We start from the raw sequence: 230,686 nt of genomic DNA on the forward strand, positions 1-230,686 counted from the left end.
TTCTCAGTGACAATCAACACCGTGTGCTTCCGGAATGGTCCTTGAACGAAGCGACGGTCCTTTGGCTGGTCTATCCCCGCTCCAATGTTTTGACTCCCAAAACAAGGATATTCATTGATTTCCTGATCAAACGGTTGGGAAACCGATCTGGCTGGTCGATGTGATACCAAGGCCCTTGGAGGCATGGCTCCAATGTTCAAACTCGCAGGTGTTTCGGTGAAATTGCAGTTCCGGTGTGTTGGGTATTCAGAGCACATTTCGAGGGCAATACGTCCTATTCGTCACTGCAATAAATATCGCGTATTTACTCGGAATAGGGGAAGTTTCATGTGACGATGTAGCGTGACCTTAAAGCTTCAACTTAATTCTCAGATAACGGTTGCGTTCTGGTGGTAGCGCCAATGCGCTGGCCGATCCCACGGAGGGTGCTCAAAGGCTTCTGCGACAAATTGGCTGTTTCTGATGCAGGCATTGCCCTCGCGATACACTCAAAGCCCTTGGTACTCACAGTCGCAGCGAATGCCTCTTTTGAATGCCCGCACCGCAGCATATGTATTGCGTGTTGAGAGTCCGGTTTGGGCCGGTTTGCGACACAATACCATCTCGCAGTGAAATCAAGATAGCTCCCTTTCACCCGTTATAATTCAAACGGAGGCCTGGTGACTTCCATCTCGCATGATAAAGACATCCGGTTCCTGAAGCCGTAATCCATGCATCGCTCATGTCCTCCCCGCCAAAGCAAATGTTTGTGGTATAGGGGTCCCCCTCCACCTCGACGAACTCGACTTCGCCGCTTTCGGGGCACACTATGCTGATACCGCCGCGCATCAGCGTTGCGACGCATATCTTACCATCCGCCTGAACAGCCAAGCTATCGAGCAGTTGGTAGTCAGGCAGCGTTGCAACCAGTCTACCGGGCATGTCGAATGATAGCGGTCCAATTTCTCCTGGCGCGACAAGGTCAAAGCTCCATATTCGACTGGTCCTCGTTTCAGCGACGTAAACCGTGCTGTTGTCTGGGGAAAGCCCAATTCCATTAGGTGTGATCATCGGAGAATGAACCCGAGCTATATGCCTGCCATCAGTCTTGGCATAGTAAAATGCACCGTGGTGCACATAGGTCGATGTCGACTTGCCAAGATCCGTGAAGTAGAAGCCTCCATTCGTATCGAAGACGATATCATTTGGCCCTCTGAGCGGCTGACCTTCACAGCTTTCATAAATCGTTTCGACAGAGCCGTTACTAGGATCCACTCGTTGGATTGACCCTCCTTTATAGTCATCTGGAGTTCCAATCGGACGCCTGATGCCATCTGTCTCGGTCCAAACAAAGCCGCCGTTATTGCAGACATATATCATACCGTCAGGACCGACGGCAGCACCGTTTGGCCCTCCCCCGAGCTTTGCGATAACATCGATCTTACCCTCGGGGTCTACGCGAGATAGTGTCTGACCACGGATTTCGACTAAAATGACCGTGCCGTCAGCCATAGCTATTGGTCCTTCGGGAAAGTCTAGACCCTCGCAAACTTTAGTAAGCTTCATATTAAATCGACCTTTTTACAAGTTTTTGCATTTAATAACAGGTAATAAACTCAGACAATTAACGGGTATGCGAGTACTACGCTGTTATCTTCATAGAGAAACTCCACACGCCGTTTATTAATATGCCAGGCACGACCCCCAGTAATCCCGAGACGGAAAACCGATCAAACTGTGCGGCATTAAACCCTAAATCATTTTCGCATATCACTTCTTTGCTTCACGACCTCAATTCACGTTGCCAAGGCCTTCCGTCAGTCGATACCAACTTCTCAGACGTATTGTGTGTAAGGATTCGATCTATCATACTTAGGAAGTTCTGTTGCTCATCACTGGCCAACGGCGAGAGCATATTCTGAATAGCATCTTCAATAAGGGGCGCGGCGTCCGTGATAGCTGCTTTGCCGGACGAAGTTATAAACGCTACACGAGATCGTTTATCTCTGATCCCAACTTCTCTTTTGATCATACCGTGCTTTACTAGCCGCTTCACTACGTCGGCGACAGTCGAGGCATCTAATCCAGCTCGCGATGCAATGCTCGTTTGCTCAACTCCGGGCTCCATATCGATTATCACAAGGATCGTATATTGGATTGGCGTCAAGTTAACGTGCTGCAAGCAATCCAGAAAAACGGCGACTGATAACTGGTGTAAACGCCGAATTTGGTACCCCGGCGTTCGAATTCTTTCCCACGATTTTTTGTCCATCAAACTTTCGATTCAGCTTAAACTCGTTATCTTCTGAGCTGGTTTCCACCATACTTGTCGAAACGTAGAAACGTATGGGCGTTAGGCCGATAAAAATTTTACCGGCCTAACCTCTAATTCAACCATGAGACCGGTATCAATACCAACTCTGGGAAGGCGACAAGTATGCTGCCGATGACCAAGTCAATCATTAGAAACCACAGAATTCCCTGAAAAATACCACCTAGAGATACTTTGTCGCCAACAACCCCTTTGATGACAAAGACATTCATTCCCATTGGAGGCGAAATCATTCCGATCTCAAGAAGTTTGGTTAGGAAGACGCCAAACCAAATGAGGTCAAATCCAGCCGTCTCAACAATAGGTAGCACGATTGGAAGTGTTAGCAGCATTGCGCCGATGGGTTCGAGAAACATACCCAAAACAAGGTATATTACTGCGATCCCGAGGATCAGGAATATCGGATCCGAACCAAAACCGATAACTAGATTTGTTATGAATTCTCCTGAACCGCTGAGCGCGAGGAAACGTATAAGTAAAGCTGCGCCACAACCGATTATAAAAAGGCCAGACGTGGTGGTTAAGGTTTCGACCGCTGCTTCCCAGAGGTCTTCGAAGCTTAAAGAACGAGACGCAATCGAAATAAGTATCGAGAGCACCGACCCCACCGCTCCCGCCTCTGTGGGCGTAAAGTAGCCCGCGAGAAGACCTCCGAACACCCCCAGGACCAATACTAAGATCGGTATTGTCTCCCTTAGCGCCCTGAAACGCATTCCCCAAGTGATCTCTTCGTTTACCGCCGGCGCAAGTTCAGGCTTCAACTTCACCCGCACAATAATCAATCCGATGTACCCAAGCGCTGTGATCAGACCGACAGATATCCCACCCACAAAAAGTGACGCAATTGGGACCTGCGCTATAATACCATATAGGATCATCAGGATTGACGGGGGAATAAGCGCCCCAAGCGTCCCGGCCACGGCGAGCGTGCCAGCCGCAAGCTTTGGATCATAGTTATATTTGACCATTTCTGGGAAAGCGATCCTACCCATCGCGGCCGAGCATGCGATGGAGGAGCCTGCCACAGCTGCGAAACCAGCGGCCCCAAATACAGAAGCTACCGCCAAGCCTCCCGGCAACGCCGATAGCCATAGACGAGCGCACTTGAACAGACCGCGCGTTAGCCCCGCCCGGTAGCTGACATAGCCCATCATAAGAAACATCGGAATCGAGCTCAGTGTCCATGTGGCTGCAAATGTCTGCGGCACTAGACTGATGGTTCCCCAAGCGGCTCTTGGTCCACTGATCCAGTAAATTCCTACAAAGGACACGCCAATAAGAGCAAATCCAATCGGGACCCTATTCGCCACCAAAAAAACAAGGACACCTATGCAAATCAGGCCTATTTCAAGGTTGCTCATAGTTGACTATCTCCGCGTAGCTGTTCGCTATCGGGCATTCTACCAATTAAAAACTGCAAAAAGCGCATGGCTACGAATAGGCACAAAACACCGCACCCTACCGGCAATAGCCAGTAGGACGGCCATACATACAAACGCAGGCCGGATTCCATGTCGAAGGCTCCGAGTTTATATTTTTTTAACGCTGTTAACCAAGCGCTGTAGGTAAGCAAGCTGAACACGACCAGCGTAACCAAATGTCCGCAAGCAACTTGAAACTGTCCCCATCGCCGAGGCAACAGTCCAGAAATTGCATCCATGGATATGTGATGTCCCAGTCGCTCGGTATACGCCAAAGGTAAAAATGCGCAGGCAACCATATAGTATTCAGATACGATTACGATTGTCCCAGGAAGAGACCGACCGAGAATCAAGCGGCTGATAACGTCAGCCGTCACATGTGACATCATAAGCAGGACAGCGATTACAGCAGCCACCATGAGTAGATCGACAATCTTGTCGACCGCCGCCCAAGGTCTAATTGACCCTGAGCGAAGATTGTTTTTGATCATGATTGGAACCCCATTATCCAACAGCCTAATTCAGGCCGTAGGTTTCAAGGTTCAACTTCGAATGTATCTCGGTCCAGTACAGCTCGGTTAAAGCTTCAGTGTCAGTCGGATCAAGTGGGTCGGTCAAAGCTTTCCATTTTTCCAATAAGCCTATGAAAGTTTCGACTTTTTCATCAACGTTTTCCAAGCCGAAATCATCGCGATAGATCGCTTTGATTGTCTCAATATCATCCTTGATGAATGCTTTAGTTGCAGATTGAAGACCGGGATCAGCCTCAACTATCGCAATTCCTTGGTCCCGGGCGGTTTGAAGGTCTAGCACTTCTTGCTTCATGTATCCGGTTACCATGAAAGCGGTGGCTTTAGACATACCACGCGCCACTGCCTTGCGATCCTCGAGCGAAAGGCTCAGCCAAAAATCTAGGTTCAATTGCCCGATACCCGAACCGCCAAATGTCCCGCCTGGCATGCCCGGAGTAATTCCACCGACAACATCAAAAAGGCTTAGGTTACTCATTTCGCCCACTGCGTTGATAGTGCAGTCGACAAGGCCCTGATTTAGACCATCGAAAACTTCATTCGCAGAAATCGTTATTGGCGAGGCCCCCATGGTTTCAGCCCAACGTCGAAACACACTCACTGGACCACGTATCGCACGGCCCCTGACGTCAGCGACCGATGATATGGGCTCCTTGCACAGCAACGAGAATTGAGAACCTGGTGCGAAGGCTAGCCCAATCTGGTTTTGAGCCAAATTCTGCCCTACGCACTCTGGGCATTGCATTGTGACATATTCCATCAACGCCCCCCCCACCGTCGCACCGATGCTGGTTGGCCGTTCTCCCAAATTGGCAACCATTGTCAGATCTGCGACGAAATTCTGTTCAGAAAACTCGCTTGGAAAATAGGCGGTTAACAGCATAGTAGAATCCGCCACGCCAGATGTTAACCCTGGTGAAGCTTGCTTGAGATCCAGCACCGTTAGCGCGAAAACTTCGGTATCAAGATCAGTATTTTCTTCGACATGTTGCGCGAGCGTTTTAAAGGTATCATCTACAATTGATTGAGCCGGGAACCCGTGGGCGATCCGCATTGTATCGGCTTGAGCAACCCCAGCGGCTGACATTAAACTCAGCGCAGCTGCCACCTTTAATAGACTATTTTTCTGCATCACTTTCCTCCTCCTAGCTTTAGCTGCTTGGGCTAAAGCACTCCCCTCGCCAGACTCAGATATCTGACAAAAAAATGATGCACTGGGACGGATCATTTATCAAGTATACTCATTATATCGTTAAAACTTCTTTATTATCATATATTTGAATAACCCCTCTCTCTCGAAAGATACCAAACCTAGGACAAGATGTGGAACTAACATCATTGTCCGAGGGCCGAAATTTTAGGTAATTCCGAAAAGTGTTTGATGATTCTGTATTTTACAGCCACTTTCAAAAGTGGATAAACTTTCCCCCCTTGGAGTAGCTCCAAAATTCAAGTCGTCGGCACCGGCGTTCGCTGAGCAGCGACGTGGTTTTCGAGTACGATGCGGACCTTACTACTCAAAGTTAGCCATCAAAGTTTGTTCTAACACCACATTGCGAATTCCATGGCGCTATTGCTAGTTGGTATAGGAATGGAAAAAAAGGGTGCCCGGAAGGCACCCTAAGTTTCGCATAGCCAAGCTCATCGTTTACCGCTCGTTTGTTTTATGCCTGCGGCTTGGCCGTCGTTAGGGGCTAGCGCACCGGCCCCCTGTTCGATGAAATGAGAAAAGAAACTATCTCCTTTCTCATTCCGAAACTGCTAGCAATTTGACAACGTAATGAGATGTAACGTCATGCCTTTTGGTAGCTCACGTCCGATAGTTGCCTCGTTTCTTCTCCGTTATTGCCGAACTAGACCATCAAACTCCATAAAGGATCTGCCCCCAGCCCGCGTCAATAAAATCAACAACTTGCGCGAACTGGGCGTTTGTATTAGCTGCAGCCCGACGTTCCGCCGCAGGTATTGCACTTCATGCAGGTGCCGTTGCGGACCAGCGTGTAGTTGCCGCATTCCCCGCAGGCTTCGCCCTCGTAGCCCTGCATCTTTGCCTTGGTACGGGCGTCCATGCTGACCGCGCCGCTGGACACCGCTGTGGTCGACCCCATGCTGGCCGCGACCGAGGCTTGCCCTGCCTGTGGCATCACACGGTCAAGCGTCTGCGTGTCGCCGTGCCCCTGCCCGCCTTGCAGCAGCACCAGGTCCTGCGGCAGACGGTTGCGCAGATACCCGGTGGAGCTGATCTGCTTGAGCACCTCGAGCGAGCGGTTGGCGGCGGTTTCGGAGATTTCCGCCACATTGGCGACGCTTTCCTGATCGCCGCGGCCGAGGCTGTCAAAGCTGGCCCCTTCGGGTTGCACATGCGCCAGATCGGTACGGTCCAGATAGGACACGGCGAGCTCGCGGAACACATAGTCAAGGATCGACGTCGCGTTCTTGATGCTGTCGTTGCCCTGCACCATACCAGCGGGTTCGAACTTGGTGAAGGTGAAGGCGTCGACGAATTCCTCAAGCGGGACGCCGTATTGCAGACCCACGGACACGGCGATGGCAAAATTGTTCATCATCGCACGGAAGCCCGCGCCTTCCTTGTGCATGTCGATAAAGATCTCGCCCAAGGAGCCGTCTTCGTATTCACCGGTGCGCAAATAGACCTTGTGCCCGCCTACATTGGCCTTTTGGGTATACCCCTTGCGGCGCTGAGGCATCTTTTCGCGGTGCGATTTGATGATCTCTTTGACGATGACCTTCTCGACAATCTTTTCGGCCAACACGGTGGCTTTCTCGTGGGTGGTGCCACTTTCCAGCGTTTCGGCGGCCTCGTCATCATCCTCGACCAGCGCAGAAGCCAGAGGCTGCGACAGTTTTGATCCGTCGCGGTACAGCGCGTTGGCTTTGACGCCAAGCGACCACGACAGCTCGTATGCGTTCTGGCAATCCTCGATGGTGGCGTCATTCGGCATGTTGATCGTCTTCGAGATCGCGCCAGAAATGAAGCTTTGCGCCGCCGCCATCATGTAGATGTGGCTGTTGACGGACAGGTAGCGCTTGCCCTTCTTGCCGCAGGGGTTGGCGCAGTCGAAGATGCCGTAGTGTTCGGGCTTGAGGTGCGGCGCGCCTTCCAGCGTCATCGTACCGCAAACATGGTCGTTGGCCGCTTCGATGTCTTTCTTGGAAAAGCCTAGGGATTTCAGCAGGTCAAACGTCGGGTCGTTCAGCTTTTCGGCAGGGATGCCAAGGACTTGCGTGCAGAACTCCTCGCCCAATGTCCATTGGTTGAAGACAAAGCGGATGTCGAAGGCCTGTGCCAGCGCCGCGTCGATCTTGGCCAGCTCGTTGGGGCCAAAACCGTGTCCGACCAGCGTGGTGTGGTTGATCGCAGGCGCGTTGCCGATGGTGCCGTGACCGACAGCATAGCCGACGATCTCTTCGATCTGGGCGGAGCCGTAGCCAAGCTTTTCAAGCGCTGCGGGCACCGACTGGTTGATGATCTTGAAATAGCCACCCCCCGCGAGCTTCTTGAATTTCACCAGCGCAAAGTCAGGCTCGATCCCGGTGGTGTCGCAATCCATCACCAGACCGATGGTGCCCGTCGGCGCAATCACAGAGGTTTGCGCGTTGCGGTACCCGTGCTTTTCACCAAGCCGCAGGGCTTCGTCCCAGGTTGCGGTGGCGATGTCGATCAGGTTGGCTTGCGGGCAGTTTGCGTGATCCAGTGGCACGGGCTTGACCGAGAGCGCCTCGTAGCCATCGGTTTTGCCGTGGGCCGCATTGCGGTGGTTGCGGATGACGCGCAGCATGTGGTCGGCGTTCTTGGCGTGACCGGGGAAGGCCCCCAGCTCGCCCGCCATCTCGGCGGAGGTGGCATAGGAAACGCCTGTCATGATCGCGGTCAGCGCCCCGCAAAGCGCACGGCCCTCGTCGCTGTCGTAGCTAAAGCCCATGTTCATCAGCAGACCGCCGATGTTGGCATAGCCCAGACCCAGCGTGCGGAAATCATAGGACCGCTGCGCGATTTCCTTGGACGGGAACTGCGCCATCATCACCGAGATTTCGAGCGTAACGGTCCACAGACGCGAGGCGTGCATATAGTCTTCGACCATGAACTCCCCGTCTTGCAGGAAGGTCAGCAGGTTCATCGACGCGAGGTTACAGGCCGTGTCGTCGAGGAACATATATTCGGAGCACGGGTTCGACCCGCGGATCGCGCCGTCTTCGGGGCATGTGTGCCAGTCGTTTACCGTGTCGTGATACTGGATACCGGGATCGGCGCAGGCCCATGCGGCGTGGCCGACTTGCTCCCACAGGTCACGGGCGCGGATGGTTTTCGACACGCGCCCCGTGGTGCGGTCCAGCAGCTCCCAATCGGCGTCTTTTTCGACGGCGTGCAGGAAGGCGTTGGTCACCCGGATCGAGTTGTTGGAGTTCTGGCCCGAGACGGAGGAATAGGCTTCGGAATCCCAGTCGGTGTCATAGGTCGGGAATTCGATCGAGGTATGACCCTGCTTGGCATAATCCAGCACGCGCTTGACGTATGTCTCTGGGATCGCGCATTTTTTCGCGCCGCGGATCGCGGCCTTCAGCTGGTCGTTCTTGGCGGGGTCATAGGCGTCGGCCTCTGCGCCGTCCCATGCTTTGATCGCGGCAAACAGCTTGTTCAGCTCGCGTTCATGCATCTTCGAGCCAGCGACGATGCTCGCCACCTTTTGCTCTTCGATGACCTTCCAGTTGATGAAATCCTCGATATCGGGGTGGTCTGCATCAACGATCACCATCTTGGCCGCGCGCCGTGTGGTGCCACCTGATTTGATCGCGCCTGCCGCACGGTCACCGATTTTCAAAAAGCCCATCAAGCCAGAGGATTTCCCCCCGCCCGACAGTTTCTCGCCCGCCGCCCGCAGGCTCGAGAAGTTGGTGCCGGTGCCGGAACCGTATTTGAACAGGCGCGCCTCGCGGACCCACAGGTCCATAATGCCGCCGTCGCCTACCAGATCGTCAGCGACAGACTGGATGAAACAAGCGTGGGGCTGCGGATGCTCGTAAGACGATGTCGACCGCGTCAGCTTGCCGGATTTATAATCGACATAGTAATGCCCCTGCGCGGGACCATCGATGCCGTAGGCCCAATGCAGACCGGTGTTGAACCATTGCGGGCTGTTGGGTGCGCCACGTTGGCTGGCTAGGATGTGGCGCATCTCGTCATAATAGGCTTGGGCGTCTTCTTCGGTGGTGAAATAGCCACCTTTCCAACCCCAATAGGCCCAAGCGCCTGCCAGACGGTCGAACACTTGCTTCGACGACGTCTCGCCGCCCATGGTCGCGTCATCGGTCGGCACCGAGCGCCAGAGAAATTCTGGCACGCCCTTTTCCTTGACCTTCTTGGTCTCGGACGGGACGCCTGCCTTGCGGAAATATTTCTGGGCGATCACATCAGAGGCGACCTGGCTCCAGCTGGAGGGCACTTCGACGTTATCGAGGCGAAAGACCACCGACCCGTCAGGATTGCGGATTTCGGAGGCTGTGCTCACAAAGTCCAGTTCTGCGTAGGCATCCTGACCGGATCGCGTGAATTTTCTCTCGATTTTCATAAGTGCTGCCCCAAATTTTCAAACTCTCAACCAGCGGCATGATCGGGCCGCCAAACCTATCGCCGGTGTGCATCGTCCCCCGCACCCGCATCAGGTTGGTCTTGGATCAAGCCGTTTAACCGGCGCAAATGTGCGAAACCCAATTTCACCCGATCAGCAGGCCACCCCGATCAATCACCAGATGTAGTGGCCCGCCCGTCGATTTACACAAACTGGCGTATGCAGCCCTATTGGGTCAACGGCTTTATTATCGAAATAAGGGAAGTTGCGTCTTGACCGGATCGGCATTTTTTGAAGCTTCGGTCGGCGCGGTGATTCAGCGAAATGATATGCACAGACAGCGGATCACGAGGGGGCTTTTTCACACCGCGGATAAAGTTAATAAACGCTAAGGTTTAGCGTGGCTGGCTCATGTATCGCTTGAGTTATCCACAAAATCCCCGACAGCGGGCTGGGGATAAACATGGCGGAACTGTGGATGATAAAAATTTATGCAGCCACCAGATATAGGTTCGCAAACCCGGCTATCTCACCAGATTTAGAGCGTGCTTCTGTGGCAAAAAAGAACGACTGCACACAAATACAGCGTTCTGATCTGCATAAAGCAGATCAGGAACACTATATGTGGTGGTTCTTAAAGTGGTCGGGGCGAGAAGATTCGAACTTCCGACCCCCTGTACCCAAAACAGGTGCGCTACCAGGCTGCGCCACGCCCCGACTGCGGCCTACTTAGCCCCAAGCAATCGGATTGAAAAGCCCTAAGTTCACAGAAAATGATAGTTTCTGACGAACTAACAGGGCCATGCCGGATTGCGCCCTGCAAACGCGGGATGGCGCAGCTCTGTCCCCGGTGTGATGCCCATCCGCGCGCTTAATCCGCCGTTGATTTCCAACACCGCCAGCAGCGCATTACTGCCCCCCTCAAGCGGAGATTCGTCGAGCGGAACCGCATTATGGTGGATGTGCTGCACCACACCGTGGGAATCGATGAACAATAGGTCGAGGGGAATCAATGTGTTACGCATCCAAAAGCTGAGAGGCTGCGGTTCTTCATAGATAAAGAGCATACCCGCGCTGCCCGCCAGCGAGGTGCGGTGCATCAATCCTTGGGTACGTTCACCGGCGTCATCGGCAATCTCGACGCTAAAGCGCGCCTGCCCCCAGTCGCCGCGCAACGTCACGCTGGTGTCACTGCATTTGGCAGCGGCTGCCCCCGCCATCGCCAGAGTGGCAAAGGCCAAAAGACCCGCGCGGATCAGCTTTGCGCGGTGCCAGATGAATCGAGTCGTACCGTTTCCCATGCATGTACCTCTGCCGCCATCTGGCCGCGTTCCCCGTTAATGACCCGCAGCGCCAATGCCTCGCCCGGTTGCAAATCCGACAGGCCCGACTGGCGCAACACTTCTATATGTAGAAAGATGTCATCGCTTTTGCCAAACACATTCGCGAAACCGAAGCCTTTGGATTTATCGAACCATTTGACACGCGCGGGTTCCAGCGGTGCGGCGGCCACCAGCGCGGGATCAATGCCCACAATATCCGACAACGCCATCGCCTGAGCAGCAGCGGGCGGGTGTACCGCATGGACCTGGGTCGCCTGCACCCCGCGTTCGGTCTTTTGCACCGTCAGATCAATGCGCGCACCGTCCGCGACAGAGCTTTGACCGTAATTACGTAACACATTGACGTGCAACAGGATATCAGGCCCGCCAGCGTCTGAGACAACGAAACCGAACCCCTTTGCGGGGTCAAACCATTTCACCACGCCGGAAATGGCAGAGCTATTGCTGGATACTTCTGACACAAATGTCCTTTGGTCTTCTCTAGGTCAGGCAACAGCGTGCCCGCGTACAAAATATCAGCGGCAAAAGCCGCCTTATGGGTTCAATCTCGTTACGCTCCAATCACCGTTTTGGTCGGCACGTCGCCAGACAAAACGGTCATGCAATCTATACTCTCCGTCGGCCCAGAACTCGATTTCGACCGGGGTGATCCGGTAGCCCCCCCAAAAAGGTGGACGGTCTGGGTTTGGCCCCTTTTTGGCGGTGACTTTTGCCACTTCGGCGACCAATGACGCACGGCTGGCTAAAGGGGACGATTGGTCAGAGGCCCAAGCCCCCAACCGGCTTTTGAGCGAACGCGACTTGTAATATGCGTCCGCCTGCGGGCCTTCTTCTTTGGAAACCACGCCGCGCACCCGTATCTGGCGGCGCAGGGATTTCCAATGCATCACGAAAGCAGCCTTGCCCGCGTGATCCAGCTCTTGCGCCTTGGCGCTGGTGTAGTTTGTGTAAAAGACGAATGCCGCGTCTTCGATTTCTTTTAGCAACACCATGCGCGCATTGGGCAAACCGTCGGCATCCACGGTCGATAGCGCGATGGCATTTGGGTCGTTGACCTCTGTCTGCGTTGCCTCATCCAGCCAGCGGCGCGCAATCACAAAGGGATCGTCACCGGCAAAAATGCCTTTGCGCACTTCCATGATCATGATCCCCTTCCTTGCGCATCGACGCAATCTTGCGACAATGCCTTACATCAAATGACATACTAGAACAACTAAACACACTGTCGCGCCTAAAAACCGCCAGGGCGGTCTATCTCGGCGTCCTCTCAAGTGCCGCGATCACCGTGCAGCCTTGATGCCAAACTATCAATAGCATAAACCGGATAAAAGTTCAGTGACATAGTCGAAGGAAGTACAATGGCAAATGACCTGATGGCAGGCAAACGTGGGCTTATCATGGGCCTCGCCAATGACAAGTCGATTGCCTGGGGCATCGCACGCACCCTCGCGGATGCCGGTGCAGAGCTGGCATTCTCGTATCAAGGCGACGCGCTGAAAAAGCGGGTCGATCCGCTGGCAGCACAACTGGGCAGCGATCTGGTCCTGCCCTGCGATGTGGGGTCGGAAGAGTCGATTGACGCGCTGTTTACCGCTTTGGGCGAACGCTGGGACGGGATCGACTTTATCGTCCACGCGATCGGGTTCTCTGACAAGAACGAATTGCGCGGGCGTTATGTCGACACCAGCCGCGCCAATTTCGCGATGTCGATGGATATCTCTGTCTACTCCTTCACCGCTGTGATGCAGCGCGCGGAAAAGATGATGAAGTCCGGCGGCAGCGCGGTCACGCTCACCTATTACGGTGCCGAAAAAGTGATGCCGCATTATAATGTGATGGGCGTCGCCAAGGCCGCTCTGGAAGCATCAGTCAAATATCTGGCCGAGGATCTGGGCAAGGACGGCATCCGCGTTAACGCGATCAGCGCCGGCCCGATCAAAACATTGGCCGCATCCGGCATCGGCGACTTCCGCTATATCATGAAGTGGAACGAGTATAACTCGCCCCTGCGTCGCAACGTGACCATCGACGATGTGGGTAAATCCGCGCTGTTCCTGCTGAGCGATCTTGGCTCGGGCACGACGGGCGAGAACCTGCATGTGGATGCGGGCTATCACGTGGTGGGCATGAAAGCCGTCGACGCCCCAGACATGGCAAAGGAATAACGACATGAGCAAGGATGCCTCGCGCCTGCCCCATGAAAAAGGGTTTCACATCAGCTGGGACCAGATCCACCGTGACAGCCGTGCGCTGGCGTGGCGTCTGGACGGCATGGGCCCCGATGACGGCGGCTGGCGTGCTGTGGTTGCGATCACCCGTGGCGGGATGGCCCCCGCGATGATCGCCGCCCGCGAGCTGGATATCCGCACCGTCGACACGATTTCGATCAAGTCCTATGACCATCAGGATCAATCGGACGCGGTCGTGCTCAAGGCCCCCGACGCAGAGCTGATGGGCGACGGCACCGGTATCCTGATCATCGACGATCTGGTGGATTCCGGTAAGACCCTTGAAGTCGTGCGCCAGCTTTACCCCAATGCGCATCTGGCCACCGTCTATGCCAAGCCCAAGGGCCGCCCGCAGGTGGATACCTTCATTACCGAAGTCAGCCAGGATACCTGGATTTTCTTCCCCTGGGATATGGCGCTGCAATATGTAGAGCCCTACCGCGGCAAAGACTAAGCGGCACCCCCGCAGATACCTGCCTTCGGCGAGGATTTAGGACCATTTGGAAGCAGCGGCCCCGCGCCGTGTCAGACTTTGCGCTGGTCCGCTTGCCGAAGCGCCCCCTCCCTCGCCCAGTCAGGAGCATTGACCATGACCCCGCGTACCGCCGCGACTTTCTCTCCTCCGGTGATGGAGGCGCGCCGCTGGTTGACGGGCGTCCACTTTGACGCCGACCGGCCCCTGATCAACGTGAGCCAAGCCGCCCCTGTCGATCCGCCCCCGCAGGCGATGCGTCAGGCCATGGCTGATGTCGCGCTGAACAACGATGATGCGCATCTTTACGGGCCGGTGCTGGGTCTGCCCGAATTGCGCGACGAACTGGCCGCGCAGGTCAGCGCCCATTACGCTGGCGCGGTAGAGCCCGCGCAAGCGGCGATTACATCGGGCTGCAACCAGGCCTTTGCCGCTGCGATTGCCACGCTCTGTGCCGAGGGGGACGAGGTGATCCTGCCGGTGCCGTGGTACTTTAACCACAAGATGTGGCTGGATATGTCGGGTGTCGCCGCCGTGCCGCTGCCGGTGGGCGATACGCTCTTGCCCGACCCGGAACAGGCTGCCGCCCTGATCACCGACCGCACCCGTGCCATCGCCTTGGTCACGCCCAACAACCCCGGCGGCGTTGAATACCCCGAAGAGCTGGTGCAGGCGTTTTTCGATCTGGCCCGTGCGCGCGGTATCGCCCTGATCCTGGACGAGACCTATCGCGACTTTGACAGTCGGTCCGGCCCGCCGCACCGTCTGTTTCAGGACCCCGACTGGCACGATACGTTGATCCATTTATATTCTTTTTCAAAGGCCTACCGTCTGACTGGTCACCGAGTGGGCGCGATTGTCGCCTCCCAGACGCGTCTTGCCGAGGTTGAGAAGTTCCTGGATACCGTCGCCATTTGCCCCGGCCAGATCGGCCAGCATGCCGCCCTTTGGGGGATGCAGAACCTTGACACATGGCTAGCCGGCGAGCGGCGCGAGATCCTGGCGCGGCGACAGGCGATTGCCGACAGTATGCATCGTTTGGACGCGAAAGGCTGGAAGCTTTTGGGGCTTGGCGGATATTTCGCCTATCTCTCGCATCCCTTTGACGAAAGCTCTGCCACATTGGCCCCGAGGCTGGTGCGCGAGGCGGCCGTGCTGACCTTGCCCGGCACCATGTTCCATCCGGCAGAGGATATCACCGGCGGGCGGCATCTGCGCCTCGCTTTTGCCAATCTGGATGTCGCAGGCATCGAGGTGCTGTTTGACCGTCTGACACAGGTCTAACGCGGCTCTTGCCCCCCTGCCGCGCACCGCATAGACAGGGCAAAACGTGCGTTTAAGGGATGACACCATGAAAGCCAAAGGCAACAGCTTTACGAAAACCGCAGTATGGGGGCTGATGGGTCTTTTGATCCTGGGTCTGGGCGGTTTTGGCGCGGTCAATCTGAACGGCAGCGCACGCACTGTCGGCGAAGTGGGCGACAAGTCAATCTCGGTTGACGATTACGCCCGCGAGCTGCAGCAGCAGATCCGCGCCATCGAAAGCCAGTCCGGCGAACAGCTTAGCTTTCAAGAAGCCCAAGCCATCGGGCTGGACCGTGCCGTGCTGCAACGTCTGGTCCGTTTGCGCGCGCTCGACAATGAGGCCGACGAGATGGGCCTGTCCATCGGCGACGCGAACCTGCGTGAACGCGTTGTGGAAATCCCGTCGTTTCAAGGCGTTGACGGGAATTTTGACCGCGAGGGCTATCGCTTTGCCCTACAGCAGGCCGGTCTGAACGAGAATGAATTCGAACAGTCCCTGCGCGAGGAAGCGGGCCGCACCCTATTGCAGGAAGCGATCACCGGCGGGGTTGCGATGCCCGACGCCTATGCCGACACGCTTGTCTCCTATGTGGGCGAGCAGCGCAGCTTTACCTGGGCCAAACTGACGCAAGATGATCTGGACGCGCCCCTGCCCGACGCCACCGATGCGCAGCTGCAGGCCTATTACGACGAGAACGCCGATCAGTTCATTCTGCCCGCCAGCAAGACCATCAGCTATATCACCATGGGCCCGCAGGATCTGCTGGACGAGGTAGAGCTGACCGACGAAGAGCTGCAGGCCGCCTATGACGACCGCGCGGATGAATACATCCAGCCCGAACGCCGCTTGGTCGAACGTCTGGTCTTCCGCGATCAGGAGGCCGCCGATCAAGCTGCCGCCGCGCTCGAGGTGGATGGCAACACATTTGAGGGGCTGGTCGCGGACCGTGGGCTTTCCCTGTCGGATGTGGATCTTGGCGATCTGAGCCAGCAACAGCTTGGTGCCGCAGGGGACGCCGTGTTTGCTGCCGAAGTGGGTGATATTGTCGGCCCGCTGCCCAGCAACCTCGGGCCTGCATTGTTCCGTGTGAACGGTGTGCTGCCGTCGCTGAATACCACCTTCGAAGAAGCCCGTCCGACGCTGGTGCAAGACCTTGCCGCGGACCGCGCGGCCCGTCTGGTAGAGGTCCGCGCCCAGGATCTGGACGACCAATTGGCCGGTGGTGCCACGCTGGAACAGATCGCAGAGGAAAGCAAAATGACCCTCAGCACCATCGAATGGACGCAGGACAGCAGCGAAGGCATCGCCGCCTATGCCGGTTTCCGCGAGGCTGCGACACGTCTGACCGAAGGCGACTTCCCCCAGATCCAACAGCTGGATGACGGTAGCGTTTTTGCCATGCGTCTTGATGGCACCAAAGAGGAACGCCCCAACCCGTTTGACGCCGCCCGTGCAGACGTGGCCGAGGCGTGGCAGAACGAACAATTGATCACCGCCCTGCGTGCCAAGGCCGAGACCCTGCAGGCCGAGCTTGCCGATGGCGCTGATTTTGCCGAGCTGGGGCTGGAGCCCAAGACCGGGACCGACCAGACCCGCGACGCCGTGGTCAGCGCCGCACCGCAGGGGTTCATCGCCGCTGTGTTTGACGCAGCCCCCGGCGAGGTGGAACTGCTGGAAGGTGCCGATGAGGTCGCGCTAGTCCGTCTTGATAGCATCAAGGACGCGGGCGAAAATGACCGGATGACGCAGGTCAAAACCCAGATCGCGACCCAGCTGGACGACCAGCTGTCGCAAGCGCTTTTCGCCGCTTTCTCTGACGACGTGATCCGCCGCACGGCACCGCGTGTCGATCAGCAGGCGATCAACGCCGTCCACGTGAACTTCCCCTAAGGTAGGTCTCCCATGTCGTTGACACCCGATTATGACAGCTTTGCCGCAGGCTATGCGGCGGGCAAGAACCAGATCGTTTACACCCGTCTGGCTGCCGATCTGGACACGCCTGTTTCGCTGATGCTCAAGCTCACCGGTGCGGCACAGAACGCCTTTGTGCTGGAATCTGTGACCGGCGGCGAGGTCCGCGGGCGCTATTCGATTATCGGGATGAAGCCCGATCTGATCTGGCGCTGTCAGGGCACCACGTCGGCCATCAACCGTTCGGCACGCTATGACGTGGATGCCTTCGACGATGTCGCGGGGGATCCGCTGGATACTTTGCGAGCGGTGATCGCGGAGTCGAAGATCGACCTGCCCGATGACCTGCCGCAAGCCGCCGCCGGGCTGTTCGGCTATCTGGGGTATGACATGATACGGCTGGTGGAGCATCTGCCGAATGTGAACCCCGATCCCATGGGGCTGCCCGATGCGATGATGGTGCGCCCCTCGGTGATTGCCGTGCTTGACGGGGTCAAGGGCGAGGTCACGATCGTGTCGCCAGCTTGGGTGTCTGACGGGCAATCGGCCAAGGCCGCTTATGCCCAAGCCGCCGAACGCGTGATGGATGCGGTGCGTGATCTGGAACGGTCGATGCCCGGCACCAGCCGTGATCTGGGCGACGCCCACGAAGAATCCGCCCCCGTCAGCAATTTCACCCGCGAAGGCTATAAATCCGCCGTTGAAAAAGCGCGGGAATATATCGTGGCGGGCGACATCTTTCAGGTGGTGCCGTCGCAACGGTGGGCGCAGGGCTTCTCTCAGCCGCCCTTTGCGCTGTATCGCAGTTTGCGCCGGACCAACCCGTCGCCCTTCATGTTCTATTTCAACTTCGGTGATTTCCACGTCGTCGGGGCCTCGCCCGAGATCCTTGTGCGCGTCTTCGGCAACGAGATCACGATCCGCCCCGTTGCAGGTACCCGTCGTCGCGGGGCCACGCCGGAAGAAGACCGCGCGCTGGAGGCTGATCTGCTGGCCGACCAGAAAGAGCTGGCTGAACATCTGATGCTGCTTGATCTGGGCCGCAATGACGTGGGCCGGGTCGCCAAGATCGGCACCGTGCGCCCGACCGAGGAATTCATCGTCGAACGCTACAGCCACGTGATGCACATCGTGTCCAATGTCGTGGGCGAGCTGCGCGAAGACCGCGATGCGCTGGATGCCTTCTTTGCGGGGATGCCTGCGGGCACAGTGTCAGGTGCACCCAAGGTCCGCGCGATGGAAATTATCGACGAGTTGGAGCCCGAGAAACGCGGGCTCTACGGCGGCGGTGTTGGCTACTTTAGCGCGGGCGGCGACATGGACATGTGCATCGCCCTGCGCACGGCCGTCATCAAGGACAAGACCCTGTATATTCAGGCCGGTGGCGGTGTCGTCTATGACAGCGACGCAGAGGCAGAGTATATGGAGACGGTGCATAAATCCGACGCGATCCGCCGTGCGGCGGCCGATGCAGCACGCTTCGCAGGTCAAGGGAACAGCTGAGGATGCCGACCCAAGCCCCGTTCGAGATTGCGGGTCACAAAGTGGCACCCGGCTCTCGGGCACAGATCGACTTGCCGATCTCGATCCTGCCGGACCACACGCCTGTCGGGCTCTCGCTTGAAGTGATCCACGGAAAGCGCCCTGGCCCCACTATGTTTGTCAGCGCCGCTGTTCACGGGGACGAGCTGATCGGGGTCGAGATCGTGCGCCGTCTGCTTCGCGCACCGCAGTTGAAATCCCTGCGGGGGACACTGCTGGTGATTCCGGTGGTGAACTCTTTCGGTTTCCTGAACCGGTCACGCTATCTGCCGGACCGGCGCGATCTGAACCGCTGTTTTCCGGGGCACCCGTCTGGGTCTTTGGGGTCACGGCTGGCGCATATCTTTCTGAACGACGTGGTGCTGCGCTGTGATTTCGGAATCGATCTACATTCGGCCGCGATCCACCGGACCAACCTGCCGCAGGTGCGTATCTCTCCTTCAGATGCGGTGACGCGGCGCATGGCCGCCAGCTTTGCCGCACCGGTGGTGCTGACCTCGCCCCTGCGCGACGGATCGCTGCGCGCGGTCGCCGCCGCCAAGGGCACGCCGGTGCTGCTGTATGAGGCGGGCGAAGGGCTGCGCTTTGACGAAATGGCGGTGCGCGCGGGCGTTGCGGGTATCTTGCGGGTCATGCATGCCGAAGACATGCTGCCGGCCAAGGGCATCGCCCCCTCGCGCAGGCAGTCCCATGTCTGCTCAAGCTCGACCTGGCTGCGCGCGCCCGTGGGTGGGCTGCTGCGTACCTTCAGGGCCGAGGGGGAGACCGTGAAACAGGGCGACGCGCTGGCGACAGTCTCTGACCCGTTCGGCAAGACCGAAGAGGATATTATCGCCCCCCATGACGGTATCCTGATCGGCCGCGCGATCCTGCCCGTGGTGAACGAGGGCGACGCTGTCTTCCACTTGGCAAAGCTGCTGCCCAAGGCCGTGGCAGACACGGTCGAGGATATGATCACGCAGCTCGAAAGCGACCCACTGTTCGACGAAGACGAGATTATCTAGGCAGATCACATCCAAGCACGTCGAAGCCCGCGCAACGCGCAGGTTTCGATGGCTTTACCGGTAGATCATTCAGGCGTCGCGTTTTTCAGCACGGCTGAGACAGGGGCAAGTGCGACTTGGCTGGCACGGTCCTGCAACCCCCAGACCAACAGCGCCGAGATCGTCTCGGGCCGCATCCGCCCCATCATGATCACCGACCCTTCGATCCCCGCCTTGAACGCGGCCTGATCAAGGAACCGTCGGATCACGGTGGGCGTCTGCCCCTTGCTATCAAAGTCGCGGAACACGGGTGCTGCGGGCACGCCCTCTTTCACTGCAAGCTTGGGCATCGTGTTCAGCCCCTTGTCCTGAGTCACAAGGCCATAGCCCCCCTGCCCAAGGATCGCAGTCACCTGATCTGCTGTCGCGCGGTCGGGTTGCAGCCCGGCACCCTGCCCTTCAAGCACGCCGATCACTTCGGGCATGCGCGAGAAGGCAACCGCCAGCGTGGTCTCTGCATCGCTTGGCTGCGCGCCTTGGGGCAGGTCGACCATCGCCAGCACCTCGAACCCTTCGTTGCGGTAGGTCTGCATGCGCTCTGCCGCGTCGGGCAGGCTGACGTCGACGGCAAAGCTCAGCGGATAGGGAAAGCTGCGCAGCGCGGCGATACCGACCTCGCCCCCTTGCAGATCACTGCCCACGTCCATCAACAGGACGCTCATCAGCGGTTTGTCATCAGGATTCGCGAAAGGCTGGCCATACCGGGTGATGGCGGGGCTTTGTGCGGTGGCTTGCGCCTCGGGGGCGGTCTGTTCGCCCGATTGGGCGGTCGGCAGGCGGTTGATCGTCACGCCCGTATCCCGCTCAGAGGTGATCGCCGCAGGGGTGCCGATTGTGGGCCGCCCGTCTGTGCGCTGCTCGGGCGCGCCAAAAACAACATCGGCAGGGGCTTCTTCGGGTTGCGCGTCGGGCGCGCTTGGCGCGGTGGCGACATCGGTGTCCGGCGTGGGCGACACGGGGGCGTCGACGCTTTCATCGGCGGTGACGGGCGGTGCTGTCCGGGTCTCGATGCCAAGCGCATCCGGCTCGGTCGGTTCCATCGGTGCGAGCGCCATCGGATTGGGCAAGACAGGATCATCAAGCGTGATCTTCGGTGCAGCCGCATCGGGCACGGTCACGGGAGCTGTCGCGTCGATATCCTGCGCGATCTGCGGCGCGGGTTGCGGCGTTGGGGCGACCTCTGGCTCGGGCTGTGGTTCAGGCTCTACCGTCTCAGGCGCTGCCGCGACGTCCGGCGCGTCCTCTGAAGGAATGTCTTGCACAGCCTCTTGCGTGACCGGTGCTTCTACTTCTGGTGTGACCTCGGCTCGCGGCACAGTCTCGGGCTCTGGTTCAACGACAGGCTCCTCGACGACAGGCTCTTCGACAACTGGCTCCGGCTCTGGCGTGATCACATCCTCGTTAGTGTCCTCAGCCGCCGTCAGGGGCGTTTCATCAGCCGCTACCACCGGGGGTTCCGCCATTTCGGGCGCGTTGGTCGCGCGCTCGTCGTCAGGCGCGTCACTTGGCACAGGCGTGTCTTGCAAGGGCGCGGGCCCCATAGGCACCATGAAGGACGCGACACCGGCGACGCCGACACTGAATACCGCACCAATAAGGATGCCGCCAATAAACCCGCGTGACATAGATGATCGCTCCTGTTTTTGTTCCGGTTCGCGCGGCTCTCCGGCCTGCTGCCCTTGACGATAGGTCTTAACCCTGAACATGTATCAGCGGACATTATACCGTGGTTTTGCGCGGTTCCTCTAGCCCTAAACCCTGCCCCAATACAAAGAATTGCCGCATGCTGCTCTTGATAGATAACTACGATAGCTTCACCTACAACCTCGTACACTATCTGGGTGACCTCGGGGCCGAAGTCGAAATCCGCCGCAACGACCAGATCGACGTGCAGGCCGCGATGGCGATGAACCCCGCGGGGATCATCCTGTCGCCCGGCCCCTGCGACCCGGATCAAGCGGGCATCTGCCTTGCGCTGACCGCAGCCGCCGCCGAGACAAGCACGCCGCTGTTGGGTGTGTGCCTTGGCCATCAGACGCTGGGTCAGGCGTTCGGCGGCAAGGTCGTGCGCGCGGGCGAGATCGTGCACGGCAAGATGGGCATGATGCACCACAAGGGTCAGGGCGTCTTTGCGGGGCTGCCATCGCCCTTTGCCGCGACACGCTATCATTCGCTGATCGTTGACCGCGCCACCCTGCCCGACTGTCTTGAGATCACGGCAGAGCTTGAGGACGGCACGATCATGGGCCTGCAGCACCGTGACCTGCCGCTGCATGGCGTGCAGTTCCACCCGGAATCGATCCGTTCGGATCACGGTCACCAGATGCTGCAAAACTTCCTGAACAACGTAAAGGTGCCCGCATGAGCGATGCTCTGAAACCTCTGATCGATGCGGCCGCCAATGGCCCGCTGACCCGGGATCAGGCCGAGACCGCGTTCCAGATCCTGTTTGAGGGCGAAGCGACCCCCAGCCAGATCGGTGGTTTCCTGATGGCCCTGCGCACCCGTGGCGAGACGGTGGATGAATATGCCGCCGCCGCCCATGTCATGCGCGCCAAATGCAACCCCGTCACCGCCCCCGAGGGCGCGATGGACATCGTGGGCACCGGCGGTGATGGCAAGGGCACGCTGAATATCTCTACCGCGACGGCCTTTGTCGTGGCCGGCGCGGGCGTCGTGGTGGCGAAACATGGCAACCGCAACCTGTCGTCCAAATCCGGCGCGGCGGATGCGCTGACGCAGATGGGGCTCAAGGTGATGGTCGGACCAAAGGTGGTCGAGGCCGCCCTGCGCGATGCGGGCATCGGCTTTATGATGGCCCCGATGCACCATCCCGCGATTGCCCATGTCATGCCCACACGGTCCGAACTGGGCACGCGCACGATCTTCAACATCCTCGGCCCGCTGACAAACCCTGCGGGCGTCAAACGGCAGTTGACCGGGGCCTATCGCCGCGATCTCATCCGCCCGATGGCCGAAACACTTGGCGCGCTTGGCTCTGAAAAAGCGTGGCTTGTGCATGGCTCCGACGGGACGGACGAGCTGACGATCACCGGCACCAGCTGGATCGCCGCGCTGAACCCTGATGGCACCATTTCCGAATTCGAGATCACGCCCGAAGACGCGGGCCTGCCGGTCCATCCGTTCGAGGATATTGTCGGCGGCACACCCGAAGAAAACGCGCGTGATTTCAACGCGCTGCTGGACGGAACCCCATCGGCCTACCGCGATGCGGTCTTGCTCAATTCGGCGGCGGCGCTGGTCGTGGCCGATGCCGCGCCCGATCTGAAAGCGGGGGTAGAGATGGCGCGCCACAGCATCGACAGCGGTGCGGCCCGTGACAAGATCACCCAAGTCGCGCGGATCACCCAGACCGCATGAGCCGTTTTGACCTGTCGCGCCTCGGGGCCTGGCGCGACCTTGCGTTCTTTGACGATACCCTGCCCGGCATCGCCGCCGCGCTGGCTGCGGAACCGCGCGAGACGCTGCCGCCCCGACCGCAGGTTTTCGCCGCGCTGGAACATACCCAGCCCGACGCGGTGCGCGTGGTGATCCTGGGGCAAGATCCCTATCCCACCCCCGGCCATGCCCACGGCTTTGCCTTTTCCGCGCGCGCCGATACCAAACCGCTGCCCCGTTCTCTGTCCAATATCTATAAGGAAATGGTGGATGACATCGGCACCTGCCCACCGGATGCCGATCTGCGGTTCTGGGCGGATCAGGGCGTGCTGTTGTTAAATACCACATTGACCGTGCCTGCGGGGGACGCAGGCGGCCATGGGAAACTGGGCTGGCAGCAGCTGACCACGCAAATTCTTGGCCGCTTGGCCGACCGTCCCCGCGCCTATTTGCTGTGGGGTGCGCATGCCCAGAAAGTCGCGCGGGATGTGGACGGGGGACCGAACTTCAAACTCGAAACCGCGCACCCGTCGCCCCTGTCCGCGCGGCGTGGGTTTTTCGGGTCACGCCCCTTCTCGCGCTGCAATGACTGGTTGCACGCCCAAGGCCAAGCGGCCATAAACTGGGTAACACCGGAGACATCATGACCGATACCAACACTGGCACCATCCTAGACAAGATCAAAGCCTACAAGCTGGAAGAGATCGCCGCCGACAAGGCCGCCAAACCGCTCGAGGCCGTAGAGGCAGAGGCGCGCGCCGCCTCGCCCGTGCGCCCCTTTGCCGACGCATTGTTCGACGCCTCGCGCGAGGGGTACGGGCTGATTGCCGAGGTCAAGAAGGCAAGCCCGTCAAAAGGGTTGATCCGCGCCGATTTTGACCCCGCCAAACTGGCCGCTGCCTATGCCGCCGGTGGCGCGACCTGTCTGTCGGTGCTGACAGACACGCCCAGCTTTCAGGGGGCCAAGGAATATCTTGTCGCGGCCCGCGAGGCCTGCACCCTGCCCGTGCTGCGCAAGGATTTCATGTACGACCCCTATCAGGTCGCCGAAGCCCGCGCGCTTGGGGCCGATTGTATCCTGATCATCATGGCCTCTGTCAGCGATGCCCAAGCGATCGAGCTTGAGGACGCCGCCGCCCAATGGGGCATGGACGCGCTGATCGAGGTGCATGACAAGGAAGAGCTGGACCGCGCCGCCGTGCTGAAAAGCCGCATGATGGGGATCAACAACCGCAACCTAAAAACCTTCGAGACGACGCTTGATACCACGCGCCGCCTGTCGAAACATGTGGATGTGGAAAAGATGATCGTGTCTGAAAGCGGGCTGAACACGCCCGAAGATCTGGCCGATATGGCGAAATACGGATCACGCGTGTTCCTGATCGGGGAAAGCCTGATGCGTCAGGACGATGTAGAGGTCGCAACCCGCAACTTGCTAGCCACACCGCTGCGGCCGGGGGGCATGTAATGGCGCTGACGCATTTTGACGGTAAGGGTGACGCGCATATGGTCGACGTGTCGGACAAACCCGTGACGTCGCGGGTGGCCGTTGCTGAAACCCACATCAAAATGTTGCGCGAAACCTTTGATATCATTACCGAAGGACGCGCCAAAAAGGGTGACGTCATGGGTGTGGCCCGTCTGGCGGGGATCATGGCTGCAAAACGCACCGCCGATCTCATTCCGCTGTGCCACCCTCTGCCGATCACCAAAGTGTCAGTTGAACTGACACCCGATGCCGACCTGCCCGGCCTGCGCATCGCCGCGACCGTTAAGACCACCGGACAGACCGGCGTCGAGATGGAGGCGCTGACCGCCGCCTCTGTCACCGCGCTGACCGTCTATGACATGGCCAAGGCCGTGGACAAAGGCATGGAGATCGGCGGCCTGCGGGTCGTGCTGAAAGACGGCGGCAAATCGGGCCGATACGAGGCAGAATGATCTCTGTCAGCGACGCCCTGTCGCATCTTTTCGATCTCGTCACCGCCACCGAAGTGGAAGCGGTCCCGCTGCGTCAGGCCGCGGGCCGTGTGCTGGCGCGCGATGTTGTTGCCACCCGCACCCAGCCGCCTTTCGCGGCCTCCTCTATGGATGGCTATGCCCTGCGCCAGACAGAGGTCGAGCCCGACGCGATGTTCAAGGTCATTGGCGAAGCGGCGGCGGGCCATCGGTTTGACGGTGTGGTAAAAGCCGGTCAGGCCGTGCGCATCTTTACCGGTGCCCCTGTCCCCGAAGGTGCAGATTTCGTTGTGATCCAAGAGGATACGACCCGTCGCGGCGATCTGATCATGCTGGGCCATGACATCGGCCCCAAGACCAATATCCGCCCCGCCGGTGGGGATTTCCATGCAGGCGACACGATGGATGCGCCGCGTCTGCTGCGCCCTGCCGATATCGCGCTGCTGGCGTCAATGAATGTGGCGACGGTGCCGGTCTATGCCAAACCACGCGTCGCAATCATCGCCACCGGGGACGAGCTGGTGCAACCCGGCGAGGTGCCGAACCCCGACCAGATCATCGCCTCCAATACCTATGGTCTGGCCGCCCTGCTCGAACAGCATGGCGCGCAGTGCCGCATGATCCCGATTGCCCGCGACACGGTGCCCTCGCTGACCCAAGCCTTCACCATGGCGCAGGATGCCGATCTGATTATCACCATCGGCGGTGCCTCTGTCGGAGACCACGATCTGGTCGCCCCCGTCGCCGCCCAAATGGGGATGGAGCAGTCTTTCTACAAAGTCGCGATGCGCCCCGGGAAACCTCTTATGGCGGGGCGGCTGCGTGATGTCCCGATGATCGGCCTGCCCGGCAATCCGGTGTCGGCCATGGTCTGCGGGACGGTCTTTGTCGTGCCGGTACTGCGCAAGATGCTGGACCTGCCCGCCGCGCCCGCCGCACGGATCGATCTGCCGCTTGGCGTCGATCTGCCCGCCAATGGGCCACGCGAACATTATATGCGTGCGATGGTCCGTGACGGTGCCGTCCTGCCCGAAGACAATCAGGACAGTTCGCTGCTGGGTATCCTGTCGCGCGCCGATGTCCTGATGGTCCGCCCGCCCCACGATGGGGCCCGCGCAGCCGGAGAGATCATAGGCTGTATTCCCCTCTGACGGTTGACACAAAACAGGAACATCCCTAGAACAAACCCCAAATAGAAACGGGGAATGTCCGGATGCTGACCAAGAAACAACTCGATCTGCTGGCCTTTATTCACAAACGTGTGCAGCGCGACGGCGTGCCGCCCAGCTTTGACGAGATGAAAGAAGCGCTTGATCTGCGGTCCAAATCCGGCATCCACCGTCTGATCACAGCGCTTGAGGAACGCGGATTCATCCGCCGCCTGGCGCATCGCGCCCGCGCGATAGAGGTGGTGAAACTGCCCGATAGCTTGGGCAGCCTGTCCGGTGCGGGCTTTACCCCGCGCGTGATTGACGGCGACCGCCCCGATGGGCCGCCCCCTTCTGCCGCGCAGCCGGTCAGCGCGTCGTCCTTTGATGTGCCGATGATGGGCCGGATCGCCGCCGGTGTCCCGATCGAGGCGATCAGCACCATGACCCAATCCGTCGCCGTCCCCGGCGGGATGATCAGTGGCAGCGGCGAACATTACGCGCTTGAGGTGCAAGGTGATTCCATGATCGACGCTGGGATCAATGATGGCGACGTGGTGATCATCCGCGAAACCTCTGTCGCGGATGATGGGGATATCGTGGTTGCGCTGGTCGAAGACCACGAGGCGACGCTCAAGAAATTCCGCCGTCACGGCAGCTCTATCGCACTGGAAGCCGCTAACCCCGCCTATGAAACGCGGGTGCTGCCGTCGGATAAGGTCAAGGTACAGGGACGTCTGGTCGGGTTGATCCGCACCTACTGATGCTTGCTACCGCGGCGGCCTTTCCTTGGGCCATGCTGTCCACAACCGCGTGCCCGCCTTTTGGCGGGCCGTTTGCATTGTGACCCGCCCCTTGTCGAGGGTGAGCGCGACTGCCCCCGAGGATCGCAACCGGTCGGGGTCAAACACCTCGCAGCTGCCCGTCAGCGGCGGTTCAGGCACAACTGACAGCACGATGATCTGATCCGCACGGCACGCCCCGAACGCCGCGCGCGCGCGTTTGCCGGACAGGTGGATCACCTCTCGCCCCACGATCTTTGACCTTGTGGGCCAACGCGCTGCGGCTTGGGCCTGATCGGCGCCGTCGCCGTCATTCTCCAGCCAGTTGAGCGCGACAAAGCCTGCGCCTTTTGCCTTGCTCAGCGCACGGCCCGTGGGGGTCATCACCCCGACCAGACTGCCGGTGTCCGAGATCAGTACCGTCGGACGCTCTGCCCCGTACCACAATACCCCCGCCGCAATCACGGCCCCCAGACCGGCAAACCGCAACCAACCCTGCCACAGCAACAGCCACAAAAACCCGAGCGCCAGCAGCGGCAGCACCCAAAGGCCGGGGGCGGCCACATGGCCCTGCGCCCCGTCGATCTCTGCCACGCCTTGCGCGACCAGCAAGATCCAGCGCAACCCTGCGCCCATGACCTGCAGGGGGATCCACTCTAGCCCCAGCGGAGCCATGACCAAGGCCGCCACCGCAGCCGGCATCACCAAGACCCCCATCAGCGGGACCGAGAGCAGGTTCGCGACCAAGCCATATTGCGCGATTGTGTTGAAATGGGCCGCCCCGATGGGCGCGGTAAAGCCCCCCGCCACAGCCGAGGAGATCACCGTCGCCACAGCTGGCGCCAGCCACTTCGGCCCAAGCGAGACCTCGGCGTTGCGCAACCAGCCAAAGATCGCAACCAACCCCGTGGTGGCCGCAAAGGACATCTGGAACCCCGGGCCCGTCATTGCCTCTGGCCGCAGAACCAATACGATCGTGGCCGCAATCGCCACGGCCCGCAGGGTCAGCGCCCGCCGCCCGATGATCAACGCGCCAAGGGCAACGGCGACCATGATGAACGCGCGTTCGGTTGCGACATTACCCCCCGACAACAGCAGATAGCCACTGGCCGCCACCAGCGCCCCTGCCGCTGCGATACTGCGCGTGGGCCAGCGCAGCGCGATCCACGGCACCAACGTCAGCACGATCCGCAACGCGCCAAAGACCACCGCGCTCAGCAACCCCATGTGCAAACCCGAGATCGCCAGTAGATGCGCAAGGTTGCTGGCGCGCAGATCCTGCAGCGCGTCCTGGCTGATGGCGCTGCGGTCGCCGGTGGTGATCGCCGTGGCAAACCCGCCGATATCACCCGGCAAGATCCGCTGAATCCGGGCCGAGGCCGCCATGCGCGCCCGAAAGACCGCCAGCCCGCTATGCCCCGCCTCAGCCGGTGTCGCCGCCAGTAAGGGGGTGCGACTGTACCCCACAGCGCCCAGGCCTGCGAACCATGCATGCCGTTGGAAATCAAACCCCTCAGGCTCTACCGGGCCGCTTGGCGGCGACAGATGCCCCGTGGTCATCACCCCCAACCCCGGCGTGATATCCGCGTCAAAGCGTCTGTCGCCGTGCAAGGACACGCGCACATGCAACGGCGTCCGAGGCGCAGACACCCGTTCCAGCACGACCCGATCCAGCGTCAGCCGCAAGGCGTCGGACTGGCTACGATCCACCGCCACGACGCGCCCCGCGATCGGGCCGTAATAGCGCCACCCCAGCACCGGCCCGCCGACAGCATGGGCACGCCACGCCGCCAGATCAAAACCGACCAACACCAAGGCCGCGCCCAACAAAACGGGCCCCGCGACCTCGCCCGCCAGAAAGGCCGCAGCCCCCAGCAGCGCCGCCCCGCCCGCGACCCAAAGCAGGACAGTCAGCGAAGGCTCGGCCCGCAGCCCAAAATAGCTGCCGATCCCCACGGCCAGACACACCGGCACCCAGCCGATCAGATGCCCCCGCTGTGCGCGCATGCTGTGCGCCATATAGGACAACAGCCCCATACTTGCCCCCGTTCTCTGCACTGGGTAGATAGTCGGGGACGCTATCTCCAAAGGAGTTAGCAAATGATAAACGGCACCCCGAACGGGCGTTTTCCGTGAACTTCTGCTGCAAAGGATCCTCCGCTCATGACAACGCCTGTCGTTACCCGTTTCGCCCCGTCTCCTACCGGTTATCTGCATATCGGTGGCGCGCGGACGGCGCTGTTCAGCTGGCTTTATGCACGCGGTCGGGGCGGTAAATTCCTGCTGCGCATCGAAGACACCGACCGCCAGCGCCACACCCCCGAGGCAACCGAAGCGATTCTGCAGGGCATGGCGTGGCTGGGACTGGATCACGACGGTGACGTGGTCAGCCAGTTCGAAAACGCCCCCCGCCACGCCGAGGTGGCGCTGCAACTTCTTGCCGAAGGAAAGGCCTATAAGTGCTTTGCCTCGCAAGAAGAAATCGCCGCGTTCCGGGATCAGGCCAAGGCCGAGGGGCGCAGCACCCTGTACCAATCACCTTGGCGTGACGCCGCGCCTGAAACGCACCCCGACGCCCCCTATGTCGTCCGGATCAAGGCACCGTTGACGGGCGAAACCGTCATCCTCGACGCGGTGCAGGGCGACGTGGTGATCGGGAACGACCAGCTTGATGACATGGTGCTGTTACGTTCCGATGGTACGCCCGTCTATATGCTGGCCGTTGTTGTTGATGACCATGACATGGGCGTGACCCATGTGATCCGCGGGGATGATCACCTCAACAATGCCGCGCGCCAGATGATGATTTACAACGCCATGGGCTGGGACGTACCGGTCTGGGCGCATATCCCGCTGATCCACGGCGCGGATGGCAAGAAACTGTCGAAACGTCACGGCGCTTTGGGCGCGCAGGAATATCAGGCCATGGGCTTTCCCGCGGCCGGTATGCGCAACTACCTCGCCCGTCTGGGGTGGAGCCATGGGGACGACGAATTCTTCACCGACGCCCAAGCGCAAGAATGGTTCGATCTGGACGGTATCCGCAAAAGCCCCGCGCAATTCGACCTCAAGAAGCTGGAAAACATCTGCGGGCAGCACATCGCCGCCGCGGATGATGCTGCATTGCGGCACGAGATCGAGGCCTATTTGACCGCTGCCGGTCTGCCCGCGCTCACAAATGCGCAAGCTGACGGGTTGGAGCGGGCGATGTATTGCTTAAAGGATCGCGCGAAGAAATTCCCTGATCTTCTTGAAAAAGCTGAATTTATCCTCGCCGAACGCCCCATCCAACCGGACGAGAAGGCAGACAAGCACTTGGACAATGTATCCCGTGGTATGCTGACTGAATTGACGCCGCAGTTGCAGAATGTTACTTGGGACAGAGAAACGCTGGAGGAGGCGCTGAACGGCTTTGCCGCCGCTCGGGACACCAAATTCGGCAAACTGGCGGGGCCGCTGCGCGCAGCACTCGCCGGGCGGGCAGCAACCCCATCAGTTTTCGATATGATGCTGGTACTTGGGCGTGACGAAAGCCTTGCCCGTTTAAACGATGCGGCTATCTAAGATATGCAAAAGCATATTCCTGATATGCACAACAATAACTGAGGGGCGGACCGTTTCGGTATCTCCCCAGTCGACGGCATAACGCACGTCGATAAAACGATAGGAAGGGACTTCATGGCCGAAAGTACAAAATCCGCAACGTTGACCATCGACGGGAACAGCTTTGAACTGCCGATCTATTCCCCGTCGGCGGGCCCGGATGTCATGGACATCCGCAAGCTGTTCTCTCAGGCGAATGTGTTCACATATGACCCTGGCTTCACCTCGACAGCGGCCTGTGACAGCACGATCACCTTCATTGACGGTGACGAAGGCGTGTTGCTTCACCGTGGGTATCCGATCGACCAACTGGCCAGCGAATCCCACTACCTCGAAGTGTGCTACCTGCTGCTGTATGGCGAACTGCCCTCTGCCGCGCAGTTGGAAGAGTTCGAAAATCTGGTGACCAACCACACCATGATCCACGAGCAGATGATCAACTTCTTCCGTGGTTTCCGCCGTGATGCACACCCGATGGCGATCATGGTCGGCGTTGTGGGCGCGATGTCTGCCTTCTACCACGACAGCACCGACATCAACGACGCGCACCAGCGCGAAGTGGCAACGATCCGTCTGATCGCCAAGATGCCGACGATTGCCGCGATGGCCTATAAGTACACCATCGGTCAGCCGTTCATCTATCCGCGCAACGACGTAGACTATGCCGGTAACTTCCTGCGCATGTGTTTCGCCGTCCCTGCCGAGGATTACGTCGTCGACCCCATCCTCGCCCGCGCGATGGACCGCATCTTTACCCTGCACGCGGACCACGAACAGAACGCATCGACATCGACCGTGCGTCTGGCGTCCTCTTCGGGGGCGAACCCCTTTGCCTGTATCGCTGCTGGCATCGCCTGCCTTTGGGGGCCGGCGCATGGTGGGGCGAACCAGGCATGTCTTGAAATGCTGAAACAGATCGGCACACCGGACCGCATCCCTGAATTCATCGCCCGCGCCAAGGACAAGAACGACCCGTTCCGCCTGATGGGCTTTGGTCACCGCGTCTACAAGAACCACGACCCACGCGCGACCGTGATGAAAGAAAGCGCGGACGAAGTGCTTGAGCTGCTGGGTGTCGAAAACAACCCGATCCTGCAGGTCGCGAAAGAGCTTGAAAAACAGGCGCTGGAAGATCCGTATTTCGCAGAGAAGAAGCTGTTCCCGAACGTCGATTTCTACTCGGGCATCATTCTCGAAGCGATGGGTTTCCCCACGTCGATGTTCACGCCGATCTTTGCGCTGGCACGGACCGTTGGCTGGATCTCGCAGTGGAAAGAGCAGATCAGCGATCCTCAGCTGAAAATCGGGCGTCCCCGTCAGCTGTATCTTGGCGAAACACCACGCGACTATGTGGACATCGAAAAGCGCTGAATGTCAGTACATTAGTCAAAATGCCCCGCCCTCACGGCGGGGCGTTTTGCGTTTCAGGGCGGGCTGCTGCTGCCTGAAACCCAGGACAAAGAGAATCACCTGAAAGCTCGCCAGAAAGCGTCCCGTGATCAAAGCGCCTCTTTCCAGCCCACTGTTTCAACTCACTTTTCCCCATTTCGAAACCATAGGGTCCGAAATATGGCAGTTTTGTGTTGTTGTTTCCAAGCTGGGCATAATGGTCAAAATTGATTGACCAACTGCCCCGATCATCCCAGATTCATCGTCAATTCAGCGCAGGTTTACCCTGTGCGATGCACAGCAGACCCCAATACGCCCGCTGCCCCGCGCGGAAAGGATGACCGGATGAACGACCCTCGGCCTCGCCTGCAATGGGATAACGCGACCAGCCTAAGCTGCAAGACCGCACGGCATCACCCCGCGCCGCAGGGATCGTTCGTGCATGATATCGAACAGAAATGTGACCAGATCGCGGTGGTCTATGACAAGGGCCAGACGCCGCCGCGGATCACGGTCAAGCAAGTGTCAGGCAGCGTGCACACGGTGCTCGCCGACGGGATAGCGGTGGCCGTGGTTGCCAGCGCCTCGCGTCCGACCCTCAACCCCGATGATGTGTTGCTGGTCGAACGCTCGGTCTAGCGGAATTAGCGGCCCTCGAAGCTCGCGGGGCGTTTCTGCATAAAGGCCATCACGCCCTCTTTGAAATCACGTGATTGCCCGCATTTGCCTTGTTCCTGCGCCTCTAGCGACAGCTGATCCTCCAGCGTATTGTCCCAGCTTGCGCGAATGGCGTTCTTGGCAGCGGCATAGGCTGCGGTCGGACCTTGCGCGAGATGCGCCGCCTTGGCACGCCAATGGGCATCAAACGCGGCATCGGCCACCGCTTCCCAGATCATTCCCCAATCATCCGCCTGACGGGCAGAGATTTTATCCGCGAACAAGGCCGCGCCCATAGCCTTGGCCGTGCCCATCTGGCGGGGCAACGTATAGGTGCCGCCCGCATCGGGCATCAGACCAATGCGCGTAAATGCTTGCAGGAAATAAGAAGATTCCGTCGCAAAGACCACATCCGCAGCCAGTGCAAGGTTCGCCCCTGCCCCTGCCGCAGGACCATTGACCGCGGCGATCGTTGGCACAGGGCAGTTGGTGATCGCCCGCAGCATGGGGCCATATTCCTCGCGCAGGGTGCGTTCCAGATCCAGCGAGCCCTTGCTGCTGCTGTCGCTCAGATCCTGACCGGTGCAAAACGCACGCCCGGCACCGGTGATGACCACACAACGCGCATCTTTGCCCGCTTGGGTAAACGCGTGCTCGATCTCTGCCCGCATTTGCGTGGTCAATGCGTTCATCTTGTCGGGGCGGTTCATGGTGACCACGGCCAGCCCGTCGGTCAGTTCATAGGTCAGGGTTTGATAGTCCATGGCGCGGGTTCCTCATCTAGATTTCCCCCGCACCTTACCCATACGACAGGCCACCGCCAGTGAAACCCCGCGTTATCCTTTCAGAATGTCGTCCAGCCGCGCCTGTTCTTGTGCGCTGAGCGGGGCCTGTTCCGCGGACGGTGCTTTCGCACGACCGCGCAGGTAGCCAAACCCGACCCCCGCCGCGATCAATAGCATGAGGGGCCCTGCCGCCCATAACACCCAGGTCGATCCCCGCGCAGGCGGGTTCAGCAGGACATATTCACCATAGCGGTCGACGATATAAGCGACCGCCTCTTCGTCGCTATCGCCGGCCACCAGACGTTCGCGCAGCAGGATACGCAGGTCGCGCGCAAGGCTGGCGTTGCTTTCGTCGATGCTTTCGTTGCGGCACACAAGGCAACGTAACCCTTTCGACAAGCTGCGCGCGCGTTGCTCAAGCGCAGGATCCGAGAGCACCTCGTCCGGCTGCACGGCCCAGGTCGGCGCAACCGACAGCACAGGTGCTACAAGCAACATCAGGGCGAGTATCAGCGCCCTCATTCCGCAGGCACCGGTTTTGATTTCGCCGCCCCTGCCGCAACGCGGTAGCGCCGGTCTGAAAGGCTTAGCACGCCACCAAGGGCCATCAGCGCGCAGCCGATCCAAATCCAGTTGGTCAGCGGTTTGACATAAGTGCGCACCACCCAGCCGCCATTTGCCTGTTCATCCCCGATCACGACATAGACATCGCGCAGCAGATTATAGTCGATCGCCGCTTCGGTCGTGGGCATCTGCGCCACAGGATAGAAGCGTTTCTCCGGTCGCAACTGCGCAATCTCTTCCCCGTCGTGGAACAATGTCACGCTGCCGGTCGTCGCCGTATAGTTCGGACCCTGGCCCTGGGTGACATCGTCCAGCTGCACGGTATAGCGCCCCACATCGTAGGATTCCCCCAGCGGAACGGCGCGGATGTCATCAATCGACCACGCCGTCAGGCCAGCCACCCCCGCCATGGTCACCCCAAGGCCGGCGTGGGCTACCATCTTGCCCCAATCCGCGCGCGGCAACCGCCCAAGCCGGCGTAGCCGGTTACTACCGCGCCCCGTGCGCCCCCACAGGTCAACCATGGTGCCCATCACGATCCACGCCCCCAAGAACAACCCGAGCGGACCCAACAGGCTACGCCCCGACTGCATCGCGTAGGCCAGCCCCCCAATCGCAATCGCCAATACGAAGGCGTAGCGTAGCGGTTTTAGCGCCCGCGAAATCACCGCACGCTTCCAAGGCATCGCCGACCCGATCGGTAGGATCAGCCCCAGCATAATCATGAAAGGTGTAAAGGCGGCGTTAAAAAACGGGGGGCCAACGCTCAATTTTCTGTCGAAGAACATTTCGGCCAGCAGCGGCCACATCGTGCCAATGAACACGACGAAACAGGCAACGGCGAGCAATACGTTGTTTACCAACAAAGCCGACTCTCGGCTGACCATGCTGAACACGCCTTTCGCCTCTAACGCGCTGGCACGCGCCGCGAACAGAACCAGCGCACCGCCCATGAAAAACGCCATGATCATCAGAATAAACACGCCGCGTTCGGGGTCATTCGCAAAGGCGTGGACCGAGGTTAGCAACCCGGACCTGACGATAAACGTCCCGATCAGCGAGAAGCCAAAAGCCAGGATCGCAAGCAGGATCGTCCAGCTTTTCAGGCTTTCTCGTTTCTCCACAACGATGGCGGAATGAAGCAGCGCCGCCGCCAGAAGCCAGGGCATAAAGCTAGCGTTTTCAACGGGATCCCAGAACCAGAACCCGCCCCAGCCAAGTTCGTAATAGGCCCACCAGGACCCGAGCGCGATGCCGATCGTCAAAAACACCCACGCCGCCAAGGTCCAAGGGCGCACCCACCGGCCCCAAGCAGCATCGATCCGCCCTTCGATCAAGGCGGCAACGGCAAAGCTGAAGGTCATCGAAAGGCCGACATACCCTAAATATAAAAACGGCGGGTGGAAGGCGAGCCCGGGGTCCTGCAGAAGCGGGTTCAGATCCTGCCCGTCAAAAGGTGGCGTCGCCAACCGCAAGAACGGGTTGGATGTGAACAGGATGAAGGCAAAAAACGCCACACCGATTGCGGCTTGCACAGAAAGAACCCGCGCCCGCAAAGTCGGCGGCAGATTGCCCCCGAACCACGCGGCCATCGCCCCGAATAGCGAGACAATGAGCACCCACAGCAGCATTGAGCCTTCGTGATTGCCCCAAGTACCGCTGATTTTATACAAAAGCGGCTTCATCGAGTGGCTGTTCAACACCACCAATCGCAGCGAGAAATCAGAGGTGACAAAGGCCCACATCAACGCCCCAAACGCCAGCAATGTCAGGGCGAATTGCGCCCCGGCGGCGGGCTCTGCCACGGCCATCCAACCGGGCCAGCGTTTATGGGCACCAATCAGGGGCACGACCATCTGAACGATGGCAACGCCGAAGGCGAGGATAAGGGCGAAATGTCCGAGCTCTGTAATCATACCCCGATCATAGAGCGGAGCACCGCCCCATACCATGCCGATTCACCGCGAAATCACACGACTGTGCGCAGCAAAGCGTCGCAGGCCCCCTTACCCTGCAACCCTGCGCCAGTCCGCAAGCGCCGCGTTGTCCGATCTGTCGCGCACTGCGTCAGATGCGCCTTCCAGATCCCGCAGGGCCCCTTCTTCAACACCATCAACACGCAGCGTTTCCAGCTCTTGGATATGCCGCATCACCGTTGGTGTCTGCGCGATGGTGCGCGCGATAGAGCGTTGGAACTCTTGTGTTTTTACCTGATGCCGCGCGCCAAAGTAGAAGGATACGACAACCCCCAGAAGCCACCATAACGGCTCTGGCACCAGCGACACGCCCTGCATCCGGCTGGCAAACCAGACCGGGTCAACCATCGCCGTGATGAACAAGCCCAAGGTCCCAAGCGCCAGCGCTGGACGCGGAAGCCGGTTCAGCCCGTCCATGAAACGGTCAAACCGTCCCTTGCGGGGCACTGCGAATTCCGCCCCAAATTGCACCATAGCCTGTTCCCGCGCGGTCGCATCACGGCCGGCCGTCTTTTCCGCATTGGCGCGAAATACCTCGACCGTGTCGCGCACCACATTGCGGCCGTCACCAAAGACCAACGCGAGCGCGGAATCAATCATCCCCATGCCGCGACCCTTTCGTTAAAGTCACGGATGCTCAGATGGTACCGCGGCGACATGAATTCCTCTGCCCGTTTGATCCATCCTCCCTTCTTTCCGGCCCTTGTGCGGGCGTATTTGCGACTTGCGGGGCGCTGATCCGCCAGCCCAAAGTAATAGTTGCGCCGCGCCACGGCGTAGGCGTCCACCATCTGCGCAGGTGCAGCGCCATAAGCGCGCCCCGTAGCGCCAAGCGTTTGCGGTCCAAGCACCCCGTCCACGGCCACATCAAACCCCATATCTCTTAACAATCGCTGAAGAATCTTCACCGCATTCGCCCCCGCATTCACGTACATGTCGAAAACGGAGGGCTGGAGCGGACGGGGCAGCTGCGCGATCTTGGGTTTGTGGAAGTAATGGGTGATGAATATCTCGGTCGCTTGATCTTGAGTAAGCTCTTGAACATCGGCGAGATTTACGGCGCCGTCACGGTTCACATCCAGCCCCAGCCGACGCAGCGTGTGAATGGTGACGCCGTGGTTCGTTGCCCCGCCCGGATCATCGGGGTCATTCACAAAGCCCCCCTCACGCGCGACGATGGACTTTGCAATTTCCTCAACAGTTTGCATCAAATTGGCCCTTCTTGCAGGTTGCACTGCTGCAAGAATGACGTCTCAGATGTTAACGAAACCCGGCAGGCCCGTACGCATCACCCCTCGGGGGCAACATAAACGCCTTGCTCTTTCAGGGCGTCGACAACCTCTTTCGGCATGTAGGTCTCGTCATGTTTGGCAAGGATTTCAGTCGCTTCGAAGGTGCCGTTTATGTAACGCCCTGTCCCAACCATGCCTTGATTTTCCTCGAACAGATCGGGCAATACACCGCTGTAGGTCACAGGCACAGCCGCGCCGCCATCGGTCACGGAAAAGCGGATCGTCAGACCATCCCCGCGCACAAGGCTGCCTTCTTCGACCAGGCCACCGATGCGGAAAACCTCTGTCGGGCCGGGGGGTTCGGCGATCACCTGACTGGGCGCGCGGAAAAAGTTGATCCCGTCGCGCATGGCATATCCAATCAGCGCCGTGGACAGCACCAGCGCCACGACCGCGACGCCGATGATCTGGATACGCCGTTGCTTTTTAAGACTTTTCATGCGCCCTCAGGGAAATAGCGGAGCCATCATCAGCCCCTCGACCTCGTCAATACCTAACATCAGGTTGGCGTTTTGCAACGCCTGCCCGCTGGAGCCCTTGGTCAAATTATCGAGCGCGGCAACCACAATGGCGCGGCCGTCGATCCGGTCTGCCACAACGCCGATATGACAGAAGTTCGACCCGCGAATATGGCGCGTGCTCGGGGCCTCCCCCATGGGCAGCACCTCGATAAAGGGCTCGGCATCATAGGCCGCGGCAAGGGTTTTGTGGATCACCTCGGCGTCGCCTTTGACATAGACGGTCGCCAAAATCCCGCGGTTGGCGGGCACCAGATGAGGGGTGAACTGCACCTTGACCGGACGGCCGGCAATGGCGGAAAACTCCTGATCAAACTCACCCAGATGGCGGTGCGTCCCGCCAAGGGAATAGGCATGATACCCCTCGGACAATTCTGCATGCAGCAGGTTTTCCTTCAACGACCGCCCCGCACCGGACACGGCGCATTTGAGGTCAAGGATGATGTCGTCCAGATCAATCACGCCTTTTTCGATCAAGGGGCGCAGGGCGAACTGGCCGGTGGCGGCGTTACAGCCCGTACCGGCCACAAGACGCGCGGATTTGATCTCTTCGCGGTAGAATTCGGTGAGGCCATAGACCGCCTCTTTCTGCTGCTCCAGCGCGGCATGGGGGTTGCCGTACCACTTGGCGTAAGCATCGGGGTCACGCAGCCGGAAATCCGCAGAAAGATCGACGATCTTCAGGTCTTTAGGCAGGTTCGCGATGACCTCTTGACTGGTTTTATGGGGCAAGGCGCAAAAGCACAGGTCAATCTCCGAGAAATCGATCTCTTCAATCGTGACCAACGCGGGCAGGTCGAGATGACGCAGGTGTGGAAACACCTCCGCGATGGTTTGCCCCGCCTTGGAGTTTGCCCCCAAAGCTTTGATCTGCATAGAGGAATGGCCAGCGATCAGCCGGATCAGCTCGGCTCCGGTATAGCCGGAGGCACCAAGAATGGCGATATTATGGGTCATGTCGGGTTCCGTTCGGAAAGTGTTAGCAAATACGTGTTAGGCCGCTTGAAAGGTCAAGGGTCGTCGCAAGAATTGCGTGGCACGGCTGCTGACCTTTTTGGGGTCGCCCGTGGTCAGGAAAGCCGCCTCGCCCGTGCCCAGCATATTGGGGTGACGCTTTAGATAGTCGCTCAGACTATGGGCGACCAGATTGGCTTGGCTGAACACTTTGACATCGGGGCCAAGCGCGTCCTGAAAGGTTTCCTGCATCAGCGGGTAATGGGTGCAGCCCAGAATGGCAGCTTCGGGCGCGGGCATCTTGCGTTTCAGCGCGTCCACATGGCTGCGCACCAGCGCTTCGGCAAGGATGAAATCACCGTCCTCGATCGCATCCACGACACCCCCACAGGCCTGCGCTTCGACATCGACGCCGATCGCCCGAAAGGCCAGTTCACGCTGGAACGCACGGCTTGCCACCGTTGCCGGCGTCGCAAACAGCGCCACGTGCTTGAGATCCACCTCGCGCGGGGGGGAATTGTCGCCCCATTGGCGTTCTGTCATCGCCTCGATCAGCGGCACAAAGACGCCCAACACGCGCTTGTCCGACGGGATCCACCCTTCCTGCATCCGGCGTAGCGCCGCGGCAGAGGCCGTGTTGCACGCCAGGATCACCAGATCGCAGCCCGCATCGAACAGACGCTGGGTTGCAGCAGTGGTCAGGTTATAAATGTCATCCGCGTTACGCACGCCGTAGGGTGCATGGGCGCTATCGGCCAAATACACGAAATCCACATCCGGAAGCTGCGCCTGCACGGCATCCCAAACGGTCAGCCCGCCTAGCCCAGAATCGAAAATACCAACTGCCATAACACCTTGCCGTCACCTGTCGGCACGATGCCGATCTTCAAATTCAAACCCCAGATCAAAGGATTTTGCCGGGTCTGGTGACAACTCATACGTCGCTTTGCGCAGGAAATCCATCATAGCTTTTGCGTCTTTTGCCATGGGGTCCAGCACGTTTCTGCCGATGGGGTCGCCGATGACCACGCGCACGGGCGTGTCGACGCGTTTGCGGAATTCCTTGATCAGCAGCCCCATGCGCAGGGTGTGATGCAGATGGCTGGCAATCTGGAACAGGCGGCTGGTGTGGCCGTCGAAGTAGATCGGCACGACGGTGGCATCCGATTTCGCGATCATGCGGGCGGTAAAGCTGCGCCAGCCCGGGTCCATGGGGCGCGAAAACGGCCGTGCGCTGGTGCTGACGGTGCCCCCCGGAAAGATACCAACCGCGCCCCCCTGCCCCAGATACTCCAGCGCGGTCTTGCGCGTGCGCAAGTTCAGCGCCAGCGCGGCCTTGTCCTCGTCAAAACTGATCGGCAGCAGATGGCGGTTCAGGTCGGGCGCGCGGTTAAAGACCGAATGCGCCATGATCTTGAACCCGTCCCGGCGGCGCGCCAACATATGCCCCAGCATCAACCCGTCCAGAATACCGTAAGGATGGTTCGCCAGCGCGATGACAGGCCCCGTTTCAGGGATATTCGCCAGACTGCCGCCCACGACATCAAGCGTCAGCCCGTAGCGCTGCACCATCACGTCAAAGAACCCCATCCCGCGCGCCATGTCGTCTTCATAGCCGGTCGCGCGTTTCATCAGCCCCAACCGCCCTGTGCTATTCTCCATCAGGCGGATGAAGGCACGCGCGGGCCGCGACTTGGCGGAATAGGCATAGCTGATGTCACGCGCTGTCAGAGGCCGAAGATCAGGCTGCAAGAGGGTCAAGGTCGGTTCCTTTTCACGGGCTTTGCCTTGCCCACTAGCAGTGGATCATGACAGTCGCGTGACAGACAGCCCATTCAGCCTACTCTGCCTACTCTGCCGCGCGCGAGGTTTGCGTGCCCCCTGACCGGATGACGGCCAGCAGCTCTTCGCGCCGCTTTGCGGCCTTGGCTTCATTCGACTGTTTCACCGGACCAAAGCCCCGGATCTGCAAGGGAAGCTCCGCCAAGGCGACAATCGCGTCGTGGGTTGCGTCAGTCAGCTTGGGCAGAACGTCCTTCATGTCGGCCTCGTATTGCGTGATCAAGGACCGCTCCATCCGGCGTTCTTCGGTGCGGCCAAAGGGATCGAACGGCGTGCCGCGCAGGAATTTCATCCGCGCCAGCATGTTGAACGGCCCCTCCATCCACGCGCCAAAGGTCCGTTTCATCGGACGGCCATCCGCGCCGGTTTTCGACAGGATCGGTGGCGCAAGGTTGAAAGTGAGCTTGGGATCCCCCTCAAAGGCCTCTGCCACTTTGGCGCGGGTGGATTTCAACAGGCGCGCGACCTCGTATTCATCCTTATAGGACAAGAGCTTGTGGTAGCCCAAGGCCACGGCCTCTTTCAGGCGCGCGTCGGTAATGCTGTCCACCATGGTGCCATAACGCTTCGCCAGCCGCTTGCCCTGATAAGCGATCAGGTGGTCCTTGCGGAAGGCGATCCGTTCATCCAGCGTTTTCGGCAGGGCGACGACATTGGGCGTCATCACGCGCTGGGCATCTTCGGGGTGCAGCACGGCCCAACGGCCCAGTTCAAACGCACGCAGGTTCCGCTTGACCGCGGCACCGTTCAAGGTGATCGCCTGTTGCAAGCTGTCCAGCGACAGCGGGATCAACCCCTGCTGCCACGCCGCGCCGAAGATCATCATGTTCGAATAGATCGAATCCCCCAGCGTCGCCTTCGCCAGATCAGAGGCATCAAACAGCGCGACGTCATCCTTGAGCCGCGCCTCAAGCGCGAGGGTGAGCCGGTCGTAGGGCATCTGGAACTCGGTATCGCGGGTAAACTCGCCCGTGATGATCTGATGCGAGTTCACAACCGCCCCCGTCCGCCCAGCGCGCGTCAGGCCAAGTGTCTTGGTCCCGGCAGAGACAACAAGATCGCCCCCGATCAACGCATCCGCCTCACCCGTTGCCACGCGAATGGCGCTGATATCTTCGGGACGGTTCGCAATACGGCAATGGATATGTACGGCACCGCCCTTTTGCGCAAGGCCTGCCATCTCCATCATCCCAGCGCCCTTGCCGTCAATCTGCGCGGCTTGCGCCAGCACGGCACCGATGGTCACAACGCCGGTCCCACCAACACCGGTGATCACCACGTTATGCGTGCCATTGATCGCCGGCAGGGTCGGCATGGGCAGGTCGGGAATCTTGACCTCTGTCGTGGGATCCTTGCGGATCTTGGCCCCTTCCAGCGTCACGAAGGACGGGCAGAACCCTTTAACGCACGAAAAATCCTTGTTGCACGAGGATTGATCAATAGCCCGTTTGCGTCCCAATTCTGTTTCTTCGGGCACGATCGAGACGCAGTTGGACTGCACACCACAATCCCCGCAGCCTTCGCAGACATCGGTATTGATGAACACGCGCTTGTCGGGATCGGGGAACAGCCCCCGTTTGCGACGGCGACGTTTTTCGGCAGCACAGGTCTGGATATAGACGATAACGCTGACGCCTTTATGTTTGGCGAAATTCTCTTGCACGGTCTGAAGGTCTGCACGCTCGTACATCGGCACGTCGCCAAAGGCTTTTTCGTCTACGTCTTCTTTCTCGTCATAGACCACGGCGATATTCTTGACGCCCATGGCCTTCACCTCTGCCACGATACGCGGCGCGTCCAGATCACCTTCGTTGTGCTGGCCACCGGTCATGGCGACGGCATCGTTATAAAGGATCTTGTAGGTGATGTTCGTCTTGGCCGCGATGGCCGCACGGATCGCCAGATTACCCGAATGGTTGTATGTCCCGTCCCCGAGGTTCTGGAACACATGGTCGCGTGTCGAGAATTTGGATTCACCGATCCAGTTCGCGCCTTCCCCTCCCATATGGGTAAAGCCGGTTGTCTCGCGATCCATCCATTGCACCATATAGTGGCACCCGATCCCGGCGTAGGCGCGGCTCCCCTCTGGTAGCTTGGTTGATGAGTTATGCGGACAGCCCGAACAGAAGTAGGGCACACGCGCGGCGATGTCTTCGGCGTTATCGGCACGTCGCGCGGTATCCAGCGCTTCCATACCCGCCTTGATGCCATCGGCGGTCCGGCCTTCCTCGATAAAGATACCGCCCAGCTTTTCGGCAATCCAGATCGGGTCCAACGCGCCACGGGTGGGGAACAGCTCTTCGCCATGCTCCATCCCGGCACCGCCGCCTTTGTGCCAGCCATAGACGCGGCGATGCGTATCCGAGAACAACGCCTCTTTGATCTGCACCTCGATCAGCTTGCGCTTCTCTTCCACGACGATCACCAGATCGAGCCCTTCGGCCCAGGAATGGAACCCCTTCATATCCAGCGGGAAGGTCTGCCCGATCTTATACAGCGTGATCCCCAGACGTTCGGCTTCGTTCTCGTCGATGTTAAGCAAACTCATGGCGTGGATCACATCCAGCCAGTTCTTGCCGGCTGCCGCGATGCCGATCTTGGCCCCGCGCTTGCCCCACATGCGTTTGTCCATCTTGTTGGCGTGGCTAAACGCCTCTGCGGCAAAGCGCTTATAGTCGATCATCCGCGCTTCTTGCAGATGCGGCGTGTCTTGCAGACGGATGTTCAGCCCACCGTCGGGCATATCGAACTGCGGGGTGACCAGCTTCATTCGGTTCGGGTCACCATTCACGACCGATGTCGCCTCTACGGTGTCTTTCATCGTCTTGAGCCCGACCCATAGCCCGCTGAAACGGCTTAGCGCCCAGCCATAGATACCGTAGTCCAGGATCTCCTGCACACCGGCGGGGCTGACGACGGGCATATAGGCATCCACCATCGCCCATTCGGACTGGTGCAACACGGTAGAGGATTCACCCGTGTGGTCATCCCCCATGGCCATCAGAACACCACCGTTCGCGGACGAGCCCGCCATATTCGCGTGGCGCATCACATCGCCAGAGCGATCCACACCCGGGCCCTTACCGTACCACAGGCCAAATACACCGTCGTACTTCCCCTCACCGCGCAATTCTGCCTGCTGGCTGCCCCATAGGGCCGTAGCGGCAAGATCTTCGTTCAGGCCCGGTTCGAACACGACGTTATGCGCGGCCAGCGTCTTGGCGGCGCGGTCCATCTGAAGGTCAACGGCCCCCAGTGGCGATCCACGATATCCGGTCACGTATCCGGCGGTATTCAACCCTGCCGCCTTGTCCCGTGCCGCCTGCATCATCGTCAGGCGCACCAACGCCTGTGTGCCGTTCAGCAACACGGGCGATTTCTCGAGGTCATACCGGTCAGTTAGTGAAATTTTTTGCGTACCCATAGCGCGTCCTCCCCTACGTGCAATCAATAGCTATGGCATCACACTAGGTCACAAAAGCTGACCTGTCTAGCGTTGTGTCTGCCCCTAGGTCATAAAGCGCCAAGGCGCGGGGCTTGATCTTTTGCACCTCCGCCCGATCTATCCGTGATAAGATAACCGCACATATACCGATGCGCCGCGTCGGAGGGTTGTTTTTAAACTGTAAAACGCGCAAAGATGACCGTTCTTGCGAACACTGCGCTCATTATAAAGGTAGTCCTCATGGATTGGGACAAGCTCAGAATATTTCACGCCGTGGCGGACGCGGGCAGCTTGACCCATGCGGGCGACAAGCTGAATTTGTCGCAATCTGCCGTCAGCCGCCAGATCCGCGGACTGGAAGAGCAGCTGAATACCAACCTGTTCCACCGCCACGCACGCGGCCTGATCCTGACCGAACAAGGCGAGCTGCTGTTCGACGCCACCGTCGCCATGTCCAAACGGCTTGATACCGCCGCTGCGCGCATCCGCGACAGCGAGGAAGAAGTCTTTGGCGAATTGCGTGTCACCACGACCACGGGCTTTGGCACCCTATGGCTGGCCCCGCGTCTGCCGAAGCTCTACGAGAAATACCCCGACCTCAAGGTCGACCTGATGCTCGAAGAACGCGTCCTTGACCTGCCCATGCGCGAAGCCGATGTCGCCATCCGCATGAAAGAGCCGTCGCAAGCCGATCTGGTGCGCAAAAAGCTGATGATGATCAAGATGTGCATGTATGCCTCGCCCGCCTATCTTGCGGCGAACGGCACGCCCCAGCGGCTTGAGGATATGTCGGACCACCGTCTGATCTGCCAGAACACCGACAGCAACCAGGTGCATGCGGGACTGAACCTGATCCAGCAACTTATGATGCATGACGTGCGGTCGATGCTGACGGTGAACAACTACTTTGGCGTATTGCAAGCGGTGATCAACAACCTCGGGATCGGCGTACTGCCCGACTACCTCATCCAAGACTTCCCCGATCTGGTGCAAGTTCTGCCAGAGACCGAGTCGGCGGATGTGCCCGTATTCCTTGCCTACCCCGAAGAATTGCGCGCCTCCAAGCGGGTCGCGGCCTTTAAAGACTTCGTGCAGGACGAGATCATTACCCACCGCAAACTGCTGCGCGAGAAAGAGTCCCACTAGCTATGCGAAAACCGCATAACGGGCATGTCATAGATTAACGATTCCATCCTTGAACCGTGCACGAACGCCACTTAATTGGGCGGTATGAAGACGGGCGGCTCCGCGCCGCTACTTCATACCTCCCTGTTGGACTCGGCCGAGCTTCGTGCTCGGCCTTTTTTTTGGCTATGGCGCTTCACGAGCCTTAGGTCTTTTCCCCGCGCTGCGCTTGATCTAAGAGGTGTGGCATATTGCTAGGGGAAAACGCGCACCATGACCGAACCAGCCATCACCCAAGACCTGATTTCCAGCCACGGCATCAATGCCGAAGAATATCAGCGTATTCTGGATATCATCGGGCGCGAACCCACCTTTACCGAACTGGGCATCTTTTCGGCCATGTGGAACGAACACTGTTCCTACAAATCGTCGAAGAAATGGCTGCGCACCCTGCCGACCGAAGGCCCTCAGGTGATCTGCGGACCGGGCGAGAATGCGGGCATCGTTGATATCGGCGACGGCCAAGCGTTGGTCTTCAAGATGGAAAGCCACAACCACCCGTCCTACATCGAACCCTATCAGGGTGCGGCGACCGGCGTGGGCGGCATCCTGCGGGACGTTTTCACGATGGGCGCGCGTCCGATCGCGGCGATGAACTCTCTTAGCTTCGGGTCGCCCGACCACCGCAAGACACGCCAGCTGGTGCATGGCGTGGTCGCGGGTGTGGGCGGCTACGGTAACTGCTTTGGCGTGCCCACGGTGGGCGGCGAAGTGCGTTTTGACACCGCCTATGATGGCAACTGCCTTGTGAACGCCTTTGCCGCCGGTCTGGCCGACACCGACAAGATCTTCTATTCCGCCGCTTCCGGCGTCGGCATGCCAGTCGTTTACCTTGGTGCGAAAACTGGCCGCGACGGTGTGGGCGGTGCGACGATGGCATCGGCCGAGTTCGACGACACCATCGAAGACAAACGTCCCACCGTTCAGGTCGGCGACCCCTTCACCGAAAAGCGCCTGATGGAAGCCACGCTCGAACTGATGGCGACCGGTGCCGTGATCTCCATTCAGGATATGGGCGCTGCAGGCCTGACCTGTTCGGCCGTGGAAATGGGCGACAAGGGCAACCTTGGTGTACGTCTGGACCTCGAAAAGGTCCCGACCCGCGAACACGCCATGACCGCCTATGAAATGATGCTGTCGGAATCCCAGGAACGGATGCTGATGGTCCTGCGTCCCGAGCTTGAGGCAGAGGCGAAAGCCGTCTTCGACAAATGGGACCTCGATTTCGCCATCATAGGCGAAACAATCGCCGAGGACCGTTTCTTGATCGTGCACAATGGCGAGGTCAAAGCCGACCTGCCGCTTAAAGCGCTCTCGGGCAACGCGCCCGAATACGACCGCCCCTATGTCGAGACACCCGCAGCCGAACCGCTGTCGGATGTTCCCGGCATCGACCCCATCGACGGGCTGAGCGCGCTGATCTCCAGCCCGAACTACGCGTCCAAAGCGTGGGTGTTTGAACAATACGACACGATGGTCATGGGCGACAGCGCCCGCACCCCCGGTCTGGGATCGGGCATCGTGCGCGTGCATGGCACCGACAAGGCGATCGCCTTTACCTCGGATGTGACGCCCCGCTACGTCAAGGCGAACCCTGTCGAAGGCGGCAAACAGGCCGTGGCCGAAGCCTACCGCAACCTCTGTGCCGTAGGGGCACTGCCGCTGGCGACCACGGACAACCTCAACTTCGGCAACCCCGAAAAGCCCGAGATCATGGGCCAGTTCGTTGGCGCGCTGAAAGGCATCGGCGAAGCGGTTGCCGCGTTGGACATGCCCATCGTGTCCGGCAACGTGTCGCTGTATAACGAAACCGACGGCAAAGGCATTCTGCCCACCCCCACCATTGGCGCGGTCGGCCTGCTGAAGCACACGGACGAGATCATCGGCAAAGAGGTCCGCGAGGGCCATGTCGCTTTGGTTCTGGGGGCTACCGAAGGTCACATCGGACAATCCGCCCTGCTGCTTGAAGTGTTCAACCGCCGCGATGGCGACGCCCCCCATGTCGATCTGGCGCTGGAGAAGGCCCACGGTGAATTCATCCGCGCCAACCGCGCGTTGATCAAAGCCTGCACCGACCTGTCGGATGGCGGTCTGGCACTGGCAGCCTTTGAACTGGCGGACGAGGCCGGCGTCGGCGTGAGCCTGGATTCTGCCGATACGCAGGTTCTGTTTGGCGAGGATCAAGCCCGCTATCTGATCGCCTGTAACTTCGATCAGGCCGAAGCCCTGATGATCGCCGCGCAAAACGCCGGTCTGCATCTGGAAAGCGTCGGCAAGTTCGGCGGGGATCAAGTGAACTTCGGCGGCGTCAAAGCGCCTTTGGCTGACCTGTCAGCGACCTATCGCGGGGCTTTTGCTGAAACCTTCGCCTAAGGGGTCGCCCCCATCATCTGCATCAATCGCGTTTTCTCGCCCCGGTCATCGGGGCGGGAGATCACCTCTGCCAGTTCTTGCAACGACGCGATCGAGTGACCGGCCCGAAAGCTGTCGGTGAAGGGCAGCATCGCACGGATACCTGCCGCTTTGGGCGCGAACCCGTCCCACCGCAGCAGCGGATTTAGCCAGATCAGCCGACGTGCGGACAGATGCAACCGCTGCATCTGTCGCGCCAGATCATCGGGCGCATCGCGGTCCAGCCCATCAGTGATCAACAGCACAACCGCACCCTGCCCCATGACCCGCCGCGACCAATCGCGGTTGAACGCCTCGATACAGGCCCCGATGCGCGTGCCTCCCTCCCAATCCTGCGCCTCTGCCCCCGCCGCCTTGAGCGCTGCATCCACGTCGCGTGTCGCCAGATGGCGGGTGATATTGGTCAGCCGCGTGCCAAAGGTAAACGCATGCACCTGCGCCCACCCCGCGCCCTTGGCATTGCTCACCGCGTGCAGGAAATGCAGCACCATGCGGGAATATTGGCTCATGGAACCGGAGATATCACAAAGCACCACCAGATTGGGATAGCGTGGGCGCGGGGTTTTCAGCACCAGCTTGTCCATCTCTCCGCCCCGGCGCAGCGCGGCCCGCAGGCTGCGCCCCGCGTCGATCCGCCCCCTTGGGGACGTCATGGCACGGCGTGACGGCATGGGTTTGACCGGCAGGCGCAACCGCGCCAGCATCTTCTTGGCCTCCGCCACCTCCGCGAGGCTCATCAGTTCGAAATCAAGACTGCGCAGCCGTTCTTGCGAGGACATGGTCAGGCTGGCATCGACCTCGATCTCTGTCTCGCGCTCGTCTTGCGGTTCTTCGCGGTCGCGTTCCGGCGCTTCGGCACCGTCCAGCAACGCCTCTGCCGCGCGTTTCTCGGCGGCTTGGGCGGGGCGGTCTTCCTGCACGCCACGGATCGCGGGCAGCATCGCGGCCATCATATGTTCCAGATACCGCGGGTCGCGCCAATAAAGCCGGAAGAGCTGCGCAAAGATGGTCCGGTGCTCAGGACGGTTCACAAAGCAGGCGTGCAGCGTCCAGTAGAAATCGGTTTTGTCGGTGAACCCCGCCACCTCTACCGCGCGGATTGCGTCAATCACGCGACCGGGGCCAATAGGCAAACCGGCGCGGCGCAGGGCACGGGCGAAATGGGTGATATTGCCGGCGAGTTTGGGGTTATCGGGCAGATCCAGGGGCAGATGTTCCATCAGGTCGCCTGCCGCCGGGGGCTGTCGGCCCCCGGACCCCCGAGGATTTTAGACCATTTGGAAGCGGCAGTATCCGTCAAGGGGTCGCGTCCAGCGTGGCTTTGGCTTGATCGAGGATGCGTTTCGCCTCTGATCCTTGCAGTTTGGCGATGTCATCCTGGTATTTCAGGATCGCCCCAAGCGTATCCGCAATGGTTTCGGGGCTGAGGTTGATCACATCCAGCGCCAGCAGACATTTTGCCCAATCAATGGTTTCGGCCACGCCGGGCTTCTTGAACAAGTCCTCGGTCCGGAGGTGCTGGACAAAGGCCACAACCTCGCGGCTGAGCGCGGCTGAGGCTTCGGGGGCGCGGGCGGCCAGAATCTCCATCTCGCGGGGGAAATCGGGATAATCGACCCAGTGATAAAGACAGCGGCGTTTGAGCGCGTCATGCACCTCGCGCGTGCGGTTCGAGGTCAGGATCACAATGGGGGGCTCAGGAGCCTTGATCGTGCCGAGTTCGGGGATCGTGACCTGAAAATCGCTGAGCGCCTCAAGCAGGAAGGCTTCGAACGGGGCGTCCGTGCGGTCAAGCTCGTCGATCAACAGGATGGGCGCACCGCGTCCGTCAGGGCGCATCGCTTCAAGCAAGGGGCGTTCGATCAGAAAGTCGTCGCTAAAGAGTTCTGTTGTGAGCTGGTGTCGCGAGCGATCGCCGGTGGCCTCAGCCGTGCGGATTGCCACCATCTGCGCAGGGAAGTTCCATTCGTAGACCGCCGTGGCGGCATCCAGCCCTTCATAGCATTGCAACCGGATCAACTTCCGGTCCAAGGCCAGCGCCAATGCTTTGGCGATCTCTGTCTTGCCGACGCCTGCCTCTCCCTCGAGGAACAGCGGCCGGCCCAAGGTCAGGCTCAGGAACACCACCGTGGCCAAAGGCCGCCCGCAGACATATCCCTGCCCCGCAAGCAGCTCTTGCACGGCGTCGATCGAAGGGGGCAGTTGCATGGCATTCTCCGGTTGTGATTGGGACGAGTGGTGCATTCTGATCCCGCGCGGTCAAGGGGTCTGCACGGGGTTCAACAGACTCTATGCCTTGGAGCGACCACAGAATGTGCTATAAATGTGCTTCAAATCTCCGCATTTTCGCCTTAATGCGCCGATACCTCAGACCAAAAGCCAGGGGTTTCCTGTGCCCAGATACGATTGAGGAAGTTTACCATGATCGATACCGCCGTAACGCTCGACACGTCTTTTGAGGAATATTCCAAAAGCGAGTGGATGGATGCTGTGAAGCAGGTCGCGCAGAATGGCGGGTTCTATGAAGCGCTCGGGTCACGACACCACGCGATGTTTCTGGAAAAATCCTCTACCCTGCTGGTCAGCTTTGAAACCATCAACGGGATGCGCGCCTTGTCGTCTATGGCGCATCCTTTGGGGTGGGAAATGGTGCGCAGCGAAGGCTGGTCGCATCTTTGTCTGGCGTCAGAAGGGGATACATGGTTCCGGGACGCGCCCGTTTACGCGTTTTTCGACCGGCTGATCGACGATGGCTTTTTCGACGGCTTTGACCGCGTGATCTTTTATGGCGCGGGTCCGGGCGGCTATGCGGCTGCGGCATTCTCTGTCGCGGCACCGGGTGCAAAGGTCGTTGCCATCCAGCCGCAAGCGACGCTGGACCCCAGCGTGACCGAATGGGACGATCGCTTTGTCGAGATGCGGCGCACGGATTTCACCTCCCGGTTCGGATATGCCCCCGATATGCTGGATGCGGCCGAGGCCGCTTTTGTGATCTATGACCCGACTGTGCCGCTGGACGCGATGCATGCCAGCCTCTTTACCCGCCCCAATGTGACCAAACTTCGGATGCGGCGCATGGGCACGGCGCTGCAATCGAAACTGCTGGAACTTGACCAGTTCGAAGCGATTCTGACCCTAGCAGCCGAGGACGCGTTAGACATTGCCAGCTTTGCCCGCTGCGCCCGCGCCCGCCGCGATCACCGCCCCTATCTGCGCGGCCTGCTGAATGCGTTGGAACAAGACCAACGCGAGTCGCTGATCCTCACGCTTTGCCGCTTTGTGAACGATCGCACCTCTGCACCGCGTTTTGCCCGACGCCAAAAGCAGCTCGAGGCAGAAATCGCACTTAGAAACGCAGCCGAAAAAGGCGATGACACGGATCAGGGCGCGGCAAACGCTGACGCTGCCGAAGGCGCTGGCTGAAGCCTAAATCACGACCGCAACCTCGTGCCGAGACTAGCGCGCCCGCACGCCCTGTGCTAGCGGGGAGCCCATGACACAGACCCTCACGCTTCGACGCCCCGATGATTGGCACCTGCACCTGCGCGACGGCGCGATGCTGGACGCCGTGTTGCCCCATACCGCCGCGCATTTTGCCCGCGCCATCATCATGCCCAATCTGGTGCCCCCGGTGGTGCGCGGTGCCGATGCAGCCGCCTACCGCGATCGTATCCTGGCGGCACTGCCCGAGGGCGCGGATTTCAAGCCGCTGATGACCCTGTATCTGACCGAGGATACCGATCCCGACGATGTGACCGCCGCCCATGCCAGCGGGTTGATCACCGCGGTCAAGCTCTACCCCGCCGGTGCGACGACAAATTCAGCCAGCGGCGTGTCGAACTTTGACAATGTTGCGCCCGTGCTGGAACGCATGGCCGAGATCGGCCTGCCCCTGTGCACCCACGGCGAGGTCACCGACCCCGAGATCGACATTTTCGACCGCGAGGCCGTGTTCATCGACCGCGTGCTTGACCCGATCCGCACCCGTCATGCGGGGCTGAAAGTCGTGATGGAGCATATTACCACCGCCGACGCCGCCCAATATGTCACGGAAAGCACCGGTAATCTGGGCGCGACCATCACCACGCACCATCTGGTGATCAACCGCAACCATATCCTCGCCGGTGGGATCAAACCGCATTACTACTGCCTGCCCGTCGCCAAACGCGAAAGCCACCGTCTGGCCCTGCGTGCTGCCGCGACTTCGGGCGACGCGCGTTTCTTTCTGGGCACGGATTCCGCGCCTCACACGGACGCGAACAAGCTGCTGCCCTGCGGCTGTGCCGGCTGCTTTACCGCGCCCAACACCATGTCGATCCTGGCCGAGGTCTTTGAACAGGAAGACGCGCTGGATCAATTGGAACGGTTTACCTCGCTTAACGGGCCGGATTTCTACGGGCTGGCCCCGAACGAGGCGATGATGACGCTGACCCGCACACCGGCGACCTACCCCGATCACATCGACACGCCCGACGGGCCGGTCACGGTGTTCGATCCGATGATGCCGCTGAACTGGTCCGTCACCGACTGACGCCCCCCTACCAAAGACAGTTTGCCGGTCGCAGCAGGATGAGACCGGCCACCACCGCCCTCAACGCCAAGGCCCCAAAAGGAACGCATGACATGATCCCCACCAGCTACCCCGACTCTACCGAAATGGCGCGTCTGACCGCGCGGATGTTGCTGGAGATCAAGGCCGTTCATTTCAACGCGGCAGAGCCCTTTACCCTCGCCTCTGGTCTGCCGAGCCCGACCTATATCGATTGCCGCAAGCTGATCAGCTATCCGCGCATCCGCGCCACCTTGATGGACTTCCTGACCGTCACAGTGATGCGCGAAGCGGGGTTCGAGGCGTTTGACAATATCGCGGGCGGTGAAACCGCGGGCATCCCCTTTGCCGCGATGGTGGCCGAGCGCATGGCGCTGCCCATGACCTATGTGCGCAAGAAGCCCAAAGGCTATGGCCGCAACGCCCGCATCGAAGGTGAAATGACCGAAGGCCAACGCGTTCTGCTGGTCGAGGATCTAACCACCGATGGCGGCTCAAAGATCAGCTTTGTCGACGCGATTCGCGATACTGGTGCGACCTGCGCGCATACGGCAGTGATCTTTTACTACGGTATTTTTCCGCAGACAGAAAAGACCTTGGGCGATCACGGGGTTACGTTGCACAGCCTGTGCACCTGGTGGGATGTGCTGGCCGAGGCCAAAGCGCAGAACGCGTTTGACACAGAAACCCTGACCGAAGTCGAAGCCTTCCTGAACGCGCCAGAAGCGTGGCAGGATGCGCGGAAAAAAACCTAAGCAATCCACATGATATTGTGTCGCGTGGTGTAAAATCACGCGACATATGCTACGCTAGCGCAGAGATCAGGTTATCCACAGCTTATAAAGATTGCGGGATGACGGGCGGCTCGGGTAGATAAGCCTCGGGTCATTAATCAGTGGGGCAACACGTAGCATGAACGAGATTTCAAGCATCGACGGTAACCAGCTAACGGTTCAAGCGGCCGAGACAATGCCGCATTCCATCGAAGCGGAACAGCAGTTGTTGGGCGCGATCCTGACCAACAACGATATCTACGACCGCGTGGCGTCTGTCATCGGTCCCAAGCATTTCTACGACCCCGTTCACGCCCGTATCTTCGAGATCGCCGCCGCGCGGATCGCCAAGAACAACCTTGCCTCCCCCGTGACGCTCAAGGCGTTTATGGAGGATGACGAAGGGCTGAAAGAACTGGGCGGCCCCGCCTATCTGGTGCGCCTTGCCGGTGCCGCGATCAGCGCCTTTGCCGTGCGCGACTATGCGCAGATGATCTATGATCTGGCGGTGCGCCGCGACCTGATCCAGCTGGGCCGTGACATCGCGGCCAAAGCCGCACAGGTCGATGTCGCGTCAGAGCCGCGCGAACAGATCGTCGAGGCCGAACAGAAACTCTATAAGCTCGCCGAGCAGGGTCAGACCGAAAGCGGTTTCCAGAGCTTTCTGAAAGCCGTGACCGATGCGGTCAACGTGGCCAATGCGGCCTACCAGCGCGACGGTGGCCTATCCGGTGTCTCTACCGGTCTGATTGATATGGATAAAAAGCTGGGCGGTTTGCACCCCTCTGACCTTTTGATCCTTGCCGGTCGTCCGTCGATGGGGAAAACCTCGCTTGCGACGAACATCGCCTTCAACGTCGCCAAAGCCTACCGCCGGGGCACCTTGCATGACGGCACCGAAGGCGCGGTAGACGGTGGCGTTGTCGGGTTCTACAGCCTCGAGATGAGCGCGGAGCAGTTGGCCGCGCGTATCCTGTCCGAAGCGGCCGAAATCCCGTCCCACCAGATCCGGTCGGGTGATATGACAGAGACCGAATTCCGCCGTTTCGTCGATGCCGCCAAAGCGCTGGAAGCCTGCCCGCTGTATATCGACGACACGCCCGCCCTGCCGATCAGCCAGCTGGCCGCCCGTGCGCGGCGGCTCAAACGGACCCATGGGCTGGACGTGTTGATTATCGACTACCTCCAGCTGGTGCGCGGAACGGGCAAAGGCGAAAACCGGGTGAATGAAATCTCGGAAATCACCATGGGCCTCAAGGCCATCGCGAAAGAGCTCAACATCCCCGTGATCGCCCTGTCGCAGCTGTCGCGTCAGGTGGAAAACCGCGAAGATAAACGCCCGCAGCTGTCGGATTTGCGTGAATCCGGGTCGATCGAACAGGATGCCGACGTCGTGATGTTCGTGTTCCGCGAGGAATACTATAAGGAACGCGAAAAGCCCGGCGATCACGAGCTGGATAAAATGGCGATCTGGCAGGAAGAGATGGAGCGTCTGCACGGTCGTGCCGAGGTGGTCATCGGCAAGCAGCGTCACGGCCCGATTGGTACTGTCGATCTCAGCTTCGAAGGACGCTACACCCGCTTTGGTAACCTTGTGAAACCGTGGCAGAGTGAAAATGGCGGCGGCGATCAGGAGTTCTGATCGCCACACCCCGTTAATTCGATGAACACAAGCCTTGTGCAGAGGTCAGACAACCGCCGCGCGGGCGATCTCTGCCTCTGACAGATTGTATTTCGCGGCAAAGCGCTCCCGCGCCGCGATCAGCCTCGGGTCATTGGGCCGCATCCCCAAAGTACGAATGAATTCAATCCGTTGCTGGTGCTTTAGCGCCTCGCGGTCAATCGCCGTCCCCATCGCGCGGTCAATCACCGCCCCGCCGGGGCTGACGTGGAACCACTTGCTGAAATCGCGGAAGTGATGCTGGTTGTGCAGCGTTGTCACATAACGCTCTACCCGCGATTTTGGCACGTTCACATGGGCGGTCATGTGGAACCATTCATAGACCAGAAAGGTCAGCACCCCGCCCACTGGCACGATGGCCACGGCAATCCAGCCCGCCTGCGGCACAGCAAACAGGGCAAGAACACCCCACAGCAGCCCTCCGTTCACCAGTAGCATCGGCAAAGCGACCCAGATCGGCACGAAAAACAGTTTGGTGTTGGTCGGGAAATCATGATGACCGTAGTGCGCCATATACAGCAGGTTGAATGCCCATTGCGCCCGCGGGGGCGATAGGTGGAACACATAGCGGTGCAGGTTGTATTCATTCAGCATTTGCGCGGCGACCCCCAAGGGGATCAGCGCCCAGACCCATAGCGGCGCGAACAACGCCAAGCCAACCAGCCCCGCCCCACAGGCGACCGCCATCACCACGACGGCCGCATGCGAGAACATGATACGCAAGCGCATCATCAGCGGTGCCCCTTACTCGGGCGACAGGGTTTCATAGCGCAACCCTTTAGCGGTGTCCTTGTCGAACCCCTTCCAATAGCTGTGATCTTCCTTCGGGGTGCCATCCTCGTTCATCGACCAGACCCCGTCGTTGGAGTTTTCGACCAGATCAAGATAGGCCCCCATTTCGGCATCGCCCTTGAGATGCTGCGCCATCCAAACGGTGGCGAAATGCTGCGCGATGTTGTTCATGCGCACCGTGTCCCAGACCGGATCGGTATAGTGGCCCGACACGTTGAACCCCAGATCAGCGTCATCGCGAAAGGATTCCGCAGGCGCAGGCATCGGGGCCGCCGCATTATGGCCGCCGTTTTCAAAGGTCAGCAAGGCGCGGTCGACGCTGCTGGCGTTTTCCCAAATGGCGCGCACGCCTTTTTCGTAAAGCGATACCATATCCTCGGACCCGGCCATGAACAGCATGGGGATCTGCACGCCCTTCAAGCCTTCGGCATCCCAGAAGCCCGTGTTCATGCCCCAGGGGCCGATCGCGATGGCGGTTTTGATCCTTGGGTCGGGCAGGTTGTTATGCGTCTCGGACCCCGCCTGATGGATGCCCAAAGTGCCATGCGGCCCGCCCCAGCCATAGCCGACCGACGCTTCGGTCACGCCACCACCTGCGGTGATCACCGCGCCGTAGCCGCCCATGGAATAGCCGATCAAACCGGTGTTATCCGCATCCACCAAGCCATTGAGAAAAGAGCTTTCGTCTTGCGACAGACGCGCCATTTCATCCAGCACGAAAAGCTGGTCCAGCGACCGGTTCACCAGCGTAGAGCCAAAGGCCGCCTGCGTGCGATAGGTCGAATCCAGGTGATCGATGGACGCCACGACATAGCCCTTCGACGCGATATTCTCGGCCAGATGGGACATCAGGAAGCGGTTGCCGGGATACCCGTGGGAGACGATGACCAGCGGATAGGCCGCGTCGGGCTGTGCTGGTTCCGCGTCGCGCATGGCTTTGCCTTGCAAGGTGACCTCGGTCTTGCCATCGCGGATGAACGCCTTGATCGCGGTGTCGCCGGTGGCCCCGTCCGCGGCGGGGTACCAGACCTCGACCGTCAGCGGGCGATCATAGCGCGGCAGGGTTTCAGGTTTGTCCGCTGCGGGATCGATGGACAGGATATCGATCTGGTCCTTATGCACCAGGTCAAGCTGGCGCACGCCGATCGCTTCGTCGCCATAGGCCGCCATATCAGGGGCTGTGGGCATCTGGGTATCGATCCGGTTCTCGGCCAGCGCCATAGGCGCGGCCATCGCCGTGACCACCGCCAGCACGGGCCCCGTTGTCATTGTTAAAACTCGCATTGAACTCTCTCCCGTTTTATATGCGGCTACTGCGCGCAGCCTGTCTTTTGTCAGGAACCAAGCTATCGCGTTCGCGCCACCATGCAAGCATCATGCGAAGGTTTCGTTACGTTAGGGAAATGGGCCAAACATTCCGTCCCGCTCCCCGTAAGGCGTGGGATTATTGGCCGGTGACCTTGGTCGTGGCTTGACCTTGGCGGGCATACGGTCAAAACAAATCCCATGACAACAGCCACCCTCTCTATCGACCTCAATGCGATTGCCGCCAATTGGCAGGCGCTGAACAAAATGACCGGCTGCGACACCGGTGCCGTGATCAAGGCAAACGCCTATGGTCTGGGCGTTGACCGCGTGGCCCCGGTTCTCGCCGCCCAAGGCGCGCGCAAGTTCTTTGTCGCTGTCGCGGAAGAGGGCGTGGCCCTGCGTCGCGTGTTGGGGCCCGGCCCTGCGATCAACGTCTTTGCGGGGCATATGCCCGGTGACGCCGATATGATCCGAAGCGCGGCCCTGACGCCGATGATCAATTCGGTCGACCAGATGATCGCCCATGTCGAAGCCTTGCCCGGCCATCGTTTCGGGGTGCAACTGAACAGCGGCATGAACCGCCTTGGCATGGACCCCGCGGAATGGGCCGCGCTGCGCGACATCGCCCTGGCGCAGAACCCGACCTTGATCATGTCGCATCTGGCCTGCGCGGATGAACCGAACCACCCGATGAATGCCCGCCAGCTCAAGACCTTCCGCGAAATGACGGATGGGTTGAACGTGCCACGATCCTTGGCCGCGACGGGGGGTATCATGCTTGGCCGTGACTACCACTTTGACCTGACCCGCCCGGGCATCGGGGTGTACGGCGGATTGCCCTTCGCCGATGCGATGCCGGTGGTGACGCTGGATGTGCCTGTCATTCAGGTGCGCGAAGTCGCCACGGGCCAGACCGTCGGCTATGGCTGCGCCTGGACGGCACCCCGCCCGACATTGGTCGCCACCGTTGCTGCGGGTTATGCCGACGGGTTGATCCGCGCCTTGGGCAACGGGGCCACTTTCACCCACGAGGGGCGCAAACTGCCCGTTGTTGGCCGTGTCTCTATGGATCTGATCACCGTCGATGTGACCAGCCTGACAGAGGTGCCAGAGCATTTGCAGCTGATCGGGAACTATCAGTCTGTGGATACGGTCGCCGGGTTTGCGGGCACCATCGGCTACGAAGTGCTGACCGCGCTTGGCGCGCGCTATGACCGGGTCTATGTGGAGTGATGGGGCACGCCCCCGCGCAGACCGCTTTGATATGCTGCTGCGCGTCGCAAACCTGTCTCTGCTGATCCTCTACCCCGTTGCATGGGCCGCGCCTTTATTGCGGGCGGGCGTGCTGCCGCTGTTCGGGCTTACCGAAATCTCTGTCCTGAGCGGGCTGAAATCCCTATGGGACACCGACCTGTTTCTGGCGCTGATCGTCGCGGTTTTTGCCCTTATCGCACCCTATGTTAAGACCGTCGGCCTGACGCTGGTACAGTTCCACCTGATCGGCCCACGCGCCCTGCCCGTCTTGCAGGCAATCGGCAAATTGGCGATGGCGGATGTGTTTCTGATCGCGCTTTATGTGACCCTATCAAAGGGAATCGGCATCGGGCGGATCGAGACGGCTTGGGGTCTATACCTGTTTACAGGCTGCATCCTCGCGTCGCTGTTTATCGGGCACCGCGCGCAGAAAATCGCCTAAGCAAGCTGGCGTTTTCACGCGACCAACCCACCCGCCTGGGTAGAATTGGTCGGAATTTCTCAAGTAAAATCGATTCATTTACGGAAATTTCAAGATTTTCTTCGCCTTTTGCCAACATCGGCATATTCTTGCTTACAACAGCAACTCAAGCACAAGGTGAGACAGATGAACGCGTTGACGGCACTTATTCAGTATCTTTTTCAAAGACTCGCATTCGCGGTTTTCGCTGTTGCCGCCGTGGCGATCACCGTCTGTACCGTTATGGCCGCGCTTGGCCAATGGGCCTGGATTGAACTACCGCTCAACTATGACGGGCAACCCGTTGAGAATGCAGGGATGTATGCGCAGATCGGCCTGACCATTCTGGCCGTGGGCATCTGCTTTTTCATCCCCACCAATCGCCGCATCATGCAGCTTGAAACGTCGCACCGCAAATTTGCTCTGAACATGGATGACATCACCCGCGCCTACGGGGCGGTGCATGCAGCGGATCGGGGCGACGTTTTTCACATGTCCTCCGAATTCGACTCGGTCCGCGAACGGCTGGCCTATCTGCGCGATCACCCTGATCTCAGCACGCTTGAACCCGCCCTTCTGGAAGTCGCCGCGCAGATGAGCCACATCTCGAAAGAGCTGGCGACCGTCTATGCCGACGAGAAAATCGAACGTGCGCGCAATTTCCTCAAGCAGCGTCAGGAAGAAGTGAACCTCTTCAACAGCCGTCTGGATCAGGCCAAAGGCATCACATCCGAGATGAAGCACTGGCTGCACGAAGTCGAGCTGGAAGAAAGCGTGGCCGCGGCACAGCTGGACCGCCTGCGCGCTGAAATGCGCGAGATCATGCCCGAACTGGGAATCGAACGTACGGTATCGGCGGATGAAATGGCCCGCGATTCACGTGTGGTAGAGCTGCCCCCCAAAGCAGCGGAGTAACCCCGCGCAGGCACCAAGGTTTTGCTTTGACGTTTCCCCTTTGTTCGGCCAGAAAGACGCATGGCTAAATCTCCCGTTACATTTTCGTGCACGGCTTGCGGTGCGACCTATAACAAATGGTCCGGGCGCTGTGATGCCTGCGGCGAATGGAATACGATCCAGCAGGACAAGGGCATTTCATCCGGCCCGCCCAGCAAATCGCTTGGCACGCGTCGCGGCGCGGCGATGGTGCTGACCGACCTCACCACCAAGGACACGCCCCCGCCCCGCAGCCAATCCGGCATTGCCGAGCTGGATCGCGTTTTGGGCGGCGGGCTGGTCCCGTCCTCTGCCATTCTGGTCGGCGGTGATCCGGGCATCGGGAAATCCACCCTTTTGCTGCAAGCAGCGGCCCATTTCGCCCGCAGTGGTTTGAAAACAATCTACGTCAGCGGAGAGGAAGCCTCGGCGCAGGTCCGTATGCGGGCGCAGCGTTTGGGGTTGTCTGACGCCTCGGTGGAGTTGGCCGCCGAAACCAATCTGCGCGATATCCTGACCACGCTTGAAGAGGTGAAGCCCGATCTGGTCATCATAGATTCGATACAGACCATGTGGGCCGATAACGTCGATTCCGCCCCCGGGTCCGTCAGTCAGGTCCGCGCCGCCGCGCACGAGCTGACAAGCTTTGCCAAACGGCGCGGCGTTTCCGTGATTCTTGTGGGGCATGTCACCAAGGACGGGCAGATCGCGGGGCCGCGCGTGGTCGAGCATATGGTCGATACCGTTCTGTATTTCGAGGGCGAGCGCGGCCACCAGTTCCGTATCCTGCGCGCGGTCAAGAACCGCTTTGGCCCCGCAGACGAGATCGGCGTGTTCGAGATGACCGGCGAAGGGCTGGCAGAGGTCACCAACCCCTCTGCCCTGTTTCTGTCCGAACGCGGCACACCCGCCGCAGGGTCAGTGGTTTTCGCGGGTATCGAAGGCACCCGCCCTGTTTTATGCGAGCTTCAGGCCCTTGTGGCCCCGTCGCCTCATTCGCAGGCGCGGCGTACGGTTGTGGGCTGGGACGGGGGACGGCTTGCGATGATCCTCGCCGTGCTAGAGGCCCGTTGCGGCATCCCCTTTGCGGGGCTTGATGTTTACCTCAACGTGGCGGGCGGCATGAAAATCTCGGAGCCGGCCGCGGATTTGGCGGTCGCGGCCGCCTTGCTCAGCGCGCGCGAAGACGTGGCTTTGCCCGCGGAAACCGTTGTTTTCGGCGAAATCAGCCTGTCCGGTGCGCTACGCCCCGCCAGTCAAACCGAAAATAGGTTGAAAGAAGCGCAAAAACTTGGTTTTACCAGCGCCATCGCGCCCGCGGGCGGAAAACCGGTGGGCAAGAACGGCATAACGCTTAACACCATGAGCGATCTCACCGGATTTGTAGGCGAAATATTCGGGGCTGGCTAACCGCCCCTTCAAGGAAGGCAAGACGACCATGGAAGGTTTTACCATCATTGACGGGGTTGTGGCGCTTGTCATCGTTCTGTCGGCTTTGCTGGCTTATGGCCGCGGGCTTGTACGCGAATTTATGGCGATCGTGGGCTGGATTGCCGCCGCGATCCTTGCGTTTCTTTTTGCGCCGCAGGTTGAACCGCTGGTGTCAGAGATCCCTGTTGTGGGCGAATTCCTTGCCGACAGTTGTGAACTATCGATTATCGGGGCGTTTGCCATCGTCTTTGCCATTGCGCTGATTGTGGTCTCGCTGTTCACCCCGTTGTTTTCGTCGCTGGTGCAGCGCTCTGTTCTGGGTGGTCTGGATCAGGGGCTCGGGTTTCTTTTCGGCGTGGCGCGCGGCATTCTTTTGGTCGCCATCGCCTTCTTTGTCTACGACACCGTGATCACCGGCCAGACCTTCACCATGGTGGACGAAAGCCGGTCGGCACAGGTCTTCGGGCGCTTTACCGGCCAGATCGAAGAGCAGAACCCGGAAGCCGCATTGGGCTGGATCACCACCCGCTACGAGGCACTGGTTGGTGCTTGCGGTGCCTAATCGCCGCTGACGCTGCCAAAAGTTAAACACGCGCCCCCGTTTTCGGGGGCGTTTGCGTTTCTGCCATATGTTGCATCGCAGCATATGCGGGGGCAAAATGTAACGGCGGGGTGACAAGGCCCGCCCAAAGTCCTACATAGCCCCTATCCCTTCATCGGATTCGGAGTTGCCCCGTTGTCCAAGATCATGCCCCCCGCACACCCGTTTGATTCCTCCTATCTGCGTGATGCAGATGACGGGGATAAACTCAAAGAAGAATGCGGGGTGTTCGGCGTGATCGGCGTTGCAGACGCCTCGAACTTTGTGGCCCTCGGCCTGCACGCGTTGCAGCACCGTGGTCAAGAAGCCGGCGGGATCGTCAGCTATGACCCCGCTGCCGGTTTCCAGTCCGCCCGCCGCTTCGGCTATGTGCGCGACAACTTCACCTCGCAAAAGGTGATGGAGACGCTGCCCGGCGAACTGTCTATCGGGCATGTGCGCTATTCGACCTCCGGTCACAAAGGCCCGACAGCGATCCGCGATGTGCAGCCCTTCTTTGGTGAATTCGCCATGGGCGGTGCCGCGATTGCCCATAATGGCAATATCACCAACGCCAACGCCCTGCGCCGCGAGCTGATTGAACGCGGGTCGATCTTCCAGTCCTCGTCGGACAGCGAATGTATCATCCACCTGATGGCGCGGTCCCTGCAACGCAACATTCCCGAACGCATGGAAGACGCGCTGCGCCGTGTCGAAGGCGCGTTTTCGGTCGTGGCGATGACCCGCACCAAGCTGATCGGCGTGCGCGATCCTTTGGGTGTCCGCCCGCTGGTTCTGGGCAAGCTTGGCGACGGTTGGGCGCTCAGCTCAGAGACCTGCGCGCTGGACATCATCGGTGCCGAATTCGTCCGAGAGATCGAGCCCGGCGAGATGGTCGTGATCACCCCTTCGGGCGTCGAAAGCCATTTTCCCTTCCGCCGTGTCGCATCGCGTTTCTGTATCTTTGAACACGTCTATTTCAGCCGCCCCGACAGCATCCTTGGCGGTCGTTCGGTCTATGAAACCCGCGAAGCCATCGGGCGCGAGCTGGCAAAGGAATCGCCGGTAGAGGCGGATCTTGTCTGCCCCGTCCCCGACAGCGGCACGCCTGCGGCCATCGGTTTCAGCCTCGAATCGGGTATTCCCTATGCGATGGGGATTATCCGCAACCAATACATGGGCCGGACCTTCATCGAACCGACCGAGCAGATCCGCAACATGGGCGTGAGGCTAAAGCTCAACGTGAACCGCGCGCTGATCAAGGGCAAGCGGGTCATTCTGGTCGACGATTCGGTTGTGCGTGGCACCACCAGCCGCAAGATCAAAGAGATGATCCTTGATGCCGGCGCGAAAGAGGTCCACTTCCGCATTGCTTCGCCCCCCACAGCGTGGCCCTGTTTCTACGGTGTGGACACGCCGCAACGTGAAAAGCTGCTGGCCGCCACCATGTCCGAAGAGGAAATGCGCGAGCATTTGCAAGTGGATAGCCTCAAGTTCATTTCGCTCGACGGGCTTTATCGCGCCGTGGGCGAGGCAGAGGGCCGCAACAACAAGTGCCCGCAATATTGCGATGCCTGCTTCTCGGGCGATTACCCCGTCACCCCTGCCGACCAGATCAATCAAGGGTTCGAGATGAAGCCAGCCGCCGAATAAAGCCGCCGCTTCGCGACAAGTTCCGCAAGGGCGGGCGCAGGGTTCAACCCCTCGCCCGCCCTTTTGCTGTTTCGCGCCCCCGTGCCGCTGGCAAAGCTTTGCCGACGTGCAAGCCAGTCTTTGCCAGCCTCCCCCGCGCCCTCTTTCGGCTGTCAGGCAGCTTTGTTAGCCCCTCGGTCTAACCATTCTTTGCCCCCCAAAGCGCAGCAAGAGGCACCCATGTCGACTGACGAAAAAGGCACTCCGACCCCGCAGAAAACACTTAATCTGGCAACGCAGCAGGCGTCCCTGCCCAAGCTCGCCCTGATTGGTACCTTCGGCAGCCTGACCGACCCCGGCGCGTTGATCCGCGATGGCCGCGGACGCATCCACCGCGTGACCTTGAACGACAAGATCAGCGACGGCACTGTCGCCGCCATTGGCGACGACAGCGTGGTTCTGGCGCAGCGCGGGCGCACGGTGACGCTCAAACTTCCCAAAGGGTGAAACGCCCCGCGACATGACCCCGGGTGCCGCGCCCCTCTTGACGGGGGGCGGTGGCTCAGGCAAAGCCACCCCATGACAAAAACAGCTCTTATCACTGGCGCGTCCCGCGGTCTTGGTGCCGCCCTGGCCGAAGCACTTTGCGACACGCATCACATCATTGCAGTCGCCAAAACCACCGGTGCCCTGGAAGAGCTGGACGACCGCATCCAGTCCCGCGGCGGCAGCGCGACATTGGCCCCGATGGACATCACCAATGCCGATGCGATGGCGACCCTGTGCCGTGGCATCTATGACCGCTGGGGCAGCCTTGATCTGTGGCTGCACACCGCTGTCCATGCCGCCCCCTTGGCCCCGACCGATCACATCGACGCCAAAGACATGGCCAAATCTGTCGCCTGTAACGTCACCGCCACCTCGACCCTGATCACCTATGTGGCACCGCTGCTGGGGCAATCGGGTCAGGCCGTGTTCTTTGACGATCCGGTTGTGGCGACCAAGTTCTTTGGCAGCTACGGGGCCACCAAGGCCGCGCAGATCGCGCTGGCCAAAAGCTGGCAGTCCGAAGCCGTGGCAATCGGCCCGCGCGTCCACATCATGACCCCCGCCCCCATGCCAACCGCGACACGCGCGCGTTTCCACCCCGGTGAAGACCGCGAGTCGCTGAACACGCCACAGTCGCAAGCCGCTGAAATTCTGGCGCAACTGGCTGTTTCCCAGCCTTAAAACATGATGCGGTGAAGGCTCCTGCCTTGCCGCGCCGCGCCCCGTCGCCTATCAAGGCGCAAAGGGGAATTTATGCGCATTCTGATCACCAACGACGACGGTATTCACGCTCCGGGTCTGAAGACCCTGCAGGGCATTGCCACCGACCTGGCCGGACCCGATGGCGAGGTCTGGACCGTGGCCCCCGCCTATGAACAATCCGGCGTCGGGCATTGCATCAGCTACACCAAGCCGATGATGGTCGAAAAGGTCAGCGACCGGCGCTTTTCAGTCGAGGGCAGCCCGGCCGATTGTGTGATGGCGGCACTGCATGACTGTATGCTGGATGCCCGCCCTGATCTGGTGCTGTCGGGTGTGAACCGCGGCAACAACGCGGCTGAAAACACGCTCTATTCCGGCACGATCGGTGGCGCGATGGAGGCGGCGCTGCAAGGCATCCCCGCCGTGGCCCTGTCGCAATATTACGGCCCTGCCAACCGTGATCTGGATGATCCGTTCGAGGCCGCCGCCGGCCACGGGGCCGATGTGATCCGCCGTATCCTGGATGCGACACCGGCGCATGGGGATGGCTACCGTCTGTTCTATAACGTGAATTTCCCGCCCGTCGCAGCGGCAGAGGTTCAGGGCATCCGTTTGGCCCCCCAGGGGATGCGCCGCGATACCAGCTTTTCCACGATCCCGCAGTTGTCGCCCTCGGGGCGGCGGTTCTTGTGGATCAAGGGCGCGGACCAGCAGATCCCGACGGACGACGGCACCGACGCCGCGCTGAACCTTGACGGCTATATCTCGGTCACGCCCATGCGCGCCGACCTCACCGCTCATGATACATTTGACGCGCTAAAAGCCATCAATACATGAACGACGAAGAAGACATCACAGACGCGACACGCAAGATGCAATTTCTTTACGCACTCCGTTCCAAGGGCGTCACCGATGCCCGTGTCCTGAACGCGATGGAGCAGATCGACCGTGGTCCCTTCATCCGCGGCCTTTTCGCGTCCCGCGCCTACGAGGACATGCCCCTGCCGATCGCCTGCGGTCAGACCATCAGCCAGCCTTCAGTTGTGGCGCTGATGACGCAGGCGCTGGATGTGTCGTCGCGCGACAAGGTGCTCGAGGTGGGGACCGGATCAGGCTATCAGGCCGCGATCCTCAGCAAACTGGCGCGGCGCGTCTATACGATCGACCGCCACCGCAGGCTGGTGGTAGAGGCACGCCAGATCTTCGAGGATCTGGCCCTGTCCAACATCACCGCGATCATTGGCGACGGCAGCTTTGGCCTGCCCGAACAGGCCCCCTTTGACCGGATCATCGTGACCGCCGCCGCCGAAGACCCCCCCGGCCCGCTTCTGGCCCAGCTCAAGGTGGGCGGCATCATGGTCGTGCCCGTGGGCCAGTCGGACACGGTTCAACACCTCATACGTGTACGCAAAACCGAGACCGGGCTGGAATATGACGAGCTGCGCAAGGTCCGCTTTGTTCCCTTGCTTGAAGGGCTGGGAAAAGACGGCTAAATGCAGTATAGCAAGGGGAACTCCGCCCGAACGGGGACCCCAAGGCGCTGACGGCACCGAAGACGAGGACGAGCAGATGACCCAACCAAACGTGACCCGTACCCTCAGGCTGACGGTACTGGCGGGCAGCTCTGCGCTTTTGCTCGCCGCTTGTGAACAGCCCCTTGATATGGATTTGCGCGGCGGCTTTGGCGACGGTTTCACCACCGCCCACGCAGCCACCGGCCCGCTGGATGAACGCCCCGCACCGGACAACCGCGGTGTGATTTCCTACCCCAACTATCAGGTCGCTGTGGCGCGGCGTGGCGATACGCTGTCTGACGTGGCCACCCGCGTGGGTGCCGATGTGGGCAGCCTGTCGCGCTACAACGGCATCGACCCCACTGTCCCCCTCCGCAAGGGAGAGATCATCGCCCTACCGACCCGCGTCGCCGAACCCTCGCCCGCGACTGGCGCGTCGGGCACCGGTCCGATCACCACTGCAGCGGTCGACATCCAGACCATCGCAGGCGGCGCGATCAACCGGGCGCCCGCCACCCCCGGCGTGCAGACCACCACCCTGCCCTCGGCGCAGACCACCACCCGCGAGAACCCCGCGAAACAGACCGGGATCGAGCCTGTGCGCCACAAGGTGGAACGTGGGGAAACCGCCTATACCATCGCGCGTCTCTATGCCGTGCCGGTTGAAACGCTGGCCGAATGGAACGGGCTTGGCGCTGATTTCTCTGTCCGCGAAGGGCAGTTCCTGCTGATCCCCGTGGCGCAGCAGGCCGCCCCGAAACGCAGCGCTGCAGTGCCAGCCGCCGCGACGGCCACTGCGCCGACAACGACCAGCTTGCCCGGCACCGGATCGCCAACGCCGACCCCGCCAAGCGCCGCGAAACCGCTACCGCCCGTGGACGAAAAGCCCGCCGTGCCAAAGCCCGAACCTGCCGCAGCCAAGCCTGTCGCCGATGTGGGCAAGACGACGCAACCCGCCTCTTCCGGCCGCATGTCGCCCCCCGTACAGGGCAGCATCATCCGCGCTTATTCCAAGGGCAAGAACGAGGGCATCAACATCAAGGGCACACCGGGTGCTGCGGTCAAAGCCGCCGATAGCGGCACCGTCGCCGCGATCACCAAGAGCGCCGAGGGCGTGCCGATTGTCGTGATCCGCCACCCTGACAACCTGCTGACCGTATATGCCAATGTCGCCAATGTGTCGGTCGCCAAAGGGGATAGCGTCTCTAAAGGGACGAGCATCGCCAAGCTGCGCCCGGGCGATGATTCATTCGTACATTTCGAGGTGCGCAAAGGCTTTGATAGCGTTGATCCGACGCCCTACCTGAACTAAGCCAACTGCAAAACGGAACAGCTTCAAAACGCGGCCCCTTTTCGGGGCCGCTTGCTTTTGTGCAGGCCGCTTATCGCTTACAGCGCGACGCCGCGACGCCCTGCCAGATCAACGAAGTACTGCCAGGCCACACGGCCCGACCGCGCGCCACGGGTCGCTTGCCATTCGATCGCCTCGGCGTGCAGGGTCTTGGCGTCAATCTCGACCCCATAAGCCTCGCAATAGCCGCGGATCATATCCAGATACTGTTTCTGGTCGCAGGGATGGAAGCCCAGCCACAGCCCGAAGCGATCCGACAGCGATACTTTCTCTTCCACCGCCTCGGCGGGGTTGATAGCAGAGCCACGTTCGTTCTCGATCATGTCACGGGGCATCAGATGCCGTCGGTTCGACGTGGCATAAAGCACGACATTCTCTGGCCGCCCCTCGATCCCGCCATCCAGCACCGCCTTCAGCGACTTGTAATGCGCGTCATCATGACCAAAGCTCAGATCATCGCAATACAGGATAAACCGTTGCCGTGCACCGCGCAGCAGGCTCAGCAGACGGCCCACCGATGGCAAGTCCTCGCGTTGCAGTTCCACGATGCGCAGACGGTCGTGCGTCTCTCGGACATGGGCGTGCACGGCTTTCACAAGGCTCGACTTGCCCATCCCGCGCGCGCCCCACAGCAGGGCGTTGTTGGCGGGCAGACCAGCGGCGAATTGCATCGTGTTGGCCAGCAACGTGTCGCGCGCACGATCCACCCCAACCAGCAGCGACAGATCAACCTTGCTGACCGTTTCGACCGGTGCCAGATGGTCCGGCCCTGTCTGCCAGACAAAGGCCCCCGCTACATCAAAATCCGGGGTTTTCAGCGGCGGAGGAGACATCCTCTCCAACGCCGCTGCAATACGGTCCATCGGGTCACGGTTCACTTCAGGTCGTCCTCATCCTCTTCGAACTCTGCGAGGATCGGGTCATCATATTCGTCGTCATAATACCCGTCTGCGCGCAGCTGCTCTTCTCGTTTGCGTTCAACCCGCCCTACAAGAAAGATAGAGATTTCGTAAAGCCCGTAGACCACAACAAACAGGATCCCTTGGGTGATCACATCCGGCGGCGTGACAAGTGCGGCCAGCACCAGAATACCAACCACCGCATATTTGCGCACGTTGCCAAGCCCTTCGGCGCTGACCAGACCGGCCTTGCCCATCAGGGTCAGCAATACGGGCAGCTGAAAGCACAGGCCAAAGGCCACGATGAACTTGATCGTCAGGCTCAGATACTCCTGAGCCGACCCCTGGAACGCGATGGCCGCGATCCCGCCTGCGTTATCCGTCCCCTCGCCGACAAGCGTGCCCGCCTGCTGGAAACCAAGAAAGAAATCGAAAGCCAGCGGTGTCACGATATAAAAGGCAAAGGACGCGCCCAAAAAGAACATCAGCGGGCTCGAGATCAGGAAGGGCAGAAACGCGCCCTTCTCGTTCTTGTAAAGCCCCGGTGCCACGAAGCGCCACAGCTGGTAGCTGATATAGGGAAAGCCCAGCACCAGCCCGCCCAGCAAAGAGATAGAGATGGCGACGAAAAAGCCCTCTTGCAGCTTGATCAGGATCAACCCGCAGTCTTCCTGCCCGCGCTCGGCCATAGCCGAACACAAAGGATTTGTCAGGAAGTTAAAGATCGGATTCCAAACGGTAAAACAGATCACCATGCCGATGATAAAGGCGATCACCGAATGGATCAGCCGCGTGCGCAGCTCGGCCAGATGCTCGATCAGCGGGGCGGCGCTGTCGTCAATATCGTCTGATGCACTCATGTGTCACTCTTTTTGGCCGCTGGCGCTTTGGGCGCGGCTTTCTTGGCCACAGGTTTCGTTGCGGCAGGTTTCTTGGCGGCAGGCTTCTTCGCGGGCGTGGCTTTAGCTGGCGTTTTGGCGGCAGCTGCCGTCTTGGCTGGCGCTTTCTTGGCAGGAGCTTTCGCCGCCGGCTTCTCGATCTGCGGCGCGGCGGCGGGTGTCGCCAGTTTGGCCTCTGCGGCGTCGGCCTGTGCCAGCGCTTCGGCAGCTTCACGCTGCTTGCGCTCGGCACCGGCACGGGCGGTGGCGGCCTGGATCTTCTTGACATCCTCGGCCCGCTGCGAGGCCAGTTTGCCCGTCTCGCTTTCGGGGTCGAATTTGGACAGGGATTTGGTCGCTGACTTCACTTCGTCCATCGCCGATCCCAGCGGGTTCGTCGCGGTTTTCAACGTCTTGTTCAAACTGGACGACATCTCGCGCATGCCCGTGTCATCGGCGGCATCATTCATCGCATTGCTGAACTCGCGCGCCATCCCCTTGGCCTTGCCCACAAACTGGCCGACCTTGCGAAACAGCACGGGCAGGTCCTTGGGACCCACCACAATCAGCGCGACAACGCCAACGACCAACAGCTCTGACCACCCCATATCAAACATGAGAGATTACACCCGGTCCTTGTCGGTCTTCGTGTCGGTGACAACAACGGTGTCATCGCTCAGCTCGGCAGTGTCCTTGTCGCCGTTTTTCACGTCATCTTCGCCTTCGCTGATGCCTTTCTTAAAGCTGGTGATGCCCTTGCCGACTTCGCCCATCAGGCTGGAAATCTTGCCGCGCCCGAACAGGACCAGCACCACAACGGCAATCAGCAAAAGACCCGGAAGGCCGATATTGTTCAACATAGTCTCAACTCCATATTCCGAATGTGAGGCAGAGGGACTGCCCCCGCCGGTAAACTCTGTCTCTTTTTAGGCCCCTGCTCTGGCAGCTTGAAGGGCCAAAGCGATGACCTCGACGCGCGGCCCCGCAAAATTTACGCCCTCCGACGACCGCCCCAACACTCCTGACAGTTTTTTGGCAGTTGCCTTGCACCCTGCCCGCCTGTGTGGCACATAGAAACCATGCGCCGCAGCGATCGATTGTTTTCCCTGCTCTCCCTCTTGGGCGACCACCAGCTTCACCGGGCCGAGGATATGGCGCAGGCGGCGGGCGTGTCCTTGCGCACGCTCTACCGCGACATCGCGCGGCTGCAGGCGTCGGGCGTTGCGATCACCGGCACCCGTGGCGCAGGCTACCGGCTGACACCGGCGACGGTACTGCCGCCGCTATCCCTCTCCCCCGAAGAGATAGAGGCGTTGCAACTCGCCCTCGCCGTTGTGCTTGAAACAACCGACCCCGACCTACAGGCCGCCGCGACCTCTCTGGCGCAAAAAATCGATGCGGCCTTGCCCGAGACCGCACAGCCCGCAACGCAGGACTGGCAGCGCATCGAACACCCTTTCGCCAATGCCGCGCGGGGGATGGGACATCTGCCCGTGCTGCGCGCCGCAATCCGCGCGCGCCAGAAACTCAGGATCGTCTATAACGCCGACGATGGCACGCTCGAAACGCTGGTGCTCCACCCCTACAGGCTCAGCCATGCCGCCCGCAGTTGGACCCTGTCAGGTTGGGACGAAATCAAAGGGCAAAACACCACCCTGCGGCTTGACCTGATCGAGGCGACACACCCGCTGCCCGCGCTATTCACCGCGCCGCCCGTCTTCCAAATGGATTAAATCCTCGCCGAAGGCATCCCGCGGTGCCACAGGGGCAGCCGCCAGCGGTCTACCCTGCCGCATGCACCGGAAAAACAAAACAACGATCGCGGCGCACGGTCAGCCACATGACGGCCCCGGGCTGCGGCAAAAAGACATTGGGCACGGTGGCGCGCAGGGTGCTGCCGTCATGGTCCATGACAAACTCCACGAGACTTTCATTCCCCATGAAACGCGCACGCGCAACAACGGCGCGGGCTGCGGTGCCATCGGTCGAGGTTGGCAACGGCCCCTTGCCCGCACGGTCAAAGTCGATGCGCAAATGCTGGGGGCGGAACACGATATCCACCTGTGTCCCGTCCGGCACGCCGGGGGCCAGAAACCGGCCAAAGACCGTATGCGCCAGCGCCCCAGACACCTCGGCCCGCAGCACATTCGCGTCCGAGAAAAACGCCACCGACGCGCGGTCGACGGGACGCGTATACACGTTATAGGGGGCCCCCTGCTGCACGATCTTGCCATCGCGCATCAAGGCGATCTCGTCTGCCATGCGCATGGCTTCCTCGGGCTCGTGGGTGACCAGCAAGACGGCGGTACCTTCCTCTTTCAGGATGCCCAAAGTCTCGTCCCGGATGTCATCGCGCAGCCGGTTATCAAGACCCGAGAAGGGCTCGTCCATCAGCATGATCTTGGGCCGCGGGGCCAAGGCACGCGCCAGCGCCACGCGCTGTTGTTCGCCCCCCGACAGTTGATGCGGATAGCCGTCGATGAACCGCAGCAGGTCCACACGCTCAAGCAGTTCCTCGATACGGGCGCGGCGTTCGGCCTTGGTGCCGGTTTTCAGGCCAAAGCCCACGTTGTCGGCCACGCTAAGATGCGGAAACAGCGCGAAATCCTGGAACATCAACCCGATCTCGCGCCGTTCGGGGGGCACGCGGAAAACCGTGTCACAGATCAGCTTGCCATCAACGTGGATCGTACCGCTGTCCTGCATCTCGACGCCGGCGATCATCCGCAGGGTGGTCGACTTGCCACAGCCCGATGGCCCCAGAAGGCAGGTCACCTGCCCCGGCATGATTTTCAGGCTGACATCATCCACGACGGCCCGCCCGCCATAGGCGCGCTGCAGGTTCTTGATTTCCAGTCTCGGGTGCACGTCAGTCACTTCAGTCATGGGCGCAGTCTAATCCGATCAATTCGCTCGGGATCGACCGCTATCAGCCCCGCCGCGCGCCCGCAAGCACCGCCGCGAAGCCTGCGACCAGAACGACCACACAAATCACCAAAAGCTGTTCGTATTTATGCCCCTCTGGCAGCACCGCGGCAAAGGCGGGCCACGCACGGGCAAAATAGGCAAAAGCCCCGATCATCGCCGCACCGAAGGCCGCCAGATAGGCCCATAGGGCGATCTGCCGCTGCATCACCAGCCCGACCACCAGCACCGGCGTCAGGAACATCGACGCAGTACCCGACACAGCCACCGCGTCGAACAGCGTCGCATTGCCCCAGAGCGTCAGCATCGTGCCCGCGACCATAAAGCCCAGCATCACGATCCGCCCGCCGTTCAGGCTACGCGGTGCGAGCTTCAGCTCTTCAACCACCAGACGCGCGGCAGACGAGAGCGCGGAATCCAGCGTGCTCAGCGCTGAAACCAGCAGCGAAATCATCAGCGCCACAAACACCCACGCAGGAAACATCGTGGCCCAGGTGCCGATCAGCTCGCCCTCGTAGGCCGCACCGACAAGGCTCGCCTGAATGCCGAAGAACCCGAAGCCGATGATACACAGGGTCGAGATCCAGAAGGCATGCAGAAAGGACCGGCGCGTCACCTCCGGGTCGGCGATAAACCCGCGGTCCATCATCACAGGATCATGCGCGGGGTAGGAAAACACCTGCAACAGCGCCACGGCCAGCAAGACCCAGCCGTTATAGGCCCCTGCGGTCCCCGGTGCCGTGACAACCGCCCCCAGATCAAAGCCGGGCGACACGACCAGCGCCACAAAGGCGACACCGAAAACCACGAGGAACACGACCATCTGCACCACATCGGTGCGCAGCGCGGCACTTAGCCCGCCCCAAGCGGAATAACCCAGCCCCACGAGCGCCACGATCAGGATCGCAGGCGTGCCGCTGCCCGCCAGCACGGCGTTAAAGATCAGCCCCACCACCAGCAGATTGGCAAACACCTCGGACAAAAGCCGCAGCGCGATGACCAGATTATAGCAGGCATTGCCCGCCCCGCCAAAGCCCGCGCCCAGCCAATCCTGCACCGACATGGCGCCGTTCTGGCGCAGACGCCCGACGATAAAGCCCCCGGTCAGGAAAGACCCGTAATAGGCCGCATAGGCCAGCGTGCCCGCGATGCCGTAGTAATATCCCAGGATCGCCGCGTTCATCAGGCTGCGCGCGAAAATCCATGTGGTGACCTGGCTGAGCACCAGCGTCCAAAGCCCCGGCGCACCGCCTTGGGCCGTCATCCCGCCAAAGAACCCCTCGACCGAGGCGCGGCGCGGTGCGGCCAGCAGACTTGCGGCGATGATGGCACCGAAGAGAACAAACAGAACAATGGGGGACATCCGAGAATACCTTTGAAAGGGACAGCAACGTCCATGGGTAGCCTAGCAAAAACCGCCGCGCTATCTGTTGCGCGGCGGTCTGTCGTAAACGTGATGAAATATGTCAGACGGGCGCGCGTGCCGCGCGGGCATCGCAGCGCCCGGCCCTCGCCCTTACATCGTGATATTGGTCGCCCCGCCGTCCAGCAGCAAGTTCTGCCCGACGATAAATCCCGCGTGTTGCGAGCACAGGAAAGCACAGGCCGCGCCGAATTCATGCCGCGTGCCATAGCGCCCTGCGGGAATCGTCGATGCGCGCTCGGTGCGGGCCTCTTCCAGCGTGATGCCCTTTTGTTTGACGACGCCGCCATCCAGTGCATCGGCGCGGTCGGTGGCGTGGATGCCGGGCAGCAGGTTGTTGATCGTGACACCCTTGCCCGCGACCTGACGCGAGGTGCCCGCGACATAGCCGGTCAGACCGGTACGTGCCGAGTTGCTGAGCCCCAGAACGCCGATCGGAGCGCGTACGGATTGCGAGGTGATGTTGACGACGCGGCCCCAGCCACGGTCCATCATCGCAGGCACCAGTGCCTTGATCATCGCGATGGGGGCCAGCATGTTCGCATCGAGCGCCTTGATGAAATCCTCGCGGTCCCAATCGCTCCACATGCCGGGGGGTGGGCCACCTGCGTTATTGACCAGAATGTCGATCTGGCCCGCGGCCTCCAGCACCAGCTTCTGGCCTTCATCCGTGGCGATATCGGCGGCGATGGTGGTGACCTCGACGCCATAGTCCTGACGGATGCGTTCGGCGGCTGTTTCCAGATCAGCGGCACCGCGTGCGTTCATCACCAGATCCACACCCGCTTCGGCCAGCGCCTCTGCGCAGCCCAGGCCGAGGCCCTTTGACGATGCGCAAACCAATGCGCGTTTTCCCTTGATTCCCAGATCCATAGCGATCTCTCCCGGTTAGTGTTCGCGCAAGTCGTAGCACTGTCTTCGCGGACAATGCCAGCAAAAGGCCAAAGGCTTGACCCGAATGGGACACAATCCTATGGCAAAGAGACAAGAACCACCGGCAGTTGTGTGACTGCCGGCCCCGATATCATTCACCGTTCGCGCGCAAAGGCCCGCCCCATGACCTCGCCCCGCCCTTCCCCTCCGCAAAGCGTCCCTGTCTTTCGTGCGACGCAATTCACGGCGACGGATGGTGCGAATATGGGCGACACGCTGTCTTTTGCCTCGGAACTGTTGCTGGATGATGTGTACGAGCTGTCCTACGGGGCGGAACCAGTGCGCCTGTCGATCCAGACGGCACCGGATGGCAGCCTGTCGATCGCGCCCGATACGCAAACCGGCACCAGCGGGGCCGCCCTGCATCTGGATTGCGCGCTGACCTTCATGTCGCCTGACGGGCAGATCAACGATGCGATCCTGCTGGTCGAAGTGGCCGATGACGGCCATGCCGAAGCGATCTATCTCATCCCGCTCAGCGCGCTGTCGTCGAAAGTGGAATACCGGCTGGTTGGCATCGACACCGAGACGATGCGCCAGAAGTTCGCACAAGTGGCCTGTGTGTCCTTCACCCGCGGCACGCATATCACCATGGCCACCGGTGAGCAGCGCCCGATCGAGGAACTCTGCGTCGGTGACAAGGTCCTGACCCGCGATGACGGTGTGCAGGCGATCCGCTGGATCGGACAAAGCACCGTGCGCGCGGTTGGCGAATTCGCCCCGATCTGCATCAACGCGGGCACGTTGAACAACGACAATGACCTGATCGTCAGCCCCGATCACCGCCTGTTCATCTACCAACGCGAAGACCGTCTGGGCGCCGGCCGGTCAGAGCTGCTGGTCAAGGTCCGCCATCTGGTCAACGGCGATACGGTACGGGTGCAGGACGGCGGCTTCGTCGACTATTTCCAACTGCTGTTTGACGGTCACCAGATCATCTATGCCGAAGGCATCGCGGCGGAATCCATGCTGATCGACAGCCGCACCAAAGGCGTGCTGCCGCAAGAGCTGTCGGACGCCATGGGCGATGTCATCCCCGGCCATTCCGACCTTCCCCATGCGGGGCTGGATGTGTCGGAACCCCTGCTGGACCGCCCCGACGCAGCTGAACTGCTGCGCCGCGCCAGCATGCGCTGATCAGCCAAAGAATTCCTCGCGCACAATCTTGCCATTGGCCACGTGGTAGATGGCGACCTCTTTCATCTCCATCTCGGTGCCGCTGTCCTTTTCGCGCGCCGCAACATCAAAGATGACGGCAAAGCGGTCATCGCCGTGGAGCATCGGGTCGCTGACATTCTGACGCGTCACCTCCATCGCGCTGTCCCACCACGCATGCTTGCCCTTGATGCCGTCGAGGCCCTGCGTCTCGCGCCCGTTTCCGTGGTCCATCCCTTCAACCGACACGGCGTCCTGCGCATAAAGCCGATCAAGGTTCGCCACCTCGTGGCCCTCGCGGCAGCCTTTTACCAACGCATCTGCGATCTCTTTCAGTTCCATTGTCACACCCCCTCTGGTTTCATCTACCCCCATCATACCGCAGTTTCGCGCCGACCCCCAAGAAAATGCAAGCACGCGGCTGATCCAAGCAGACTTGCGCGTGTGTACGGGCGTGGATATATGCCAATCCATGTTGGATACCCCCTCAAACCGCCCCGCTTTGCCTGCCGAAATCGCTCGGCGTCGCACCTTTGCGATCATTTCCCACCCCGATGCGGGGAAAACCACGCTGACAGAGAAATTCCTGCTGTTCGGCGGGGCGATCCAGATGGCCGGTCAGGTCCGCGCCAAAGGTGAAGCGCGTCGCACCCGCTCTGACTTTATGGCGATGGAAAAAGACCGCGGTATCTCTGTCTCGGCTTCGGCTATGTCGTTCGATTTCATGAACAAGGGCACGAATTTCCGCTTTAACCTTGTGGATACGCCCGGCCACTCTGACTTTTCCGAAGATACCTACCGCACGCTGACCGCTGTTGACGCGGCCGTGATGGTGATTGACGGCGCGAAAGGCGTGGAAAGCCAGACGCAAAAGCTGTTCGAGGTCTGCCGCATGCGCGACCTGCCGATCCTGACATTCTGTAACAAGATGGACCGCGAAAGCCGCGATGTCTTCGAGATCATCGACGAAATTCAGGAAAACCTTGCCATTGATGTGACCCCTGCAAGCTGGCCCATCGGCGTGGGCCGCGACTTTATCGGCTGCTACGACATCCTGCGCGACCGGCTTGAACTGATGGACCGTGCGGACCGGAACAAGGTCGCCGAAAGCATTGCGATCGAAGGGTTGGATGACCCGAAGCTGGCCGAACACGTGCCCGCCGCCTTGCTTGAAAAACTGCGCGAAGACCTTGAAATGGTCCGCGAGCTGATGCCGCCGCTGGATGCGGCGCTGATGGCCGAAGGGTCGCTGACACCGATCTGGTTCGGCTCTGCGATCAACAGCTTTGGCGTCAAGGAACTGATGGACGGCATCGCCACCTACGGCCCCGAACCGCAGATTCAATCGGCAGAGCCAAGACAGATTTTACCTGAAGAACCAAAGGTTTCCGGCTTTGTCTTCAAGGTTCAGGCGAACATGGACCCCAAGCACCGCGACCGCGTGGCCTTTGTCCGTCTGGCGTCGGGTCATTTTACCCGTGGCATGAAACTGACCCATGTGCGGTCCAAGAAAACCATGTCTGTCACCAACCCCGTGATGTTCCTTGCCGCCGACCGCGAACTGGCAGAGGAAGCATGGGCCGGTGACATCATCGGCATTCCCAACCACGGGCAGCTGCGCATCGGTGACACCCTGACCGAGGGCGAGGCGATCCGCGTCAGTGGCATCCCGTCCTTCGCGCCAGAGCTGTTGCAGGGCGTGCGCGCGGGCGATCCGATGAAATCGAAACACCTTGAGAAAGCGCTGATGCAATTCGCCGAAGAAGGTGCAGCGAAGGTCTTTAAACCCGCCATCGGCTCGGGCTTTGTTGTGGGCGTCGTCGGGCAGCTACAGTTCGAAGTGCTCGCCAGCCGGATCGAGCTGGAATACGGGCTGCCAGTGCGGTTCGAACAATCGCAGTTCACCTCGGCTCGCTGGGTGAACGGTGACCGACAAGCCGTTGATAAGTTTACAGAAGCCAACAAACAGCATATCGCCCATGACCACGATGGCGACATCGTTTACCTGACGCGGCTGCAATGGGATATCGACCGTGTGGACCGCGATTACCCCGATGTGCGCCTGACCGCGACCAAGGAAATGATGGTCTGACTTGGGCTTGCCAGCCCGACCGACGCACCGCAAACTGGCCCCATGACTGATGTGACATGGGGCATCGCCTCTACCATTCTGGCACCGACGCGCGACATATTGCAGTTCGCCGCCTATCATCTGGCGGCGGGCGCGCAGCGGCTTTACATCTATCTGGATGCGCCCAATGACGAGGCCTTTGCCCATCTGGACGCCCACCCCAAGATCCGCGTCATCACCTGCGACGCGCGCTATTGGAAGCAGCGCAAACGTGACCGGCCAGACGCCCACCAGCAACGCCAGACGGCAAACGCGACCCATGCCTACAACCGCCGCCGCGAGGTGGACTGGCTGATCCACATGGACGCGGACGAGTATCTGGTCGCAGACCGCCCGATCGCTGACATTCTGGCCGATATCCCGCAAGCTGCGCCCGCCACCCGCATCCGCCCGATGGAGCAGCTTTCAGGCGATCCGACGGCGTTCAAGGGGTTCATCCCCGCGGGCCCCGACCGCGCGCGCATTGTGGCAGAGCTTTATCCGACCTATGGCGCTTATTTGAAGGGCGGGTTTCTCAGCCATCTTGCGGGCAAGGTATTTGTCCGCACGGGGCTGCCGAATATGCATCTGCGTATCCACAACGTCTTTCAAAAGGGCGAGATGCTGGACTGTCACGACGCTCCGCCCGAGATCACGCTGGCCCATGCCCATGCGAAAACATGGGACGACTGGATCGCCGCTTACCGCTACCGCGTCACCAAGGGCAGCTACCGCCCCGAACTGCGCCCCAACCGCCCCTATGATCAAGGCGGTCTGTCGCTCAATGACCTTTTCTCGATGATAGAGAGTGAAAGCGGAGAGGACGGGTTGCGCGCGTTTTTCGACGAAGTCTGCGCAGATACACCGGAATTACGCAGCCGCCTGCGCGACCACGGGCTGCTACGCGAGGTTGATCTGGCGCTGCCCAACCAACTGGCAACACATTTCCCCCGTTTCACAGGGCTTTAGCGCATCCATTTGACGCGACGGGGAGTCTTTGTTAATGGGTGCAGAACATGTCGCGGAGAGCCTCCGCCCCTCGGGCCATGCGGGCCGACATGAATGCTGCCGCGGGCCAAGTGTATGTCCGCTATCATCGGACACACATGACAAAATTTTCTGATCTAAACCTTAATCCTAAAGTCCTGAAAGCCATTGATGAGGCCGGGTATGAAACCCCCACGCCAATTCAGGCCGGCGCGATCCCCCCTGCCCTTGAAGGCAAGGACGTCTTGGGAATCGCCCAAACAGGCACCGGCAAAACTGCCAGCTTTACCCTGCCCATGATCACCCTGCTTGCCCGTGGCCGCGCCCGCGCCCGGATGCCGCGCAGTCTGGTGCTGTGCCCCACGCGGGAACTGGCGGCACAGGTGGCCGAGAACTTCGACACCTATACCAAGCACCTGAAACTGACCAAAGCGCTGCTGATCGGCGGCGTGTCGTTCGGAGAGCAGGACAAGCTGATCGACAAGGGCGTTGACGTTTTGATCGCCACGCCCGGCCGTCTGATCGACCACTTTGAGCGCGGCAAGCTGATCTTGTCCGACGTGAAGATCATGGTCGTAGACGAGGCCGACCGGATGCTGGATATGGGGTTCATCCCCGATATCGAACGCATCTTCCAGATGACGCCCTTTACCCGTCAGACGCTGTTCTTCTCGGCCACGATGGCCCCCGAGATCGAGCGGATTACGAACACCTTCCTCTCTGCGCCCGAGCGTATCGAAGTCGCCCGTCAGGCCACCACGAGCGAGAATATCGAGCAAGGCGTGCTGATGTTCAAAGCCTCGCGCAAGGACCGCGAAGCGACGGAAAAACGCAAAGTGCTGCGCGCGTTGATCGACGCCGAAGGCGACAAATGCACCAACGCGATCATCTTCTGCAACCGCAAGATGGATGTGGATACGGTCGCTAAGTCGTTGAAAAAATACGGCTATGACGCGGCTCCGATCCATGGGGATCTTGATCAAAGCCAGCGGACCAAAACACTGGAAGGGTTCCGCAACGGCGATCTGCGCTTCCTTGTTGCCTCTGACGTGGCGGCGCGCGGTCTTGATGTGCCGTCGGTCAGCCACGTGTATAACTACGACGTGCCCTCCCATGCCGAGGATTACGTGCACCGGATCGGCCGCACGGGTCGCGCGGGACGTGATGGCAAGGCGATCATGATCTGCGTCCCGCGGGACGAAAAGAACCTCGAGGACGTTGAACGTCTGGTACAGCGCGAGATCCCACGCCTCGACAACCCCTTGGGCGGTTCGGAGGCAAAAGTGGCCCCAGCGGCAGAGGCCAAGACAGCCGATGCCCCCGCTGCGAAATCCGATGAGGCGACCAAATCTGAGAAGCCCAAACGCACCCGCACGCGCAGCCGTAAAAAGCCTGATGCGGCTAAGGTTGACGCTGAACAGACAGAGACGGCGCAGGCGGACAGCCCCAAAGCTGACAAACCCGATGCCAAAGCGGACGCCAAATCTGATGCAAAGCCGCAAGACAAAAAGTCGGACAAACCAGCCAAGGAGTCTGCAGACAAGGCCCCTGCCCAAAAGGCAGACACCGCTCAGGACGACAAACCCAACAACCGTCGCGGTGGCCGTGGCGGGCGTGGTGATAACAACCGCAATGACAACAACCGTCAGCAGAACAACCGCAACGACAACCGCGTCGTCGGTCTGGGCGATCACACGCCCGAGTTCATCGGCCTAAGCTTTGCCGAGCGTCGCGAATAACCCCGCGCACCACTGACAGAAACGATTAAAGGCGCAGAGCATCTTCTGCGCCTTTTTCTTTATGGTTACCCTTTTGCCTTGCAGCTGCTCCGACGCGCCACACCCTGCCCTACAAACGCAAAACGCCGCGCAGGGGGCTGCGCGGCGTTTCTATTTAGCGTGAGAGCGTTTTAGCTCAGGCGGCTGACCACGATGGTAACCTCGGGCTTTTTGCCGATCTCATCGTTGGCGGACTGACGCACAGTGCGCTTCAACCCATCGTGCAGCTTGTCGTCGTCGCGCAGGGTCTTGGCATTAGCACGGCCAAGGAACTGGGCCAGATCGGCTTCCAGCACGTCAACCAGCGAGGCTTTGGATCGCCCTTGCTCTGGCAGACCCATGGCATCGACCCAAGGATCGCCCAAGACTTCGTCATTCTCGTCCAGGATGACGGTCACGGTGACGTGGCCGTTCAGCGCCATGCGGATACGGTCGCGCACAACGCCATCCATCGCGCCAATCTGGGTAGAGCCATCAAGGTAAGTCCGCCCGCTGTCGACATATTCAACGACCTTGGGCTCGTTGCCCGACAGGTCGATCATCATGCCGTTAACGGCCAGAACACCCTTCATCCCCTTGGCGTTGGCGATTTTGGTGTGCTCACGCAGGTGGCGGTGCTCACCATGCATCGGGATCAGAATCTGCGGCTTGACCACGTCATGCAGCGTTTCCAGATCGGGACGGTTGGCGTGGCCCGACACGTGATACAGACCCGAGCTGTCGTCGACGATATCAACGCCCATCTCCGAGAATGCGTTGATCACCTTGATCACGCCACGCTCGTTGCCCGGAATGGTTTTGGAGGAGAATAGGAACATGTCCCCTTCCTTCATTTCCAACCCCATGTATTTACCGCGTGCCAGCTGTGCCGACGCCGCACGGCGCTCCCCTTGCGAACCTGTTACCAGCAGCATCAGGTTCTCGCGCGGAATGCCGCGGGCTTCTTCCGGGCTCACGACCGGGGGGAAGTCCTTCATCACGCCGGTTTCAAGCGAGGCTTCGACCATGCGTTTCATCGCACGTCCCAGCAGCACAACCGACCGCCCTGCCCGTTCGCCCGCATCCGCCAGCGTTTTCACACGCGCGACGTTAGAGGCAAAGGTCGTCGCGACGACCATACCCTGCGCGGTGCCGAGCAGCTTTTCAATCTCTGGCCCGACGGTCGCTTCGGACCGGCCTGCATGCTGCGAGAAGACGTTGGTACTGTCACAGATCAGCGCCTTGACGCCGTCTTTGGACACGTCGGCCCAAAGTTCGGGGTCGTAGGGTTCACCAACGCCGGGTGTCATGTCGATCTTGAAGTCGCCCGAGTGGATCAGCCGATCGCCGGCCACGTCGATCACCAGCGACGACGATTCAGGGATGGAGTGGGACATGGGCAGGAAGCCCACTTTGAACGGCCCTACAGTCGTTTGCTGCGGCCAAGGGGCCACGGTGGTCACCGCATCGTCGGGGTGGCCGTATTCGTCCATCTTGCGCTTGGCGATATTGGCGGTGAATTTCCGCGTATAGATCGGCGCGCGCAGGCGGTCATAGGTATGGGCCACGGCACCGATATGGTCTTCGTGGGCGTGGGTGATGAAAATCGCCTCGATCTGGTCGCGGCGTTCTTCAAGCCAGGCGATATCGGGGATGATCAGATCCACGCCGGGGCTTGTGTCCATGTCGGGGAAGGCCACGCCAAGGTCGACAACAATCAGCCGCTCCTTACCGGGTTTCCCGTATCCATAAACATAGGCATTCATGCCAATTTCACCTGCCCCACCGAGGGGCAGATAGATCAATCTTTCGCTGCTCATATGACTAAGCGGTATCCTTGTTATAGTTATAAATCACGGTCAGGCCGTGCATCGTCAAATCATCTTGGTATGCATCAAACAGATCGACTGTCTGTTGAAAGAGCGGGGCCAGCCCGCCTGTGGCAATCACGCGCATTTCGCGGCCGCGCTCAGCCTTTATTCGGGCACATATCTCACGGACGAGGCCAACATAACCCCAAAAAATGCCCGATTGTATGCAAGAGACGGTATTTGTACCAATCACCGCCTGTGGTTTCGAGATGTCTACATGAGGTAAGGCCGCTGCGGCGTTATGCAATGCCTCAAGGCTCAGGTTTACACCGGGGGCAATCACCCCGCCGATATAGGCCCCGTCCGTATCGACCACATCAAAGGTCGTCGCCGTGCCGAAATCGACAATGATCAGATCACCGCCATAAAGATCATGCCCCGCCACCGTGTTGACCAGACGGTCAGGCCCCACGGCGGTGCCTTCGTCAACGCGGACATCCACCGGTAGCAGGCAATCGGGTTTGCCCACCACAATGGGCCGCGTGTCAAAATAGCGGTCCGCCAGAACGCGCAGGTTGAACACCACCCGCGGCACGGTCGAGCTGATGATGACATCGGTGATATCTGCCTCGACGCCCTGAAACTTCATCAAGGTGCTGAGCCAGACGTAATATTGGTCAGAGGTACGCTGCCATTCGGTAGAGGTCCGCCACGTCCCGAGGAACCGCGCCCCGTCCCAGATCGAAAAGACTGTATTGGTGTTTCCGCAGTCAATCGCCAACAGCATGGCACATCCCTTCGCTCGTGCTTAGAAAAATACATCCGCCGCAGTGATGGGCACACGGCCTTTAGGGGTGCGCAGGATCAGGTTGCCTTGCGCGTCCACGTCTTCGAACACACCACGGGTTTCGTCCTTCATGGTGCGCGCGACGATCTCTTCGCCCAAACGCGCGGCATGGGACAACCACGCGGTACGGATGGGGGCAAAACCATAGGTCTGGAACTGGGTTTCCAGCTGCGCGTATTCCGCCGCCAGCGCATCCAAAAACACCTCGGGCGGGACGACCTTGCCGGTCTCTGCCACGACGGAAACGGGGCGCAGGGCCCCTGCCTCGACCTGATCGGCACCGGGCGCATGGGCAAGGTTCACCCCGATCCCGATGGCCAGAAAATCACCGATGCTTTCCAGCAGGATGCCCGCGACCTTACCGCCGTTCAGCAGCACGTCGTTCGGCCACTTCAGGGTAAAGGCCCCCTCGTCCCGCGTGGTGGCGACAAAGGCACGGCGCAGGGCAAGCGAGGCGACAAAGCTGCGCAGCGCCGCGGTCGAGGGGCTTTCGGACCGGCGCATCATCAGCGTTGCGGCAAAATTGCCCCGTGGCGTGGCCCAGGACCGCCCGCGCCGACCGCGTGCGGCGGTCTGCTCCTGCGCGAGGATCCATGTGGACCCCGTCAGCTCGCTCGCTTGGCGTGCCGCCTCGCTCAGCGTGGAATCGACGCTATCGAAAACCTGCCGCCCATAGCCATCGGGCCAAGACGCGTTTTGCGCCTTGGCCCCCGTTGCTCCCGCGGTGGAAGCGCCATTGTTCACCGATGTCACCGGCAGATCAGTTGATCAGCGTCGCCGCTGCAGAGATCGCAGCAGTTTCGACGCCAAACATGTTCAGGATACCCACGACCATGATCACGGCAGAGGCAACAACGAACCCCGACAGCAGGCTGCTTTTGCCTTCGTCCAGGCGGTCATCGCCTTCGGCACCGAAATACATCAGGAAAACGATACGCAGGTAATAATAGGCACCGATGGCCGAGGCGACGGCACTGGCGACAACCAGCCAGACCAGCCCCGCATCCACACCCGCCTGCCAGACACCCAGCTTGGCGAAGAAGCCCAGCATTGGCGGCACACCAGCAAGCGAGAACAGCAGCACCAGCATCGCCAGTGCCTTACCCGGCGCGCGTTTGGAATACATGTTCAACGCCGAGATATCGGTGACCGGCTGGCCGTCTTTCTCCATCCCGAGGATGAAGGCGAAGGTGCCGATGTTCATGGTCACGTAGATCGCCAGATAGACCAGCATGGATTTGACACCCAGCTCGGTCCCGGCGGCAAGGCCGATCAGCGCATAGCCCATGTGGGCGATCGAGGAATAGGCCATCAGGCGTTTGATGTTGGTCTGACCAATCGCGGCGACGGCACCAAGGAACATGGACAGGACCGACAGCAGCGCGACGATCTGGCTCCAGTCGGCGACAGCATTGCCAAAGGCGTCATGCAGCACACGGGCAAAGAGCGCCATCGCGGCAACCTTGGGGGCTGTGGCGAAGAAAGCTGTAACCGGAGTCGGTGCGCCCTCGTAGACATCGGGCGTCCACATGTGGAACGGCACGGCCGACACCTTGAACGCCAGACCGGAGACGACAAAGACGATCCCGAACAACAGGCCAATCGATGTCTGCCCTGCGCTCGCAAGGCTCATGACGCCCGCGAATTGCGTGGTGCCGGCGTAGCCATAGACCAGCGACACACCGTACAGCAGCAAACCCGAGGACAAAGCACCCAGAACGAAATACTTCAGACCCGCTTCGGTCGATTTCACGCTGTCACGACGCAAAGACGCGACGACATAAAGTGCCAGCGATTGCAGCTCGAGGCCCATGTAAAGGGTCATCAGGTCGCCTGCGCTGACCATCATCATCATGCCGACAACGCTCAGCGCGATCAGCACTGGATATTCAAACCGCAGCAGCCCGCGCTTTTTCATATAGGCTTCGGACATCGCCAGCACCGCCGCCGCGCTGAGCAGCATGGTGACTTTGGCAAAACGGGCAAAGCTGTCTTCGACGAACAGACCGTTAAAGGCGATGCGCGTGGTGCCACCGCTGGTCATACCGATCCAGATCGCCAGCAGCGTCATCACGATTGCCGTGGCCCAGACGATCACCCCCGCGGCGGCGTCCTTGTTGGTGTAAACCGCCCCAAGCAGTGCCAGGATCGCGAAAAGCGCCAGCAGGATTTCGGGCAGGATGACATTCAGATCAGCGGAAATCATCGCGCGGTCCTTTATTCTGAGGCCGTCTGGACAGCGGCACCTGCCGCCTCCAGGGCCGTATCATAGCTATCAACAAGGGCGGCAACCGACGGCCCGATCATGTCGAGCACCAGCGCCGGGTAGACACCCAACAGCAACGTCATCGCCACCAGCGGGGCAAAGATCCAGCGTTCGCGGCGCGACATGTCCGTGATGGTGCGCAGGCTTTCCTTGATCAGATCGCCCATCACCACGCGGCGATAGAGCCACAGCGCATAGGCCGCCGAGAAGATCACCCCGGAGGTAGCTACCGCTGCAACCCAAGTGTTCACCTGGAACGTCCCCATCAGCGTCAGGAATTCCCCGACAAAGCCCGATGTCCCCGGCAGACCGACGTTGGCCATGGTGAAGAACATGAACACCAGCGCATAGGCAGGCATCCGGTTCACCAGACCACCATAGGCGTCAATCTCGCGGGTGTGCATCCGGTCATAGATCACGCCCACACACAGGAACAACGCAGCCGAGATGAAGCCGTGGCTGATCATCTGGAAGATCGCGCCATCCAGGCCCTGTTGGTTAAAGGTAAAGATACCCATGGTCACGAAACCCATATGCGCGACCGAGGAATAGGCGATGAGCTTTTTCATGTCTTCCTGCACCAGCGCCACCAGCGAGGTATAGACAATCGCGATCGCCGACATCCACAGCACCAGCGGGGCCATCACATCTGCCCCCACAGGGAACATTGGCACCGAGAAGCGCAAGAAGCCGTAGCCGCCCATTTTCAGCAGGATCGCCGCCAGCACCACGGAACCGGCTGTCGGCGCCTGAACGTGTGCGTCAGGCAACCATGTGTGCACCGGCCACATCGGCATTTTCACCGCGAAGCTGGCAAAGAACGCCAGGAACATCATGGTCTGCAAACCGCCGACCACGGTGATCCCCGCAATCGAGAAGCTGTCGGAGGCAAAGGTATGGGTCAGCAAGCTGACCTCGCATCCGCCAATACAGGTTGTGCCGGCATCCGCGTACATCATCACCATCGCCACCAGCATCAGGACGGACCCGAGGAAGGTGTAGAGGAAGAACTTGAACGAAGCGTAAATGCGGTTCGCCCCGCCCCAAATGCCGATGATCAGGAACATCGGGATCAGACCTGCTTCGAAGAAGAGGTAGAAGAGCACTAGATCCAGCGCCATGAACACGCCCAGCATCAGCGTTTCCAGCAGCAGGAAGGCGATCATATATTCCTTGACCCGCGTCTCTACGTTCCAGCTGGCGGAAATGACCAGTGGCATCATAAAGGTGGTCAACATCACGAAGAGGATCGAAATCCCGTCAACGCCGAGGCGATATTTCAGCCCCATCAGCCACTGCGCCTCGTCGACGAACTGGAACCCGGTGTTGGACGGGTCGAAGTCGAACAGGATGAACAGCGAGATCAGGAAGGTGACCGTCGTCGTGATCAGAGCGAGCCACTTTGCATTGCGCCCCGCTGCGGCGTCATCGCCCCGCAGGAACACAGCCAGAATAAGCGCCGCAAAGCTGGGCATGAAGGTAATGATGGAAAGCAAGTGATGATCCATTAGTGTGCCCCCCCGCTCATCGTCATCCAGGTCACAAGGACCGCGATGCCGATCACCATGGCAAAGGCGTAGGTAAAGATATAGCCGGACTGCGCGCGCCCTGCCAGTCGGGTGAGGAACGGGATGATCCCCATAGCGACACCGTTCAGCGTGCCGTCGATCACATTGCCGTCCCCGCGCTTCCAGAAGAAGCGACCGATGGCCATCGCGGGTTTGACGAAGATCACGTTATACAGCTCGTCGAAATACCATTTGTTCAGCAAGAACAGATAAAGCGGCCGTTGGTTCGCCGCCAGACGCGACGGCAGGGTCGGGTTCCAGATGTAGAACCACAAGGCCATCACAAGGCCAAAGACCATCGCGATAAACGGGCTGACCTTGACCCATGCCGGTGCGGCGTGGGCGTCGTCCAGAACGTGGTTGTCGGGTGCGATATACAATGCCCCCTCGCCAGGGGCACCGGCGAAGGCGGGACCGTGGTGACCGGCATCGGCACCTTGGCCGTCTTCAGCGTGGTCACCTGCGTCGGCGTGGCTGTCTTCCGCCCCTTCAACATGGGTTTCACCACCGGCGGCCATCTCGGCCATGGGGATGCCATAGAACTCGCCCACATCCTCGGCATGGCCGAAGAAGCTGTTGTACCAGATCATACCCGCAAAGATCGCGCCAAGGCTCAGCACGCCAAGCGGCACCAGCATCACCATCGGGCTTTCATGTGCGTGGTCATGGGTATGCTTGTCGCCGCGCGCCTTGCCAAAGAAGGTCAGGAACATCAGGCGCCAGCTGTAGAAGCTTGTCATCGCGGCCGCGATCACCAGCATCCAGAAGCCATACATGGACCCGCCACCCCAGGCGCTTTCGATGATCGCATCCTTGGACAGGAAGCCCGCGAAGCCAAAATGCGTCAACGGAATACCGACACCGGTAATGGCCAGCGTACCGATCATCATCGCCCAGAACGTATAGGGGATTTTCTTGCGCAGCGCGCCATAGTTACGCATGTCCTGCTCGTGGTGCATGGCGTGGATCACCGACCCCGCCCCCAAGAACAACATCGCCTTAAAGAACGCGTGGGTGAACAGGTGGAACATCGCGGCGGAATACATGCCAACGCCAGCGGCCACGAACATATACCCAAGCTGCGACATGGTCGAATAGGCGATGACGCGTTTGATGTCGTTCTGCACCAGACCGATGGTCGCGGCGACAAAGGCGGTGGTGGCCCCAAGGAAGGTCACGAATGTCATTGCCTCGGGGGCGACCTCCATCAACGGGGACATGCGGCAGACAAGGAAAACACCTGCCGTCACCATCGTCGCGGCGTGGATCAGCGCCGACACAGGCGTCGGGCCTTCCATCGCGTCGGGCAACCATGTGTGCAGGAAGAGCTGCGCCGATTTACCCATCGCACCGATGAACAGCAGGATCGCGATCAGGTTCGCGGCGTTCCAGTCGGCCCAAAGGAAACCAACGGTTGTTTCCGCCAGCTCGGGGGTTGCGGCGAAGACATCGTCGAACTTGATCGAGTCGGTCAGATAGAACAGGCCAAAGATACCAAGGGAAAAGCCGAAGTCACCGACACGGTTGACCACAAACGCCTTGATCGCCGCCGCATTCGCCGAGGGCTTCTTATAGTAGAAGCCGATCAGCAGATAGGATGCGACGCCCACGCCTTCCCAGCCAAAGAACATCTGAACAAGGTTGTCAGATGTCACCAGCATCAGCATCGCGAAGGTGAAGAACGACAGATAGGCGAAGAAACGGGCGCGATAGGGCTCCGCGTCCGAGAAATTCTCGTCATGGGCCATGTAGCCGAAGGAATACAGGTGCACGAGGCTGGAGACCGTGGTGATCACGATCAGCATGATCGCGGTCAGACGGTCGAGGCGGATCGCCCAATCGGTCGACAGGCTGCCGCTTTCGATCCAGCGCAGGATCTGGATGTGCTGTGTTTCACCGTCAAACGAAAGGAAGACGATCCAGCTGAGCAGCGCCGCGAGGAACAGCAGAGCCGTTGCCACATATTGGCCGGTCTTCTCCCCGATCAGCTTCCAGCCGAAACCACAGATCAATGCACCGACAAGTGGTGCGAAAAGAATGATCGTTTCCATGATCTTAGCCCTTCATCACGTTGACATCTTCAACCGCGATCGTACCCCGATTGCGGAAGAAGCAGACCAGAATGGCCAGCCCGATTGCGGCCTCTGCCGCAGCGACGGTCAGGACGAACAGCGTGAACACCTGCCCCACCAAATCACCCAGATAATAGGAGAAGGCGACAAAGTTGATGTTCACCGCCAAGAGCATAAGCTCGATCGACATCAACATGATGATGATGTTCTTGCGGTTCAGGAATAGCCCGAAAATGCCAATGACAAACAGCGTCGCCGCTACTGTCAGGTAATGTTCAATTCCGATCATGTCGTCCCTCGGTTCTTTTGCCCGTTTCAGGCGTTCTTTAGTTCTTGTCGCGAGATGTTTCCATCCCGATCCCGTCGCATCTAGAAAATGCTGTAGCCGCCCACGACCACGATCAAAACCACGACAAGCACCACAATTGTATTACGTGACATGGATCACATCCTTGTTTGGGTAGGCCGCCTAAAGGCCCTGCCCGGGTTTCACATCATTCAGCTTCATCGCCAGCTTCGGATCGCGCATCATCTGATCGACCACGTTCTGGCGTTTCACATCCGCACGGTGGCGCAGCGTCAGCACAATCGCCCCGATCATCGCGACCAGCAGGATCAGACCCGACAGCTGGAACAGCAGGAAGTATTGATCATAAAGGATCAGGCCCAATGCGGCGGTGTTGTGCACCTCGTCGGTGATCACCTGCGTGCGCAGCCCTTCGGCGGCAGAGTTCGCATCCCATGCGCCGAACGCCATCACGAATTGCATCAGGATCACCAGACCGATCAGCAGGGCCAGCGGCATATAGCGCGCCATTTCGGCCTTGAGCTCGGCGAAATCGACATCAAGCATCATGACAACGAACAGGAACAGAACCGCGACCGCGCCGACATAGACAATGATCAGCAGCATCGCGACGAATTCGGCGTTGAGCAGCACGAAAAGCCCTGCCGCGCTGAGGAAGGACAGGATCAACCACAGCACCGAATGCACGGGGTTGCGGCTGATCACAGTGAACAGCCCGCCAGCGATCACGCTGATCGCGAAGAGGTAAAATGCGAAAACGCTCATGCGTCACCTTCCTTGTCATCCAAAACACCCTGCGCGATTTCCATTGCGCGGGTCATGGCGGGGATGCCGGCGAAAACCGCCATCTGCCCGATCGTCTCTATCACTTGCTGCTTGTGGGCCCCTGCCTCTACCGCGTGGATCACGGCCTGACGCAGCGCCACGTCATTCTGGGCACCCTGCATGGTCAGCCCCGAAATCGTCAGCAACATCCGTGTTTTGGCATCCAACCCGTTGGGGTTCATCGTATTGCCAAAAAACGTTTCCATCATGTCTTTGGGCATCTTGCCCATCATCGCCTCGAACCCTTTGGGGGAAAACGCATCCATTGCAGGAAAGGCTTTGGCCATATCCTGCATCTGACGCATCATCTCTTCAAAAGGGTTCTGGCTGTCGGTCATCGGTACGGCGCGTCCAGTTCAAGGTTGCGCGCGATTTCAGCTTCCCAGCGTTCGCCGTTGTCCAGCAGCTTGGCCTTGTCATAGAACAGCTCTTCGCGGGTCTCGGTCGAGAATTCAAAGTTCGGCCCCTCGACAATCGCGTCAACCGGGCAGGCTTCCTGACAGAAACCGCAGTAGATGCATTTGGTCATGTCGATGTCATAGCGCGTGGTGCGGCGGCTGCCATCATCGCGCGGTTCCGCATCGATGGTGATCGCCTGCGCCGGGCACACCGCTTCGCACAGTTTGCACGCGATGCAACGCTCTTCCCCGTTGGGATAGCGGCGCAGGGCGTGCTCCCCACGGAACCGAGGGCTCAGCGGGCCCTTTTCATGCGGGTAGTTGATCGTCGCCTTGGGCTTGAACATATACTTAATGCCCAGCTTCAAGCCTTGATAGAAATCCTGCAGCAGGAAGTATTTCGCGTGACGGGTATAGTCGGTGTTAGCCATATCAGCCCCCTACTGTCCAACGGGCATAGATACCCCAGAACCAATCGAATTTCGCGGCGAAGGATACGAAGACAACCCAGAACAGGCTGAATGGCAGGAACACTTTCCATCCCAGACGCATCAACTGGTCATAGCGGTACCGCGGGGTGATCGCCTTGACCAACGAGAAGAAGAAGAACACCAGCCCCATTTTGGCGACCATCCAGAAGATGCCGTCTGGCAGGCCCGGGATCGGCGACAGCCAACCGCCAAAGAACATCAGCGAGATCAGCGCGCACATCAGCACCACGGCGACCAGTTCACCGATCATGAACAGCAAGAAGGGCGTGGAGGAATATTCGACCTGATACCCGGCAACCAGTTCCGATTCCGCTTCGGGAAGGTCAAACGGCGGGCGGTTGGTTTCGGCCAGCGCCGAGATAAAGAACAGGATCAGCATCGGGAAGTGCGGTAGCCAGTACCAGCTCAGCAGACCGTAGTCGCCGCTTTGCGACAGCACGATGTCCCCGAAGTTCAACGAGCCAGAGCTGATGACGACGCCGATAATGATCAGACCGATCGACACCTCGTAAGAGATCATCTGCGCGGCAGAGCGCAGCGAGCCCAGAAACGGGTATTTGGAGTTTGACGCCCACCCGCCCATGATCACGCCATAGACTTCAAGCGACGAGATCGCGAAGACATAAAGGATCGCAACGTTGATGTTCGACAGAACCCAACCGTCGTTGAACGGGATCACCGCCCAGGCAACCAGCGCCATAACCAATGTGACCATAGGGGCCATAAAGAAAACGGCGCGGTCCGCACCGGCGGGCACGACCACCTCTTTAACGATGTATTTCGCGAAATCCGCAAAGGATTGCAGCAGACCATAGATGCCTACAACGTTCGGGCCGCGGCGCAGCTGTACCGACGCCCAGATTTTCCGGTCGGCGTACATCAGGAACGCAAGGGCAAGAAGCAGGGGAATCACAACAAGGAAAATCTGGCCAATAATCAGCAGGATCGTCCCCAGCGTGGTGTTGAAAAAGAAGTCAGCCATAGGTCCTCACACCGTCGGTATGCCTTTTTCCATGCAGTTCTGCACGGTCACTTCAGCATCTATTGTCTTCAAGCCCGCAGGCAGGCTCGGCGAGATGGTGTAAACAGCATCTGCGTGCCAGACACCACCCTCGATCTCAACATTTGTACGCACGTGGCGGGCAAAACCAAAGCCCCGGATCAAAGTATAGCGCGCCGCGGCACATTCCGCGTATTCCGCTACATTCTTGGATGACTGCGCTTTGGTCATCGCCACGTCGAACTGGACAAGGTCCCCGTCCAGCAGTTTGGTTTCAACACCGCGATACTCGGGAATGAAATCTTCGGCCATGGGCGCTTGCGTCTCGCAGGCACCCAGAACCAAAGGCAACATCATCCCCAAAATCCTCACTCCGCCGCCAGTGGTTTTTCGCGTCGGGCTTTGGCGTTGGCCGAAAGCTCTGCCATCAACTGGCTGGCGCGGGCGATGGGGTTGGACAGGTAGAAATCGGCAATCGCAAAGCGCAACGGGCTTTCGCCCAGATCGCCTGTGGCCACAGGCTGCCATGCGTTTTCAGCGACCTGATCAATATTCCCCAGATGCGGGACATCAGCGACCAGCGCCTTGCGCAATGCTGCAAGCGAATCGAACGGCAGCTTGGCGTCCAGCTCGGCACTCAGCGCGCGCAGGATGGCCCAGTTTTCCTTGGCCTGACCGGGGGCAAAGCTGGCGCGCGCGGCAAGCTGCGGACGGCCTTCGGTATTGACGAACAAACCGCCCTCTTCCGTATAGGCGGCACCGGGCAGGATGATATCGGCACGGTGCGCGCCGCGATCCCCGTGCGAGCCTTGATAGATCACGAAGGGGCCGGCAGGAATGTCGCCCTCATCGGCGCCAAGGTTATAGATCACATCGGCGGCCAGCACATCGTTGATGCCATTTTCGGCAACGGCACCGACGTCCATCGCACCCACACGGGATGCGGCAGTGTGCAAGACCATAAAGCCGGATTGCGTCGCCTCGGCCAGCGCCATGGCAGCGGCCAGAACCTCTGCCCCGTCTTCGCGCGCCAAGGCCCCCATGCCCACAACGATGACCGAGGATTTCTCGGCGATGTCGGCGTGGTCCTTTTTCAGCAGGTCATTCAGCAGCGACGGGCTGTCGCCCAGATGATCGTAATCGTAGGTCAGATCGACCGCTGGGCCCATCAGCGCCACATCCGCGCCGCGGGTCCACGCCTTGCGGATACGGGCGTTCAGCACCGGTGCTTCCACTGCGGGGTTCGCGCCGATCAGCATCACGGCTTGCGCTTGATCCAGATCTTCGACCGTGGCGGTCCCGACATAGCCCGACCGGTTGCCCGCAGGCAGCTTCGCGCCATCGGTCCGGCATTCGACAACACCGCCCTGCCCCTCGATCAGCTGTTTCAATGCATATGTCGCCTCGACCGAGGCAAGGTCACCGATCAGACCGGCGACTTTCTTACCCTTCATCGCAGCAGCGGCAGCGGCCAATGCTTCGGGCCAGTCAGCTTTGCGCAATTTACCGTTTTCACGAATATAGGGCGTGTCCAGACGCTGGCGGCGCAGACCGTCCCAGACGAAACGGGTTTTATCGGAAATCCATTCCTCGTTCACGCCATCATGGTTGCGCGGCAAGAAGCGCATGACTTCGCGGCCTTTGGTATCCACACGGATGTTCGACCCAAGCGCATCCATCACGTCGATCGATTCGGTCTTTGACAGTTCCCACGGCCGTGCGGTGAAAGCATAGGGTTTCGAGACCAGCGCCCCCACGGGGCACAGATCAATGATATTGCCCTGCAGGTTCGAATCGAGCGTCTGCCCCAGATAGGCTGTAATCTCGGCGTCTTCACCGCGGCCGGTCTGGCCCATCTGGTGAATGCCCGCGACCTCGGTGGTGAAGCGCACACAACGGGTGCAGGAAATGCAGCGCGTCATATGGGTTTCGACCAATGGACCCAGATCCAGATCTTCGGTCGCGCGCTTCGGCTCGCGGTAGCGGCTGAAGTCGACGCCGTAAGCCATCGCCTGATCCTGAAGATCACACTCGCCGCCCTGATCGCAGATCGGGCAATCCAGCGGGTGGTTGATCAGCAGGAATTCCATGACCCCCTCGCGGGCCTTTTTAACCATGGGCGAATTCGTTTTGACGACAGGCGGCTGGCCCTCTGGACCAGGACGCAAGTCGCGCACCTGCATGGCGCAGGACGCCGCAGGCTTGGGTGGGCCGCCCACGACCTCCACAAGACACATCCGGCAGTTACCGGCAATCGACAGACGTTCATGGTAACAGAAACGCGGAATTTCCACCCCTGCTTCCTCGCACGCCTGAATGAGCGTCATCGCCCCTTCGACTTCGACTTCCTTGCCGTCAATGATGATCTTGCGGGTATCGCTCATATGCTTATTTCGCTCTCAGTAACGAACCGATCCGGCTCGATTTTTGGATTTCTGCACGCCCTAACGCACAATAGCTTTGCGGGTCCGAAGTATCGACCCCCTTCGCCTTTAAATATGCGGCCCCACGGGCCTTCATGCGCGCCTTTTCAGCATCGCTTTTACGGTAGGCGTCAATTTCGTCCGACGTATAGCCCAAAGATTTCGCCGTATTGTGCACATTGTTCAAATAGCTGAGTGCGCGGATCATACGGGCCGAGATATCGGGGCATTCTTTGCGAATCCGGTCGGCCAGTCCAAGATCAAGCAGCGCATCATCAACAGCCGGTACATCACGCAGCGGCGGCTTTGCGGCGACAGGGCTGGCCATCAGGGCCACGGTTGTTACGGCGATCAATACGTTACGCATCTTACTCTCCTCATGTAGCGGGGCGGACTCCCCCTTGCTACACATGGGAACTGACCCCGATGTTATTCAATAACATCTCCGGATCAGCCATTTGCCAGCGGTATGTCGCGCAAACGGTCAGGAAGGGCAAGCCCCCTGAAACGTCAAAGCGTCGTCCACAAGGCGCAAATTCTCGGGCGGGGTGTCCGGCCCCACGTCCCATTTGATATCCGAACTGCCATAGTTGGTCACACAATAAACCGTCGCTTCATAGCGCGCCGCTTCGCGGGCACCGTTGATCGACTGTGACGCATTGCGCACCCGCAGGGTAAAGACATCGCGTTGCCCGTCGACTTTGCTTAGCTTGGTGCGGAAATATTTACCATCAAAGGCCAGACGGTCTTCGCGGGCGGTACAGCCGGCCAATACCGCGGCCGTTATACAAAATAGAACAATCTGCTTCATCTTCCCTCACTCTGCCGGTGTGGCCGGATCCGTCTTTTTGTGCAGCCCCCTGCCCGATCAACGGGTGAAAGCTATCGTTCTTCAGTCGTGCCTCAGAAGGCTGCGAAAATCGCCAGGACCGCCAAGGCCAGAATACAGACCAGCCCCAGCATAAAGAACAGCGACCGCATCGGCTGGTTGGTTGTCCCGATATGCACTACGGCCATCGCGACCCGCACCACCACGAATAGCGCCGCAAAGAGGTTCACCCAGAACACAGGCGCGCCAAGCAGCACCGCCGCAAGCGTCGATGCCAGAAACGGGCCCGACGCCTCTATCGCGTTCATGAACGCGCGTTCGCGGCGATAGACCACATCGTCGTAGTTCCGCTTGGGCTTGCCGCAATCGCAGCGCCCCTCTGGCGTGCGCCCCATGGTAGAGAGCGCGCCAAGGACACTGATCAGAATGGCCCAAAAAGCCAAAGCAGTCAGCGCGTGGCTATAGGCGGCAAAGCTTTCCATCAAAACTTACTCCGCCGCGACGGCGCTGACGCGGCCGGTGCGTTTGTGCTTGATGCGATCCTCGATCTCGTCGCGGAAGTGACGGATCAGACCCTGAATGGGCCAAGCCGCCGCATCCCCAAGGGCGCAGATCGTGTGCCCTTCGACCTGCTTGGTCACGTCGAGCAGCATGTCGATCTCTTCCGGCTCCGCATCGCCGCGCACCAAACGGTCCATCACGCGCATCATCCAGCCCGTGCCTTCGCGGCATGGCGTACACTGACCACAGGATTCGTGCTTGTAGAACTTCGCCAGACGCCAGATCGCCTTGATCACATCGGTGGAGTTATCCATCACGATGACCGCAGCCGTCCCCAGGCCCGAGCGTTGTTCGCGCAGGTAGTCGAAATCCATGATCGCGTCGCGCATCTGCGCACCGGGGATCATCGGCACCGACGACCCGCCGGGGATCACAGCCTTGAGGTTGTCCCAGCCGCCACGGATACCGCCGCAATGCTTTTCGATCAGCTCTTCAAAGGTGATGCTCATCGCTTCTTCGACGACGCAAGGATTATTCACATGGCCAGAGATCGCAAACAGCTTGGTGCCCGCATTGTTCGGACGGCCAAAGCTTGAAAACCATTCTGGACCGCGACGCAGGATCGTTGGGACCACCGCGATGGATTCCACGTTGTTCACCGTGGTCGGGCAGCCATAAAGACCGGCCCCCGCAGGGAACGGCGGCTTCATCCGCGGCATGCCTTTTTTGCCTTCAAGGCTTTCCAGCAGCGCGGTTTCCTCGCCACAGATATAGGCACCTGCCCCGTGGTGCAGATAGATGTCGAAATCATAGCCGGATTTGCAGGCATTCTTGCCCACAAGCCCCGCGTCATACGCCTCGTCAATCGCGGCTTGCAGCGCTTCGCGTTCGCGGATGTATTCGCCGCGGATGTAGATGTAGCAAGCGTTGGCGTTCATCGCGAAGCTCGCGATCAGGCAGCCCTCGATCAGCGTGTGCGGATCGTGGCGCATGATCTCGCGGTCCTTGCAGGTGCCGGGCTCGGATTCATCGGCGTTCACCACCAGATAGCTGGGGCGTCCGTCGCTTTCCTTGGGCATGAAGGACCACTTCAGACCGGTGGGGAAGCCCGCACCGCCACGGCCCCGCAGCCCCGACGCTTTCATCTGGTCGATGATCCAGTCGCGCCCGTTCTTGAGGATGCCCGCCGTGCCATCCCAATGGCCACGCGCCTGCGCGCCTTTCAGCGTGCGGTCGTGCATACCGTAGATATTGGTAAAGATGCGGTCTTGATCCTGAAGCATGAAGCTAACCTTTATGTGTCACGGCTGGCCGCGCGGGCCCGCCTCATCTGATATATATTGACCATCGCCCAGATCAGGGCTGCCAGCGCGGCAAAGTCGAACAGCAGCGCATAGCGTCCGGGCAAGCCGAACTGCGGCGCAAGCCATTGCGCCGCGATCCAAAGCAACATTGTGCCGGCAATGACAAGGCCGACCATCCGGCCCTTACGGGCCAGGGCGATTTCTTCCTTATCTGTCATCACACGGCATCCATGTCAGGCTCAGGTCTTTTTACTACGGGTGGAGAATTCGGTCTCTCCACCGGAGGCGAGGGTTTTGGCCTGCGCCATCCAGTCATCACGTTGAATACGGCCTTTGAACCGCACGCGGGCATCAACCCAAGCGATTTCAGCCGCGGTCCATTTGGCGATCTGATCAAAGTGATAGATCCCCAGCTCATTCAGCGTTTGTTCAAGTTTCGGCCCTACCCCACTGATAAGCTTGAGGTTATCGGCACCGCCAGCGCGCGGCTGTTCCAGCGTTTCGGGGCTGCTTTCGACCGTACCCGCCGGAATATCCGCGATCCCCGAACGGGTCGAGGTAGCACCCTTGACGGTGGCCGGTGCCTGCGGTGTTTCAGCCGGCGTTGGTTCTGGGATAGAGGCGACAGGTTCCGCCGCTTCTGTTGCTGGCGCAGGAGCCGGAGCCGCCTTGGCCTGTGCAGGCTCCGCTGCGGGGGCTTCGTATTTGTAGCTGCCTTTGCGCGCAGCGAGTTCCTCTTGGCCCTTCAGCTTGGCCGTGGGCTTGATCCCCGAGAAAGCGGCGGGTTCGTCTTTGGCCGCGGGCGAGGTGCCCGCTGTCGCCTCTGACGCGGCACCGCCGACATCGGCCTCGGCCTGACCGCCGGTCGTATCTTCGGGGCGAGCCTCTACCGTTTCGGTGGCAGCGGGTTCCGCCTCCAGCGCCGGCTCAGGCTCTACCTCGGCGTCGCTGGTTGGTGCGGCGCTGGCCGCCTGGGTTGTGGCCGCCGTTGCAGGGGCCGCAGCCGCCGCAGGAGTGCTGGCCGTCTGCATAGGATCATCCCCAAGCGACCCGCACATGAGTTTGGACAGGACCACAAAGGTCACAAGCCCCAGTATGATTCCAAGGAACAGGGAGGCGATAAAGCCCCAGCCGAAAACCAGCCAAAATAGCAACGCGAGGACAAGGCCGACCCCGGCCCCCCACCGCATGCAACCGCGTTTGCATTGCTCTTTTTGCGTCAAATCAGTCATGTCCGTCCCTTCGTTCGCCATTCAAGATGATCTATTATGTGTTATAGATACCATCTTTTGTGGCGCGCGACGAGAATTCTGTTTCTTCACCAGCAGCAAGCTTTTTCGCCTGTTCGACCCAGTTGTCGCGGGTCACGCGGCCCTTGAAACCTTCGAGGTTCTGATCCACCCAGGATACCTCGTTCGGGCCCCAGTCAGCGATCTGGCTAAAGTGGTAAAAGCCCATCTTGTTCACCAGCGCTTCGAGCTTGGGACCGATGCCCTTGATCATCTTGAGGTCATCCGCCGCGCCGCCTTCGGGGGCATCCAGCGTCTTGGGCTTGGTGGCTGCCGCATCCGCATTGGCCTCGGCAGACTTCGCAACCGATGCTTTCTTGGTGCCCGCGGTCGAGGCTTTGGGCGCAGGGGCCGGATCGCCGGGTGCGACGCTGCCTGCTTCGGGTTTGCCCACAGCTTCGGTGCCGTCAGCCTCCCCCGGTGCTTCGGAGCGTTGATCCGAGGCATCGCCCACATCACGTGGTGCGTCTTCCTCTGCGGCGGTACGACCGCCTTGGGCACCGTCAGGGCCTTCGGGTGGCATATTGTCATCGCGCGCAACAGGCTGTTCCTTGTCGGAACCGGCGCTGTCTGCACCATCTTTACCCTGCCAGGGCGCTGTCAGCGGCACTTCGGTACCATCGATGCGCTTGAGCGTATCACCGATGTCCACGGCCAGCTGCGCGCTGGCGTTATATTGTGTCTTGCCACTGTCGTGATCGGTCAGGCTGGTCAGCCCGGACAGCGGTTCAGAGGCATAGCGCCCGTTCTGCGGGCCGGGCACAGGCACCTGCCCCGCCGCCATCTCATCGATCATGGCGCGGAAGCCGTCGACGGTCAGATCTTCGTAATAGTCCTTGCCGATCTGCGCCATCGGCGCGTTCGAACAGGCGCCCAGACATTCGACTTCTTCCCACGAGAATTTGCCGTCTTCACTGATTTGATGGGCCTTGGGCGCGATGCGTTCCTTGCAGACCTCGATCAGGTCTTCAGCACCGCAGATCATGCAGGATGTCGTGCCGCAAATCTGGAAATGCGCGACCTCGCCCACAGGCTGAAGCTGAAACATAAAGTAGAATGTCGCGACTTCGAGCCCGCGGATATAGGCCATGCCCAGCATTTCCGAGACATGTTCGATTGCAGGGCGGCTCAACCAACCTTCCTGTTCCTGTGCACGCCACAGCAAAGGGATGATCGCGCTGGCCTGACGGCCTTCGGGGTATTTCGTGATCTGCGCTTCGGCCCAGGCCTGGTTGGCAGGGGTGAAGGCAAAGCTTGTCGGTTGGTCAGGGTGCAAACGGCGCAGCATCAGATCAGGCTTTCGTTCTTGCGGAAACGGCGGGCGCCTCCGGCGGGAGTTTATTTGGCAAAATGAAGAGGACCCGGCTCAACGGTCGACCTCTCCGAAAACGATGTCCATGGTGCCGATGATCGCCGCGACATCCGCCAGCTGATGCCCCTTGGCGACATAGTCCATCGCTTGCAGGTGCAGGTAGCCGGGCGCGCGCAGTTTGGCACGGTAGGGTTTGTTCGATCCATCCGCCACAAGGTAGACGCCGAATTCGCCCTTTGGGGCCTCGACCGCGCAATAGACTTCGCCGGCGGGGACGTGGAACCCTTCGGTGTAGAGCTTGAAGTGGTGGATCAGGCTTTCCATGTCGGTTTTCATCGCGGTCCGGCTGGGGGGCGTGATCTTGCCCCGCGCCAATACATCGCCCTGCCCTTCGGGCGCGCGCAGCTTTTCGATGGCTTGCTGGATGATGTAGGTGGACTGGCGCATTTCTTCCATCCGGACGAGGTAGCGGTCATAGCAATCGCCGTTTACACCGGTCGGAATCTGGAAGTCGAATTCATCGTAGCATTCATAGGGCTGCGCACGGCGCAAATCCCATGCCAGACCAGAGCCGCGGACCATCACGCCCGAGAAGCCCCAATCCTGAATGTCCTGTTCAGACACGATGCCGATGTCAGCGTTACGCTGTTTGAAAATCCGGTTTTCTGTCAGCAGCTGATCCACATCGACCATGAAGCCCGACAGGAACTTGTGGGTCCATGCCTCGATATCATCAAGCAGCGCGGGCGGCAGATCCTGGTGGACCCCGCCGGGGCGGAAATAGGCCGCGTGCAGACGGGCACCGCAGGCGCGTTCGTAGAAGATCATCAGATCTTCGCGTTCTTCAAAGCCCCAGAGCGGCGGTGTCAGCGCGCCCACGTCCATCGCCTGTGTGGTGACGTTCAGCAGGTGTGACAGGATGCGGCCAATTTCGGAATAGAGCACGCGGATCAGCGAGGCGCGACGGGGCACTTCGACACCGGTCAGCTTTTCGATGGCCAGACACCAGGCGTGTTCCTGGTTCATCGGGGCCACGTAATCCAGCCGGTCGAAATACGGCAGGTTCTGCAGGTAGGTGCGGCTTTCCATCAGCTTTTCGGTGCCACGGTGCAGCAGGCCGATATGCGGATCGCAGCGTTCGACAATCTCGCCGTCGAGTTCGAGAACCAGACGCAGAACCCCGTGCGCCGCAGGGTGTTGCGGGCCGAAGTTGATGTTGAAGTTGCGGATCTTCTGCTCGCCGGTCAGGGCGTCTTCGAAACCTTTGGTGCCGTCCATCATTTACGCTCCAGCTCGGTCAGTTTGACGCCCATCCACCACAGAAGGGCGACGGTGCCCAAAGGCACGATACAGGCAACAGACCAGTATTTATTGATCCCGAAAAACGGCAACAGCTTGACCATCGGGATGATTGTGAGGGCAGACAGTATGAACCACCACATGCCCCCCATTATTTTGCCTCCGGCTTTTCATCGCCCGGCAGAATATATTCAGCCCCTTCCCAAGGCGACATAAAGTCGAACTGGCGATATTCCTGAACGAGGCTCACGGGTTCATAGACCACGCGCTTTTCCGTCTCGTCATAGCGGACTTCGGTATAGCCGGTAGTCGGGAAATCCTTGCGCAGCGGGTAGCCGCGGAACCCGTAGTCGGTCAGCAGGCGACGCAGGTCGGGGTGGCCGGCAAAGATGATGCCGAACATGTCAAAGACCTCGCGTTCGAACCAGTTGGCCGACGGGTGGATATCGACGATCGAGGGGACCATATCCTCTTCGCGCGCGGCGACGCGCAAGCGGATGCGCTGATTCTGGTACATCGACAGAAAATGATAGACGACATCAAAGCGTTTGGCGCGGCCCGGGTAATCCACCGCGGTGATATCCACCAGCGAGGAGAAACGGCAGGTCGCGTCGCTTTTGATAAATTCTACCAGACCGGGCAGATTGGCCTGGGTGACATCCATGTTCAGCTCGTCAAAGGCGATGTCCCAGCCGAGGATACAGTCGGGGCGTTTCGCTTCGATATACGCGCCAAGTTCGTTCAGTTGTTCTGACATATCAGCCCCTTAGCGAACAATTGTGCCGGTGCGGCGGATTTTGCGCTGCAGCTGCATGATACCATACAGCAACGCCTCTGCCGTGGGCGGGCAGCCGGGCACATAGACATCGACAGGCACGACACGGTCACAGCCGCGCACCACGGAATAGCTGTAGTGGTAATAGCCGCCGCCATTGGCGCAAGACCCCATAGAGATCACATAGCGCGGTTCCGGCATCTGGTCATAGACCTTGCGCAGGGCCGGTGCCATCTTGTTGGTCAGCGTGCCCGCAACAATCATAAGGTCGGACTGACGCGGAGACGCGCGTGGCGCGGTGCCGAAACGTTCCAGATCGTAGCGCGGCATCGAGGTGTGCATCATCTCGACGGCGCAGCAGGCCAGACCAAAAGTCATCCAGTGCAGCGAGCCGGTACGCGCCCAGTTGATGATGTCTTCGGTCGAGGTCAGCAGGAAGCCCTTGTCCTGCAGTTCCTTGTTCAGGTTCTGGGTGGCCACATCGCGGTCCATCCCGGCCACATTGGCCCCGGCGGCTGCTACTGCCATTCCAGCGCTCCCTTTTTCCACTCATATGCAAAGCCGGCGGTCAGCACGGCAAGAAAGACCATCATCGACCAGAAACCGGCCATGCTCACGTCCTGAAAGGCCACGGCCCAGGGGAAGAGGAAAGCGATTTCGAGGTCAAAGATGATGAACAGGATCGACACGAGGTAGAACCGCACGTCAAATTTCATCCGGGCGTCGTCAAAGGCGTTGAACCCGCATTCATAGGCCGACACTTTTTCAGGGTCCGGGTTGCGCACGGCCAGCACGACGGCGGCCAGGATCAAAACAATGCCAAGGACAATCGCCACGGCTAGAAAAAGTAGGATCGGCAGGTATTCCCGCATCATGTCGTCCAAGGGGAAGCTCCTTTTGCGTATGCGACGCGCCACGCGCCCTGTCAGCCAAACGGCACTATTGGCTTTGGTCGGTTTACTCCGCTGTCCGGTCAGGGTCAACCGAGCCCGCCATATTTGCGTCATCCTGTCGAAGGGCGCGGCCCGCCCTGCCTGCGCCCGCGTGATTGGCGCTATTTTTCCAGCAGATCGCGGCTCTCGCGCCAGCTGTGCTGCGGCGCGAACCCCAACAGGTCACGCGCCTTTTCGATGCTGTAGAATGTCTCGAACTGGCCCATATCGCGGGTCTGGCGCACGTCTTTATAGTAGCGATCAATCAAGTCAGACGTTTGTGCGGCGACAGAGGTGTCGGCGTTGGCCACATTGAACACCTCGTACCCCAAGCCGTCCACATCAAGACAGCGCTGCACCATCTGCCCCAGATCGCGGGCATCGATATAGGCGAAGATATTGCGCCGCCGTTGATCGGGGTCGTGAATGAAGCCGGGGAAAAGGCTGGCGTATTCATGCGGTTCGATCACGTTGTTGATTCTCAACCCGTAGATATCCGCCCCCGTGCGCGCCTGAAAGCTGCGCGCCGTCGCCTCGTTACAGACCTTGGACATGGCATAGCTGTCTTCGGGCACGGTCGGGTGATCTTCATCGACGGGGATATAGTCGGGCTTACGCTCCCCCTGGGCAAAGCAGACGCCATAGGTCGTCTCGGATGAGGCAAAGATGATCTTGGGCACCCCCGCCTTCACGGCAGCATCGATGACATGATAGGTGCCAAGCGTATTGACCCGAAACACCTCTGTATCCGACGTGATCAGGATGCGCGGCACGGCGGCGAAATGCACAACGGCGTCAAACCCCTGCACGCCGGTGCCCTCATCCAGTTCGCCCAGATTCATCAGACTATGCATCACATCATGCATCTGGCCGGCATCGGTGATATCGGCAATGCGGTTGTCAACGCCGGGGAGATCCAGCGGCTGCTGGTCCACATTCAACACCTGATGCCCCTGATCCATCAGATAGGGGATCACATGCCGCCCCGCTTTGCCGCTGCCGCCGGTGAATAGAATACGCATGGGGGACCCTCTCGCCGTTGATGTCGTGGCAAAGCCTAGAGCGTTGCTGCCCCGCTTCAACCCGTAACCCAAGCCGCCTTGCGCTTGTCGAAGAAGGCACCGATTCCCTCGGCCGCCTCTTCGGTTTCCCAGCGGTCGGCCAATGCGGCGATGGTATGGTCCACGACCTGCGCGTCGATCCGCGGCCCCAAATCCCGCGCGAGCTGTTTCGCCGCAGCCACGGCCCCCGGCGCACAGGACAGATAGGGCACGACCTCGGCCTCGATCGCAGCGTCCAGCGCATCCGCCGGCACGGCACGGGCCAGCAACCCCAGATCGACCGCCTCCGCCGCGTCAAACAGACGGGCCGACATGAACACCCGCCGCGCGCGCCCCTCGCCCATGCGGGCCAGCACATAGGGGCCGATGGTGGCCGGAATGATCCCCAGCCGCGTCTCGGTGAACCCCATCTTCAACGTATCAACCCCGATCGCCACGTCACAGACCGAGGCCATGCCGACACCGCCACCAAAGGCATTCCCCTGCACCCGCCCGATCAAGGGCTTGGGCAGCGTGTTCAGCGCGCCCAGCATCGTGGCCAGCTTGCCTGCCTCGGCCGAGCGTGTCGGCCCATCCATATCGCGCTGCGCCTGCATCCAGCCCAGATCACCGCCCGCGCAAAAGCTTTTGCCCGCGCCGGTCAGCACCACGACCCGCACAGCATCATCAGCGGCCAAGGCGGCGGCGGCCTGTGTCAACTCGGCTATCATCTGCGCGGACATGGCGTTGTGCTTTTCCTCGCGCGCCAACGTCAAGGTCGCGACCCCGCGCGCGTCGGTCTCTAGCTTCAGTGTCTCGTACATCATCCTGCCCTCATCCGCCACGCCATCTCGGCGGCTTCCTCGATCACCGCCTGATCCAACCCGGTGTCATAGCCAAGCGCCATCAGATGCGCGTTCACCTTTTCCGTAGCAACATTGCCCGCAGCCCCCGGCGCATAGGGGCACCCCCCCAAACCGCCTACGGCGGCATCGAACACCCGCAGACCCATGGACAGGGATGCATCGATGTTGTCCATCGCCCGCCCGTTGGTGTCATGATAGTGCCCGGCCAAACGCCCCACGGGCACCACATCGCGTACCGCCAGCAACATGCGCGCAATCGTATCCGGCGTGCCCGCCCCGATGGTGTCGCCAAGCGAAACCTCATAGCAGCCCATAGAGAAAAGACGATCCGCCACTTCCGCCACCTTGGATGGCGCGACCGCCCCGTCATAGGGGCATTCCACCACACATGAGACATAGCCCCGCACCGGCATATCCACATGGCGTGCCTGCTCTAGGATCGGCGCGAAACGCTCGAACGCCTCCTCGATGCTGGCGTTGATATTCTTCTGGCTGAACCCCTCGCTGGCCGAGGCGAACACCGCGATCTCTCCCGCTTTGGCCGCGACCGCATCCTCGTAGCCCCGCATATTCGGCGTCAACGCGGCATAACGCACCCCCTCGACCCGAGCAATCCCGCCCAGAACCTCACCCGATCCGGCCATCTGCGGCACCCATTTGGGGCTGACAAAGCTCGCCACCTCGATCCGGGAAAACCCCGCACGGCTCAGCAGGTCAACCAGCGCGATCTTCTCCGACACCGGAATTTCGCGCGCCTCGTTTTGCAGCCCGTCCCGTGGACCGACCTCGAATATCTCGCAGACCCCTTTATCCATAACGCCCCCTCCCCTTCATTTTGCCAAATAAACTCACCTGCGCGACGGTAGCATCACTCGACCGGCCACGGGTCATAAAACGTCCGGTCAAACAACGGCACGTCTTTGGGCAGCGACAGCTGGAACGCCTCGCGGTCGGTGATGCGCGCATACCAGGCCGCCACATTGGGGTGATTGCCGAGCTTGGCGAAATGCTGCGCCATATAGACCGCCTGCCCCACGTTCACATCCGCCGCCGTGAAACCGCTCATCAACAGATAATCCTGTGACAGTATCCCGCCGCCCAATCGCGCCTCGATCGCGTCGTAACACTTCATCAAACGCGCGGCTTCCAGCTTCATCACGATGGGGCTGCGCATGGAATCATCGCGAAGCGCCACATGCTGCTGGGTCAGCGCGGCACAATGCTGCGATACCGTCTCGGCAAAGTGGATCCAGACCAACCACGCCATGCGATCCGGTGCCCCCGGCATCCGCCCCAAACGGTCGGGGCTGAACCGTTCGCAAAGATATTCCGCGATGGCACCCGTCTCGAACATGCGCTCCCCGTCGATCTCGAGCGAGGGCACGCGCCCCGCCGGCGAAATGGCGAGATAGCCCGGATCACGCAAGGATTTGTCGAAGGCGTGGATCGACACCTCGAAGGGCACCTCCAGCTCGTGCAGCAACCAAAGGGTGCGCATGGAACGGGTCTGTTCGACGTGGTGCAGGGTAATCATGGTGCGGTCTCCTATGCCTCGGGCTCTAGCCGCACCAGTGCTACACCCGCCTCGACCTGATCACCAGCCTGCGCCAGAACCTCGGCGACAACGCCATCGCGCGCGGCAAGCAGGCTGTGCTCCATCTTCATGGCTTCCAGCACCGCAAGGCGGTCGCCCTTGGTCACCGTCTGGCCGACCTTGGCATCCACGACACGCACCAATCCGGGCATCGGGGCCTCGATCAGGTTGCCGTCGCCGTGACCACCCGCGGCACGGGCCAGCGGGTCGATAACGTCAAACACCAGCCCATAACCGTCAAATACCGTCACGCGCCCCTCGGCGACGGATACTGCCGCCGCCTGTTGCCCGCCCACGGACCAACGCCCGCCGATGCGCTGTGCCACCACCTCTGTCCCGTCCACGGTCCAGATCTGGTGATCCGCCGAGACGACCTGCACCTGCAGCAGATGATCCTCTCCGCCCCAAGTCAATCCGACCGCGCGGCGCAGCGGCTGCCACAGCGTAAATCCCGCGCCCTCGGCCGGATCCAGCAACGACAGTGCCGCCATCCCGGCAAGCGCCGCATGGCGCGGCTCCACCTCGGGCGCTTGTGTCAAAGCATCAATGTCACGGGCGATCAGCCCGGTATCCACATCCCCCGCCGCAAACCCTTCATGCGCCGCCAAAGCGCCCAGAAACGCAAGGTTTGTGACCGTCCCCGCCACCTCGCAGCCGGTCAGCGCGGCGCGCAGGCGCGACAGGGCGATCTGGCGCGTGTCGCCATGCACGATCACCTTGGCAATCATCGGATCATAGAAAGGGCTGATCGTATCGCCGGCGCGCACACCGCTATCGGCACGACAATCCGGAGTGAACTGCAAATGCGTCAAGGTGCCGGTGGCGGGCAGGAAGCCCTTTGGCACATCCTCCGCATAAAGCCGCGCCTCAAACGCATGTCCGTGGATCGACAATTCGTCCTGGCGCAGGGGCAGCCCCTCGCCAGCCGCCACGCGCAACTGCCAGGCCACCAGATCAACGCCGGTAATCGCCTCGGTCACGGGATGTTCCACCTGCAAACGGGTGTTCATCTCCATGAAAAAGAAGCCGTCCGTCTGCAACCCGCCAGAGCCGTCGACGATGAATTCAATCGTGCCCGCCCCGGCATAGCCGATCGCCTCGGCTGCTGTGACCGCCGCCTGCCCCATCGCTTCGCGCATTTCGGGCGTCATGCCGGGGGCCGGAGCCTCCTCGATCACCTTCTGGTGGCGCCGCTGAAGCGAGCAATCGCGTTCAAACAGGTGCACGGCCTTTTTGCCGTCGCCAAAGACCTGCACTTCGATATGGCGCGGTTTGGTGACGAATTTCTCGACCAGCACATCGGCGTTGCCAAAGGCTGTCTTGGCCTCTGAGCGCGCACTCTCCAGCGCGGCCTGAAAACCGTCCGCCGCCTCTACCAGCCGCATGCCCTTGCCACCCCCACCGGCGACGGCCTTGATCAGCACCGGATAGCCGATCTTATCCGCCTCTGCCGCCAGCAGCGCGTCATCCTGATCGGCCCCGTGATACCCCGGCACAACAGGCACGCCCGCCTCGACCATCAATGCCTTGGCGGCGTCTTTAAGCCCCATCGCGCGAATGGCCTTGGCCGACGGGCCGATAAAGACCAGCCCCGCCGCTTCTACCGCATCCACGAAATCGGGGTTCTCGGACAAAAAGCCATAGCCCGGATGGATCGCCTGCGCGCCCGTATCCAGTGCCGCCTGAATGATCACCTCGCCGCGCAGATAGCTATCCGCAGGGGCCGACCCGCCGATATGCACCGCGGTATCCGCCATCGCCACATGTTTTGCCGTGCGGTCCGCGTCGGAATAGACCGCCACGCAGCGCACCCCCATGGCCTGCGCTGTCTCCATCACGCGGCAAGCAATCTCGCCCCGGTTCGCAATCAGGATCGTATCAAACATCACGCAGTTCCCTCACATCCATCTTATCTTCATTTTGCCCCTTAAACTCCGGGGGTCCCGGGGGCTGGCCCCCGGCTTTATTAAAAACTTGGGCTGGCCCCCGGCCGCATAAAGGCCCACCGCAGCCTACATCCGGAACACACCAAACGTTGTATCCTCGATCGGTGCGTTCAAACTGGCGCGTAGCGACAGCGACAGCACCTCGCGGCTGTGGCGCGGGTCGATCACGCCGTCATCCCAAAGCCGCGCGGTCGCATAAAGCGGATGTGACTGTTCCTCGAACATATCAATTGTGGGCTGCTTGAAGGCGGTCTCTTCTTCCTCGGTCCAGCTGTCGCCCGCGCGTTCGATCGCATCGCGTTTTACCGTTGCCAGAACGCCCGCCGCCTGCGCACCGCCCATGACCGAAATGCGCGAGTTCGGCCATGTCCACATGAAGCGCGGGGAATAGGCACGGCCCGCCATACCATAGTTACCGGCCCCGAACGACCCGCCCACCAGCATGGTGATCTTGGGCACATTGGTCGAGGCGACAGCCGTCACCATCTTGGCCCCGTGCCGCGCGATGCCTTCGTTCTCGTATTTGCGGCCGACCATGAAACCGGTGATGTTTTGCAAGAAGACCAGCGGGATCTTGCGCTGCGAACACAGTTCGACGAAATGCGCGCCTTTCTGGGCGGATTCCGAGAACAATACGCCATTGTTGGCGATGATACCGACGGGGCAGCCTTTGACATGGGCGAAACCGCAGACCAGCGTCTCGCCAAAGCGCGCCTTGAATTCGTCGAAGCGGCTGCCATCGACCAGCCGCATGATGACTTCGCGAATGTCATAGGGCGTGCGCAAATCGGCGGGAACAACGCCCAGCATCTCGGCCGGATCATAGGCAGGGTCTTCGGCGGGTTGCCATTGCACATTCATCGGGGCCGCGCGGTTCAGCCCGGCCACGGCACGCCGGGCGAGCGCCAGCGCGTGGGCGTCATCCTCGGCCAGATAGTCTGCCACACCTGACAGACGGGTATGCACGTCGCCGCCGCCCAGATCCTCGGCGCTGACCACCTCGCCCGTCGCGGCCTTGACCAGCGGCGGACCGGCCAAAAAGATTGTGCCCTGCTCTTTCACGATGATCGACACATCCGACATCGCGGGCACATAGGCCCCGCCCGCGGTGCACGATCCCATGACCACCGCGATCTGGGGGATGCCCTTGCCGCTCATCCGCGCCTGATTATAGAAAATCCGGCCAAAGTGGTCACGGTCGGGAAAGACCTCGTCCTGATTGGGCAGGTTCGCGCCGCCGCTATCGACCAGATAGATGCAGGGCAGATGGTTTTCCTCGGCGATTTCCTGGGCCCGCAAGTGTTTCTTGACGCTCATCGGGAAATAGGTGCCGCCCTTCACCGTGGCGTCGTTGCACACGATCATGCAGTCGATGCCCTGCACCTTGCCGACCCCCGCGATCACACCCGCCGCGGGGGCCGCCCCGCCATAAAGCCCATGCGCCGCCAGCGCACCAACCTCAAGGAACGGCGATCCGGGGTCGAGCAGATTGGCCACCCGTTCGCGGGGCAGCATCTTGCCGCGGCTCACGTGACGGGCGCGAGATTTCTCGCCGCCGCCCAGTTCCGCCGCATCCGCCGCTTCGCGGATGGTTTGCAGGGCAGCCAGATGGGCCGCCTCGTTCGCCTTGAAGCTTTCGGACGAGGGCAAGGCTTGCGAAATCAGCTTCATGTCGGTCTCCTTGATCGGATGGAATGGGGGGACGTCACAGTCGGGTATTGCATTACGCAGCCCCTTCGGCAGCCGCGCGGGCTTTCAGCGCGCGGCGGATCACCTTGCCTGTGACGGTCATCGGCAAGGCATCCAGAAAGGCCACCTCGCGCGGGTAAGAATAGCTGGCAAGGCGGGTTTTCACCCAGTCTTGCAGGGTCTGTTCATCGACAGTCGCACCGGATTTGCGCACGACATAGGCTTTGACGATCTCTGTCCGCAGCGGGTCGGGCTTGCCCACCACACCGCAGGTTGCCACATCGGGATGGGTCAGCAGACAATCCTCGATCTCTGCCGGACCGATGCGATAGCCGCTTGAGGTGATCACATCATCCTCGCGCCCGATAAAGCGCAGGTATTCACTGTCGAACACGCCGCGATCACCGGTCAGCATCCAGTCTCCCCGGAATTTTTGTGCGGTCTCGTCGGGGCGCTGCCAATAGCCCAGCATCATCGCGGCTGATCCCTTGCGGATGGCGACATCGCCTTCGTCTGCCGTCGGCGCACCGTCATCATCCAGCACCGCGACGTCATGACCCGGCACAGGTTTACCGATGCAACCGGGGCGCGGCGGGAACTGGCTGCCCGCGCTGGTGGCGACCATATTACATTCGGTCTGCCCGTAAAATTCGTTGATACTCAGGCCAAAGGCTTGTTGCCCCCATGCCAGCATCTCGGCCCCCAAAGGCTCCCCCCCCGATGCGACAGAGCGTAGCCCCGCGATCGTAGCGCCCTCGGCCTTGAGCATCCGCAGCGCGGTCGGCGGGAAGAACACGTTGCGCACATCGCCCTCGCGGATGATGCGCGCACAGGCGTCTGGAGAGAATTTGGCCAAGCGTGCCGCGACAACAGGCACACCAAGCGCCAGCCCGGGCATTGCCACATCGAACAGCCCGCCGATCCACGCCCAATCCGCAGGCGTCCAGAGGCAATCGCCGTCCTGCCCCAGCACATCATGGCTGAGCGAGACGCCGGGCAGATGGCCCGTCAGCACCCGATGGCCATGCAGCGCACCCTTGGGCGACCCCGTCGTGCCCGAGGTATAGATCAGCACCGCCGGATCGTCAGGGCCGGTGTCGGCAAAGGCGACAGGATCCCCCGCCACGCCGACGCTATCTGCCATCAAGGGCGTCGCCAGCCCCCCCAGCAGATCGCGCCCTTCGGGATCGGTCAGCACCAGCGTCACGCCTGCATCACGCACCCGCGACGCGAGGGCATCATACTTGAAGAGTTTGAACAAAGGCACTGAAATCGCGCCGATTTTCCAGATCGCCAGATGGGCCGCAGCACACCACGGGCTTTGCCCCAGCAGCACGCCCACACGGTCACCTGCCTGCACCCGCTGCGCCAAGGCGCGTGCCAATCCGTCGACCATATCGGACAGGGTGCCTAAGCTGACATCGCGTCGCGCTTCACCTGTCAGATCAATGATCGCGCGCCGCGCGGGGTCATGGGACAGACATTGCGCCGCCATGTTCAGCCGCGCCGGAATCTCCCACGCGCCCGTCCCGTCCAGACCTGGCAGGACGTCAGCCATCAGCCTTCCCACACGTCCAGCGACAAAGCCTGCCGCGCGGTCTGTTGCATCAGACAGTTAATCGCCGCAGGTCCGCGCCCCGTGCCCCCCGGCCAAAGCGAGGCTTCATAGGTGCACGCCTTGTCGCGGAACACGATCCACGCCCGCTGCATCTCGCGCAGGGCATCCGCCACGCCGGGGCTTCCCTCGGGCCCCGGGCTCGCATCGGCATCCATCCGTTTGGCCTGCACCATCACCGCGGCGTACTTATCGTTCAACCGCTGGTCCCAAAATTGCAGCTCACGGTCCAGACACCCGCCCATACCATAGGTGCTGCTCCCGCCCGGAGAATCCTCCATGCACTGGTTCGCAGAGACACCGACGCAGGCCATCTCGGCGGCAAAACCATCGGCGTCGGCGAGGCAAATCTCTGTGCCGCGATCGGTATATTGCAGATCCTGCGCGGCAAGCGGTGAGGCGCAGAGCATCAAGGCAAGGGCCAGAGGTTTCACGCCATCGCTCCCATCATCTCGCGGCCCACCAGCATCCGGCGAATTTCAGAAGTGCCTGCCCCGATCTCCATCAGCTTGGCATCGCGGAAGATGCGGCCCACGGGGTTGTCAGACAGGTAGCCCGCCCCGCCCATGGCCTGCACCGCCTGATGCGCCTGTTTCATCGCTTCTTCGCTGGCATAGAGACAGCAGGCGGCGGCATCCGCACGGGTGACATCACCGCGATCACAGGCCTTGGCGACCTCGTAAACATAGGCGCGGGCCGAATTCATCGCGGTGTACATATCCGCCATCTTGCCCTGCATCAGCTGGAAGTTCCCGATGGGCTGCCCGAATTGCTTACGCTCGACCATATAGGGCATGATCTCGTCCAGACAGGCGGCCATGATTCCCAGACCAATCCCCGCCAGCACCACGCGTTCGTAATCAAGCCCCGACATCAGCACCGCCACGCCGCGCCCCTCTTCCCCCAGAACGTTTTCAAACGGGACTTCGACATCGTCAAAGATCAGCTCTGCCGTGTTGGACCCGCGCATGCCAAGCTTGTCGAAATGCGGGCTGGTGGTGAAGCCTTTCATGGATTTCTCGATCAGGAAGGCGGTGATGCCTTTCGATCCGGCATCGGGGTCGGTCTTGGCATAGACCACCAGCGTGTCGGCGTCAGGGCCGTTGGTGATCCAGTATTTGTTGCCCGACAGGCGGTAGTGATCGTTGCGCTTTTCGGCGCGCAGTTTCATCGACACCACGTCGCTGCCCGCAGAGGGTTCGGACATCGCCAGCGCGCCCACATGTTGACCCGAGCACAGGCCCGGCAGGAATTTCGCCTTCTGCTCGGGGCTGCCGTTGAGACGGATCTGGTTGACGCAGAGGTTCGAATGCGCCCCGTAGGACAGCGAGACCGAGGCGGAAGCGCGCGCGATTTCTTCAACCGCGACGGTGTGTGCGACATAGCCCATGCCCGAGCCGCCGAATTCTTCCTCGACCGTCATGCCCAGCAGACCAAGGCTGCCCATCTCTTCCCAGAGCGCGGGCGGAAATTCGTTCTTGGTGTCGATCTCGGCGGCCATCGGTTTGACCCGTTCCTGCGCCCAACGGTGCACCATATCGCGCATCTCGTTCACGTCATCGCCCAGATCGAATTTCATGGTGGTGTTGAACATAGACCCCTCCCCCGAGTTTATTGAACAGTTGTTCATTACACTACACTTCTCGCGGATTCGGTCAAGCAAATGTCGCAGGCTGCGCGGAACTGCACCCGCGCCGCCGATGTTACCCCCGTGACACAGGATAGAAAGGACGCCCCGATATGAGCACGTCATTGAAGAAAGAATTCTGGGACCGCGTAGACGACACCCGCATCGGGATGCTGGCCACCGATACCGCCCGCGCCATCCCCATGAGCCACTATGCCGATCACGACGCCAATTGCCTTTGGTTCATCACCGCACGGGACACAGATCTGGCGAAATCCGCCCAGACCGGTGCTGCGGCAGAATATCTGGTGACCAGCAAGGACGAACACCTATACGCCCGGATCGACGGTACCGTTCAGGCTGTGACCGACCCTGCCAAACTGGACGAGTTGTGGAACGCCTTTGCCGCCGCCTGGTTCAAGGACGGACGCAAGGATGACGACGTGCAACTTGTGCGTATGGACCTCAAACAGGCGGAGGTCTGGCTGACCGGCGGCAGCCTGTCCTTCCTCTACGAAATCGCCAAAGCCAATGTGACCAAACAGGTTCCGGATGCGGGCGAACATGGGACCATCCGCTTCTGAACGGCGGACACGCCATCAATCGCAGCAAGGGCGGGCCGTTGTGCCTGCCCTTTTCGCGATGCCATGCTAGGGTGCTGCCGAACACCCGCGGGCTTTGCACCAGACCCGGCCCGATACAGCCACGAACGGATGAATTGATATGAAAATCTATGTGACCAGCATCTTCGTTGACGACCAAGACAAAGCCCAGAAGTTCTACTGCGACAAGCTGGGATTTGAGGTGAAGAACGATATCCCCCTCGGGGCGCACCGCTGGCTCACTCTGGTATCGCCCGACCAGCCCGACGGAACAGAGCTTTTGCTAGAGCCCAGCGATCACCGCGCCGTTGGCCCCTACAAACAGGCGCTGGTGGAAGACGGGATCGCAGCCCATTCCTTTCAGGTTGAGGATCTGGATGCCGAAGTCAAACGGCTGACCGACAGCGGTGTCGTCTTCACCCAAGACCCTATTGATGCCGGCCCCGTCCGCATGGCGGTACTGGATGACACCTGCGGGAACCTCATCCAGTTGATCCAGATGGCGACCCCCGGCGCGGCCTAGCCCTGCTGGAACACCGCCGAGACTTCCGCGCGAATGATCCGTGCGATCAGCGCGCAGTCGTCCAACGAGAATGTCAGCGGGACGCGCATGTCGATGATACTGGCGAGCACCGCATCGCTGGCGGGCAGCGCAGAGGGTTCGGCATAGCGCCATGAATCGTAGCGGCTGGTAAAGCCCACAGGCTCCGCCCCGCCGAACCACTTCAGTTCCACCCCGCGGGCGGCGCAACGGGTCAGCACTGATGCGATGGCCTCGGGGGCCCAGCCAGACAGCAGGAACTGGAACGACGATCCGACAAAACGTTCCACCGCGGGGCGGTCGATGAGGGTCAGGCCGGGTGTGTCGCGCAAGCCGTCCTGAACCACATGATACCGCGCATTCCACCCGTCGATCTGTGCCTCAAGCCGCTTGAGCTGCGGGCGCAGGATCGCCGCGCGCAGGTTATCCATCCGGCCAGAGATATTCGGCGTGTCGTATTTCACCGTCTCGAAGGCTTCGGGCGGCGGCCCCGCCAAATGCCGGTCATAAAGCATATAGGACCCTGAGAGCATGATCGCCCGCGCCGCGAGTGCTGCATCATCGGTGACCAGCAGCCCGCCCTCGCCCGCGTTGACGTGTTTATAGGTCTGGCAGGAATAGCACCCCACCGCCCCATGCCGCCCCGAGGGCACGCCGTTCCAGCTTGCCCCCATGGTATGGGCGCAATCCTCTACCACGGTGACACAGGCGGCATCACAAAGCGCCATCAACCGGTCCATATCGCAGATATGCCCGCGCATATGGCTTAGCAGCAGCACCCGCGCCTGATCCAGCTTGCCGGCCAGATCGTCCAGATCGATCACCAGCCCTTGGGTGACATCGACAAAGACCGGCGTGGCCCCGACCGCGGCAATCGCGCCGGGCACGGGGGCCAGCGTGAAAGCGTTGGACAGCACCCGATCCCCCGGCTTGACGCCAACAGCCCGCAAGGCGGTGGCGATGGCATAGCCGCCCGAGGCCACGGCAAGGCAGTAGTGCGCGCCCACCATCGCGGCGAACTCCTGCTCGAGCAGCGCGGCCTCGGCGGTTTCGCCGGGCGCCGTGTTATAGCGGTGCAGCCGCCCGTGGCGCATCACGGCGACGGCGGCGTCGATGGCTTCCTCGGGGATCGGTTCTTGCTGGGTGAAGCTGCCGGCGAACACCTCTGCCGTGTCAGATACCATGTCAGACAGCACCGATCAGACGGGTGACGATGTCGGGCAGATCGTCATAGTGGTCCAGCAGGGCTTCGGGGCCAAGTGCCGCCATATCATCGCCCGAGGGACCGAAGGAGACCAACACGCAAGGCACCCCCGCCGCGCGCGCCGTCTCGCGGTCGGTATTGGTATCGCCCACAAGCAAGCACAGCGCGGGGTCGCCCCCGGCACGCCGCGCGGTTTCGAACAGATGCTCCGGATCGGGCTTGCGGATCGCCAGCGTATCGGCCCCCACCATCGCGCCAAAGGCATCGCGCACGCCAAGCTTGGTCAGCAGCGTATGCGCCAGCCCCTCGGGTTTGTTGGTGCAGATCGCCACGCGGTAGCCCGCGGCTTTCAATGCCTCCACCGCCTCCATCGCGCCGGGGTAAAGCACGGTATGGGTATCGATCTCGCGGCCATAGGCTTCGAGCAGCATGGGATAGTAGCGGTCGATGGTCTCGGCGTCGTCGGCGCGCCCCAAGCGTTCCATGCCCAACCGCAGCATCGCCCGGCCGCCTTTCAGCGCCGTGCCTGCATCGGTTTTGGCATCCAGCACATCGCCCTCGCCCATGTCGCGGAAACAGGCATTGGCCGCGGCGATCAGGTCTCCGCTGGTGTCCGCGAGCGTCCCGTCGAGGTCGAATACGACTGTTTTCATCGGCATTCCTTTGCTGAATGTGTTGCAGGCGGAAATCTTCTTTGATGACCCCTAGCCTTGCGCAAAATCGCCAACAAGGTAAAGAGAGCAGACATTAAAATTGATTAAAGAGATTATACATGGAAGTTGCACTGATCCTTTTGGCCGCAGGCAAAGGTACCCGTATGCAATCGGATCTGCCCAAGGTTCTGCATGCGGTCGCCCACGCACCATTGTTAGAGCACGCCATGGCATCAGGTGCAGCGCTGTCGCCTGCCCGCACGGTCGTTGTTGCAGGCCACGGGGCAGATCAGGTCCGCGCCGCTGCGCAGGCTTTTGATGACGAAGCACAGGTCGTCGTGCAAGAGGAACAACTGGGTACCGCCCACGCCGTCGGTCAGGCGCGCGAGGCGCTGGCAGGCTTCGACGGCACGGCCATCGTGCTTTATGGCGATACGCCTTTCGTGCAGACCGAAACGCTTGAAAACATGTGCGCAGCGCTTGAGACGAATGATGTCGTCGTGCTGGGCTTTGACGCCGCTGATCCTGCCCGCTATGGCCGTTTGGTGATGCAGGGCGACAGCCTTGACCGCATCGTTGAATACAAAGATGCCACGGATGAAGAGCGCGCTATAACCCTTTGTAATAGCGGCGTTGTCGCGTGCAAATCCGATCTGCTGTTTGACCTGATTGATGCGGTCGGCAACGACAACGCATCGGAAGAATATTACCTCACCGATATCATCGGCATTGCACGGGAACGCGGGCTGAAAGCCACTGCTGTCACCTGTGACGAGGCCGAGACGATGGGCGTGAACTCCCGCGCGGATCTGGCCGCTGCCGACGCCGCGTTCCAGTCGCGCGCCCGTGCAGCCATGCTCGAGGACGGTATCACGCTGATGGCCCCCGAGACGGTCTATTTCGCCCGTGACACCTATATCGGCCGCGACACGGTGATCGAACCCAATGTGGTCTTTGGCCCCGGCGTGACGATTGAATCCGGTGCCACCATCCGCGCGTTCAGCCACCTTGAAGGCTGCCACGTCGCACGCGGCGGGGTCATTGGCCCCTACGCCCGCCTGCGCCCCGGTGCAGAGCTGTCCGAGGATGTGCGCATTGGCAACTTTGTCGAGGTCAAGAACGCGCAGATCGCCGAAGGGGCCAAGGTGAACCACCTGAGCTATATCGGCGACGCGACCATCGGCGCCAAAGCCAATATCGGCGCGGGCACGATCACCTGCAACTATGATGGCGTGATGAAGCACCACACCCATATCGGGGCCAACGCCTTTATCGGGTCGAACACCATGCTGGTGGCCCCCGTGCATATCGGCGACGGAGCCATGACAGGATCGGGGTCGGTCATCACCTCGGATGTGGAGGCTGACGCATTGGCGCTGGCACGTGCACATCAGGTCGAGAAACCGGGCATGGCGCGGAAATTGTTGGAAATGTTAAAGGCCAAGAAGGCCAAACAGCAGAGAGGCAGCTAATCATGTGTGGTATTGTCGGTATCCTTGGCCAACACGAAGTTGCGCCTACCCTTGTCGAAGCCCTGAAACGTCTGGAATATCGCGGCTATGACAGCGCGGGGATTGCGACAATCAACGCGGGCAAGCTGGACCGCCGCCGCGCGGTCGGAAAACTGGTGAACCTGTCGGATCTGCTGGTGCATGAACCGCTCGCCGGGAAGTCGGGCATCGGGCATACCCGTTGGGCGACCCATGGCGCGCCATCGGTCACCAATGCGCACCCGCATCAGGCGGGGCCCGTGGCTGTTGTGCACAATGGCATCATCGAAAACTTCCGCGAGCTGCGCGCCGAACTGTCCAAGGACGGCGTTGAATTCGTGACCGAGACGGACACGGAAACGGTCGTGTTGCTCACCCAGAAATACATGGCCGAAGGGCTGGGCCCTGTAGACGCCGCGACCAAGACCATTGCGCGGCTGCATGGGGCTTTCGCGCTGGCGTTCCTGTTTGACGGTGAAGACGATCTGATGATCGGCGCGCGCAAGGGGGCCCCGCTAGCCGTCGGCTATGGCGACAACGAGATGTATCTGGGCAGCGACGCGATTGCGCTGTCACCCATGACGGACCGTGTGACCTATCTCGAGGAAGGCGACCGCGCCGTGCTGACCCGCACGTCGGTCAAGATCTACGACGCCGATGATGCCCCTGTCGATCGTGTGATCAAGAAGATCAGCCTGGATACCACCCGCATCGACAAGGCCGGCCACAAGCACTTTATGGCGAAAGAGATCGCAGAGCAGCCCGCCGTCATTGGCGAGGCCCTGTCGCGCTACCTCACCGCGGACGGAGAGATCATGCTGCCCGATCCGGGGCTCGATTTCACCAAGATCGACCGTATCACCATGGTCGCCTGCGGCACGGCTTTCTACGCCTGCCTGACCGCGAAATACTGGTTCGAACAGATCGCCCGCATGCCGGTCGAGGTCGATGTCGCGTCGGAATTCCGCTATCGCGAACCGCCCATCTCGGACCGGACCATGGCGCTGTTTGTCAGCCAGTCGGGCGAAACCGCCGACACGCTGGCCGCGCTGCGCTATTGCGCGGGCAAGGCCGATCTCATCACCTCGGTGGTCAATGTGACTGAATCCTCCATCGCACGGGAAAGCAATCTGGCGTTGCCGATCCACGCGGGGGTCGAAGTGGGCGTCGCCTCTACCAAAGCCTTCACCTGCCAGTTGACCGTCTTGTTCCTGATGGTGCTGAAAGCCGCCGTGGACCGTGGCGCGATCACCAAGGAAAAGCTGGCCGATTATGTCTCTGGCCTGCGGTCCATGCCGTCGCTGATCAACACCGCGCTCGAACAAAACGCCGCCCTGCGGGACGAAGCCTACAAGCTTTCCTCGGCCCGTGACGTGTTGTTCCTGGGGCGTGGCGCGATGTTCCCGCTTGCTCTTGAAGGCGCATTAAAACTGAAAGAAATCAGCTACATACACGCCGAAGCTTATGCGTCGGGAGAACTTAAACACGGCCCGATCGCGCTGATCGACGAAAACGTGCCTGTGGTGGTCATGGCCCCCAACGACACGCTTTTCGACAAGACCGTCAGCAACATGCAAGAGGTCATGGCGCGCAAGGGCAAGGTTATCCTGATCTCGGATCGTGCGGGGCTGGATGAAGCCGCCGAAGGCACGTGGGGGCAGATCGAGATGCCACCCGTCGCCGATGCGCTCGCCCCCATCCTCTATGCGATCCCGGCGCAGTTGCTGGCCTATCACACCGCGATTGCCAAAGGCACCGATGTCGACCAACCGCGCAACCTGGCTAAATCGGTGACTGTGGAATGAACCTTGCCCCCTATATGGCGCAGCTGAACGAACTGGCTGATCCCGCCGCTGTCGAGAAGATGCAGGCCTATCACAAGGTGGATCGCCCCTATCTGGGCATCGCCAATCCGCAGATCAACGATCTGACCAAAGCGTGGCGGACCGAGCTGTCGCTGACCGACCGGATCGCGCTGGCCGATGCCCTGTGGCAGACGGATATCTTCGAGGCGCGGGTGGCGGCGGCCAAGCTGCTGACCCAGGCCCGTCTGCGCCCGGATGACGAACCCGCGTGGCAGTTGATCCAAAGCTGGGTACCGGACTTCGACAGCTGGGCCATCGCGGATCATGCCTGCATGGCGGCGCAAAAACGGTTGCTGGCAGACCCTCAACGTCTGGATGTGGTCGAGACCTGGACCCAATCGGGCGAACTCTGGTCGAAGCGGGCGGCGCTTGTCGCGACCCTGCCCTGGACCAAGCAGAACAACCCCAAGCCCGAAGAGCTGGACGCGCGCGAGCGTATCCTTGGGTGGGCAGCGGGGTATCTGCCGGTCAAGAACGGCATCCTGCAAAAGGCCATCGCGTGGTGGGTCCGCGACCTCAGCCGTCATGACCCCGTGCGCGCCGCCGCCTTTATCGAGGACAACCGCGCCACCCTCAAACCCTATGCGATCAAGGAAGCCGCGCGCCATATGCCGGATTTCCCGCTGGAAGCCCCGGTGGCAGCGGACGTGACGGCGGAAGACGAAGCCCCCGCATCAGACAACTGATCCCTACAGAAAACGGGCGTCCAAGGTTCCCCCTCGGACGCCCGTTTTGTATCTTACACCGTCACCGCGTGGCTTAACCGTTGGTGGACACTTCAACCTTGGTCAGATCCGTCAGCGACGCGCCAATCAGACGCAGCGCCGACAACGACATGCGGCTCCCGCCCGAGGCAGGCCCATCCAGCGGGATCAGTTCAACCGTAGAGGATTTGCCCGTCGCGGGGTTCGTCACGCGGCCCTGCATTTCCGATTTCACCAGCGGTGTTTTCATCCACAGCCCCGGCTCTGTCGCGCTACCAAGCGAGGCGACGGTGGTGCCCAGCGATTTGGCCCCTGCCGCAGCAGGTTTTGACGCCTCGGCGCGTTGTTCGGCCGTGGTGGTGTCAAGCGCATCGGCTGTGCGTGCCCCAGCAGGCGGACGGGCAGCCGCGGTGGCGGACGACAGGGACGCCTCTGCACGCGCCTCGGCCTCGGCCGTGGGGGGGGCAGCGTCCGCCCCGCGTTTGCCCAAACCCAAACGATCCGTTACGCCCGCACATCCGGCCAGAGCAACGACAGCGACACCTAGAATAATATAATGTTTCATGGGTTAAATCTAACGCTCCCCCCCTGCCGCTTCAATCTCCTAAATGCTACTTGCCCCGGGATGGGCCGATGTTTACCTATGGGATATGAATGCACCTTTGATTGACCCGTTCGCCCGCGCTATCACCTATTTGCGCGTCTCTGTCACAGACCGCTGTGACTTCCGCTGTGTTTATTGCATGTCCGAGAATATGAATTTCCTCCCCAAGAAGGAACTTCTGACCTTGGAAGAGCTGGATCGGCTGTGCACCAACTTTGTCGACCTGGGTGTGCAAAAGCTGCGCATCACCGGCGGTGAGCCTTTGGTTCGCAAGGGTATCATGACCTTCTTCGACAGCATGACACGCCATCTGGACGCCGGCACGCTGAAAGAGCTGACGCTGACCACCAATGGCAGCCAGTTGGAACGCTATGCCGCCGATCTTTATGCTGCAGGCGTGCGCCGTGTGAATGTCTCGCTTGATACGCTGGACGATCAGAAATTCGCCGACATCACCCGTTGGGGGCGTCTGCCGCAGGTGCTGCGCGGGATCGACGCGGCGCAGAATGCCGGGCTGCGGGTCAAGATCAACGCCGTCGCGCTGAAAGGCTTCAACGAGGCAGAACTGCCGTCGATGACCGCATGGTGTGCGGATCGCGGGATTGATCTGACCTGGATCGAGGTGATGCCCATGGGCGACTTGGGCAACGAGGACCGCTTGGGCCAGTATTGGTCGCTCAAGGATGTGCGCCGCACCTACGAGGAACATTACACCGTCACCGATCTGGCCGAGAATACGGGCGGCCCTGCCCGATATGTCCGGCTGGAAGAGACCGGCCAGAAGATCGGCTTTATCACGCCGCTGTCCCATAATTTCTGCGAAAGTTGCAACCGCGTGCGGATCACATGCACCGGTGAAATCTACATGTGTCTGGGGCAGGAAGATGTGGCCGACCTGCGCGCGCCCTTGCGCAACCACCCCGATGATGACGCACCCTTGAAAGACGCAATTCGCGCGGCGATCAACCTTAAGCCCAAGGGCCACGACTTTGATTATTCACGGCAAAAGCTGGATGGGCAGATGCCCCGCCACATGAGCCACACAGGCGGCTGACGCGACCGTGTCCGCGCCTTTCCTGTACCGCGCCTGGGTTCTTGCCAGCCGCTGCCTGATCCCCTTTGCCGCCAGCGCAGAGGCGCGCAAGCTGAACGCGCAAGACGTGCCCGCCGCCCGCGCGGGAGAGAAACGCGGCATCGCCACACAGCCGCGCCCAAGCGGCGCGCTCGTCTGGGTGCATGCGGCGTCCGTGGGTGAAAGCCTGTCGGTGCTGGCGCTGATCACCCGCATGGGGCACATGCTGCCCGATGCGCATTTCCTGATTACGTCCGGCACCGCGACCTCGGCCAGGCTGGTGGATCAACGTCTGCCGCCGCGCAGCCTGCACCAGTTTGCCCCGCTGGACGCCCCCGGCCCGTTAAAGCGGTTCCTGACCCATTGGCAGCCCGACGCCGCGATATTTGTCGAAAGCGAGATTTGGCCGCAGATGTTGCGACGGACCCACGCGACCGGCGCGCCGATGGCGCTGGTCAATGCGCGCATGTCTGACAAGACGGTCGAGTTCTGGGAGAAATGGCCCCGCACTGCCCGCTACCTGTTCGATGTCTTCACGCTGATCGTGACGCAGAATGACGCGATGGCGCGCAATATGATCCGCATGCATGCCCCCGCCGATCGTGTGTCGCCGGGCGTGAACCTGAAATCCATGGCCGGCCCGCTGCCCGTCGATGCACAGGCGTTGGCGTCTGCGCGCACAGCGCTTGGCGGGCGGGCGGTCTGGGTCGCCTCCTCCACCCACGAAGGCGAGGAACGCAGCGTGCTGGACGCACATAAGAAGCTGCTGCGCGAGATTCCCGATCTGTGTCTCATCCTTGCCCCCCGCCACCCCGAACGCGGCGACGCGGTAGAGGCGCTGGTTCAGGATGCGGGGCTGACTGTGCAGCGTCGCAGCCGTGGGGACGCCCCCGGGGGTCAGGTCTATCTGGCCGACACGCTGGGAGAATTGGGCCTCTGGTACAGCCTGTCCGATGTCGTGTTTCTGGGCGGATCTCTGCTGCCCATTGGCGGGCATAACCCGTTCGAGGTGGCGCAATCGGGTGCTGCGGTGCTGTCGGGCAACCATGTTGCGGCCTTTGCGGAAACCTATGCCCAGCTTGAGGCTGAAGGCGCTGCGCGGATCGTGGCGGATGGCGATGATCTGGCCACCCGCGTTGCCGCGCTCTTGACCAAACCGGACGAGCTGGCGACGATGACCGCTGCCGCTGCCCGCTTCATCGCGGCACAGGATGACCAGCTTGATGCCATTGCCAGCCGTCTGATCACCACATTGAAGTTGGATACCCCATGACGCACCCCCTTGCCCGCACCGATGTGATCGCGCCGAATTTCAAACGCAGGCTCAGCGGCGTCACGGCCACTGTGATGCGGCTGGTGCCGGTGCAATCGCGCGATATCTCTATCGCGGCAACGGGCCCCGTTGTGCCTGATGATGTGCCGCAGGTGCCGTTGGCCTCGCTTGTGACCATGTCGCGCCGCGGGCCGTCACCGTCGGGCTGGCGGGTCTGGCACGCGCGGCGCAACGTCGAGATGCTGGGCGGGCTGGCGCTGCGCTATCTGCTGGGCAAGCGGCTCAAGCTGATGTTCACCTCGGCCAGCCAGCGTGAACAGACCGGCCTGACGCGCTGGCTGATCCGGCGGATGGATGCCGTTGTGGCGACCTCGGACCGGACCAACGCCTATCTGGAAAACCCCGGCCATGTGATCATGCACGGGATCGACACCGAGGGCTTTGCCCCCTCGCCCGACCGCGCCGCCCTACGCGCCGAGCTTAAGCTGCCAGTGAACGCGACGCTGGTGGGTTGCTATGGCCGTATCCGCGCCCAAAAGGGCACCGATGCCTTTGTCGAGGCGATGCTGCCGATCCTGCGGGACAACCCCGATGTCGTCGCCCTTGTGATGGGACGCGCGACCGAGAAATACGAGAGCTTCGAGAAGGGCCTGAAAGACCGCGCCCGCGCCGAAGGGCTGTCGGACCGGATGCTGTTCCTGCCAGAGGTGCCTGTGGGCGATATGGCGGATTTCTACCGCGTGCTGGACCTTTACGTCGCCCCCCAACGGTGGGAGGGATTCGGCCTCACTCCGATCGAGGCGATGGCCTGCGGTGTACCCGTGGTCGCGACCCGTGTGGGGGCCTTTGAAAAGCTGGTGGTGCAAGGTACGACGGGCCTACTGGTGGACCCCGATGACATTCCAGCGCTTGAGGTCGCGACGCGCGATGCTCTGTCCGACCGGACCCGTCTGGCCGCATGGGCAGAGGCCGGGCGCAGCTATGTGATGTCGGATTTCTCTATCGCGCGCGAAGCGGCGGCGCTGGTCAAAATCTATCGCAAGCTGCTGGCGGCATAGGGCGCGGGTTTCCCCCCGCCCTATGCCTGTGTGATCAGCCGATGGGCATGCGTTGTTCGGCGATCCCCGCCCACCAGCTGCAGCCCGCGGGAATGATATCGTCGTTAAAGTTATACATCGGGTGGTGCACCATCGCAGTGTCGCCATTACCGACCAGAATATAAGCACCGGGGCGCTCTTCGAGCATAAAGGCGAAATCCTCGCCCCCCATGACCAAAGGTGCTTCGTCGCATTGCCCCGAGATGCCGCGCGCGACATCCGCCGCGAATTCAGTCTGTTCGTCGTGGTTCACCATCACCGGATAGTTGCGCACGTATTTGACCTTTGCAGTCGCGCCAAAGGTCGCCGCGATGCCTTCACAAATCTCTGTCACGCGCTTTTCAGCCAGATCGCGCAGGTCATTGGACAGGGTGCGCACGGTACCCAGCAGATTCACCCGCTGCGGGATCACGTTGAACGCCTTGGACGAGGATTCGATCGAGGTGATCGAGACAACGATATTGCCCACGGGGTCCGCGTTCCGGCTCACGATGGTTTGCAGCGCGGTGATGATATGTGCGGTGACCACACCGGTATCGATGGTCTCGTGTGGTTTGGCCGCGTGGCCGCCCAGACCCTCGACTTCGATTTCCAGCAGGTCGGTGGCTGCAAAGAACGGGCCGGGGCGGATGCCGAATTGTCCGGCGGGAATGCCGGGCCAGTTGTGCATGCCATAGACTTCCTGAATGCCCCAGCGTTCCATCATGCCGTCCTTGCACATCTCGCGCCCGCCGCCGCCGCCTTCTTCGGCAGGCTGAAAGATCACCACAACAGTCCCGTCGAAATTCCGTGTCTCGGCCAGATACTGCGCCGCGCCCAATAGCATCGCCGTGTGGCCGTCGTGGCCGCAGGCATGCATCGCATTGGGCGTCTTGGAGGCATAGTCCAGCCCCGTCTGTTCGTGGATCGGCAGCGCGTCCATATCGGCACGCAGCCCGATGACCTTGCCCGAGGTGGTAGCATTGCCCTTGATCACGCCGACAACACCGGTACGCCCGATGCCTTCGACAACTTCGTCACAGCCGAAAGCGCGCAGTTTCTCGGCCACGGTGGCAGAGGTGCGATGCGTCTCGAACAGGATCTCGGGGTGTTCATGCAAATCACGTCGCCATGCGGTGATGTCGGTGTGCAATTCGGCAAATCGGTTCTTAACGGGCATTTTTCGAAGTCCTTGAAGTCTGTGAAAAAAGGGAACGCGCAGCGCCCCTTTCGGGCAAAGCCGGCGGCTAGGCTGGCAATCTTGTTTCAATCATTTCCGCGAACCAGCTACAACCTGCGGGGATCGCGTCATCGTTGAAATTATACATGGGGTGGTGGACGGTGGGCCCGTCGCCATTGCCCAGCATGATATAGGCACCGGGGCGCTGGTTCAGCATATACGAGAAATCCTCTCCGGCCATGATCGGAGGCGTGTCGCGGTCCACACCGGGGGCGATATTCTCGGCCACATCGGCGGCGTAGGCGGTGTTCGCGTCAGCGTTCACGGTGATGGGATAGCCGCGCGCGTAAACGATGTCGGCAGTGCATTGGTGGGCGGCGCAGGTGTGGGTCACGACTGCCTCCAGCCGGTCCTGCACCAGATCGCGGATGCCCGCATCCAGCGTCCGAACCGTCCCGCGCAGCCGCACGGTTTGCGGCAGGACGTTGTGGCTGTCGGTATCGGACCGCAGGGTACAGACCGACACGACAGCATTCTTGATCGGATCAACGTTGCGTGCGGCGATGGATTGCAGCGCGACAACGACATGCGCCGCGGCAAGGTTGGTATCGATCGCCTCGTGCGGGGCTGCGGCATGGCCGCCCTGCCCGGTGATGATGATGTCGAACTCATCCGCCGCCGCCAGCAAAGGGCCACTGCGGATCGCGAATGCGCCGACGGGATGGCCGGGCATATTGTGCAGCCCGTAGACCTCGTCGATGGACCAACGCTCCATCAGGCCTTCCTCGACCATGACGTTGCCACCGCCGCCACCCTCTTCAGCGGGTTGGAAGATAAGCACTGCCCGCCCGTCGAAATTGCGCGTTTCTGCCAGATATTGCGCGGCCCCGAGCAGGATCGCGGTGTGCCCGTCATGGCCGCAGGCATGCATCTTGCCCGGCGTTTTGGACGCATACTCAAGCCCCGTCGCCTCGGTGATGGGTAAAGCGTCCATATCCGCGCGCAAGCCGACGCTGCGCCCGGAGGCATTGGTCTTGCCCTCGATCACCGCGACGATGCCGCTTTGCGCCACGCCGGTGGTGATATCGGTGATGCCAAAGCTGCGCAGCTTCTCTTCGACGAAAGCCGCGGTCTGCGGCAGATCGAATTGCAGTTCGGGGATCGTATGCAGGTGACGCCGCCACGCGGTGATGTCGGCATGGGTTTCGGCAAAGCGGTTCTTGATCGGCATCGCGTGCGTTCCTTTTTGTGTCTAGACGTTCGGGCCCAGGATCATCGGGCTGCCATCGGTGAAACGTGCGAGGCGAAAGCGGGTCAGGTCGTGCCCGGCGCTTTGCCCCGTGGCCAGACGCGCCAGAACCCGGCCCATGCCCGGCCCGATACCAAAGCCGTGCCCCGACATGCCCGTGCCGATGGTCAGCCCCGGCAGTGCTGCCACAGTATCCACGACAGGTACAATGTCAGGCATGGTGTCGATCATCCCCGCCCAGGCAGATTTCAGCTTTATCGGCCCCAGATCGGGAAACATTGCTGAAAAATCACGCAGCAGGCGGCGGATCTTGGCCATATTGGGCGTGGGGTTAAGGATGCGCATCGCCTCGAATGGGGATGGGGTATCGGCCTGCCAGCGCCGCTTGGTCGTCCAGGCATCGGGAAAGCCCTTGGGCGCAAAAGGGTGAAGCCGTTGACCAAAGGGATCGGCGCGCAACTGGGTCAGGTAGTGGGGCAAGGCGCGAAAGGCGTCAGGGCCCACAAAAAGCTCGGGCGCGCCGGGAGGGGCGAGCGTATAGCCGCCATCCTCGCGCCGCCGGAATGCGACCCGCCCGTCCGACACCGCCCCTGCGTAAATTTCAGGCAAGCTTTCGGTCGCCGCCACATTTTCGCGTACCGACAGCTGCGGCATAGAGATACCGTGATTGCGCAGGAACAGCGCCGACCAAGCGCCACCTGCCAGCACCACCTGCGAAGACGCGATACGCCCCTGTTCCGTGATCACCCCGGCAACCCGCCCCGCCGCGATATCCAGGCAGCGCACGGCGCAATTCTCGATGATCTGAACGCCCTCTCGCGCGGCGATACCGGCGAGAGCGGGCACCGCGACCCAAGGCTCCGCCCGCATGTCCGACGGGGTGATCAGCGCGCCGATCTGAGGTGTGGCAAGGCCGAGGAACATGGCGGAGACCTCGGCCGCCGTCATCATACGGCTGTCCGCGCCATTGGCCCGCGCATGGGGCAGCCAGTTTTCATAACCCGCAAGCTGTGCGGGCCTTTGCGCCAGATAGGCGATGCCGCCCTGCCGCAGCCCGATATCCACGTTCGTTTGACCTGCAAGTTCGCGCCAGAGCGCCTGCGCCTCGGCCATGATCGGCATCTCGTCAGGGTCGCGCCCCTGCTGCCGGATCCACCCCCAGTTGCGGCTGGATTGTTCGGCGGCGATGCGGCCCTTTTCCAGCAAGGTGACCGAGTGACCCTCCCGGGCGAGGAACAGCGCCGTGCAGACCCCGATGATCCCGCCGCCGATAACAACGATATCCGACGTGGCTGGCTGGGGGCCGAGATAGGTGACGGGGGTGGTCGTATGGATCGGGAAAGGCTGCATGGGTTAGGCTTTATATTGCGTGGGCGTCGCGGGCAAAGCAGGCCTGGATCGGGGGCCAGCCCCCGGTGCCGCGCTGCGGCCCCTCCCCCGGGATGTGATGCCATTTGGAAGAAGGGGGCCGCTGCGCTGTGTCATTTCAAACGGTCAAGCAGGTCGCGCATGAATCTATGGCCGGCCTCGAATTGCGCGACTTCGATATATTCGTTGGGCTGGTGCGCCTGTGCGATATCGCCAGGGCCGCAGATCACCGCGCTATACCCGGCTTCCTGGAACTGTCCGGCCTCGGTCCCGTAGGAGACCTTGTGGCTGGCATTGTCGCCGGTGATCTGGCGCACGAAGGTTTCGGCCAGCCCGTCTTTTTCGGGTTGTAGTGCGGGGACGTCGAAACGGGGGGTGACCTCGATATAGGTTTCGGGGACGACCTCTTGCATCTGCTTTTCGACCTCGCGCACCTTTTCCAGATAGGCGGTGCCCCAGGCGTCTTTGTCTTCGCCCGGCACGACGCGGAAATCCATGGCGAAGTGGCAATCCTTGGCGGTGATATTATGCGCTGTCCCGCCCGAGATCACGCCCACATGGGCGGTGGTAAAGGGCGGGTTGAACATCGCGGCAAGCTCGCTGGGTTTGCGGGCCATGTTTTCGGTGTTCACCTCATTGGCCCATTCGATCAGCTTGGCCCCCGCCATGATCGCGTTGACGCCTGTGTGCAGGAGCGAGGAATGCACCTCGAAGCCGACCACATGGGTGTTGAAGCCCGTGCCGCCCTTGTGGCCTGTAACGGCCTGCATGGTGGAGGGTTCCCCCACGATCACCAGCGCCCCCTTGGGCAGCACCGGTTGCATCGCCTCGATCATCGGAGGGGCACCGGTGCAGCCGATTTCCTCGTCAAAGCTGAGCGCGATCTGGAGTGGGCGTTGCACGTCGGCGTAATGTGCCTCTACCAGTGCCCAAATAGCCAGCGCATCAAAGCCCTTCATGTCGCAGCAGCCGCGCCCGTAATAGCGTCCGTCCCGTTCAACCACGGTGAAAGGGTCGCTGTCCCAGGGTTGGCCGTCCACCGGCACCACATCGGTATGCCCCGACAGAACCACCGCGCCCTCTTCCCACGGGCCCACATGGGCGAAAAGCGCATGTTTGGGTTGATCGGGATGGATATAGCGATGGGACGCGATGCCGTGGCTTTCAAGGTAATCGGCCACCCAGTCGATCAGCGGGATATTCGTATCCCGCGACACAGTGGGAAAGCTGACGAGTTTTTCCATCAGCTCGAACGGGGTCATGCGCGCAGTCATTAATGTGGTCCTTTAGTATCCGCTATCGGTGATCAAGACCTGATGGCCGGGGGATACGGTTTTGTAAACAGAGGGTTCCGCGACATAGCTTGTCGGATGGATCGGGGACGGGATCGGCTTGAAGTTCAGCTCGCTTTCCTTTTTGCGACGCCGAGGATCGGCGATGGGGACGGCTTTCATCAGGGCTTGCGTATAGGGGTGCTGCGGGTTTTCAAACACCTGCGACCGCGTGCCCATTTCTACGATCCGGCCCAGATACATCACGCCGACGTGGTGGCTGACCCGTTCGACCACAGCCATATCGTGGCTGATGAACAGGAAGGACAGCCCCATTTCCGCTTGCAGCTCCAGCATCAGATTGACCACCTGCGCTTGTACCGACACATCCAGCGCCGACACGGCTTCATCCGCGACGATCAGCTTGGGGTTCAGCGCCAAGGCCCGCGCGATGGCGACGCGCTGGCGCTGACCACCTGACAGCTCGTGCGGGAAGCGGCGCATGAAGCTGCGCGGCAGTTCCACACGGTCAAACAGCATCTCGATGCGTTTGGTCAGCTCGGACCCTTTGAGCGTGCCATAATTGTGGATCGGTTCGGCCACCTGATCCGACAGCTGCATCTGCGGATTGAGCGAGGCAAACGGGTCCTGAAAGATCATCTGCATGTCCAGTCGCGCCTTGTGCAGGCCACGTGAATCCAGTGCCATGATGTCTTTGCCATCGAGGTTGACCTCGCCCGACTGGGGGTCGACCAGCCGCAGCAAGGACCGCCCCGCCGTAGATTTCCCGCAGCCGGATTCCCCCACAAGGCTTAGCGTCTGGCCCTTGTTGATGGTAAACGACAGGTCCTCGACCGCATGGACATTGGCGACGGTGCGGCGCAGGAAGCCGCCCTGCACCGGAAAGCGCGTGGTCAGGTTCTTGACCGTCAGCAGCGTTTCCTCTGTGCCCTTGATGGGTTTGATCTCTTTATCCGCAGTCCCGAGCAGTTTCATCGGTTCGGGATAGGGTTTGCCGCGCATCTCGCCCAGCTTGGGGACGGCGGCCAACAACGCTTTGGTATAGGGGTGTTGAGGGTTTTCGAAGATTTCCTCGACCGTGCCTTCTTCGACCTTGTTACCGCGGAACATGACAACGACGCGATCGGCCATCTGGGCGACAACGGCCATGTCATGGGTGATGAACATGACGGCGGTGCCGGTCTCGCGTTTCAACCGGTCGATCAGCGCGAGGATTTCGGCCTGAATGGTCACATCCAGCGCGGTGGTGGGTTCATCCGCGATCAATAGCCGCGGCGAACAGGCCAGCGCCATGGCGATCACCACACGCTGGCGCATCCCGCCCGACAGCTCGTGCGGGTATTGTGCAAGACGGCGGGCCGGTTCGGGGATACGAACCTGGGTCAGAAGCTCCAGCGCGCGGGCCTCTGCCTGCGCCTTGGACATGTTCTTGTGCAGGCGTAGCCCTTCGGTCAGCTGGCGACCGACGGTAAAGACCGGGTTCAGCGCTGTCATCGGTTCCTGAAAGATCATCCCGATCTCATTGCCGCGAATATCGCGCATCACATCCTGATCTGTGCGCGCCAAATCGACAGCGGGATCGTTCTGGCGCTCAAATAATAGGCGCCCACCCGCAATTTTTCCGCCGCCGAACTCGACCAGACGCATCAGCGACAGCGAGGACACCGATTTACCCGACCCGGATTCGCCCACAACGCAGACAGTTTCACCCGCATTGATGTCAAAGCTGACGTTCTCCACACCTAGAACGGGTCCGTCCTGGGTTTGAAATTCGACCCTAAGCTCTTGAATTTGCGCGATTGGTGTCGGCGTTGCCTCGTCTAGCATGGTATTTTCCAGCGCTTCTCGTTTAATCAATTTGACGACGCTAAGGCACTTCGTCATCTGGTGTCAAATCGGTCCAAGGGACCGCTAACATCCGCTGCTTTGGAGGCTTGCATTTTTTTTCAAACCTGTTTCGATGCTTCGACGTTATTGGCGTGGCTGGAAAAACGGGCGTTTTGGCGGGCATCCCTGTCTGTCGCAGCACCCTGCCCCCGGCCGTGATCAAGATTGACGTTTTTGGCATTGCCAGAAAAGACAGACCATAAAAAAAGGCACCTCAAAAAACCAACGGTGTCCAACAAGGAGTAAGCTATGAACATGAAAACCCTGTTACTGGGAGCCGCGGCTTCGGTAGCGATTGCCCCCGCCGCATTCGGCGCCGCCCACGAGGGCGAGCGTGGACGCGACGGCGAGGTGAAAGTTATCTACTGGCAAGCGCCCTCGATCATGACCCCCTATCTGTCGGGCGGCACAAAAGACCTCGAGGCGGCGAGCCTCGTGCTAGAGCCGATGGGCCGCTATGACGAAACCGGCGCGTTGGTCCCCTATCTGGCGACCGAGATTCCCACCGTTGAAAACGGCGGCGTGGCCGAAGACCTGAAATCCATCACCTGGAAGCTGAAAGAGGGCCTGGTTTGGTCCGACGGCACGCCGGTGACCTCGGCGGATCTGAAATTCACCGCTGAATACTGTATGCACCCCGAAGGCGGCTGCGCGCAGGCGTCGAAGTTCGATGGCGTTGAAAGCATCGATATCGTGGATGATCTGACGGTTACCGTTCATTTCACCGACGCCAAGCCAAACCCTTATGGCCCGTTCATGGGCGCGCAATCACCGATCATTCAGGCCGCGCAGTTCAAGGACTGCCTGGGCGCGAAAGCCCCCGAATGTACCGAAGCCAACTTTAACCCCATCGGCACCGGCCCGTTCCGCGTGACAGATTTCCGTCCCAATGACGTGATCCAGATGGAAGCCAACCCCAACTACCGTGACCCCAGCAAACCTGCGTTTGCGACACTGACCCTCAAGGGCGGTGGTGATGCGAATGCCGCGGGTCGTGCGGTGATGGAAACCGGCGAATACGACTATGCCTGGAACATGCAGCTGGCCCCTGATGTGCTGGCGAAAATGGCCGAAGGCGGCAAGGGTCAGGCGATCTCTGCATTCGGGACATTGGTCGAACGGATCGAGATGAACCTGACAGACCCATCGCCGGACCTGCCAGAGGGCGAACGCTCCACCGTGGCGCATCCGCATCCGATCCTGTCCGACTTTAAGGTCCGCAAGGCGCTGTCCATGGCGATCGACCGTCCTTTGCTGGTCGAAGTCGGCTATGGCCAGGCAGGTCGCGCGACCTGTAACCTCGTGCCCGCGCCCGAACTGTATGCCTCCGACAACACCGAATGTCTGACGCAGGATCTGGAAGGCGCGAAAGCCCTGCTGGAAGAAGCCGGCTGGACCGACACCAATGGCGACGGCATCCGCGACAAAGACGGTGAAAAACTGTCCCTGCTGTACCAGACCTCGACCAACGCGGTCCGTCAGGATTTTCAAGCGCTGATCAAAGACTGGTGGAACCAGATCGGTGTCGAAGTCGAACTGCGCAACCTTGATGCGTCGGTCTTCTTTGGGGGCGACCCCGGTTCGCCCGATACCTTCCAGAAGTTCTATGCCGACGTTGAAATGTACGCGAACAACTTTGACGGCACCGATCCGCAGGCCTACCTGTCTGCCTATCGCTGTGGCAACGAGCCAAAGCCGTCCAGCCAGTGGCAGGGTGAGAACATCAACCGTTTCTGCAACGAAGAATATGACGCGTTGCTGGACGAACTGTCGCGCACGGGCGAGTTGGACAAGCGCGGCGATATCGCCAAGCAGCTGAACAACATCATCACACGTGACACGATGACCATCGTTCCGCTGGTCGACCGTGGTCGGGTTTCCGCTGCGTCCAACACTCTGGGCGGCGTGATCCTGAACACATGGGATTCCGAACTGTGGAATGCCGCCGACTGGTACCGCGTGAAAGAATAATCACGCCCAAGCTCAGAGGAGCACGCAGCGCGTGCTCCTCATGACTTGATGCCTGTGTGAATGTGTGCGAAATCGCGCCTCCCTTCGATTTTGACATGCTTCCCCTCCCCTAGACCGACTTGCAAAGGCGCTGTGCATGCTGACCTTCACCATTCGTCGACTACTTTTGTCGATACCAACGCTTTTGTTTATCAGCCTGGTAATCTTCCTGCTGTTGCAACTGGCCCCCGGCGATCCGATGGCCCAGGTGCCGATGACAGTCCCACCAGAGGTAAAACAGAAAATGCGCGAGGCGCTTGGCCTCGGGCAGCCGATCTATGTGCAATACTATAAATGGCTGATCCAGTTCTTCTGGGTTGAACCGCAGGTCTTCATCGACTGGGCCACCCGCGACAGCTTCCTGCTGGGTTGGCTGCCCGACACCAGCCTGTCGACCTTCATTGACCCCGACACCGGTGCTGTGCGTCCCGTTCAGCGTGCAATCAGCTGGCAGACACGCAGCCCGATCATGGATATCGTGATCCAGCGGATGCCGCAGACGCTTTGGGTGGTTGGGCTGAGCTATATCGTGGGCATCCTGATCGCGATCCCGATTGGCATCTATTCGGCCTACCGCCACTATTCGCTATTCGATCAAGCGGGTACCTTTGTCACCATGATCGGCTTTTCGATCCCGCCCTTCTTCACCGGGCCGCTGCTGATCGTGATTTTCTCGGTCTCGCTGGGGTGGTTGCCGTCGATCTATGACACGACCCATGTGGTGACCGACTGGGAGAGTTTCAAAATTCAGTTCATGCAGATGATCATGCCCGTGATGGTGCTGGCGCTGCAAACCACCGCGCAGATCAGCCGCTATATGCGCGGCGCGATGCTGGACAACCTGAACCAGGACTATGTGCGCACCGCCCGCGCCAAGGGGCTGCGCGAGAAATCGGTCGTTCTGGTCCATGTGCTGCGTAACTCGATGATCCCAGTGGTCACGGTGATTGCCCTTGGCATGCCCGCGATCTTTGGCGGCGCGATCATTACCGAAAATGTGTTCAAGGTGAATGGTATCGGGCAGCTGCTGCTGACCGCGCTTTTTGCCAACGACCTGCCGATGGTGATGACGCTGACCTTTATCTTCGCCATCCTCATCGTTCTATTCAACCTGATTGCCGATGTTCTATACGGCCTGCTTGACCCAAGGATCCGCTATGACTGAGCAAGCCACCCCCGCAAGCCCGATCGAGGCCGACATCGAACTCTATGGCGCGCTGGTCGATAAAGAGCCGCAAAAGCCGCCGCGCAGCCAGTGGATCGACGTCTGGCAGCAGTTCCGCAAGCACAAGGGCGCTGTCTTTGGCGGAGGCTTCCTGCTGTTCATCACCCTCGCGGTGTTGTTCGGCCCCTACCTTTGGGATGTCGACCCCAAGGCGTTGGATATCCGCAACAAGAACTGGCGCCCCGTGTATCAACTGCTGTTCGACAGCGAGGCCAAGGCCGGTTGGGCACATCCCTTTGGCACCGACCAACTGGGCCGTGATATCATGGCACAGATGATCGCCGGCGGGCGCGTGTCTATGGCGGTGGGCTGGCTGGCCATGGGGCTGGCGCTGGTCATCGGTTCGGCCATCGGCGTCATCTCGGGCTATTTCAAACGGCTCGATTTCTGGCTGATGCGCTTTACCGATCTGGTTCTGTCGCTGCCGATCCTGCCGCTGACGCTGCTGGCGGTGACCCTGTTCCGCCAACCGCTCAACGCACGGTTTGGCCCCGAAGGCGGGATGTTCATCCTGATCGTCGGCATCATCGGGCTGACCTCATGGATGCAGACCGCGCGGATCGTGCGCGGCGACATTCTGGCGCTGAAAGAGCGCGAGTTCATCCTCGCCGCGCGGTCCATCGGGACGCGGTCGGGCAAGATCATCCGCAAGCACCTGCTGCCCAACGTCATCTCTCCGATCATGGTCTCGGCCACGTTGGGCCTGGCGACCGCGATCATCACCGAAAGCGCGCTGAGCTTTCTGGGCGTCGGCTTCCCGTCGGACTATCCGACATGGGGCAAGCTCTTGTCCGATGCCGTGTCACGGATGCAGGAATTCCCCGAGCGGGTGATCCTGCCCGGCGTCGCGATCTCGCTGACCGTGCTGAGCGTGAACTACCTTGGCGACGGGCTACGTGACGCGCTGGACCCGCGGCTGCGCGGACGGTGATCCCGATCGGACCGTCGCCTTTTGGGGCTTCTGTCGGGTTTGAGTATTTGAGAAAGGGTGAAGGGGGGCTGCGGCCTCCCTTTGTTGTGGGGGCGCAAAAGGCTTGAATTCGGGCGGTTTACGCGTCAGGGAACTGGCGTGCTGTCGTCAAGGGGATCACGGGGATGTTTGAACAATTCGGTTTCGAGACCACCACACCGCAACAGGCGGCTGTCTGGTTCGCGGTGGCGGTTGGGGTGATCTTTGGCATACTCGGGCAGATCACCAAATTCTGTTTTCGCCGCTCGCTGATTGGCGAGGACCGGCGCGCCGCAAAAGGGGTCTGGCTGACAGCGCTGGCCTTTGCCGTGCTGGGGACGCAGGTCGCTGTCGCCATGGGCTGGATCAGCTTTGCCGAACACCGCTTTATGGTGCCGGATGTGCCCTATCTGGCGATTGGCATTGGCGGGCTGCTTTTTGGCGCGGGGATGGTGTTGACGCGGGGCTGTATCTCTCGGCTGACCATTCTGGCGGGCTCCGGCAACTTGCGCGCGGCCTTGGTCGTGGTTGTGTTTGCGGTTGTGGCCCATGCCACGTTGAAAGGCGTGCTGGCCCCGATGCGCGTGGCGCTTGGCAGTGTGACGCTTGGGCTTGGCGATTACGTCAGCCTTGCCGCCCTGCCCGGGGGGGTGATGCTATGGGGCGGTCTGATCGTGGTGGCGGCCCTTGCCGTGGCGCTGCGATCGGGCAACCGCTGGACCCATCTGGTGATGGCGGCGATGATTGGCCTGCTGGTCCCGCTGGCCTGGGTCGGGACGGGGTTTATCCTGTTTGACGAATTCGACCCGATCGCGATGGAAAGCCTGTCGTTCACCTCTCCTTCAGCCGATGCGCTGTTCTGGGTGGTGGCCAGCAGTTCGATCCCCGCGGGCTTTGGCGTCGGGCTTTTGGGGGGCGTGGCCTTGGGGGCCTGCGCGTCGAGCCTGATCTTTGGCGGCTTTGGCTGGCAAAGTTTCGAGACACCCGCCCAGACGGGCCGCTATCTGGCCGGAGCAGCGCTGATGGGTGTGGGCGGTGTATTGGCGGGCGGTTGCACGCTGGGGGCCGGATTGTCCGGCGTGCCCACGCTGTCCCTTGCCGCTATCCTTGCGATTGTGATGATCGGTGTCGGCGTGCTGGCGATGCATGCCTTCCTGCGCGCAACACCGGCGGGCAACTGACCCTATTTGATCTTGTGGCGCAGGCGGCGCAGCAGCCCCCAGACCAGCAGCACGACCACCGGGACGGCCACTGCCGTGAGCGTGCCCTTGCTGACCCCGATACGGTCGGCCAGCGGGTAGAGCATATAGCCCACCAGTGACACCGCGTAATAGCTGATCGCAACCACGGACAGCCCTTCGACCGTGTGTTGCAAACGCAGTTGCAGGTCAGAGCGTTTGTCCATGCTTGCCAGTATCGCCTGATTTTGCGCGGATCGTTCCACATCAACCCGTGTCCGCAACAATTCGGCCGCGCGGCTGGCGCGGGCGGACATTTTATTGAGCCGTGTTTCCGAGGATGTGACCGTACGCATCGCAGGCTCGTAGCGGCGCATCATGAATTCATCAAACCCTTGCCGCGCCATGAACCGTGTTTCGCGCAAGGCCCCGATCCGCTGTGCGACGATGGCTTGATACGCCTCTGTCGCGCCCAGACGGTAAGACGCATCCGCCGAAAGCGCCTCTAGCCCGACAGAGATATCCAGCAGCCGGTGCAGCGTGTCTTCGGCCATGGCAGAGGTGCCTGCCATACCCGCCATCAGATCGTTCAGCTCTGCATCGATACGGTCCAACTGGCCCGCGTATTCGCGCACCTTGGCAAAGCCGAGCATCGACATGGATTTATAGGTCTCTATCTCGCACAGACGTTGCACGATGCGGCCCAAGCGGCGGCTGCCCGTGCCTTCGCTCGCAAAGACCGCCATGCGCATGTGACCCGCGGGATCGATGCGAAAGTCGCTGGCGATGACGGCGGCATCTTCAAGCACCGATGCCACGGCGAGGCTTTCGGGGACGAACCAGTCTTGCAACGCCTCGGCGATCTGCGCGTCCTGTTGCGGGCGGGGCACCAGCCGCAGCAGAATAGAGGTGATCCGCTGCGCGTTCAGGCCCGCGCGCCAATCCTGCGGGAAGACATCAAACTCTGCCGGATCAAAGGAGCGCTGGCCGAGCTGATCCAGAAACACCGTATAGGTCACGAACTCGGTATGCTGCTCCCACTTCAGCGTATATTTCCCCATCGGGCCGAAATAATGGGTCGCGTCCTCGGCGGGCAATGGCGCACCATAATGGGCCAAGAGATCACGGAGCTGTTGCAGATCGACAGACCGGTCCCGCCGCGCGGCCTCCCCCCATGGGCGCACGGCCAGATAGGCCGCAACATGGGGCGCGGTGAGCGAGGGGAACGGGCGGGCGTGCAGCTCGCTATTGAGCGTATAGCGCAGGGGGTGATCGTCGAGGGCGGGCACGATGCGGGCTTTCTACAAGGGGTCAATCAAAGCAGTCTATCGTGACCACCGCCATTCGCCTAGATATATTTCACATATCTTTCATAGGGTTAACCGTATACCGCGGAATACCGGACCCGTTTCAGAACCGGTTGACCGGTATCTTGAGGTAGGCGTGGCCGTCGTCTTCGGCCTCCGCCAAGCGCCCTGCCCGAAGGTTCATCTGTAAGACATGCAGCATCCGGTCGGGCAGCGCGAGGGTTTTGTCCCGCGCCTCGCGTTGGTCGACGAAGCTTTGCTGCGACACGCCACCGCCGATATGGGCGTTGTGCCGGCGTTGTTCGGCCACGGTGGATTCCCACATGGGTTGGCTGCGATACTCGGTGCCATAGTCATGGCCGATGAACAGGCGCGTGGCATCCGGCAGGGCAAGGATATCTTGCAAGGACTGGTAGAGTTCAGCCGCGGTACCACCCGGGAAATCGGCGCGCGCAGTGCCCACGTCAGGCTGCATAAAGCTGTCATGCACAAAAGCCGCGTCAGAGCCTACGACATAGGTGATCGACCCTAACGTGTGCCCCGGCGACAGCATCACCCGCACGGGCAGCTCGCCGATGGTGAATGTATCGCCATCCTCGAACAGGTGGTCGAAATCGGCGGCGGGGTCAAAGGCGTCGGGCATGTTGTAATAGTCACGCCAGAGCTCTGCGATCTCTCTCACCTTTGCTCCGATGGCATTGGGCTTGTTCAACCGCTGTTTCAATACGTGCGAGGCCATGAGATGGTCCGCATGGGGGTGCGTGTCGAGGATCCATTGGATCTCGTAGCCCGCGGCTTCCGCGTGGCGCAGGACGGTATCGACATGCTGCGTGTCAGTCGCCGCACTTTGTGGGCTGAAGCCCAGAACCACGTCGATCACCGCCGCCTTTGAGGTCGCCGGATCAGCCACCAGATATTGGATGCTGCCGGTATCGTCATCGTAAAAGCCGGTCACTTCAGGGGAACCGGGGCCGGTCGAGGGGCTGGTGCGTGAAAACTTCATATTCAAATCCTCCTATATGATAATTCAACACGTGCCACCGGCTTGAGTTCCACTGCCTTCGCCCCAAAAGCAAAAGGGGCGGCGCATTGCTGCACCGCCCCTTGGTTTGTCGCTTGTCGCGTGATCAGTCGATCAGCGGCAGCAGCTTGTCGAGGCTCGCCTTGGCGTCGCCGTAAAGCATCCGCGTGTTCTCCTTGAAGAACAGCGGGTTCTCGATGCCGGAATAGCCTGTCCCCTGCCCGCGTTTGGACACGATGACGTTCTTGGCCTTCCAGCATTCCAGAACCGGCATACCGGCGATGGGGCTGTTGGGGTCGTCCTGTGCGGCAGGGTTCACGATGTCATTGGACCCGATCACGATCGCCACGTCGGTCGACGGGAAATCATCGTTGATCTCGTCCATTTCCATCACGATGTCATAGGGCACTTTGGCCTCGGCCAGCAGCACGTTCATGTGACCCGGCAGACGCCCCGCAACGGGGTGAATGGCGAAACGCACGTTCTTGCCTTTTGCCCGCAGCTTTTTGACCAGCTCGCTGACTGCTTGCTGTGCCTGAGCGACCGCCATGCCGTAACCGGGGATGATGATGACGCTGTCGGCCTCGTTCAGCAGGGTGGCCACACCGTCGGTGTCGATCGCGACCTGCTCGCCCTCGACCTCCATCTGCGGACCGGATGTCCCGCCGAAACCGCCGAGGATCACGCTGACGAACGACCGGTTCATCGCCTTACACATGATGTAGGACAGGATCGCACCAGACGAGCCGACCAGCGCGCCCACGACGATCAGAAGATCGTTGCCAAGGCTGAAACCAATCGCCGCCGCAGCCCAGCCAGAGTAGCTGTTCAGCATCGACACAACCACGGGCATATCCGCGCCGCCGATACCCATGATCAGGTGGTAGCCGATAAACAGCGCCGCCAGGGTCATGATGAACAGCGGCAGGAAACCACCGGTGTTGAAGTACCAGACCAGACACAGCAACGACAAGCCAGCAGCCGCTGCGTTCAGGATGTGACCGCCGGGCAGTTTTGTCGCCGACGTATCCACGCGCCCCGCCAGCTTACCATAGGCGATGACCGACCCAGTAAAGGTGATAGCACCGATGAACACACCAAGGAACAGTTCGACCCGCAGGATCGCGATCTCGACGCTGTCTTTCTTGGCCAGCAGCGCTGCCAACCCTTCGGTCGCCTTGCGGGCGGTGTCATCCATCGCCAGCACGTTGCCCAGTTCGATATGCGCGTTATAGCCGACGAACACCGCCGCCAGACCCACAAGGCTGTGCATCGCGGCAACCAGTTCGGGCATCTGCGTCATCTGCACTTTTGTCGCCAGTTGATAGCCGATGGCACCGCCACCCGCGATCAGGATCAGCGACAGCAGCCAGAAGCCGGCCCCCGGCCCGATCAATGTCGCAGCCACGGCCAAAGCCATGCCCACGATCCCGTACCATACCGCGCGCTTGGCGCTTTCCTGACCCGACAGCCCGCCAAGGCTGAGGATGAAGAGGATGGCGGCGACTACGTAAGCCGCTGTTGTAAAACCAAAATCCATTTACCTGAACCCTTTACGATTTTTGGAACATGGCAAGCATGCGCCGTGTCACGAGGAAGCCACCAAAGATGTTGATCCCGCACATAAAGACCGACAGCGCGGCCAGAATAATCACCAGGAACGACCCGGACCCGATCTGCATGACCGCCCCCAGAATGATGATCGACGAAATCGCGTTGGTCACAGCCATCAGCGGTGTGTGCAGGCTGTGTGCCACACCCCAGATCACCTGGAAGCCGATAAACACGGAGAGCACGAATACGATAAAGTGCTGCATAAAGCTCGCCGGCGCGACCAGACCCACCGCCAACAGCAGCACGCCACCGATGGCCAGCAGGCCGACCTGATTGCGGGTTTGTGCCTTGAACGCGGCCACTTCGTTGGCGCGTTTCTCTTCCGCTGTCAGCTCTTTCGGCTTGTCTTTCTTCGGCGCCGCCGCAATTGCCGCGACCTTGGGGGGCGGCGGTGGGAAGGTGACTTCCTTGTCATGGGTGATGGTCGCCCCACGGATCACGTCGTCTTCCATGTTGTGGTTGACCACACCGTCTTTTTCCGGCGTCAGATCGGTCATCAGGTGACGGATATTGGTCGCATAAAGCGTCGAGGCCTGCGTTGCCATCCGGCTGGGGAAATCGGTGTAGCCGATGATGGTCACGCCATTCTCGGTCACGATTTTCTCGTCCATCTTGGTCAGCTTGCAGTTGCCGCCCTTTTCCGCCGCCAGATCGACGATCACCGAACCGGGCTTCATCGCTGCGACCATATCTTCGGTCCACAGCTCAGGCGCTTCGCGGTTAGGGATCAGGGCAGTGGTGATGACGATATCGACCTCCGGGGCCAGCTCGCGGAATTTAGCCAGCTGCGCCTCGCGGAATTCAGGCGAGGAAACAGAGGCATAGCCACCGGAGGCAGAGCCGTCCTGCTGCTCTTCCTCGAAATCGAGGTAGACAAACTCGGCCCCCATCGATTCAACCTGTTCGGCCACTTCAGGACGCACGTCAAAGGCCAGCGTGATCGCGCCAAGGGATGTGGATGTCCCGATCGCGGCCAGACCGGCAACACCGGCACCGACAACCAGAACCTTCGCCGGAGGCACCTTGCCCGCCGCCGTGATCTGACCGGTAAAGAAGCGGCCAAAGTTGTTGCCTGCCTCGATCACCGCACGGTAGCCCGCGATGTTCGCCATGGACGACAGCGCGTCCATTTTCTGCGCGCGGCTGATCCGGGGGATCATCTCCATCGCGACGACAGTGGTACCTTTCTCGGCCGCCTCTTTCATCTTGGCCTCATCGGCCACAGGGCTGAAGAAAGAGATCAGCGTCTGGTCGGACCGCAGCATCGCCATTTCTTCGGTGTTGGGGACGCGGACCTTGGCCACGACATCCGCCGTCTCCCAAAGCTCGGCCGCCGTGTCGATCACCTCTACCCCGGCTTCGACATATTTATCGTTGGAAAAACCAGCCGCCTCGCCTGCGCCAGCTTCGATCATACAGCTATGACCAAGCTTTTGCAGTTGCAACGCTGATTCAGGAGTCATCGCAACGCGATTTTCCCCTTCAAATGTTTCTTTTGGCGTCCCGATCTTCAATCCAGAGTCCCCCGTTTGTGCTTCTACGCCCAGTGTGGCGCAATAATATTACCCAGAGCGATAGCGCTTGGGTTCCTATAGTACAAGAGACGGACATAATTAGAACAGCGTTTTGCAGCGTCAATAGCGCTAACAGCCCGATTTTTAGGTTTACGACGTTGCGTGAAAACCCGAGCGCCCTTGCGCCTGCCCCCTGCTGCCGACAGCATGCCGCCAATGATGATCCATTTCATAAGGGAGAGCAGAATGGACCTACAGGGAAAACACGCGCTGATCACGGGCGGCGGCACCGGCATCGGGCTGGACATCGCGCGGGATCTGGCCGCACGGGGCGCACATGTGACCATCACAGGCCGCCGCCAAGAGGTGCTGGACGAGGTCGCAGGCGATAACATGACCGGCATGGCAATGGATGTGCGCAGTGAGGAAGACGTGGTCGCCAAGATCGCCGCCGCCGTCAAAGCCCACGGTCCGATCCAGATCTGCATCCCCAACGCCGGCATCGCCGAGGGTAAGGCCGTGCATAAGACCGACATGGAATTCTGGCGCAATATGATGTCGACCAATCTCGACGGTGCTTTTCTGACCATCCGCGAATCGTTGAAAACCATGCGCGATACCGACTGGGGCCGCGTCATCGCGATCTCTTCGATGGCGGGCCTGAAGGGGCTGCCCGGGGCGGCGGCCTATTCGGCGTCGAAACACGGGATGATCGGTTTGGTCAAATCGCTGGCGGCGGATTATTTGGGGCAACCCTATACGTTCAACGCGATCTGCCCCGGCTATGTCGACACGCCCATCGTGTCGCGCAATACGGCGTCGATCTCGGAACGTGCTGGTATCTCGGAAGAAAAAGCGCGCGCGATCATGGTCAACTCCAACCCGCACAAGCGTCTGATCGAGGTGTCCGAGGTCACAGCCGCGGCCGCATGGCTGACCGGTCCGGGGTCGCAAAGCATCAATGGCCAATGCATCCAGGTCACCGGCGGCGAGATGTAATCGCCCATCGGTCATGATTTGTTAATTGTGGGGCGGCTAAGGTCGCCCCATGCACAAGATCACATACCCGATAGCCCCGCCCCCAAATGCCGTCGCTTTTCACAGCTGTCGCAAACGGCGCCCCCAGCACGCGGGCAAACCACGCGCAGCGCAGCCAAGATCTGCCGCGCCGCCGGATTTCCTCTGGCAGAAGATCGACACGCTGACCGCCCGCTATCTAGCAAGATCAGGCCCACTGCATTTGCCGCGCATCACGCTGTCGGGGTAACCTGTCAGGCGGATTTCAACATCCGCTGATGCTTGCTGTCCGCCCAGGCCTGCGCCGCCGCACCAAAGCGTTCGAACAGGGGACGCGACACCGGATCATTGCCCGCGTCCCATTCGGGGTGCCACTGCACGGCAAGGGTGAACCCCGGCGCGTCCTTGATATATATCGCCTCTGGCGTGCCGTCTTCGGCAAAACCGTCGATCACCACACGCGGACCCGCTGCCTTGATCCCCTGCCCGTGCAAGGTATTCGTCCGCACCTTCGGGGCCCCCAAGACCTCGTGGAAGACGCCCCCTTGGGTAAAGGTCACATCGTGGCGCAGCTCGAACTTCTGCTCCATCGTGCCATCGGGTGGCATACGGTGGTTCATACGGCCGGGTAGCTCACGGATTTCGGGGTAAAGCGTGCCACCCATGGCGACATTCACCTCTTGGAACCCCCGGCAGACGCCAAAGAACGGCTGCCCGCGTTCAACGCAGGCGCGTACCAGCCCCAGGGCGATAGCGTCGCGTGCACGGTCAAAGGTACCATGCGCCTCGGTCGCGGGTTCGCCGTATTCCTCGGGGTGCACATTGGGCCGCCCGCCGGTCAGCAAAAAGCCGTCGCAGGTCTCCAACAGCTCTTCCACCGACACAAGCGACGGGTCGCTCGGGATGATCAGGGGCAAACAGCCAGACACCTGCGCTACGGCGATGGTGTTCATCGTGCCGGCGGCGTGGATCGGATATTGATCGTTCAACAGGCTGGTGTTTCCGACAATACCAACAACAGGACGCGCCATATTCAGCCTCAGAGTTTGATTTCGCTCAAAGCCTACCGCGTCCTCAATCCGACCTCAACACCCCAAAGCGGGCGTTATTCCTCGCCTTTCAGCCCTGCTGCTTCGATCCCTGCCAGCGCTGCCTTGACGTCGTTGTCCGAGGTATCCCCCGTCACGCCCAGCGCGCCAATCACCGCGCCGGCGTCATCGCGCAGCAGCAAGCCGCCGGGCACAGGCACCACCGCCCCGCCGTACACACCGTTCACTGCCGCCATGAAATAGGCCTGCTGTTCGGCCCGCGCCATCTGCGCGCGCCCTGCCATCCCCAGCATCACCGCACCATAGGCCTTGCCGTGGGCGATCCCGAAACGCCCCGGTGCGGCACCATCTTCCCGCTCGAAGGCTTGCACGTGGCCGCCCGCATCAAGCACCACTGCCGACAAGGGCTTCAGCCCCAGCTCATGCCCCTTCTTGAACGTCTCGGCGATCATCGTCCGCGCCTGCTCTAATGTGACTGCCATGCTATCCTCACTATTCCTTCATTTTGCCAACTAAACTCCGGGGAGCGCGAGGGGCTGGCCCCCCGCCCTTTCCGAAACTTCAAACTCAGCCCTGCGCGGCTTTCAGCTCCAACCGGCGGGCATGCAGGACAGGTTCGGTATAACCCGAAGGCTGCGCGCGCCCTTTCAACACCAGATCGCTGGCTGCCTGAAACGCGATGCCGTCAAAACCCGGTGCCATAGGCTGATACAGCGGATCGCCCGCATTCTGCCGATCCACAACAGCGGCCATCTTCTTGAGAGCCGCCGTGACCTGCTCTTCCGAGATCACCCCGTGGTGCAGCCAGTTCGCCAGCGCCTGAGCCGAGATGCGGCAGGTCGCGCGGTCTTCCATCAGGCCGACGTCATGGATGTCTGGCACCTTCGAGCACCCCACACCCTGATCGACCCATCGCACAACATAGCCAAGGATACCTTGGGCGTTGTTCTCAACCTCCTGCGCGATATCCGCGTCCGACAGGTTCCTCCCGTCCAGGACCGGAATGGTCAGCAAATCGGCCAGTGTGCCACGGGCCCCACCCTGTTTGATCTCGTCCTGACGCGCCAGCACGTCGATTTTGTGGTAGTGCATCGCGTGCAGTGTGGCGGCCGTGGGCGATGGCACCCAAGCGCAGTTCGCACCCGCCTTGGGGTGACCGATCTTGGCCTCCAGCATTGCCTCCATCATATCGGGCATCGCCCACATGCCCTTGCCGATCTGTGCACGTCCCTGCAGGCCGCAGGCCAGACCGATATCAACGTTGCGATCCTCATAGGCGCTGATCCAGGGGGCGTTTTTCATCTCGCCCTTGGGCACCATCGGCCCTGCCTCCATAGAGGTGTGGATCTCGTCGCCGGTACGATCAAGGAAGCCGGTGTTGATAAAGGCCACGCGCGATTTGGCCGCGCGGATACATTCCGCCAGGTTGACCGAGGTGCGGCGCTCTTCATCCATGATGCCCAGCTTGACCGTATTGGCAGGCAGACCCAGCACGGTTTCCACGCGGGTAAATATCTCATCGGCAAAGGCCACTTCCTCGGGCCCGTGCATCTTGGGCTTTACCACATAGACCGATCCCGCGACCGAGTTGCGCAGGCCCCCGGTCTTCTGCAGATCGTGCATCGCGATCAGCGTGGTGACCATGGCATCCATCAGCCCTTCGCCAATCTCGCGCCCGTCGCGGTCCAGAATGGCAGGGTTGGTCATCAGGTGGCCGACATTGCGCACCAGCATCAGCGACCGCCCCTTGATCGTCAGCGCGCTGCCGTCTGGCGCGGTATAGTCGCGATCCCCGTGCATCTCGCGCGTGACCTGCTGGCCGCCCTTCTCGAAGGTTTCCGACAGATCGCCTTTCATCAGCCCCAACCAGTTACCATAGGCCACGACCTTGTCCTCGGCGTCCACGGCGGCAACGCTGTCTTCACAATCCATGATCGTGGACATCGCGGATTCCAGCAGCACATCCGCCACGCCTGCCGGATCGGTCTTGCCGATGTTATGCGCGGCGTCGATCCGGATCTCGATGTGCAGCCCGTTGTTGCGCAGCAAGATCGCCTCGGGCGTGTCTGCGTCCCCACGGTAGCCGACAAACTGCGCCCGATCTTTCAACGCAGGTGTCAGCGCGCCGTCAACCACGGCATACCCCGTTACGTCCGCGTGACTGCCAGAGCCAAGCGGGGCCGCGTCATCCAGAAACGCCTTGGCCTGCGCCATGACCCGTGCACCACGGTCCGCATCGTATCCCTTGCCCTGCGGCAGATCACCCAAAGCGTCGGTGCCGTAATAGGCGTCATACAGGCTGCCCCACCGCGCATTGGCGGCGTTCAGGGCAAAACGGGCGTTGGTGATCGGCACCACCAGCTGCGGGCCAGGCACCTGAGCGATTTCAGGGTCGACGCCTTTCGTATCAATCTCGAACGCGGGGCCTTCGGGCACCAGATACCCGATCTCGCGCAGAAAGCTTGTGTAGGCGTCCGCATCATGAGGCTGGCCGGCCCGTTCCTTGTGCCAGCTGTCGATCTTGGCCTGCATATCTTCACGGGTCTGCAACAGCGCGCGGTTTTTGGGGCCAAGGTCATGTACCAAATCGCTGAGCCCCGCCCAGAACGTTCCCGCATCGATGCCGGTGTTGGGCAGTGCTGCACCCTCGATAAAATCAACCAGTTCGGCGGCAACCTGAAGGCCGTTCTTGTCGGTACGCTGTGTCATCTCATAGCTCCTGTCGCTCGCGTGGAATTTGCTTTGCGACAAGACTTAGAAGGTATCCCCCCGTGGAGCAACATGTATTGGTAAAAACATCTTACCAATGCAGCCCCTACCGAGCGCCAACTGCCCCCCGTGCCCTGCGGCATCGGTCAGAGCAGTATTTCACCGTCTCCCAATCGCGCGCCCATTTGCGCCGCCAGCTAAAGGGCAGCCCGCAGCTATGGCATATCTTGGTCGGCAGATCTGTTTTCTTGCGCATTTTCGCCATTGCGCCTTACCCCCCGGATGATCCCTATCATCATAAAAAACGGCAGACCTTCTCGCCAAGGCCTGCCGTCCAAATCATTAAATCTTCAATCGTTAAAAGCGCTTATAAAACTCAGTTGCTTTCGTTTGTCCCCGGTGCGACGGGATCAACAGGCGCTGCGTTGGTATCGTCCGCCTGTGTTGCGCCGCTTGTGTCTTCCTCGGTCACCGCGGGGACGGTGCTGTCAGTGGTGATGGCCTGCGTGCCTTCTTCGGCAGCGGGTTGACGGTCTTCGCGACCGTTGTCGATCAGGATGAAGCCAAGAATGGCGACGATCACGATGCCGAAAATCATCGCGCCTTTGACGCCAAGCAGCGCGGGTTTGTGCTGTTTCTCTTGTTTGTCGATATTTGTGTCGGGTGCAGACATGATGCCCTCCGATGGGTTCGGTGAAAGTTGATCTTCTCGGGTGGCGACCTTGCAGGTGCCGTGTTGCAAGACTAACTTGAGCGCTGGACATCTGGTTCCAAACAGAAGGAAAAAACATGCGCGACGCTGCCCCCCAGACGATATATCTGGCCGACTACACGCCTTATGGCTTTATCATCGACGATGTCGCGCTGCATTTCGATCTGGACCCGCGCAAGACCCGTGTCAAAAGCCGTATCTCCTTTCGCCCCAACCCCGATGCAAGCGACCACACGTTCTTTCTGCACGGGGAGAACCTGTCGCTTGTCTCGGCCACGATTGATGGCACGCCCGTCTCGCCCGAGGTGACACCCCAGGGGCTGACCTGCGCTGTGCCAAACGCGCCCTTCGTCTGGGAAGCGGAGGTAGAGATCGACCCGATCGGCAATACCGCGCTTGAGGGGCTTTATATGTCGAACGGCATGTATTGCACCCAATGCGAGGCGGAAGGCTTTCGCAAGATCACCTATTACCCCGACCGCCCCGATGTGATGGCGGTGTTTACCGTGACCATCAACGGACCACATCCGGTATTGCTATCCAACGGCAACCCCGTCAGCAGCGGCAAGGATACCGCCGAATGGCATGATCCCTGGCCCAAGCCTGCCTACCTGTTTGCTCTGGTCGCGGGCGATCTGGTCGCACACCCCGGCAGCTTCACCACGAAATCCGGCCGCAAGGTTGACCTGAACCTCTATGTGCGCCCCGGTGACGAAGGCAAATGCGCTTTTGGGATGCAGGCGCTGAAAGACAGTATGAAATGGGACGAGGACGTTTATGGTCGTGAATACGATCTTGATCTGTTCAACATCGTTGCCGTGGATGACTTCAACATGGGCGCGATGGAGAATAAGGGGTTGAACATCTTCAACTCCTCCGCCGTTCTCGCGTCGCCCGAAACCTCGACCGATATGAACTTTGAACGGATCGAGGCGATTATCGCGCATGAGTATTTCCACAACTGGACCGGCAACCGCATCACCTGCCGTGATTGGTTTCAGCTGTGCCTGAAGGAAGGGCTGACGGTCTATCGCGACAGCCAGTTTACCTCTGACATGCGCTCTGCCGCGGTGAAACGGATCGATGATGTGATCGACCTGCGCGCCCGCCAGTTCCCCGAGGACCAAGGCCCGCTGGCCCACCCCGTGCGCCCTGAAAGCTTTCAGGAAATCAACAACTTCTACACCGCCACGGTCTATGAAAAAGGGGCCGAGGTAATTGGCATGCTCAAGCTGCTGGTCGGGGACGCGGCGTATTCAAAAGCGCTTGACCTCTATTTCGATCGCCACGACGGGCAGGCTTGTACCATCGAAGACTGGCTACAGGTGTTCGAGGATACCACAGGCCGCGATCTGGGGCAGTTCAAGCGCTGGTATTCCCAAGCGGGCACGCCGCAGCTGTCGGTCACAGAAAGCTGGGACCACGGTACATTGACGTTGCATTTCAAGCAGCACACCCCCGCCAGCGCGGCCACCGCCGACCCGCAGCCCTATGTGCTGCCGATCGCTGTCGGGCTGATCGGTCAGGACGGGGACGAGGTGCACGAGACCACGGTGCTGGAAATGACGCAGGCCGAACAAAGCTTTGTCTTTGACGATCTGGGGACGCGCCCTGTGGCATCCGTGCTGCGCGGCTTTTCGGCGCCGGTGGTGCTGACCCAAGACCTGTCGGACGCAGACCGCGCGCATCTACTGGCTCATGACACCGATCCGTTCAACCGTTGGGAACAGGGGCGCATGCTGGCCTATGGGTCGCTGCTTGGGATGATCCGAGAGGGCAAGGCCCCGAACAAGGATTGGCTGGCCGGTATCCGCGCGGTAATCGGGGATGAAACCCTTGATCCGGCGTATCGCGCGCTGATGCTGGGGCTGCCGTCGCAATCCGATCTGGCGCGCGCGCTGTCAGAGGCAGGCGACACCCCCGACCCCGACATCATCTATGCCGCGACCGAGGCGACCCGCGCCGCGATGGCCGACGCCTTTGCCGATCTGTTGCCGACGCTTTATCGCCGTCACACCGTCGACGCCCCGTTCGAGCCAAACGCGAAACAGGCGGGCAAGCGCGCCTTGTCCAATGCCGCCCTGTCACTGCTGACGCGCAATGACGACGGCGTGCTTGCGCAAGAGCAATATGACGCGGCTGACAATATGACCCAGCAGCTTTCCGCGCTGGCCAATCTGGTCCGCGCCGGTCGCGGCAACAAGGCTGTGGAGGCCTTCGAGGCACAGTGGAAAGCGGACCGTCTGGTCATGGACAAGTGGTTCGGCCTGCAGGTGATGGAAGCCGACCCCGAAGACGCCCACGAGGTGGTCGAGACGCTGACCAAACACCCTGACTTCAACTGGAAGAACCCCAACCGCTTCCGCGCTGTGCTGGGGGCCTTTGCTGCGCATCACGCGGGCTTCCACCATGCTTCGGGGGCGGGCTATCGTCTGCTTGCCGATTGGCTGATCCAGCTTGATCCGGTGAACCCGCAGACCACTGCGCGGATGTGTTCGGCCTTCCAGACATGGAAACGCTATGACACTGACCGTCAGAACATGATCAAGGGAGAGCTGGACCGCATCCTGTCGCAACCCGGCCTGTCGCGTGACACGACCGAAATGCTGACACGTATCCGCGGTGCATGATGCCGCCGAAGGTGTCCCGTCGCGGGGCACCTTCCACCACCGGCGTGCGGGTCGCAGCCTTTGGACGGCTTTGGTGGTCGCGGCTGTCTGGCTGGCGCTGGTCACGGCCTATGTCGTGATCGAGGCGTCCCCGGTGATACTGGCGATCGTCGCCCTCTTCACCCTGCCCGCGCTATGGGAACTTGCGACGAACCCCATCGCTTGGCTGAGCCTCACCCCGCAAGCGCTGGTCTGGCAGCGGCGCAAGGATAAGGTCACGATCCCGCTCGACACCATCGACCACATCCGCCTTGATACGCGGCTGGACCTCTCTGTACGCGCGACGGTGGTGCTGCGGTCGGGGCAGCGGTTGCGTATCCCCCCCGATACCATGCCCCCGCACCGCCCGTTCGAGCACGCGCTGCACGCCGCTGGCGTCCCCACGCAGCGGCACCACTTTAGCCTGCGCGGCTAGGCCGGCCACGGGCGGCGCGTTCAGGATCGCGTTCAGGGGCGCGGCTTGGGGCGCGTCGCATCCAGTGGTTTGCAATAGGCTTGCTGCTTCAGCCAGCGCGACATGTCCCGACGTTTCGCAGGGCTGCGCAACGGGCCCCAATCCGCCGCGACACCACGCCCGCCGCGACCATAGATCACCCCGTCACGGGGCACGGTGACCGCCATGATCCGCACCGCACAGCTCAGGTTCGCGGCCCCGTTCTGCAACCCCGCGCCCGTGCCGACGTTGCAGCCATAGCCGCGCGCGGTGGCAGGCAGGATCTGAAGCAACCCGTACCACAGACCGCCCCCCCCGACCGCGCGGGCCTTATAGGTGCTTTCGTGTTTCGCCAGCGCCGACATGAACCCGACCCAGAACGCCCTGCGGTCCGCGTCCGAGGCGGTGGGATAGGCCGGGCACCAGTCGTTGATGTCGGCGGGCACCATATCAACCAGGGGCTTGCCGTGGGACTTGAGCGCAGACAGCGCCGTGCGCGTCCAGACCGCATGCCCGCGCCGGTGCTGCCACCTTGTGCGCGGGATCACCCCGTTGCGCGCAGGCGGCGAGACCTCGTAAAGATTGATCGGCGCGGCGGTCGCAAGGTCGGGGCCCGCTGTGCCATCCTCTCCGGGCACTGCGGGCGCGGGTTCGATCGGCGCGGCGGCGGTCGGCGGCGTGGTGTCAGGATCAGGCACCGCGCTGCGGGCCACCGGGCGCAGGACATTCACCGTCTCGGCCGCCAACGGCAGCGCCACGCCACCGGACAGTAGCGCGACCATCACCGGCGCGAGAATCACCCGCCCCAGACCACCGCGCCGCATGCCGCTGCGGCGTGCTGTTATCTTTGCTGACATTCCTACTCCCCCAGTCGTATTCGCGCACAACATAGCGTGTTCCGCGCCATCGTCGCCGGTCTTTGAACAATCAGGCATTATTCAGCCTTAAAGCCGCGTTCAGACGCTTGGCAAATCCCAGACTAACCATCGCGATGCCATCTTGGTGCCTAAATATCCCGCCATTTTCAGTGGCAGAAGACGGGTTCATATAGGACTGGACAAACGATGCGGCACCTCAAGAATTTATTCAAACGCAAAAGCGTTCCGACGCTGCTGTTGGATTCTGATGATCTTGGCCAAACGCCGCGCAAGCAAGAACCCCGCCCGCAGCCTCAGAAAACCGCGCAAACCGCCGTGCCGCGCCCTGATGCTGTACCGCCTTCGCCTCATGAAATGCTCAGCATCGACTGCCCTGATCCCACTGCCGAGGACCGTCTTTGCGATGAAAACCACCAGTTGGGCCAAGGCTTGGTGCGGCAGGAGAACTGGGCGGCGCTGTCGAAGGTGATCCGCGCGGCAGACGCTGATAGCACGCTCACCCCCGGGTCCATGCCTGTGGCCGAGCTGATCGCCTATGGTGCCCGCGCCGATGTGGTGATGGCGACAGAGCACGCGATCGAGGACGTGGACAGCGGCTTTGCCAAAGCCTTGCTGAGCGGGATCGAGGATTTCGAACATGTGCTGGACGAGCACCAAGACGATTACGTCGTCGCCTGCGTCGTGGCACAGGCCCATATCGACATCGGCTGGGCGTGGCGCGGCAAAGGCGAAAGCAACGTGCTGCCGCAACGCAACCGCGACGCCTGCATCGCCCACTTCGAACGCGCCGGAGAGATCATCACCCCCTTCATTGCCCAGCATCCCACCAGCGCGCTTGTCGCGGCCACCTGCTGCGCCCATGCGAGCGGGCCGTTCAACCACCAAGGCGGGCTGCGCGAAAGCTACGAAAAGCTGATCATGCTCAACCCGCTGAACCCGCGCCCCATGCGCGCCTTGGGCAACCACCTGCTGCCGCGCCATCACGGCGGCTATTCAGAGCTTGAGCTTGAAGCCCGACGCACCGCCGCGCGGGTACAGAATGTCTGGGGGGCCGGCGGCTATACCTGGGTGATGTTTGACGCGATCTGCTCTGATGATACGGCCTGCGCCAATCTGGACGTTGACTATTTCATCGACGGCTTGCGCGACATCCTTGCCCATCACTCCACCGCCTATTTCGCGAACCTGCTGGCGGCCTATTGCGCCAATATGACCAGCTTTGGCGGCGGCGGAAACGAACGCGCCGACAGCATTCGCGCCCGTATCGGTGCCTGCACCGAATGGATCATCCGTGCACATCTGACAGAATTGCATCCGATGATTTGGGCCCATGCCGCCCACGGCTTTGACAACAACCTGCGCATCCGGTCGCCGCATAAATTCGCCGCGTCGGGCCGCGAGGATGCGATGCAGGTGATGACCAGCCTGTTCCGGTCCGAGCTCGCCTCGGGGCAGCGGATCGTGTTCACCAGCAAGGGGCCACAGGCCACGCCTGCCTAAGATCGCCTTTGGGCAGCACCTCTTGGCTGGTCCGTGCGCGCATTGGCGCGGCCTGCCTCTTGCAGCACCCCGCCCCCTGTCTTATGACCAAGGCGTTCTGTTTCTGACGCCAAAGGTGCCCCCATGCTTGACCTGACCTATGACACCCCCAAAGTGCGCACCATTGCGGGTGCCAAACATGACTGGGAACTGGTCATCGGGATGGAGGTGCACGCGCAGGTTCTGTCGAACGCAAAGCTCTTTTCCGCCGCCTCGACCAAATTCGGGGCCGAGCCGAACAATAACGTCGCTTTCGTTGACGCGGCCATGCCCGGCATGCTGCCTACCATCAACGAATACTGTGTCGAACAGGCCGTGCGCACGGGTCTGGGCCTGAAGGCCGAGATCAACCTGCACAGCGCCTTTGACCGCAAGAACTATTTCTACCCCGACCTGCCACAGGGCTACCAGATCTCGCAGCTCTACCACCCCATTGTGGGCGAAGGTGAAGTGCTGGTGGAACTGGGCGACGGCACGGCGCGGCTGGTGCGCGTTGAACGCATCCACCTTGAACAGGACGCGGGCAAATCGATCCACGACATGGACCCGAACATGTCCTTCGTCGACCTGAACCGCACCGGTGTTGCGCTGATGGAGATCGTGAGCCGCCCCGACATCCGCGGCCCCGAAGAGGCAGCCGCCTATCTGACCAAACTGCGCCAGATCCTGCGCTATCTGGGGACGTGCAACGGCGACATGCAATCCGGTGCCATGCGCGCGGATGTGAACGTGTCGATCTGCCTGCCCGGTCAGTACGAAAAATATCAGGAAACGCAGGATTTCAGCCATCTGGGCACGCGCTGCGAGATCAAGAATATGAACTCCATGCGGTTCATCCAGCAAGCGATCGAGGTCGAGGCGAAACGCCAGATTGCCATCGTCGAGGCCGGTGGCGAAGTGGTGCAGGAAACCCGCCTGTTCGATCCGGACAAGCAGGAAACCCGCTCCATGCGCTCAAAGGAAGAGGCGCATGACTATCGCTATTTCCCCGACCCCGATCTGTTGCCTTTGGTGATCGAACAGGCGTGGGTGGACGACATCGGTGCCAACCTGCCGGAATTGCCTGACGCCAAGAAAGCACGTTTCATCAACGACTTCGGCCTAAGCGACTATGACGCCTCGGTGCTGACCTCGGATCTGGACAGCGCAGGCTATTTCGAGGCGACCGCACAGGGTCGCGACGGCAAGATGGCGGCGAACTGGGTGATTAACGAACTGTTTGGCCGTCTTAAGAAAGACGAGAAAGCCATCACCGACAGCCCCGTCAGCCCTGCTCAGCTTGGCGGTGTGATTGATCTGATCGCGTCTGACGCGATTTCGGGCAAGATCGCCAAGGATCTGTTTGAAATCGTCTATACCGAAGGCGGCGATCCTGCGGTGATCGTTGAAGAGCGCGGGATGAAGCAGGTCACAGACACCAGCGCGATCGAGGCCGCCGTGGACGAGATCATCGCCGCGAACCCCGATCAGGTCGCCAAGGCGCGCGAGAACCCAAAGCTCGCCGGTTGGTTCGTCGGTCAGACGATGAAGGCCACGGGCGGCAAGGCGAACCCCAAAGCGGTCAACCAGATCGTCGCGCAAAAACTGAACGGCTAAGACATCGGGCCGGGGTTTACCAAAACCCCGGCCCTTTTCTTGCCATGCTCCCCCTCCGACATCCTGTGAAAGGTCATTTATGGACACGCCCTTCCGGTCATCGCCGCGCATCGTTCAGCCCGAATGGATCGACTTTAACGGTCACCTGAACATGGCCTATTATTCGGTACTTATGGATAACGCCGTCGATGATGCCTACCACCAGATCGGGTTCGGACCAGAGTATCAGAAGACCGGCCACACCACCTATGTCGCCGAATTCCACATCTGCTATCTGCGCGAGCTGCACGAAGGGGCGTCGACCTATTGCACCTTCCAACTGCTCGACTTTGATGAAAAACGTTTCCATTCCTTCACGCAGCTTTGGCACGAAGACGGATGGCTTGCCGCCACGGGCGAGGCGCTGACGCTGCACATTGACCAGTCCGGCCCCCGTGTGGCCCCCATGCCCGCCGACCTCATGGCGCGGCTTGAGGCGATGAAAACGGCCCATGCCAGCTTGCCTTATCCTGAACAGGCGGGCCGCAAGATTGGTCTGAAACGCTGAGTGTATCCCGTTGCCCACCCCCGTATTGATTTGAAAGCCAGCCGTCATGCCACGCTATGAATACAAAGTTGTGCCCGCCCCGACCAAAGGGTTGAAAGCCAAGAACATCAAAGGGGCGGAAGCGCGTTTTTCCCATGCGCTGCAAGAGCTTATGAACGGTCTTTCAGGGTATGGATGGGAATATCAACGGGCCGAGACCCTGCCGTCGATCGAACGCGCGGGCCTGACCGGCAGCACGACAGAGTGGCGCAATGTGCTGGTGTTTCGCCGCCTCCGCGCGGCCGAGCCCGAGGACGAAGCCGTCACTACAGAGCTGCTTCCCCCGCCGCAGCCCGACACGCCCGACATGCCCAAGCCCGAAGCTGAAACCACCCAAGCAGAGGACGCAGGCGACGCGCCCTATTTCGAGGATGAGCATGGCGAAACGAAAGACGACGGCAAGACCGCCGTGGTGGCCCCGTCCCTGCTGAACGCGCTGGCGTCGCGCCGTAAATCAACCACCGTGAAAACGCGCGCCAAGCCAATCGCCACAGCCGCAGAGACCGCCCCGAAGACCGAGGCAGACACCACGGCCCCCGAAACGGAAACGGCAAAGACGGATAAGACGGCAGACTAGCCGCAAACCGTGACGCAGGGCTTAAACGTCGAGATCCAGCGCCAGCGCGTGAATGCGGCCAATCAGATCGGGGCCAAGCGCGCCATGCACGGCACGATGCCGCGCAACACGGTTCAGCCCCTTGAAATGGGCCGACCGGATTTTCACATTAAAATGACTTTCGCCGCCCTCGCGATAGCCCCCGTGGCCGCGATGGCTTTCACTATCGTCAACGACGCTTAATTCCGACGGGGCGAACGCCTCTTCCAGCCGGTCGGCAATTTCTTGTGTCACTGACATTTTTTAGCTCAGCCCCCCTTCAATCTCACAGCCCAAGGTCTAAACTGACCGGCCTGAGTCGGAAAGGTCCATATCATGCCCAAAAGTGATCCCTTTGGATTCGACATGTCCGTGTCGTCTTCGAAAAAGAAAAATCCCCGTGGTCGTCGCGGGATGTCCGGTGCGTCCGAGACATCGCAACGCGTCTGTTCGCACGAAGGCTGCGAAGAACCGGGCAAGTACCGCGCGCCCAAAGCACCGGACGTGCTGGATGATTATTTCTGGTTCTGCCAGAAACACGTGCGCGAATATAACCTCAAGTGGAACTTCTTTGACGGCACCACAGAAGCCGAATTGAACGCCCAGCAGTCAAAGGACAAAGTGTGGGAGCGTACGACCAAGCCCCTTGGCGACCCCGAACAGCGGGCCTGGGCGCGTTTGGGCATTGAGGACCCGCATCAGGTTCTGGGCAAAAACGCGACGCAGAACCCCGGCAAAGGGCCTGCCGCCGGTCGCCGCCTGCCCCCCACGGAACGCCGCGCGCTCGAAATTCTGGAAGCCAAGGACACCTGGACCAAACCCGAAGTACGCAAGGCCTATAAGGCGCTCATCAAGGTGCTCCACCCCGATATGAACGGCGGGGACCGCAGCCAGGAAGAGCAGCTTCAGCTCGTCGTCTGGGCCTGGGACCAGCTGAAGGGCAGCCGCAACTTCAAGGACTGACGCCGCGGCATTGCGGTGGGCCGAGGGCATCGGCAACCGCCTGTGATGGGGCAGAAAAGCCATAGGGATGGGGCGGTGCAGACAAATGCGCCGCCCCTTTTCCATGTGACACAGGGATTCGCGGTTTTGCCGCAGGTGCGAATTGCCCCTTTCCCTCGCGCTCAGGAAAGATATGTTGCCGTGGACGCCACCCTTGATCCGCAAGCGGTGCGCAAGACAGAAGCATGAAGGACGTACAGAATATGGCCGAGACCTCATTGGACCTCACAACCAAACCCACCAAAGAGATCTCCGTTCGCGAAGTCTTTGGCATCGACACCGACATGGTGGTGCATGGCTTTGAAGAACGTACAAGCCGCGTTCCCGATCTGGACAGCACATATAAATTCGATCCCGACACCACGATGGCGATCCTTGCGGGGTTCAACCATAACCGCCGCGTGATGGTTCAGGGCTACCACGGGACGGGTAAGTCCACTCACATCGAACAGGTGGCAAGCCTGCTGAACTGGCCCTGTGTCCGCGTCAACCTTGATAGTCACATCAGCCGGATCGACCTGATCGGGAAAGACGCGATCAAGCTGAAAGACGGCAAGCAGGTCACGGATTTTCAGGAAGGCATCCTGCCTTGGGCCCTGCGCAACCCCACAGCAATCGTGTTTGATGAATATGACGCAGGCCGCGCCGATGTGATGTTCGTGATCCAGCGCGTGCTGGAAGTCGACGGCAAGCTGACGTTGCTGGACCAGAACCAGGTGATCGAACCCCACCCCTATTTCCGCATCTTCGCGACCGCGAACACGGTGGGTCTGGGCGACACCACGGGTCTTTACCACGGCACACAGCAGATCAACCAGGGCCAGATGGACCGTTGGTCGCTGGTGGCGACGTTGAACTATCTGAGCATCGACGCCGAAACTCAGATCGTTCTGTCGAAGAACCCGCATTACAACACCGAAAAAGGCCGCAAGACGATCAAACAGATGGTCACCGTCGCCGACCTGACGCGCACCGCCTTCATGAATGGCGAACTCTCGACCGTTATGTCGCCGCGGACCGTGATTGCCTGGGCCCAGAACGCCGAGATTTTCCGCGACGTGGGCTATGCCTTCCGCCTGTCGTTCCTCAACAAATGTGACGAGCTGGAACGCCAGACCGTGGCCGAATTCTATCAGCGTCTGTTCGACGAAGAGCTACCGGAATCCGCCGCCAGCCTGAGCCTTGGCTAAGCTACGATCCACCCCGTGCCCGCGTTGGCAGGGATGAAGAACAAGACGTCTACCGGCAGCTTGATCGGTGGGCGACAGTCTGACCGCAGCGCCCCGTTTCGTGTGGCCGCGGTGACCAAAGCCGCAGGTCGGCCGCACTCGGATGGGAGAATGACATGAGCAAACAATCAGATAACCCCGCCGACGCGTTCAAAAAGGCTTTGGCCGAAGCGACCAAGGTCATGTCGAACGATCCTGACCTCACGGTCAGTTATTCCGTTGACCCGTCGGGGCTGAGCGGGGATTCCATGCGCCTGCCTCAGGTCAGTCGTCGCATGACCCGCGAGGAAGTCCTGCTGGCCCGCGGCACCGCCGACGCGCTGGCGCTGAACCGGCGCTATCACAACGGCCAGACCCACGCGAAATACATGCCCGCTGGTGACATGGCCCGCGATCTTTATGAAGCGATGGAGACCGCCCGCTGCGAAGCCGTAGGTGCCCGCGACATGCCCGGCACCGCGGGCAATATCGACGCGAAGATCAAATACGACTCCCTGCGCAAGGGCTATGATCAGGCCAAGCAACCCTCGGACGTGCCTTTGGCGACGGCGGCAGGCTATCTGGTGCGCCATCTGGCGACGGGGCGTGACATGCCCGCCGGTGCCGCCAACGCAATGGAACTGTGGCGCGGCTATATCGAGGATCAGGCCGGTGGCACGCTCGAGACGTTGAACGACACGCTGGATGATCAGGCCGCCTTTGCCCGCTTTGCGCGCAAGATGATCGTTGATCTTGGCTATGGCGATCAGCTGGGCGATGACCCCGACCAAGGCGACGACGACCAAGACAGCGCCGAGGAAGAAGGCACCGAAGAAGAGCAAGAGCCCGATAGCACCGGTCAGGACGATCAGGACGACGACGAGGCAGAAGCCTCACCCGAGCAGTCGCAAGAGCAGCAGCAGGATGAATCCCAGGCGCAGGTGTCGATGGATGACACTGCCGATCAGGAGCTTGGCGAAGAGGCCGAGATGCCCGATGGCGACGCCCCGATGGAGCCGCCCGCCCCGCCACAAGCCTCGGACGCGGACCCGAATTATCTGGTGTACCAGACCGATCATGACGAGGTGATCGGGGCCGAAGACCTTGCCGAACCGGCAGAACTTGAACGCCTGCGCGCCTATCTGGACCAGCAGCTTGAACCGCTGAAAGGCGCGGTCAGCCGTCTGGCCAACAAGCTGCAACGTCGCTTGCAGGCGCAGCAGAACCGGTCGTGGGAATTCGATCTGGAGGAAGGCACGCTGGATGCCGGTCGTCTGGCCCGTGTCGTGGCCAACCCCACAACGCCGCTGTCATTCAAGGTCGAACAGGACACCGAATTCCGCGACACCTGTGTGACCTTGCTGCTGGATAACTCCGGCTCGATGCGCGGGCGGCCGATTTCCATCGCCGCGATCTGCGCCGATGTTCTGGCCCGCACGCTGGAGCGTTGCAACGTTAAGGTCGAGATCCTGGGCTTTACCACCCGCGCTTGGAAAGGCGGCCAAGCCCGCGAGGCCTGGTTGAACGACGGCCGTCCGGTCCAGCCGGGTCGTCTGAATGACCTGCGCCATATCATCTATAAATCCGCCGACGCCCCCTGGCGGCGCACGCGGCCCAATCTGGGTCTGATGATGAAAGAAGGCTTGCTGAAAGAGAACATCGACGGGGAGGCGCTGGAATGGGCGCACCGCCGGATGATCGCCCGCCACGAGGCGCGCAAGATCCTGATGGTGATCAGCGACGGTGCGCCTGTGGATGACAGCACCCTGTCGGTGAACCCAGCGAATTATCTGGAAAAACACCTGCGCGACGTGATCGCCATGGTCGAGAAACGCAAGGCGGTGGAACTGCTGGCCATCGGCATCGGCCACGACGTCACCCGCTATTATGACCGCGCCGTTACGATCACCGATGTGGACCAGCTGGCCGGTGCGATGACCGAACAGCTGGCTGCGCTGTTTGATACCGATCCCCGTGCGCGGGCCCGTGTCATGGGCATGCGCCGCGCAAGCTGAGGGTCAGGGACGCTCCGCGGGGAGTTTTAAGAGCAAAATGAAGAATGGGGTGGGGATATGTTTCAATCGTTCGAGGTAACCTCGCGGCCGGAACAAGGGCCGCCACGGCTGGCGGCGCTGCGCCAAGAGCTGCAGGCAGAGGCGCTTGACGGGTTTCTGGTGCCCCGCGCCGACGCGCATCAGGGTGAATATGTTGCCCCCCGTGACGACCGGTTGAAATGGCTCACGGGGTTCACCGGATCAGCCGGTTTCTGTGCCGCTTTGCGCGATGTGGCGGGCGTGTTTATCGATGGGCGCTACCGCACGCAGGTCAAGGCGCAGGTGGCGGATGTCTATACGCCTGTGGCCTGGCCCGAAGTCTCGCTGGCCGAATGGTTGCGCGCGCAGCTGCCTCAGGGTGGCGTTATCGGCTTTGATCCGTGGTTGCATGCCGCCGGACAGATCGTCCAGCTTGAGGACGCCTTGGACGGCAGCGGCATCACGCTGCGCCGCACCGATAATCTGGTCGACCGCATCTGGGAGGACCAGCCCGCCCCGCCCATGAACCCCGCCAAGGTCCACCCGATCGACTATGCGGGCGAGGCCCATGGCGATAAGATCGCGCGGCTGGCCGAAGGGCTGCGCGACAAGGGCCGTGGGGCCGCCGTGATCACCCTGCCCGACAGCCTGTGTTGGCTGCTGAACATCCGCGGGTCCGATATCGCGCGAAATCCGGTCGTGCATGGCTTTGCCGTGCTGCACAGCGCGGGTCACGTGGACGCGTTCGTCGCCCCATCCAAGCTGGAGGGGCTAGAGGCGCATTTGGGCGCGCATGTGACCCTGCATGCGCCAGAGGCGTTTTTGGATGCTCTTGGCGACCTGTCGGGCCCCGTGCTGGTCGAGAAGGCCACCGTGCCTGTGGCTGTTTGGGACGCTTTGGGCGACCGGATCGTCTGGGGCGACGACCCCTGCGCCCTGCCCAAAGCTTGCAAGAACGCGGCGGAGATCGAAGGCTCTGTCGCGGCGCATTTGCGCGACGGGGCGGCCTTGGTCGAGGTGCTGGCCTGGCTGGACGCGCAGCCTGCGGGCAGCGTGACGGAGACGCAAGTGGTGACCCAGCTGGAGACCGCACGCCGCCGTGATCCGGCCTTGCAAGAGATCAGCTTTGAGACCATTGCCGGGACCGGCCCCAATGGTGCGATCATGCATTACCGCGTGACCGAGGACACCGATAGCCTTTTGCAAGACGGACATCTGCTGGTGCTGGATTCGGGCGGGCAGTATCTGGATGGCACCACCGACATCACCCGCACCATCGCCATCGGCACGCCGCCGGTCGAGGCGAAAGAAGCCTTTACCCGTGTGCTGAACGGTTTGATCGCCATGAGCCGTCTGCGCTGGCCCCAAGGGCTGGCCGGGCGGGATATCGAGGCTGTGGGGCGTTTGCCGCTCTGGATGGCGGGGCAGGACTTCGATCACGGGCTGGGCCATGGCGTCGGGGCCTATCTTAGCGTGCACGAAGGGCCGCAACGCCTCAGCAAGCTCAGCACGGTGCCCCTGTCCGAGGGCATGATCCTGAGCATCGAGCCCGGCTATTACCGCGAGGGGGCCTTTGGCATCCGGCTGGAAAACCTTGCCGCGGTGCGGTCTGCGCCTGATCTTCCGGACGGGGACGCGCATCGCGCCATGCTGTCGTGGGAGACGCTGAGCTTTGCGCCCATCGACACGCGGCTGATTGTGCCGGAGATGCTGACCCAAGATGCGCGAGACTGGCTGAACGCCTATCATCGCGACGTTGCGGAAAAGATCGGGCCGCGGCTATCACCGGTTGCAAAACTGTGGTTGGATGCGGCAACAGCGCCGGTTTGAGCGCGATATATTTCAGTTCATTCAGGGAGGACGGTCAGCAATGGCAGACCATATCAAGATATTGAAGTCGAACGGAACATGGACGGTGCGCGCAGGGGGCGCGGTACTGGCCGAAACACGTAATGCGCTTGAGCTGCGCGAAGGCGACCACGACGCGGTGATCTATATCCCCCGTTCGGATATCGCCATGGCGTTTCTGGACAAGACCGACAAGACCACCCACTGCCCGCATAAGGGCGATGCGCATTATTTCTCGGTCGTGACCAAAAGCCGGACGTTGGAAAACGTGGCATGGTCCTACGAGGACCCCAGCGAGGATGTCGCCGAGATCAAGGGCCATCTGGCCTTCTACCAATTGCCCGAGGTTGCGGTCGAACAAATCTAGGGCCCCCGAGAGGGCCCTGGAAATTCAGGATTGAAGCAGGGGGGCTGCGGCCCCTCTTATGCGTTCAGCAGCCAGCTTGTGTCCGCGCTGAGATCGGCGGCGCTGGTGTTTTGCACGATCACCACGACATTGCCGTTGACCACAAGTTCACTGTCGGTGCCATTGGCCGCGGCGCGGATCTCGAACATCCCGTCACCGGGGGCAAATTGCGCAGGCGAGCCTTGGGTTTCCTGCAGGTACAGCCCGTCTTCGTCGAGATTAAAGTCGGTCACGATGACCGGGGCCTTGCCCACTTGATCATAGCCGATGGCATTGATCACATCGGCCCCGTCGCCCCCTGTCACGGTATCGCCGTCGTTGGCGCTGATGGTGTCACTGCCATCGCCCCCCAGCACGACATCTGCCATCGTATCGGTATCGCCCGACACATTGCCGTTGAGGTTGAAGTCGAACGCGCGGATCACATCGTCACCGGCACCGCCGTCAATACTGTCGGTCCCCAGCCCCGAGATCAGGAAGTCATTCCCCGCCCCGCCGTTCAACGTGTCGTCGCCCATGCCGCCGAACAGCGCGTCATTGCCAGCGTCGCCATCAATCAGGTCGTCGCCCCTGTTGCCCGCCAGCTTGTCCGGCCCCTCGCCGCCGGACAGCGTATCATTGCCGGGGCCCGCGTTGATCGTATCGGCACCTGCGTCGCCAGACAGCGCATCATTGCCACTGCCGCCGTTGATCAGATCGCTTTGGGTGCCGCCGCTGATCACATCGTCGCCGCCATTGCCATTCAGCGTGTCGTTCAACCCGCCCCCCATCAACGTGTCGTTCCCGATGTTGCCGTTCAGCAGGTCGTTGCCGCCCTGCCCGTCAAGCATATCATCGCCCGCCAAGCCGCTCAGCGTATCGCTGCCAACCCCGCCCATCAGCGTGTCATTGCCCTGCCCGCCACTGAGCCCGTCGTTGCCTTCGTTGCCCATCAGGATGTCGTCGCCGTCGTTCCCTTCGATGTAGTCAAAGCCTTCGCCACCGCTTAGCGTGTCATTGCCGCGCCCTCCCAGCACGGTATCCGCGCCAAAGTTGCCCATGGCGTCGTCATCGCCGGACCCGCCGTTGACCAGATCGTTGTTGGTGCCACCGCGCAGCACGTCGTCGCCGGAACCGCCAAAGAGCGTATCCATCAGCCCGCCGCCCAGAAGCGTATCATTATCGGCCCCGCCATCCAGATTGTCGGACCCGAGCCCGCCCACGAGGGAATCCGCGCCGCCAAAGCCGCCAAGGCTATCGTCGCCGCTACCGCCGATCAGGGTGTCATTATCAGCCCCGCCATCAAGCGTATCGCTGCCGTTGTTCCCATTGAGCAGATCATCACCCAGACCACCGCGCAGCATATCGCTGCCCTGCCCGCCGGACAGGTCATCGGTGCCCCCGAAGCCTGAAAGACTGTCCGCGCCGTTCCCGCCCAGCAATGTGTCGGCACCCGGCCCGCCGTTGACGGTATCGCGCCCCTCTTCGCCATTGCCAAGATTGTCGCCACCGCCAAGGTTCAGCAGGTCATTGCCCGCGCCGCCCTGCACCGTGTCATCGCCACCAAAGCCGTTTACCGTGTCGTCACCGCCAAACGCGTCGATGTCATCATTCGCGCCCGTGCCCGTGACCAGATCAGGGCCGTTCGTGCCCTGCTGCGTGGCGATCTGCGGGTCCGTCACCTCGGGCTCTGCCACGTCTTGCATGTCGTCATTGGTATCGTCGTCATCGCTGTCGTTGCCAATCAATCCCGCAAATCCCAAAAGCGCGAGCGCTGGTAGTAAAGTCAATCCAAGCATGTTCAAATCCCCCTAAGCTATACCCAGAGTGTAGCTTACGCTGAGGAACGCAAGAAAGACAAATTACCGCCGCATTTCAGACACATTTCAATATTTAGGACAGTTCAACCCCGCTGCACCCACTGTCGCGAATACAGCGACAATCAGGAGTGTTCCTCGGCTGCTGTCTCGGCCAGGGCGCGGTTATAGGCCTTAAGCGCATCCACATGGAACAGCGCGCCCAGCAGTTCGGGCGGCGATTCGGGCTTGAGCGTGACCACGGGAATAAACGCCGCACCGGTCTGCTCGAAAATCGGCATCGCGGCCTCTAGCGTGGCGGTGCCGTCGATATAGGTACCCTCGCCGATCAGATCCCAGCAGGTTTCTTCGTTCGCAGCGCGCAGGTCGTCGGGGCGGCGCATGATGCGGCCCACCATGAACATGCCCAGCAGATAGGCCTGAGGACCGGCGGCAAGGTGGATACCGCGGCGTTCCATCTGCGTCAGGAAAAAGCTGCGGTGCACCAGACGCGAGGCAAGCGCGGTCGACATGCTCACAGCGACCATCACCGCCAGACCCGTCTGCCAGTCTCCGGTCAGTTCGAATACAATCAAGGTGGTAGAGATCGGCGCCCCCAGAACGGCAGCTGCCACCGCGCCCATGCCTGCCAGCGCGTAAAGCGACGTGGCCCCCGACATCGTGGGAAACACGCCCGTGGCGATCAACCCGAAGGCCAGCCCCGTCAGCGCCCCCAACATCAGCGAGGGCGAAAACACCCCGCCGCCCATCCGCCCGCCGAGAGTGATCGACACCGCGATGATCTTGAGCACGGCAAAGACAACGGCTTCGTGCAGGATCATATCACCGCTTAACGCGCGGGTCGTCGTCTCGTATCCGACGCCGATGATATGCGGGAACCACAGCGCGATCACGCCAAGGATTGCCCCTGCCACGGCAGGGCGCAAGTAACGCGGCAGCTTGCTGCGGGCCTGTATGAAGTTGCCGAAGTCCTCGGCCCAGAAGATACCGCGCATGAGGAACACTGCCACCACGCCGCAGGTCAGCCCCAGCAGCAGGAAGGCGGGCAGCTCGGCATAGAAGGACATATCGCCCACGGTGGGCAGGGCAAATTCGGTCAGACCGCCGAATTCCAACCGGTTGATCACTGTGCCGGCGGCCGACGCGATCACGATGGGGGCAAAGGCGTGTACGGCAAAGTGACGCAACACGATCTCGAGCGCGAAAAGCGCGCCTGCGATCGGGGCATTGAAGCTGGCAGAGACAGCCGCCGCAACGGCGCAGCCCAGCAGGTCACGACCGGTAATACCGCTGGCATTGATCCGGCGGCTCACGAGGGTCGAGATCACGCCCGCGAGGTGGACCACCGGCCCTTCTCGCCCTGACGATCCGCCGGTGCTCAGCGTGATCAGCGAGGCCAGCGCCGACGCAATACCGGCCCGTGTTTCCACCCGACCTTCGTGCAATGCCGCGCCAAGGATCACATCGCCGACGCTGCGCACACGGGCGTCTCGGGTGAAATTATGCAAGATCAGCCCCACGGTCAGCCCGCCGATTGTGGGGATCAGAACAACCCAATACCAATCAAGGCTGCCGATAAAACTATGCAGGTGCTGCACGTCTTCGGTGCCGTAAAGAAACGCCTGTAATGCATTGATCCCTTTACGAAAAAAAAGCGCGGCAAAGCCTGCCGAGATGCCGATTGCAAGCGCGATGAACCAGAAGGTGACCTTGCCCGGCCCTTTTTCACGCAACACATCCCACCCCAAACGCGCATGGTTGCACAACGTGTCATACTGCTGGTTCAGAAAGGGGCGCGGTTTCAAAGGCATGGCGGCTTTGCTGTCAGGGTTTACCCATGTCTAAGACAGAGCTGCCTGCGTTAAAACCCCTGCAATCAAGACTGTGACGCTAGCTGGCGAATTCTTCGCCCAAAAGCTCGCGCGCGGCGGCGCGCGCGGCCTCGGTAATCGTATCCCCTGCCAGCATCCGCGCGACCTCGTCCACGCGTTCCGGCGCTGACAGTGGCGTGACCGTCGACAGGGTCATGCCCTTGGACACGGCCTTGGACACACGCCAGTGATGCGCGCCCAAAGCGGCAACCTGGGGGGAGTGGGTGACAACAAGCACCTGCCCGCCCTGCGACAGCGCCGCCAGACGACGCCCCACCGCATCGGCTGTCGCACCGCCGACACCCCGGTCGATTTCGTCAAAGATCATCGTCAGGCCGGTTTGCCCCTTGGCCAGACAGACCTTAAGCGCGAGCAGAAAGCGGCTTAGCTCCCCGCCCGATGCGATCTTGCCCAGAGGGCCCGCAGGCGCGCCGGGGTTGGTGGCCACGGTAAAGGACACCGCATCGCGGCCTTCCGGTCCGGGCGTTTCCTCGGTGATCTGCGTGGCAAAGACCGCGCGCTCCATCTTGAGCGGGGCAAGCTCTGCCGCGACGGCCTTGTCCAGCTTGCCCGCTTTCTTGCGGCGCGCGTCGGTCAGGGCGTCGGCTGCGGCATCATAGGCGGCTTGGGCGTCGCGCACGGCTTTCTCCAACCCCGCCTGTGCGGCCTCGCCTGCGTCCAGCGCGTCCAGCTTGCCGCGCAGCGTCTCGGCAAAGCCCGCCAGATCGTCGGCCAGCACCTCGTGCTTGCGGGCCATGGCGCGGATCGCAAAGAGGCGCTCTTCGGTTTCTTCCAGCTCGATCGGGTTGAACGACATGGTGTCGATGGCGGCGACCACGCCTTCCATCGCCTCGTCCAATTCGACCATCGCACGCGAAAGCGCCGCCATCGGGGCCTCTAGCGCGCCGTCGGCTTTATGGGCCACCCCGTCGAGCCAGCGCAGGGCGTCGCCCAGCTGTGTCTCGGCCCCGCCCTGCCCCATCATCTCGTAGGCGTTGACCACATCGCTGCGGATCTTTTCGGCGCTTTGCATCAGGCGACGGCGCGCGTCGAGCTGTTCTTCCTCGCCCGCTTGCGGGTCCAGCTTGTCCAGCTCTGCCACGGCGTGGCGCAGGTATTCTTCTTCGGCGGCAATCGCCTCGCGCTCGGCGGCGGCCTGTTTGGCTGCCTTGCGCGCAGCAGCCAAGGCAGACCACGCCTGCCGTACCTTGTCGCGCAGCGGGGCGGTGCCCGCAAATTCATCCAGAATGGCGCGGTGGCCCTTGGGGTCAAGCAACCCGCGGTCGTCATGCTGGCCGTGCAATTCGACCAGTGTTTCCGACAGCGCGCGCAGCACCTCGCCCGAGCAGCGGCGGTCATTGACCCAAGCCGTTTTGCGCCCGTCAGACCCGTTGATACGGCGCAAGATCAGCTCGCCCCCGCCGGGCAGGCCAGCCTCTTCCAGCACCACGTGGGCGGCGTGACCTTCGGGCAGGTCGAACCATGCCGTGACCTCGCCCTGAGACGCGCCCTGACGCACCAGATCGGCGCGCCCGCGCCAGCCCAGCACGAACCCGAGACTATCAAGCAAGATCGATTTACCCGCCCCGGTTTCGCCGGTCAGAACGTTCAAACCCGGCTGAAACGCAAGTTCCAGCCGGTCGATGATCAGCATATCCGAAATATCTAGGCCGCGTAGCATGGGTCACTATCCGTGTGGGCCGTCAAAAGGCGCTTGGGTCAGATCCATTCGCCCTTGATCGTTTGGCGGTAGATCGCGGTCAACCAGTTATCGCCGAAGGACTTCATTTCAAGCCCCTGACCGGTCAGCAGCTTATAGCTTGCCTCGTACCATTCGGTGGACTGGTAGTTGTGCCCCAGAATGGCACCTGCGGTCTGCGCCTCGTCCGTGAGACCCAGCGACAGATACGCCTCTACCAGACGGTGCAGCGCCTCGGCGGTGTGGGTGGTTGTCTGGAAATCCTCGACCACGACGCGGAAGCGGTTGATCGACGCGGTATAGTGTTTGCGACGCAGGTAATAGCGCCCCACTTCCATTTCCTTGCCCGCCAGATGGTCAAACGCCAGATCGAATTTCAGCACGGAAGACCGCGCATATTCGCTGTCTGGATAATCCTCGATCACGCGACGCAGCGCTTGCAGCGCCTGAAAGGTCAGCCCCTGATCGCGGCCAACTTCGTCGATCTGGTCATAGTAGCTTAGCGCGAGAAGGTAGCTTGCATAGGACGCGTCATCATCATCGGGGAAGAAATCAATATAGCGCTGCGCGGCAGAGCGGCTGTTGGGGTAATCCTGATCCTGATGATAGGCGAAAGCCTGCATGATCAGCGCCCGCTTGGCCCATTCGGAATAGGGGTACAGGCGTTCAATCTCGGAGAAATATTCAGCCGCTTCGGCAGGGCGCTTGCGGTTCAGTTCAAATTCGCCACGCTCGTAAATCTGCTCGGCCGAGTATGTTTCAAGCGGAATTTCCTGAGGGTTGAAGAAGCTGTTGGTCGTCCGACCCGTGTCCTGAGCACCACCGCACGCGCCAAGAACGCCCGCCAAAAGCACCGCACCGACCACCCGCTTGCGCGACATCGTACCCGTCATGCGTTTCACCCTCGCTTTAAACTCTGCGTCACGTTTCACGATACGCCTTTGCCCGTGACTAGCACAAGGTTTCGCGCAACAAAACGACCATTCGGCAGTCCCCTGCAAGGGCGGCTGTCGACGGGCCAAATCGTAAACAAAGGATTACCCAAGCCCCACCGGAGTTTCAACCGTCGTTAACGCCCTGCCCTGCGACATCGCGTTACCGCTTTCAGGCAACGGCGGGGATTTCGTCCCACTCAAGACCAAAGCCGGGCAGACGCGACGCCATTTGCGCGTCACATTCAACCATGCGCACGGCACCGGGGGTCGCGAACAGCGCCCGCAGCAGCGTGTTGGTCAGGCTGTGGCCGGCGCGCACGCCGGTGTAATGGCCGATCAGCGGTGCACCGGCCAGGGCCAGATCCCCCAAAGCATCCAGCATCTTGTGGCGTACGGGTTCATCCGCGTGGCGCAGACCACCGGGGCTCAGCACTTGGTCGCCGTCAAAGACGACAGCATTTTCACCAGCGTGACCGCCCAATGCCAGACCGTTCGCCTGCATCGCGTCGACATCCGCCTGACGGCAGAAGGTCCGGCTGTCGCAAAGTTCGCGGGCGAAGCTGCCGTTGTTCATGACAAGCGATTTTTCCTGATGGCCAATGGCGGCATCGGCGAAATCGATGACAAAGTCGATCTTCAGGGTGTCTGCCGGTGCGATAGTGGCCGAGGCTTCTCCATCCGTCACGGTGACCGTTTTCAGCACTTCGAAAGCGCGCACAGGGGCCGCCAGCACGCGAACGCCGCGCTGCATGATACCACGTACGAAGGGCGCGGCAGAGCCGTCGAGGATTGGCACTTCGGGGCCGTCAATTTCGACCAGCGCGTTGTGGATGCCACAACCGGCCAGTGCGGCCATCAGGTGTTCAACAGTAGAGATTTGCAGACCCGCCGCATTTTCCAGCTTGGTGCAGAGAGGCGAGCGATTCACCGCGTCCCAACGGGCGGGGATCAGGCGATCGCCAACATCCACGTCACTGCGCGAGAACCAGATACCGTGATGCGCGCCAGCCGGACGGATCGTCACAGTTGCAGGACGGCCGGAATGAAGGCCGGTGCCGCTAAAGCTGATCGCTGTCTTAATGGTTGTCTGCACGGTCAATACTCACTGTCCAAAGATCATCTGTCTAAGTTGAACTCTGTCCTAACGGGGCCGTTCCTAATGCTCAATTCAATCATTGCTACCGTCTGAAACATCACTGTCACAATTGGGCGTTAACGTGCGCATACCCCCAATAAGCCATTGTTATATATATATTTCAGGCTCCCGATCATCCCTGAAATGACGGCGAAGCGTGAACATATAACAGCAATATTTCAACGAATGTTATCGACCCGCACACCCCGATTGCTGCACCGCAGCACGCTTAAAGTTGTGGCGCTAGCGAAAAAGACCACCCCTAAGGGTGGCCTTTCGGACGTTTACGAGGACGTCTTAGGTAAGCTTAGTTCGCCTGACGACGCAGGAAGGCGGGGATTTCGATCCGCTCTTGATCTTCGTCCTGAACGTCGCGCGGCTGTGGCGCGGCAGAGGTCGCGCGGGTCTGAACCGGCGGCTGCTGACGTGCGGGACGCTGCTGCTGTGTTTCCGCCTCACCGTGACCGGTCATGCGGTTGATCAACGAGTTGATGCCAAAGCGCTTCTCGCCCTGCTCGGCGGCGGGTTGTTGACGCTGCTGCTGCGGCTGCGCTTGCGGCTGACGCTGTTGCTGCTGGCTTGGCGACGCTTTTTGCGCGGCGGCGCGCAGACGGGCCAGTGCTTCGGGCGATGGGGTGCCGGGTGCAGGGGCGCGTGGCGCGACAAACGCCTCTTGCTCTTGCGCGTCGACATTCACCTCTTCGCGGCGCGGCTGGAAGGACGCAACCTCGGGACGGTAAGCGGGGGGTGGCAGATCATCTGCGTCCGACGCTTCGTCTTCGTAGGATGTGTCAGAGAAACCGCTGTGGTTGACCGCGGCTTCTTCCTTGAACAGCTGCTGCTGTGGCTCTTCTTCGTACTCGGCCTGTGCGGCAACGGGTGCAGGTGCTTCGGCGGCGGGGGCTTGTTCAACCTCTGGCGCTTTGGCAGGCAAAGGCTGCGACATGGAACGGCGCGGCACGGGCATCTCGGTGTTGACGTCAACCGCATCGATCCCAGTGGCAACAACGCTCACGCGCATGACGCCACCCAGTTCGGTGTCGAGCGTGGACCCCACGATGATATTCGCGTCCGGGTCGACTTCTTCGCGGATACGGTTCGCCGCTTCGTCCAATTCGAACAGGGTCAGGTCGTGACCGCCGGTGATGTTGATCAGAACGCCTTTGGCACCGCGCAGGCTGATTTCGTCCAGCAGCGGGTTCGCGATGGCCTTCTCGGCGGCCTGGATGGCGCGATCTTCGCCCTCTGCCTCGCCGGTGCCCATCATCGCTTTGCCCATCTCGTCCATCACGGCGCGCACGTCCGCAAAGTCGAGGTTGATCAGGCCGGGGCGGACCATCAGATCCGTGACGCCTTTGACACCTTGGTACAGCACGTCATCCGCCATGGAGAATGCTTCGGTAAAGGTGGTTTTTTCATTCGCCAGACGGAACAGGTTCTGGTTGGGAATGATGATCAGTGTATCGACGACCTTTTGCAGCGCCTCAATACCGTCTTCAGCCTGACGCATCCGCTTGATGCCTTCAAACTGGAACGGCTTGGTCACGACACCAACGGTCAGAACGCCCAGTTCACGCGCAGCCTGCGCGATGATCGGCGCGGCCCCTGTCCCGGTACCCCCGCCCATACCGGCGGTGATAAAGCACATGTGCGCGCCGGCCAGGTGGTCAACAATCTGTTCAATGCTTTCTTCGGCAGCGGCAGCACCGACAGATGCCCGCGCGCCCGCACCCAGACCTTCGGTCACTTTGATGCCCAGCTGAACGCGGCTTTCCGCTTTGGCTTGCTGCAACGCTTGCGCGTCCGTGTTGGCAACCACGAAATCAACACCGTCGAGCTCTTTCTCGATCATGTTGTTCACGGCGTTGCCGCCTGCCCCGCCAACACCAAACACTGTGATGCGGGGTTTCAGGTCGCCCTGTCCGGGCATTGAAAGATTAAGGGTCATGAGCCATCCGCCTGTATTGTTTAGCTCGCTTACGGAGCATTTTTTGTGCAATCCCCCTTATTGTATAGGGAGAACGCCCATGCGTCACCTAGAAAACACGGTTTTGACACATTATATGGGCGTTTTTTTGCCGGTTTTCTCATGATTTCGACGCGCGCACCGCATCTGGGGGTTACCAGTTGTCGCGGAACCACTTGACAGCGCGCTTCAACGACCGGGATGGGTAGCGGTCGGCGGGAATGTCAAAGTCCCACCACTCGTCTTGCGGGTGCGCGGCAAACAGCGCCAACCCGACAGCAGAGGCGAAACCCGGACCGGTTGCGGCTTGTGGCAGGCCATGCACGCGCAGCGGGCGGCCCAAACGGACCTGTTGGCCCAAAATCTTGCTTGCCAGACCATCAAGGCCCGGAATCTGACTGCCGCCGCCGGTCAGCACGATCTGCTGGCTTGGCAGGTGGTCAAAGCCCGCGGCATCCAGACGGGCGCGGACTTCTTCCAGAATTTCTTCGACACGGGGGCGCATGATGCCGATCAGCTCGGCGCGGCTCACGGTGCGACGGTCGTGCTCGTAATCCCCGGTATCGCCACCGATATCGATCATCTCGCGGTCGTCCATGCCTGTCGCATGCACCCCGCCATAGAAGGTCTTGATCCGTTCAGCATTGGCCGTCGGCACCTGCAATCCCATAGAGATGTCAGAGGTGATGTGATCCCCGCCCATGCGCACGCTGTCGGCATAGATCATGTGTTTGCGAATGAAGATCGAAACAGAGGTCGACCCGCCGCCAAGATCAATACAGGCGGCGCCAAGTTCCTGCTCGTCCTCGACCAGCGACGAAATCCCCGAAACATAGGCCGAAGACGCAACGCCCGCCAGTTCGAGGTCACAGCGTTTGATGCAATGGGCAAGGTGTTGGACCGCCGCCGCGTCCACGGTCAGCATATGCATATCGACCGACAGGGTATTGCCCAATTGGCCGCGGGGATCGGAAAGGCCCGACCGGTTATCCAGCGCAAAGTTCACCGGCTGCGCATGGAGCACTTCACGGCCCTCGCCGTATTCGGGCACGTCGCAATTGGCCAGAACCTGCGCGACATCCTGCTCGGACACGACCTGCCCTTCCAGATCCAGAGCCGCATCCAGACCGTAGCTGCGCGGTTCAGCACCCGAGAAACAGGCGATAACGTGATCCACACGGATGTTGGCCATTTTCTGCGCCGCCTGCAGCGCGGTACGCACAGCCCGTTCGGTTTCCTGCATGGCGCAGATCTCGCCAAAGCGCACCCCGCGCGACCTCGTGGTCGCAGCCCCGATCACGCGAAAACCGGATTGCCCCGCGAGCGACCCGATCTCGCCCTCTTCAGAGACGCGGCCCGTGCCGTCAAACCGCAGCACCAGGCAGGCGATCTTTGACGTGCCCACATCCAGAATAGCCACCACGCCGCGTTGCATCGCAAGCTTGCGCATGTGGCGCATGGATCGCTGACTATCGTATAGGTCCATCATCTTTTCACTGTCCCGAAATCTGCCTGATGCGCCACAATTCTTGTGTGGCGTCCTTGTTCATTTGCACGGTGGGCCGTTGGGCCAACCGCATGTCTACCCGCGCAACGTCGCGGGCCAGCACATCCTGTGCGCCTTCCAGCGCGATCACCCGCTCCAGCGCCTGAACGGCCTGGGTTTCGGGCAGCAAGATACGCTGTTCACGGTCAAGAACGACGTCCCATCGCCGCTCTCCCATGCGTACCAAACCGCGCAGCCTTTCCCCCAACGGAGCCGCCGTGCGGATCAATTCAAGCGCTTCGCTCACACGCTGGTTCGCCGCCTCGCCTACCACCAAGGGCAGGTCCGTGCGATCGCCACGCGAAGCAAGCTGGCCGATGGGGCTGCCCTCGGCGTCGATCAGCAGCAGCCCGTCCTGGCTGCGCCAAACGGCGACCGGCACCCGTGGCTGTACCGACACCTGCAACACGCCGCCCGGCTTCACCCGCAGCGACGCCTGCTTGACGCCGGGAAGATCGGTGATCGCCTGCCGCAATGCAGGCAGGTCAAGATCGAAGGAACTGGTTGGAAATTCGACAGGCACAGCGGCACGCACGTCAGCGGCCAAAACGCCTTCGACACCATCAATCGCCATCAGCTTGACCATGAATTCGGGGCGCTGCTGGATGCTGGTGCGGGCATTGGCATAGACATCGGCCAACTGGCCGCGCCGTACTTCGTCCGACAGATAGATTGTCCCCGCTGCCAAGGCCAAGCAGAACGGCACCCCGACGCGCAGCCCGAAACGGAACGTCGGCGTCAGCATCAAACGCTGCATGCGCCACGCCCAACGTGACGGTGCGGGATCTGCCTTGGCCGGCTTGGCGGGTTTGACGCGTTTGATCAACGATTGCATGACGCGTCCTCGACCATCCAGGCGCAGAGCTCGCCAAAGGAAATGCCAACCGCCTGCGCCTGTTCGGGCGACAACGACGTGGGGGTCATGCCGGGCTGGGTGTTGGTTTCCAGCAGGAACAGCCCCGCTGCTCCCTTGCTTTCATCCCAACGGAAATCCGTGCGGCTGACACCGCGACAGCCAAGCGCGTTATGCGCCCGCAGGGCGTAATCCATGCAGAGTTCAAAAATCTCGTGCGGGATATCGGCAGGGACCACATGGGTCGACCCGCCCGCCTTGTATTTGGCGTCGTAATCATACCAACCCGTCGTGTGGATGTCGGTCACGGTCAGCGCACGTTCGCCCATCACGGTGGTGGTCAGTTCGCGACCGGGGATAAATTTCTCGACCATGACCTCGGCGGGCATGGCATCATCCAACTGTGGCGGGCCGTTGTTTTCGATCTCGACAAGGTAAACACCGACGGATGACCCTTCGTTGTTCGGCTTGACCACATAGGGCGGGTCCATCACATGGGATCCCCGCACCGTCGCCGCCGATACGATCAAGCTTTCCACAACAGGCAAACCCGCGGCACGAAAAACTTCTTTGCTGCGCTGCTTGTCCATCGCAAGGGCAGAGGCCAGCACGCCGGAGTGTGTGTAAGGCAGGCCCATCCATTCCAGCAAACCCTGAACGCAGCCGTCTTCGCCCCAACGGCCATGCAGACAATTCAGAACGACATCGGGTTGAGCAGCGCCCAGATCGGCACAAAGGTCGGGGCCGCAATCGACCTCGATGACTTCGAAACTCCGGTCCCGCAAAGCCGCTGCGCAGGCGCGCCCTGTTGACAGAGACACCTCGCGTTCCGCCGAGGGGCCACCCAACAATACTGCAACTCTCGGGGGTGTCCTGCTCGACAATCCCACTCAATCTGCCTTTTTAAACGGGCCTGTTGCGACCCTTATTCATTCTGTTCCGAGCCTTTTGGCGGCCCTAAATCATGACGCTCGAACGTTTATTTTTCGCCGATCCGCATAATTTCCCACTCTAGCGTAATCCCGCTGGAATCGTAAACCTTTTTTCGCACCATTTCACCCAATGCTTCAAGGTCTGCTGCCGTGGCGGAACCCGTATTGATCAGGAAGTTGGGGTGTTTCGGGCTCATCTGCGCGCCACCCAAGGTGGCACCGCGCAAACCGGCGTCGTCAATGACCTTCCACGCCTTCAGATCATGGCGGTCATCCGCCTGCCCCGTGCTGGAAAACCCCGCCGGATTGCGGAACGTCGACCCCGCACTGCGGTCCTTGGTGGGTTGGGTTTCGTCCCGTTTGCGCAGCTGGTCCTCCATCCGCGCGTGCAGCGCTTGCGCCTCGCCTTTGGGGGGCGCGAAGCGGGCAGCGGTGATGACATACCCGTCTGGCAAAGCGGTCTGGCGATAGGCAAATTGCAGATCGTCAGGCCCAAGCGTGACCTGTTCGCCTGTGCGGGTGATCGCGTCTGCGCTGATGAAATAATCAGCAGTATAGGCACCATAGCAGCCCGCGTTCATCCGTACCGCGCCGCCAATGCTACCCGGGATTGTGCGCAGGAAGGTCAGGTCCAGCCCCGCGTCTGCTGCCTTGCGCGCGACATGGGCGTCCAGCGCCGCGGCACCTGCGGTGACGATTCCGTCTTCGCATTTGATGGTGTTGAACCCACGCCCCAGCCGGATCACCACAGCGCGCAAGCCGCCGTCGCGCACGATCACATTCGACCCGACCCCCATCGGCATGACCACGACATCGGCGGGCAGCGTCTTCATGAAAGCCGCCAGATCATCCGCATCGGCAGGCTGGTAGAAATAGTCAGCAGGGCCACCCACGCGCAGCCAGGTCAGATCAGCCAAGGGGCGGTTGTGCGTCAGCTTACCGCGCATATCGGGAAAGGAAATATCTGTCATGCCCATCGCCTAGCCCGCTTTGGGAGGGAGGTCAATTTTCCAGATGTGCCCGAAGCGCGCCATAAACCGCCCAATCAATCAGGTCGGTTCGCCCGCAGCTCGCGCGTGATACGTCCGGCCAGCCATCCTGCAAGAAACGCGCAAACCGCATAGCCCGTGGCAGCGGCTTGCGCCATGAACACCGGACGCTCCAGCGGTTTCGCGCCAAGGCCCCAGATCATCCACGCCCAGTTCAGCGCGAGCCCCGCCAGCAGGACCAGCACAAAGCCGCCATACCGGCGCATCAGACCGCACCAGCCCGCGGCAAGCATCCACACCACGAGGATGCTGATCAGGATCACCAGCGTCAGGTTCACTTTGCGGCATTCCGCACAGCGGCACCGCGCAGCCAGCGCATCAGATAGATCACCGGCCAGCGCAACACCGAACACCCGCCCGCGAACACCAGCATCCCGACCCAAGGGCCATGCTGCATGGTGACAAACCCCAGGACGGGGATGCCGACGGCAATCAGCACATAGGCGCTGCGCCAATGCTGGTCAGAACTGGGAGTCATTGCCAACACATTGGCAACGACCGCCCAAAAACAGGCAAGAACCAGTGATATACTCATTTTGGAACCTCCGGGTTTTGTCCGCGCAGCTTGGCCAGCAAAAAGCGCAAGGGATTGCGGAACATGGACACAAAGGCAGCAAGAGCAAGCAGGCTATAGAGCCAGCCCACCTGAAGACCGATCAGGATGATCAGCACCGGTGCGGCAATCAGCAGGATCACACCGGGAATATATTGCAGACGCATGGGCAGCGTCGCCACCGTGGCCGAGCAAAAGACCCACAGGATGCAAGCCCAAAGCAAGGTCATGACCGGCCCCCGTATGATGGGGTCCGCGCCATTCAGACGGCTTCCTTCTTCAAGGCTTCAAGCGCGGCAGGCAAGGCGTTGGCCCAGGTGCTGATTGTCCCTGCCCCAAGGCAGACAACCATATCCCCCGGCCCTGCCTGTTCGCGGACCAGTCGCGCCAGATCATCCTCGCTTTGGACGGCGCGGGCGTGGCGGTGACCATGACGGATCAACCCTGCGACCAGATCATCGCGCCCTGCGCCCTCGATCGGGGCCTCGCCCGCGGCATAGACCTCGGCGATGCCAACAACATCGGCATCGTTGAAACAGGCGCAAAATTCCTCGAAATGGTGGTGCAAACGGCTGTAGCGATGGGGCTGGTGGACCGCGATCACGCGCCCTTCGGTGGCCTGACGTGCGGCTTTCAGCACGGCGGTAATCTCGACCGGGTGGTGACCGTAGTCGTCGATGATCGTCACGCCATCCACTTCGCCCACTTTGGTAAAGCGACGGTTCACGCCGCCGAACCCGGCAAGAGCGGCACGGATTTCTTCGGTTTTCATGCCAAGGTGGCGCGACACGGCGACCGCCGCCATCGCGTTTGACACGTTGTGATCCCCGGGCATCGGCAGGCTGCAATCCTTGATCGTGATGCCTTCGGTCTGGAACATGATATCGAAATGCGCCACGCCCGCCTTGTAGTGCAGGTTGACTGCGCGCACGTCGGCTTGGGTGTTAAAGCCATAGGTCATGACACGGCGGTCGGTGATCTTGCCGACCAAAGCCTGCACCTCGGGGTGGTCGATACAGCAGACCGCCAGCCCGTAGAAAGGAATGTTCGAGACGAAATCCAGAAACCCTTTGCGCAGGGTATCGAAGTCGCCCCAATGCTCCATATGCTCGGGGTCGATATTGGTCACGATGGCAATGGTCGCGGGCAGACGGTTGAAGGTGCCGTCGGATTCATCCGCCTCGACCACCATCCATTCGCCCTGCCCCATCCGCGCGTTCGACCCGTAAGCATGGATGATCCCGCCGTTCACCACCGTCGGATCGATCCCGCCGTTGACCAGCAGTTCAGCCACCATCGTCGTTGTGGTGGTCTTGCCGTGGGTTCCCGCCACCGCGATGTTGGATTTCAGGCGCATCAGCTCTGCCAGCATCTCGGCGCGGCGCACGATGGGAAGGCCCGCCACCCGTGCGGCATCCAGTTCAGGGTTGCCCGGCTTGATCGCCGAAGAGATCACGACCACGGCGGCCCCTTCGATATTCGCGGCCTCCTGCCCTTCGAACACCGTCGCGCCAAGGTCCACCAGACGGTCAGTGATCTTGGTCGATTTCAGGTCCGACCCCTGCACGCGGTAGCCGTGGTTCAACAACACCTCGGCAATGCCGGACATGCCGATGCCGCCAATACCCACGAAATGGATCGGGCCCACATCGGTGGGAAGTTTCGTGGCTGCGTTCATCGTTTCTTTCCTTCGGTTGCCAGGGTTTCCACCATCTGGGCGAGTTCTTCTGCGGCGTCCGGCTTGGCGACAGACAGGGCGGCGCGCGCCATCTGCTGCGCGCCCTCTGCATGGGTCAGCACCATTTCGATCTGGGCCCGCAGACTATCGGGATTGGCCATGTTTTCGGGCACCATGATCGCGGCACCGGCGTCCACCAATCCACGGGCATTGGCTGTCTGATGATCGCCCGTCGCCGCCGCAAAGGGGATCAGGATCGACGGCCGCCCGATGATAGAGATATCGGCAACGCTGGACGCGCCAGCGCGGCTGATCACCAGCTGGGCTTCGGACATGCGCCGCGGCACGTCATGGAAAAACGGTTGCACATCGGCATTGATCCCGTTCTCGGCGTAAAAGGTAGCGACCCGTTGGCCATCCTCGTCCCGCGCCTGATGGCTGACACGGATATTGCGCAGCAGTTCCATCGGCAGATCGGCGATGGCGGGAGGGATAACCTCGCTCAAGATGCGCGCGCCCTGGCTGCCGCCCATCACCAACAGCTCCATCGGGTAGTCACCCGGCGCGATATAGCCCGCGCCCGCACGCTCCAGCACCGCGGCACGCACCGGATTGCCGGTGTGTTCGGCGCTGACACCATCGGGCAATGTGGTCGGCCATGTGCCGCAAGCCACGGCATCAACATGTTTGGAAAACAGATCATTGACCCGACCGAGCACGCCATTCTGTTCGTGGATCATCCGGGGCTTGCGCAGCACCCAGGCCGCTGACAGCGCGGGGATCGACGGATACCCGCCAAAGCCGACAACCACATCAGGCTTGTCGCGCAGCATACCGAAAATGCCGCCAAGCACACCGCCCAGAATACGAAACGGCGCGATGGCCTTGGCCACCAGACCGCCGCGCGCGAAAGTGGCGCTGCTGACCTGCTGAATCTCGACCGCCTCGGGGAAACCGCCGGTATAGCGCGCACCACGCGCGTCGGTGGACAGCTTTACCCGCCAGCCCCGCGCCAGCATGACTTCGGCAAGCGCTTGGGCGGGAAACATATGCCCCCCTGTCCCCCCTGCGGCGATGACCAGCAGCGGCGCCGTCATCGGGCACGGCTCCGGCCCAATAGATCAGAGATCTGGCCCTGTGGTCGGGTCCGGGTAAACGCCAGCAACATGCCCACGGCGATGCCAGAGGCAATCACCGACGACCCGCCGTAGCTAACGAAAGGCAGCGTCATCCCCTTGGCGGGCAGCAGCCGCACAGCCACGCCCATGTTGATCATCGCCTGCACGCCGAACATGCAGGCCAGCCCGGTGCCCGCCAGACGGATAAAGGGATCCCGCTCGCGCACCAGACGCAGCAGCGACCGCACCACGATCACGGCGTAAAGCGCGATCACACACATCACCAGGATCAGGCCGTATTCTTCGGCAGCAACGGCGATGATGAAATCGGTATGCGCATCGGGCAGCGACCATTTCACCTGCCCCTCGCCCACGCCGACCCCGAACAGACCGCCTTCGCGGATCGCATCGGTGGCATAGCCAAGCTGCGTGCGCGGATCGATGTCGGGCGACAGGAACCCATCAATCCGCCGGGCAAAGTGTTCAGAGTTGGAATAGGCAAAAGTCCCCGCCAAGACGACCAGCCCGGCCATGCCCACCAGCAGCACCAACGGCGCACCGGCTACGAAATACATGACCCCCCAGCCGAACAGGACCAGACAGGCCTGACCAAAGTCGGGCTGCAACGCCAGCATCAGCACGATGGAAATACACAGCGCGAAGGACCACGTTTTGCCCGGAGGGCCGTTGATCTCGAGCGCGGCCGCCATCATCCACGCCGCCACAACGACAAAACCGGGCTTGAGGAACTCTGACGGCTGGAAGGACGCAAAGCCCATCGAATACCAGCGCACAGCACCTTTGCCAAAGTCGGTGCCAAAGAACGGCAGCAAGGCCAGCGCCACAAAGGACACCAGAAAACCGACAATCGCCAGACGCCGCACCATCACGGGCGTCATCATCGATGTCAGCACCATGGCAATCACGGCAAGCACACCGAAAACAGCCTGTCGCTGCACATAATGAAAAGAGTCAAAGCCGTTTTTCGCGGCCAACGGCGGGGAGGCCGCCAGCCCCAGCAACATGCCTACGGCAAACAGCAGGAGGATGCAGGACATCGCCCATTTGTCGATCGTACGCCACCATTTGGGAAGAATCGGTTCGCCATCCCGAACGGGAACCGCACCATAGACCATTTCTGTCATGGGACCTGCCTTACACTGCCTCGTTCCGCCCCTTTTCGGGGTCTAGCTTGCAGTGTAGCGCGAAAGGTCACGCGGGGCTAGTCTGTTTTAACCAGCCCCGCGCAAAGCTGCCTATGCCCCCGCGTGCGTGCCGCGGATCGGATAGTCGTTGTCACGCACAAACTTGATCCCGTTCAGCAGCCCCTCCAGATCAGGCCGCGCGAAGGGCGCGTTCGAGATGTCGAGGATCTGGATATTGCCGTCGCCATTCACCACGAAAACGCCGGGCTCTGCGAAAGGCTGATCTGTTTCTTGCGGGCTGCGCGGGTCAGAGACATAGAGCCCCAGTTCGCGCATCTGTGCGATGCTCATGTCATAGCCGATCGTCAGGGACAGATCCTGCTCTTGCGCCATCTCGCGCGCCTTGTCTTTCGGGTCACCCGATACGGCAACAACGTCCACACCTGCCTTGTTGAAATCCGCGACCAGCCCGTCCAGCGTCGACAGGTATTTTTTGCAGATCGGGCAATGCAGACCGCGATAGACGACCACCAGTTGCCAGTCATGATCGCCCCGCGGGGTGCCAAGGGTCAGCATGCCGCCTTGCAGCTCTGCCACGGTCAGTTTCGGGAATGCGTTACCTGCGTCCAATACGTTCATCGGGTCTCTCCTTTAATTGCTTCGTCACTCCCGGAGTTAGTCTTCATGCGCCGGGTTACCACCCCGCTCACGGCCACTTGACCGGCTTGCGTGGCGGGGGCTATGGCGGGGCCATGCAATATGATACGGTAATTTTAGGCGCAGGGGCCGCAGGCATGATGTGCGCGGCCCACGCGGGCGGATCGGTGCTGGTCGTGGATCACGCCAAAGCACCGGGCGAGAAAATCCGCATTTCCGGCGGCGGGCGCTGCAATTTCACCAATATGCACTGCACGCCTGATGCCTTCATCTGCGCCAACCCCCATTTCGCCAAATCGGCGCTGGCGCGCTATACCCAGTGGGATTTCATCGAACTGGTAGACGCACATGGGATCGCGTGGCACGAAAAGACCCTCGGCCAGCTCTTCTGCGACACCTCCGCCAAAGAGATCGTCGCCATGCTGCGCGGCCTGATGCAAAAAGCCGGTGTTGACCTGCGGCTGCACAGCACGCTGACCGATATCGCCCTGACCGATGCCGGATATAGCATGACCTTGCACACGCCCGACGGCACCACGCCGATCACCGCGCGCAACTTTGTCGTTGCCTCTGGCGGGAAATCCATCCCCAAGATGGGGGCGACGGGGCGCGCCTACGAGATCGCCGCGCAGATGGGCATCCCCGTCACCGACACGCGGGCGGGGCTGGTGCCCTTCACCTTTACCGACGCCCGTTTCGCGCCCATCTCCGGCACCGCAACGCCCGCGCGGGTGACTGCCCAAGGCCCCGCCTTTGACGAAGCCTTGCTGTTCACCCACCGTGGCCTGTCGGGCCCTGCCGTGCTGCAAGCTTCAAGCTACTGGACCGAAGGCGCGCCGATCACGGTGAACCTGCTGCCAGACAGTGATCTGCTGACCAAGCTACGTAGCCAACGCCAGACCTATGGCCGCCGCAACCTGACGACAGAGCTTTCCCACCACCTGCCCGCGCGGCTGGTGGATCATCTGTCGGGGATCATGGACCTTGGCGGCAACCTCGCCGATTGGTCGGATGCAAAACTCGGCACCCTGATCGACAGGCTGTCGCATTGGGTCATGACCCCTTCTGGCACCGAAGGCTACCGCACCGCCGAAGTCACCCTCGGCGGGATCGACACCGACGCGCTGTCCTCCAAAACACTGGAGGCCAAGACACGCCCCGGTCTCTACTTCATTGGCGAGGCCGTCGACGTGACCGGATGGCTGGGCGGCTATAACTTCCAATGGGCCTGGTCCTCTGCCATGGCCTGCGCCGCAGATATCGCACAGAAACAGTAATTTCCAAATGGCCCTAAATCCCGGGGGAGCCGCCATAGGCGGCGGGGGCAGCGCCCCCTGCCCCTGCCCACGTATACGGAAACACTCGACAATCGCGGGCAGCAACCGCTGAAAGCAATGAATATGGTGGCGTCTTCGGTCGGCAAAGAACCAAAAAAATTTTAATCTATAAGTGCTTCTGTACCTATTATTTCGAGCGGGCAGCGCTCCTGTTGCTGGGGTAATCCCCGCAGTTTCGAAATAATGGGCAGCGTTCGCATCATATCTTACTGCCAGCATATGCCCGATCTCGTGCTATTCGCGAGGGTACCCCCGCCTTGTCGACCCACGCTTTATCAGCTCCACGCCGAGCCGGATATGCGGCGTTTGGATGGCCGCGCGGTCAGCGATTGCGTCCCGAAGCAGGGTCATTGCCCCTGCGCCGACCTCGTAGCGCGGCGTCGCGACAGAGGTAATGCCGGGGTTCAGGTGCCGCGACATTTCAAGGTCGTTGAAGCCGCAGATACCCAGATCGTTGGGGACGTTGATGCGACGGCGTTCGGCCTCGAACAGCGCGCCGGCGGCGAGGTCGTCGTTATTGCAGAACACAGCATCGGTGTCTGGCGCTTGCGCAAGAAGATCGCTCAGCAGTTGCCCGCCCATACCCACCGAGGACGGGTGAGTCGTCGTGATCACGCGGGTCGGGTCATACACGCCGCGCGCCTGCGCTTCGGCTGTGAAACCCGCAAGCCGCGCCTGCGAGCGCGGGTCCATTCGCGCGCCCAGAAATCCGGGCTTTTTGTACCCCGCATCGATCAAGTGCCGCGTGCCTTCGACCGCACCATCGTAGTGTGAGAACCCGATCATGAGGTCAATCGGAGAGTCCGACACGTCCATAATCTGCACGACGGGACAAGGGGCGGACTTGAGCAGGGTCCGTGCTGCGTCGGTTTGGTCGATCCCTGCCACAATCAGCCCCGCCGGACGCTGACGCAGGAAGGTACGCAAAAGGTTTTCTTCTTTGCTGGGGCTATAGCGGAAATTACCGATTTGCACCGACAAGCCTGACCCTTCGATCACATCGTAAACACCGCGCAAGACGTCAGAAAACACGGCGTTGGTCAGCGATGGCACCAGCAGACCCACCACATTTGTCCGCTCGGACGCAAGCGCCGAAGCGGCTTGATCCGGTACATACCCAAGCAGTTCGATCGCAGCCTGAACCTTCTTTCGCACACCAGCCGAGACCATGTCGGGGGCACGAATCGTCCGCGATACCGTGATAGCGCTGACACCGGCCTCTGCCGCGACTTCATTCAACGTAACCCGCTTGTATTTAGTGTTCTTTTCCATGTGATGAAACCTATCACGTGCGCAGGTCCTTGTGAATAGTTGACAGATGACAGCGCTGTCATTAGCGTCCGCCCATCGTCACCGTTTACGGTCACGACTTTTTAGGGAGGATAAACACATGCGCTTTACCGCTAGGCTTCTGGCCGCAACCGCACTTGTCAGCGCCGGGCTGGCCGGTGCCGCTGCTGCACAAGATTTTTCGCTCAAGTTCCAGTCATCTGATCCGGCAGGCAACGCCAACTTCTTGCTTCAGCAAGAATGGGCCAAAGACGTCGCCGCCAAAACCGACGGCCGCGTCGAGGTCGATCTGCTGCCCGTTGAAACAATCGTCGCCCATACTGAATCTCAGGATGCCGTGGCGGCTGGCATTATCGATGGCCACGTCACCGATACCTCTTATTTCGCAGGGAAAGAGCCGGCGTTTGGTCTGATTGCCAATCCGGTCGGGGCATGGTCAGACCCGCAGCAGATGTTCGACTTTATGGAGAACGGCGGCGGCAATGAGCTGATGAACGAAATGCTTGAACCCTACGGTTTGCATTTCATCGGCGCGACGACCCCCGGCCTTGAGGCGTTTCTGTCGAAGGTGCCGCTGGACGGTGTGGACGATCTGAAGGGGCTGAAAATGCGCGCGCCCGAAGGCATGGTGCAGAAAGTCTTTGCCGCGGCGGGCGCGTCTCCGGTCAACCTGCCTGGCTCCGAGGTGTTCACCTCGCTTGACAAGGGCGTGATCGACGCGGCGGATTATACCGTCTTCTCGACCAACCACGCGCAGGGCATGCATGACGTGGCGAACCATCCTGTATATCCCGGCTTCCACTCCATGCCGCTGGTCGAGGTGTCGATCAACAAAGGTGTATGGGATTCGATGCCCGAGGATATCCAAAGCGCATTGGTGGAGTCCGTAAAAGACTTCCGGCAGCTCCAGGTGTCGACACTGGCTGAACGTGACATGGCCGCGGTGAAAGAAGCCGAAGCCAACGCCGATATCACCGTGCATAATTGGTCCGATGAAGAGCGTGCGAAATTCCGCGCCTTCGCCAAGACCGAATGGGAGAAGGCGGCCGAAGCATCCGACGCATCGCGCAAGGTCTATGACACGCTGACGGCCTATCTCGAAAAAAACGGGTTGCTGCAATAAGCGCCGAAGCACCAGCACCCTTCCGGACAGACCGGAGGGGTGAACGCTCGGGAGGGGCATATGCAAGACAGGACAGATCCCAAGGTCGCGGCCAGCGCACCAGTGGATATTGACGCACCCAAGGGGGCGATCCCAGAGGCCGGGCTGCTAGGGCGCGGCATCGACCGGATCGGCATCCTTTTTGCCTTTGCGATCCTCGCCTCTGCCGCGATTCTCGGGATCGAGGTGGTCTTGCGCTATGTCTTTGACGCCCCGACGATCTGGGCGCATGAGACCGTGATCTTTCTGAACGCCACCGCTTTTGTTTATGGGGGGCTCTATGTTGTATCGCGGGATGCGCATATCCGTGTGGTCCTGATCTATGATTACCTGTCAGCCCCGTGGCGGCGCATTTTCAATGTGGTGATTTCGCTGGTCTGCCTCGTGGCGACGGCCTTCTTCGGCTGGGCCGCATGGCAAAGCCTTGTGCGGGCGGTCTGGACGCCAACCGGCGCGATCCGGCTGGAAAGCAGCGGCAGCGCATGGGATCCACCCACGCCGGGGATGCTTAAAATCTTTCTCTTTACAATTCTCGTGGTCATGGCCGTGCAGTTCGCTGTGCTTGCTTGGAACTACATGACAAAACAGGACCGGTGATGGACCTTCTCACAGCGCTGTTCGACTTTAAGGCCATGGGGATCGAAGTGGCGACAGGGGCGATGTTCGTCACCTTGTTCCTGCTGCTGATCACCGGCATGCCACTGGCTTTCGTGACCCTGCTCGTGGCGCTGATTTTTGCGCTTGGCTGGTTCGGGCCGATGGCCGTGCCGTTGATCACCAGCCGCATCTTCAGCTTCGTCAATTCCTTCGTCTTCGTGTCCGTACCGATGTTCGTATTGATGGCCGCGATCCTGGATCGGTCGGGCATTGCACGCGATCTGTTCGACGCCATGCGCGTGGTCGGTGGCCGTCTGCGGGGCGGCATCGCGATCCAGACTTTGCTGGTCGCCGTGGTACTGGCCGCCATGTCCGGCATCATCGGGGGCGAGGTGGTGCTGCTAGGCCTGCTGGCGCTACCCCAGATGTTGCGGCTTGGCTATGACCGGCGTCTGGCCATCGGCGTATGCTGCGCGGGCGGGGCCTTGGGGACAATGGTGCCCCCGTCCATCGTCTTGATCATCTATGGTCTGACGGCGTCCGTCTCTATCGGGGATCTGTTCACCGCGTCCTTCCTGCCCGGTCTGATGCTGGCTAGCTTCTATATCATCTACGTGCTGGTGCGGGCCTATATGAACCCCGACATCGCCCCGATCCCGGAACCGGACGAGACCTCGACAGCCGAGAAGATGCGTCTGCTCAAAGGGTTGATCTTGCCAATCATGGTGGTGATCTTTGTGTTGGGGTCGATCTATGGCGGCATTGCCTCGGTCACCGAAGCCTCTGCCATCGGGGTAATCGGCGTGACCCTGTCCACGATGATCCGCGGCGAATTCACCACAGAGCTGATGGTGGGCGCGGCCAAGCGGACGCTCGCGACCGTCGGGATGATCGTCTGGATCGGGATCGGTGCCTCGGCACTGGTCGGGGTCTTTAACCTGATGGGCGGCATCACCTTTGTCTCTAACCTGATCACCGGCGTGTCCGACAATCCAACCGTGATTGTCTTGTTCATGATGGCGATCCTCTTTGTCCTTGGGATGTTTCTGGACTGGGTAGGGATTGCGCTGCTGACCATGCCGATCTTTGTCCCGATCATTCGCGATCTTGGTCTTGATCCTGTGTGGTTCGGTGTGGTCTTCGCAATGAACATGCAGGTCAGCTTCCTGTCGCCACCCTTTGGTCCCGCCGCCTTCTATCTCAAGTCGGTGACACCACCCGATATCTCTTTGGGAGAGATCTTTCGTTCTCTCCTGCCCTTCATTGCCCTTCAAATCCTCGCGCTCGCTATTCTCATTGCCTTCCCGGGCGTGACCGGCCGCTGAAAGACGAATTATGACCGACACCAAATCTCTGCGCTCCCGTAAGTGGTTCGACAATCTCGACGATCCGGAGATGACCGCGCTCTATATCGAACGCTACCTGAACTACGGGCTCACGCTTGAAGAACTGCGGTCAGGCAAGCCGGTGATCGGGATCGCGCAGACCGGCAGCGACCTGAGCCCTTGCAACCGCCACCATATCGAGCTGGCCAAACGGACCCGCGACGGGATCATCGCCGCCGGAGGCATCCCGATGGAAATTCCGGTGCATCCTATCCAGGAAACCGGCAAGCGTCCGACCGCGATGCTGGACCGTAACCTCGCCTATCTTAGCCTCGTCGAAAGCCTGTATGGCTATCCGATCGACGGCGTCGTGCTGACCATTGGCTGTGACAAAACCACGCCGGCGCTGCTGATGGCAGCGGCGACGGTGGGCATGCCCGCCCTGGCCTTTTCGGTCGGGCCGATGCTGAACGGCTGGCACCGGGGCGAACGTGCAGGATCGGGGTCGGTGATCTGGCAGGCGCGGCAAGAGCTGGCGGCCGGCACAATCGACGCCGAAGAATTCCTCGAGATCGCGGCCTCTTCCGCCCCCTCGGTCGGGTTCTGCAACACGATGGGCACCGCGTCGACGATGAACTCCCTGTCAGAGGCTTTGGGCATGCAGCTGCCCGGCGTTGCCTCTATCCCCGCACCTTACCGCGAACGCGGGCAAGCGGCCTATCATACGGGAAAACGTATCGTTGATATGGTCCATGCAGACCTGCGCCCGGCCCAGATCATGACCCGCGAAGCCTTCGAGAATGCCATTGTCGTCAACTCCGCGCTTGGCGGTTCAACAAACGCGCCGATCCACCTCAATGCCATCGCCGCGCATCTTGGCATCGCGCTGAGCAACGGAGATTGGGAAGAATTCGGCCACGCCGTGCCACTCCTCGTCAATATGCAGCCGGTCGGCACCTATCTGGGCGAAGACTTCCACCGCGCGGGGGGCACAGCCGCTGTGATCGGTGAATTGTTGCGGGCCGGGCTTTTGCCACATCCCGATGCGCTGACTGTGACCGGTCAAACGATCGCCGAACTCTACACCGACACGCCGATCCTCGATGAGGATGTGATCCGCCGCGCGGCGTCACCGTTGAAACCCAATGCGGGTTTCCTGAACATGCGCGGCAACCTGTTCGACAGCGCCTTGATGAAAACCTCTGCCATCGACGCGGGCTTTCGGGCGCGCTACTTCTCGAACGCGCAAGAGGCTTTTGAAGGCCGTGTCGCGGTATTCGACGGGCCAGAAGACTTTCACGCCCGCATCGATGACCCCGCGTTGGGGCTGACCGACGACAGTGTTCTGGTGATGCGTGGCGCAGGGCCCAAGGGCTATCCCGGCGGGGCCGAGGTGGTGAATATGCGCCCGCCAAGCTATCTGATCAAACAGGGCGTCCGCGCCCTGCCGTGTATCGGCGACGGGCGGCAGTCTGGCACCTCTGGCTCGGCGTCGATCCTTAACGCGTCGCCCGAAGCTGCGGATGGGGGCGGGCTTGCGCTGTTGCAAGACGGCGATCCGATCCGCATTGACCTGAAACAGCGCCGCGTGGACGTGCTGCTGGACGAAACCGAGCTTGCCGCGCGCCGCACGGGCCTTGACGCTGCGGGGGGCTATGCGCAGCCAGAAAGCCAATCCCCCTGGCAAGAGATCTTCCGCGAGAAAGTACGCCCCTTCTCCGAAGGCATGGTCTTTGAAGGTGCTACCGAATACCGCGACATCACAAGCCGCGGCCTGCCGCGCAACAACCACTGACCCCATGCGCGACTTCGAAATCATCTGCATTGGCGAACCGCTGGTCGAGTTCAACCAGATCAACGGGACGCAGTGGCACCAGGGATTCGGTGGTGACGTGTCAAACGTCGCCATTGGCGCTGCCCGCCTCGGCGCGCGCAGCGCCATCGCAACGCGCTTGGGCGACGACGGTTTCGGGCAAGAGCTTCGCAATCTCTGGGGCCGCGAGGGCGTCGACGCGTCCTGCGTTGCGACGGACGCATCGGCCCCGACGGGGCTCTACTTCGTGCGACACGGGTCAGATGGGCACCGGTTCGAATATCGTCGCGCAGGGTCTGCTGCCAGCAGAATGACCGCAGACAGCTTGCCTGTTGAGGCCATAGAGAGCGCCCGGTTCACCCATCTGTCGGGCATCACTCTGGCGATCAGTGCCAGCGCGCGCGATGCCGGTCTGGAGGCGATGCGTATCGCACGGGCGGCCGGACGGCAGGTATCTTTCGATCCGAACTTGCGGCTGGCGCTCTGGCCCCTTGAGCAAGCCCGTTCCGTGATTACCCAAGCGCTCGGGCTGGCGGATATCGCGCTGCCGGGTCTGGATGACGCGCGCCAGATTACGGGTCTGGACACCCCCGAAGACATCGTGCGGGCGTTTCATAAAATGGGGCCGGATGTAGTCGCCCTGACCCTCGGAGAGGAAGGCGCACTTCTGGGGCACGCCGGAACGATAACGCATATTCCCGGCGTTCGGGTCACAGCCGTCGACGCCACAGGTGCCGGAGACTGTTTCGACGGGGCTTTCCTGACCCGCCTGTCAAAAGGCGACACCCCCGAAGCCGCATGCCACTACGCCGTCGCGGCCTCTGCGCTGTCTGTCCAGGGCTACGGCGCCGTCGCCCCGCTGCCCACTGTTGCCGACATGGCGGCGGGTTAAGCGAACGCGCGTACTGGCTGAGACAAAGACAGTACGCACCGGGAAACGGCAGGGGCTTACGCAACAGGGTGTCTCTTCACCCTGCCCCGTGGTGATTAACGCCGGTACAGTCGCGTCATTCTACTCCGCCCATACATTAGCGCCCTACCGGCCACCCCTGTTTTGCAGCTGAGCACCTCGCATATGACCAAGCACAGGTGACCAGTTTGTTGAAAGCGGTTCACGGAATACGGATGCGGACAACTCGCCGGTTTGGACCGAGATATTCATGGCGCTCCATGCGATGGATCAGACTGGGCAGAATCATTGCCCATGCGGCGCTCCTTCCCCAAAAACGCAGTTACGCGTCCGTCAGATGCTTCTGCACCTGCGCGACAAAATCCTCTCCGCGGCGCTCGAAACTGTCGTATTGGTCAAAGCTCGCCGCCGCAGGGGCCAGCAGAACGACGTCCCCCGCCTCGGCGTCGTTGATCGCGCGTGCGACCGCGACGTCCATCGTGCCACAGACCTCGGCCTCGACCCCCAGTTTCATGGCGAACTGCGCCGCCTCGCGCCCGATCACATAGGCTTTGCGCACTGTCTCCAGCGGTTCTGACAAACTGCCCAAACCGCCCTCTTTCTCCAGCCCGCCGCAGATCCAGCGGATGTTCTTGAACGCCGCCAGTGCCTTGACCGCACTGTCCACATTGGTCGCCTTGCTGTCGTTGACGAAGCGCACGCCGTCCGCCTCGCCCACGGTCTGGCTGCGGTGCGGCAGGCCGCCAAAGGAATGGAACGCCGCTTCGATGATCTTGGGCGCGAACCCCAGCGTGCGACAGGCGGCATAGGCGGCACAGGCGTTCTGGTGGTTATGCGCCCCGGGCAAGCCGGTAATGCTGCGCAGATCGATGGAGCCGATCTGCTTGCCGCCGCGATATTCCGACAAGAAGCCTTTGCGCGCGAAGACCTGCCAACCAAGACCCGTAAGCTTGCGGTCCACCGACACGCGGATCACCCGGTCGTCGGCCGCCCCTTCGCTAAGCTGTCCCGCCAGAAACCGCCCTTCGGGTTCATCCACGCCAATGACGGCACGATCCGGCCCGCCTTCAGCAAAGAGCCGCCGTTTGGCCGCGAAATAGCCGCCCATGCCCGCATGGCGATCCAGATGATCGGGGCTAAGGTTGGTGAAGACGGCGACATCCGGCGTCAGATTGCGCGCCAGATCGGTCTGGTAGCTCGACAGCTCCAGCACCACGACCTCGCCGTCAATGGCAGGCTCTATGTCCAGCACACCGCGACCGATGTTTCCCGCCAGCTGCGTCGGACGACCCGCGTGTTTGAGAATGTGATGCACCAACGCCGAGGTGGTGGATTTCCCGTTCGACCCGGTGATCGCGATGATCTTGGGCACCACGTCAAAATTATCCCAGGCCAGCGTCGCGAAGCTTTGAAAGAACAGCCCGATGTCATTGTCCACCGGCACACCTGCGTCCTGCGCGGCGACGATCACCGGGTTCGGTGCCGGATAAAGATGCGGGATGCCGGGCGATACGATCAGCCGCGCGATATCATCAAAGACGTCGGCCTTGCCCAGATCCACACAATCGAACCCTTCGGCCTGCGCGGCGGCGCGTGCGGCGGGGTTGTCATCCCAACAGATAGGCACAGCGCCCCCGGCGGCCAGCGCACGGGCCGCAGACAGCCCCGACCGCCCGAGCCCCAGAATGGCGACCTTTGCGCCGGTCAAACCTTGAACTGGTATCATGCCTGCTCTCCTGTTAGCGATGACCCTGAAACTTTCGGAGCCCCTTATGCCCCCTCTGCCAGAGATTTTAGCCCAGCTCAACGCCGACATGCGCGCCACGGATGACTGGGGTGACGTGGCAGCCTATATCCCGCAGCTGGCCTCTGTCGATCCTGCGCAATTCGGTATCGCGATCACCACCGCGGACGGCGAGGTCTTTACCGCCGGGGATGCCGATACGCCATTTTCGGTGCAATCCATCACCAAGGTCTTCACCCTTGCCATCGCCCTTGGGCGGTCTGGCGACCAGCTGTGGAAGCGCGTGGGCCGCGAGCCATCGGGGCGCGCATTCAATTCCATTGTGCAGCTTGAGGCCGAACAGGGCCGCCCCCGCAATCCGTTCATCAACGCCGGTGCCATTGTCACCACGGACGAGGTGCTCACGGGCCGCGAACCGCGCGAGACCTTGGCCGAAATCCTGCAATTCGTCCGCGCCGCCGCCAGTGACGACGACATCCACATCAACGAAACCGTCGCGGCCTCTGAAACCGCCCATGGCCACCGCAACTTTGCCCTGGCGCATTTTCTGGCCTCCTGCGGAAACCTGAACAACCCGCCCGAAAAGACGCTCGGCACCTATTTCCACCACTGCGCCATCGACATGTCCGCGCGGCAACTGGCCATGGCCGGACGGTTCCTGATCGAAACCGACAAGCTGCCCCGCATGATCCTGCCGCCCCGCATCCGGCGCCTCAATGCGCTGATGCTCACCTGCGGGCATTATGATGGGTCGGGCGATTTTGCCTACCGCGTAGGGCTTCCGGCGAAATCCGGTGTGGGCGGCGGTATCCTTGCCATCGTCCCCGGCCGCGCCAGCATCGCCGTCTGGTCCCCTGGCCTGAACCGCTATGGCAACTCGAAGAAAGGCACCCAGGCCATGGCTCGCCTCGCGCGCGAAATGGGCTGGTCGATCTTCTGACGCCACCACCTCTTCCTGCCTCCCCCGCCCTTCATTTTGCCAAATAAACTCCGGGGGACGCGGCCCCTTGGCCGCGCGGGGGCTGGCCCCCGTCCGCCGTAAAAAAAGCGCGCCACATCCCTGCAGCACGCCCTCTTGTGTCTTACCGCTTTGATAAACGGCTCAGCGGACCTTCAGCGTCGCCAGCCCGATCATCGCAAGGATCAAAGAGATGATCCAGAAGCGGATGACGATCTGCGGCTCGGCCCAGCCTTTCTTTTCATAATGGTGGTGGATCGGTGCCATCAGGAAGACCCGTTTGCCCGTGCGTTTGAAATAGAGCACCTGAATGATCACCGACAGCGCCTCGACCACAAACAGGCCGCCGACGATGGCCAGCACCAATTCGTGCTTGGTGGCAACCGCGATGGCCCCCAATGCGCCGCCAAGGGCCAGCGATCCGGTGTCGCCCATAAAGACCGCGGCGGGGGGCGCGTTATACCACAAAAAGCCCAGACCACCGCCAAAGATACCGGCGGTAAAGACCAGAATCTCGCCCGTCCCCGGCACATAGTGCACGTCCAGATATTCGGTGAAATCGACGCGGCCGACGGCATAGGCGATCACGCCAAGCGCCCCGGCGGCGATCATCACGGGCATGATCGCCAGCCCGTCCAGCCCGTCCGTCAGGTTCACCGCATTCGCCGCCCCCACGATCACGATGATCGAGAAGGGCACGAACAGATATCCAAGGTTGATCAGCGTGTTCTTGAACACGGGCAGTGCCAGTTGGTTCTGCAACTCTGCAGGGTGGAACTGCGCCGCCCAATAGGCCGCGCTGCCCGCGATGATAAAGCCCAGCAAAAGACGCATTCTGCTGGAAACACCAGCGGTCGTCTGCTTGCTGACCTTGGCGTAGTCATCGGCAAACCCGATGGCGGCAAATGCCATTGTCACCAGCAGCACCATCCAGACAAACGGGTTGTCCAGCCGCGCCCACAGCAGGGTAGAGGTCAGCAAGGCCCCCACAATCAGCAGCCCGCCCATGGTCGGCGTCCCCGCCTTGACAAAATGCCCCTCGGGACCGTCATCCCGGATCGGTTGGCCCTTGCCCTGCCGCTTGCGCAGCACGGCGATCAGCGGCTTGCCGAACAGAAAGCCAAACACCAGCGCTGTCAGGAAGGCCCCACCGGCGCGGAAGGTGATGTAGCGGAAAAGGTTAAAGAAATCGCCGCCATCTGACAGGAGGGTCAACCAATAGAGCATCGTACGCGTCCTAACTCAAAATCTTGTGGGCTTAGCCCTGTCGTTCATTCGGGACCGGATGGCCCATTTTGCGGATCGCGTCAACGATCAGCCCTAGTTTCATGGACAAGGAGCCTTTGGCGAGCACAACATCGCCACTGTCCAGATGCGACGAAAGCGCGGGCAGCAGATCGGCGGCGGTCTCGGCCCATTCCCCTCGTTGATGCGCGGGCAGCAGGTCATAAAGCGACTTCATCAGCGGGCCCACACAGTGGATCACATCCAGCTTTTTGGTGGCGTCGAGATGCGCGAGCCCTGCGTGCAGGGCGATCTCGTCCGGTCCCAGCTCCTTCATGTCCCCCAAATAGGCGATGCGCCGCCCCTTGCTGACGCGGCCGATGTCATGGGTCGCCTCGGCGGCGGCCAGCACCTCTAGGGCGGCGGCCATTGAGGTGGGGTTCGCGTTATAGCTATCATCAATCAGGTTCAGCGTCAGATGGGTGTCGACCACGTCGAGATGGATGACCTCTCGCACGCCGCGCCCCTTATACGGTGTCCAGCGTCCCAGCGAGGCCGCAGCCAGCGCCAGATCCGCGCCCATGGCCTGTGCAGAGGCCAAGGCTCCTAAGGCGTTCATCGCGAAATGCCGCCCCGGCGTCCCGATCTTGAACAGCAGTGGTGTGCCGTCCGCGTCGGCGCGCACGACGGTGGTGTCGCCCTGCACCTGCACGTCCAGCAGTTTGTACTGATAGCCATGCTCGCCAAATTCGACCTCGCGCAGACGGCGATCCACGGCCTTGGCCATCAGGATCGCGGCGTGTTCCATGTCTGCGTTGATCACCGCCACGCCCCCCGGTTGCAGCCCGTCAAAAACGGCGGCTTTCTCGACCGCGATTTCCGCGACATTGGCAAAGGCTTCCAGATGCACGGCGGCGACGGTGGTGACCATCGCGACATCCGGCTTGGCCATCTGCGCCAGCGGAGTGATCTCTCCGGGGTGGTTCATGCCGATCTCGATCACGGCATATTCTGTATCCGCAGGCATCCGCGCCAGTGTCAGCGGCACACCCCAGTGGTTGTTATAGCTGTCGACAGAGGCATGTGCCCGCCCCTGGTCGGCAAAGATCGCAAGCAGCATTTCCTTGGTCGAGGTCTTTCCGACGCTGCCCGTCACCGCGACGACCTTGGCCTGCGTTCGGGCCCGCGCGGCGGCACCAAGCGCCTCAAGGCCCCTCAGCACATCCTCGACGATCAGCAGCGGTGCATCCTCGGCCACGCCCTCGGGCACATGGGTGACCAGCGCGGCCCCTGCCCCTTTTTCCAGCGCCATGGCGACAAAATCATGCCCGTCGCGCACGTCTTTCAGCGCGACAAACAGATCCCCCGGTGCAAGGGTGCGGGTGTCAATCGACACGCCGTCACAGGTCCAGTCCCCGATGGCGCGGCCGCCGGTGGCGCTTTCGGCCTCTTTTGCTGTCCACAAGCTCATGCCAATCTCCCATCCAGCGCCGCGACGGCGACGCTGGCCTGTTCCACATCATCAAAGGGTAGCACATCGTCACCGATGGTCTGTCCGGTTTCATGGCCCTTGCCCGCGATCAGCAGCGCGTCGCCCGTGCCGATGGCGTCGATGCCCCGCAGGATCGCCTCGGCACGGTCGCCCACCTCGGTCGCTTCTGGCGCGCCCTCCATGACGGCGGCACGGATGGTCGCCGGATCTTCGGAGCGCGGGTTGTCATCGGTCACGAACACCAAATCCGCATGGGCCGCCGCCGCCTGCCCCATCAGCGGACGTTTGGCGCGGTCACGGTCGCCGCCTGCGCCCACGATAGCGACCAACCGGCCCATGACATGGGGGCGCATCGCTTGCAGGGCGGTGGCGATGGCGTCGGGGGTATGGGCGTAATCCACAAACACCGCCCCGCCATTGTCCCGTGTGGCGGCAAGCTGCATGCGGCCGCGCACGGTGGTCAGATGCGGCAGCGTGTCGAACACATGGGCGGGGTCCGCCCCGCAGGCAATCACCAGCCCCGCCGCGAGCAACACGTTGTCCGCCTGAAACCCGCCAATGAGGTTCAGGCGTTTCTGGTAGGTCTTGCCACGATAGCTGAACCGCAGGTCCTGCCCCGTCGCATCAAAGCGCTGGCCGGTCAGATGCAGATCGCCCCCGTCGCGCCCTACGGTAATCACCTCGCAGCCACGGGCGCGTGCGATAGCGACCATATCGACCCCCTTGGGATCATCGATATTGATCACCGCCGTGCCGTCCTCGGGCAGCACCCGCGAGAACAGTCCGGCCTTGGCGTCGAAATAGGCGTCGAAGGTCTCGTGGTAGTCGAGATGGTCTTGGGTAAAATTCGTGAACCCCGCCGCCTTGAGCGTCACGCCATCCAGCCGCCGCTGGTCCAGCCCGTGGCTCGACGCTTCCATCGCGGCGTGGGTGATGCCGTTGGCAGAGGCCTCGGCAAGGGTGCGGTGCAGGGTGATGGGCTCGGGCGTGGTATGCGCCAGCGGTGCGGTCCATGCGCCTTCGACGCCAGTGGTGCCAAGGTTGACAGCCGCCACCCCCATCTCGATCCAGATTTGCCGCACAAAGGTGCTGACAGAGGTTTTGCCATTGGTGCCGGTGACGGCAATCATCGTCTGCGGCTGCGCGCCGTACCATAGGGCTGCCGCGCGCGACAGCGCCTCGCGGGGGGCATCGGTGACGACAAGGGCGACCTCGGCCTGTGCCAGCGCGTCAGCGGCCAGCGTGGCCCCCTCGGCGTCGGTCAACACCGCCACCGCGCCCATGCGCAGCGCATATTGGATAAACTCGGCCCCGTGGACCTTGCTGCCGGGCATGGCGGCGAAGAGGGTGCCGGGCTGGACCTGACGGCTGTCGACGCTGATACCTGCAATGGGCGGGTTGCCCCCCCCTTTCGCGGTCAGACCAAGGGAGGATAACGGGACGGCCTGTGTGCCCATGGGGACGCTCTTTATATTAGTTGCTGCTGGAGAGCGTTATATCAGCGAGGCTGTCCGGTTCAACAGTCGGTCGCAGACCCAGCAGAGGCGCGACGCGACGGACCATTTCCGCGGCCACGGGCACGGCTGTCCAACCGGCCGTGCGGCGCGGTTTGTCGCCCGAGGTCTCGACAGGTTCGTCCAGTGTGACGATCAGCACGTATTTGGGATCATGCGCCGGGAACATGCTGGCAAAGGTCGCGATGACCGTATCCTCAAGATAGCCACCACGGGGGCCGGGTTTATCCGCCGTACCGGTCTTTCCGCCGATCTGGTAGCCGGGCACTTCGGCAAAGCTGGCCGTGCCTTCGGTCACCACCGCGCGCAACATTGCGCGGGCATCCGCCGCCGCGCGTTCAGACATCACACGGGGGCCGACCACGGGGCCGGATTGCTTGCGCAACGTCGGGGTGACCTTGTGCCCGCCATTGGCGATGGCGGAATAGCCCGCCGCCAGATGCATCGGGCTGGAGGATAGGCCGTGGCCATAGGAGACGGTTACGGTGCTCAACTCTTGCCAGCGCTGCGGCAGCAAGGGCTTGCCGCCAGAGGCTTCGACGATCTCGAAGGGGGTTGGCTCAAAGAACCCGAGGTTTTTCAGGAATTCCTGCTGACGCTCGGCGCCGATCTCAAGCGCAAGCCGCCCTGTCCCGCGGTTGGAACTGTGCACGATGATCCCCGTCACCGTCTGCTTGCCATAGTTCTTGCCGTGGAATTCGCCGATGCGGAAACCGCCGACCTTCATCGGGCCAGAGGTGTCGATCACCGTATCCGCAGTGGCAATGCCAAGGTCGATCGCCTGTGCCGCGGTAAAAATCTTGAAGACAGAGCCAAGCTCGTAGACGCCTTGTACCGACCGGTTGAACAGCGGGCTGTCGGACGCATCGCCTGTGACGGCGGCATGGGGCCGGTCGTTGGGGTCGAAAGAGGGCAAGGATACGGCGCTGATCACTTCGCCCGTGTGCACATCCATCAGGACCGAGGTCGCCCCCTTGGCGTTCATAAGCTTCATGCCGCCATAAAGAATACGCTCGGACGCGGCCTGTACGGTCATGTCGATCGACAGTTCCAGCGGTTTGTTCCCATTGGCCGGATCGCGCAGATAATCGTCAAAGTATTTCTCTGCCCCCGCGACGCCGATCACCTCGGCGGCATGAACGCCCTCGCGGCCATAGCTGGCCCCGCCCATGATATGCGCGGCAAGCGACCCGTTGGGGTAAAGGCGCATGTCACGCGGCGCAAACAGCAAGCCTGGCTCGCCGATATCATGCACGGCCTGCATCTGCTCGGGGCTGATTTTCTTCTTGATCCACAAGAACTTGCGCTTTCCGGTAAAGTCGCGCAGCAGGCGTTCCTCGTTCAGGTCGGGGAACACGGCCATCAGCTTTTTCACGGCCCCCTGCGGGTCGATCATGTGGTGCGGCTGCGCATAAAGCGCATGTGTCTCAAAGTTGGTCGCCAGCAGATTGCCATTGCGATCCACAATATCGGCGCGGGTGGCCGAGATCACGGAACCGGGGGCCGCCGCGCGCGGCTCTGTCGGGTCGGTGGTCGCCATGACCCCCATACGCGCGCCCACGACGGTGAAGGCGCAGAAGAAGAAGACCCCCAGAACCAGCAAACGCCCCTCGGCGCGCTGCCGAGAGGCGTCGCGCATCTGCTCGTGGCGGATACGCTTGTTCTCGCGCTCGATCGCATCGGGGTTTTCGCCCTTTTGACGGGCTTCAAGAATACGGGCCAGCGGGCGCAGCGGGGTGCGGATCATTCGGGGGCCTCCATCGAGGATACGTCAACGCCGTCGGTGATCTCGAACAGCGGCAGTTCTGGCAGCGGCGGGTAGCTCACCTGATCGATAGATCCGAACTGGTCGGGATGCAGCGGCAAGAGGTTCAGCCGGTCAAAGTTGAGCTCTGCCAGATCGCGCAGACGGTCGGGGCGGTTCTGATAGGCCCATTCCGCCTTGAGCACGGCCAGACGGCTGTAGGCTTCGCGGATTTCATAGCGCAGGTCATCGGCATCACTCAGGGCTTGCTGGGTCGCGTAATTCTCGCGGTAGGCCCAGAAGGCCAGCCCGATCACCGAAAAGGTGGTTAGGATGTAAAGCACGGTTCTCATACGGTTAATCCCCTGACCATAGGCATGCCGAGTGCCTTGGCATCGATGCTGCCCGCAGGCGCATCAGTGCGAATTGCGACGCGCAGCTTGGCCGAGCGGCTGCGCGGGTTCTCTTCCAGCTCTTGCGCGTCCGGCCCGATGGCCTTGCGCTTGAGGATCTTGAATTGCGGCTCGGGTGCTTCAATTTCGGGCGCAAAGCGATTGGCGTTGCCCCCTGCCCCCGCACGCGCCGTCAGGAAGCGTTTGACCATACGGTCTTCGACCGAGTGGAAAGTCACAACGGCCAGCTGGCCACCGGGCTTCAACGCGCGTTCCGCCGCCATTAACCCGTTGAACAGCTCGCCATATTCATTGTTCACCGCAATGCGCAGCGCCTGAAAACTGCGGGTCGCGGGATGCGACTGGCCGGGTTTCGAACGCGGCAAACAGCCTTCGACCAAGCCTGCAAGCGCCAGCGTTGTGGTGATCGGGGCTTCTTCGCGGGCACGTACGATCGCTTTGGCGATGCGGCGGCTGGCGCGTTCTTCACCGTATTGGAACAGGATATTGGCAATCACCTCTTCCTCGGCCTCGTTGACGATATTCGCCGCCGAGGGGCCGTCCTGGCTCATCCGCATATCAAGCGGCCCGTCACGCATGAAAGAAAACCCGCGCTCTGCCAGATCAAGCTGCATGGAGGACACGCCCAGATCGAGCACGATCCCGTCCAGATCCTGCGCATAATCGTCCATCTTGGAAAAGACGCCGCGCTGCATGACGATCCGGTCGCCATAGTCACCGGCCCAGGCCTGCGCCATTTCAAACGCAAGCGGGTCACGGTCCACCGCCACCACCTGCGCAGCACCCGCGTCCAGCAGGCCACGGGTATAGCCGCCCGCGCCAAAGGTGCCATCCAGCCAACGCCCCGACACAGGGGCCACCGCCGCCAGCAAGGGGCGCAGCAGAACCGGTGTGTGCGGGGCGGAGGGGGTATCGCTGGGTCCGCTCATATCGATCAAGCCTCCGGCTTGCCGTCCAGGAAGGCCATCGGATCAAAGTCTTCTGGCAGATCGTCCAGCCACTCCTCTTCGCGGGCCTTTTCCTCGGTCTCGTAGGTTTCGGGCTTCCAGATCTGGAAGGTATCACCGGCGGCGATAAAGAATGCTTCGTTTTCCAGGTCGATCTTGTTGCGCAGCTTCGCTGGCAGAACCAGGCGGCCCGTTTCATCGACCGATGTGGGAAAGGACTGACCGTGGAACAGGCGCTGCAGCATCTTGCGTTCCATTGACCCGCGCGGCAGCGCGTCGATCTTGTCGTCCACCTCTTCGATGGCCTGCATGGTATAGCATTCAAGATAGCTGCGGCGGCTGTCGCCATAGACGATCACCAGCTCGGGCGTGCCACCGTTTTGCCAATTCGGGTCACCGGCTTCCAACACACGACGAAAAGAGGCTGGGATAGACACCCGCCCCTTCGTATCGACCTTGTGTTGGCTTTCGCCTCTGAACCTGCGGCTCACGTGTTTGTCCCTGCCTGCGACGCTTGTGCGCCCTAAAATCATGCCCCCGGCGGTAGATGTAGAAACGGCGGGCTGATCTGCTGCCACTGATCAACCCGCCGCCCGTCCCGCCTTGGCGGGGAAGTCCGACTGCGCGCGCCACCTGGGGGGATGTCTGCTCGCTCGCGCGCCGGATCTCTTGGTCTGATGAAAGCGAGGTGCCTGTATGAACCTGCTAGAGTTTTATTTGGTCGTTGGGGTCGTTTGGTGCCCCGTGTCTCGTTCTCATCCGATGCACTAGGGATGCCATGGGAATTGATGGGCGTCTATAAGTTTTTTGGGAAATACACACCAAATTTGGTTTTGCACAGGGTTGTAAATCAACATGTGGGGAAGAAATATCAGCGATTTTTAGCCTATGTCGGTTAAATATTAAATTAGACCACAACATATTGAGATAAAAAACGCGTGTAGAAATTTCCCACAATTTCCCAACAATTTTAGACCACAGAGTTATCCACAACCTGTGTTCGCGGCTTGTTCCCCGATCGCAACACCAATTGCAACTGTTTTATCGCGCAAACTGAGGATTCCGCGCCTCAGACAGCCATTTTCCGCCGAATCACCTTGCCAATCCGGCAGGGTCCGGCCGGCGATCTCCCATGTTTTCCCATGAGGTTTTCCCATGGGATCCCATAGGCACGTCCACACGACGCCGATGAACGCGAAACGCCGCGCAGGGGGCTGCGCGGCGTTGAGTATAGATAGGATGGTGAAGGAGGTTGCCCCTTAGGCCATCCCACCCTTGATCAAACCTTCGGCGATGCGGGCATAGGCCTGAGCCATCGGCCCATCCCCCGCGGCCACTGGCGTGCCACCATCGCCGGAAAGCCGGGTATCAAGATCGATGGGTAGACTGCCGAGCAAAGGCACGTCCATCTTCGCAGCTTCGGCTGCAACCCCGCCATGGCCAAAGATTTCATGTTCGGACCCACAATCAGGACAGACAAACAGCGACATATTCTCGATCAATCCCAACACGGGCGTCTTCAACGTATTGAACATATCAATCGCCTTGCGCGCATCGATCAGCGCCACGTCCTGCGGCGTTGACACCACGATCGCGCCGGACAATTCGGATTTGGTACATAGTGTCAGCTGCACATCACCCGTGCCCGGCGGCAGATCGACAAGCAACACGTCCAGCTCGCCCCACTCTACCTGCCCCAGCATTTGCTGCAGCGCGCCCATCAACATCGGGCCACGCCAGACCACAGCCTTCCCCTCCTCCATCATAAAGCCGATGGACATCAGGGTCACACCATGGGCGTGCAGCGGGATGATCGTTTTACCATCCGGCGAGGCGGGCCGCTTATTCACCCCCATCATACGCGGCTGACTGGGACCATATATATCGGCATCCAGCAAACCAACCTTGCGACCTGCCCGCGCCAACGCCACGGCGAGGTTCGAGCTCACGGTCGATTTGCCCACGCCCCCCTTGCCCGACCCAATGGCGAGAATGCGCTGCACGCCAGCCGGTTTCATCGGGCCATCCTGCGCCTTCGGGTGCCCGCCAATCTTGAGGCTTGGGGCCGATTGCTTTGGCGCGGGGCCATGGGCCGTCAGGGCGACTGTTACGCTGCCAACACCATCAACCTCGCGCACCACGGCCTCTGCCGCGTCGCGCAGCGGGGCCATCTGCGCGGCGACCTGCGCATTGGGGGCTTCTATAACAAAGCGCACCACATCGCCCTCGACCGTCAAAGCGCGGATCAGATCGTGATCAAGGATAGATTTCCCATCCGGCAGCATCACCCGGGCCAGAGCAGATTCGACGTCGGATTTAGAGAGCGGCATGACATATTCCTTTCGAGACTGCTTTTGACATGGCAGTTTCTGGCCAAATCGCAACCCTACGTTCACACGCCGCACAGCACCAAGGCAAAACGAACATTTAGCGCCCAAAAATTACGCAAAACCCCTATGTTTTCGCTGCATGGCAGCAATGCACAATTTGAGAATTGTGCAAACGCAGCAAATAGGTCAAAAAGGTTTCAGGAACGCAGACACTGCGAGCCAAGAATAAGACCAAACTCATCCATCCTCCTCCCGGATGTGTTTGTTTTCGGCGGCGATACCCTCCTCCTCCCTGGTATCGTCGCCATTTTTTTTCATACAATTCCTTCTGACTGCCAAAGCGTTTGCGCTAGGGTTATTTTGTTCCCGATCAAGACGTTACGTCACCTTTTGCCCATGCATTTTCTGCATAGCAGCATTGACGATCTGACTATTGTGCAGATGCAGCATTTTACTACATAACCAACACAAGACGAATGATAACGAACACAGACGAAACAAGACGAGGTATCCGATGGCCTACTTGAACGCTACAACCGCACCGACCCTGGCAGACCGCTTTGCCGCGCTGATGTCCGCACTCGAGACTCGCCGCAAGCAACGCCGCGTATACCGCTCGACTTTCAACGAGCTGAGCTCCTTGTCCAACCGCGAGCTGAACGACCTGGGCATGGGCCGCTCGCAAATCCGCGGCATCGCGCTGGAAACAGCACGCAACGCTGCATAAATCATACTGGATCGGGCACACGCACCCTCCCTGTTGTGTGCCTGTAGAAAGCTTCGGGTCTCCTCCTCCTCCCTGAGACCGGCGGCTTTCATAAACGTCCCCTTCCCCCTTTCCTCCCGATTGGATTGGGGACGTAGATAAAGACGGCGGTGCTTTCCTCCCAAAGCACCGCCGTTCTTGCATCTAATTCTTGATATTTCGTAAAACTCATGACGCCCGTCTAGAACGGAACGTCATCCGATGCGCTTAGATAGCGCGACACGACCTTCTTGATCCCGGCCTTGTCAAAGCTGATCTCAAGCTTATCCCCTTCGATTCCAACGACTTCGCCATAGCCAAATTTCTGGTGGAACACCCGTTCTCCCATCGCAAAACTGCTGACGGCGGACATGTCGATCGTCACATTTCTGGCTTCCGAAGGCTGGCTCATGCTGCGCGCTTGGCTGCGCGTCTGCAATCTTCGCCACCCCGGAGAATTATATACATTCGCTTCCGCGGCTTTTTCATGCAGATTCGATTTGGGCATCGCTGCGCCATACCCGCCACCATACAGCCCCGGCGGGGTCAGCACATCCACATGGGCTTCGGGAAGTTCGTCGATAAACCGTGACGGCATGGCGCTTTGCCACTGACCAAACACGCGGCGGTTGGCCGCAAAAGAGATCGTGCAAAGCTGCTCGGCCCGTGTGATTCCGACATAGGCAAGCCGCCGCTCTTCCTCCAGCCCCTTCAGGCCGGATTCGTCCATCGATCGCTGCGACGGAAACAGCCCATCCTCCCAGCCGGGGAGAAACACCGCCGGAAACTCTAGCCCCTTGGCCGCATGCAACGTCATGATCGACACTTTGGCGCCACCATCGTCGCTTTCATTATCCATGATCAAGCTGACGTGTTCCAGAAAACCTTGAAGATTCTCGAACTGCTCCAACGCTTTAACCAGCTCCTTCAGGTTCTCAAGCCGCCCCGGAGCTTCCGGCGTTTTGTCGTTCTGCCAAAAACCAGTATATCCGCTTTCATCCAAAATAATCTGCGCCAATTCCACATGGCTGACCTCGGGCGGGCCATATTCCTCGTGAAACAGCGGCGCACCTTCGTCGATGACGCTATCGTCATCAACCACAGTCTGTAGGCGCGGGCCCCGCGCCAGTTCGGACCAGCGCTGAACCCCGTCGATAAGCAGACGCAACTGCGCCGCACCACGACCGCCAATCCCGCCATTCGCCAATAGGATCCGCGCCCCCTCCACGAGGTTCACACCGTTTTCCCGCGCGGTTTTCTGTATATTTTGTTGCGCTTTATCGCCTAAACCACGCTTGGGCGTGTTAACGATTCTCTCAAAAGCAAGATCGTCATCAGGCGAGGTAACCACCCTGAAATAGGCCATGGCGTCGCGAATTTCTAACCGTTCATAGAAACGCGGTCCACCGATCACGCGGTAAGGTAGGCCAATGGTCAGGAACCGATCCTCGAACGCGCGCATCTGGTGCGATGCCCGTACAAGAATCGCCATATCGTCCAATGTGTATGGATCAAGCTCGCGTGTGCCGCGTTGCAACGCTTCAATTTCGTCGCCGATCCAGCGCGCCTCTTCCTCGCCATCCCAATGGCCGATGAGACGCAGCTTTTCACCCTCACGGGATTCCGTCCACAAAGTCTTGCCCAAACGCCCCTCGTTTCCTGCGATCACGCCCGAAGCGGCCGCCAGGATGTGCGGTGTTGACCGGTAATTCTGTTCCAAGCGCACCACATGGGCCCCGGGAAAATCTTTTTCGAACCGCAGGATATTGCCAACCTCGGCCCCTCGCCATCCGTAGATCGACTGGTCGTCATCCCCGACACAGCAGATATTCTTGTGGCCAGAAGCCAGCAGACGGAGCCACAAATACTGCGCCACGTTGGTATCCTGATACTCATCCACCAGAATATATTTGAACCACCGCTGATATTGCCCCAACACGTCTTCGTGCTGCTGGAAGATGGTGACCATATGCAGCAGCAAATCACCGAAGTCGCAGGCGTTCAGATCTTTAAGCCGCGCTTGATACTGCGCATAAAGCTCCGCCCCGCGGTGGTTATAGGCACCCGCATCGGCCGAAGGAATTTTGTCGGGCGTCAATGCGCGGTTTTTCCAGCCATCAATAACGCCTGACAGCAGACGCGCGGGCCAACGTTTGTCATCAATGCCTTCCGCTTTGATCAACTGCTTGAGCAGGCGCAGCTGGTCATCCGTGTCCAGAATGGTGAAATTCGACTTTAGCCCGACCAATTCAGCGTGGCGACGTAACAGCTTGACGCAAATCGCATGAAACGTACCCAGCCAAGGCATCCCTTCAATGCTCTGCCCCAGCATATGCCCCACACGGTTTTTCATCTCGCGCGCGGCCTTATTGGTGAAGGTTACCGCGAGAATCTCGTTCGGGCGGGCGCGCCCGGTGTTCATCAGATGCACGATCCGCGCCGTCAAAGCCTTGGTCTTGCCCGTGCCTGCCCCCGCGAGCATCAAGACAGGGCCGTCCATCTGCTCCACCGCGGCACGCTGGGCCGGATTCAGCCCATCAAGATAGGGTTGCGGACGCGCAGCCATAGCGCGCGATGATAGGGAAGCGCCCTCGAAGGCGGCCATTTCGTCAAAATCATTCATACGGCCAATCTATCCCGCACACGCACCAAATAAAAGACACGTTCGCAAAATGTTCCCGCCGCATTTTCTATAAAGCGGCGGCGGTTTGCTAGCCGTCTAGCGTCAAAGCCGCAGGAATTATTGCTATCTGTTCCTCCTTATTACTCATGTCATTGCATAGGTACGATCGCGCCCTCGACTCGGCGTAGCACCCCATCTCTTTCCAAATGGTTAAAAATCCCCCGCGGAGCGCAAAAAACTTCTACTTGCACACCGCGTCAAACAGACGCAACAATGCCGCAGCGCAGCGTTAGCGCGCGCTCTAGACGCTTGAAAATTAAGATTTCTCGCCAGCAGGAAGGCCTAGCTATGACCGACTTTAAGAAAATTCTAATCGCAAACCGCGGCGAAATCGCCATTCGAATTATGCGCGCGGCCAACGAGATGGGAAAAAAGACGGTCGCCGTTTTCGCCGAGGAAGATAAGCTGGGCCTACACCGTTTCAAGGCCGATGAAGCCTATCGGATCGGGGCCGGTTTGGGGCCTGTCGCCGCCTATTTAAACATCGATGAAATCATCCGCGTGGCCAAAGCCTCGGGCGCGGATGCGATCCACCCGGGCTATGGGCTACTGTCAGAAAATCCCGATTTTGTAGATGCTTGCGCGCAGAACGGTATTACTTTTATCGGGCCGCGTGCGGAAACAATGCGCGCCTTGGGCGACAAGGCCAGCGCGCGACGCGTAGCGATGGAGGCCGGCGTGCCGGTAGTCCCCGCGACAGACGTTCTAGGCGATGATATGGAGGTCGTCCGTAAGCAGGCGGCAGAGGTTGGCTACCCGCTGATGCTCAAGGCCTCCTGGGGCGGCGGGGGTCGTGGCATGCGCCCCATCGCGAATGAAGACGAACTTAAAGAAAAAGTGATGGAAGGCCGGCGCGAGGCAGAAGCGGCCTTTGGCAATGGCGAAGGCTATCTGGAAAAGATGATCCTGAAGGCGCGCCATGTCGAGGTGCAGATTTTGGGCGACAGCCACGGCGAAATCTACCATCTATTTGAAAGAGATTGTTCCGTTCAGCGTCGCAACCAAAAGGTCGTCGAACGCGCGCCTGCCCCCTATCTTACCGAAGAACAACGCGCCGAGATTTGCGAATTGGGCCGCAAAATCTGTGCACATGTTAACTATGAATGTGCCGGTACGGTCGAATTCCTGATGGATATGGACGACGGCAAGTTTTATTTTATCGAGGTAAATCCAAGGGTTCAGGTCGAACACACGGTCACCGAAGAGGTCACCGGCATCGATATCGTACAGGCGCAAATCTTAATTGCCGAAGGCAAGACCATCGCCGAGGCGACAGGCAAGGCCACGCAGGCAGATGTGCAGCTGAACGGCCATGCGTTGCAGACTCGGATCACCACCGAAGACCCCCAAAACAACTTCATTCCTGATTATGGCCGCATCACCGCCTTTCGTGAGGCCACCGGCATGGGCATCCGCCTGGACGGCGGCACCGCCTATTCGGGCGGGGTGATCACGCGCTATTATGACAGCCTTTTGGTCAAGGTGACGGCGAAAGCGCAAACGCCCGAGCAAGCGATCGCCCGCATGGACCGCGCCCTGCGCGAGTTCCGCATCCGGGGCGTTTCGACAAACATCGCCTTTGTCGAAAATCTGCTGAAACACCCGACCTTCCTCGATAATAGCTACCACACCAAGTTTATCGACCAGACGCCCGAGCTTTTCACCTTTGAAAAGCGCCGCGATCGGGCGACCAAAGTGTTAACATACATCGCTGATATTACGGTGAACGGGCACCCTGAAACCAAAGGGTTCGAACGCCCTGCGGCGGCCGTCCGCGCGCCGCAGCCGCCCGCCGCCCGAGCCGAGCCGATGATGGGCACCCGGAACCTGCTTGAACAAAAGGGGCCGCAGGCTGTTGCCGATTGGATGGGGCAACAGCGGCAGCTGTTGATCACCGACACCACCATGCGTGACGGCCATCAGTCATTGCTTGCGACGCGGATGCGCAGCCATGACATGATCAAGGTTGCACCCGCCTATGCCGCTAATCTTCCACAGCTTTTCTCGATGGAGTGCTGGGGCGGTGCGACCTTTGATGTGGCCTACCGGTTCTTGCAAGAATGTCCGTGGCAACGCCTGCGCGACCTACGCGCTGCCCTGCCAAACGTGATGACGCAAATGCTGCTGCGTGGGTCGAATGGCGTGGGCTACACCAATTATCCGGACAATGTGGTGCAAGAATTCGTCCGCGTGGCCGCGACCGAGGGTGTCGATGTTTTCCGCGTGTTTGACAGCTTGAACTGGGTTGAAAACATGCGTGTCGCCATGGATGCGGTGATTGAAAACGGTAAGATTTGCGAAGGTACCGTTTGCTATACCGGCGACATTTTTGATCCGGACCGATCCAAATACGACCTGAAATACTATGTTGCTATGGGCAAGGAACTGAAAGCGGCCGGTGCCCATGTTCTGGGTCTGAAAGACATGGCCGGCGTGCTCAAGCCGAATGCGGCCAAAGTATTGATCAAAGCGCTGAAATCCGAAGTCGGCCTGCCGATCCATTTCCACACGCATGATACCGCAGGCACGGCGACCGCGACGATCATGGCAGCCTCCGAGGCAGGCGTGGACGCGGTAGATTGCGCCATGGACGCGCTTTCGGGCAACACGTCTCAGGCGACGCTCGGGTCTGTGGTCGAAGCGCTGAAACACACGGATCGCGACACGGGCCTGTCGATGGACGCGGTGCGCGAAATCTCTAACTACTGGGAAGACGTGCGTGGCGAATATGCCGCGTTCGAGACCGGCATGCAGGCCCCTTCCTCCGAAGTCTATCTGCACGAGATGCCCGGCGGGCAGTTCACCAACCTCAAGGCGCAGGCCGCGTCGATGGGGCTGGATGATCGTTGGCCCGAGGTCGCCAAAACCTATGCCGAGGTGAACCAGATGTTTGGTGATATCGTCAAGGTGACGCCGTCGTCCAAAGTGGTCGGCGACATGGCTCTGATGATGGTATCCCAAGGGTTAACCCGCGCGCAGGTCGAAGACCCGAAGGCAGAAATGTCCTTTCCTGACAGCGTGATCGACATGATGCGCGGCAATCTAGGCCAGCCTCCGGGCGGGTTCCCTGACGCGATTGTCGACAAAATCCTGAAAGGCGAAAAACCGAACACGGAACGCCCCGGTGCGCATCTGCCTCCTGCCGATCTTGAAGCGACACGCAAGGAATTGCGCGACCTTCTGGAAGGGGCTCAGGTTGAAGACGATGACCTGTCAGGGTACCTGATGTACCCCAAGGTTTTCCTGGATTACTTGGGTCGTCACCGGACCTATGGCCCTGTCCGTGTATTGCCGACCCGCACCTTTTTCTACGGGATGGAACCGGGCGAAGAGATCACCGCGGAAATCGACCCGGGCAAGACGCTGGAAATTCGTCTGCAAGCCTTGAGCGAGACCAATGAAGACGGCGACGTTAAGGTCTTTTTTGAACTGAATGGCCAGCCGCGCGTCGTGCGCGTGCCCAACCGTATGGTCAAAGCGACGAGCGCACAGCGTCCCAAGGCCGAGATCGGCAACGTCAATCACATCGGAGCACCGATGCCGGGGGTTGTTGCCTCGGTCGGGGCGACGGTGGGTCAAAAGGTCAAATCCGGCGACCTGCTTCTGACCATCGAGGCGATGAAAATGGAAACCGGTATCCACGCGGACCGCGATGCTGTCGTCAAAGCGGTGCATGTCACGCCCGGGGGCCAGATCGACGCCAAGGATCTGCTAGTCGAGTTGGAGTGATCCCATGCGCCTTTCTGCCCTGACCCTGATCGTTCCCAGCTACGACGAAGGAATATCCTTTTACTGTGGCACGATGGGGTTCGAGCTGACACAGGACGAGGACCAGGGGCATAAACGCTGGGTGCGCGTCACCCCTTCGGGCGGCGGCACCGGCTTTATCCTCGCCGAACCGGGCGACGATGTTCAACGTGCCGCGATCGGGAACCAAGGTGCGGGCCGGGTCTGGTTGTTTCTAGAGACCGACGATTTTGCGCGCGACCATGACCGACTTTTGGCTGGGGGCGTGACATTCGAAGAAGCCCCCCGCCATGAACCCTATGGCACTGTCGCCGTGTTCCGCGACGTTTTCGGCCATCGCTGGGATCTGATTGAACCGCGCACGACCGCGTAAAAAAAACATCGGCCCCAGCACTTGGGGCTGGATGCATTCTGCCGCATTGATCAGGCCCGTTCTGCTGCTACGTTCAGGGCTTGGCACGACAGATGGACACCCCCATGCCCTATGAATGGAAAACCCGACCCGACGCCTCGACGCAGGTTCTTTGCCTGCGGCCGCACCAATCCCTGCCGGCAAAGGGATTCGCCAGTTTTATCCTTATCACGTTCGTCCTAATTCTGATCCCCGTTCTGCCACTGTTGGGGACTGTTTTGCTGTGGGGGCTTCTTCCTTTCATGCTGGCCGCCGTCGCGGCGATGTATTGGGCGCTACAGCGCAACCATAAGGCCAGACAGATTGAAGAAGTGTTTACGCTCGACCACAATACAGCACATTTATCCCATCGCACCGCGCGCGGAGAGGTCAAAGAATGGCAGTGCAACCGGCATTGGGCCGTCGTGACGAAATATGAAAAAGACGGCCCCGTACCCCATTACGTGACCCTGCGCGGCATGGGCCGCGAGGTCGAAATCGGGACCTTCCTGAGCGAAGAAGAACGGATCGCCCTTTATGACGAGCTGAACCGTTCGCTGATGCGCTGAGCCTTAGCTCAGCCGCTCTTTCACTTTGGGGCCAACCGCGCCAAAATCCATTTGCCCCGTGTACTTACCTTTAAGCAGGCCGATCACTTTGCCCATGTCACGGATCGATGTCGCACCCACTTCGGCAATGGCGGCATCGACGGCCTTGGCGGTTTCTTCTTCGGTCAGCTGACGGGGCAGAAACTCTTCGATCACGGCAATCTCTTCACGCTCGCGATCCGCAAGATCAAGCCGCCCGCCCTCTTCATAGGCGCGTACGGATTCCATACGTTGTTTCGCCATTTTACCTAAAATCGCGAGCACTTCGGCATCGCCAACACCCGTGTCGCCCTCATCAGCACGCGCCGCGATGTCTTTATCCTTGATCGCCGCATTGATCAGCCGCAGGGTCGACAGCCGGTCCGCCGCCTTGTCTTTCATTGCCTGTTTCAGTGCATCCGAGATGCGAGTGCGCAGTACCATTACCATCGTCCTTTTGACCCTAGGGGGTATTAAGCCGTGCAACATAGAGATATTGCGCGGCGCAGGCAATGCCACAAGCCTCGCACAACCCATTGAATATCAACGATATTTCATTTTCAACCTGCTATTGACCCCGACGAACTGCGGCTTTAGGTTGCCACCGTTTAACTCCATATACCTGCCGCTGGAGGCCCCCGACATGACCGCGACCACATCACCTCGTCCGACTGCCTGCCTGGCGCTAGCGGACGGATCGATTTTCTACGGCATGGGCTTTGGCGCAACGGGAGAGACCGTGGCCGAGCTTTGCTTTAATACAGCGATGACGGGGTATCAGGAAATCATGACCGACCCGTCCTACGCGGGGCAGATCGTGACCTTTACCTTCCCCCACATCGGCAACACCGGCACCAACCCCGAAGATGACGAAACCGGCGATCCGGTCGCAGCGGGGATGGTTGTCAAATGGATGCCCACCGACCCGAGCAACTGGCGTTCGGTCCAGCCGTTGTCCGAATGGCTGGCATCGCGCGGGCGCATCGCGATTGGTGGTATTGATACACGCCGCCTGACCCGCGCCATCCGGCAGCAAGGGGCCCCTCACGCGGCATTGGCGCATAATCCTGACGGCGTTTTCGACGTCGAAGCGCTGGTCGCTGCAGCACGCGGTTTCGCGGGCCTGGAAGGCATGGATCTGGCGAAAGATGTCAGCTGCAAACAATCCTACCGCTGGAATGAAATGCGGTGGGCTTGGCCCGACGGCTATACTGCGCAGGAAAACGCACCTCATAAAGTGGTCGCGATCGACTACGGTGCCAAGCGCAACATCCTGCGCTGCCTTGCCTCGGCCGGCTGCGATGTCACGGTGCTGCCCGCCTCTGCCACGTATGAAGATGTGATGGCGCATAATCCTGACGGGGTTTTCCTGTCGAACGGCCCCGGCGATCCGGCGGCGACCGGCGTGTATGCCGTGCCGATGATCAAGGACGTCATTGAAAAGACAGAGCTTCCGGTTTTCGGCATTTGCCTTGGCCACCAGATGCTTGCGCTGGCTCTTGGGGGGCAGACGGTCAAGATGGGTCACGGTCACCACGGTGCGAACCACCCCGTTAAGGACATTGATACCGGCAAGGTCGAAATCACCTCGATGAACCATGGTTTTGCCGTCGATGCGCAAAGCCTGCCAAGCGGAGTGGTTGAAACGCATCAGTCGCTGTTTGACGGCTCCAACTGCGGCATCCGGATGGAGGGGCGGCCCGTCTGGTCCGTTCAGCACCACCCCGAAGCGAGCCCCGGCCCGCAAGACAGTTTCTATCTGTTTGAACGCTTTGCCGCGGCGATGGCAGAGCGGGCCAGCTAAACCTGACAGTTGCGGGCGTTCTCTTCATCCGCAATTAACGTCCCATTAAGTCATCTCTCCCAAGGTGGTCCTATTCCGACAGGAAGGGATTCGCCCGTTGAGCAACCTTGGATTAGAGCTGAAAGCACCCAGTCCCGCGCGTGTGCGCGGGCGCTATCGTCCCTTGGGGCGCATATTGGTCGACGCAGGGTTGATCGATCAGGCCGATCTGGTCCACGCGCTGGAAGCGCAGCGCGATCTGGATGCGCCGCTTGGGGAAATCCTTGTGGCACAAGGGCTTGTCTCGCGCAGTGAAGTGACCAAAGCACTGGCGCTGCAACATCAGATCCAGCAGGTCGACCTTGACGCAGCCCCGCCCAAACCGGTGCTTGCGCGCCATCTGTCTGCCGAAGCCAGCCTGCACCATAAGATTGTGCCGTGGCGGCGGATGGGACAAACGCTGTTTGTCGCGACCAGCCGGCCGGATACCCTTCATACCCTTACCCGCGACGCCTTCGGCAACAGCGATCTGGACATCGTACCGGTGCTGGCAGAACCCGCGCAGATCAACCGTCAGATCACCGCGCTTTACGGGTCCGAGCTGGCCAAACGCGCGGCGGAGCGTGTGCCCCCTCATGAAAGCTGCCGAACATGGCGGGTTGCCGGGCCGCGCCGGCGTATTTGGGCCGCCGGTGTCATTTTTGTCGCGAGCATGCTGTTCGCGTTACTCCCCGCGGTGACGTTTACGGCGTTTGTTCTATGGGCATTGTTCTGCAGTACCATGATCATGACGCTACGATTATCGGCCTTTCTGGCGCGCTGCCTGTGGGGGAACACACCACTTCCTTCAGACCCCGCCGCGCCATCGCCCCCGACACGATGGCCAAAGGTATCGGTTCTTGTCCCTCTTCTTCATGAGGAGGAGATTGCCAGCGCCTTGATCGCACGCCTGTCGCAGCTCAGCTATCCCAAGGCGCTGCTGCAGATCGTGCTGGTGCTTGAGGAAGGCGATCAAATGACCCGTGACACCATCGCGCGAACCGAACTGCCCTTCTGGTTCGACGTGATCGAAGTGCCCCAAGCAGGCAAACTGCGCACCAAACCCCGTGCCCTGAACTACGCGCTGGAATTTTGCAGCGGAAGTATTATCGGCGTGTGGGATGCCGAGGACGCGCCGGAGGCCGACCAGATCAACCGCGTTGTACAACATTTTGATAAGGCCCACAAAAACGTCGCTTGCGTCCAAGGCGTTCTGGATTTTTATAATGCGCGCACCAACTGGATCTCGCGCTGTTTCACACTGGAATATGCGACTTGGTGGCGCGTGATGCTACCCGGTGTCGCGCATCTGGGGCTGATCATTCCCCTCGGCGGCACCACATTATTTTTCCGCCGCGCCGCTTTGGAGAAACTGCGGGGCTGGGACGCCCATAACGTCACCGAAGATGCCGATCTTGGCGTCCGCCTCGCGCGGCATGGCTATAAAACCGACCTGCTGCCGACTGTCACTTACGAAGAGGCCAATTTCCGTGCGTGGCCGTGGATCAAACAAAGGTCACGATGGCTGAAAGGCTTCTTGATCACATGGGTCGTGCACAGCCGTGCCCCCCTCCGGCTGATCCGTGATGTCGGGCTCATTCGGTTTATGGGCGTGCAGGTACTGTTCCTCGCGACGTTCTGCCAGTTCATTTTTGCCCCCCTGCTCTGGTCTTTCTGCCTACCGCTGTTCGGCGCAGCACATCCTGTCCAGACAACACTGGGCGCTGACGTGTTCTACGGGCTTTTCGGATATTTCCTCTTCGCGGAAATCCTCAATATATCTGTCGCGATGACGGCGGTTTCGGGTCCGCTGCATCGCCACCTTATACCCTGGGCGATCACCCTGCCGTTTTACTTTATTCTCGGCTCTTTCGCGGCCTATAAGGCGCTATACGAATTCGTGGTCACGCCGTTCTATTGGGACAAGACCGAACATGGCGTCGCACATAAATCCAGCCCAACTGGTTCTACGCCGTCACCACTTCGTCCACCCTAGCCTTCGTCTTTTCGCTGTGCCGCTTCTTGCTTGAGCCGCGTCATGAAGGCGACAGAAATATGCGTGCGCAATGCTTCATCCGCACCATCTTCGTCACGCTGTTCGATCATCTGAACAATGCGGTCATGTTCATCCTGCGCGATCGCACCGCGCCCATCCACCGCCAGTGACGATGTCGCCATCAGCGCCATGGACCGGTGCACCAGATCAAGTTGCTGCACCAGATACCGGTTGTGCGACGCGAGATGAATTTGTTTGTGAAAACGGCGGTTCGCACGCGCCAGCGCCGCTGGATTGTCGCGAAAGGCGTCGTCTTCCTCGACCATTTCGCGCAATACACGGACTTCTTCAGCGGTGGCGTGACGGGCGGCAAGCCGCGCGGCCAACCCCTCCAACTCGCCGCGTACAACGTAAAGTTCGGCCACCTGATTGTGGTCCAACGATGCAACAATCAGGCTCCGCCCGTCCCGCGCGAGCAAGGATTGCGTCTCAAGCCGTTGTAATGCTTCACGAACCGGCGTTCTTGAGACACCGAAGCGTTCGGCCAATTCGCTTTCCACCAACCGATCACCGGGGCGATAGGTGCCCACGTCAATCGCGTCCAGGATCATGGAATAGGCGTCTGTGGGTCCGGAGCGTGGCGTCGTCATTGGATCTCTTTCAAAAGGCTCCGGCACCTTAGCCCCCGCGTCCAATTGCGCAACCCCGTGATCTTGCGCAGATCATCTGGTCAGCGTAGCAAGTCCCCATGCCACACGCCTCTTTCTCTCATGTGAATACTTGGGTCTTTGACCTTGATAACACATTATACCCGCCATCTGCCCGCCTGTTCGACCAGATTGAACAGCGGATGACGCATTGGGTGATGACCGCCTTGAACGTCGATGAGCAGCGCGCGGATTATCTGCGCAGACATTACTGGCACACCTATGGCACCACGCTGGCCGGGCTGATGCGCGAACACGACCTTGATCCCGGCCCCTATCTGCACGAGGTGCACGAGATCTCCTTTGACGCGCTGATCCCGGATCCCCTGCTTGCCGCGCGGATCGCCGCCCTGCCGGGGCGCCGGATCATCTATACCAACGGCACTGCCCCCTACGCCGAAAAAGTCATTGCCGCACGGGGGCTGTCGGGCCTGTTCGATGCCATCTACGGCGTTGAGCACGCGTCATTTTTACCCAAACCCGAACGCGCCGCCTACGACCTGATATTTGCCGCCGACGCATTGACCCCAACCACCGCCGTGATGTTCGAGGACGACCCACGCAACCTGATCGCACCGCATGACATGGGGATGGGCACCGTCCATGTGGCCGAGCACCCCGCCCCCGCGCCGTACATCCATTTCCACACCGATGATCTTTCGGCTTTTCTTGCACAGATCACGGGCTAACTGACGGGCATGACTATGGCATGTGATATCTTGATTTCGGGCGGCGGCATTGCCGGTTTGACGGCGGCAGCGGCTTTCGGCACCGCGGGTTTCAACGTGGTCTGCGTCGACCCCACTCCCCCCGTCACCGATGGTGCGGCGAAAGGGGCCGACATGCGCTCTACCGCGATGCTGCAACCGGCGCGCCGCGTGCTTGAGGCCGCGGGCATCTGGGCCCATCTGGAAGAAAACGCGGCACCGTTGCAGGTGATGCGTATTGTGGATGCGGGCGGTGACGGCGATGCACCGGTGACCAGCCGCGCATTTGATGCTGCCGATATCTCGGACCAGCCCTTTGGCTGGAACTTCCCGAACTGGCTGCTAAGGCGCGCGCTTCTGGAGCGGTTAGAGGCTTTGCCGAACGTCGATTTCCGCCCCGGTACCGCAACCACCAGCTTGTTCACCCGCACCACCGGCGCACGCGTAAGCCTCAGCGATGGCACGAAAATTTCGACCAAGCTCGTGATTGCCGCAGACGGGCGCGACAGCCCCATGCGCGACGCCGCCGGCATTGCGGTGACCCGCCAAAGCTATGGCCAAAAGGCGCTTGCCTTTGCCGTGACACACCCGATTCCCCATGAAAACGTATCTACCGAGGTGCACCGCAGCGGGGGCCCCTTCACCCTTGTACCCCTGCCCGATCGCGACGGTCTGCCCTGCTCTGCCGTGGTGTGGATGGATGACGGCGCGTCCTGCCTTGCGCGGATGGCGCTTGACGCAGGTGCGTTTTCTCAAGCCGCGACCGACCGCAGCGCCCATGTGCTCGGCCCGTTGACGCTGGCCTCCGAACGGGCGATCTGGCCGATCATCAGCCAGCATGCCGCGCGCCTCGCGGCCGAACGCGTCGCCCTGATTGCAGAAGCCGCCCATGTGATGCCCCCCATCGGCGCGCAGGGGTTGAACATGTCGCTGCAAGACATCGCAACGCTGCTGGAACTGGCGCAAAAGCACGGCGCTGATCTGGGCAGCCAGCACATGCTGGACGCCTACCACAAGGCGCGGTTTGGCGACATTCAGCTGCGCTTGCGGGGCATCGACCTCTTGAACCGCGCCAGTCAGGCGAAAACGCCGCTGGCCCGCGATGCGCGTGCCAAAGGGCTCAGCGCGCTATACGCCCTGCCCCCCGTACGGCGCATGCTGATGGAGATGGGGTTGGGTATGCGGCAGGGCTGACCTGCCGCTCGCCTTTATTTACAGCACCTTATCGACCACGGCGGCCAACCGCGCGAGCGTGGCATCGACGTCGTAAAGCTTATCCAGACCGAACAGCCCCAGACGGAAGGTCTGGAAATCCTTCGGCTCGTCACACATCAACGGCACGCCAGCGGCGATCTGCATCCCTTCGGCAGCAAAGGCCTTGCCGTTTTGCACGGTTGGATCCGCAGTATAGCTCACCACCACCCCCGGCGCGCCAAAACCTTCCGCCGCGACAGAGGTAACGCCCCTCTCCGCCAGCATCTTGCGCACGGAATCCCCCAGACGCCACTGCGCCTCTTTCAGACGGTCAAAGCCGTAGGATTTCGTCTCAAGCATGGTATCGCGGAATTGCCGTAGCGCATCGGTCGGCATGGTCGCGTGATAGGCGTGGCCGCCATCTTCATAGGCTTTCATAATGCTATGCCACTTGGCCAGATCGATGGCAAAACTGTCCGATGTTGTCTCTCCCATGCGTGCAACAGCGCGGTCCGACATCATGACCAGCCCGGCAGAGGGCGAAGCGCTCCAGCCCTTTTGCGGCGCTGAAAGCAATACGTCGACGCCAAGCGCCTTCATATCCACCCATGCGCAGCCCGACGCGATGCAATCCAGCACCACCAGCGCGCCGACGGCATGGGCCGCTTCTGCCATCTGCTGGATATAGTCATCGGGCAGGATCACCCCCGCACTGGTCTCCACATGAGGTGCGAAAACCACCTGCGGCTTATGCGTCTCGATTGCTTTGACAACGTCATCAATCGGGCTCGGGGCAAAGGGCGCGGGCGTGCTGTTGCCCTGCATCTGCGCCTTCATGACGGTGGCATTGCCGGTCAGATCGCCGCTCTCGATGATCTGGCTCCACCGATAGGAAAACCAGCCGTTGCGCACGACCAGCACCTCGGCCCCCCGTGCGAACTGACGGGCGACCGCCTCCATCCCGTAGGTGCCGCCCCCGGGGACGACAGCCACGGCATCGGCCTTGTATACGTCCTTGAGCAGAGTGCTGATGTCGCGCATGACCTCTTGGAACACGGCGCTCATATGGTTCAAGGACCGGTCGGTGAACACGACCGAAAACTCTTCAAGCCCTTCCGGGTCAACTGAATTTAGCAAAGCGGGCATGATATCCTCCTGATGGTTTCGCGCGAACATAGCCGCTCGCGTGGTAAAGTCACAGGCCCAATGGTCCGGTCAGTCGTTCCTCGCTTAGAAGCACATTTGCCTCGACGGCCCCCGCCCCCGGCAGGGTCATGATCCGCCGCCGCAGCACCCGTTCGAAATCCGCCAGATCCCGCGCAACAACCCGTAAACGGTAGTCATAGAGCCCCAGAACATGCTCCACCGTTTGGACCTCGGGGATGGCACTGACGGCGCGTTCGAAATCCTCCAGGCTAACCCGCCCTTTGGTCGCAAGCTTGACGCCGAGAAAGACGGTGACGCCGAACCCCAATGCCTCCCGGTTCAAGCGCAACCTCTTGCCGCGCAGGATGCCTGCCTCCTCCAACCGTTTGATCCGACGCCAAGTGGCAGGCTGCGACAGCCCCAGATGACGCCCCAGGGCGCCGGCGCTTTGAGTGGCATCGCGCGCAAGCGACCGGATCAGCCGGTGGTCCACCTCGTCCAGCGTGATCATAGCGGCAACGCCTCCTCTGACTTGATCCGCGCCACATGCATCAGCGCCTCGATATCGGCAATATGCGGCAAGGTCAGAATACCCTCCCGGTAAATCTGCTGATAATGCGCCATATCCCGCGCAATTACCGATAGGCGCACATCCACCCGCCCTAGAAAGGTCTGGAGCTCGATCACCTCAGGCAGTTGGCGTGCCTCTTCAAGAAAGCGGTCAAAGGCATTGCCCTGTGTCTTGTCCAAAGTGATCCGCAAGGACACTTCGACCGTGTAGCCCAATGCCGCCCAATCGACGACAGCCGCCACCCCCTGAACGATACCGGCTTCCTGCATGCGCGTGATCCGCCGCGACACCTTACCCGCTGTCAGCCCCGTAAGGTCGGCCAACTCCGCCGGCGACAGCCCCGCATCCGCCTGCCAGTGACGCAGAAGTCGTCGATCCATATCATCAAGCATGATTTTTCCATTTTTACCGCATACCGCGCATTACCATCTTCATTTTGCTAAATAAACTCACAATTCCGCAATAGCATCTCGCAGCAGCTTCGATATGGTCTCCCTAGATTTCAACGAACCCGAAAGGACGCCCCAATGCGCGTTTATTACGACCGTGACTGCGATGTGAACCTGATCAAGGACAAGAAAGTCGCCATCCTCGGCTATGGCTCCCAGGGCCACGCCCACGCGCTGAACCTGCGTGATTCCGGTGCGAAAAACCTCGTCGTTGCGCTGCGCGAAGGCTCCGCTTCGAAAGCGAAAGCCGAAGGCGAAGGCCTGAAAGTCATGGAAATCGCCGAAGCAGCAGCTTGGGCCGATGTGATCATGTTCACCATGCCCGACGAATTGCAGGCTGAAACCTACAAGAAATACGTGCACGATAACATCCGCGAAGGCGCTGCAATCGCATTCGCCCACGGCCTGAACGTCCACTTCGGCCTGATCGAACCCAAACCCGGCGTTGATGTGATCATGATGGCCCCCAAAGGCCCGGGCCACACTGTGCGCGGCGAATACACCAAAGGCGGCGGCGTGCCTTGCCTGGTTGCGGTAGACACCGACGCCACCGGCAAAGCGCTGGAAATCGGCCTGTCCTACTGCTCCGCCATCGGTGGCGGCCGTTCCGGCATCATCGAAACCAACTTCCGCGAAGAATGTGAAACCGATCTGTTCGGCGAACAGGCTGTTCTGTGCGGCGGTATCGTTGAACTGATCCGCTGCGGCTTTGAAACACTGGTCGAAGCCGGTTACGAGCCCGAAATGGCCTATTTCGAATGTCTGCACGAAACCAAGCTGATCGTTGACCTGATCTATGAAGGCGGCATCGCCAACATGGACTACTCGATCTCGAACACAGCGGAATACGGCCAATACGTCTCCGGCCCGCGCATCCTGCCCTACGACGAGACCAAAGCGCGCATGAAAGCCGTTCTCAGCGACATCCAGTCGGGCAAATTCGTGCGTGACTTCATGCTGGAAAACTCCGTCGGTCAGCCCACGCTGAAATCCTCGCGTCGCGCCAATGACGAGCATCAGATCGAAGTCGTCGGCGGCAAGCTGCGCGAAATGATGCCCTGGATCTCCGCCGGCAAGATGGTCGACAAATCCAAGAACTGATCGCCATTGCAGCGATGTGGAAAGGCCCGGTTTTGCACCGGGCCTTTTCTTTTGCGCAACCGGCTGTCACATCTGGCGGGCCGAGTTTTCCCACAGGATATGTCATGCCGGACGCGCCCCAGATCACCAAATCCAGCTGGCTGATGATCCTGCTGCTTGCCTTCATCTGGGGAGGCACGTTTCTGGTGACCGAAATCGCTCTGACTGAAATGCCACCCTTCTGGATCGCGGCCACACGTGTCGGGTTCGCGGCCACCGTGATGGTGGTTATCTGGGGTCTGCGCGGGTTTCGGCTCTTTACCCAATCCCCCACCCGCGGCGATATTGCGGCCGTGATCTTTATCGGTGCCGCCAGCTCTGCCGTGCCGTTCAGCCTGCTTGCATGGGGTCAGCAATATGTCACCTCGGGCTTCGCGGGGGTGACCATGGCGGCGACGGCGCTGATCATCCTGCCGCTTGCGCATTTCTTCGTTCCGGGCGAAGCGATGAGCCCACGCAAGGTGATCGGGTTTGCCCTGGGCTTTGTCGGCGTTGTCATCCTGATCGGCACGCAAGCCTTTGAAAGCACCGGCACCGCGCTTGAAACCCAGGGGCGCCTGGCCTGCCTGGGTGCGGCGGGATGCTACGCCACCAGCTCGATCATCATGCGCCGCCTGCCCGCGGTGGATGCGATCGGCCTTGCGACCATCCTGCTGATCATTGCCGCCTGCATCACCATTCCCATGGCGATCATCATCGAAGGTCTACCGCCCCGCCCCTCGCCGCCCATCTTCGCGGCGCTGGCGTTTCTGGGCCTGATCCCGACCGCCGCTGCGAATTTCTTGCGCGTGCTGGTGATCCGCAGCGCCGGCCCGGTGTTTATGTCACTGGTGAACTACCAAGTCCCCGTCTGGTCCGTCTGCCTCGGCGCGCTCTTGCTGAACGAACCGCTGCCGCCATCCCTGCTCTACGCGATGGGGCTGATCCTCTCGGGTGTCGCGCTCAGCCAATATGGCGCGTTCCGCCGGCTGTTCACGCGCACGCGCGCCTAGCTTCCAAATGGCCCTAAATCCTCGCCGAAGGCATCCCACAGCCACCGCAGGCGGCGCGTCCCGCGAGGGTACGGCAGGGCCGCCGCGCAGGACATCCCCGCCAGCAGCCCTGCGATCAGCTTAAGGTGCGACAGCCGCTGTGACCGCATCCACGACGGAATCGACCGCGCGTTCCATCAGCTGCGCGTCTTCATGTTCTGCCATCACACGCACCAGCGGCTCGGTGCCGGATTTGCGGATCAGCAAACGCCCCTGACCGGCCAGATCGGCTTCGGCCTGTGCGATGGCCCCTTGCACCTGCGCGTCTTCCAACGGCACCTGACCGGCAGAAAACCTCACGTTCTTAAGCAGTTGCGGCACGGGTTCAAAGTTATTCAGCAGCTCGGACGAGGTCTTCTCTGACCGGATCATCTCTGCCAGAAACTGAAGCCCCGCCATCAGACCGTCGCCTGTGGTGGCGTGATCAGTCATGACGATATGGCCCGATTGCTCGCCGCCCAGATTGAACCCGCCTTCGCGCATCCGCTCGACCACATAGCGGTCGCCGACGGACGTCCGCTCAAGCCGTAGCCCCTTGCCCTGCAAGAAGTGTTCAAGGCCGAGGTTGCTCATCACCGTGGCAACCAAGGCGCCATTGGCCAGCCGGTCTTCGGCCGCCCAACGGGACGCCATAAGGGCCATGAATTGATCTCCGTCACCGACCTTGCCGGTTTCGTCAATCAGGATCACGCGGTCCGCGTCGCCATCCAGACAAATGCCCACATGGGCACCGTGCTCTACCACCGCCGCTGCGGCGCGTTCGGGGTGGGTCGAGCCACAATTCTCGTTGATATTAAAGCCGTTCGGCGACACGCCAATCTCGATCACCTCGGCCCCCAATTCCCACAGGGTTTCGGGTGCGACGCGGTGTGCGGCCCCATTGGCACAGTCGATCACGACCTTCAGCCCGTCCAGACGCATCTGGCGCGGGAACGATGACTTCACCCGCTCGACATAGCGGAACCGCCCGTCATCGATCCGCTTGGCACGGCCGATCTTGTCGGCGGGGTTCAACTCCACACCGCCTTCGATCAGCGCCTCGATCTCGGCCTCCACAGCGTCGCTCAGCTTGAACCCGTCGGGGCCGAAGAACTTGATGCCATTGTCCGTCGCCGGATTGTGACTGGCCGAGATCATGACCCCCAGATCAGCCCGCATCGACCGCGTCAGCAGCCCGACCGCAGGCGTGGGCACCGGCCCCAGCAGCAGCACATTCATCCCCGAGGACGTCAGCCCCGCCGTCAGCGCGTTTTCGAACATATAGCCCGACAACCGCGTGTCCTTACCAATCACCACACGGTGCACACCATCACGACCCGCGCTAAAATAGCGCCCCACAGCGGCCCCGATTTTCAAGGCGACCTCGGCTGTCATCGGATGCACATTGGCCTTTCCGCGAATACCGTCTGTTCCAAATAACTTTGTCATAAAATGCTCCCAAAATATGCAGCATGCCACAGAGCGACCGCTTGGCGGGTGTCGTCCACGTCATGCACACGGATCATTTGCACACCCTGCCCCAATCCTGCAAGCGCCACGGCGATCGACCCCGGCGCGCGGTCCCGTGCTTGCGGCGCGTTGCCGATCGTTCCGATAAACCGTTTGCGCGACACGCCCAGCAGGATAGGCGTCCCCAAAGCGTGAAACAGGCTTAGCCGCGCCAGCAGAGCCAGATTGTGATCCTGCGTCTTGCCGAACCCGATTCCCGGGTCCGCCAGAATGGCCCCCCGCGGGATGCCTGATGCCTCCAGCATGCTGATCTGCCGCTCCAGCGCGTCAAAAACATCAAGCAGCACGTTATCATACTGTGGGTCCAGATGCATGGTCGCGGGATCGCCTTGGGCATGCATGACGCAAACCGGCAGCGCCAGTTTTTGACACAGGGGCCCAAGTGCGGGATCAAAGGTGAAGCCCGAAACGTCGTTTACCAGATTGGCACCAGCGCTGACCGCGGCCTCGGCCACGGCGGCCTTGCGGGTATCGATAGAGATCGGCGTGTGCAGCCCCGCACCCCGCAGTGCGGCGATGACGGGAGCGGTGCGCGTGATCTCTTCGGAGACGGGCACAAAATCCGCGCCGGGGCGCGTGGACTCGCCGCCAATGTCCAGAATATCCGCGCCGGCGGCCACCATCTCTTGTGCGACGCGCAGCGCATCGGGCACGGCATTATGCTGCCCCCCGTCCGAGAAACTATCGGGCGTCGTGTTCAGAATGCCCATGATGCGCGGGCGGTCCAGCGTCAGCCCTGCCATCGTGGGACGGGGCGCGGTCAGCCGTGCCATCACGCTTGCCGGGATATCGGCCGCGGGTACAACACGGGGCGGCGCGTAACGCGACAAGACCTCGGCATGGGTGAACCAGCCCCACCCCCCGGCTAGAGGCAGCGCAGTGTCAGGCCGCGCGGGGCCGATCTGGACGAGAGGTCGGAAATAATCGGTCATGTCTCACAGCCTGCCTTGGTCCACCGCTACGGCGCGCAGCGGAACAGAGGCGTCAGCCGGCAGGTCCGCCCCGATCACCAACATCTCTGTCGCGTCGAAGCTGGCGGCGAACCACGCGGCCAAGGCCACTGCATCGCGCGGCTGTGCCGAGGGGGTATCCACGCTATCAAGCACGATCTTCGACGGAGCCCAAACGCTCGTCTGGCCGTTCTTCATGGCCCAATCCAGCTCTGTCCGCGTCGCCACCACAACGCAGCGATCATCCTTTGCGGCCAGCACCCAGGCGTTCTGTTCAATCGCCAGCAGATCAATGCGGCGCTGCGCCATTTTATGCCCGACCTGCGGCGCGGCGGTGTCCGATGCGCCGACACAGAGGATCAGGGGCCGCCCCATCTGGTGCAACTGGTCCAGCCACCCCGCCAGATGCGGCGAGGCGATGGCATCATTGCTCAGATAGACCAGCTCGGGGTGTGGCACCTCGCGCGCCTCGGCCTGACTGTCGGGGGTATCATCACGGGCGCGCACGATCTCGACGCCCAAAGCACCGGGGCCGCGGTCCAGCTTTTCGATGCGCACAAACACCCGCATCGCCTGCCGTTCCAGCAGGATACGATCCGCGACCCGTTCGGCCAGCGTCTCGAGCAGGTTCAGCCGTTCGTCCGACAGCTCGTAGGCGATAGCTTCGGTCACGCGGTCGTAGGACAGGATACGGTCCACATCGTCGTCCACGGGGCCGGTCAGCGGCTGCACCTCGACGACGACATTGAAACAAATGCGCTGCGTTACGCCACGTTCAGCCTGAAAGGCGCCGATCTCGACCTCAACGATATGATCGCGCAGGGAAATCCGGTCCAGAGGTTCAGGCCCCGCCGTCGCAGCAGCGCGTTCGGACGGGTGCGCAAAGGCAAGCCGCGTGTCACTTGTCATGGGTTTGGGCCTTTGCTTGTCTCACTCGCAAACGATCCTAGACCGTTTGCGCGGATGTACCAAAGCCAGACACGGCTGGCCAGCCATCAAAGACGACAGAAACGCCGCTTAGTTCGACGCGGTCTGAACGCCGTCACGATAGAACATGTGCACGCCGATCTTGGTGGTGCGGGTAAAGACGCGCGACCAACGGGGGCTTACGGCGGTGGTATGATAATACGTCGCCCCCCCTGTCAGCGATGGCGCCTTGCCGTCCAGCACCGCGCGCGCGACCTTGCCGACCTGCGCATAGGCGCGCGGTTCGGCGATCACTTCGGCATTGCCATCGCAGGTGTAGGTGAACTGGCACTGGTATTTCCGACCTGTCCCCTGATTGATCACGCTGCACAAAGACCCGGGAAACTGCGCGGATTTCACACGGTTCATGATCACTTCGGCCACAGCGAACTGGCCCTTGACCGTCTCGCCGCGCGCTTCAAAGTACAGCGCCTCTGCCAGACAGCGCCATTGTTCGCCGCCCGATGCTTTCGGCTGTTCGGCCAGCCATGCGCGGGTGAACTCCACCTCGCTTGCGTTGTTCGATGCGATCATGCTTTCCAGACGTTCCGACCCGACAGAGCGCAGCCCTTTGGCTTCGATGTCAGCCAGTGCTTTGGCCTGTTGCGGGCTGGCGGACACCACGGCAGGAGCAAGCAAAGACAGCGCCAGCAGGGCGCAGGACGAGAATTTCTGAAAAGAACGCATTGAGCGCCTCGCAAGTAGTTTCGGACAGCGCCCCCTACCCAAACTGGCACCAAGCGTAAACCCTGCCGAAACCGCCTGCGCGGGAACCCGCACAGGAAAACAACATCTAGGCGATCAGCCGCGCAAAACTACCCGATCTTGTCCGCGATTGCGAGCTGTGCCGCCGCCAATCTGGCGACTGGAACACGGAAAGGTGAGCAAGAAACGTAGTCAAAACCCGCTGCACGGCAAAAAGCAATCGATTCGGGGTTGCCGCCGTGCTCTCCGCAGATCGACAAGGTAATCCCAGGTTGTGCTTCCCGCCCCCGTGCGGCACCAAGCTGAAGCAGCTCTCCGACGCCGTCACGGTCCAGCATATGGAACGGATCTTCGGGGAAAACGCCCTGCTGCACGTAGGTCGACATGAACCGTCCCGCGTCATCACGGCTCAACCCATAGGTCATCTGCGTCAGGTCGTTTGTCCCGAAACTGAGGAAGGAACAATGGGGCGAAATCTCTCCGGCGCGCAGGGCGGCACGGGGTGTTTCGACCATCACGCCCAAACGGTAGGTAAAGCTCGCGCCGCGTTCGGATTTCACCGCCGTTGCGATCTTGTCGACGCTGGCTTTGATCAGTTCAACCTCGCGTTTGGCCGAAACAAGCGGGATCATGATCTCGGGCACCACGGGGTCGCCATCGCGGCTGGCTTCGATCGTAGCCTCGAAGATCGCACGGGCCTGCATCTCGTAGATTTCGGGCACCGTCACGCCAAGACGCACGCCGCGCAGGCCGAGCATCGGGTTATATTCGGTCATCGCCTCGATCCGGCGGGTCACGTTGGACAGCGGCAAATCCAGCGCCTCGGCCAGATCGCGTTGACCGGTGCGGGTCGAGGGCAGGAATTCGTGCAAGGGCGGATCGAACAGACGGATGCACACCGGCTGACCCTGCATGATGCGGAAAAGCTGGATGAAATCATCGCGTTGCATTGGCAACAAGCGTTCTAGCACGGCGCGGCGGCCTTCGCTGGTATCGGCAAAGATCATCTCGCGCATCACGGTCAGGCGGCTGGGGTCAAAGAACATATGCTCTGTCCGGCACAACCCGATCCCCTGCGCGTCGAAATTGCGCGCGGTTTGCGCGTCGGCCGGGGTGTCGGCGTTGGCACGTATCCCGATGTCGGCAGCGTCTTCCGCCCAGGACATGAGCTTTTGGAAGGTCGCGTCCAGCAGCGGCTCAAGCATATCCGCGGCCCCGCACAGCACCTCTCCCGAGGTGCCGTCGAGGGTGATTTCATCGCCTGCCTTGAACATCCGCCCGTCAGGGGCCGTGATCACCCCCTTGACGAGATCGAAACGCATTGACGAGGCACCGACGACGCAGGGCAAGCCCATGCCCCGCCCAATCACCGCGGCGTGGCTGGTGATGCCACCGCGTTCGGTCAGCACGGCTTGGGCGGCATGCATCCCGCGAATATCCTCGGGCGAGGTTTCGCGGCGCACCAGAATACATTTCTCGCCCCGTGCGGCACTGGCTTGCGCATCATTCGCGTTGAACACGATCCGGCCGGTGGCGGCACCGGGGCTGGCGGCAATGCCGCGCCCGATCACATCGCGTTTCACCCGGGGGTCAACCTGCCGGTGCAACAGCTCTGTCAGGGTGCGGGGCTGGACACGCATCAGCGCCTCTTCGCGGGGGATGATCCCTTCGTCCGCCAGCGCCACTGCGATCCGCACCGCCGCCCGCGACGACCGCGACACGCGCACGCCGTCAAGGATAAACAACTCTCCGTCAGAGATGACGAACTCCACCTGCATCTCGGCGCGCAGCCGCACCCGCATCAGCGCCGCGTGCTGTTTGAGCATCTCGAAAGCTTCGGGAGCGTGTTCCTCAAGCGACGGCCCGCGTGGATCGCGCGTCAGGTAAAGCGCATCGGCCGTGTCCTGCAAGGCGTCGCGCCCCTGCGACTGGCTCAGGTACCGCCCGGTGATCTGTGGCAGGCCGGTGGTGCTGTCCACCAGTTGCAACACGCCAGATCCGCAAATCCCGGTGCCCACACCGAAAACCATCTGCTGCACGATCAGGCCCAGCCCGGCATCCGCAGGCGCCCCCTTGGCCTGGCGCAACAGCCGCGCCGAGGTGCCCTCCCACGCCCGCGCCATGGAACTGAGCACGGCGGTCAACTGGGTCACACGGTCCTGGGGGAAGCTTTCTTCGGTCTCAAGCTCGTAGGCGCGTAAGGATTGCAGCAGCGCCTCGCGCCCGTCGCCTTCGACTTCGTCGAACATATCGGGGTCCAGCCGCGCCACATTGACGGCATAGGATTGCACGAAACGGGTATAAAGCGCCGATGCGGGCCCCTCGCCCATGCGTTCGCAATAATCGGCATAGCGGTCATCGTTCATGCCGATGTTCATCACCGCCCCCGGCCCGCCCCAATCCGGATCCTGGCTAGAGGGGCGCACGCATAGCAGCGCGTCTTGGGGGAATTCATCAGCGACCGCTTGCAGATCGGGGATCTGCCCCTGCGCAATCTCGAGCACGACATCAAAGGGCAGCGCCACGGTGCGCGGCACCGGCAGATCAAGACGGACCAGACGTTGCAGACATTTCGCACGCCCCCCATGCGTATCATTCGCGATGGGGGCGGTTTGGGTCACAAGGGTTGTCATGGCGGTTTTCTGCACTGCGGCACCTTTTGGTTCCTGCGCAGCATAGGCTTTCGCCGTGGTGTGGCAAGGCGTGATCGCCTTGCCCACGTGTCGGGTCTGCTGCGTTACCCGTCGATTTTCGTCAGATCCGCGACCGAGCTACAGATCGTGCGGATACGGCTGAGCAGGTTCAACCGGTTGCGCCGGACCGTCGCGTTATCAGAGTTCACCTGCACCGCATCAAAGAACGCATCAATCGGGCCGCGCAAGGACGCCATCGCGGACATGGCTGTGCCGAAATCCTGTGCCTCCATCGCCGGTTTGATCTGCGCCTCTGCGGTATCAAGGGCGGCAAACAACGCGCGCTCTTCTTCGGTCTCGGCAAACTTGATGTCCGCCCCGAAGGAGTATTCCACCCCATCCGCGTCCTCGGCTTGGCTGAGAATATTGTTGGCGCGCTTGAACCCCTGGATCAGGTTTTCCCCATCGTCGGTTTTCAGTGTCTCGCTCAGGGCCTTGGCGCGTTTGACAAGCAGGGTCAGGTCGTCGTTGCCGTCCATCGCACCAGCAGGTGCGCCATCAGAAGAACTGATGCAGGCGTCGATGATGTCATGACGGACGCCTTGGTCTTTGAGGTAGACCTTCAGGCGGTCATGGAGGAAGGCGAGGAGGTTAGTTGCTAAAGTTTCATCGTCGCTAACTGCGAATAGATGGGCCTCTTCAGGATAGTCAGTAATTTGAAAAGAACGATCTGCAAAATACAGAAGCCCTGCGGAAAATTTCTCCTTAACTTTGCTACGCCCATCAAACTCTGCATCTTGAGCGTTGTAAAAATTGAGGAAAACAGAATCTGTAGGTTCCTGCGGATTTCCGGCCTGATAAAAGGCAGCCAATTTCTCTGATTTTTGCGTCGCCAAATTCAGCAAACTCGATACGAGCAAGTCTCCAATTTCAAGCGACACATCATTCTCAACCAAAATCCGAATAACGCCCAAGGCCGCGCGACGCAGCGCAAACGGGTCTTTGCTTCCGGTCGGCTTTTCGTCGATCGCCCAGAAGCCGGTCAGCTTGTCGATTTTCTCTGCCAGCGCCACGGCGATAGACACTGGCGCGGTTGGCACGTCGTCGGATGGCCCCAGCGGCGCATAGTGGTCTTGGGCGGCGGCGGCAATGGCCTCGGACTTGCCGGCGGCTTTGGCATAGTAGCTGCCCATAAGGCCCTGAAGTTCTGGGAATTCATAGACCATTTCGGACGACAGATCGGCCTTCGCGAAACGGGCGGCGGCGCGGGCCTCTTTTGCGTCGGCCCCGACCATCGGGGCGAGTTCCCCAGCCAGTGCCTCCATGCGCGAGATCAGCTCTGCCTGTGTGCCCAGCTTGTTGTGGAAGGTCACGTTGGACAGGCGGTCCACCCAGGTCTGCATCCCGGCCTCCGATTGCGCGATGCGCAGATCGTTTTCCCAGAAGAATTTAGCGTCCGACAGGCGCGCAGAGAGCACTTTTTCATTGCCCGCCAGAATGGTCGCGCCATCGTCGGCGGTGGTGCGGTTGGCGACGGTGACAAAGCGCTCGATGCGGCCCGTCTTGGGGTTGCGCACGGAAAAGAACTTCTGGTGCTCTTTCATCGAGGTTTGCAGCACCTCGGGCGGCAGACCAAGGAAATCATCGCCAATCTGCCCCATCAGCACGACGGGATATTCCACCAGCCCTGCGACCTCGGCCAGCAGGCCCGCATCCTCGACCACCTCAAGCCCATTGGCAAAGGCCATATTGGTCGCGTCGTTCCAGATCGTATCGCGCCGCTCTGCCGGGTCGAGCACGACAAAGGCGCGTTTCAGCTTGGCGCTGTAGTCGTCAAAGCTGCTGACGGTGATTGTATCGGGGGCCAGAAAGCGGTGCCCGCGCGTGGTGTCGCCTGCGGTGATCCCGTCGATGGTCAAGGGCACAGTCTGCGCGCCATCCTCGGCCGACAGGATGCACAGGATCGAATGCAGCGGGCGCACCCACCGCAAGCTGCCACTGCCCCACCGCATGGATTTGGGCCATGGGAAGTTGCGAATGGTGGTTTCCAGCACTTCTGCCACGATCTCGGCTGCGGGGCGGCCCGGCTTGTTGATCATGGCAAACAGGATCTTGCCCTTGGGCGTGTCGCGTTCTTCCAACTGGTCGCGGGTCAGCCCTGCGCCACGCAGAAACCCTTCGATGGCTTTTTCCGGCGCGTCGGCCTTGGGGCCTTTGCGTTCCTCGACCAGCGACGGGCTGGCGTCCAGCATCCCCTCGATCGTCAGGGTCAGACGACGCGGCGTCGAAAAGGCCGCGGCAGAGGCATAGGTCAGCCCCGCATCCACCAGACCGTTCGTCACCAGTTTCTTTAGATCATCCGCCGCGCGCGCTTGCATGCGGGCGGGAATTTCTTCCGAGAAAAGCTCTATCAGGAGGTCGGGCATGGGTTCGTACCTTTCGGGGCCGCGTGTCGCTTGGGTGCGGTTAAATATGTGTCGCGCAAACAGCGCTTATGTCAAAGGGCCGGTCGATCCGGGGCGGATCAGTCGGCGGGGCGTTCCGGGCAGGCTTCGCCCACCACGGTGCCATCATAGGCTTTGTCGCCACAATCGTTCAGCTCGTGCCAGACATAGCCGCGCCCGTCCGAAGTGATCGCAACGATACGGTCAACGCCGAAATGAACGTTCTTCTGCCCCAGAAAGGTCAGCGCCGTACCTGCCTCGATCTCTTCTGCGATGGCTTTGGCGTCGAAACAGTCGAACCAGCCCGGTGCATTGCGCGGCGTGACCTCGTCGCTGACGACATAGGTTTCGGACAGCATGGCGAGGCTGAGCGAGGTGTCGAAACATGCGCGGTAGCGGATGGGCGAGCTGTCGGCGTCGATGGCGCGGAAATTGTCGGTCAGGATCGGCTCGGACGCATTGCTGGAGATCGACACCAGCGAGACGCCCTCATCCGGTGCCGGTGCCTCGTGATAATAGCCGTAGACCTGTAGATAATAAAGCGCGAGACCCGCAATGGCTGCTGCAACCAAGATGACGCCTCCTACAATTTTACCGTTCATGCCGCGTTTTCCGACCAACCGCCGGCCCGTGTCTGAACAAAGGCGTCAGCGCAGGCTTTGGCCAGGGTGCGCACCCGCCCGATATAGGCCTGACGCTCTGTCACCGAGATGACACCGCGTGCGTCCAGCAGGTTGAAGATGTGGCTTGCCTTGATGCATTGGTCATAGGCGGGGTGCGCCATCACGATGCGCTTGCCGGTCTTAGGGTCCACGGCGTCTTGCGCAAGGATCGCCTTGCACTCGTTCTCGGCCTCGACAAAGTG

General features: G+C 60.8%; 206 protein-coding genes and 1 tRNA gene (1 of these 207 cut by a window edge). 79 read left to right on the forward strand and 128 right to left on the reverse strand.

Annotation, left to right across the window (positions count from 1 at the left end):
* Positions 1-630: 630 nt before the first annotated feature.
* The 10 genes from ACNQ62_RS08940 to pdxH all read right to left on the reverse strand — a co-directional run bounded on the left by ACNQ62_RS08940 (position 631) and on the right by pdxH (position 12,332).
* Complete coding sequence (locus ACNQ62_RS08940; RefSeq protein ID WP_418094715.1) at positions 631-1,545, reverse strand: SMP-30/gluconolactonase/LRE family protein; 915 nt, start codon at positions 1,543-1,545, stop codon at positions 631-633.
* A 217-nt stretch (positions 1,546-1,762) separates the two neighbouring features.
* The gene (locus tag ACNQ62_RS08945) at positions 1,763-2,251 is read right to left on the reverse strand and encodes a MarR family winged helix-turn-helix transcriptional regulator (protein ID WP_418094716.1); all 489 of its coding nucleotides are present in this window, start codon (positions 2,249-2,251) and stop codon (positions 1,763-1,765) included.
* A 113-nt stretch (positions 2,252-2,364) separates the two neighbouring features.
* Positions 2,365-3,672 (reverse strand): TRAP transporter large permease, encoded by a 1,308-nt coding sequence (locus ACNQ62_RS08950; protein ID WP_418094717.1) that lies wholly within the window; start codon positions 3,670-3,672, stop codon positions 2,365-2,367.
* A complete protein-coding gene (locus tag ACNQ62_RS08955) occupies positions 3,669-4,223 on the reverse strand; it encodes a TRAP transporter small permease (protein WP_418094718.1) in 555 nt (184 codons plus the stop codon). Before ACNQ62_RS08955 ends, ACNQ62_RS08950 begins: the two co-directional genes overlap by 4 nt.
* 25 nt (positions 4,224-4,248) lie before the next feature.
* A complete protein-coding gene (locus ACNQ62_RS08960) occupies positions 4,249-5,394 on the reverse strand; it encodes a hypothetical protein (RefSeq protein ID WP_418094719.1) in 1,146 nt (381 codons plus the stop codon).
* Between the two features lie 802 nt (positions 5,395-6,196).
* Positions 6,197-9,850, reverse strand: coding sequence for a vitamin B12-dependent ribonucleotide reductase (locus tag ACNQ62_RS08965; RefSeq protein ID WP_418094720.1), 3,654 nt, complete (start codon positions 9,848-9,850; stop codon positions 6,197-6,199).
* Positions 9,851-10,490: 640 nt separating this feature from the next.
* A tRNA-Pro gene (locus tag ACNQ62_RS08970) sits at positions 10,491-10,567 on the reverse strand.
* A 74-nt stretch (positions 10,568-10,641) separates the two neighbouring features.
* Positions 10,642-11,070 (reverse strand): DUF192 domain-containing protein, encoded by a 429-nt coding sequence (locus tag ACNQ62_RS08975; protein WP_418095008.1) that lies wholly within the window; start codon positions 11,068-11,070, stop codon positions 10,642-10,644.
* Positions 11,071-11,105: 35 nt separating this feature from the next.
* The gene (locus ACNQ62_RS08980) at positions 11,106-11,654 is read right to left on the reverse strand and encodes a cold-shock protein (protein WP_174226609.1); all 549 of its coding nucleotides are present in this window, start codon (positions 11,652-11,654) and stop codon (positions 11,106-11,108) included.
* Positions 11,655-11,726: 72 nt separating this feature from the next.
* The gene (pdxH, locus tag ACNQ62_RS08985; RefSeq protein ID WP_340244364.1) at positions 11,727-12,332 is read right to left on the reverse strand and encodes a pyridoxamine 5'-phosphate oxidase; all 606 of its coding nucleotides are present in this window, start codon (positions 12,330-12,332) and stop codon (positions 11,727-11,729) included.
* Between the two features lie 219 nt (positions 12,333-12,551).
* On the opposite strand from pdxH, the gene fabI reads away from it, so the two are divergent.
* The 6 genes from fabI to ACNQ62_RS09015 all read left to right on the forward strand — a co-directional run bounded on the left by fabI (position 12,552) and on the right by ACNQ62_RS09015 (position 19,656).
* The gene (gene fabI, locus ACNQ62_RS08990; protein ID WP_005853827.1) at positions 12,552-13,358 is read left to right on the forward strand and encodes an enoyl-ACP reductase FabI; all 807 of its coding nucleotides are present in this window, start codon (positions 12,552-12,554) and stop codon (positions 13,356-13,358) included.
* Positions 13,359-13,362: 4 nt separating this feature from the next.
* Positions 13,363-13,875 (forward strand): xanthine phosphoribosyltransferase, encoded by a 513-nt coding sequence (gene gpt, locus ACNQ62_RS08995; protein WP_005853828.1) that lies wholly within the window; start codon positions 13,363-13,365, stop codon positions 13,873-13,875.
* A 135-nt stretch (positions 13,876-14,010) separates the two neighbouring features.
* A complete protein-coding gene (locus ACNQ62_RS09000) occupies positions 14,011-15,177 on the forward strand; it encodes an aminotransferase (RefSeq protein ID WP_132997233.1) in 1,167 nt (388 codons plus the stop codon).
* 67 nt (positions 15,178-15,244) lie between these two features.
* The gene (locus tag ACNQ62_RS09005; protein WP_418094721.1) at positions 15,245-17,089 is read left to right on the forward strand and encodes a peptidyl-prolyl cis-trans isomerase; all 1,845 of its coding nucleotides are present in this window, start codon (positions 15,245-15,247) and stop codon (positions 17,087-17,089) included.
* Between the two features lie 12 nt (positions 17,090-17,101).
* Positions 17,102-18,613 carry an anthranilate synthase component I gene (trpE, locus tag ACNQ62_RS09010; protein WP_005853832.1) on the forward strand — a complete coding sequence of 504 codons (1,512 nt, stop codon included), beginning with the start codon at positions 17,102-17,104 and terminating at the stop codon, positions 18,611-18,613.
* 2 nt (positions 18,614-18,615) lie between these two features.
* Complete coding sequence (locus tag ACNQ62_RS09015; protein WP_074634370.1) at positions 18,616-19,656, forward strand: succinylglutamate desuccinylase/aspartoacylase family protein; 1,041 nt, start codon at positions 18,616-18,618, stop codon at positions 19,654-19,656.
* A 65-nt stretch (positions 19,657-19,721) separates the two neighbouring features.
* On the opposite strand, the gene ACNQ62_RS09020 is transcribed toward ACNQ62_RS09015, so the two are convergent.
* Positions 19,722-21,320: a divergent polysaccharide deacetylase family protein gene (locus ACNQ62_RS09020; protein WP_418094722.1), complete on the reverse strand. Its 1,599-nt coding sequence runs from the start codon at positions 21,318-21,320 to the stop codon at positions 19,722-19,724.
* A 158-nt stretch (positions 21,321-21,478) separates the two neighbouring features.
* Between ACNQ62_RS09020 and ACNQ62_RS09025 the strand changes: the two genes are divergently transcribed.
* The 7 genes from ACNQ62_RS09025 (at position 21,479) to lexA (ending at position 26,965) form a co-directional block, all read left to right on the forward strand.
* Positions 21,479-22,060 carry an anthranilate synthase component II gene (locus tag ACNQ62_RS09025; RefSeq protein WP_005853838.1) on the forward strand — a complete coding sequence of 194 codons (582 nt, stop codon included), beginning with the start codon at positions 21,479-21,481 and terminating at the stop codon, positions 22,058-22,060.
* Positions 22,057-23,076, forward strand: coding sequence for an anthranilate phosphoribosyltransferase (gene trpD / locus ACNQ62_RS09030; RefSeq protein ID WP_037944420.1), 1,020 nt, complete (start codon positions 22,057-22,059; stop codon positions 23,074-23,076). Before ACNQ62_RS09025 ends, trpD begins: the two co-directional genes overlap by 4 nt.
* On the forward strand, positions 23,073-23,741 hold the full coding sequence (locus ACNQ62_RS09035; RefSeq protein WP_418094723.1) for a uracil-DNA glycosylase: 669 nt from the start codon (positions 23,073-23,075) through the stop codon (positions 23,739-23,741). Before trpD ends, ACNQ62_RS09035 begins: the two co-directional genes overlap by 4 nt.
* A complete protein-coding gene (gene trpC / locus ACNQ62_RS09040; RefSeq protein ID WP_418094724.1) occupies positions 23,738-24,562 on the forward strand; it encodes an indole-3-glycerol phosphate synthase TrpC in 825 nt (274 codons plus the stop codon). The genes ACNQ62_RS09035 and trpC overlap by 4 nt, the downstream gene beginning before the upstream one ends.
* Positions 24,562-25,035 carry a cyclic pyranopterin monophosphate synthase MoaC gene (moaC, locus tag ACNQ62_RS09045; RefSeq protein ID WP_037944424.1) on the forward strand — a complete coding sequence of 158 codons (474 nt, stop codon included), beginning with the start codon at positions 24,562-24,564 and terminating at the stop codon, positions 25,033-25,035. The genes trpC and moaC overlap by 1 nt, the downstream gene beginning before the upstream one ends.
* Complete coding sequence (gene glp / locus ACNQ62_RS09050) at positions 25,032-26,204, forward strand: gephyrin-like molybdotransferase Glp (RefSeq protein WP_418094725.1); 1,173 nt, start codon at positions 25,032-25,034, stop codon at positions 26,202-26,204. Before moaC ends, glp begins: the two co-directional genes overlap by 4 nt.
* A gap of 62 nt (positions 26,205-26,266) precedes the next feature.
* On the forward strand, positions 26,267-26,965 hold the full coding sequence (lexA, locus tag ACNQ62_RS09055; RefSeq protein WP_418094726.1) for a transcriptional repressor LexA: 699 nt from the start codon (positions 26,267-26,269) through the stop codon (positions 26,963-26,965).
* A gap of 6 nt (positions 26,966-26,971) precedes the next feature.
* Here lexA and ACNQ62_RS09060 read toward each other — a convergent pair whose 3' ends face one another.
* Positions 26,972-29,020, reverse strand: a complete 2,049-nt coding sequence (locus ACNQ62_RS09060) for a ComEC/Rec2 family competence protein (protein ID WP_418094727.1) — start codon at positions 29,018-29,020, stop codon at positions 26,972-26,974.
* A 126-nt stretch (positions 29,021-29,146) separates the two neighbouring features.
* Here ACNQ62_RS09060 and gltX point away from each other — a divergent pair, with 126 nt between their 5' ends.
* From gltX to ACNQ62_RS09075, 3 genes are all read left to right on the forward strand, one after another.
* A complete protein-coding gene (gene gltX / locus ACNQ62_RS09065) occupies positions 29,147-30,547 on the forward strand; it encodes a glutamate--tRNA ligase (protein WP_418094728.1) in 1,401 nt (466 codons plus the stop codon).
* A 114-nt stretch (positions 30,548-30,661) separates the two neighbouring features.
* On the forward strand, positions 30,662-31,957 hold the full coding sequence (gltA, locus tag ACNQ62_RS09070) for a citrate synthase (protein WP_418094729.1): 1,296 nt from the start codon (positions 30,662-30,664) through the stop codon (positions 31,955-31,957).
* A gap of 363 nt (positions 31,958-32,320) precedes the next feature.
* Entirely contained in the window at positions 32,321-32,614 is a 294-nt protein-coding gene (locus tag ACNQ62_RS09075) for a hypothetical protein (RefSeq protein WP_005853859.1), read from the forward strand.
* Between the two features lie 5 nt (positions 32,615-32,619).
* On the opposite strand, the gene ACNQ62_RS09080 is transcribed toward ACNQ62_RS09075, so the two are convergent.
* The 10 genes from ACNQ62_RS09080 to ACNQ62_RS09125 form a co-directional block, all read right to left on the reverse strand.
* A complete protein-coding gene (locus ACNQ62_RS09080) occupies positions 32,620-33,396 on the reverse strand; it encodes an enoyl-CoA hydratase-related protein (protein ID WP_005853861.1) in 777 nt (258 codons plus the stop codon).
* Positions 33,397-33,468: 72 nt separating this feature from the next.
* Positions 33,469-33,939 (reverse strand): cytochrome c-type biogenesis protein CcmH, encoded by a 471-nt coding sequence (locus ACNQ62_RS09085; RefSeq protein ID WP_418094730.1) that lies wholly within the window; start codon positions 33,937-33,939, stop codon positions 33,469-33,471.
* A complete protein-coding gene (locus ACNQ62_RS09090) occupies positions 33,936-35,897 on the reverse strand; it encodes a heme lyase CcmF/NrfE family subunit (protein WP_064216412.1) in 1,962 nt (653 codons plus the stop codon). The genes ACNQ62_RS09085 and ACNQ62_RS09090 overlap by 4 nt, the downstream gene beginning before the upstream one ends.
* 90 nt (positions 35,898-35,987) lie before the next feature.
* Positions 35,988-36,563 (reverse strand): holin family protein, encoded by a 576-nt coding sequence (locus ACNQ62_RS09095; RefSeq protein WP_418094731.1) that lies wholly within the window; start codon positions 36,561-36,563, stop codon positions 35,988-35,990.
* Entirely contained in the window at positions 36,554-37,165 is a 612-nt protein-coding gene (locus ACNQ62_RS09100) for a holin-associated N-acetylmuramidase (protein ID WP_418094732.1), read from the reverse strand. Before ACNQ62_RS09100 ends, ACNQ62_RS09095 begins: the two co-directional genes overlap by 10 nt.
* An 80-nt stretch (positions 37,166-37,245) precedes the next feature.
* A complete protein-coding gene (gene ccmE, locus ACNQ62_RS09105) occupies positions 37,246-37,689 on the reverse strand; it encodes a cytochrome c maturation protein CcmE (protein ID WP_005853870.1) in 444 nt (147 codons plus the stop codon).
* Between the two features lie 6 nt (positions 37,690-37,695).
* A complete protein-coding gene (gene argC / locus ACNQ62_RS09110) occupies positions 37,696-38,724 on the reverse strand; it encodes an N-acetyl-gamma-glutamyl-phosphate reductase (protein ID WP_317938309.1) in 1,029 nt (342 codons plus the stop codon).
* Positions 38,725-38,760: 36 nt separating this feature from the next.
* Positions 38,761-39,570, reverse strand: coding sequence for a glutamate racemase (locus ACNQ62_RS09115; protein ID WP_005853874.1), 810 nt, complete (start codon positions 39,568-39,570; stop codon positions 38,761-38,763).
* A gap of 12 nt (positions 39,571-39,582) precedes the next feature.
* The gene (locus ACNQ62_RS09120; protein ID WP_051843964.1) at positions 39,583-40,482 is read right to left on the reverse strand and encodes a lysophospholipid acyltransferase family protein; all 900 of its coding nucleotides are present in this window, start codon (positions 40,480-40,482) and stop codon (positions 39,583-39,585) included.
* Between the two features lie 88 nt (positions 40,483-40,570).
* On the reverse strand, positions 40,571-43,987 hold the full coding sequence (locus ACNQ62_RS09125) for an indolepyruvate ferredoxin oxidoreductase family protein (RefSeq protein ID WP_418094733.1): 3,417 nt from the start codon (positions 43,985-43,987) through the stop codon (positions 40,571-40,573).
* Between the two features lie 261 nt (positions 43,988-44,248).
* On the opposite strand from ACNQ62_RS09125, the gene ACNQ62_RS09130 reads away from it, so the two are divergent.
* Positions 44,249-45,154, forward strand: a complete 906-nt coding sequence (locus ACNQ62_RS09130) for a LysR family transcriptional regulator (protein WP_005853880.1) — start codon at positions 44,249-44,251, stop codon at positions 45,152-45,154.
* Between the two features lie 252 nt (positions 45,155-45,406).
* Positions 45,407-47,566 carry a phosphoribosylformylglycinamidine synthase subunit PurL gene (purL, locus tag ACNQ62_RS09135; protein WP_418094734.1) on the forward strand — a complete coding sequence of 720 codons (2,160 nt, stop codon included), beginning with the start codon at positions 45,407-45,409 and terminating at the stop codon, positions 47,564-47,566.
* On the opposite strand, the gene ACNQ62_RS09140 is transcribed toward purL, so the two are convergent.
* Entirely contained in the window at positions 47,563-48,825 is a 1,263-nt protein-coding gene (locus tag ACNQ62_RS09140; RefSeq protein WP_418094735.1) for a vWA domain-containing protein, read from the reverse strand. The two genes, purL and ACNQ62_RS09140, sit on opposite strands and share 4 nt — an antisense overlap.
* A gap of 76 nt (positions 48,826-48,901) precedes the next feature.
* On the reverse strand, positions 48,902-49,813 hold the full coding sequence (locus ACNQ62_RS09145) for an AAA family ATPase (protein WP_418094736.1): 912 nt from the start codon (positions 49,811-49,813) through the stop codon (positions 48,902-48,904).
* Between the two features lie 213 nt (positions 49,814-50,026).
* Between ACNQ62_RS09145 and ACNQ62_RS09150 the strand changes: the two genes are divergently transcribed.
* The 4 genes from ACNQ62_RS09150 to ACNQ62_RS09165 all read left to right on the forward strand — a co-directional run bounded on the left by ACNQ62_RS09150 (position 50,027) and on the right by ACNQ62_RS09165 (position 54,569).
* Positions 50,027-51,028, forward strand: coding sequence for a phosphoadenosine phosphosulfate reductase (locus ACNQ62_RS09150; RefSeq protein ID WP_418094737.1), 1,002 nt, complete (start codon positions 50,027-50,029; stop codon positions 51,026-51,028).
* 70 nt (positions 51,029-51,098) lie between these two features.
* A complete protein-coding gene (pyrC, locus tag ACNQ62_RS09155) occupies positions 51,099-52,136 on the forward strand; it encodes a dihydroorotase (RefSeq protein WP_418094738.1) in 1,038 nt (345 codons plus the stop codon).
* Positions 52,137-52,228: 92 nt separating this feature from the next.
* The gene (locus tag ACNQ62_RS09160; protein WP_005853893.1) at positions 52,229-52,909 is read left to right on the forward strand and encodes an orotate phosphoribosyltransferase; all 681 of its coding nucleotides are present in this window, start codon (positions 52,229-52,231) and stop codon (positions 52,907-52,909) included.
* 157 nt (positions 52,910-53,066) lie between these two features.
* Positions 53,067-54,569, forward strand: coding sequence for a replicative DNA helicase (locus ACNQ62_RS09165; RefSeq protein WP_005853895.1), 1,503 nt, complete (start codon positions 53,067-53,069; stop codon positions 54,567-54,569).
* Between the two features lie 45 nt (positions 54,570-54,614).
* Here the strand turns inward: ACNQ62_RS09165 and ACNQ62_RS09170 are convergent, their stop codons facing one another.
* Together ACNQ62_RS09170 and ACNQ62_RS09175 are read right to left on the reverse strand one after the other, a co-directional pair.
* Positions 54,615-55,340: a sterol desaturase family protein gene (locus tag ACNQ62_RS09170; protein WP_418094739.1), complete on the reverse strand. Its 726-nt coding sequence runs from the start codon at positions 55,338-55,340 to the stop codon at positions 54,615-54,617.
* Positions 55,341-55,352: 12 nt separating this feature from the next.
* Positions 55,353-56,669, reverse strand: coding sequence for an alpha/beta hydrolase family protein (locus ACNQ62_RS09175; RefSeq protein WP_289080008.1), 1,317 nt, complete (start codon positions 56,667-56,669; stop codon positions 55,353-55,355).
* Positions 56,670-56,906: 237 nt separating this feature from the next.
* Here ACNQ62_RS09175 and alr point away from each other — a divergent pair, with 237 nt between their 5' ends.
* The 11 genes from alr (at position 56,907) to ACNQ62_RS09230 (ending at position 67,075) form a co-directional block, all read left to right on the forward strand.
* Entirely contained in the window at positions 56,907-57,941 is a 1,035-nt protein-coding gene (alr, locus tag ACNQ62_RS09180; RefSeq protein ID WP_418094740.1) for an alanine racemase, read from the forward strand.
* Positions 57,931-58,404, forward strand: a complete 474-nt coding sequence (locus ACNQ62_RS09185) for a paraquat-inducible protein A (RefSeq protein ID WP_340241348.1) — start codon at positions 57,931-57,933, stop codon at positions 58,402-58,404. Before alr ends, ACNQ62_RS09185 begins: the two co-directional genes overlap by 11 nt.
* A 165-nt stretch (positions 58,405-58,569) precedes the next feature.
* Positions 58,570-59,337 (forward strand): hypothetical protein, encoded by a 768-nt coding sequence (locus ACNQ62_RS09190; RefSeq protein WP_037944444.1) that lies wholly within the window; start codon positions 58,570-58,572, stop codon positions 59,335-59,337.
* A 60-nt stretch (positions 59,338-59,397) separates the two neighbouring features.
* Complete coding sequence (gene radA, locus ACNQ62_RS09195; RefSeq protein ID WP_418094741.1) at positions 59,398-60,765, forward strand: DNA repair protein RadA; 1,368 nt, start codon at positions 59,398-59,400, stop codon at positions 60,763-60,765.
* Positions 60,766-60,793: 28 nt separating this feature from the next.
* Positions 60,794-61,348 (forward strand): CvpA family protein, encoded by a 555-nt coding sequence (locus ACNQ62_RS09200; protein ID WP_005853908.1) that lies wholly within the window; start codon positions 60,794-60,796, stop codon positions 61,346-61,348.
* Between the two features lie 186 nt (positions 61,349-61,534).
* Positions 61,535-63,019, forward strand: coding sequence for an amidophosphoribosyltransferase (gene purF / locus ACNQ62_RS09205; protein ID WP_037944446.1), 1,485 nt, complete (start codon positions 61,535-61,537; stop codon positions 63,017-63,019).
* Positions 63,020-63,238: 219 nt separating this feature from the next.
* Positions 63,239-63,505, forward strand: coding sequence for a pilus assembly protein PilZ (locus ACNQ62_RS09210; RefSeq protein WP_418094742.1), 267 nt, complete (start codon positions 63,239-63,241; stop codon positions 63,503-63,505).
* A gap of 72 nt (positions 63,506-63,577) precedes the next feature.
* Positions 63,578-64,228, forward strand: coding sequence for an SDR family NAD(P)-dependent oxidoreductase (locus ACNQ62_RS09215; protein ID WP_278374629.1), 651 nt, complete (start codon positions 63,578-63,580; stop codon positions 64,226-64,228).
* Between the two features lie 72 nt (positions 64,229-64,300).
* Complete coding sequence (gene surE, locus ACNQ62_RS09220) at positions 64,301-65,086, forward strand: 5'/3'-nucleotidase SurE (RefSeq protein ID WP_037944447.1); 786 nt, start codon at positions 64,301-64,303, stop codon at positions 65,084-65,086.
* On the forward strand, positions 65,083-65,742 hold the full coding sequence (locus tag ACNQ62_RS09225; protein ID WP_005853921.1) for a protein-L-isoaspartate(D-aspartate) O-methyltransferase: 660 nt from the start codon (positions 65,083-65,085) through the stop codon (positions 65,740-65,742). Before surE ends, ACNQ62_RS09225 begins: the two co-directional genes overlap by 4 nt.
* A gap of 76 nt (positions 65,743-65,818) precedes the next feature.
* Positions 65,819-67,075 carry a LysM peptidoglycan-binding domain-containing protein gene (locus ACNQ62_RS09230; RefSeq protein WP_418094743.1) on the forward strand — a complete coding sequence of 419 codons (1,257 nt, stop codon included), beginning with the start codon at positions 65,819-65,821 and terminating at the stop codon, positions 67,073-67,075.
* Positions 67,076-67,152: 77 nt separating this feature from the next.
* Here ACNQ62_RS09230 and ACNQ62_RS09235 read toward each other — a convergent pair whose 3' ends face one another.
* The 4 genes from ACNQ62_RS09235 to ACNQ62_RS09250 are packed head-to-tail and all read right to left on the reverse strand — an operon-like array spanning position 67,153 to position 69,751.
* A complete protein-coding gene (locus ACNQ62_RS09235; RefSeq protein WP_005853925.1) occupies positions 67,153-67,992 on the reverse strand; it encodes an ATP-binding protein in 840 nt (279 codons plus the stop codon).
* Positions 67,989-68,873, reverse strand: a complete 885-nt coding sequence (gene tatC, locus ACNQ62_RS09240) for a twin-arginine translocase subunit TatC (protein ID WP_184581870.1) — start codon at positions 68,871-68,873, stop codon at positions 67,989-67,991. Before tatC ends, ACNQ62_RS09235 begins: the two co-directional genes overlap by 4 nt.
* Positions 68,870-69,508, reverse strand: coding sequence for a Sec-independent protein translocase protein TatB (gene tatB / locus ACNQ62_RS09245; protein ID WP_418094744.1), 639 nt, complete (start codon positions 69,506-69,508; stop codon positions 68,870-68,872). Before tatB ends, tatC begins: the two co-directional genes overlap by 4 nt.
* A 6-nt stretch (positions 69,509-69,514) precedes the next feature.
* A complete protein-coding gene (locus ACNQ62_RS09250; protein WP_005853930.1) occupies positions 69,515-69,751 on the reverse strand; it encodes a twin-arginine translocase TatA/TatE family subunit in 237 nt (78 codons plus the stop codon).
* Positions 69,752-69,970: 219 nt separating this feature from the next.
* Here ACNQ62_RS09250 and ACNQ62_RS09255 point away from each other — a divergent pair, with 219 nt between their 5' ends.
* The gene (locus ACNQ62_RS09255) at positions 69,971-70,624 is read left to right on the forward strand and encodes a helix-turn-helix transcriptional regulator (RefSeq protein ID WP_418094745.1); all 654 of its coding nucleotides are present in this window, start codon (positions 69,971-69,973) and stop codon (positions 70,622-70,624) included.
* Positions 70,625-70,673: 49 nt separating this feature from the next.
* Here ACNQ62_RS09255 and ACNQ62_RS09260 read toward each other — a convergent pair whose 3' ends face one another.
* From ACNQ62_RS09260 to ACNQ62_RS09270, 3 genes are all read right to left on the reverse strand, one after another.
* Positions 70,674-71,777, reverse strand: coding sequence for an ABC transporter ATP-binding protein (locus tag ACNQ62_RS09260; protein WP_005853933.1), 1,104 nt, complete (start codon positions 71,775-71,777; stop codon positions 70,674-70,676).
* Between the two features lie 43 nt (positions 71,778-71,820).
* Positions 71,821-73,179: a sodium:proline symporter gene (locus ACNQ62_RS09265; RefSeq protein ID WP_418094746.1), complete on the reverse strand. Its 1,359-nt coding sequence runs from the start codon at positions 73,177-73,179 to the stop codon at positions 71,821-71,823.
* A gap of 153 nt (positions 73,180-73,332) precedes the next feature.
* The gene (locus ACNQ62_RS09270) at positions 73,333-74,112 is read right to left on the reverse strand and encodes an SDR family oxidoreductase (RefSeq protein WP_005853937.1); all 780 of its coding nucleotides are present in this window, start codon (positions 74,110-74,112) and stop codon (positions 73,333-73,335) included.
* Positions 74,113-74,295: 183 nt separating this feature from the next.
* Here ACNQ62_RS09270 and ACNQ62_RS09275 point away from each other — a divergent pair, with 183 nt between their 5' ends.
* On the forward strand, positions 74,296-75,309 hold the full coding sequence (locus ACNQ62_RS09275) for a Hint domain-containing protein (RefSeq protein ID WP_005853939.1): 1,014 nt from the start codon (positions 74,296-74,298) through the stop codon (positions 75,307-75,309).
* Here ACNQ62_RS09275 and ACNQ62_RS09280 read toward each other — a convergent pair whose 3' ends face one another.
* Positions 75,310-75,669, reverse strand: coding sequence for a SnoaL-like domain-containing protein (locus ACNQ62_RS09280; RefSeq protein WP_418094747.1), 360 nt, complete (start codon positions 75,667-75,669; stop codon positions 75,310-75,312).
* Positions 75,670-75,799: 130 nt separating this feature from the next.
* Between ACNQ62_RS09280 and ACNQ62_RS09285 the strand changes: the two genes are divergently transcribed.
* The 3 genes from ACNQ62_RS09285 (at position 75,800) to ACNQ62_RS09295 (ending at position 80,163) form a co-directional block, all read left to right on the forward strand.
* Positions 75,800-77,419, forward strand: a complete 1,620-nt coding sequence (locus ACNQ62_RS09285; RefSeq protein ID WP_005853943.1) for a peptide chain release factor 3 — start codon at positions 75,800-75,802, stop codon at positions 77,417-77,419.
* A gap of 42 nt (positions 77,420-77,461) precedes the next feature.
* Positions 77,462-78,406, forward strand: a complete 945-nt coding sequence (locus ACNQ62_RS09290; protein WP_243250375.1) for a glycosyltransferase family 2 protein — start codon at positions 77,462-77,464, stop codon at positions 78,404-78,406.
* Positions 78,407-78,543: 137 nt separating this feature from the next.
* Positions 78,544-80,163: a DEAD/DEAH box helicase gene (locus ACNQ62_RS09295; protein ID WP_418094748.1), complete on the forward strand. Its 1,620-nt coding sequence runs from the start codon at positions 78,544-78,546 to the stop codon at positions 80,161-80,163.
* Between the two features lie 170 nt (positions 80,164-80,333).
* Here ACNQ62_RS09295 and ACNQ62_RS09300 read toward each other — a convergent pair whose 3' ends face one another.
* From ACNQ62_RS09300 to ACNQ62_RS09465, 34 genes are all read right to left on the reverse strand, one after another.
* On the reverse strand, positions 80,334-82,001 hold the full coding sequence (locus ACNQ62_RS09300) for a ribonuclease J (RefSeq protein ID WP_418094749.1): 1,668 nt from the start codon (positions 81,999-82,001) through the stop codon (positions 80,334-80,336).
* Between the two features lie 4 nt (positions 82,002-82,005).
* The gene (locus tag ACNQ62_RS09305) at positions 82,006-82,779 is read right to left on the reverse strand and encodes a type III pantothenate kinase (protein WP_009824851.1); all 774 of its coding nucleotides are present in this window, start codon (positions 82,777-82,779) and stop codon (positions 82,006-82,008) included.
* Positions 82,780-82,800: 21 nt separating this feature from the next.
* Complete coding sequence (locus ACNQ62_RS09310; RefSeq protein ID WP_081781252.1) at positions 82,801-83,592, reverse strand: biotin--[acetyl-CoA-carboxylase] ligase; 792 nt, start codon at positions 83,590-83,592, stop codon at positions 82,801-82,803.
* A 7-nt stretch (positions 83,593-83,599) separates the two neighbouring features.
* The gene (gene nuoN, locus ACNQ62_RS09315) at positions 83,600-85,045 is read right to left on the reverse strand and encodes an NADH-quinone oxidoreductase subunit NuoN (protein ID WP_005853955.1); all 1,446 of its coding nucleotides are present in this window, start codon (positions 85,043-85,045) and stop codon (positions 83,600-83,602) included.
* Between the two features lie 11 nt (positions 85,046-85,056).
* On the reverse strand, positions 85,057-86,613 hold the full coding sequence (locus ACNQ62_RS09320; protein WP_418094750.1) for an NADH-quinone oxidoreductase subunit M: 1,557 nt from the start codon (positions 86,611-86,613) through the stop codon (positions 85,057-85,059).
* Positions 86,613-88,724 carry an NADH-quinone oxidoreductase subunit L gene (gene nuoL, locus ACNQ62_RS09325; RefSeq protein ID WP_418094751.1) on the reverse strand — a complete coding sequence of 704 codons (2,112 nt, stop codon included), beginning with the start codon at positions 88,722-88,724 and terminating at the stop codon, positions 86,613-86,615. The genes ACNQ62_RS09320 and nuoL overlap by 1 nt, the downstream gene beginning before the upstream one ends.
* Before the next feature lie 4 nt (positions 88,725-88,728).
* Positions 88,729-89,034 (reverse strand): NADH-quinone oxidoreductase subunit NuoK, encoded by a 306-nt coding sequence (gene nuoK, locus ACNQ62_RS09330; RefSeq protein ID WP_005853964.1) that lies wholly within the window; start codon positions 89,032-89,034, stop codon positions 88,729-88,731.
* Between the two features lie 180 nt (positions 89,035-89,214).
* Positions 89,215-89,817: an NADH-quinone oxidoreductase subunit J gene (locus ACNQ62_RS09335; RefSeq protein WP_005853967.1), complete on the reverse strand. Its 603-nt coding sequence runs from the start codon at positions 89,815-89,817 to the stop codon at positions 89,215-89,217.
* Positions 89,814-90,215, reverse strand: a complete 402-nt coding sequence (locus tag ACNQ62_RS09340) for a carboxymuconolactone decarboxylase family protein (RefSeq protein ID WP_005853969.1) — start codon at positions 90,213-90,215, stop codon at positions 89,814-89,816. Before ACNQ62_RS09340 ends, ACNQ62_RS09335 begins: the two co-directional genes overlap by 4 nt.
* Positions 90,212-90,706, reverse strand: a complete 495-nt coding sequence (gene nuoI, locus ACNQ62_RS09345) for an NADH-quinone oxidoreductase subunit NuoI (protein ID WP_005853971.1) — start codon at positions 90,704-90,706, stop codon at positions 90,212-90,214. Before nuoI ends, ACNQ62_RS09340 begins: the two co-directional genes overlap by 4 nt.
* Before the next feature lies 1 nt (position 90,707).
* On the reverse strand, positions 90,708-91,748 hold the full coding sequence (nuoH, locus tag ACNQ62_RS09350; protein ID WP_418094752.1) for an NADH-quinone oxidoreductase subunit NuoH: 1,041 nt from the start codon (positions 91,746-91,748) through the stop codon (positions 90,708-90,710).
* A gap of 6 nt (positions 91,749-91,754) precedes the next feature.
* The gene (locus ACNQ62_RS09355; protein WP_418094753.1) at positions 91,755-92,123 is read right to left on the reverse strand and encodes a hypothetical protein; all 369 of its coding nucleotides are present in this window, start codon (positions 92,121-92,123) and stop codon (positions 91,755-91,757) included.
* 11 nt (positions 92,124-92,134) lie between these two features.
* Entirely contained in the window at positions 92,135-94,150 is a 2,016-nt protein-coding gene (gene nuoG, locus ACNQ62_RS09360) for an NADH-quinone oxidoreductase subunit NuoG (RefSeq protein WP_418094754.1), read from the reverse strand.
* Between the two features lie 4 nt (positions 94,151-94,154).
* Positions 94,155-94,556, reverse strand: a complete 402-nt coding sequence (locus ACNQ62_RS09365) for a DUF5333 domain-containing protein (protein WP_005853978.1) — start codon at positions 94,554-94,556, stop codon at positions 94,155-94,157.
* A gap of 117 nt (positions 94,557-94,673) precedes the next feature.
* Complete coding sequence (locus ACNQ62_RS09370) at positions 94,674-95,000, reverse strand: hypothetical protein (RefSeq protein ID WP_184581851.1); 327 nt, start codon at positions 94,998-95,000, stop codon at positions 94,674-94,676.
* Between the two features lie 92 nt (positions 95,001-95,092).
* The gene (locus tag ACNQ62_RS09375) at positions 95,093-95,500 is read right to left on the reverse strand and encodes an MAPEG family protein (protein WP_037944459.1); all 408 of its coding nucleotides are present in this window, start codon (positions 95,498-95,500) and stop codon (positions 95,093-95,095) included.
* A 6-nt stretch (positions 95,501-95,506) separates the two neighbouring features.
* Positions 95,507-96,802, reverse strand: coding sequence for an NADH-quinone oxidoreductase subunit NuoF (gene nuoF / locus ACNQ62_RS09380; RefSeq protein ID WP_009824861.1), 1,296 nt, complete (start codon positions 96,800-96,802; stop codon positions 95,507-95,509).
* A gap of 11 nt (positions 96,803-96,813) precedes the next feature.
* Positions 96,814-97,041: a DUF5337 domain-containing protein gene (locus ACNQ62_RS09385; RefSeq protein WP_005853987.1), complete on the reverse strand. Its 228-nt coding sequence runs from the start codon at positions 97,039-97,041 to the stop codon at positions 96,814-96,816.
* Positions 97,042-97,062: 21 nt separating this feature from the next.
* Positions 97,063-98,055, reverse strand: coding sequence for an endonuclease (locus tag ACNQ62_RS09390; RefSeq protein WP_418094755.1), 993 nt, complete (start codon positions 98,053-98,055; stop codon positions 97,063-97,065).
* A 34-nt stretch (positions 98,056-98,089) separates the two neighbouring features.
* Positions 98,090-99,400 (reverse strand): NADH-quinone oxidoreductase subunit E, encoded by a 1,311-nt coding sequence (locus tag ACNQ62_RS09395; RefSeq protein WP_037944464.1) that lies wholly within the window; start codon positions 99,398-99,400, stop codon positions 98,090-98,092.
* 78 nt (positions 99,401-99,478) lie between these two features.
* Complete coding sequence (locus ACNQ62_RS09400) at positions 99,479-100,702, reverse strand: NADH-quinone oxidoreductase subunit D (protein WP_005853993.1); 1,224 nt, start codon at positions 100,700-100,702, stop codon at positions 99,479-99,481.
* The gene (locus ACNQ62_RS09405; protein WP_005853995.1) at positions 100,702-100,866 is read right to left on the reverse strand and encodes a hypothetical protein; all 165 of its coding nucleotides are present in this window, start codon (positions 100,864-100,866) and stop codon (positions 100,702-100,704) included. The genes ACNQ62_RS09400 and ACNQ62_RS09405 overlap by 1 nt, the downstream gene beginning before the upstream one ends.
* Positions 100,867-100,874: 8 nt before the next feature.
* On the reverse strand, positions 100,875-101,480 hold the full coding sequence (locus ACNQ62_RS09410) for an NADH-quinone oxidoreductase subunit C (RefSeq protein WP_037944466.1): 606 nt from the start codon (positions 101,478-101,480) through the stop codon (positions 100,875-100,877).
* A 9-nt stretch (positions 101,481-101,489) separates the two neighbouring features.
* Positions 101,490-102,026 carry a NuoB/complex I 20 kDa subunit family protein gene (locus ACNQ62_RS09415; RefSeq protein WP_005853998.1) on the reverse strand — a complete coding sequence of 179 codons (537 nt, stop codon included), beginning with the start codon at positions 102,024-102,026 and terminating at the stop codon, positions 101,490-101,492.
* A complete protein-coding gene (locus tag ACNQ62_RS09420; protein ID WP_005854000.1) occupies positions 102,017-102,382 on the reverse strand; it encodes an NADH-quinone oxidoreductase subunit A in 366 nt (121 codons plus the stop codon). The genes ACNQ62_RS09415 and ACNQ62_RS09420 overlap by 10 nt, the downstream gene beginning before the upstream one ends.
* 170 nt (positions 102,383-102,552) lie before the next feature.
* Complete coding sequence (locus ACNQ62_RS09425; RefSeq protein WP_418094756.1) at positions 102,553-103,452, reverse strand: NAD-dependent epimerase/dehydratase family protein; 900 nt, start codon at positions 103,450-103,452, stop codon at positions 102,553-102,555.
* Between the two features lie 56 nt (positions 103,453-103,508).
* The gene (locus tag ACNQ62_RS09430) at positions 103,509-104,294 is read right to left on the reverse strand and encodes a crotonase/enoyl-CoA hydratase family protein (RefSeq protein ID WP_243250382.1); all 786 of its coding nucleotides are present in this window, start codon (positions 104,292-104,294) and stop codon (positions 103,509-103,511) included.
* The gene (locus ACNQ62_RS09435) at positions 104,294-105,151 is read right to left on the reverse strand and encodes a hydroxymethylglutaryl-CoA lyase (protein WP_418094757.1); all 858 of its coding nucleotides are present in this window, start codon (positions 105,149-105,151) and stop codon (positions 104,294-104,296) included. The genes ACNQ62_RS09430 and ACNQ62_RS09435 overlap by 1 nt, the downstream gene beginning before the upstream one ends.
* 53 nt (positions 105,152-105,204) lie before the next feature.
* Complete coding sequence (locus ACNQ62_RS09440) at positions 105,205-105,870, reverse strand: glutathione S-transferase family protein (protein WP_418094758.1); 666 nt, start codon at positions 105,868-105,870, stop codon at positions 105,205-105,207.
* An 11-nt stretch (positions 105,871-105,881) separates the two neighbouring features.
* A complete protein-coding gene (locus ACNQ62_RS09445; protein ID WP_418094759.1) occupies positions 105,882-107,816 on the reverse strand; it encodes an acetyl/propionyl/methylcrotonyl-CoA carboxylase subunit alpha in 1,935 nt (644 codons plus the stop codon).
* A 126-nt stretch (positions 107,817-107,942) separates the two neighbouring features.
* Positions 107,943-109,547 carry a carboxyl transferase domain-containing protein gene (locus ACNQ62_RS09450; RefSeq protein ID WP_184581845.1) on the reverse strand — a complete coding sequence of 535 codons (1,605 nt, stop codon included), beginning with the start codon at positions 109,545-109,547 and terminating at the stop codon, positions 107,943-107,945.
* A 52-nt stretch (positions 109,548-109,599) separates the two neighbouring features.
* Complete coding sequence (locus ACNQ62_RS09455; RefSeq protein WP_418094760.1) at positions 109,600-111,123, reverse strand: AMP-binding protein; 1,524 nt, start codon at positions 111,121-111,123, stop codon at positions 109,600-109,602.
* Positions 111,123-111,614: a lysozyme inhibitor LprI family protein gene (locus ACNQ62_RS09460; RefSeq protein ID WP_418094761.1), complete on the reverse strand. Its 492-nt coding sequence runs from the start codon at positions 111,612-111,614 to the stop codon at positions 111,123-111,125. Before ACNQ62_RS09460 ends, ACNQ62_RS09455 begins: the two co-directional genes overlap by 1 nt.
* Entirely contained in the window at positions 111,611-112,774 is a 1,164-nt protein-coding gene (locus tag ACNQ62_RS09465) for an isovaleryl-CoA dehydrogenase (RefSeq protein ID WP_005854015.1), read from the reverse strand. The genes ACNQ62_RS09460 and ACNQ62_RS09465 overlap by 4 nt, the downstream gene beginning before the upstream one ends.
* 146 nt (positions 112,775-112,920) lie before the next feature.
* Here ACNQ62_RS09465 and ACNQ62_RS09470 point away from each other — a divergent pair, with 146 nt between their 5' ends.
* The gene (locus tag ACNQ62_RS09470) at positions 112,921-113,391 is read left to right on the forward strand and encodes a pyridoxamine 5'-phosphate oxidase family protein (protein ID WP_005854017.1); all 471 of its coding nucleotides are present in this window, start codon (positions 112,921-112,923) and stop codon (positions 113,389-113,391) included.
* A 139-nt stretch (positions 113,392-113,530) separates the two neighbouring features.
* Positions 113,531-113,932 carry a VOC family protein gene (locus tag ACNQ62_RS09475; protein ID WP_418094762.1) on the forward strand — a complete coding sequence of 134 codons (402 nt, stop codon included), beginning with the start codon at positions 113,531-113,533 and terminating at the stop codon, positions 113,930-113,932.
* Here ACNQ62_RS09475 and ACNQ62_RS09480 read toward each other — a convergent pair.
* Together ACNQ62_RS09480 and ACNQ62_RS09485 are read right to left on the reverse strand one after the other, a co-directional pair.
* Complete coding sequence (locus ACNQ62_RS09480; protein ID WP_418094763.1) at positions 113,929-115,134, reverse strand: DegT/DnrJ/EryC1/StrS family aminotransferase; 1,206 nt, start codon at positions 115,132-115,134, stop codon at positions 113,929-113,931. The two genes, ACNQ62_RS09475 and ACNQ62_RS09480, sit on opposite strands and share 4 nt — an antisense overlap.
* A 1-nt stretch (position 115,135) precedes the next feature.
* On the reverse strand, positions 115,136-115,807 hold the full coding sequence (locus ACNQ62_RS09485; protein WP_005854024.1) for an HAD-IA family hydrolase: 672 nt from the start codon (positions 115,805-115,807) through the stop codon (positions 115,136-115,138).
* Positions 115,808-115,926: 119 nt separating this feature from the next.
* Between ACNQ62_RS09485 and glmU the strand changes: the two genes are divergently transcribed.
* The 3 genes from glmU to ACNQ62_RS09500 are packed head-to-tail and all read left to right on the forward strand — an operon-like array spanning position 115,927 to position 119,848.
* A complete protein-coding gene (gene glmU / locus ACNQ62_RS09490; protein WP_005854026.1) occupies positions 115,927-117,279 on the forward strand; it encodes a bifunctional UDP-N-acetylglucosamine diphosphorylase/glucosamine-1-phosphate N-acetyltransferase GlmU in 1,353 nt (450 codons plus the stop codon).
* A 2-nt stretch (positions 117,280-117,281) separates the two neighbouring features.
* Positions 117,282-119,102 (forward strand): glutamine--fructose-6-phosphate transaminase (isomerizing), encoded by a 1,821-nt coding sequence (glmS, locus tag ACNQ62_RS09495; RefSeq protein ID WP_418094764.1) that lies wholly within the window; start codon positions 117,282-117,284, stop codon positions 119,100-119,102.
* Complete coding sequence (locus ACNQ62_RS09500) at positions 119,099-119,848, forward strand: DNA alkylation repair protein (RefSeq protein ID WP_340263086.1); 750 nt, start codon at positions 119,099-119,101, stop codon at positions 119,846-119,848. The genes glmS and ACNQ62_RS09500 overlap by 4 nt, the downstream gene beginning before the upstream one ends.
* Before the next feature lie 73 nt (positions 119,849-119,921).
* On the opposite strand, the gene ACNQ62_RS09505 is transcribed toward ACNQ62_RS09500, so the two are convergent.
* Positions 119,922-120,431: a hypothetical protein gene (locus ACNQ62_RS09505; protein ID WP_037944481.1), complete on the reverse strand. Its 510-nt coding sequence runs from the start codon at positions 120,429-120,431 to the stop codon at positions 119,922-119,924.
* Between the two features lie 85 nt (positions 120,432-120,516).
* On the opposite strand from ACNQ62_RS09505, the gene moaA reads away from it, so the two are divergent.
* From moaA to ACNQ62_RS09520, 3 genes are read left to right on the forward strand one after another with little or no spacing between them, the layout of a single operon-like run.
* Positions 120,517-121,524 carry a GTP 3',8-cyclase MoaA gene (moaA, locus tag ACNQ62_RS09510; protein ID WP_005854034.1) on the forward strand — a complete coding sequence of 336 codons (1,008 nt, stop codon included), beginning with the start codon at positions 120,517-120,519 and terminating at the stop codon, positions 121,522-121,524.
* A 7-nt stretch (positions 121,525-121,531) separates the two neighbouring features.
* A complete protein-coding gene (locus ACNQ62_RS09515) occupies positions 121,532-122,815 on the forward strand; it encodes a 3-deoxy-D-manno-octulosonic acid transferase (protein WP_418094765.1) in 1,284 nt (427 codons plus the stop codon).
* Entirely contained in the window at positions 122,812-123,873 is a 1,062-nt protein-coding gene (locus ACNQ62_RS09520) for a glycosyltransferase family 4 protein (protein WP_418094766.1), read from the forward strand. Before ACNQ62_RS09515 ends, ACNQ62_RS09520 begins: the two co-directional genes overlap by 4 nt.
* Positions 123,874-123,907: 34 nt before the next feature.
* Here ACNQ62_RS09520 and ACNQ62_RS09525 read toward each other — a convergent pair whose 3' ends face one another.
* The 5 genes from ACNQ62_RS09525 to ACNQ62_RS09545 form a co-directional block, all read right to left on the reverse strand.
* Positions 123,908-125,071 carry a M20 aminoacylase family protein gene (locus ACNQ62_RS09525; protein ID WP_168592755.1) on the reverse strand — a complete coding sequence of 388 codons (1,164 nt, stop codon included), beginning with the start codon at positions 125,069-125,071 and terminating at the stop codon, positions 123,908-123,910.
* Between the two features lie 67 nt (positions 125,072-125,138).
* Positions 125,139-126,302, reverse strand: coding sequence for a M20 aminoacylase family protein (locus ACNQ62_RS09530; RefSeq protein ID WP_306284982.1), 1,164 nt, complete (start codon positions 126,300-126,302; stop codon positions 125,139-125,141).
* A gap of 21 nt (positions 126,303-126,323) precedes the next feature.
* Complete coding sequence (locus ACNQ62_RS09535; protein ID WP_418094767.1) at positions 126,324-127,670, reverse strand: NAD(P)/FAD-dependent oxidoreductase; 1,347 nt, start codon at positions 127,668-127,670, stop codon at positions 126,324-126,326.
* Between the two features lie 131 nt (positions 127,671-127,801).
* Positions 127,802-128,962 (reverse strand): acetylornithine deacetylase, encoded by a 1,161-nt coding sequence (argE, locus tag ACNQ62_RS09540; protein WP_005854052.1) that lies wholly within the window; start codon positions 128,960-128,962, stop codon positions 127,802-127,804.
* Positions 128,963-128,974: 12 nt separating this feature from the next.
* Complete coding sequence (locus ACNQ62_RS09545; protein WP_418094768.1) at positions 128,975-130,807, reverse strand: ABC transporter ATP-binding protein; 1,833 nt, start codon at positions 130,805-130,807, stop codon at positions 128,975-128,977.
* A gap of 309 nt (positions 130,808-131,116) precedes the next feature.
* On the opposite strand from ACNQ62_RS09545, the gene ACNQ62_RS09550 reads away from it, so the two are divergent.
* The 4 genes from ACNQ62_RS09550 to ACNQ62_RS09565 all read left to right on the forward strand — a co-directional run bounded on the left by ACNQ62_RS09550 (position 131,117) and on the right by ACNQ62_RS09565 (position 136,232).
* The gene (locus tag ACNQ62_RS09550; protein ID WP_009824888.1) at positions 131,117-132,838 is read left to right on the forward strand and encodes a peptide ABC transporter substrate-binding protein; all 1,722 of its coding nucleotides are present in this window, start codon (positions 131,117-131,119) and stop codon (positions 132,836-132,838) included.
* Between the two features lie 136 nt (positions 132,839-132,974).
* Positions 132,975-134,042 (forward strand): ABC transporter permease, encoded by a 1,068-nt coding sequence (locus ACNQ62_RS09555; RefSeq protein WP_418094769.1) that lies wholly within the window; start codon positions 132,975-132,977, stop codon positions 134,040-134,042.
* On the forward strand, positions 134,035-135,033 hold the full coding sequence (locus ACNQ62_RS09560) for an ABC transporter permease (protein WP_005854057.1): 999 nt from the start codon (positions 134,035-134,037) through the stop codon (positions 135,031-135,033). Before ACNQ62_RS09555 ends, ACNQ62_RS09560 begins: the two co-directional genes overlap by 8 nt.
* 164 nt (positions 135,034-135,197) lie before the next feature.
* On the forward strand, positions 135,198-136,232 hold the full coding sequence (locus ACNQ62_RS09565) for a YeeE/YedE family protein (protein WP_418094770.1): 1,035 nt from the start codon (positions 135,198-135,200) through the stop codon (positions 136,230-136,232).
* 2 nt (positions 136,233-136,234) lie between these two features.
* Here the strand turns inward: ACNQ62_RS09565 and ACNQ62_RS09570 are convergent, their stop codons facing one another.
* From ACNQ62_RS09570 to ACNQ62_RS09585, 4 genes are all read right to left on the reverse strand, one after another.
* Positions 136,235-137,518 carry a DUF3422 family protein gene (locus tag ACNQ62_RS09570; protein ID WP_418094771.1) on the reverse strand — a complete coding sequence of 428 codons (1,284 nt, stop codon included), beginning with the start codon at positions 137,516-137,518 and terminating at the stop codon, positions 136,235-136,237.
* Positions 137,519-137,639: 121 nt separating this feature from the next.
* The gene (locus tag ACNQ62_RS09575; RefSeq protein WP_418094772.1) at positions 137,640-138,539 is read right to left on the reverse strand and encodes an MBL fold metallo-hydrolase; all 900 of its coding nucleotides are present in this window, start codon (positions 138,537-138,539) and stop codon (positions 137,640-137,642) included.
* 124 nt (positions 138,540-138,663) lie between these two features.
* Positions 138,664-140,097, reverse strand: a complete 1,434-nt coding sequence (locus ACNQ62_RS09580; protein ID WP_418094773.1) for an NAD(P)(+) transhydrogenase (Re/Si-specific) subunit beta — start codon at positions 140,095-140,097, stop codon at positions 138,664-138,666.
* A 13-nt stretch (positions 140,098-140,110) separates the two neighbouring features.
* Complete coding sequence (locus ACNQ62_RS09585) at positions 140,111-141,685, reverse strand: Re/Si-specific NAD(P)(+) transhydrogenase subunit alpha (RefSeq protein ID WP_037944493.1); 1,575 nt, start codon at positions 141,683-141,685, stop codon at positions 140,111-140,113.
* A 246-nt stretch (positions 141,686-141,931) separates the two neighbouring features.
* On the opposite strand from ACNQ62_RS09585, the gene ACNQ62_RS09590 reads away from it, so the two are divergent.
* Positions 141,932-142,684 carry an SDR family NAD(P)-dependent oxidoreductase gene (locus ACNQ62_RS09590; protein ID WP_005854063.1) on the forward strand — a complete coding sequence of 251 codons (753 nt, stop codon included), beginning with the start codon at positions 141,932-141,934 and terminating at the stop codon, positions 142,682-142,684.
* 272 nt (positions 142,685-142,956) lie between these two features.
* On the opposite strand, the gene ACNQ62_RS09595 is transcribed toward ACNQ62_RS09590, so the two are convergent.
* The 5 genes from ACNQ62_RS09595 to ACNQ62_RS09615 form a co-directional block, all read right to left on the reverse strand.
* Positions 142,957-143,733, reverse strand: coding sequence for a gamma-glutamyl-gamma-aminobutyrate hydrolase family protein (locus ACNQ62_RS09595; protein WP_005854066.1), 777 nt, complete (start codon positions 143,731-143,733; stop codon positions 142,957-142,959).
* 74 nt (positions 143,734-143,807) lie between these two features.
* Positions 143,808-144,233, reverse strand: coding sequence for a GlcG/HbpS family heme-binding protein (locus tag ACNQ62_RS09600; protein ID WP_037944495.1), 426 nt, complete (start codon positions 144,231-144,233; stop codon positions 143,808-143,810).
* A gap of 85 nt (positions 144,234-144,318) precedes the next feature.
* Positions 144,319-146,460: a malate synthase G gene (locus ACNQ62_RS09605; protein ID WP_418094774.1), complete on the reverse strand. Its 2,142-nt coding sequence runs from the start codon at positions 146,458-146,460 to the stop codon at positions 144,319-144,321.
* Between the two features lie 106 nt (positions 146,461-146,566).
* Positions 146,567-146,725, reverse strand: coding sequence for a DUF2256 domain-containing protein (locus tag ACNQ62_RS09610; protein ID WP_081781251.1), 159 nt, complete (start codon positions 146,723-146,725; stop codon positions 146,567-146,569).
* Between the two features lie 111 nt (positions 146,726-146,836).
* On the reverse strand, positions 146,837-147,133 hold the full coding sequence (locus tag ACNQ62_RS09615) for a hypothetical protein (RefSeq protein ID WP_037944497.1): 297 nt from the start codon (positions 147,131-147,133) through the stop codon (positions 146,837-146,839).
* Between the two features lie 116 nt (positions 147,134-147,249).
* On the opposite strand from ACNQ62_RS09615, the gene pepN reads away from it, so the two are divergent.
* A complete protein-coding gene (gene pepN, locus ACNQ62_RS09620; RefSeq protein WP_418094775.1) occupies positions 147,250-149,802 on the forward strand; it encodes an aminopeptidase N in 2,553 nt (850 codons plus the stop codon).
* Positions 149,795-150,256 carry a hypothetical protein gene (locus ACNQ62_RS09625; RefSeq protein WP_418094776.1) on the forward strand — a complete coding sequence of 154 codons (462 nt, stop codon included), beginning with the start codon at positions 149,795-149,797 and terminating at the stop codon, positions 150,254-150,256. The genes pepN and ACNQ62_RS09625 overlap by 8 nt, the downstream gene beginning before the upstream one ends.
* A gap of 32 nt (positions 150,257-150,288) precedes the next feature.
* On the opposite strand, the gene ACNQ62_RS09630 is transcribed toward ACNQ62_RS09625, so the two are convergent.
* Positions 150,289-151,131: a transglycosylase SLT domain-containing protein gene (locus ACNQ62_RS09630; protein ID WP_418094777.1), complete on the reverse strand. Its 843-nt coding sequence runs from the start codon at positions 151,129-151,131 to the stop codon at positions 150,289-150,291.
* Between the two features lie 207 nt (positions 151,132-151,338).
* Here ACNQ62_RS09630 and ACNQ62_RS09635 point away from each other — a divergent pair, with 207 nt between their 5' ends.
* The 4 genes from ACNQ62_RS09635 to ACNQ62_RS09650 all read left to right on the forward strand — a co-directional run bounded on the left by ACNQ62_RS09635 (position 151,339) and on the right by ACNQ62_RS09650 (position 155,450).
* Positions 151,339-152,652: a hypothetical protein gene (locus tag ACNQ62_RS09635; protein WP_418094778.1), complete on the forward strand. Its 1,314-nt coding sequence runs from the start codon at positions 151,339-151,341 to the stop codon at positions 152,650-152,652.
* A 123-nt stretch (positions 152,653-152,775) separates the two neighbouring features.
* On the forward strand, positions 152,776-154,287 hold the full coding sequence (gatB, locus tag ACNQ62_RS09640) for an Asp-tRNA(Asn)/Glu-tRNA(Gln) amidotransferase subunit GatB (RefSeq protein ID WP_005854083.1): 1,512 nt from the start codon (positions 152,776-152,778) through the stop codon (positions 154,285-154,287).
* A gap of 79 nt (positions 154,288-154,366) precedes the next feature.
* The gene (locus ACNQ62_RS09645) at positions 154,367-154,834 is read left to right on the forward strand and encodes a thioesterase family protein (RefSeq protein WP_064215581.1); all 468 of its coding nucleotides are present in this window, start codon (positions 154,367-154,369) and stop codon (positions 154,832-154,834) included.
* Between the two features lie 46 nt (positions 154,835-154,880).
* Positions 154,881-155,450, forward strand: coding sequence for a hypothetical protein (locus ACNQ62_RS09650; protein WP_418094779.1), 570 nt, complete (start codon positions 154,881-154,883; stop codon positions 155,448-155,450).
* A 21-nt stretch (positions 155,451-155,471) separates the two neighbouring features.
* Here ACNQ62_RS09650 and ACNQ62_RS09655 read toward each other — a convergent pair whose 3' ends face one another.
* Complete coding sequence (locus ACNQ62_RS09655) at positions 155,472-155,729, reverse strand: BolA family protein (RefSeq protein ID WP_005854089.1); 258 nt, start codon at positions 155,727-155,729, stop codon at positions 155,472-155,474.
* Positions 155,730-155,804: 75 nt separating this feature from the next.
* Between ACNQ62_RS09655 and ACNQ62_RS09660 the strand changes: the two genes are divergently transcribed.
* The 5 genes from ACNQ62_RS09660 to ACNQ62_RS09680 all read left to right on the forward strand — a co-directional run bounded on the left by ACNQ62_RS09660 (position 155,805) and on the right by ACNQ62_RS09680 (position 161,926).
* Positions 155,805-156,431: a J domain-containing protein gene (locus ACNQ62_RS09660; protein ID WP_037944505.1), complete on the forward strand. Its 627-nt coding sequence runs from the start codon at positions 155,805-155,807 to the stop codon at positions 156,429-156,431.
* A 242-nt stretch (positions 156,432-156,673) separates the two neighbouring features.
* Entirely contained in the window at positions 156,674-157,660 is a 987-nt protein-coding gene (gene cobS, locus ACNQ62_RS09665; RefSeq protein WP_005854093.1) for a cobaltochelatase subunit CobS, read from the forward strand.
* A 155-nt stretch (positions 157,661-157,815) separates the two neighbouring features.
* Complete coding sequence (gene cobT / locus ACNQ62_RS09670) at positions 157,816-159,693, forward strand: cobaltochelatase subunit CobT (protein ID WP_037944506.1); 1,878 nt, start codon at positions 157,816-157,818, stop codon at positions 159,691-159,693.
* A 57-nt stretch (positions 159,694-159,750) separates the two neighbouring features.
* A complete protein-coding gene (locus tag ACNQ62_RS09675) occupies positions 159,751-161,541 on the forward strand; it encodes an aminopeptidase P family protein (protein ID WP_418094780.1) in 1,791 nt (596 codons plus the stop codon).
* A 40-nt stretch (positions 161,542-161,581) separates the two neighbouring features.
* Positions 161,582-161,926 (forward strand): DUF427 domain-containing protein, encoded by a 345-nt coding sequence (locus ACNQ62_RS09680; protein ID WP_005854099.1) that lies wholly within the window; start codon positions 161,582-161,584, stop codon positions 161,924-161,926.
* A 56-nt stretch (positions 161,927-161,982) separates the two neighbouring features.
* Here ACNQ62_RS09680 and ACNQ62_RS09685 read toward each other — a convergent pair whose 3' ends face one another.
* The 17 genes from ACNQ62_RS09685 to ACNQ62_RS09765 form a co-directional block, all read right to left on the reverse strand.
* On the reverse strand, positions 161,983-163,743 hold the full coding sequence (locus tag ACNQ62_RS09685; RefSeq protein ID WP_418094781.1) for a calcium-binding protein: 1,761 nt from the start codon (positions 163,741-163,743) through the stop codon (positions 161,983-161,985).
* Between the two features lie 143 nt (positions 163,744-163,886).
* Positions 163,887-165,572, reverse strand: coding sequence for a chloride channel protein (locus tag ACNQ62_RS09690; protein WP_005854103.1), 1,686 nt, complete (start codon positions 165,570-165,572; stop codon positions 163,887-163,889).
* 79 nt (positions 165,573-165,651) lie between these two features.
* Positions 165,652-167,313: a DNA repair protein RecN gene (gene recN, locus ACNQ62_RS09695; protein WP_340243969.1), complete on the reverse strand. Its 1,662-nt coding sequence runs from the start codon at positions 167,311-167,313 to the stop codon at positions 165,652-165,654.
* 38 nt (positions 167,314-167,351) lie between these two features.
* A complete protein-coding gene (locus ACNQ62_RS09700) occupies positions 167,352-168,224 on the reverse strand; it encodes an outer membrane protein assembly factor BamD (protein ID WP_005854107.1) in 873 nt (290 codons plus the stop codon).
* A gap of 211 nt (positions 168,225-168,435) precedes the next feature.
* On the reverse strand, positions 168,436-169,359 hold the full coding sequence (gene lpxC, locus ACNQ62_RS09705) for a UDP-3-O-acyl-N-acetylglucosamine deacetylase (protein WP_037945053.1): 924 nt from the start codon (positions 169,357-169,359) through the stop codon (positions 168,436-168,438).
* Between the two features lie 349 nt (positions 169,360-169,708).
* Positions 169,709-171,349 carry a cell division protein FtsZ gene (ftsZ, locus tag ACNQ62_RS09710; RefSeq protein WP_037953765.1) on the reverse strand — a complete coding sequence of 547 codons (1,641 nt, stop codon included), beginning with the start codon at positions 171,347-171,349 and terminating at the stop codon, positions 169,709-169,711.
* 172 nt (positions 171,350-171,521) lie between these two features.
* Complete coding sequence (ftsA, locus tag ACNQ62_RS09715; protein ID WP_037944512.1) at positions 171,522-172,856, reverse strand: cell division protein FtsA; 1,335 nt, start codon at positions 172,854-172,856, stop codon at positions 171,522-171,524.
* A 4-nt stretch (positions 172,857-172,860) separates the two neighbouring features.
* The gene (locus ACNQ62_RS09720) at positions 172,861-173,748 is read right to left on the reverse strand and encodes a cell division protein FtsQ/DivIB (protein WP_418094782.1); all 888 of its coding nucleotides are present in this window, start codon (positions 173,746-173,748) and stop codon (positions 172,861-172,863) included.
* Positions 173,736-174,656: a D-alanine--D-alanine ligase gene (locus ACNQ62_RS09725; protein WP_074634488.1), complete on the reverse strand. Its 921-nt coding sequence runs from the start codon at positions 174,654-174,656 to the stop codon at positions 173,736-173,738. The genes ACNQ62_RS09720 and ACNQ62_RS09725 overlap by 13 nt, the downstream gene beginning before the upstream one ends.
* A gap of 89 nt (positions 174,657-174,745) precedes the next feature.
* Positions 174,746-175,675 carry a UDP-N-acetylmuramate dehydrogenase gene (murB, locus tag ACNQ62_RS09730; protein ID WP_418094783.1) on the reverse strand — a complete coding sequence of 310 codons (930 nt, stop codon included), beginning with the start codon at positions 175,673-175,675 and terminating at the stop codon, positions 174,746-174,748.
* Positions 175,676-175,743: 68 nt separating this feature from the next.
* Positions 175,744-176,025, reverse strand: a complete 282-nt coding sequence (locus ACNQ62_RS09735; protein WP_009824920.1) for a hypothetical protein — start codon at positions 176,023-176,025, stop codon at positions 175,744-175,746.
* Positions 176,022-176,282 (reverse strand): DUF2484 family protein, encoded by a 261-nt coding sequence (locus ACNQ62_RS09740; RefSeq protein WP_037944515.1) that lies wholly within the window; start codon positions 176,280-176,282, stop codon positions 176,022-176,024. The genes ACNQ62_RS09735 and ACNQ62_RS09740 overlap by 4 nt, the downstream gene beginning before the upstream one ends.
* Entirely contained in the window at positions 176,279-176,530 is a 252-nt protein-coding gene (locus ACNQ62_RS09745) for a DUF2484 family protein (protein WP_005854125.1), read from the reverse strand. The genes ACNQ62_RS09740 and ACNQ62_RS09745 overlap by 4 nt, the downstream gene beginning before the upstream one ends.
* 32 nt (positions 176,531-176,562) lie before the next feature.
* The gene (murC, locus tag ACNQ62_RS09750; RefSeq protein ID WP_005854127.1) at positions 176,563-177,978 is read right to left on the reverse strand and encodes a UDP-N-acetylmuramate--L-alanine ligase; all 1,416 of its coding nucleotides are present in this window, start codon (positions 177,976-177,978) and stop codon (positions 176,563-176,565) included.
* The gene (locus ACNQ62_RS09755) at positions 177,975-179,075 is read right to left on the reverse strand and encodes a UDP-N-acetylglucosamine--N-acetylmuramyl-(pentapeptide) pyrophosphoryl-undecaprenol N-acetylglucosamine transferase (protein WP_418094784.1); all 1,101 of its coding nucleotides are present in this window, start codon (positions 179,073-179,075) and stop codon (positions 177,975-177,977) included. Before ACNQ62_RS09755 ends, murC begins: the two co-directional genes overlap by 4 nt.
* Positions 179,072-180,241 (reverse strand): putative lipid II flippase FtsW, encoded by a 1,170-nt coding sequence (gene ftsW / locus ACNQ62_RS09760; protein WP_005854131.1) that lies wholly within the window; start codon positions 180,239-180,241, stop codon positions 179,072-179,074. The genes ACNQ62_RS09755 and ftsW overlap by 4 nt, the downstream gene beginning before the upstream one ends.
* A gap of 111 nt (positions 180,242-180,352) precedes the next feature.
* Complete coding sequence (locus ACNQ62_RS09765) at positions 180,353-180,880, reverse strand: redoxin domain-containing protein (RefSeq protein WP_005854133.1); 528 nt, start codon at positions 180,878-180,880, stop codon at positions 180,353-180,355.
* A gap of 113 nt (positions 180,881-180,993) precedes the next feature.
* Between ACNQ62_RS09765 and ACNQ62_RS09770 the strand changes: the two genes are divergently transcribed.
* Positions 180,994-182,175 (forward strand): NAD(P)/FAD-dependent oxidoreductase, encoded by a 1,182-nt coding sequence (locus ACNQ62_RS09770; protein ID WP_418094785.1) that lies wholly within the window; start codon positions 180,994-180,996, stop codon positions 182,173-182,175.
* A 294-nt stretch (positions 182,176-182,469) separates the two neighbouring features.
* On the opposite strand, the gene ACNQ62_RS09775 is transcribed toward ACNQ62_RS09770, so the two are convergent.
* Entirely contained in the window at positions 182,470-183,507 is a 1,038-nt protein-coding gene (locus ACNQ62_RS09775; protein ID WP_418094786.1) for a LacI family DNA-binding transcriptional regulator, read from the reverse strand.
* 118 nt (positions 183,508-183,625) lie between these two features.
* Between ACNQ62_RS09775 and ACNQ62_RS09780 the strand changes: the two genes are divergently transcribed.
* Genes ACNQ62_RS09780 through ACNQ62_RS09800 form a run of 5 tightly spaced genes read left to right on the forward strand, consistent with a single transcriptional unit; the run spans position 183,626 to position 189,314 of the window.
* Positions 183,626-184,648 carry a TRAP transporter substrate-binding protein gene (locus ACNQ62_RS09780; RefSeq protein WP_418094787.1) on the forward strand — a complete coding sequence of 341 codons (1,023 nt, stop codon included), beginning with the start codon at positions 183,626-183,628 and terminating at the stop codon, positions 184,646-184,648.
* Between the two features lie 60 nt (positions 184,649-184,708).
* Positions 184,709-185,284 carry a TRAP transporter small permease subunit gene (locus tag ACNQ62_RS09785; protein WP_418094788.1) on the forward strand — a complete coding sequence of 192 codons (576 nt, stop codon included), beginning with the start codon at positions 184,709-184,711 and terminating at the stop codon, positions 185,282-185,284.
* Positions 185,284-186,609 carry a TRAP transporter large permease gene (locus tag ACNQ62_RS09790; RefSeq protein WP_005850423.1) on the forward strand — a complete coding sequence of 442 codons (1,326 nt, stop codon included), beginning with the start codon at positions 185,284-185,286 and terminating at the stop codon, positions 186,607-186,609. The genes ACNQ62_RS09785 and ACNQ62_RS09790 overlap by 1 nt, the downstream gene beginning before the upstream one ends.
* A gap of 10 nt (positions 186,610-186,619) precedes the next feature.
* Positions 186,620-188,404 carry an IlvD/Edd family dehydratase gene (locus tag ACNQ62_RS09795; protein ID WP_418094789.1) on the forward strand — a complete coding sequence of 595 codons (1,785 nt, stop codon included), beginning with the start codon at positions 186,620-186,622 and terminating at the stop codon, positions 188,402-188,404.
* A gap of 4 nt (positions 188,405-188,408) precedes the next feature.
* Positions 188,409-189,314, forward strand: coding sequence for a sugar kinase (locus ACNQ62_RS09800; RefSeq protein WP_418094790.1), 906 nt, complete (start codon positions 188,409-188,411; stop codon positions 189,312-189,314).
* 340 nt (positions 189,315-189,654) lie between these two features.
* On the opposite strand, the gene murD is transcribed toward ACNQ62_RS09800, so the two are convergent.
* Entirely contained in the window at positions 189,655-191,058 is a 1,404-nt protein-coding gene (gene murD, locus ACNQ62_RS09805) for a UDP-N-acetylmuramoyl-L-alanine--D-glutamate ligase (RefSeq protein ID WP_418094791.1), read from the reverse strand.
* A gap of 46 nt (positions 191,059-191,104) precedes the next feature.
* Here murD and ACNQ62_RS09810 point away from each other — a divergent pair, with 46 nt between their 5' ends.
* Complete coding sequence (locus ACNQ62_RS09810; RefSeq protein WP_235183792.1) at positions 191,105-192,016, forward strand: glutaminase; 912 nt, start codon at positions 191,105-191,107, stop codon at positions 192,014-192,016.
* A 162-nt stretch (positions 192,017-192,178) separates the two neighbouring features.
* Here ACNQ62_RS09810 and mraY read toward each other — a convergent pair whose 3' ends face one another.
* From mraY to ACNQ62_RS09850, 8 genes are all read right to left on the reverse strand, one after another.
* A complete protein-coding gene (gene mraY / locus ACNQ62_RS09815) occupies positions 192,179-193,261 on the reverse strand; it encodes a phospho-N-acetylmuramoyl-pentapeptide-transferase (protein ID WP_005854153.1) in 1,083 nt (360 codons plus the stop codon).
* 31 nt (positions 193,262-193,292) lie between these two features.
* Positions 193,293-194,729 (reverse strand): UDP-N-acetylmuramoyl-tripeptide--D-alanyl-D-alanine ligase, encoded by a 1,437-nt coding sequence (locus tag ACNQ62_RS09820; RefSeq protein WP_418094792.1) that lies wholly within the window; start codon positions 194,727-194,729, stop codon positions 193,293-193,295.
* On the reverse strand, positions 194,726-196,207 hold the full coding sequence (locus ACNQ62_RS09825; RefSeq protein WP_184581775.1) for a UDP-N-acetylmuramoyl-L-alanyl-D-glutamate--2,6-diaminopimelate ligase: 1,482 nt from the start codon (positions 196,205-196,207) through the stop codon (positions 194,726-194,728). Before ACNQ62_RS09825 ends, ACNQ62_RS09820 begins: the two co-directional genes overlap by 4 nt.
* Before the next feature lie 16 nt (positions 196,208-196,223).
* A complete protein-coding gene (locus ACNQ62_RS09830) occupies positions 196,224-198,011 on the reverse strand; it encodes a peptidoglycan D,D-transpeptidase FtsI family protein (protein ID WP_005854159.1) in 1,788 nt (595 codons plus the stop codon).
* The gene (gene ftsL, locus ACNQ62_RS09835) at positions 198,008-198,361 is read right to left on the reverse strand and encodes a cell division protein FtsL (protein WP_005854161.1); all 354 of its coding nucleotides are present in this window, start codon (positions 198,359-198,361) and stop codon (positions 198,008-198,010) included. Before ftsL ends, ACNQ62_RS09830 begins: the two co-directional genes overlap by 4 nt.
* Entirely contained in the window at positions 198,358-199,350 is a 993-nt protein-coding gene (rsmH, locus tag ACNQ62_RS09840) for a 16S rRNA (cytosine(1402)-N(4))-methyltransferase RsmH (RefSeq protein ID WP_418094793.1), read from the reverse strand. Before rsmH ends, ftsL begins: the two co-directional genes overlap by 4 nt.
* 5 nt (positions 199,351-199,355) lie before the next feature.
* The gene (gene mraZ, locus ACNQ62_RS09845) at positions 199,356-199,859 is read right to left on the reverse strand and encodes a division/cell wall cluster transcriptional repressor MraZ (protein WP_081781250.1); all 504 of its coding nucleotides are present in this window, start codon (positions 199,857-199,859) and stop codon (positions 199,356-199,358) included.
* 768 nt (positions 199,860-200,627) lie between these two features.
* On the reverse strand, positions 200,628-201,698 hold the full coding sequence (locus tag ACNQ62_RS09850) for an Mrp/NBP35 family ATP-binding protein (protein WP_168592726.1): 1,071 nt from the start codon (positions 201,696-201,698) through the stop codon (positions 200,628-200,630).
* 514 nt (positions 201,699-202,212) lie between these two features.
* Between ACNQ62_RS09850 and ACNQ62_RS09855 the strand changes: the two genes are divergently transcribed.
* On the forward strand, positions 202,213-202,425 hold the full coding sequence (locus ACNQ62_RS09855) for a DUF1127 domain-containing protein (protein WP_009824940.1): 213 nt from the start codon (positions 202,213-202,215) through the stop codon (positions 202,423-202,425).
* A gap of 220 nt (positions 202,426-202,645) precedes the next feature.
* Here the strand turns inward: ACNQ62_RS09855 and ACNQ62_RS09860 are convergent, their stop codons facing one another.
* A complete protein-coding gene (locus tag ACNQ62_RS09860) occupies positions 202,646-205,066 on the reverse strand; it encodes an ATP-dependent helicase (protein WP_418094794.1) in 2,421 nt (806 codons plus the stop codon).
* Between the two features lie 348 nt (positions 205,067-205,414).
* On the opposite strand from ACNQ62_RS09860, the gene ACNQ62_RS09865 reads away from it, so the two are divergent.
* The 3 genes from ACNQ62_RS09865 to ACNQ62_RS09875 all read left to right on the forward strand — a co-directional run bounded on the left by ACNQ62_RS09865 (position 205,415) and on the right by ACNQ62_RS09875 (position 209,833).
* Positions 205,415-208,855 (forward strand): pyruvate carboxylase, encoded by a 3,441-nt coding sequence (locus ACNQ62_RS09865; protein WP_418094795.1) that lies wholly within the window; start codon positions 205,415-205,417, stop codon positions 208,853-208,855.
* Positions 208,856-208,859: 4 nt separating this feature from the next.
* On the forward strand, positions 208,860-209,246 hold the full coding sequence (locus ACNQ62_RS09870) for a VOC family protein (RefSeq protein ID WP_418094796.1): 387 nt from the start codon (positions 208,860-208,862) through the stop codon (positions 209,244-209,246).
* A gap of 104 nt (positions 209,247-209,350) precedes the next feature.
* Entirely contained in the window at positions 209,351-209,833 is a 483-nt protein-coding gene (locus tag ACNQ62_RS09875; RefSeq protein ID WP_064215606.1) for a DUF2244 domain-containing protein, read from the forward strand.
* A 3-nt stretch (positions 209,834-209,836) separates the two neighbouring features.
* Here the strand turns inward: ACNQ62_RS09875 and ACNQ62_RS09880 are convergent, their stop codons facing one another.
* Entirely contained in the window at positions 209,837-210,295 is a 459-nt protein-coding gene (locus ACNQ62_RS09880; protein ID WP_005854179.1) for a GatB/YqeY domain-containing protein, read from the reverse strand.
* 199 nt (positions 210,296-210,494) lie between these two features.
* On the opposite strand from ACNQ62_RS09880, the gene carA reads away from it, so the two are divergent.
* A complete protein-coding gene (gene carA / locus ACNQ62_RS09885) occupies positions 210,495-211,655 on the forward strand; it encodes a glutamine-hydrolyzing carbamoyl-phosphate synthase small subunit (RefSeq protein ID WP_005854180.1) in 1,161 nt (386 codons plus the stop codon).
* 97 nt (positions 211,656-211,752) lie between these two features.
* On the forward strand, positions 211,753-213,669 hold the full coding sequence (locus tag ACNQ62_RS09890; RefSeq protein ID WP_418094797.1) for a glycosyltransferase: 1,917 nt from the start codon (positions 211,753-211,755) through the stop codon (positions 213,667-213,669).
* Here ACNQ62_RS09890 and ACNQ62_RS09895 read toward each other — a convergent pair.
* Positions 213,666-214,319, reverse strand: a complete 654-nt coding sequence (locus ACNQ62_RS09895; protein ID WP_005854182.1) for a GntR family transcriptional regulator — start codon at positions 214,317-214,319, stop codon at positions 213,666-213,668. The genes ACNQ62_RS09890 and ACNQ62_RS09895 overlap by 4 nt on opposite strands.
* A gap of 98 nt (positions 214,320-214,417) precedes the next feature.
* Between ACNQ62_RS09895 and ACNQ62_RS09900 the strand changes: the two genes are divergently transcribed.
* Both ACNQ62_RS09900 and ACNQ62_RS09905 read left to right on the forward strand, forming a co-directional pair.
* A complete protein-coding gene (locus ACNQ62_RS09900; RefSeq protein WP_418094798.1) occupies positions 214,418-215,065 on the forward strand; it encodes a pyrimidine 5'-nucleotidase in 648 nt (215 codons plus the stop codon).
* 9 nt (positions 215,066-215,074) lie between these two features.
* Positions 215,075-216,277 (forward strand): UbiH/UbiF family hydroxylase, encoded by a 1,203-nt coding sequence (locus tag ACNQ62_RS09905; RefSeq protein WP_418094799.1) that lies wholly within the window; start codon positions 215,075-215,077, stop codon positions 216,275-216,277.
* 18 nt (positions 216,278-216,295) lie between these two features.
* Here the strand turns inward: ACNQ62_RS09905 and ACNQ62_RS09910 are convergent, their stop codons facing one another.
* Genes ACNQ62_RS09910 through ACNQ62_RS09920 form a run of 3 tightly spaced genes read right to left on the reverse strand, consistent with a single transcriptional unit; the run spans position 216,296 to position 218,386 of the window.
* Positions 216,296-217,423, reverse strand: coding sequence for an aminotransferase class V-fold PLP-dependent enzyme (locus tag ACNQ62_RS09910; protein WP_418094800.1), 1,128 nt, complete (start codon positions 217,421-217,423; stop codon positions 216,296-216,298).
* Between the two features lie 49 nt (positions 217,424-217,472).
* Positions 217,473-217,934 carry an Lrp/AsnC family transcriptional regulator gene (locus ACNQ62_RS09915; protein WP_005854186.1) on the reverse strand — a complete coding sequence of 154 codons (462 nt, stop codon included), beginning with the start codon at positions 217,932-217,934 and terminating at the stop codon, positions 217,473-217,475.
* Positions 217,931-218,386 (reverse strand): Lrp/AsnC family transcriptional regulator, encoded by a 456-nt coding sequence (locus tag ACNQ62_RS09920; RefSeq protein WP_037944539.1) that lies wholly within the window; start codon positions 218,384-218,386, stop codon positions 217,931-217,933. The genes ACNQ62_RS09915 and ACNQ62_RS09920 overlap by 4 nt, the downstream gene beginning before the upstream one ends.
* 135 nt (positions 218,387-218,521) lie before the next feature.
* Between ACNQ62_RS09920 and ilvC the strand changes: the two genes are divergently transcribed.
* Together ilvC and ACNQ62_RS09930 are read left to right on the forward strand one after the other, a co-directional pair.
* The gene (ilvC, locus tag ACNQ62_RS09925; protein ID WP_009824953.1) at positions 218,522-219,544 is read left to right on the forward strand and encodes a ketol-acid reductoisomerase; all 1,023 of its coding nucleotides are present in this window, start codon (positions 218,522-218,524) and stop codon (positions 219,542-219,544) included.
* A gap of 104 nt (positions 219,545-219,648) precedes the next feature.
* Positions 219,649-220,575 carry a DMT family transporter gene (locus ACNQ62_RS09930; RefSeq protein ID WP_418094801.1) on the forward strand — a complete coding sequence of 309 codons (927 nt, stop codon included), beginning with the start codon at positions 219,649-219,651 and terminating at the stop codon, positions 220,573-220,575.
* A 120-nt stretch (positions 220,576-220,695) separates the two neighbouring features.
* Here ACNQ62_RS09930 and glmM read toward each other — a convergent pair whose 3' ends face one another.
* From glmM to ACNQ62_RS09970, 8 genes are all read right to left on the reverse strand, one after another.
* Positions 220,696-222,042 (reverse strand): phosphoglucosamine mutase, encoded by a 1,347-nt coding sequence (glmM, locus tag ACNQ62_RS09935; RefSeq protein ID WP_037944541.1) that lies wholly within the window; start codon positions 222,040-222,042, stop codon positions 220,696-220,698.
* A complete protein-coding gene (gene folP / locus ACNQ62_RS09940) occupies positions 222,039-223,055 on the reverse strand; it encodes a dihydropteroate synthase (protein ID WP_418094802.1) in 1,017 nt (338 codons plus the stop codon). The genes glmM and folP overlap by 4 nt, the downstream gene beginning before the upstream one ends.
* A gap of 3 nt (positions 223,056-223,058) precedes the next feature.
* Positions 223,059-223,982, reverse strand: a complete 924-nt coding sequence (locus tag ACNQ62_RS09945) for a dihydroneopterin aldolase (protein WP_037944543.1) — start codon at positions 223,980-223,982, stop codon at positions 223,059-223,061.
* A 108-nt stretch (positions 223,983-224,090) separates the two neighbouring features.
* Complete coding sequence (locus tag ACNQ62_RS09950; protein WP_418094803.1) at positions 224,091-224,726, reverse strand: cell wall hydrolase; 636 nt, start codon at positions 224,724-224,726, stop codon at positions 224,091-224,093.
* Positions 224,727-224,854: 128 nt separating this feature from the next.
* Positions 224,855-227,377, reverse strand: a complete 2,523-nt coding sequence (locus ACNQ62_RS09955; RefSeq protein WP_418095009.1) for a putative PEP-binding protein — start codon at positions 227,375-227,377, stop codon at positions 224,855-224,857.
* Positions 227,378-227,481: 104 nt separating this feature from the next.
* Positions 227,482-229,803, reverse strand: coding sequence for a glycine--tRNA ligase subunit beta (gene glyS, locus ACNQ62_RS09960; RefSeq protein WP_418094804.1), 2,322 nt, complete (start codon positions 229,801-229,803; stop codon positions 227,482-227,484).
* A gap of 98 nt (positions 229,804-229,901) precedes the next feature.
* Positions 229,902-230,423, reverse strand: a complete 522-nt coding sequence (locus ACNQ62_RS09965; RefSeq protein WP_064215613.1) for a DUF6446 family protein — start codon at positions 230,421-230,423, stop codon at positions 229,902-229,904.
* A protein-coding gene (locus tag ACNQ62_RS09970; protein ID WP_005854198.1) for a glycine--tRNA ligase subunit alpha crosses the window boundary here: on the reverse strand, positions 230,420-230,686 show its end. Its footprint extends 672 nt past the window's final position; the window shows 267 of its 939 coding nt (coding positions 673-939); the start codon falls outside the window, past its right edge; its stop codon occupies positions 230,420-230,422. The genes ACNQ62_RS09965 and ACNQ62_RS09970 overlap by 4 nt, the downstream gene beginning before the upstream one ends.

It is taken from the genome of Sulfitobacter sp. SBS6 (assembly GCF_048285585.1).
In the GTDB taxonomy this organism is placed as follows: Bacteria; Pseudomonadota; Alphaproteobacteria; order Rhodobacterales; family Rhodobacteraceae; genus Sulfitobacter; species Sulfitobacter pontiacus.

What these genes read in the sequence shown, in the direction of transcription:
- ACNQ62_RS08940 (WP_418094715.1), bottom strand. Translation starts at nt 1,545, where the DNA reads ATGAAGCTTACTAAAGTTTGCGAGGGTCTAGACTTTCCCGAAGGACCA.
- ACNQ62_RS08945 (WP_418094716.1), bottom strand. Translation starts at nt 2,251, where the DNA reads ATGGACAAAAAATCGTGGGAAAGAATTCGAACGCCGGGGTACCAAATT.
- ACNQ62_RS08950 (WP_418094717.1), bottom strand. Translation starts at nt 3,672, where the DNA reads ATGAGCAACCTTGAAATAGGCCTGATTTGCATAGGTGTCCTTGTTTTT.
- ACNQ62_RS08955 (WP_418094718.1), bottom strand. Translation starts at nt 4,223, where the DNA reads ATGATCAAAAACAATCTTCGCTCAGGGTCAATTAGACCTTGGGCGGCG.
- ACNQ62_RS08960 (WP_418094719.1), bottom strand. Translation starts at nt 5,394, where the DNA reads ATGCAGAAAAATAGTCTATTAAAGGTGGCAGCTGCGCTGAGTTTAATG.
- ACNQ62_RS08965 (WP_418094720.1), bottom strand. Translation starts at nt 9,850, where the DNA reads ATGAAAATCGAGAGAAAATTCACGCGATCCGGTCAGGATGCCTACGCA.
- ACNQ62_RS08975 (WP_418095008.1), bottom strand. Translation starts at nt 11,070, where the DNA reads ATGGCGGGGGCAGCCGCTGCCAAATGCAGTGACACCAGCGTGACGTTG.
- pdxH (WP_340244364.1), bottom strand. Translation starts at nt 12,332, where the DNA reads ATGGAAGTGCGCAAAGGCATTTTTGCCGGTGACGATCCCTTTGTGATT.
- fabI (WP_005853827.1), top strand. Translation starts at nt 12,552, where the DNA reads ATGGCAAATGACCTGATGGCAGGCAAACGTGGGCTTATCATGGGCCTC.
- gpt (WP_005853828.1), top strand. Translation starts at nt 13,363, where the DNA reads ATGAGCAAGGATGCCTCGCGCCTGCCCCATGAAAAAGGGTTTCACATC.
- ACNQ62_RS09000 (WP_132997233.1), top strand. Translation starts at nt 14,011, where the DNA reads ATGACCCCGCGTACCGCCGCGACTTTCTCTCCTCCGGTGATGGAGGCG.
- ACNQ62_RS09005 (WP_418094721.1), top strand. Translation starts at nt 15,245, where the DNA reads ATGAAAGCCAAAGGCAACAGCTTTACGAAAACCGCAGTATGGGGGCTG.
- trpE (WP_005853832.1), top strand. Translation starts at nt 17,102, where the DNA reads ATGTCGTTGACACCCGATTATGACAGCTTTGCCGCAGGCTATGCGGCG.
- ACNQ62_RS09015 (WP_074634370.1), top strand. Translation starts at nt 18,616, where the DNA reads ATGCCGACCCAAGCCCCGTTCGAGATTGCGGGTCACAAAGTGGCACCC.
- ACNQ62_RS09020 (WP_418094722.1), bottom strand. Translation starts at nt 21,320, where the DNA reads ATGTCACGCGGGTTTATTGGCGGCATCCTTATTGGTGCGGTATTCAGT.
- ACNQ62_RS09025 (WP_005853838.1), top strand. Translation starts at nt 21,479, where the DNA reads ATGCTGCTCTTGATAGATAACTACGATAGCTTCACCTACAACCTCGTA.
- trpD (WP_037944420.1), top strand. Translation starts at nt 22,057, where the DNA reads ATGAGCGATGCTCTGAAACCTCTGATCGATGCGGCCGCCAATGGCCCG.
- ACNQ62_RS09035 (WP_418094723.1), top strand. Translation starts at nt 23,073, where the DNA reads ATGAGCCGTTTTGACCTGTCGCGCCTCGGGGCCTGGCGCGACCTTGCG.
- trpC (WP_418094724.1), top strand. Translation starts at nt 23,738, where the DNA reads ATGACCGATACCAACACTGGCACCATCCTAGACAAGATCAAAGCCTAC.
- moaC (WP_037944424.1), top strand. Translation starts at nt 24,562, where the DNA reads ATGGCGCTGACGCATTTTGACGGTAAGGGTGACGCGCATATGGTCGAC.
- glp (WP_418094725.1), top strand. Translation starts at nt 25,032, where the DNA reads ATGATCTCTGTCAGCGACGCCCTGTCGCATCTTTTCGATCTCGTCACC.
- lexA (WP_418094726.1), top strand. Translation starts at nt 26,267, where the DNA reads ATGCTGACCAAGAAACAACTCGATCTGCTGGCCTTTATTCACAAACGT.
- ACNQ62_RS09060 (WP_418094727.1), bottom strand. Translation starts at nt 29,020, where the DNA reads ATGGGGCTGTTGTCCTATATGGCGCACAGCATGCGCGCACAGCGGGGG.
- gltX (WP_418094728.1), top strand. Translation starts at nt 29,147, where the DNA reads ATGACAACGCCTGTCGTTACCCGTTTCGCCCCGTCTCCTACCGGTTAT.
- gltA (WP_418094729.1), top strand. Translation starts at nt 30,662, where the DNA reads ATGGCCGAAAGTACAAAATCCGCAACGTTGACCATCGACGGGAACAGC.
- ACNQ62_RS09075 (WP_005853859.1), top strand. Translation starts at nt 32,321, where the DNA reads ATGAACGACCCTCGGCCTCGCCTGCAATGGGATAACGCGACCAGCCTA.
- ACNQ62_RS09080 (WP_005853861.1), bottom strand. Translation starts at nt 33,396, where the DNA reads ATGGACTATCAAACCCTGACCTATGAACTGACCGACGGGCTGGCCGTG.
- ACNQ62_RS09085 (WP_418094730.1), bottom strand. Translation starts at nt 33,939, where the DNA reads ATGAGGGCGCTGATACTCGCCCTGATGTTGCTTGTAGCACCTGTGCTG.
- ACNQ62_RS09090 (WP_064216412.1), bottom strand. Translation starts at nt 35,897, where the DNA reads ATGATTACAGAGCTCGGACATTTCGCCCTTATCCTCGCCTTCGGCGTT.
- ACNQ62_RS09095 (WP_418094731.1), bottom strand. Translation starts at nt 36,563, where the DNA reads ATGGGGATGATTGATTCCGCGCTCGCGTTGGTCTTTGGTGACGGCCGC.
- ACNQ62_RS09100 (WP_418094732.1), bottom strand. Translation starts at nt 37,165, where the DNA reads ATGCAAACTGTTGAGGAAATTGCAAAGTCCATCGTCGCGCGTGAGGGG.
- ccmE (WP_005853870.1), bottom strand. Translation starts at nt 37,689, where the DNA reads ATGAAAAGTCTTAAAAAGCAACGGCGTATCCAGATCATCGGCGTCGCG.
- argC (WP_317938309.1), bottom strand. Translation starts at nt 38,724, where the DNA reads ATGACCCATAATATCGCCATTCTTGGTGCCTCCGGCTATACCGGAGCC.
- ACNQ62_RS09115 (WP_005853874.1), bottom strand. Translation starts at nt 39,570, where the DNA reads ATGGCAGTTGGTATTTTCGATTCTGGGCTAGGCGGGCTGACCGTTTGG.
- ACNQ62_RS09125 (WP_418094733.1), bottom strand. Translation starts at nt 43,987, where the DNA reads ATGGGTACGCAAAAAATTTCACTAACTGACCGGTATGACCTCGAGAAA.
- ACNQ62_RS09130 (WP_005853880.1), top strand. Translation starts at nt 44,249, where the DNA reads ATGGATTGGGACAAGCTCAGAATATTTCACGCCGTGGCGGACGCGGGC.
- purL (WP_418094734.1), top strand. Translation starts at nt 45,407, where the DNA reads ATGACCGAACCAGCCATCACCCAAGACCTGATTTCCAGCCACGGCATC.
- ACNQ62_RS09140 (WP_418094735.1), bottom strand. Translation starts at nt 48,825, where the DNA reads ATGGAACATCTGCCCCTGGATCTGCCCGATAACCCCAAACTCGCCGGC.
- ACNQ62_RS09145 (WP_418094736.1), bottom strand. Translation starts at nt 49,813, where the DNA reads ATGCAACTGCCCCCTTCGATCGACGCCGTGCAAGAGCTGCTTGCGGGG.
- ACNQ62_RS09150 (WP_418094737.1), top strand. Translation starts at nt 50,027, where the DNA reads ATGATCGATACCGCCGTAACGCTCGACACGTCTTTTGAGGAATATTCC.
- pyrC (WP_418094738.1), top strand. Translation starts at nt 51,099, where the DNA reads ATGACACAGACCCTCACGCTTCGACGCCCCGATGATTGGCACCTGCAC.
- ACNQ62_RS09160 (WP_005853893.1), top strand. Translation starts at nt 52,229, where the DNA reads ATGATCCCCACCAGCTACCCCGACTCTACCGAAATGGCGCGTCTGACC.
- ACNQ62_RS09165 (WP_005853895.1), top strand. Translation starts at nt 53,067, where the DNA reads ATGAACGAGATTTCAAGCATCGACGGTAACCAGCTAACGGTTCAAGCG.
- ACNQ62_RS09170 (WP_418094739.1), bottom strand. Translation starts at nt 55,340, where the DNA reads ATGATGCGCTTGCGTATCATGTTCTCGCATGCGGCCGTCGTGGTGATG.
- ACNQ62_RS09175 (WP_289080008.1), bottom strand. Translation starts at nt 56,669, where the DNA reads ATGACAACGGGGCCCGTGCTGGCGGTGGTCACGGCGATGGCCGCGCCT.
- alr (WP_418094740.1), top strand. Translation starts at nt 56,907, where the DNA reads ATGACAACAGCCACCCTCTCTATCGACCTCAATGCGATTGCCGCCAAT.
- ACNQ62_RS09185 (WP_340241348.1), top strand. Translation starts at nt 57,931, where the DNA reads ATGTGGAGTGATGGGGCACGCCCCCGCGCAGACCGCTTTGATATGCTG.
- ACNQ62_RS09190 (WP_037944444.1), top strand. Translation starts at nt 58,570, where the DNA reads ATGAACGCGTTGACGGCACTTATTCAGTATCTTTTTCAAAGACTCGCA.
- radA (WP_418094741.1), top strand. Translation starts at nt 59,398, where the DNA reads ATGGCTAAATCTCCCGTTACATTTTCGTGCACGGCTTGCGGTGCGACC.
- ACNQ62_RS09200 (WP_005853908.1), top strand. Translation starts at nt 60,794, where the DNA reads ATGGAAGGTTTTACCATCATTGACGGGGTTGTGGCGCTTGTCATCGTT.
- purF (WP_037944446.1), top strand. Translation starts at nt 61,535, where the DNA reads ATGCCCCCCGCACACCCGTTTGATTCCTCCTATCTGCGTGATGCAGAT.
- ACNQ62_RS09210 (WP_418094742.1), top strand. Translation starts at nt 63,239, where the DNA reads ATGTCGACTGACGAAAAAGGCACTCCGACCCCGCAGAAAACACTTAAT.
- ACNQ62_RS09215 (WP_278374629.1), top strand. Translation starts at nt 63,578, where the DNA reads ATGACAAAAACAGCTCTTATCACTGGCGCGTCCCGCGGTCTTGGTGCC.
- surE (WP_037944447.1), top strand. Translation starts at nt 64,301, where the DNA reads ATGCGCATTCTGATCACCAACGACGACGGTATTCACGCTCCGGGTCTG.
- ACNQ62_RS09225 (WP_005853921.1), top strand. Translation starts at nt 65,083, where the DNA reads ATGAACGACGAAGAAGACATCACAGACGCGACACGCAAGATGCAATTT.
- ACNQ62_RS09230 (WP_418094743.1), top strand. Translation starts at nt 65,819, where the DNA reads ATGACCCAACCAAACGTGACCCGTACCCTCAGGCTGACGGTACTGGCG.
- tatC (WP_184581870.1), bottom strand. Translation starts at nt 68,873, where the DNA reads ATGAGTGCATCAGACGATATTGACGACAGCGCCGCCCCGCTGATCGAG.
- tatB (WP_418094744.1), bottom strand. Translation starts at nt 69,508, where the DNA reads ATGTTTGATATGGGGTGGTCAGAGCTGTTGGTCGTTGGCGTTGTCGCG.
- ACNQ62_RS09250 (WP_005853930.1), bottom strand. Translation starts at nt 69,751, where the DNA reads ATGTTGAACAATATCGGCCTTCCGGGTCTTTTGCTGATTGCCGTTGTG.
- ACNQ62_RS09255 (WP_418094745.1), top strand. Translation starts at nt 69,971, where the DNA reads ATGCGCCGCAGCGATCGATTGTTTTCCCTGCTCTCCCTCTTGGGCGAC.
- ACNQ62_RS09260 (WP_005853933.1), bottom strand. Translation starts at nt 71,777, where the DNA reads ATGACTGAAGTGACTGACGTGCACCCGAGACTGGAAATCAAGAACCTG.
- ACNQ62_RS09265 (WP_418094746.1), bottom strand. Translation starts at nt 73,179, where the DNA reads ATGTCCCCCATTGTTCTGTTTGTTCTCTTCGGTGCCATCATCGCCGCA.
- ACNQ62_RS09270 (WP_005853937.1), bottom strand. Translation starts at nt 74,112, where the DNA reads ATGGATCTGGGAATCAAGGGAAAACGCGCATTGGTTTGCGCATCGTCA.
- ACNQ62_RS09275 (WP_005853939.1), top strand. Translation starts at nt 74,296, where the DNA reads ATGACCTCGCCCCGCCCTTCCCCTCCGCAAAGCGTCCCTGTCTTTCGT.
- ACNQ62_RS09280 (WP_418094747.1), bottom strand. Translation starts at nt 75,669, where the DNA reads ATGGAACTGAAAGAGATCGCAGATGCGTTGGTAAAAGGCTGCCGCGAG.
- ACNQ62_RS09285 (WP_005853943.1), top strand. Translation starts at nt 75,800, where the DNA reads ATGTTGGATACCCCCTCAAACCGCCCCGCTTTGCCTGCCGAAATCGCT.
- ACNQ62_RS09290 (WP_243250375.1), top strand. Translation starts at nt 77,462, where the DNA reads ATGACTGATGTGACATGGGGCATCGCCTCTACCATTCTGGCACCGACG.
- ACNQ62_RS09295 (WP_418094748.1), top strand. Translation starts at nt 78,544, where the DNA reads ATGACAAAATTTTCTGATCTAAACCTTAATCCTAAAGTCCTGAAAGCC.
- ACNQ62_RS09300 (WP_418094749.1), bottom strand. Translation starts at nt 82,001, where the DNA reads ATGAGCAGCGAAAGATTGATCTATCTGCCCCTCGGTGGGGCAGGTGAA.
- ACNQ62_RS09305 (WP_009824851.1), bottom strand. Translation starts at nt 82,779, where the DNA reads ATGCTGTTGGCGATTGACTGCGGAAACACCAATACAGTCTTTTCGATC.
- nuoN (WP_005853955.1), bottom strand. Translation starts at nt 85,045, where the DNA reads ATGATTTCCGCTGATCTGAATGTCATCCTGCCCGAAATCCTGCTGGCG.
- ACNQ62_RS09320 (WP_418094750.1), bottom strand. Translation starts at nt 86,613, where the DNA reads ATGGATCATCACTTGCTTTCCATCATTACCTTCATGCCCAGCTTTGCG.
- nuoL (WP_418094751.1), bottom strand. Translation starts at nt 88,724, where the DNA reads ATGGAAACGATCATTCTTTTCGCACCACTTGTCGGTGCATTGATCTGT.
- nuoK (WP_005853964.1), bottom strand. Translation starts at nt 89,034, where the DNA reads ATGATCGGAATTGAACATTACCTGACAGTAGCGGCGACGCTGTTTGTC.
- ACNQ62_RS09335 (WP_005853967.1), bottom strand. Translation starts at nt 89,817, where the DNA reads ATGAGCGTTTTCGCATTTTACCTCTTCGCGATCAGCGTGATCGCTGGC.
- ACNQ62_RS09340 (WP_005853969.1), bottom strand. Translation starts at nt 90,215, where the DNA reads ATGACCGACAGCCAGAACCCTTTTGAAGAGATGATGCGTCAGATGCAG.
- nuoI (WP_005853971.1), bottom strand. Translation starts at nt 90,706, where the DNA reads ATGGCTAACACCGACTATACCCGTCACGCGAAATACTTCCTGCTGCAG.
- nuoH (WP_418094752.1), bottom strand. Translation starts at nt 91,748, where the DNA reads ATGGCTGACTTCTTTTTCAACACCACGCTGGGGACGATCCTGCTGATT.
- ACNQ62_RS09355 (WP_418094753.1), bottom strand. Translation starts at nt 92,123, where the DNA reads ATGATGTTGCCTTTGGTTCTGGGTGCCTGCGAGACGCAAGCGCCCATG.
- nuoG (WP_418094754.1), bottom strand. Translation starts at nt 94,150, where the DNA reads ATGAGCGATACCCGCAAGATCATCATTGACGGCAAGGAAGTCGAAGTC.
- ACNQ62_RS09365 (WP_005853978.1), bottom strand. Translation starts at nt 94,556, where the DNA reads ATGCGTAACGTATTGATCGCCGTAACAACCGTGGCCCTGATGGCCAGC.
- ACNQ62_RS09370 (WP_184581851.1), bottom strand. Translation starts at nt 95,000, where the DNA reads ATGAAGCAGATTGTTCTATTTTGTATAACGGCCGCGGTATTGGCCGGC.
- ACNQ62_RS09375 (WP_037944459.1), bottom strand. Translation starts at nt 95,500, where the DNA reads ATGGAAAGCTTTGCCGCCTATAGCCACGCGCTGACTGCTTTGGCTTTT.
- nuoF (WP_009824861.1), bottom strand. Translation starts at nt 96,802, where the DNA reads ATGCTTCAGGATCAAGACCGCATCTTTACCAATATCTACGGTATGCAC.
- ACNQ62_RS09385 (WP_005853987.1), bottom strand. Translation starts at nt 97,041, where the DNA reads ATGACAGATAAGGAAGAAATCGCCCTGGCCCGTAAGGGCCGGATGGTC.
- ACNQ62_RS09390 (WP_418094755.1), bottom strand. Translation starts at nt 98,055, where the DNA reads ATGACTGATTTGACGCAAAAAGAGCAATGCAAACGCGGTTGCATGCGG.
- ACNQ62_RS09395 (WP_037944464.1), bottom strand. Translation starts at nt 99,400, where the DNA reads ATGCTGCGCCGTTTGCACCCTGACCAACCGACAAGCTTTGCCTTCACC.
- ACNQ62_RS09400 (WP_005853993.1), bottom strand. Translation starts at nt 100,702, where the DNA reads ATGGACGGCACCAAAGGTTTCGAAGACGCCCTGACCGGCGAGCAGAAG.
- ACNQ62_RS09405 (WP_005853995.1), bottom strand. Translation starts at nt 100,866, where the DNA reads ATGTGGTGGTTCATACTGTCTGCCCTCACAATCATCCCGATGGTCAAG.
- ACNQ62_RS09410 (WP_037944466.1), bottom strand. Translation starts at nt 101,480, where the DNA reads ATGTCAGAACAACTGAACGAACTTGGCGCGTATATCGAAGCGAAACGC.
- ACNQ62_RS09415 (WP_005853998.1), bottom strand. Translation starts at nt 102,026, where the DNA reads ATGGCAGTAGCAGCCGCCGGGGCCAATGTGGCCGGGATGGACCGCGAT.
- ACNQ62_RS09425 (WP_418094756.1), bottom strand. Translation starts at nt 103,452, where the DNA reads ATGCGTATTCTATTCACCGGCGGCAGCGGCAAAGCGGGGCGGCATGTG.
- ACNQ62_RS09430 (WP_243250382.1), bottom strand. Translation starts at nt 104,294, where the DNA reads ATGTACGAGACACTGAAGCTAGAGACCGACGCGCGCGGGGTCGCGACC.
- ACNQ62_RS09435 (WP_418094757.1), bottom strand. Translation starts at nt 105,151, where the DNA reads ATGGATAAAGGGGTCTGCGAGATATTCGAGGTCGGTCCACGGGACGGG.
- ACNQ62_RS09440 (WP_418094758.1), bottom strand. Translation starts at nt 105,870, where the DNA reads ATGATTACCCTGCACCACGTCGAACAGACCCGTTCCATGCGCACCCTT.
- ACNQ62_RS09445 (WP_418094759.1), bottom strand. Translation starts at nt 107,816, where the DNA reads ATGTTTGATACGATCCTGATTGCGAACCGGGGCGAGATTGCTTGCCGC.
- ACNQ62_RS09450 (WP_184581845.1), bottom strand. Translation starts at nt 109,547, where the DNA reads ATGAAGCTGATTTCGCAAGCCTTGCCCTCGTCCGAAAGCTTCAAGGCG.
- ACNQ62_RS09455 (WP_418094760.1), bottom strand. Translation starts at nt 111,123, where the DNA reads ATGGCTGACGTCCTGCCAGGTCTGGACGGGACGGGCGCGTGGGAGATT.
- ACNQ62_RS09465 (WP_005854015.1), bottom strand. Translation starts at nt 112,774, where the DNA reads ATGTTCAACACCACCATGAAATTCGATCTGGGCGATGACGTGAACGAG.
- ACNQ62_RS09470 (WP_005854017.1), top strand. Translation starts at nt 112,921, where the DNA reads ATGAGCACGTCATTGAAGAAAGAATTCTGGGACCGCGTAGACGACACC.
- ACNQ62_RS09475 (WP_418094762.1), top strand. Translation starts at nt 113,531, where the DNA reads ATGAAAATCTATGTGACCAGCATCTTCGTTGACGACCAAGACAAAGCC.
- ACNQ62_RS09480 (WP_418094763.1), bottom strand. Translation starts at nt 115,134, where the DNA reads ATGGTATCTGACACGGCAGAGGTGTTCGCCGGCAGCTTCACCCAGCAA.
- ACNQ62_RS09485 (WP_005854024.1), bottom strand. Translation starts at nt 115,807, where the DNA reads ATGAAAACAGTCGTATTCGACCTCGACGGGACGCTCGCGGACACCAGC.
- glmU (WP_005854026.1), top strand. Translation starts at nt 115,927, where the DNA reads ATGGAAGTTGCACTGATCCTTTTGGCCGCAGGCAAAGGTACCCGTATG.
- glmS (WP_418094764.1), top strand. Translation starts at nt 117,282, where the DNA reads ATGTGTGGTATTGTCGGTATCCTTGGCCAACACGAAGTTGCGCCTACC.
- ACNQ62_RS09500 (WP_340263086.1), top strand. Translation starts at nt 119,099, where the DNA reads ATGAACCTTGCCCCCTATATGGCGCAGCTGAACGAACTGGCTGATCCC.
- ACNQ62_RS09505 (WP_037944481.1), bottom strand. Translation starts at nt 120,431, where the DNA reads ATGAAACATTATATTATTCTAGGTGTCGCTGTCGTTGCTCTGGCCGGA.
- moaA (WP_005854034.1), top strand. Translation starts at nt 120,517, where the DNA reads ATGAATGCACCTTTGATTGACCCGTTCGCCCGCGCTATCACCTATTTG.
- ACNQ62_RS09520 (WP_418094766.1), top strand. Translation starts at nt 122,812, where the DNA reads ATGACGCACCCCCTTGCCCGCACCGATGTGATCGCGCCGAATTTCAAA.
- ACNQ62_RS09525 (WP_168592755.1), bottom strand. Translation starts at nt 125,071, where the DNA reads ATGCCCGTTAAGAACCGATTTGCCGAATTGCACACCGACATCACCGCA.
- ACNQ62_RS09530 (WP_306284982.1), bottom strand. Translation starts at nt 126,302, where the DNA reads ATGCCGATCAAGAACCGCTTTGCCGAAACCCATGCCGACATCACCGCG.
- ACNQ62_RS09535 (WP_418094767.1), bottom strand. Translation starts at nt 127,670, where the DNA reads ATGCAGCCTTTCCCGATCCATACGACCACCCCCGTCACCTATCTCGGC.
- argE (WP_005854052.1), bottom strand. Translation starts at nt 128,962, where the DNA reads ATGACTGCGCGCATGACCCCGTTCGAGCTGATGGAAAAACTCGTCAGC.
- ACNQ62_RS09545 (WP_418094768.1), bottom strand. Translation starts at nt 130,807, where the DNA reads ATGCTAGACGAGGCAACGCCGACACCAATCGCGCAAATTCAAGAGCTT.
- ACNQ62_RS09550 (WP_009824888.1), top strand. Translation starts at nt 131,117, where the DNA reads ATGAACATGAAAACCCTGTTACTGGGAGCCGCGGCTTCGGTAGCGATT.
- ACNQ62_RS09555 (WP_418094769.1), top strand. Translation starts at nt 132,975, where the DNA reads ATGCTGACCTTCACCATTCGTCGACTACTTTTGTCGATACCAACGCTT.
- ACNQ62_RS09560 (WP_005854057.1), top strand. Translation starts at nt 134,035, where the DNA reads ATGACTGAGCAAGCCACCCCCGCAAGCCCGATCGAGGCCGACATCGAA.
- ACNQ62_RS09565 (WP_418094770.1), top strand. Translation starts at nt 135,198, where the DNA reads ATGTTTGAACAATTCGGTTTCGAGACCACCACACCGCAACAGGCGGCT.
- ACNQ62_RS09575 (WP_418094772.1), bottom strand. Translation starts at nt 138,539, where the DNA reads ATGAAGTTTTCACGCACCAGCCCCTCGACCGGCCCCGGTTCCCCTGAA.
- ACNQ62_RS09580 (WP_418094773.1), bottom strand. Translation starts at nt 140,097, where the DNA reads ATGGATTTTGGTTTTACAACAGCGGCTTACGTAGTCGCCGCCATCCTC.
- ACNQ62_RS09590 (WP_005854063.1), top strand. Translation starts at nt 141,932, where the DNA reads ATGGACCTACAGGGAAAACACGCGCTGATCACGGGCGGCGGCACCGGC.
- ACNQ62_RS09595 (WP_005854066.1), bottom strand. Translation starts at nt 143,733, where the DNA reads ATGGCGCGTCCTGTTGTTGGTATTGTCGGAAACACCAGCCTGTTGAAC.
- ACNQ62_RS09600 (WP_037944495.1), bottom strand. Translation starts at nt 144,233, where the DNA reads ATGGCAGTCACATTAGAGCAGGCGCGGACGATGATCGCCGAGACGTTC.
- ACNQ62_RS09605 (WP_418094774.1), bottom strand. Translation starts at nt 146,460, where the DNA reads ATGACACAGCGTACCGACAAGAACGGCCTTCAGGTTGCCGCCGAACTG.
- ACNQ62_RS09610 (WP_081781251.1), bottom strand. Translation starts at nt 146,725, where the DNA reads ATGGCGAAAATGCGCAAGAAAACAGATCTGCCGACCAAGATATGCCAT.
- ACNQ62_RS09615 (WP_037944497.1), bottom strand. Translation starts at nt 147,133, where the DNA reads ATGTCTGCACCCGACACAAATATCGACAAACAAGAGAAACAGCACAAA.
- pepN (WP_418094775.1), top strand. Translation starts at nt 147,250, where the DNA reads ATGCGCGACGCTGCCCCCCAGACGATATATCTGGCCGACTACACGCCT.
- ACNQ62_RS09630 (WP_418094777.1), bottom strand. Translation starts at nt 151,131, where the DNA reads ATGTCAGCAAAGATAACAGCACGCCGCAGCGGCATGCGGCGCGGTGGT.
- ACNQ62_RS09635 (WP_418094778.1), top strand. Translation starts at nt 151,339, where the DNA reads ATGCGGCACCTCAAGAATTTATTCAAACGCAAAAGCGTTCCGACGCTG.
- gatB (WP_005854083.1), top strand. Translation starts at nt 152,776, where the DNA reads ATGCTTGACCTGACCTATGACACCCCCAAAGTGCGCACCATTGCGGGT.
- ACNQ62_RS09645 (WP_064215581.1), top strand. Translation starts at nt 154,367, where the DNA reads ATGGACACGCCCTTCCGGTCATCGCCGCGCATCGTTCAGCCCGAATGG.
- ACNQ62_RS09650 (WP_418094779.1), top strand. Translation starts at nt 154,881, where the DNA reads ATGCCACGCTATGAATACAAAGTTGTGCCCGCCCCGACCAAAGGGTTG.
- ACNQ62_RS09655 (WP_005854089.1), bottom strand. Translation starts at nt 155,729, where the DNA reads ATGTCAGTGACACAAGAAATTGCCGACCGGCTGGAAGAGGCGTTCGCC.
- ACNQ62_RS09660 (WP_037944505.1), top strand. Translation starts at nt 155,805, where the DNA reads ATGCCCAAAAGTGATCCCTTTGGATTCGACATGTCCGTGTCGTCTTCG.
- cobS (WP_005854093.1), top strand. Translation starts at nt 156,674, where the DNA reads ATGGCCGAGACCTCATTGGACCTCACAACCAAACCCACCAAAGAGATC.
- cobT (WP_037944506.1), top strand. Translation starts at nt 157,816, where the DNA reads ATGAGCAAACAATCAGATAACCCCGCCGACGCGTTCAAAAAGGCTTTG.
- ACNQ62_RS09675 (WP_418094780.1), top strand. Translation starts at nt 159,751, where the DNA reads ATGTTTCAATCGTTCGAGGTAACCTCGCGGCCGGAACAAGGGCCGCCA.
- ACNQ62_RS09680 (WP_005854099.1), top strand. Translation starts at nt 161,582, where the DNA reads ATGGCAGACCATATCAAGATATTGAAGTCGAACGGAACATGGACGGTG.
- ACNQ62_RS09685 (WP_418094781.1), bottom strand. Translation starts at nt 163,743, where the DNA reads ATGCTTGGATTGACTTTACTACCAGCGCTCGCGCTTTTGGGATTTGCG.
- ACNQ62_RS09690 (WP_005854103.1), bottom strand. Translation starts at nt 165,572, where the DNA reads ATGCCTTTGAAACCGCGCCCCTTTCTGAACCAGCAGTATGACACGTTG.
- recN (WP_340243969.1), bottom strand. Translation starts at nt 167,313, where the DNA reads ATGCTACGCGGCCTAGATATTTCGGATATGCTGATCATCGACCGGCTG.
- ACNQ62_RS09700 (WP_005854107.1), bottom strand. Translation starts at nt 168,224, where the DNA reads ATGACGGGTACGATGTCGCGCAAGCGGGTGGTCGGTGCGGTGCTTTTG.
- ftsZ (WP_037953765.1), bottom strand. Translation starts at nt 171,349, where the DNA reads ATGACCCTTAATCTTTCAATGCCCGGACAGGGCGACCTGAAACCCCGC.
- ftsA (WP_037944512.1), bottom strand. Translation starts at nt 172,856, where the DNA reads ATGATGGACCTATACGATAGTCAGCGATCCATGCGCCACATGCGCAAG.
- ACNQ62_RS09720 (WP_418094782.1), bottom strand. Translation starts at nt 173,748, where the DNA reads ATGCAATCGTTGATCAAACGCGTCAAACCCGCCAAGCCGGCCAAGGCA.
- murB (WP_418094783.1), bottom strand. Translation starts at nt 175,675, where the DNA reads ATGGGCATGACAGATATTTCCTTTCCCGATATGCGCGGTAAGCTGACG.
- ACNQ62_RS09740 (WP_037944515.1), bottom strand. Translation starts at nt 176,282, where the DNA reads ATGAGTATATCACTGGTTCTTGCCTGTTTTTGGGCGGTCGTTGCCAAT.
- ACNQ62_RS09745 (WP_005854125.1), bottom strand. Translation starts at nt 176,530, where the DNA reads ATGACCTTGCTTTGGGCTTGCATCCTGTGGGTCTTTTGCTCGGCCACG.
- murC (WP_005854127.1), bottom strand. Translation starts at nt 177,978, where the DNA reads ATGAACGCAGCCACGAAACTTCCCACCGATGTGGGCCCGATCCATTTC.
- ACNQ62_RS09755 (WP_418094784.1), bottom strand. Translation starts at nt 179,075, where the DNA reads ATGACGGCGCCGCTGCTGGTCATCGCCGCAGGGGGGACAGGGGGGCAT.
- ftsW (WP_005854131.1), bottom strand. Translation starts at nt 180,241, where the DNA reads ATGACAGAAATGGTCTATGGTGCGGTTCCCGTTCGGGATGGCGAACCG.
- ACNQ62_RS09765 (WP_005854133.1), bottom strand. Translation starts at nt 180,880, where the DNA reads ATGAACGTATTGGACGCAGGTAACGCATTCCCGAAACTGACCGTGGCA.
- ACNQ62_RS09770 (WP_418094785.1), top strand. Translation starts at nt 180,994, where the DNA reads ATGCAATATGATACGGTAATTTTAGGCGCAGGGGCCGCAGGCATGATG.
- ACNQ62_RS09775 (WP_418094786.1), bottom strand. Translation starts at nt 183,507, where the DNA reads ATGGAAAAGAACACTAAATACAAGCGGGTTACGTTGAATGAAGTCGCG.
- ACNQ62_RS09780 (WP_418094787.1), top strand. Translation starts at nt 183,626, where the DNA reads ATGCGCTTTACCGCTAGGCTTCTGGCCGCAACCGCACTTGTCAGCGCC.
- ACNQ62_RS09785 (WP_418094788.1), top strand. Translation starts at nt 184,709, where the DNA reads ATGCAAGACAGGACAGATCCCAAGGTCGCGGCCAGCGCACCAGTGGAT.
- ACNQ62_RS09790 (WP_005850423.1), top strand. Translation starts at nt 185,284, where the DNA reads ATGGACCTTCTCACAGCGCTGTTCGACTTTAAGGCCATGGGGATCGAA.
- ACNQ62_RS09795 (WP_418094789.1), top strand. Translation starts at nt 186,620, where the DNA reads ATGACCGACACCAAATCTCTGCGCTCCCGTAAGTGGTTCGACAATCTC.
- ACNQ62_RS09800 (WP_418094790.1), top strand. Translation starts at nt 188,409, where the DNA reads ATGCGCGACTTCGAAATCATCTGCATTGGCGAACCGCTGGTCGAGTTC.
- murD (WP_418094791.1), bottom strand. Translation starts at nt 191,058, where the DNA reads ATGATACCAGTTCAAGGTTTGACCGGCGCAAAGGTCGCCATTCTGGGG.
- ACNQ62_RS09810 (WP_235183792.1), top strand. Translation starts at nt 191,105, where the DNA reads ATGCCCCCTCTGCCAGAGATTTTAGCCCAGCTCAACGCCGACATGCGC.
- mraY (WP_005854153.1), bottom strand. Translation starts at nt 193,261, where the DNA reads ATGCTCTATTGGTTGACCCTCCTGTCAGATGGCGGCGATTTCTTTAAC.
- ACNQ62_RS09820 (WP_418094792.1), bottom strand. Translation starts at nt 194,729, where the DNA reads ATGAGCTTGTGGACAGCAAAAGAGGCCGAAAGCGCCACCGGCGGCCGC.
- ACNQ62_RS09825 (WP_184581775.1), bottom strand. Translation starts at nt 196,207, where the DNA reads ATGGGCACACAGGCCGTCCCGTTATCCTCCCTTGGTCTGACCGCGAAA.
- ACNQ62_RS09830 (WP_005854159.1), bottom strand. Translation starts at nt 198,011, where the DNA reads ATGATCCGCACCCCGCTGCGCCCGCTGGCCCGTATTCTTGAAGCCCGT.
- ftsL (WP_005854161.1), bottom strand. Translation starts at nt 198,361, where the DNA reads ATGAGAACCGTGCTTTACATCCTAACCACCTTTTCGGTGATCGGGCTG.
- rsmH (WP_418094793.1), bottom strand. Translation starts at nt 199,350, where the DNA reads ATGAGCGGACCCAGCGATACCCCCTCCGCCCCGCACACACCGGTTCTG.
- ACNQ62_RS09850 (WP_168592726.1), bottom strand. Translation starts at nt 201,698, where the DNA reads ATGCCGCTCTCTAAATCCGACGTCGAATCTGCTCTGGCCCGGGTGATG.
- ACNQ62_RS09855 (WP_009824940.1), top strand. Translation starts at nt 202,213, where the DNA reads ATGGCCTACTTGAACGCTACAACCGCACCGACCCTGGCAGACCGCTTT.
- ACNQ62_RS09860 (WP_418094794.1), bottom strand. Translation starts at nt 205,066, where the DNA reads ATGAATGATTTTGACGAAATGGCCGCCTTCGAGGGCGCTTCCCTATCA.
- ACNQ62_RS09865 (WP_418094795.1), top strand. Translation starts at nt 205,415, where the DNA reads ATGACCGACTTTAAGAAAATTCTAATCGCAAACCGCGGCGAAATCGCC.
- ACNQ62_RS09870 (WP_418094796.1), top strand. Translation starts at nt 208,860, where the DNA reads ATGCGCCTTTCTGCCCTGACCCTGATCGTTCCCAGCTACGACGAAGGA.
- ACNQ62_RS09875 (WP_064215606.1), top strand. Translation starts at nt 209,351, where the DNA reads ATGCCCTATGAATGGAAAACCCGACCCGACGCCTCGACGCAGGTTCTT.
- ACNQ62_RS09880 (WP_005854179.1), bottom strand. Translation starts at nt 210,295, where the DNA reads ATGGTACTGCGCACTCGCATCTCGGATGCACTGAAACAGGCAATGAAA.
- carA (WP_005854180.1), top strand. Translation starts at nt 210,495, where the DNA reads ATGACCGCGACCACATCACCTCGTCCGACTGCCTGCCTGGCGCTAGCG.
- ACNQ62_RS09895 (WP_005854182.1), bottom strand. Translation starts at nt 214,319, where the DNA reads ATGACGACGCCACGCTCCGGACCCACAGACGCCTATTCCATGATCCTG.
- ACNQ62_RS09900 (WP_418094798.1), top strand. Translation starts at nt 214,418, where the DNA reads ATGCCACACGCCTCTTTCTCTCATGTGAATACTTGGGTCTTTGACCTT.
- ACNQ62_RS09905 (WP_418094799.1), top strand. Translation starts at nt 215,075, where the DNA reads ATGACTATGGCATGTGATATCTTGATTTCGGGCGGCGGCATTGCCGGT.
- ACNQ62_RS09910 (WP_418094800.1), bottom strand. Translation starts at nt 217,423, where the DNA reads ATGCCCGCTTTGCTAAATTCAGTTGACCCGGAAGGGCTTGAAGAGTTT.
- ACNQ62_RS09915 (WP_005854186.1), bottom strand. Translation starts at nt 217,934, where the DNA reads ATGATCACGCTGGACGAGGTGGACCACCGGCTGATCCGGTCGCTTGCG.
- ACNQ62_RS09920 (WP_037944539.1), bottom strand. Translation starts at nt 218,386, where the DNA reads ATGCTTGATGATATGGATCGACGACTTCTGCGTCACTGGCAGGCGGAT.
- ilvC (WP_009824953.1), top strand. Translation starts at nt 218,522, where the DNA reads ATGCGCGTTTATTACGACCGTGACTGCGATGTGAACCTGATCAAGGAC.
- ACNQ62_RS09930 (WP_418094801.1), top strand. Translation starts at nt 219,649, where the DNA reads ATGCCGGACGCGCCCCAGATCACCAAATCCAGCTGGCTGATGATCCTG.
- glmM (WP_037944541.1), bottom strand. Translation starts at nt 222,042, where the DNA reads ATGACAAAGTTATTTGGAACAGACGGTATTCGCGGAAAGGCCAATGTG.
- folP (WP_418094802.1), bottom strand. Translation starts at nt 223,055, where the DNA reads ATGACCGATTATTTCCGACCTCTCGTCCAGATCGGCCCCGCGCGGCCT.
- ACNQ62_RS09945 (WP_037944543.1), bottom strand. Translation starts at nt 223,982, where the DNA reads ATGACAAGTGACACGCGGCTTGCCTTTGCGCACCCGTCCGAACGCGCT.
- ACNQ62_RS09950 (WP_418094803.1), bottom strand. Translation starts at nt 224,726, where the DNA reads ATGCGTTCTTTTCAGAAATTCTCGTCCTGCGCCCTGCTGGCGCTGTCT.
- ACNQ62_RS09955 (WP_418095009.1), bottom strand. Translation starts at nt 227,377, where the DNA reads ATGACAACCCTTGTGACCCAAACCGCCCCCATCGCGAATGATACGCAT.
- glyS (WP_418094804.1), bottom strand. Translation starts at nt 229,803, where the DNA reads ATGCCCGACCTCCTGATAGAGCTTTTCTCGGAAGAAATTCCCGCCCGC.
- ACNQ62_RS09965 (WP_064215613.1), bottom strand. Translation starts at nt 230,423, where the DNA reads ATGAACGGTAAAATTGTAGGAGGCGTCATCTTGGTTGCAGCAGCCATT.